This is a genomic window from Sulfuracidifex tepidarius (genome assembly GCF_008326425.1).
Classification (GTDB): Archaea; Thermoproteota; Thermoprotei_A; order Sulfolobales; family Sulfolobaceae; genus Sulfuracidifex; species Sulfuracidifex tepidarius.
On sequence record NZ_AP018929.1, the window covers coordinates 634388 to 865073 of the forward strand.

The 230686-nt window shown below is 44.8% G+C and carries 220 protein-coding genes, 3 tRNA genes, 14 pseudogenes, 1 CRISPR repeat array and 1 riboswitch (2 of these 239 cut by a window edge); of the genes and pseudogenes, 111 read left to right on the forward strand and 126 right to left on the reverse strand.

Annotated elements, in window-relative coordinates; translation table 11 throughout:
• The 3 genes in view from IC007_RS02870 to IC007_RS02880 are tightly spaced (at most 15 nt apart) and all read right to left on the reverse strand, a layout consistent with a single transcriptional unit that may run on beyond the window.
• On the reverse strand, window positions 1–152 hold the 5' portion of the coding sequence (locus IC007_RS02870) for an ABC transporter permease subunit (protein ID WP_149528328.1). Its footprint begins 454 nt before the window's first position; the window shows 152 of its 606 coding nt (coding positions 1–152); the start codon lies at window positions 150–152; its stop codon lies off the left edge, out of view.
• 15 nt (window positions 153–167) lie between these two features.
• Complete coding sequence (locus IC007_RS02875) at window positions 168–665, reverse strand: hypothetical protein (protein ID WP_054846745.1); 498 nt, start codon at window positions 663–665, stop codon at window positions 168–170.
• The gene (locus IC007_RS02880; RefSeq protein WP_149528329.1) at window positions 656–952 is read right to left on the reverse strand and encodes a hypothetical protein; all 297 of its coding nucleotides are present in this window, start codon (window positions 950–952) and stop codon (window positions 656–658) included. Before IC007_RS02880 ends, IC007_RS02875 begins: the two co-directional genes overlap by 10 nt.
• 896 nt (window positions 953–1848) lie before the next feature.
• Between IC007_RS02880 and IC007_RS13230 the strand changes: the two genes are divergently transcribed.
• The 7 genes and pseudogenes from IC007_RS13230 to IC007_RS02905 all read left to right on the forward strand — a co-directional run bounded on the left by IC007_RS13230 (window position 1849) and on the right by IC007_RS02905 (window position 7366).
• On the forward strand, window positions 1849–1998 hold the full coding sequence (locus IC007_RS13230; RefSeq protein WP_156303853.1) for a hypothetical protein: 150 nt from the start codon (window positions 1849–1851) through the stop codon (window positions 1996–1998).
• 529 nt (window positions 1999–2527) lie between these two features.
• Window positions 2528–3340, forward strand: a complete 813-nt coding sequence (locus tag IC007_RS02885; RefSeq protein WP_149528330.1) for a DUF973 family protein — start codon at window positions 2528–2530, stop codon at window positions 3338–3340.
• A gap of 601 nt (window positions 3341–3941) precedes the next feature.
• A complete protein-coding gene (gene uvsE, locus IC007_RS02890) occupies window positions 3942–4661 on the forward strand; it encodes a UV DNA damage repair endonuclease UvsE (protein ID WP_232048990.1) in 720 nt (239 codons plus the stop codon).
• A 12-nt stretch (window positions 4662–4673) separates the two neighbouring features.
• Window positions 4674–4862, forward strand: a complete 189-nt coding sequence (locus IC007_RS13695; protein ID WP_232048991.1) for a hypothetical protein — start codon at window positions 4674–4676, stop codon at window positions 4860–4862.
• Between the two features lie 550 nt (window positions 4863–5412).
• A complete protein-coding gene (locus IC007_RS02895; protein WP_054846751.1) occupies window positions 5413–5793 on the forward strand; it encodes a HEPN domain-containing protein in 381 nt (126 codons plus the stop codon).
• A 34-nt stretch (window positions 5794–5827) separates the two neighbouring features.
• Window positions 5828–6249, forward strand: a pseudogene (locus IC007_RS14110) (nucleotidyltransferase domain-containing protein).
• Between the two features lie 355 nt (window positions 6250–6604).
• Window positions 6605–7366 carry a PD-(D/E)XK nuclease family protein gene (locus tag IC007_RS02905; protein WP_149528331.1) on the forward strand — a complete coding sequence of 254 codons (762 nt, stop codon included), beginning with the start codon at window positions 6605–6607 and terminating at the stop codon, window positions 7364–7366.
• Window positions 7367–7984: 618 nt separating this feature from the next.
• Here the strand turns inward: IC007_RS02905 and IC007_RS02910 are convergent.
• A complete protein-coding gene (locus tag IC007_RS02910) occupies window positions 7985–9430 on the reverse strand; it encodes a sugar porter family MFS transporter (protein WP_306308661.1) in 1446 nt (481 codons plus the stop codon).
• Between the two features lie 234 nt (window positions 9431–9664).
• On the opposite strand from IC007_RS02910, the gene IC007_RS13710 reads away from it, so the two are divergent.
• The 4 genes from IC007_RS13710 to IC007_RS02930 all read left to right on the forward strand — a co-directional run bounded on the left by IC007_RS13710 (window position 9665) and on the right by IC007_RS02930 (window position 19230).
• Complete coding sequence (locus IC007_RS13710; RefSeq protein ID WP_232048995.1) at window positions 9665–10168, forward strand: hypothetical protein; 504 nt, start codon at window positions 9665–9667, stop codon at window positions 10166–10168.
• 31 nt (window positions 10169–10199) lie between these two features.
• Window positions 10200–10544, forward strand: a complete 345-nt coding sequence (locus IC007_RS02920; protein WP_149528332.1) for a hypothetical protein — start codon at window positions 10200–10202, stop codon at window positions 10542–10544.
• Window positions 10541–10879, forward strand: coding sequence for a hypothetical protein (locus IC007_RS02925; protein WP_054846739.1), 339 nt, complete (start codon window positions 10541–10543; stop codon window positions 10877–10879). Before IC007_RS02920 ends, IC007_RS02925 begins: the two co-directional genes overlap by 4 nt.
• A 193-nt stretch (window positions 10880–11072) precedes the next feature.
• Window positions 11073–16909: a CRISPR direct-repeat array (repeat unit 30 nt; unit sequence GTTTCAAACCCTCTAAGGATCACTACAAAC).
• A 968-nt stretch (window positions 16910–17877) separates the two neighbouring features.
• On the forward strand, window positions 17878–19230 hold the full coding sequence (locus tag IC007_RS02930) for an MFS transporter (RefSeq protein WP_054846126.1): 1353 nt from the start codon (window positions 17878–17880) through the stop codon (window positions 19228–19230).
• Window positions 19231–19686: 456 nt separating this feature from the next.
• On the opposite strand, the gene IC007_RS13715 is transcribed toward IC007_RS02930, so the two are convergent.
• Both IC007_RS13715 and IC007_RS13720 read right to left on the reverse strand, forming a co-directional pair.
• Window positions 19687–19830: a hypothetical protein gene (locus tag IC007_RS13715; protein ID WP_232048996.1), complete on the reverse strand. Its 144-nt coding sequence runs from the start codon at window positions 19828–19830 to the stop codon at window positions 19687–19689.
• A gap of 495 nt (window positions 19831–20325) precedes the next feature.
• The gene (locus tag IC007_RS13720; protein ID WP_232048997.1) at window positions 20326–20640 is read right to left on the reverse strand and encodes a hypothetical protein; all 315 of its coding nucleotides are present in this window, start codon (window positions 20638–20640) and stop codon (window positions 20326–20328) included.
• An 817-nt stretch (window positions 20641–21457) separates the two neighbouring features.
• Between IC007_RS13720 and IC007_RS02945 the strand changes: the two genes are divergently transcribed.
• Window positions 21458–22414: a hypothetical protein gene (locus IC007_RS02945; protein ID WP_149528333.1), complete on the forward strand. Its 957-nt coding sequence runs from the start codon at window positions 21458–21460 to the stop codon at window positions 22412–22414.
• A gap of 461 nt (window positions 22415–22875) precedes the next feature.
• Here IC007_RS02945 and IC007_RS02950 read toward each other — a convergent pair whose 3' ends face one another.
• The 5 genes from IC007_RS02950 to IC007_RS02970 all read right to left on the reverse strand — a co-directional run bounded on the left by IC007_RS02950 (window position 22876) and on the right by IC007_RS02970 (window position 26993).
• Window positions 22876–23409 (reverse strand): hypothetical protein, encoded by a 534-nt coding sequence (locus IC007_RS02950; protein WP_149528334.1) that lies wholly within the window; start codon window positions 23407–23409, stop codon window positions 22876–22878.
• Window positions 23378–24751 (reverse strand): selenium-binding protein SBP56-related protein, encoded by a 1374-nt coding sequence (locus IC007_RS02955; protein ID WP_370685802.1) that lies wholly within the window; start codon window positions 24749–24751, stop codon window positions 23378–23380. The genes IC007_RS02950 and IC007_RS02955 overlap by 32 nt, the downstream gene beginning before the upstream one ends.
• Before the next feature lie 436 nt (window positions 24752–25187).
• On the reverse strand, window positions 25188–25541 hold the full coding sequence (locus tag IC007_RS02960) for a transcriptional regulator (RefSeq protein ID WP_054846129.1): 354 nt from the start codon (window positions 25539–25541) through the stop codon (window positions 25188–25190).
• A 5-nt stretch (window positions 25542–25546) separates the two neighbouring features.
• A complete protein-coding gene (locus IC007_RS02965; protein WP_149528336.1) occupies window positions 25547–26188 on the reverse strand; it encodes a hypothetical protein in 642 nt (213 codons plus the stop codon).
• A gap of 1 nt (window position 26189) precedes the next feature.
• A complete protein-coding gene (locus tag IC007_RS02970) occupies window positions 26190–26993 on the reverse strand; it encodes a hypothetical protein (RefSeq protein ID WP_054846131.1) in 804 nt (267 codons plus the stop codon).
• Window positions 26994–27089: 96 nt separating this feature from the next.
• Between IC007_RS02970 and IC007_RS02975 the strand changes: the two genes are divergently transcribed.
• Window positions 27090–27842, forward strand: a complete 753-nt coding sequence (locus IC007_RS02975; RefSeq protein WP_149528337.1) for an ATP-binding cassette domain-containing protein — start codon at window positions 27090–27092, stop codon at window positions 27840–27842.
• A gap of 169 nt (window positions 27843–28011) precedes the next feature.
• On the opposite strand, the gene cutA is transcribed toward IC007_RS02975, so the two are convergent.
• From cutA to cutB, 3 genes are read right to left on the reverse strand one after another with little or no spacing between them, the layout of a single operon-like run.
• Complete coding sequence (cutA, locus tag IC007_RS02980) at window positions 28012–30258, reverse strand: glyceraldehyde dehydrogenase subunit alpha (protein WP_054846134.1); 2247 nt, start codon at window positions 30256–30258, stop codon at window positions 28012–28014.
• On the reverse strand, window positions 30255–30731 hold the full coding sequence (gene cutC, locus IC007_RS02985) for a glyceraldehyde dehydrogenase subunit gamma (protein ID WP_054846135.1): 477 nt from the start codon (window positions 30729–30731) through the stop codon (window positions 30255–30257). Before cutC ends, cutA begins: the two co-directional genes overlap by 4 nt.
• Window positions 30731–31570, reverse strand: a complete 840-nt coding sequence (cutB, locus tag IC007_RS02990; RefSeq protein WP_054846136.1) for a glyceraldehyde dehydrogenase subunit beta — start codon at window positions 31568–31570, stop codon at window positions 30731–30733. The genes cutC and cutB overlap by 1 nt, the downstream gene beginning before the upstream one ends.
• A gap of 635 nt (window positions 31571–32205) precedes the next feature.
• Here cutB and IC007_RS02995 point away from each other — a divergent pair.
• A complete protein-coding gene (locus IC007_RS02995) occupies window positions 32206–33564 on the forward strand; it encodes a cbb3-type cytochrome c oxidase subunit I (RefSeq protein WP_162302168.1) in 1359 nt (452 codons plus the stop codon).
• A 264-nt stretch (window positions 33565–33828) separates the two neighbouring features.
• Here the strand turns inward: IC007_RS02995 and fdhD are convergent, their stop codons facing one another.
• The 3 genes from fdhD to fdhF are packed head-to-tail and all read right to left on the reverse strand — an operon-like array spanning window position 33829 to window position 37824.
• The gene (gene fdhD / locus IC007_RS03000) at window positions 33829–34599 is read right to left on the reverse strand and encodes a formate dehydrogenase accessory sulfurtransferase FdhD (protein ID WP_054846138.1); all 771 of its coding nucleotides are present in this window, start codon (window positions 34597–34599) and stop codon (window positions 33829–33831) included.
• Window positions 34592–34912, reverse strand: a complete 321-nt coding sequence (locus tag IC007_RS03005) for a DUF1641 domain-containing protein (RefSeq protein ID WP_054846139.1) — start codon at window positions 34910–34912, stop codon at window positions 34592–34594. The genes fdhD and IC007_RS03005 overlap by 8 nt, the downstream gene beginning before the upstream one ends.
• The gene (fdhF, locus tag IC007_RS03010) at window positions 34909–37824 is read right to left on the reverse strand and encodes a formate dehydrogenase subunit alpha (protein WP_149528339.1); all 2916 of its coding nucleotides are present in this window, start codon (window positions 37822–37824) and stop codon (window positions 34909–34911) included. Before fdhF ends, IC007_RS03005 begins: the two co-directional genes overlap by 4 nt.
• A 162-nt stretch (window positions 37825–37986) precedes the next feature.
• Here fdhF and IC007_RS03015 point away from each other — a divergent pair, with 162 nt between their 5' ends.
• Together IC007_RS03015 and IC007_RS03020 are read left to right on the forward strand one after the other, a co-directional pair.
• A complete protein-coding gene (locus IC007_RS03015) occupies window positions 37987–38565 on the forward strand; it encodes a hypothetical protein (RefSeq protein ID WP_054846140.1) in 579 nt (192 codons plus the stop codon).
• 757 nt (window positions 38566–39322) lie between these two features.
• Complete coding sequence (locus IC007_RS03020) at window positions 39323–40162, forward strand: NAD(P)-dependent oxidoreductase (RefSeq protein WP_162302107.1); 840 nt, start codon at window positions 39323–39325, stop codon at window positions 40160–40162.
• A gap of 357 nt (window positions 40163–40519) precedes the next feature.
• Here the strand turns inward: IC007_RS03020 and IC007_RS03025 are convergent, their stop codons facing one another.
• Window positions 40520–40714, reverse strand: a complete 195-nt coding sequence (locus IC007_RS03025; RefSeq protein ID WP_054846142.1) for a hypothetical protein — start codon at window positions 40712–40714, stop codon at window positions 40520–40522.
• A 336-nt stretch (window positions 40715–41050) separates the two neighbouring features.
• Here IC007_RS03025 and IC007_RS03030 point away from each other — a divergent pair, with 336 nt between their 5' ends.
• The 3 genes from IC007_RS03030 (at window position 41051) to IC007_RS03040 (ending at window position 44246) form a co-directional block, all read left to right on the forward strand.
• Window positions 41051–41851, forward strand: a complete 801-nt coding sequence (locus IC007_RS03030) for a hypothetical protein (RefSeq protein WP_149528340.1) — start codon at window positions 41051–41053, stop codon at window positions 41849–41851.
• Window positions 41852–41862: 11 nt separating this feature from the next.
• Entirely contained in the window at window positions 41863–42885 is a 1023-nt protein-coding gene (locus IC007_RS03035; protein ID WP_232049040.1) for a thermopsin family protease, read from the forward strand.
• Window positions 42886–43286: 401 nt separating this feature from the next.
• Window positions 43287–44246, forward strand: a complete 960-nt coding sequence (locus IC007_RS03040; RefSeq protein ID WP_149528341.1) for a hypothetical protein — start codon at window positions 43287–43289, stop codon at window positions 44244–44246.
• On the opposite strand, the gene IC007_RS03045 is transcribed toward IC007_RS03040, so the two are convergent.
• The 5 genes from IC007_RS03045 to IC007_RS03065 all read right to left on the reverse strand — a co-directional run bounded on the left by IC007_RS03045 (window position 44188) and on the right by IC007_RS03065 (window position 47924).
• Window positions 44188–44634: a hypothetical protein gene (locus tag IC007_RS03045; RefSeq protein ID WP_054846147.1), complete on the reverse strand. Its 447-nt coding sequence runs from the start codon at window positions 44632–44634 to the stop codon at window positions 44188–44190. The two genes, IC007_RS03040 and IC007_RS03045, sit on opposite strands and share 59 nt — an antisense overlap.
• Before the next feature lie 189 nt (window positions 44635–44823).
• Entirely contained in the window at window positions 44824–46371 is a 1548-nt protein-coding gene (locus IC007_RS03050) for a thermopsin family protease (protein WP_054846148.1), read from the reverse strand.
• Between the two features lie 468 nt (window positions 46372–46839).
• Complete coding sequence (locus tag IC007_RS03055; RefSeq protein WP_054846149.1) at window positions 46840–47139, reverse strand: hypothetical protein; 300 nt, start codon at window positions 47137–47139, stop codon at window positions 46840–46842.
• Window positions 47133–47447 carry a hypothetical protein gene (locus IC007_RS03060; protein ID WP_149528342.1) on the reverse strand — a complete coding sequence of 105 codons (315 nt, stop codon included), beginning with the start codon at window positions 47445–47447 and terminating at the stop codon, window positions 47133–47135. The genes IC007_RS03055 and IC007_RS03060 overlap by 7 nt, the downstream gene beginning before the upstream one ends.
• Window positions 47448–47462: 15 nt before the next feature.
• Complete coding sequence (locus IC007_RS03065) at window positions 47463–47924, reverse strand: hypothetical protein (RefSeq protein ID WP_054846150.1); 462 nt, start codon at window positions 47922–47924, stop codon at window positions 47463–47465.
• A 392-nt stretch (window positions 47925–48316) separates the two neighbouring features.
• Here IC007_RS03065 and IC007_RS03070 point away from each other — a divergent pair, with 392 nt between their 5' ends.
• The 6 genes from IC007_RS03070 (at window position 48317) to IC007_RS03095 (ending at window position 54718) form a co-directional block, all read left to right on the forward strand.
• The gene (locus IC007_RS03070) at window positions 48317–49231 is read left to right on the forward strand and encodes an ABC transporter ATP-binding protein (protein ID WP_149528343.1); all 915 of its coding nucleotides are present in this window, start codon (window positions 48317–48319) and stop codon (window positions 49229–49231) included.
• Entirely contained in the window at window positions 49212–50660 is a 1449-nt protein-coding gene (locus IC007_RS03075; RefSeq protein WP_149528344.1) for an ABC transporter permease subunit, read from the forward strand. Before IC007_RS03070 ends, IC007_RS03075 begins: the two co-directional genes overlap by 20 nt.
• 821 nt (window positions 50661–51481) lie before the next feature.
• Window positions 51482–51925, forward strand: coding sequence for a MarR family winged helix-turn-helix transcriptional regulator (locus IC007_RS03080; protein ID WP_054846153.1), 444 nt, complete (start codon window positions 51482–51484; stop codon window positions 51923–51925).
• Between the two features lie 55 nt (window positions 51926–51980).
• The gene (locus tag IC007_RS03085; protein WP_054846154.1) at window positions 51981–52721 is read left to right on the forward strand and encodes a hypothetical protein; all 741 of its coding nucleotides are present in this window, start codon (window positions 51981–51983) and stop codon (window positions 52719–52721) included.
• A gap of 34 nt (window positions 52722–52755) precedes the next feature.
• Window positions 52756–53895, forward strand: a complete 1140-nt coding sequence (locus tag IC007_RS03090) for an MFS transporter (RefSeq protein WP_054846155.1) — start codon at window positions 52756–52758, stop codon at window positions 53893–53895.
• A gap of 13 nt (window positions 53896–53908) precedes the next feature.
• On the forward strand, window positions 53909–54718 hold the full coding sequence (locus IC007_RS03095; protein ID WP_054846173.1) for a DMT family transporter: 810 nt from the start codon (window positions 53909–53911) through the stop codon (window positions 54716–54718).
• Between the two features lie 292 nt (window positions 54719–55010).
• Here the strand turns inward: IC007_RS03095 and IC007_RS03100 are convergent, their stop codons facing one another.
• The 6 genes from IC007_RS03100 to IC007_RS03125 all read right to left on the reverse strand — a co-directional run bounded on the left by IC007_RS03100 (window position 55011) and on the right by IC007_RS03125 (window position 61378).
• The gene (locus IC007_RS03100; RefSeq protein ID WP_149528345.1) at window positions 55011–56279 is read right to left on the reverse strand and encodes an outer membrane protein assembly factor BamB family protein; all 1269 of its coding nucleotides are present in this window, start codon (window positions 56277–56279) and stop codon (window positions 55011–55013) included.
• 115 nt (window positions 56280–56394) lie between these two features.
• Window positions 56395–56949: a hypothetical protein gene (locus tag IC007_RS03105; protein ID WP_149528346.1), complete on the reverse strand. Its 555-nt coding sequence runs from the start codon at window positions 56947–56949 to the stop codon at window positions 56395–56397.
• Window positions 56912–57835: an ABC transporter ATP-binding protein gene (locus tag IC007_RS03110; protein WP_054846159.1), complete on the reverse strand. Its 924-nt coding sequence runs from the start codon at window positions 57833–57835 to the stop codon at window positions 56912–56914. Before IC007_RS03110 ends, IC007_RS03105 begins: the two co-directional genes overlap by 38 nt.
• Window positions 57832–58818, reverse strand: a complete 987-nt coding sequence (locus IC007_RS03115) for an ABC transporter ATP-binding protein (RefSeq protein ID WP_197736433.1) — start codon at window positions 58816–58818, stop codon at window positions 57832–57834. The genes IC007_RS03110 and IC007_RS03115 overlap by 4 nt, the downstream gene beginning before the upstream one ends.
• Window positions 58818–60302 carry an ABC transporter permease gene (locus tag IC007_RS03120; RefSeq protein ID WP_054846160.1) on the reverse strand — a complete coding sequence of 495 codons (1485 nt, stop codon included), beginning with the start codon at window positions 60300–60302 and terminating at the stop codon, window positions 58818–58820. Before IC007_RS03120 ends, IC007_RS03115 begins: the two co-directional genes overlap by 1 nt.
• Window positions 60299–61378 (reverse strand): ABC transporter permease, encoded by a 1080-nt coding sequence (locus IC007_RS03125; RefSeq protein WP_149528347.1) that lies wholly within the window; start codon window positions 61376–61378, stop codon window positions 60299–60301. Before IC007_RS03125 ends, IC007_RS03120 begins: the two co-directional genes overlap by 4 nt.
• 199 nt (window positions 61379–61577) lie before the next feature.
• Here IC007_RS03125 and IC007_RS03130 point away from each other — a divergent pair, with 199 nt between their 5' ends.
• Window positions 61578–62639 carry a hypothetical protein gene (locus IC007_RS03130; RefSeq protein ID WP_054846161.1) on the forward strand — a complete coding sequence of 354 codons (1062 nt, stop codon included), beginning with the start codon at window positions 61578–61580 and terminating at the stop codon, window positions 62637–62639.
• A gap of 425 nt (window positions 62640–63064) precedes the next feature.
• Window positions 63065–65356, forward strand: coding sequence for an ABC transporter substrate-binding protein (locus IC007_RS03135; RefSeq protein ID WP_084739803.1), 2292 nt, complete (start codon window positions 63065–63067; stop codon window positions 65354–65356).
• A gap of 427 nt (window positions 65357–65783) precedes the next feature.
• On the opposite strand, the gene IC007_RS03140 is transcribed toward IC007_RS03135, so the two are convergent.
• The 5 genes from IC007_RS03140 to IC007_RS03160 are packed head-to-tail and all read right to left on the reverse strand — an operon-like array spanning window position 65784 to window position 70031.
• On the reverse strand, window positions 65784–66098 hold the full coding sequence (locus IC007_RS03140; protein WP_149528348.1) for a PH domain-containing protein: 315 nt from the start codon (window positions 66096–66098) through the stop codon (window positions 65784–65786).
• A gap of 34 nt (window positions 66099–66132) precedes the next feature.
• On the reverse strand, window positions 66133–67095 hold the full coding sequence (locus IC007_RS03145; RefSeq protein WP_054846164.1) for an ABC transporter ATP-binding protein: 963 nt from the start codon (window positions 67093–67095) through the stop codon (window positions 66133–66135).
• Window positions 67088–68056 (reverse strand): ABC transporter ATP-binding protein, encoded by a 969-nt coding sequence (locus IC007_RS03150; RefSeq protein ID WP_149528349.1) that lies wholly within the window; start codon window positions 68054–68056, stop codon window positions 67088–67090. Before IC007_RS03150 ends, IC007_RS03145 begins: the two co-directional genes overlap by 8 nt.
• Entirely contained in the window at window positions 68053–69000 is a 948-nt protein-coding gene (locus IC007_RS03155; protein ID WP_054846165.1) for an ABC transporter permease, read from the reverse strand. The genes IC007_RS03150 and IC007_RS03155 overlap by 4 nt, the downstream gene beginning before the upstream one ends.
• Window positions 68997–70031, reverse strand: a complete 1035-nt coding sequence (locus IC007_RS03160; RefSeq protein ID WP_054846166.1) for an ABC transporter permease — start codon at window positions 70029–70031, stop codon at window positions 68997–68999. The genes IC007_RS03155 and IC007_RS03160 overlap by 4 nt, the downstream gene beginning before the upstream one ends.
• 157 nt (window positions 70032–70188) lie before the next feature.
• Between IC007_RS03160 and IC007_RS03165 the strand changes: the two genes are divergently transcribed.
• Both IC007_RS03165 and IC007_RS03170 read left to right on the forward strand, forming a co-directional pair.
• Window positions 70189–72141, forward strand: a complete 1953-nt coding sequence (locus IC007_RS03165; RefSeq protein WP_149528350.1) for an ABC transporter substrate-binding protein — start codon at window positions 70189–70191, stop codon at window positions 72139–72141.
• A 374-nt stretch (window positions 72142–72515) separates the two neighbouring features.
• Window positions 72516–74831: a M1 family metallopeptidase gene (locus tag IC007_RS03170; protein ID WP_232048998.1), complete on the forward strand. Its 2316-nt coding sequence runs from the start codon at window positions 72516–72518 to the stop codon at window positions 74829–74831.
• Between the two features lie 504 nt (window positions 74832–75335).
• On the opposite strand, the gene IC007_RS03175 is transcribed toward IC007_RS03170, so the two are convergent.
• Window positions 75336–76073 (reverse strand): dioxygenase family protein, encoded by a 738-nt coding sequence (locus IC007_RS03175; protein WP_054846171.1) that lies wholly within the window; start codon window positions 76071–76073, stop codon window positions 75336–75338.
• Between the two features lie 161 nt (window positions 76074–76234).
• Here IC007_RS03175 and IC007_RS03180 point away from each other — a divergent pair, with 161 nt between their 5' ends.
• Both IC007_RS03180 and IC007_RS13235 read left to right on the forward strand, forming a co-directional pair.
• Window positions 76235–77272: a hypothetical protein gene (locus IC007_RS03180; RefSeq protein ID WP_149528351.1), complete on the forward strand. Its 1038-nt coding sequence runs from the start codon at window positions 76235–76237 to the stop codon at window positions 77270–77272.
• A 155-nt stretch (window positions 77273–77427) separates the two neighbouring features.
• Window positions 77428–77610: a hypothetical protein gene (locus IC007_RS13235; RefSeq protein ID WP_162302151.1), complete on the forward strand. Its 183-nt coding sequence runs from the start codon at window positions 77428–77430 to the stop codon at window positions 77608–77610.
• Here the strand turns inward: IC007_RS13235 and IC007_RS13725 are convergent.
• Both IC007_RS13725 and IC007_RS03195 read right to left on the reverse strand, forming a co-directional pair.
• Window positions 77537–78672: pseudogene (locus IC007_RS13725) on the reverse strand (IS200/IS605 family accessory protein TnpB-related protein). The gene IC007_RS13235 and the pseudogene IC007_RS13725 overlap by 74 nt on opposite strands.
• A 160-nt stretch (window positions 78673–78832) precedes the next feature.
• Window positions 78833–79879: an encapsulin gene (locus tag IC007_RS03195; protein WP_149528352.1), complete on the reverse strand. Its 1047-nt coding sequence runs from the start codon at window positions 79877–79879 to the stop codon at window positions 78833–78835.
• A gap of 229 nt (window positions 79880–80108) precedes the next feature.
• Here IC007_RS03195 and proC point away from each other — a divergent pair, with 229 nt between their 5' ends.
• Window positions 80109–80903 carry a pyrroline-5-carboxylate reductase gene (gene proC / locus IC007_RS03200; RefSeq protein WP_149528353.1) on the forward strand — a complete coding sequence of 265 codons (795 nt, stop codon included), beginning with the start codon at window positions 80109–80111 and terminating at the stop codon, window positions 80901–80903.
• A gap of 312 nt (window positions 80904–81215) precedes the next feature.
• Window positions 81216–82520, forward strand: coding sequence for a hypothetical protein (locus IC007_RS03205; protein ID WP_054846730.1), 1305 nt, complete (start codon window positions 81216–81218; stop codon window positions 82518–82520).
• A 762-nt stretch (window positions 82521–83282) separates the two neighbouring features.
• Here IC007_RS03205 and IC007_RS03210 read toward each other — a convergent pair.
• Window positions 83283–84422, reverse strand: coding sequence for a glycosyltransferase (locus IC007_RS03210; protein WP_149528354.1), 1140 nt, complete (start codon window positions 84420–84422; stop codon window positions 83283–83285).
• A gap of 748 nt (window positions 84423–85170) precedes the next feature.
• Between IC007_RS03210 and IC007_RS03215 the strand changes: the two are divergent.
• The 4 genes and pseudogenes from IC007_RS03215 to IC007_RS03225 all read left to right on the forward strand — a co-directional run.
• Window positions 85171–85763 (forward strand): annotated as a pseudogene (locus tag IC007_RS03215) (RNA-guided endonuclease TnpB family protein); the annotation flags it as partial.
• A 318-nt stretch (window positions 85764–86081) separates the two neighbouring features.
• Window positions 86082–86243: a hypothetical protein gene (locus IC007_RS13240; protein WP_156303848.1), complete on the forward strand. Its 162-nt coding sequence runs from the start codon at window positions 86082–86084 to the stop codon at window positions 86241–86243.
• Window positions 86244–86861: 618 nt separating this feature from the next.
• A complete protein-coding gene (locus IC007_RS03220; RefSeq protein WP_054846734.1) occupies window positions 86862–87284 on the forward strand; it encodes a HEPN domain-containing protein in 423 nt (140 codons plus the stop codon).
• A complete protein-coding gene (locus tag IC007_RS03225) occupies window positions 87254–87583 on the forward strand; it encodes a nucleotidyltransferase domain-containing protein (protein WP_173569937.1) in 330 nt (109 codons plus the stop codon). Before IC007_RS03220 ends, IC007_RS03225 begins: the two co-directional genes overlap by 31 nt.
• Window positions 87584–88082: 499 nt before the next feature.
• Here IC007_RS03225 and IC007_RS03230 read toward each other — a convergent pair whose 3' ends face one another.
• Together IC007_RS03230 and wrbA are read right to left on the reverse strand one after the other, a co-directional pair.
• Window positions 88083–90113, reverse strand: coding sequence for a xanthine dehydrogenase family protein molybdopterin-binding subunit (locus tag IC007_RS03230; protein ID WP_149528355.1), 2031 nt, complete (start codon window positions 90111–90113; stop codon window positions 88083–88085).
• A gap of 426 nt (window positions 90114–90539) precedes the next feature.
• The gene (wrbA, locus tag IC007_RS03235) at window positions 90540–91133 is read right to left on the reverse strand and encodes an NAD(P)H:quinone oxidoreductase (protein WP_054846727.1); all 594 of its coding nucleotides are present in this window, start codon (window positions 91131–91133) and stop codon (window positions 90540–90542) included.
• Window positions 91134–91887: 754 nt separating this feature from the next.
• Between wrbA and IC007_RS03240 the strand changes: the two genes are divergently transcribed.
• Both IC007_RS03240 and IC007_RS03245 read left to right on the forward strand, forming a co-directional pair.
• Window positions 91888–92097 (forward strand): hypothetical protein, encoded by a 210-nt coding sequence (locus IC007_RS03240; RefSeq protein WP_054846726.1) that lies wholly within the window; start codon window positions 91888–91890, stop codon window positions 92095–92097.
• Between the two features lie 89 nt (window positions 92098–92186).
• Window positions 92187–92426: a hypothetical protein gene (locus IC007_RS03245; protein ID WP_054846725.1), complete on the forward strand. Its 240-nt coding sequence runs from the start codon at window positions 92187–92189 to the stop codon at window positions 92424–92426.
• A gap of 737 nt (window positions 92427–93163) precedes the next feature.
• On the opposite strand, the gene IC007_RS03255 is transcribed toward IC007_RS03245, so the two are convergent.
• Both IC007_RS03255 and IC007_RS03260 read right to left on the reverse strand, forming a co-directional pair.
• Window positions 93164–94003 carry an SMP-30/gluconolactonase/LRE family protein gene (locus IC007_RS03255; RefSeq protein ID WP_054846724.1) on the reverse strand — a complete coding sequence of 280 codons (840 nt, stop codon included), beginning with the start codon at window positions 94001–94003 and terminating at the stop codon, window positions 93164–93166.
• Window positions 94004–94561: 558 nt separating this feature from the next.
• On the reverse strand, window positions 94562–95227 hold the full coding sequence (locus tag IC007_RS03260; protein ID WP_054846723.1) for a DUF72 domain-containing protein: 666 nt from the start codon (window positions 95225–95227) through the stop codon (window positions 94562–94564).
• A 214-nt stretch (window positions 95228–95441) separates the two neighbouring features.
• Here IC007_RS03260 and IC007_RS03265 point away from each other — a divergent pair, with 214 nt between their 5' ends.
• The 3 genes from IC007_RS03265 (at window position 95442) to IC007_RS03275 (ending at window position 99991) form a co-directional block, all read left to right on the forward strand.
• Entirely contained in the window at window positions 95442–95846 is a 405-nt protein-coding gene (locus IC007_RS03265; protein ID WP_054846722.1) for a hypothetical protein, read from the forward strand.
• 50 nt (window positions 95847–95896) lie between these two features.
• Window positions 95897–96352: an ATP-binding protein gene (locus IC007_RS03270; RefSeq protein WP_149528356.1), complete on the forward strand. Its 456-nt coding sequence runs from the start codon at window positions 95897–95899 to the stop codon at window positions 96350–96352.
• 420 nt (window positions 96353–96772) lie between these two features.
• The gene (locus tag IC007_RS03275; protein WP_149528357.1) at window positions 96773–99991 is read left to right on the forward strand and encodes a thermopsin family protease; all 3219 of its coding nucleotides are present in this window, start codon (window positions 96773–96775) and stop codon (window positions 99989–99991) included.
• 22 nt (window positions 99992–100013) lie between these two features.
• On the opposite strand, the gene IC007_RS03280 is transcribed toward IC007_RS03275, so the two are convergent.
• Together IC007_RS03280 and vapB are read right to left on the reverse strand one after the other, a co-directional pair.
• Window positions 100014–100424: a type II toxin-antitoxin system VapC family toxin gene (locus IC007_RS03280; protein ID WP_054846889.1), complete on the reverse strand. Its 411-nt coding sequence runs from the start codon at window positions 100422–100424 to the stop codon at window positions 100014–100016.
• Window positions 100421–100699 carry a type II toxin-antitoxin system VapB family antitoxin gene (gene vapB, locus IC007_RS03285; protein WP_232048999.1) on the reverse strand — a complete coding sequence of 93 codons (279 nt, stop codon included), beginning with the start codon at window positions 100697–100699 and terminating at the stop codon, window positions 100421–100423. The genes IC007_RS03280 and vapB overlap by 4 nt, the downstream gene beginning before the upstream one ends.
• A gap of 423 nt (window positions 100700–101122) precedes the next feature.
• Here vapB and IC007_RS03290 point away from each other — a divergent pair, with 423 nt between their 5' ends.
• Entirely contained in the window at window positions 101123–102322 is a 1200-nt protein-coding gene (locus IC007_RS03290) for an MFS transporter (protein ID WP_054846887.1), read from the forward strand.
• Between the two features lie 546 nt (window positions 102323–102868).
• The gene (locus IC007_RS03295) at window positions 102869–103420 is read left to right on the forward strand and encodes a hypothetical protein (RefSeq protein WP_054846886.1); all 552 of its coding nucleotides are present in this window, start codon (window positions 102869–102871) and stop codon (window positions 103418–103420) included.
• 182 nt (window positions 103421–103602) lie between these two features.
• Here the strand turns inward: IC007_RS03295 and IC007_RS03300 are convergent.
• The 5 genes and pseudogenes from IC007_RS03300 to IC007_RS03320 all read right to left on the reverse strand — a co-directional run.
• Window positions 103603–104812: pseudogene (locus tag IC007_RS03300) on the reverse strand (RNA-guided endonuclease InsQ/TnpB family protein); the annotation flags it as partial.
• A 118-nt stretch (window positions 104813–104930) separates the two neighbouring features.
• The gene (locus tag IC007_RS03305; RefSeq protein WP_054845933.1) at window positions 104931–105566 is read right to left on the reverse strand and encodes a ferritin family protein; all 636 of its coding nucleotides are present in this window, start codon (window positions 105564–105566) and stop codon (window positions 104931–104933) included.
• Between the two features lie 128 nt (window positions 105567–105694).
• Complete coding sequence (locus IC007_RS03310; RefSeq protein ID WP_054845932.1) at window positions 105695–106876, reverse strand: ABC transporter permease; 1182 nt, start codon at window positions 106874–106876, stop codon at window positions 105695–105697.
• Window positions 106873–109338, reverse strand: coding sequence for a COG1361 family protein (locus tag IC007_RS03315; protein ID WP_149528358.1), 2466 nt, complete (start codon window positions 109336–109338; stop codon window positions 106873–106875). Before IC007_RS03315 ends, IC007_RS03310 begins: the two co-directional genes overlap by 4 nt.
• A complete protein-coding gene (locus tag IC007_RS03320; protein ID WP_149528359.1) occupies window positions 109335–110003 on the reverse strand; it encodes an ABC transporter ATP-binding protein in 669 nt (222 codons plus the stop codon). The genes IC007_RS03315 and IC007_RS03320 overlap by 4 nt, the downstream gene beginning before the upstream one ends.
• 280 nt (window positions 110004–110283) lie before the next feature.
• Here IC007_RS03320 and IC007_RS03325 point away from each other — a divergent pair, with 280 nt between their 5' ends.
• Complete coding sequence (locus tag IC007_RS03325) at window positions 110284–111063, forward strand: glucose 1-dehydrogenase (RefSeq protein WP_197736435.1); 780 nt, start codon at window positions 110284–110286, stop codon at window positions 111061–111063.
• 170 nt (window positions 111064–111233) lie between these two features.
• On the opposite strand, the gene IC007_RS03330 is transcribed toward IC007_RS03325, so the two are convergent.
• The 8 genes from IC007_RS03330 to IC007_RS03365 form a co-directional block, all read right to left on the reverse strand.
• Entirely contained in the window at window positions 111234–112145 is a 912-nt protein-coding gene (locus tag IC007_RS03330; RefSeq protein ID WP_054845928.1) for a CoB--CoM heterodisulfide reductase iron-sulfur subunit B family protein, read from the reverse strand.
• Window positions 112142–112873: a 4Fe-4S dicluster domain-containing protein gene (locus tag IC007_RS03335; protein ID WP_149528360.1), complete on the reverse strand. Its 732-nt coding sequence runs from the start codon at window positions 112871–112873 to the stop codon at window positions 112142–112144. Before IC007_RS03335 ends, IC007_RS03330 begins: the two co-directional genes overlap by 4 nt.
• Window positions 112854–113594 (reverse strand): hypothetical protein, encoded by a 741-nt coding sequence (locus tag IC007_RS03340; RefSeq protein ID WP_306308662.1) that lies wholly within the window; start codon window positions 113592–113594, stop codon window positions 112854–112856. Before IC007_RS03340 ends, IC007_RS03335 begins: the two co-directional genes overlap by 20 nt.
• Window positions 113590–114675 (reverse strand): FAD-dependent oxidoreductase, encoded by a 1086-nt coding sequence (locus IC007_RS03345; protein WP_370685229.1) that lies wholly within the window; start codon window positions 114673–114675, stop codon window positions 113590–113592. Before IC007_RS03345 ends, IC007_RS03340 begins: the two co-directional genes overlap by 5 nt.
• A gap of 71 nt (window positions 114676–114746) precedes the next feature.
• Window positions 114747–116081 (reverse strand): CoB--CoM heterodisulfide reductase iron-sulfur subunit B family protein, encoded by a 1335-nt coding sequence (locus IC007_RS03350; protein WP_054845927.1) that lies wholly within the window; start codon window positions 116079–116081, stop codon window positions 114747–114749.
• Between the two features lie 104 nt (window positions 116082–116185).
• Window positions 116186–117028: a 4Fe-4S dicluster domain-containing protein gene (locus IC007_RS03355; RefSeq protein WP_054845926.1), complete on the reverse strand. Its 843-nt coding sequence runs from the start codon at window positions 117026–117028 to the stop codon at window positions 116186–116188.
• Between the two features lie 61 nt (window positions 117029–117089).
• Window positions 117090–117329: a sulfurtransferase TusA family protein gene (locus IC007_RS03360; RefSeq protein WP_054845946.1), complete on the reverse strand. Its 240-nt coding sequence runs from the start codon at window positions 117327–117329 to the stop codon at window positions 117090–117092.
• A 10-nt stretch (window positions 117330–117339) separates the two neighbouring features.
• A complete protein-coding gene (locus IC007_RS03365; RefSeq protein ID WP_054845925.1) occupies window positions 117340–117762 on the reverse strand; it encodes a DsrE/DsrF/DrsH-like family protein in 423 nt (140 codons plus the stop codon).
• Between the two features lie 354 nt (window positions 117763–118116).
• Here IC007_RS03365 and IC007_RS03370 point away from each other — a divergent pair, with 354 nt between their 5' ends.
• From IC007_RS03370 to IC007_RS03385, 4 genes are read left to right on the forward strand one after another with little or no spacing between them, the layout of a single operon-like run.
• A complete protein-coding gene (locus IC007_RS03370) occupies window positions 118117–118497 on the forward strand; it encodes a DsrE family protein (protein ID WP_149528362.1) in 381 nt (126 codons plus the stop codon).
• A 6-nt stretch (window positions 118498–118503) separates the two neighbouring features.
• Complete coding sequence (locus IC007_RS03375) at window positions 118504–119805, forward strand: dihydrolipoyl dehydrogenase family protein (protein WP_149528363.1); 1302 nt, start codon at window positions 118504–118506, stop codon at window positions 119803–119805.
• A 52-nt stretch (window positions 119806–119857) separates the two neighbouring features.
• Window positions 119858–120202 carry a hypothetical protein gene (locus IC007_RS03380; RefSeq protein ID WP_054845923.1) on the forward strand — a complete coding sequence of 115 codons (345 nt, stop codon included), beginning with the start codon at window positions 119858–119860 and terminating at the stop codon, window positions 120200–120202.
• Window positions 120199–120756 carry a thioredoxin family protein gene (locus IC007_RS03385; protein ID WP_149528364.1) on the forward strand — a complete coding sequence of 186 codons (558 nt, stop codon included), beginning with the start codon at window positions 120199–120201 and terminating at the stop codon, window positions 120754–120756. Before IC007_RS03380 ends, IC007_RS03385 begins: the two co-directional genes overlap by 4 nt.
• Here the strand turns inward: IC007_RS03385 and IC007_RS03390 are convergent.
• Window positions 120722–121063 (reverse strand): PIN domain-containing protein, encoded by a 342-nt coding sequence (locus IC007_RS03390; RefSeq protein WP_054845921.1) that lies wholly within the window; start codon window positions 121061–121063, stop codon window positions 120722–120724. The two genes, IC007_RS03385 and IC007_RS03390, sit on opposite strands and share 35 nt — an antisense overlap.
• Before the next feature lie 477 nt (window positions 121064–121540).
• On the opposite strand from IC007_RS03390, the gene IC007_RS03395 reads away from it, so the two are divergent.
• Window positions 121541–122911: a helical membrane plugin domain-containing protein gene (locus tag IC007_RS03395; RefSeq protein WP_054845920.1), complete on the forward strand. Its 1371-nt coding sequence runs from the start codon at window positions 121541–121543 to the stop codon at window positions 122909–122911.
• 509 nt (window positions 122912–123420) lie between these two features.
• Here the strand turns inward: IC007_RS03395 and IC007_RS03400 are convergent.
• From IC007_RS03400 to IC007_RS03420, 5 genes are read right to left on the reverse strand one after another with little or no spacing between them, the layout of a single operon-like run.
• The gene (locus IC007_RS03400) at window positions 123421–124377 is read right to left on the reverse strand and encodes a histone deacetylase family protein (protein ID WP_149528902.1); all 957 of its coding nucleotides are present in this window, start codon (window positions 124375–124377) and stop codon (window positions 123421–123423) included.
• A gap of 31 nt (window positions 124378–124408) precedes the next feature.
• Window positions 124409–125266 carry a DUF8155 domain-containing protein gene (locus IC007_RS03405; protein WP_054845918.1) on the reverse strand — a complete coding sequence of 286 codons (858 nt, stop codon included), beginning with the start codon at window positions 125264–125266 and terminating at the stop codon, window positions 124409–124411.
• Window positions 125263–126309 carry a radical SAM protein gene (locus tag IC007_RS03410; protein WP_370685803.1) on the reverse strand — a complete coding sequence of 349 codons (1047 nt, stop codon included), beginning with the start codon at window positions 126307–126309 and terminating at the stop codon, window positions 125263–125265. The genes IC007_RS03405 and IC007_RS03410 overlap by 4 nt, the downstream gene beginning before the upstream one ends.
• Before the next feature lie 2 nt (window positions 126310–126311).
• A complete protein-coding gene (locus IC007_RS03415; RefSeq protein ID WP_149528365.1) occupies window positions 126312–127205 on the reverse strand; it encodes a radical SAM protein in 894 nt (297 codons plus the stop codon).
• Window positions 127202–128236: a lipoyl protein ligase domain-containing protein gene (locus IC007_RS03420; protein WP_149528366.1), complete on the reverse strand. Its 1035-nt coding sequence runs from the start codon at window positions 128234–128236 to the stop codon at window positions 127202–127204. The genes IC007_RS03415 and IC007_RS03420 overlap by 4 nt, the downstream gene beginning before the upstream one ends.
• A 105-nt stretch (window positions 128237–128341) precedes the next feature.
• On the opposite strand from IC007_RS03420, the gene IC007_RS03425 reads away from it, so the two are divergent.
• Both IC007_RS03425 and lrs14 (IC007_RS03430) read left to right on the forward strand, forming a co-directional pair.
• Window positions 128342–128773 carry a CoA-binding protein gene (locus IC007_RS03425; protein WP_054845915.1) on the forward strand — a complete coding sequence of 144 codons (432 nt, stop codon included), beginning with the start codon at window positions 128342–128344 and terminating at the stop codon, window positions 128771–128773.
• Between the two features lie 38 nt (window positions 128774–128811).
• Window positions 128812–129162, forward strand: a complete 351-nt coding sequence (gene lrs14 / locus IC007_RS03430; RefSeq protein ID WP_232049000.1) for an Lrs14 family HTH-type transcriptional regulator — start codon at window positions 128812–128814, stop codon at window positions 129160–129162.
• Here the strand turns inward: lrs14 (IC007_RS03430) and IC007_RS03435 are convergent.
• Window positions 129148–129411, reverse strand: a complete 264-nt coding sequence (locus tag IC007_RS03435) for a sulfurtransferase TusA family protein (protein WP_054845914.1) — start codon at window positions 129409–129411, stop codon at window positions 129148–129150. The two genes, lrs14 (IC007_RS03430) and IC007_RS03435, sit on opposite strands and share 15 nt — an antisense overlap.
• A 334-nt stretch (window positions 129412–129745) precedes the next feature.
• On the opposite strand from IC007_RS03435, the gene IC007_RS13410 reads away from it, so the two are divergent.
• Window positions 129746–129910 (forward strand): hypothetical protein, encoded by a 165-nt coding sequence (locus IC007_RS13410; RefSeq protein WP_167747975.1) that lies wholly within the window; start codon window positions 129746–129748, stop codon window positions 129908–129910.
• A gap of 74 nt (window positions 129911–129984) precedes the next feature.
• Here IC007_RS13410 and lrs14 (IC007_RS03440) read toward each other — a convergent pair whose 3' ends face one another.
• Both lrs14 (IC007_RS03440) and IC007_RS03445 read right to left on the reverse strand, forming a co-directional pair.
• Window positions 129985–130359: an Lrs14 family HTH-type transcriptional regulator gene (gene lrs14, locus IC007_RS03440; RefSeq protein WP_054845913.1), complete on the reverse strand. Its 375-nt coding sequence runs from the start codon at window positions 130357–130359 to the stop codon at window positions 129985–129987.
• A gap of 68 nt (window positions 130360–130427) precedes the next feature.
• Window positions 130428–130781 carry a hypothetical protein gene (locus IC007_RS03445; RefSeq protein ID WP_054845912.1) on the reverse strand — a complete coding sequence of 118 codons (354 nt, stop codon included), beginning with the start codon at window positions 130779–130781 and terminating at the stop codon, window positions 130428–130430.
• Between the two features lie 30 nt (window positions 130782–130811).
• Between IC007_RS03445 and IC007_RS03450 the strand changes: the two genes are divergently transcribed.
• Window positions 130812–131414: a 7-cyano-7-deazaguanine synthase gene (locus IC007_RS03450; RefSeq protein WP_149528367.1), complete on the forward strand. Its 603-nt coding sequence runs from the start codon at window positions 130812–130814 to the stop codon at window positions 131412–131414.
• Window positions 131415–131612: 198 nt separating this feature from the next.
• On the opposite strand, the gene IC007_RS03455 is transcribed toward IC007_RS03450, so the two are convergent.
• Window positions 131613–132101, reverse strand: a complete 489-nt coding sequence (locus tag IC007_RS03455; RefSeq protein WP_054845911.1) for a hypothetical protein — start codon at window positions 132099–132101, stop codon at window positions 131613–131615.
• Window positions 132102–132155: 54 nt separating this feature from the next.
• Here IC007_RS03455 and IC007_RS03460 point away from each other — a divergent pair, with 54 nt between their 5' ends.
• On the forward strand, window positions 132156–132590 hold the full coding sequence (locus IC007_RS03460) for a glycine cleavage system protein H (RefSeq protein ID WP_054845910.1): 435 nt from the start codon (window positions 132156–132158) through the stop codon (window positions 132588–132590).
• Window positions 132565–132888, forward strand: a complete 324-nt coding sequence (locus IC007_RS03465; protein WP_232049001.1) for a hypothetical protein — start codon at window positions 132565–132567, stop codon at window positions 132886–132888. The genes IC007_RS03460 and IC007_RS03465 overlap by 26 nt, the downstream gene beginning before the upstream one ends.
• Here IC007_RS03465 and IC007_RS03470 read toward each other — a convergent pair.
• Both IC007_RS03470 and lrs14 (IC007_RS03475) read right to left on the reverse strand, forming a co-directional pair.
• Window positions 132879–133055, reverse strand: coding sequence for an eL24 family ribosomal protein (locus tag IC007_RS03470; RefSeq protein WP_084739739.1), 177 nt, complete (start codon window positions 133053–133055; stop codon window positions 132879–132881). The two genes, IC007_RS03465 and IC007_RS03470, sit on opposite strands and share 10 nt — an antisense overlap.
• A gap of 22 nt (window positions 133056–133077) precedes the next feature.
• A complete protein-coding gene (gene lrs14, locus IC007_RS03475) occupies window positions 133078–133452 on the reverse strand; it encodes an Lrs14 family HTH-type transcriptional regulator (RefSeq protein WP_054845909.1) in 375 nt (124 codons plus the stop codon).
• Window positions 133453–133659: 207 nt separating this feature from the next.
• Here lrs14 (IC007_RS03475) and IC007_RS03480 point away from each other — a divergent pair, with 207 nt between their 5' ends.
• Entirely contained in the window at window positions 133660–133989 is a 330-nt protein-coding gene (locus IC007_RS03480; protein ID WP_054845908.1) for a hypothetical protein, read from the forward strand.
• Between the two features lie 19 nt (window positions 133990–134008).
• Window positions 134009–135130, forward strand: a complete 1122-nt coding sequence (locus tag IC007_RS03485) for an MFS transporter (RefSeq protein WP_149528368.1) — start codon at window positions 134009–134011, stop codon at window positions 135128–135130.
• A gap of 169 nt (window positions 135131–135299) precedes the next feature.
• On the opposite strand, the gene IC007_RS03490 is transcribed toward IC007_RS03485, so the two are convergent.
• On the reverse strand, window positions 135300–135749 hold the full coding sequence (locus IC007_RS03490; protein ID WP_054845905.1) for a hypothetical protein: 450 nt from the start codon (window positions 135747–135749) through the stop codon (window positions 135300–135302).
• A 53-nt stretch (window positions 135750–135802) separates the two neighbouring features.
• On the opposite strand from IC007_RS03490, the gene IC007_RS03495 reads away from it, so the two are divergent.
• The 3 genes from IC007_RS03495 to IC007_RS03505 all read left to right on the forward strand — a co-directional run bounded on the left by IC007_RS03495 (window position 135803) and on the right by IC007_RS03505 (window position 139391).
• Window positions 135803–136090: a hypothetical protein gene (locus tag IC007_RS03495; RefSeq protein ID WP_054845943.1), complete on the forward strand. Its 288-nt coding sequence runs from the start codon at window positions 135803–135805 to the stop codon at window positions 136088–136090.
• Between the two features lie 175 nt (window positions 136091–136265).
• A complete protein-coding gene (acnA, locus tag IC007_RS03500; protein WP_084739735.1) occupies window positions 136266–138746 on the forward strand; it encodes an aconitate hydratase AcnA in 2481 nt (826 codons plus the stop codon).
• A 78-nt stretch (window positions 138747–138824) separates the two neighbouring features.
• Entirely contained in the window at window positions 138825–139391 is a 567-nt protein-coding gene (locus tag IC007_RS03505) for a hypothetical protein (protein ID WP_054845904.1), read from the forward strand.
• On the opposite strand, the gene IC007_RS03510 is transcribed toward IC007_RS03505, so the two are convergent.
• The 3 genes from IC007_RS03510 to IC007_RS03520 all read right to left on the reverse strand — a co-directional run bounded on the left by IC007_RS03510 (window position 139344) and on the right by IC007_RS03520 (window position 142134).
• Window positions 139344–140489, reverse strand: a complete 1146-nt coding sequence (locus IC007_RS03510) for a vWA domain-containing protein (protein WP_149528370.1) — start codon at window positions 140487–140489, stop codon at window positions 139344–139346. The two genes, IC007_RS03505 and IC007_RS03510, sit on opposite strands and share 48 nt — an antisense overlap.
• The gene (locus tag IC007_RS03515) at window positions 140486–141340 is read right to left on the reverse strand and encodes a metallophosphoesterase (protein WP_370685230.1); all 855 of its coding nucleotides are present in this window, start codon (window positions 141338–141340) and stop codon (window positions 140486–140488) included. The genes IC007_RS03510 and IC007_RS03515 overlap by 4 nt, the downstream gene beginning before the upstream one ends.
• Before the next feature lie 104 nt (window positions 141341–141444).
• Window positions 141445–142134, reverse strand: a complete 690-nt coding sequence (locus tag IC007_RS03520; protein WP_054845903.1) for an FHA domain-containing protein — start codon at window positions 142132–142134, stop codon at window positions 141445–141447.
• Window positions 142135–142196: 62 nt separating this feature from the next.
• Here IC007_RS03520 and IC007_RS03525 point away from each other — a divergent pair, with 62 nt between their 5' ends.
• The 5 genes from IC007_RS03525 to IC007_RS03545 all read left to right on the forward strand — a co-directional run bounded on the left by IC007_RS03525 (window position 142197) and on the right by IC007_RS03545 (window position 146722).
• Window positions 142197–143276 (forward strand): VWA domain-containing protein, encoded by a 1080-nt coding sequence (locus tag IC007_RS03525; protein WP_054845902.1) that lies wholly within the window; start codon window positions 142197–142199, stop codon window positions 143274–143276.
• Window positions 143277–143567: 291 nt separating this feature from the next.
• Window positions 143568–144479, forward strand: coding sequence for a tRNA (adenine(9)-N1)-methyltransferase Trm10 (gene trm10 / locus IC007_RS03530; protein ID WP_054845901.1), 912 nt, complete (start codon window positions 143568–143570; stop codon window positions 144477–144479).
• A 223-nt stretch (window positions 144480–144702) separates the two neighbouring features.
• Complete coding sequence (locus IC007_RS03535) at window positions 144703–145059, forward strand: NifB/NifX family molybdenum-iron cluster-binding protein (RefSeq protein WP_149528371.1); 357 nt, start codon at window positions 144703–144705, stop codon at window positions 145057–145059.
• Window positions 145060–145107: 48 nt separating this feature from the next.
• Window positions 145108–145857 carry an ATP-binding protein gene (locus IC007_RS03540; protein ID WP_149528372.1) on the forward strand — a complete coding sequence of 250 codons (750 nt, stop codon included), beginning with the start codon at window positions 145108–145110 and terminating at the stop codon, window positions 145855–145857.
• A 142-nt stretch (window positions 145858–145999) separates the two neighbouring features.
• The gene (locus tag IC007_RS03545) at window positions 146000–146722 is read left to right on the forward strand and encodes an HAD family hydrolase (RefSeq protein ID WP_084739731.1); all 723 of its coding nucleotides are present in this window, start codon (window positions 146000–146002) and stop codon (window positions 146720–146722) included.
• Here the strand turns inward: IC007_RS03545 and IC007_RS03550 are convergent.
• Genes IC007_RS03550 through IC007_RS03565 form a run of 4 tightly spaced genes read right to left on the reverse strand, consistent with a single transcriptional unit; the run spans window position 146694 to window position 150331 of the window.
• Window positions 146694–147470 carry an ABC transporter ATP-binding protein gene (locus tag IC007_RS03550; protein WP_149528373.1) on the reverse strand — a complete coding sequence of 259 codons (777 nt, stop codon included), beginning with the start codon at window positions 147468–147470 and terminating at the stop codon, window positions 146694–146696. The two genes, IC007_RS03545 and IC007_RS03550, sit on opposite strands and share 29 nt — an antisense overlap.
• 5 nt (window positions 147471–147475) lie before the next feature.
• A complete protein-coding gene (locus tag IC007_RS03555) occupies window positions 147476–148339 on the reverse strand; it encodes an ABC transporter ATP-binding protein (RefSeq protein WP_162204984.1) in 864 nt (287 codons plus the stop codon).
• Window positions 148317–149090, reverse strand: a complete 774-nt coding sequence (locus tag IC007_RS03560; RefSeq protein ID WP_054845898.1) for a hypothetical protein — start codon at window positions 149088–149090, stop codon at window positions 148317–148319. The genes IC007_RS03555 and IC007_RS03560 overlap by 23 nt, the downstream gene beginning before the upstream one ends.
• Complete coding sequence (locus IC007_RS03565; protein ID WP_054845897.1) at window positions 149087–150331, reverse strand: ABC transporter permease subunit; 1245 nt, start codon at window positions 150329–150331, stop codon at window positions 149087–149089. Before IC007_RS03565 ends, IC007_RS03560 begins: the two co-directional genes overlap by 4 nt.
• Before the next feature lie 342 nt (window positions 150332–150673).
• Here IC007_RS03565 and IC007_RS03570 point away from each other — a divergent pair, with 342 nt between their 5' ends.
• On the forward strand, window positions 150674–151417 hold the full coding sequence (locus IC007_RS03570) for a 5-formyltetrahydrofolate cyclo-ligase (protein ID WP_370685804.1): 744 nt from the start codon (window positions 150674–150676) through the stop codon (window positions 151415–151417).
• Window positions 151398–151799, forward strand: coding sequence for a hypothetical protein (locus IC007_RS03575; RefSeq protein WP_054845895.1), 402 nt, complete (start codon window positions 151398–151400; stop codon window positions 151797–151799). Before IC007_RS03570 ends, IC007_RS03575 begins: the two co-directional genes overlap by 20 nt.
• Here IC007_RS03575 and IC007_RS14040 read toward each other — a convergent pair.
• The 4 genes from IC007_RS14040 to IC007_RS03590 form a co-directional block, all read right to left on the reverse strand.
• Window positions 151790–151918: a hypothetical protein gene (locus IC007_RS14040; RefSeq protein ID WP_256202565.1), complete on the reverse strand. Its 129-nt coding sequence runs from the start codon at window positions 151916–151918 to the stop codon at window positions 151790–151792. The two genes, IC007_RS03575 and IC007_RS14040, sit on opposite strands and share 10 nt — an antisense overlap.
• Before the next feature lie 84 nt (window positions 151919–152002).
• Window positions 152003–152437 carry a Rossmann-fold NAD(P)-binding domain-containing protein gene (locus IC007_RS03580; RefSeq protein ID WP_149528374.1) on the reverse strand — a complete coding sequence of 145 codons (435 nt, stop codon included), beginning with the start codon at window positions 152435–152437 and terminating at the stop codon, window positions 152003–152005.
• A 4-nt stretch (window positions 152438–152441) separates the two neighbouring features.
• Complete coding sequence (locus IC007_RS03585) at window positions 152442–152786, reverse strand: hypothetical protein (protein ID WP_054845893.1); 345 nt, start codon at window positions 152784–152786, stop codon at window positions 152442–152444.
• 83 nt (window positions 152787–152869) lie between these two features.
• Window positions 152870–154375 carry a 4-hydroxyphenylacetate 3-hydroxylase family protein gene (locus tag IC007_RS03590; protein WP_054845892.1) on the reverse strand — a complete coding sequence of 502 codons (1506 nt, stop codon included), beginning with the start codon at window positions 154373–154375 and terminating at the stop codon, window positions 152870–152872.
• A 123-nt stretch (window positions 154376–154498) separates the two neighbouring features.
• Between IC007_RS03590 and IC007_RS03595 the strand changes: the two genes are divergently transcribed.
• The 5 genes from IC007_RS03595 (at window position 154499) to IC007_RS03615 (ending at window position 159569) form a co-directional block, all read left to right on the forward strand.
• Entirely contained in the window at window positions 154499–155815 is a 1317-nt protein-coding gene (locus IC007_RS03595) for a glycosyltransferase family 4 protein (protein ID WP_149528375.1), read from the forward strand.
• 51 nt (window positions 155816–155866) lie between these two features.
• On the forward strand, window positions 155867–157642 hold the full coding sequence (gene treH2, locus IC007_RS03600) for an alpha,alpha-trehalase TreH2 (RefSeq protein WP_054845891.1): 1776 nt from the start codon (window positions 155867–155869) through the stop codon (window positions 157640–157642).
• A 137-nt stretch (window positions 157643–157779) separates the two neighbouring features.
• Window positions 157780–158322: a hypothetical protein gene (locus IC007_RS03605; RefSeq protein WP_054845890.1), complete on the forward strand. Its 543-nt coding sequence runs from the start codon at window positions 157780–157782 to the stop codon at window positions 158320–158322.
• A gap of 166 nt (window positions 158323–158488) precedes the next feature.
• The gene (locus tag IC007_RS03610; RefSeq protein ID WP_054845889.1) at window positions 158489–158836 is read left to right on the forward strand and encodes a hypothetical protein; all 348 of its coding nucleotides are present in this window, start codon (window positions 158489–158491) and stop codon (window positions 158834–158836) included.
• Between the two features lie 277 nt (window positions 158837–159113).
• Window positions 159114–159569, forward strand: coding sequence for an alanyl-tRNA editing protein (locus tag IC007_RS03615; protein ID WP_149528376.1), 456 nt, complete (start codon window positions 159114–159116; stop codon window positions 159567–159569).
• 276 nt (window positions 159570–159845) lie between these two features.
• On the opposite strand, the gene IC007_RS03620 is transcribed toward IC007_RS03615, so the two are convergent.
• Both IC007_RS03620 and IC007_RS03625 read right to left on the reverse strand, forming a co-directional pair.
• Window positions 159846–160904: an alkaline phosphatase family protein gene (locus IC007_RS03620; protein ID WP_149528377.1), complete on the reverse strand. Its 1059-nt coding sequence runs from the start codon at window positions 160902–160904 to the stop codon at window positions 159846–159848.
• A complete protein-coding gene (locus IC007_RS03625; protein ID WP_149528378.1) occupies window positions 160882–162228 on the reverse strand; it encodes an MFS transporter in 1347 nt (448 codons plus the stop codon). Before IC007_RS03625 ends, IC007_RS03620 begins: the two co-directional genes overlap by 23 nt.
• 194 nt (window positions 162229–162422) lie before the next feature.
• Between IC007_RS03625 and IC007_RS03630 the strand changes: the two genes are divergently transcribed.
• The 3 genes from IC007_RS03630 (at window position 162423) to IC007_RS03640 (ending at window position 165660) form a co-directional block, all read left to right on the forward strand.
• Entirely contained in the window at window positions 162423–164213 is a 1791-nt protein-coding gene (locus tag IC007_RS03630) for an AMP-binding protein (protein ID WP_197736434.1), read from the forward strand.
• Window positions 164210–164956, forward strand: coding sequence for a CoA transferase subunit A (locus IC007_RS03635; RefSeq protein ID WP_149528379.1), 747 nt, complete (start codon window positions 164210–164212; stop codon window positions 164954–164956). The genes IC007_RS03630 and IC007_RS03635 overlap by 4 nt, the downstream gene beginning before the upstream one ends.
• Before the next feature lie 476 nt (window positions 164957–165432).
• Entirely contained in the window at window positions 165433–165660 is a 228-nt protein-coding gene (locus IC007_RS03640; RefSeq protein ID WP_054845881.1) for a hypothetical protein, read from the forward strand.
• 278 nt (window positions 165661–165938) lie between these two features.
• Here the strand turns inward: IC007_RS03640 and IC007_RS03645 are convergent, their stop codons facing one another.
• Window positions 165939–166670 (reverse strand): CoA-transferase subunit beta, encoded by a 732-nt coding sequence (locus IC007_RS03645; RefSeq protein WP_232049003.1) that lies wholly within the window; start codon window positions 166668–166670, stop codon window positions 165939–165941.
• Between the two features lie 227 nt (window positions 166671–166897).
• On the opposite strand from IC007_RS03645, the gene IC007_RS13730 reads away from it, so the two are divergent.
• Window positions 166898–167017 (forward strand): putative integrase, encoded by a 120-nt coding sequence (locus IC007_RS13730; protein ID WP_232049042.1) that lies wholly within the window; start codon window positions 166898–166900, stop codon window positions 167015–167017.
• A 124-nt stretch (window positions 167018–167141) separates the two neighbouring features.
• Window positions 167142–167924: an integrase gene (locus IC007_RS03655; RefSeq protein ID WP_232049004.1), complete on the forward strand. Its 783-nt coding sequence runs from the start codon at window positions 167142–167144 to the stop codon at window positions 167922–167924.
• Here IC007_RS03655 and IC007_RS14045 read toward each other — a convergent pair.
• Window positions 167921–168046: a hypothetical protein gene (locus tag IC007_RS14045; protein ID WP_256202563.1), complete on the reverse strand. Its 126-nt coding sequence runs from the start codon at window positions 168044–168046 to the stop codon at window positions 167921–167923. The two genes, IC007_RS03655 and IC007_RS14045, sit on opposite strands and share 4 nt — an antisense overlap.
• Window positions 168047–168121: 75 nt before the next feature.
• On the opposite strand from IC007_RS14045, the gene IC007_RS03660 reads away from it, so the two are divergent.
• On the forward strand, window positions 168122–168433 hold the full coding sequence (locus IC007_RS03660; protein ID WP_232049005.1) for a hypothetical protein: 312 nt from the start codon (window positions 168122–168124) through the stop codon (window positions 168431–168433).
• Between the two features lie 177 nt (window positions 168434–168610).
• Here IC007_RS03660 and IC007_RS03665 read toward each other — a convergent pair whose 3' ends face one another.
• The gene (locus IC007_RS03665; RefSeq protein WP_162204983.1) at window positions 168611–168784 is read right to left on the reverse strand and encodes a ribbon-helix-helix domain-containing protein; all 174 of its coding nucleotides are present in this window, start codon (window positions 168782–168784) and stop codon (window positions 168611–168613) included.
• A 70-nt stretch (window positions 168785–168854) separates the two neighbouring features.
• Between IC007_RS03665 and IC007_RS03670 the strand changes: the two genes are divergently transcribed.
• From IC007_RS03670 to IC007_RS03690, 5 genes and pseudogenes are all read left to right on the forward strand, one after another.
• Entirely contained in the window at window positions 168855–169145 is a 291-nt protein-coding gene (locus IC007_RS03670; protein WP_149528381.1) for a HEPN domain-containing protein, read from the forward strand.
• Window positions 169142–169381 carry a hypothetical protein gene (locus IC007_RS03675; protein WP_149528382.1) on the forward strand — a complete coding sequence of 80 codons (240 nt, stop codon included), beginning with the start codon at window positions 169142–169144 and terminating at the stop codon, window positions 169379–169381. The genes IC007_RS03670 and IC007_RS03675 overlap by 4 nt, the downstream gene beginning before the upstream one ends.
• A 208-nt stretch (window positions 169382–169589) precedes the next feature.
• Window positions 169590–169739 (forward strand): ribbon-helix-helix domain-containing protein, encoded by a 150-nt coding sequence (locus IC007_RS03680; protein WP_054845938.1) that lies wholly within the window; start codon window positions 169590–169592, stop codon window positions 169737–169739.
• Between the two features lie 56 nt (window positions 169740–169795).
• Window positions 169796–171721: a hypothetical protein gene (locus IC007_RS03685; RefSeq protein WP_054845878.1), complete on the forward strand. Its 1926-nt coding sequence runs from the start codon at window positions 169796–169798 to the stop codon at window positions 171719–171721.
• Window positions 171722–172280: 559 nt separating this feature from the next.
• Window positions 172281–172430, forward strand: a pseudogene (locus tag IC007_RS03690) (putative integrase); the annotation flags it as partial.
• Window positions 172431–172458: 28 nt separating this feature from the next.
• Here the strand turns inward: IC007_RS03690 and IC007_RS03695 are convergent.
• The 3 genes from IC007_RS03695 to IC007_RS03705 form a co-directional block, all read right to left on the reverse strand.
• Window positions 172459–172532 (reverse strand) — tRNA-Ala (locus IC007_RS03695).
• A gap of 185 nt (window positions 172533–172717) precedes the next feature.
• A complete protein-coding gene (locus IC007_RS03700; RefSeq protein WP_149528383.1) occupies window positions 172718–174436 on the reverse strand; it encodes an alpha/beta hydrolase family protein in 1719 nt (572 codons plus the stop codon).
• A gap of 410 nt (window positions 174437–174846) precedes the next feature.
• Window positions 174847–176325, reverse strand: a complete 1479-nt coding sequence (locus tag IC007_RS03705; RefSeq protein ID WP_084739744.1) for an ammonium transporter — start codon at window positions 176323–176325, stop codon at window positions 174847–174849.
• 369 nt (window positions 176326–176694) lie between these two features.
• Here IC007_RS03705 and IC007_RS03710 point away from each other — a divergent pair.
• Window positions 176695–176780, forward strand: a tRNA-Ile gene (locus IC007_RS03710).
• A 44-nt stretch (window positions 176781–176824) separates the two neighbouring features.
• Entirely contained in the window at window positions 176825–179110 is a 2286-nt protein-coding gene (locus IC007_RS03715; RefSeq protein WP_054845877.1) for an STT3 domain-containing protein, read from the forward strand.
• Window positions 179111–179315: 205 nt separating this feature from the next.
• On the opposite strand, the gene IC007_RS03720 is transcribed toward IC007_RS03715, so the two are convergent.
• The 8 genes from IC007_RS03720 to IC007_RS03755 are packed head-to-tail and all read right to left on the reverse strand — an operon-like array spanning window position 179316 to window position 183695.
• Window positions 179316–179486, reverse strand: coding sequence for an RNA-protein complex protein Nop10 (locus IC007_RS03720; RefSeq protein WP_084739723.1), 171 nt, complete (start codon window positions 179484–179486; stop codon window positions 179316–179318).
• Complete coding sequence (locus tag IC007_RS03725) at window positions 179483–180274, reverse strand: translation initiation factor IF-2 subunit alpha (RefSeq protein ID WP_054845876.1); 792 nt, start codon at window positions 180272–180274, stop codon at window positions 179483–179485. The genes IC007_RS03720 and IC007_RS03725 overlap by 4 nt, the downstream gene beginning before the upstream one ends.
• 1 nt (window position 180275) lies before the next feature.
• Window positions 180276–180476, reverse strand: coding sequence for a 30S ribosomal protein S27e (locus IC007_RS03730; protein WP_174861569.1), 201 nt, complete (start codon window positions 180474–180476; stop codon window positions 180276–180278).
• Window positions 180473–180760 carry a 50S ribosomal protein L44e gene (locus IC007_RS03735; RefSeq protein ID WP_054845875.1) on the reverse strand — a complete coding sequence of 96 codons (288 nt, stop codon included), beginning with the start codon at window positions 180758–180760 and terminating at the stop codon, window positions 180473–180475. The genes IC007_RS03730 and IC007_RS03735 overlap by 4 nt, the downstream gene beginning before the upstream one ends.
• Entirely contained in the window at window positions 180747–181211 is a 465-nt protein-coding gene (gins15, locus tag IC007_RS03740) for a DNA replication protein Gins15 (protein ID WP_054845874.1), read from the reverse strand. The genes IC007_RS03735 and gins15 overlap by 14 nt, the downstream gene beginning before the upstream one ends.
• A complete protein-coding gene (gene priS / locus IC007_RS03745) occupies window positions 181201–182214 on the reverse strand; it encodes a DNA primase small subunit PriS (protein WP_370685224.1) in 1014 nt (337 codons plus the stop codon). Before priS ends, gins15 begins: the two co-directional genes overlap by 11 nt.
• A complete protein-coding gene (locus IC007_RS03750) occupies window positions 182159–182896 on the reverse strand; it encodes a DNA polymerase sliding clamp (RefSeq protein WP_149528386.1) in 738 nt (245 codons plus the stop codon). Before IC007_RS03750 ends, priS begins: the two co-directional genes overlap by 56 nt.
• 34 nt (window positions 182897–182930) lie before the next feature.
• Complete coding sequence (locus IC007_RS03755) at window positions 182931–183695, reverse strand: PRK13768 family protein (RefSeq protein WP_054845873.1); 765 nt, start codon at window positions 183693–183695, stop codon at window positions 182931–182933.
• Between the two features lie 52 nt (window positions 183696–183747).
• Between IC007_RS03755 and prs the strand changes: the two genes are divergently transcribed.
• Genes prs through rnz form a run of 3 tightly spaced genes read left to right on the forward strand, consistent with a single transcriptional unit; the run spans window position 183748 to window position 186409 of the window.
• On the forward strand, window positions 183748–184620 hold the full coding sequence (gene prs / locus IC007_RS03760; protein WP_149528387.1) for a ribose-phosphate diphosphokinase: 873 nt from the start codon (window positions 183748–183750) through the stop codon (window positions 184618–184620).
• Window positions 184617–185540, forward strand: a complete 924-nt coding sequence (locus IC007_RS03765) for a TRM11 family SAM-dependent methyltransferase (protein WP_054845872.1) — start codon at window positions 184617–184619, stop codon at window positions 185538–185540. The genes prs and IC007_RS03765 overlap by 4 nt, the downstream gene beginning before the upstream one ends.
• Entirely contained in the window at window positions 185537–186409 is an 873-nt protein-coding gene (gene rnz, locus IC007_RS03770; protein WP_054845871.1) for a ribonuclease Z, read from the forward strand. Before IC007_RS03765 ends, rnz begins: the two co-directional genes overlap by 4 nt.
• 139 nt (window positions 186410–186548) lie before the next feature.
• On the opposite strand, the gene IC007_RS03775 is transcribed toward rnz, so the two are convergent.
• On the reverse strand, window positions 186549–186977 hold the full coding sequence (locus IC007_RS03775; protein ID WP_054845870.1) for an RNA-binding domain-containing protein: 429 nt from the start codon (window positions 186975–186977) through the stop codon (window positions 186549–186551).
• Complete coding sequence (locus tag IC007_RS03780) at window positions 186970–187515, reverse strand: AAA family ATPase (RefSeq protein WP_256202572.1); 546 nt, start codon at window positions 187513–187515, stop codon at window positions 186970–186972. Before IC007_RS03780 ends, IC007_RS03775 begins: the two co-directional genes overlap by 8 nt.
• A gap of 40 nt (window positions 187516–187555) precedes the next feature.
• Here IC007_RS03780 and thpR point away from each other — a divergent pair, with 40 nt between their 5' ends.
• From thpR to IC007_RS03795, 3 genes are read left to right on the forward strand one after another with little or no spacing between them, the layout of a single operon-like run.
• On the forward strand, window positions 187556–188104 hold the full coding sequence (gene thpR, locus IC007_RS03785; RefSeq protein ID WP_054845868.1) for an RNA 2',3'-cyclic phosphodiesterase: 549 nt from the start codon (window positions 187556–187558) through the stop codon (window positions 188102–188104).
• Complete coding sequence (gene cca / locus IC007_RS03790) at window positions 188070–189320, forward strand: CCA tRNA nucleotidyltransferase (RefSeq protein ID WP_054845867.1); 1251 nt, start codon at window positions 188070–188072, stop codon at window positions 189318–189320. The genes thpR and cca overlap by 35 nt, the downstream gene beginning before the upstream one ends.
• On the forward strand, window positions 189251–189913 hold the full coding sequence (locus tag IC007_RS03795) for a serine/threonine protein kinase (RefSeq protein WP_232049006.1): 663 nt from the start codon (window positions 189251–189253) through the stop codon (window positions 189911–189913). Before cca ends, IC007_RS03795 begins: the two co-directional genes overlap by 70 nt.
• Window positions 189914–190546: 633 nt before the next feature.
• Here IC007_RS03795 and IC007_RS03805 read toward each other — a convergent pair.
• Window positions 190547–190891: a hypothetical protein gene (locus IC007_RS03805; RefSeq protein ID WP_149528388.1), complete on the reverse strand. Its 345-nt coding sequence runs from the start codon at window positions 190889–190891 to the stop codon at window positions 190547–190549.
• A 238-nt stretch (window positions 190892–191129) separates the two neighbouring features.
• On the opposite strand from IC007_RS03805, the pseudogene IC007_RS14165 reads away from it, so the two are divergent.
• Window positions 191130–191285, forward strand: a pseudogene (locus IC007_RS14165) (putative integrase); the annotation flags it as partial.
• 33 nt (window positions 191286–191318) lie between these two features.
• Here IC007_RS14165 and IC007_RS03815 read toward each other — a convergent pair.
• From IC007_RS03815 to IC007_RS03850, 8 genes and pseudogenes are all read right to left on the reverse strand, one after another.
• Window positions 191319–191413 (reverse strand) — tRNA-Pro (locus IC007_RS03815).
• 49 nt (window positions 191414–191462) lie between these two features.
• Window positions 191463–193616 (reverse strand): fibronectin type III domain-containing protein, encoded by a 2154-nt coding sequence (locus IC007_RS03820; RefSeq protein WP_054845865.1) that lies wholly within the window; start codon window positions 193614–193616, stop codon window positions 191463–191465.
• 66 nt (window positions 193617–193682) lie between these two features.
• Window positions 193683–194420 carry an SDR family NAD(P)-dependent oxidoreductase gene (locus tag IC007_RS03825; protein ID WP_084739717.1) on the reverse strand — a complete coding sequence of 246 codons (738 nt, stop codon included), beginning with the start codon at window positions 194418–194420 and terminating at the stop codon, window positions 193683–193685.
• A gap of 123 nt (window positions 194421–194543) precedes the next feature.
• Window positions 194544–195356, reverse strand: a complete 813-nt coding sequence (locus IC007_RS03830; protein ID WP_054845864.1) for an ABC transporter permease — start codon at window positions 195354–195356, stop codon at window positions 194544–194546.
• Window positions 195331–196485, reverse strand: a complete 1155-nt coding sequence (locus IC007_RS03835; RefSeq protein ID WP_149528389.1) for a substrate-binding domain-containing protein — start codon at window positions 196483–196485, stop codon at window positions 195331–195333. Before IC007_RS03835 ends, IC007_RS03830 begins: the two co-directional genes overlap by 26 nt.
• A gap of 326 nt (window positions 196486–196811) precedes the next feature.
• Window positions 196812–198254, reverse strand: coding sequence for a TM1812 family CRISPR-associated protein (locus IC007_RS03840; RefSeq protein ID WP_054846922.1), 1443 nt, complete (start codon window positions 198252–198254; stop codon window positions 196812–196814).
• Window positions 198255–198518: 264 nt separating this feature from the next.
• A pseudogene (locus tag IC007_RS03845) lies at window positions 198519–199692 on the reverse strand (RNA-guided endonuclease InsQ/TnpB family protein).
• 149 nt (window positions 199693–199841) lie between these two features.
• Window positions 199842–200093: a winged helix-turn-helix domain-containing protein gene (locus tag IC007_RS03850; protein ID WP_054846786.1), complete on the reverse strand. Its 252-nt coding sequence runs from the start codon at window positions 200091–200093 to the stop codon at window positions 199842–199844.
• A gap of 126 nt (window positions 200094–200219) precedes the next feature.
• Here IC007_RS03850 and IC007_RS03855 point away from each other — a divergent pair, with 126 nt between their 5' ends.
• The 7 genes from IC007_RS03855 (at window position 200220) to IC007_RS03885 (ending at window position 207577) form a co-directional block, all read left to right on the forward strand.
• Window positions 200220–200837: a bactofilin family protein gene (locus tag IC007_RS03855; RefSeq protein ID WP_054846787.1), complete on the forward strand. Its 618-nt coding sequence runs from the start codon at window positions 200220–200222 to the stop codon at window positions 200835–200837.
• 379 nt (window positions 200838–201216) lie between these two features.
• Window positions 201217–201287: riboswitch (Fluoride riboswitch) on the forward strand.
• 11 nt (window positions 201288–201298) lie between these two features.
• Window positions 201299–202246, forward strand: a complete 948-nt coding sequence (locus IC007_RS03860) for a respiratory chain complex I subunit 1 family protein (protein WP_054846788.1) — start codon at window positions 201299–201301, stop codon at window positions 202244–202246.
• Window positions 202246–202875, forward strand: a complete 630-nt coding sequence (locus tag IC007_RS03865; RefSeq protein WP_149528390.1) for a hydrogenase — start codon at window positions 202246–202248, stop codon at window positions 202873–202875. Before IC007_RS03860 ends, IC007_RS03865 begins: the two co-directional genes overlap by 1 nt.
• A 7-nt stretch (window positions 202876–202882) precedes the next feature.
• Window positions 202883–204181 (forward strand): proton-conducting transporter transmembrane domain-containing protein, encoded by a 1299-nt coding sequence (locus IC007_RS03870; RefSeq protein ID WP_162302169.1) that lies wholly within the window; start codon window positions 202883–202885, stop codon window positions 204179–204181.
• A complete protein-coding gene (locus IC007_RS03875) occupies window positions 204178–205308 on the forward strand; it encodes an NADH-quinone oxidoreductase subunit D-related protein (RefSeq protein WP_054846793.1) in 1131 nt (376 codons plus the stop codon). The genes IC007_RS03870 and IC007_RS03875 overlap by 4 nt, the downstream gene beginning before the upstream one ends.
• Window positions 205305–205913 (forward strand): NADH-quinone oxidoreductase subunit B family protein, encoded by a 609-nt coding sequence (locus tag IC007_RS03880; RefSeq protein ID WP_054846794.1) that lies wholly within the window; start codon window positions 205305–205307, stop codon window positions 205911–205913. Before IC007_RS03875 ends, IC007_RS03880 begins: the two co-directional genes overlap by 4 nt.
• On the forward strand, window positions 205907–207577 hold the full coding sequence (locus IC007_RS03885; RefSeq protein WP_054846795.1) for a proton-conducting transporter transmembrane domain-containing protein: 1671 nt from the start codon (window positions 205907–205909) through the stop codon (window positions 207575–207577). The genes IC007_RS03880 and IC007_RS03885 overlap by 7 nt, the downstream gene beginning before the upstream one ends.
• A 142-nt stretch (window positions 207578–207719) precedes the next feature.
• Here the strand turns inward: IC007_RS03885 and IC007_RS03890 are convergent, their stop codons facing one another.
• Window positions 207720–207977: a hypothetical protein gene (locus IC007_RS03890; RefSeq protein ID WP_054846796.1), complete on the reverse strand. Its 258-nt coding sequence runs from the start codon at window positions 207975–207977 to the stop codon at window positions 207720–207722.
• A gap of 145 nt (window positions 207978–208122) precedes the next feature.
• Between IC007_RS03890 and IC007_RS13245 the strand changes: the two genes are divergently transcribed.
• Window positions 208123–208299, forward strand: a complete 177-nt coding sequence (locus IC007_RS13245; RefSeq protein ID WP_156303857.1) for a hypothetical protein — start codon at window positions 208123–208125, stop codon at window positions 208297–208299.
• Window positions 208300–208450: 151 nt separating this feature from the next.
• Here IC007_RS13245 and IC007_RS13250 read toward each other — a convergent pair whose 3' ends face one another.
• Together IC007_RS13250 and IC007_RS03900 are read right to left on the reverse strand one after the other, a co-directional pair.
• Window positions 208451–208615: a hypothetical protein gene (locus tag IC007_RS13250; protein ID WP_156303858.1), complete on the reverse strand. Its 165-nt coding sequence runs from the start codon at window positions 208613–208615 to the stop codon at window positions 208451–208453.
• Between the two features lie 113 nt (window positions 208616–208728).
• Window positions 208729–209172, reverse strand: a pseudogene (locus IC007_RS03900) (AAA family ATPase); the annotation flags it as partial.
• 53 nt (window positions 209173–209225) lie between these two features.
• Here IC007_RS03900 and tnpA point away from each other — a divergent pair.
• Both tnpA and IC007_RS03910 read left to right on the forward strand, forming a co-directional pair.
• Window positions 209226–209633: an IS200/IS605 family transposase gene (tnpA, locus tag IC007_RS03905; RefSeq protein ID WP_054846797.1), complete on the forward strand. Its 408-nt coding sequence runs from the start codon at window positions 209226–209228 to the stop codon at window positions 209631–209633.
• Window positions 209608–210846, forward strand: a complete 1239-nt coding sequence (locus IC007_RS03910; RefSeq protein ID WP_149528392.1) for an RNA-guided endonuclease InsQ/TnpB family protein — start codon at window positions 209608–209610, stop codon at window positions 210844–210846. The genes tnpA and IC007_RS03910 overlap by 26 nt, the downstream gene beginning before the upstream one ends.
• Before the next feature lie 251 nt (window positions 210847–211097).
• Here the strand turns inward: IC007_RS03910 and IC007_RS03915 are convergent.
• The 4 genes and pseudogenes from IC007_RS03915 to IC007_RS03935 all read right to left on the reverse strand — a co-directional run.
• Window positions 211098–211304 (reverse strand): annotated as a pseudogene (locus IC007_RS03915) (ISNCY family transposase); the annotation flags it as partial.
• Between the two features lie 375 nt (window positions 211305–211679).
• The gene (locus tag IC007_RS03925; protein WP_370685225.1) at window positions 211680–211919 is read right to left on the reverse strand and encodes a type II toxin-antitoxin system RelE family toxin; all 240 of its coding nucleotides are present in this window, start codon (window positions 211917–211919) and stop codon (window positions 211680–211682) included.
• A 641-nt stretch (window positions 211920–212560) separates the two neighbouring features.
• Window positions 212561–212990, reverse strand: a pseudogene (locus IC007_RS03930) (HEPN domain-containing protein).
• Window positions 212980–213473 (reverse strand): annotated as a pseudogene (locus tag IC007_RS03935) (nucleotidyltransferase domain-containing protein). Before IC007_RS03935 ends, IC007_RS03930 begins: the two co-directional pseudogenes overlap by 11 nt.
• A 214-nt stretch (window positions 213474–213687) precedes the next feature.
• On the opposite strand from IC007_RS03935, the gene IC007_RS03940 reads away from it, so the two are divergent.
• Window positions 213688–213936, forward strand: coding sequence for a hypothetical protein (locus IC007_RS03940; protein ID WP_054846883.1), 249 nt, complete (start codon window positions 213688–213690; stop codon window positions 213934–213936).
• Between the two features lie 142 nt (window positions 213937–214078).
• Here IC007_RS03940 and IC007_RS03945 read toward each other — a convergent pair whose 3' ends face one another.
• Window positions 214079–215656 carry a phospholipase C gene (locus IC007_RS03945; RefSeq protein WP_306344639.1) on the reverse strand — a complete coding sequence of 526 codons (1578 nt, stop codon included), beginning with the start codon at window positions 215654–215656 and terminating at the stop codon, window positions 214079–214081.
• A 1231-nt stretch (window positions 215657–216887) separates the two neighbouring features.
• Between IC007_RS03945 and IC007_RS03950 the strand changes: the two genes are divergently transcribed.
• Complete coding sequence (locus tag IC007_RS03950) at window positions 216888–217619, forward strand: 7-cyano-7-deazaguanine synthase (protein WP_054846884.1); 732 nt, start codon at window positions 216888–216890, stop codon at window positions 217617–217619.
• On the forward strand, window positions 217620–218705 hold the full coding sequence (locus IC007_RS13255) for a hypothetical protein (RefSeq protein WP_162302110.1): 1086 nt from the start codon (window positions 217620–217622) through the stop codon (window positions 218703–218705).
• A gap of 41 nt (window positions 218706–218746) precedes the next feature.
• On the opposite strand, the gene IC007_RS03960 is transcribed toward IC007_RS13255, so the two are convergent.
• Entirely contained in the window at window positions 218747–219535 is a 789-nt protein-coding gene (locus tag IC007_RS03960) for an aldo/keto reductase (RefSeq protein ID WP_054846885.1), read from the reverse strand.
• A gap of 572 nt (window positions 219536–220107) precedes the next feature.
• On the opposite strand from IC007_RS03960, the gene IC007_RS03965 reads away from it, so the two are divergent.
• Window positions 220108–221163 carry an AAA family ATPase gene (locus tag IC007_RS03965; RefSeq protein ID WP_149528395.1) on the forward strand — a complete coding sequence of 352 codons (1056 nt, stop codon included), beginning with the start codon at window positions 220108–220110 and terminating at the stop codon, window positions 221161–221163.
• Between the two features lie 91 nt (window positions 221164–221254).
• Here IC007_RS03965 and IC007_RS13735 read toward each other — a convergent pair.
• The 4 genes and pseudogenes from IC007_RS13735 to IC007_RS03990 form a co-directional block, all read right to left on the reverse strand.
• Window positions 221255–222390 (reverse strand): annotated as a pseudogene (locus tag IC007_RS13735) (IS200/IS605 family accessory protein TnpB-related protein).
• Between the two features lie 237 nt (window positions 222391–222627).
• Window positions 222628–223029 (reverse strand): alpha-E domain-containing protein, encoded by a 402-nt coding sequence (locus IC007_RS03980; protein ID WP_149528396.1) that lies wholly within the window; start codon window positions 223027–223029, stop codon window positions 222628–222630.
• Window positions 223016–223840 carry a transglutaminase family protein gene (locus IC007_RS03985; RefSeq protein ID WP_232049010.1) on the reverse strand — a complete coding sequence of 275 codons (825 nt, stop codon included), beginning with the start codon at window positions 223838–223840 and terminating at the stop codon, window positions 223016–223018. Before IC007_RS03985 ends, IC007_RS03980 begins: the two co-directional genes overlap by 14 nt.
• Entirely contained in the window at window positions 223828–225114 is a 1287-nt protein-coding gene (locus IC007_RS03990) for a circularly permuted type 2 ATP-grasp protein (RefSeq protein ID WP_149528397.1), read from the reverse strand. Before IC007_RS03990 ends, IC007_RS03985 begins: the two co-directional genes overlap by 13 nt.
• A 639-nt stretch (window positions 225115–225753) precedes the next feature.
• Between IC007_RS03990 and IC007_RS13740 the strand changes: the two genes are divergently transcribed.
• Entirely contained in the window at window positions 225754–225933 is a 180-nt protein-coding gene (locus IC007_RS13740) for a hypothetical protein (RefSeq protein WP_232049011.1), read from the forward strand.
• A 366-nt stretch (window positions 225934–226299) separates the two neighbouring features.
• Here IC007_RS13740 and IC007_RS13260 read toward each other — a convergent pair whose 3' ends face one another.
• Window positions 226300–226656 carry a hypothetical protein gene (locus IC007_RS13260; RefSeq protein WP_162302152.1) on the reverse strand — a complete coding sequence of 119 codons (357 nt, stop codon included), beginning with the start codon at window positions 226654–226656 and terminating at the stop codon, window positions 226300–226302.
• A 62-nt stretch (window positions 226657–226718) separates the two neighbouring features.
• Here IC007_RS13260 and IC007_RS14050 point away from each other — a divergent pair, with 62 nt between their 5' ends.
• Both IC007_RS14050 and IC007_RS04010 read left to right on the forward strand, forming a co-directional pair.
• A complete protein-coding gene (locus tag IC007_RS14050; protein ID WP_256202719.1) occupies window positions 226719–226853 on the forward strand; it encodes a hypothetical protein in 135 nt (44 codons plus the stop codon).
• A gap of 88 nt (window positions 226854–226941) precedes the next feature.
• Window positions 226942–227248, forward strand: a pseudogene (locus IC007_RS04010) (type II toxin-antitoxin system RelE family toxin).
• Here the strand turns inward: IC007_RS04010 and IC007_RS13420 are convergent.
• The 4 genes and pseudogenes from IC007_RS13420 to IC007_RS04020 form a co-directional block, all read right to left on the reverse strand.
• On the reverse strand, window positions 227205–227354 hold the full coding sequence (locus IC007_RS13420) for a hypothetical protein (protein WP_167747976.1): 150 nt from the start codon (window positions 227352–227354) through the stop codon (window positions 227205–227207). The pseudogene IC007_RS04010 and the gene IC007_RS13420 overlap by 44 nt on opposite strands.
• 493 nt (window positions 227355–227847) lie before the next feature.
• Window positions 227848–228069 (reverse strand): hypothetical protein, encoded by a 222-nt coding sequence (locus IC007_RS13265; protein WP_162205020.1) that lies wholly within the window; start codon window positions 228067–228069, stop codon window positions 227848–227850.
• Window positions 228070–228265: 196 nt separating this feature from the next.
• Window positions 228266–229231: pseudogene (locus IC007_RS14280) on the reverse strand (tyrosine-type recombinase/integrase); the annotation flags it as partial.
• A gap of 52 nt (window positions 229232–229283) precedes the next feature.
• On the reverse strand, window positions 229284–229553 hold the full coding sequence (locus IC007_RS04020) for a hypothetical protein (protein WP_232049012.1): 270 nt from the start codon (window positions 229551–229553) through the stop codon (window positions 229284–229286).
• Window positions 229554–230629: 1076 nt separating this feature from the next.
• On the opposite strand from IC007_RS04020, the gene IC007_RS04030 reads away from it, so the two are divergent.
• Window positions 230630–230686, forward strand: the 5' portion of a protein-coding gene (locus IC007_RS04030) for a hypothetical protein (RefSeq protein ID WP_149528399.1). 144 nt of this gene lie beyond the right edge of the window; the window shows 57 of its 201 coding nt (coding positions 1–57); the start codon lies at window positions 230630–230632; its stop codon lies beyond the right edge, outside the window.

Here is a 230686-nt window from a genome sequence, read left to right on the forward strand (position 1 = left end):
ACGCCTGAGAGGATAAAAACGATCATGGCTCCGCTCAAGAACTTGTTGACGAATATCTCCTCCCTAGTGACGGGTTTTGAGAGAAGGAACTCGAGGGCTCCCGTCCCTTTCGGCTTAGCTAAGAGGGAATAGACCAAGTAAATGACGACCATGAGGAAGGGCACCAGCTAGGAATATGACAAGTCCTCGAACTCTCTTAGCTCGTCTATAGAGATCGTTAATCCAGATGTGACGTTCTCACTCGTCTCTGAAGTGATTGAGTTGTCTACATGAGGTGATTTAGATAAGAAATGAAAGACGAGGGTTGAAGTGTGGTCTTTCACTTTTATTATGTATGATTTGATACCCTCGCTCTGGTTACCCATGAGAGTCTCGAGAGACGAGGTTTCTCCTTGCTCAGAGTGTACGTAGTTAGTCACGTCATAACTCAGCGAAGCTTGGTGCAAAGTTGAAACGTAAAGCTTTACGCTCCCGTTAGAGAAGTAATTAGACACGAGAAATGAGGGAGATGGACTTGTGCTTATGTGAAGAGAAGGTACATTCGTGTACGGTGATGAATAATAGAAAATCACATTTCCTAGTAGAGTCGCATCGACGTTTTGGTCGCCCTCCTGGTGAATTACCAATGTGTATCCCATTTCCTTATACGTGAAGCTCAGAGACACCTCCCCGGACGAGTTGGTGTTCCTGAGGTTATCTCGCTCCCGTTGAAGTTCACCGCTGAAATCTCCACGTCTGGGGCCGGGTCTCCGTTCGGTCGTATGGCCATGACAACGAGGTTAACGTGGTCTCCTTGGACCTGAGAGAAGCCTATCACGGAGTACTTGTAATCCACTTGGGAGCCGACGTACTGGGCTGTGTAATAACCCATTCCGACTCCAACTATAGCGAAGAGAACCAAGAGGAGGAGAGTGGAGACCCTCAGGAGACTCCTCTTGAATTCGAACGTCAATCTCCTCATTTTTTCATGTAACCTATGTTGTCAAATCTCTTCCCGAGCTCCTTCGTTTCCCCGGTCCTCTCAACCATCCACCAGATAGAGACGTGTTAATGTCATTGCCTCGACGCTCTTCATGCCCACGTCCTAACGTAAAATGCAGGCTGAGATCTCCTCCACAATACATATCCGCGACACTACTGTAGCTACACAAGGGAGTCTTATGCCTACCGCCATCACGTTACACCTTCAGCTGAACCGCCTTCCTTGGGTTGAAAACTGTTTCAAGCAAAGTATATCTCCTGTAACGTTCACTGTCGCTAAAACCTCACACTTTCCAACCACATGCGTCCACTCACGATCCATAACTTTGAAACAGTGAGGAGATATACCTACATTTTCACCTTGGATCATTAGTTTTTTGCAGATAGTTAGGTTAAATACTTTTTCCAAAGTGAGACATTGTGGATCTCTAACTACACAAAAATTATAGCTGAAGGCAATGTGATAATATTTATGAAGAAGGGAAGCACTCATGACCGGAGGAGTGTTCTCTTGCGCTCATCTTATTCAACAAGATGTAGTAAAAATATTAGAATAAGACGGAAATGCTTCCTTGAGAAGCAAGTACAAGTGGACATGGTGACTGAGTGAATCCTATGTTTCCTTCACGTGTTTACACTGGTGGGATCATCACGAGATGGACATGCTAAGACGAAGTATAAAACCGAGTCAGTTATACACCTTCCTACCTTCACGTCTGGGGACTCCTCGTAGCGTTTGAGAGGACTAAGATCATCGAATCATCAGGCTACTTCATGGTGAAGAAGGGAGTGAAGTGCATGGACAGATATCTGAGGACGAGATAGAGGTCTAGCCGAAGGCACGAGGATAGGCGTTACGGAATAGTAATGCGTTGTCGCGGGGTCGGGAAGAAGAGGGTTCCTGCTTCCTCAAGGTTAAGTAGTGATGAAGTAGACGAGTCTAGGACGGTCAAAGTTGACGTGACCACGAAGCAGATGAGGTCAATTGTGGGAAACAGTCAGGGAACTCCAATATGAGGCACACGACCAGTTGACGACTATATCATACTGCTTTAACGAGATAAGATGAAATAGACGTGGCCGTCTACCTAAGAACCACGCGAGTAGAGTGAACCATACAGTACCACTCGACCCGTGGGTTCATGAGAATGGATATCAGGTTAGGCAGAGAAATGATCAGGTTGAGGTATATCGTCAGGCCACTCTTCTCAGCTATTAAAAAGGTAAGTCAATGAGGACAAAGACAATCCAGTTAGGTTAAGGACTCTGTGCTTAGTCAGGTTATACGCTAGATATCGCACAACGCCCCGACCTAGTGGGGAGACGGAAATCATAACCCGACCTAGATAAGCAGAATTAGTTAATAAAAAACATTCTCTTTTTTTATTTATTTATTTATATATATATACTGTATTACTTTATATATATATATACTGTATTACTCGAGCGAAATGATTTAAGGTGATCTATCAAGCTGATGAGTTTCTTTTAAATATATATATAGATAAGCTTTTATCTTCGAATTTTCTAAATATTATAGATAGAGATGTCTTATAATCCAAATCCATCACTAGAGATAGACGGAATTGAGAAGTTGAGGAGGGGAACCCTATTCTTCATTATAATTCCGCTTCTTTCCTTGTTATCGATAGCTCTAGCAGTCACTGTCGTCGGACCTATCGTCCTATCTATAATAGCCATTGTCCTCGGAATACTTGGCCTACTGAGGATAAGAGAAGGATTTTCTCTGCTCGTCCAGTCAGGGAAGCCGGTGGGGATAGGCTCGACGGGGGTAACCTTGGTCTTTGTCGGTTTAATCCTAGAAGTGTTGGGCGCAATCCTTACAGTAGTCTTGATAGGGATATTCTTGCTTCCGATAGCAGGAATAGTAGCATTCGTAGGGTATGTGTTATTCGGGATAGGTTTGTACAGCGTGGGGTCGCAATACAACAACGGCTTAACTAAGATAGGAGGAATACTCGTAGCTACCCTCATACTGGGGTTCATCGGCCTCATCATGGTATATGTAGGACTAGGGGAAGTACAGAAAAACGTCGGGACTTACGGGTACACTCCGCAGTCAGGACAGTCCCAGCTATACCAGGTGGGGGTTGGAACCCTAAAGGACGGAGTCGCCACTTTCACGGTATATTCCAGCCAACAGCTCATGATCTACTCTGCTTCTCTTTTGGGCACACAGTACTACACTAACTCAGTGACTCCTAACACGCTTAACCCGGGGAACAATAACGTCATGGTGAATTTCGGCAACGTGAGCGGATTGACACAAGGCCCATACACGATAAGGCTCACCTTGTCTAACGGGCAGAACTTGGACGTTAAAGTGAATGTCCAGTGATGATTAGAAATATTGTAAATATCATAAAGAGATAAAGGAGAACCCCCCTTCCTTTTTCTTTATCGCTTTCTTTAAGCTCCTCACGTTTTTTCATTCTCGATTAATGGACCTTGTCTACTTAAACGAGGTGAAGAGAGTTCTCTAGGTTGGAAGAAACATTCGACACGTATATTTCTCTTCCAGAACTGATATAACAATATTTAAAACTAAAATTGTACTTCGTCAGGCCTTAAAAGACGAGATTTGCGTTTCAGGTCAGGTGGTTCGAGACATTAACGTGAGACACAAAGAGGTCCCTACGTCCTGCGTCTAGGAGAGCTAATGGCGTAACAATGTGAGGAAGTACAGTTAACCTCAGACGTTACGCCTGAGTGAAGATGCCTCGCTCTTTAAAGTCTGATGAAGTATATGTAGTACGTATATATAAACATACACATGTACCTCCTTTAAACGGCTTGCGTGCTATTTCACTTACATGAGCCCACGTTTACACAGAATCCTGATTAAGCGTTTAGCTGAAATAAAGTTTCACGCTGACCGACGTTCGAGAAGTCTGTGAAGCACGTCCCTGCAATTTGGAGGTGAGGCTTGGACCTGAGTTGTGTTCGCTCTTTCACACCCTGGAACTCACATTTATTTTCGACGTCTCCTCCTTGTCAATCTGAAGATAGGCTACGTGTCTACAAACCGTTCACTGTGCAAGTCTGACTCGACTGTGAGGCTTGACCATCTGGAGAGAGTTAAGGAGGTAGCCACAAACAACTTGGAGTGCTTGAAGAGGACCTTAGAGTGGAACGTGGAACACGACATCTTCTTCTTCAGGATAAGCTCCAACACTATACCCTTCGCTTCCCACCCTAAGATGACCTTCAATTGGAGGGAGGAGATGAGGGGACTCTTGGGGGAGGTAGGGGACGTGATAAGGGAAAACTCAATCAGGGTATCAATGCACCCGGGTCAGTACACTGTCCTTAACTCTGAGAGAGAGGAAGTGGTGAAGAGCTCCATAGAGGAGCTCAGGTACCACGCCGACTTGTTGGACTTAATGGGCGTAGAAGGTAATGTACAGATACACGTGGGTAGCTCAAAGGGAGGAAAGGAGGGAGGGACCGAGAGGTTTATGGAGAACTTCTCACTGTTGCCTGAGAACGTGAAGAGCAGGTTGGTGGCAGAGAACGACGATAGAGTTTACAAGGTGAAGGACTGCTTGGAGGTATGGGGAAGGACGGGGACTCCGGTAGTCCTGGACAACCTCCACCACTCCCTAAACAACGACGGTGAGAGGTTGGAGGAAGTGCTGAAGGAGGTGAGAGTCACATAGAAGGGTACACCCATGATGGACTACAGCTCCCAGGAGCCTGGAGAGAGGAGGGGTGTCCACGCGCACACTTTGTCAGAACCCCACTTCAGGGACTTCCTCAGCGTGGTGGAAGACGTGGACGTCATGCTGGAGGTAAAGGACAAGGAGGTCAGTGCTTTGAAGGCAGTGAAGATAGCGAAGGAGATGGGGAAGCTCGACTAGAATGCCCCTTCAAGGGAGTTTGCATTAATACAAACGAGGTTTTCTTCTTTTTTCAATTCCTGTGTGGCAAAACGGGAACTCCTGCTGTCAAAATTTTTCGTCTTATGTCCTGAAATAAATTTCTCATTTTACGGTGAGGAGATTTTTTCCCACCTATAGCTTAACTATAACTATCTAATCTCCATCACGTCAGTATTAAATCATTTTAAGGTCATGTAACTCTGCAGGTTTTCCGATAAAAGCTACCTGCATATTAGAGAGTGCATGAACGACGCGGGGAGAGTGTTAGGGAGGAGGGTCAACACTGCTCCATCAGTCCAAAGTTTATACCTCATCAGACTCTAAAAAGCAAGAGGGCTTCCTCTTAGTGTCTTGATTTAAGGCCTCAAGTCCCGTGTAGACCTGAAATAAATCTTGTCCTTTAAGGCCTGAAGAAGTATAAGACTTGAAGAGGTCAAATACTACTATCATTTGGACCGCTAGTCCTATGTCCCAGACCCAGCATGTCACAAGGTTTATAATTTCATGTCATCTAGCTTACTTAACTAGCATTGATCCCCCCAAATTCAGAGAATTCGCCAAAGGGTTCTACAGAGTCGCTAGGAGGGACAACGAGAGGGCTAAAAGGGCATTGGAAATTAGAGACTTCCCAGAGTGCTTCTTTTACTCGCAACAGTCTGTTGAAAAGAGCGTAAAGGCGATGTTAGAGCTAAAACTGATATACCGAAAAGAACATGACGTCATAGCTGACGCTTCCAGCAACCTACAAGACCTAGGAGAGGAGCTCGACGTGGTCCTGAACGCTTTGGACTACCTCAGTGGGGCCTGGGACATCTCCCAGTACCCGTTCTTCAACGCAGACACTGTGACCACGCCTGAGGACTTCGTGACCGAGGAGATGTGCAGGGAAGGGATAAGGTACTCTGACTAGGTGATCAGGGTCGCAGAGGATTACCTTAGAAAACATGAAGTTATTTAGGAAAGCCACCTCCCTCCTGAAGAAGGACACGGTCCTGGCAATAGTGTTCTTTGGTAGCAGGGTCATAGGGAAGCACAGGGAGGGTTCAGACCTAGACGTGCTGATCCTGGTAAGGGACGAAGCAAAGGAGCCAACTTCAGTGAGGAGAGGTTGAGGTTCGTGAAAGACACAGGGGTTAGTGTGGACACTACCGTTATGACCAGGGAGGAGTTTAAGGACAACTTGACTTTAGGATCCGTGTTGATGGGAGTGTCGATAGCGTTCTGCGTGACTTATGACGAGGTAAACGTCTATGAGGAGATAGAGAGGTGGAGCAACGAGGTCAGGAAATACCACGCTGTCTTGGATCTCCCTTACGGGAACTTCGTGGTTGGCAGAACGATCAGGAAGTGCAAGGTCATCCTTTGATGTTTTCATGAAAAGTGCAATGAAGTGAAGATAGTGAAGTGTAATTAAAGGAGTAATTAAGAGAGTATCAGTTAAAAACCTAAAGAATCGAGTTTGGTCTTAGAAGTAGTTGACGACTTAAAACGCTAATATGCAAAGTCAGAGAAAAACTTATAAAGATTAAAAATACTTCTTCTTGCCTTTTTCTGGAATAGTTCAATTCTACTAAGGTTAACGTCAAACTCTCTTTTAGGTAAACATTTGATCTAGGGAGTTAATGTTATCATGGGACTTAACACCTGAAAGAATTGAAACGTTATGCAAAACACCTTATCTAACTAGCTTTTTATTTTACTAATTCGAGATGTATATAAGGATGTCTCTGGCTGACGAGATCAAAAAGATATTGACGGAAAATCCCTCTATCATAGCAGATGTATTGACATCTAGGCCTGAAATTCTCTACCAAGCCCTCGCGAAGCTTATGCCTTGGCAGAATTTAGCTACAAAGGATGACCTCAAGGATTTGGCTACAAAAGAGGAACTAGAGGAAATAAAGAGAGTAATGGCCACGAAGGACGACATAAAGAACATTGCCACGAAGGACGACATAAAGAACATTGCCACGAAGGACGACATAAAGAACATTGCCACGAAGGACGACATAAAGAACATTGCCACGAAGGACGACATAAAGAACATTGCCACGAAAAAGGATATTAAGAGGTTAGAGGTCACGATTAGTGCTCTTGGGGCTAGGTGGGGGATTACAGCGGAGGACGTCTTCAGACAAGGTATTGTTGAGTTGCTAGCCGATGTCGGCTGGAAGGTCGACAGGGAGATCACCTTCGATAAGGAAGGCTTTGTTTACGGTTATCCTTCGGAGGTAGAGATCGATGTTGTCGTAAATGACGGTAAGGTAATCTTAGTAGAGCTGAATGCCTCATTGAAGAGGGGCGAGTTAGTGCAAATAAGTAAGAAAAGGGAATTTTATGAGAAGGTTAAGGGCAGAAAGGTCTCTGAAGTTATGGTAGTTACCCCCTTTATAGACGATAGAAATGAGGAGAGGGTCGTAGCTATTGCTAACTCTTTGGGAATTAAGATAGTTAAGCCCAGTGAGCTAGATAGTCAAGATTAAATCCTTTCACTTGCCTTTGGTTTAAAGTAACAGTCCTCGTCTAAGTTTGTATAAAACTTTGAGAAGCCTTTTTCTTTTTTAAATGTGAAATTTAAGTATATGTATATTATGTTTTATAAATGTGAAAAGACCTCCTTGAACCGTGAATTGCATGTACATTATCATGAATTTGAGAGGAAGTAAGAGAGGGAAAAGAGAGATTAAAATCCTGCCTTATAGTTATGAACTCAACTGAGGCTAGTCGTATCCACCCCTGGGGAAATGAAACCCTCTTTTAGCTAATCGTCAGATTTGAATTTCGGTGTAGACCGAAGGAATCAGCATCTAGAGAAATCGAAGTGCTACATAATTCAGACTGAGATAGAGGAGTTTTAAAAAAAGACTCATTGAAGATAAAGCTAACTAGCTTTCAATTTCGGAGTTTATAGAGGAGACTAAGGGGCTAGGAAAAGCCCTTTCACTTTTCAAATGCATAGCTCTACTGAAAAAAGGGGGAAAAGAAGTAGTGATACATGTTTTTTCCGTCATCTATCTCACATTATTTAGTATTAAAGTGATGATCTATTGAAAAAAGGAAATTACATGGCCCTCTTTGAGGGTTTCTACTTCGTCTTCATTTCACTTACTCTCCTGAATGTCTTCCTTCTCTCTCCCTCCGACCTTCTCGAACATCTGCGCAATTTCCTCTACGCTTAGTCCCTTAGTTTCAGGCAACATGAACATGAACAATGCCCACGCTATGAAGGAGAGTGCTGCAAAGGTCAACATCACGTATCCCAGCCCAACTGCCTTGTCCCAAGCCGGGAATATCTCAATAAGTGCGAAGTTGGACATCCAGTTTATGAACGCTAGGATGGAAGCCATAGTCCCCCTCACGTGAGTCGGAAAGTACTCTCCCTGAATTGTCCACCCTATTCCGCCCACTCCGAGTCCGAAGAATATCATGAAACCTATGAACGCCACTATCAGGCTTACTATCTTACTGAACCCACTCAGGTAAATGAATGAGAGCCCTCCAATTACCATGAATAACGCCATTCCAAAGTAGCCTATCTTCCCAAGCCCCCTCCTTCCTATCTTGTCAACGTACTTCAACGCTGCCAGGACTATCAAAGTCTGAGTCGCTGAGATAACTAAGGTGGCTAGGATACCGTCTGTGATCCCGCTGAGTCCAGACCCACTCCCGAACAGCGGAGCGAATATCTTAGGGCCGTAGTAGAAAGGAATGTTTATCCCTGTTATTTGCTGGAACATCATCCACAGCCCCGCAACCAGGAGTGCCCTCTTTATGCCCGGGGAGAACTCAGGTCTCTTGCTGTCCCTCTTGACCTCCTCGGTTATCCTCTTGATCTCGTCGTCGTTTACGTCCCTTATGCCGAGGAAAGCGAGGGTAGACTTCAGCTTCTCCGTCTTCCCCTTTAACATAAGCCACCTAGGCGACTCCGGCATCTTAGTCCTATATATCAGCCCTATGATGGCAGGAATAGCTGCCAGTCCCAGGATGATCCTCCAGTCGTCGTTAAAGGCTAGAGAAGGGAGGGAGAAGAGGACCGCGAAGCCTATTATGTAGGAGATTGTCTGGGCAAAGGTGATCATCCACTCCTGTAACATCTCAAGGGAGCCTCTCTTATCCTTCGGCGCATACTCCGCTATGTAGGCTGTGGCTATCGCGGAGTCAGCTCCCACAGCTAGCCCTATGAACGTCCTAGCCACTAAAAGGACGTCTGCATTCACGGTGAGCGCTGAGACCACGGCACCTATAGCGTATATTAAAGCGTCAACTATCAGGATAGACTTCCTACCGTACTTGTCAGTCAACGGCCCCGCTACTATCGCACCTATAGCTGCACCCAGGGACGCTCCTGCAACTAGGTAACCTAAGGCGAAAGCTGAAAGATGGTAAGGAATTAAGTCCAAGGCAGTTCCTATGTCAGCTGTGTCGTATCCGAAGAGGAACCCTCCCACCGTTGCGAGGAGGGTCAAAGACCAATAAATTTTGTTCGCAGAGTTTGAATCCATCTTCTTTAGTAATTCATCTTCCATAGAGAGCTTTTCTATACTTATGTTATTTAAACTTCTCTACTATTTTTCGCAAAATTTAGATAGAGTTAAATCTTCTAAGTGATTTTATGTAAACTATCAGTTATGTAAGTGAAATATATTTTAATTTATACCCTTTTTTTCTTACAGGAAGTGTTAACTAATTTCTGTTCAGCTGTTTCAAACCATCTAAGGATTACTACAAACCTAGTTACAGAATGACTGTTAATCTTTCCTGGTCAAGAAGAATATCTGTCAATGAGTTATTATGGCCAAGACGGGTACGCTGCAGTAGGAGGTTTGAGAGGACAGCCTGCCATATTTTTCCCCGTAACTTATGACTACGGCAACTATAAGTATGTCATTCAAACTAATGGATATTTTAGTGACGGCAACGGAGTCAATCCGTCCTTCGCCATAGAAGGAACGTACACAGCAACTCCTCCATTCAATAATACGGGTTGGGATGCAATGTATGTTAGCGGAGTTGCAGTAACTGATATAAACGCTGTAGCAGGCCACTCATCAGCAACTGGAGTAGGAGGTAATTCACCAATTCCTTCATACTATGCTGAATCTGGGCTCACCTTATTTCATGAACATAATAGCTTCCTGAACCTCTGGGGATACCCTTACGCTTGGTACTTCAGCATAGGAACTCCCTCTTCCTATAGTGGGCTTAACTACAAACAGCTATCAGAAGGACAGAGCTACGACACGATAAACGGTCTTAACTACGCTGTGAACTGGATATCACCATAAAGTATTTATTAAAGCAAAATGGTTTTTTACCATGATCTTCCCTTCCCTATTAGTTTTCGTTTCCGGAGTAGTTACGGCTTTGCTAACCCTCTATTTCTCTTGGGGAAGACCTAGGTTGAATAAAAGGAACTTGTCAGTCATATTTTCCTCAATACTCCTTGAAGGGATAGGCTTATGGCTGTTTTCCATTGACCACCCTGCATACATTTTCAAACCTATACCGTTACCTCCAAACGTTACTTATTATGGCCCCGGAGGGGAAACAATAATAATTCCTCCTCCATCATATGCGTCGTTATGGCCTTATCCTCTTATAATAGGGATAGCCTCATTAGTTGTACTCCTCTTATTACGTAAAGCAGGCGTAATTCCATGAACAAGGTAAAACTTCTATGGGTCATAATTATAGTAGGCAATTTAATAGATTACGCAGAGACCCTCTTCTTTTCTCACCTAGAGATATTGCAGTGTGACTACAACCCCTTGATATTAGGTAATACGGCTTTCCTGAACGTCTTCATGGTATTGACTGGGGTGAAGTTGCTATCTCTGAGCGGGATCTATTGGTTCACCAGACTCTTTGATTACTTAAAAGTGAATGCATACAAGTGGATAGGGCTCTTGCCTTTCGCTGGAGGAACTGTCTTTATATTAAGTTGGAACCTTGTTGCGGTTTTGACTTCTGGCTATTTACAAGCTATGGGCCTTTAAGTATCAGCTGCCCGCATATGTAACCCTTATAGCAGTGACCACAGAGACCACCTCCTCTTCCCCGGGCGAAGACTTGGATTCAGAGTCGTGGCTTTGTCCAGCGTATGTGTCGGTATCGGGTTCAGAGCTGCAAATATTGCCTGCTAGGAATACACTCAGGACAGCGCTTCCTTTTCACTGTCTTTCCTCTTCCAGTTCAAACCCTCTAAGGATCACTACAAACCCGCTACGAATAGACTATTGACTTGATCCGAATCATTGTTTCAAACCCTCTAAGGATCACTACAAACTTTGCGGGGGCTTGATTCTCTTTTGCCTTCTCTTTTGCGTTTCAAACCCTCTAAGGATCACTACAAACTCTCAGCAGCTCCGAGCATGCTCAGTGCGACTTGTTCGGGTTTCAAACCCTCTAAGGATCACTACAAACGATAGGTGAAAAAAAGTGGCAACACAAGGAAACCCAGTTTCAAACCCTCTAAGGATCACTACAAACCTATGTTGCCAATCGCTACTTTGACGAATTGCAGATGAGTTTCAAACCCTCTAAGGATCACTACAAACCTCCTTTGCGAAGGCTTGGGAAATCATAGCGGAGAAGTTTCAAACCCTCTAAGGATCACTACAAACTTCAGCAGCACCGTCACAGGCTACGCCTCCGCAGCAAAGTTTCAAACCCTCTAAGGATCACTACAAACCGTACACATTCGTGGGCCCTGTAATATTGAACTCTAGTTTCAAACCCTCTAAGGATCACTACAAACAAGCTTCGGGACAGATCCCGAAGAAGAAGATCGTCAGTTTCAAACCCTCTAAGGATCACTACAAACCGGGGCTATCAGGGTAGCAGTGATGAGAGAGTACTCCTTGTTTCAAACCCTCTAAGGATCACTACAAACGAGTCCTGTCACAAATAATACTTGTTAAGTCATTCTGTTTCAAACCCTCTAAGGATCACTACAAACACAGAGCGGGCCCAGAGGATTGACGAAATTACGCAGAGTTTCAAACCCTCTAAGGATCACTACAAACATTCACCTATGAATCATAAATGATTCACTAATATTGTTTCAAACCCTCTAAGGATCACTACAAACCAGAACAAAGATGCGTTTGGTCTCAGGTCTCGTATCGTTTCAAACCCTCTAAGGATCACTACAAACTAGGCTGGTAGATGCGCTAGAAGAAATCCCTGCGACGTTTCAAACCCTCTAAGGATCACTACAAACCCGCATGGAGAGCCCAAGTAAAGAAAGACGGTAAAGGTTTCAAACCCTCTAAGGATCACTACAAACCGAATTTCTTTTTCTACACCTTTTTTTACCCCTTTGTTTCAAACCCTCTAAGGATCACTACAAACGTCTTATGGTTACTCAGGTAATTTTTGTTACCTGAGTGTTTCAAACCCTCTAAGGATCACTACAAACCATGCCGTTCGCTTTCATACTTTACGCTGTAGGACTGTGTTTCAAACCCTCTAAGGATCACTACAAACCCCTCTTTACAGGCACAGTTACTTCTAGGATCTTTGTGTTTCAAACCCTCTAAGGATCACTACAAACTCGTGGCAAGTGAGCGGTGGATGTTCTACAGCTTAGTCGTTTCAAACCCTCTAAGGATCACTACAAACCGTGTTAAAGGATAAATTGCCGTTTCAAGTGCCGTAGTTTCAAACCCTCTAAGGATCACTACAAACTAGTATTAGAAATAGGTTTTTAGACTTTTATTCTGAGGGTTTCAAACCCTCTAAGGATCACTACAAACAAAATGAGAAAAACGAGAATAATATAAACGCTATCAGAGGTTTCAAACCCTCTAAGGATCACTACAAACTAAATTGTCAGAAAAAAACGATCTAGATGATTTCATGTTTCAAACCCTCTAAGGATCACTACAAACGTGGGCGTAACGCTGAGAAGATTAAAGCCCTCATGGGTTTCAAACCCTCTAAGGATCACTACAAACGATTTCAAAGGACATCGAAGGCAACATAGACCAGTTAGGTGTTTCAAACCCTCTAAGGATCACTACAAACAAGAAGAAAATTGGCGTAACAACTAAAGTACGAAGTGTTTCAAACCCTCTAAGGATCACTACAAACTAGTGAACAATGAGGGGTTCTTGGTTGACCCAGAAAGTTTCAAACCCTCTAAGGATCACTACAAACCTCCTCCCTGTCTCTCCTTAGCTCTCCGTTCTCATCCTGTTTCAAACCCTCTAAGGATCACTACAAACGTGTTGTTAGCATATGAAAAAGTAGGAGAAAAGCATTGTTTCAAACCCTCTAAGGATCACTACAAACATAAGTACCGTTAGACTTTTCTGGCTTGTACATTGTTTCAAACCCTCTAAGGATCACTACAAACCTATCACCGGAATCTTATTCGTCCCTGATTGAAGATTAGTTTCAAACCCTCTAAGGATCACTACAAACTGCATCTTCTACACACTCCGGCGTTAATTTCTCATGTTTCAAACCCTCTAAGGATCACTACAAACTCTCCAAATGGCAAAAAGAACTAGTTGAGAACGCAATGTTTCAAACCCTCTAAGGATCACTACAAACAGAAGTTAGTTTCAGAAATAGAAAGAATACGACAACGTTTCAAACCCTCTAAGGATCACTACAAACTGGCTTTGTTCCTCTCTCTTCTTACGCTGTCTCAGAGCGTTTCAAACCCTCTAAGGATCACTACAAACTAGTCCTACGTACATTCACGTGAGAGTGAGCCCTTGTTTGGTTTCAAACCCTCTAAGGATCACTACAAACCGAAGAACTGTTTATTACGTATACTAATTGTCTCTTGGTTTCAAACCCTCTAAGGATCACTACAAACACGTGGCTAACTGCCATGATGGAGGAGGGGGAAAAGAAGTTTCAAACCCTCTAAGGATCACTACAAACAAGTGTAATTCTTCTATAACGTCTTGCTCCATTCCTTTGTTTCAAACCCTCTAAGGATCACTACAAACTACCCGAGGCTGAAACGTTGGATCGCCCTGATCGAGATGTTTCAAACCCTCTAAGGATCACTACAAACACGTGGGTAAGAGTGCGGGCAACGAAGTCAGTGAAATGGTTTCAAACCCTCTAAGGATCACTACAAACGTATGGCATCAATTTGGACTTATTGTTTCCAGATCTTTGTTTCAAACCCTCTAAGGATCACTACAAACAGATACTTCCTCATGAGGAATTAGGCGTTAAAAAATGTTTCAAACCCTCTAAGGATCACTACAAACATGCCCTGTCTGGATATTTTTGCTTCAGCTCTCTACGTTTCAAACCCTCTAAGGATCACTACAAACATCTCCTGGCTGTTCGCCTTTATGAAACATCTTGCACAGTTTCAAACCCTCTAAGGATCACTACAAACATTCCGCTTTACTATATTCCTTACTTTGCATTAGCCCGTTTCAAACCCTCTAAGGATCACTACAAACTGGTATTACAGCTATATCTACTATGTATATTCTTGGGTTTCAAACCCTCTAAGGATCACTACAAACCAGTAAAGTGAGAGGGCATGAGATACCTTGGTATTTGTTTCAAACCCTCTAAGGATCACTACAAACGCTTTAATCGATAGTACAAACGGCCCAAGCAATGTAAGTTTCAAACCCTCTAAGGATCACTACAAACGCTCCATTATTGAAATTAGCAGAACCTATGTTAGTATGTTTCAAACCCTCTAAGGATCACTACAAACTTGTACTTCACCGTGAACATGGCGACGGAGTAGATTGTTTCAAACCCTCTAAGGATCACTACAAACCGAAATAATATTCAGGAAATGGCGCGAATACGAAGAGTTTCAAACCCTCTAAGGATCACTACAAACACCACATGAACCGGAACTACTTTCACTTTGGTAAGGTTTCAAACCCTCTAAGGATCACTACAAACATACGAGAGTCAGTTTAAGACACCGGGTGAGGTTCATGTTTCAAACCCTCTAAGGATCACTACAAACTCCCATTTTTGTCTTATCGAATCTATGTTCTTCTCGTTTCAAACCCTCTAAGGATCACTACAAACACGGAGTCCCCCCATTTTTTAGGTACCACTATGCTGGTTTCAAACCCTCTAAGGATCACTACAAACCTCTTTTAATGCCGTTGAATTCACTAATCCTTTCGATGTTTCAAACCCTCTAAGGATCACTACAAACTAGAAAAAGAAATTCGGTACCGAACTATGAGAAAAAGTTTCAAACCCTCTAAGGATCACTACAAACATCGAATTGAATAAAGACGTTAGTGATGAGGAAATAGGTTTCAAACCCTCTAAGGATCACTACAAACTGAGAGCGAATCCATGACTAGCAGTACTTATGAAAGGTTTCAAACCCTCTAAGGATCACTACAAACAACATGAGAACGAAATAAATCCTTACTTTTTTAGAAGTTTCAAACCCTCTAAGGATCACTACAAACTATTTATAAATGACCTCGATAAGTATTGGGTAGGTGGTTTCAAACCCTCTAAGGATCACTACAAACATATGTGTCAGAATGATCGCCGTTGAAGACATACTGTTTCAAACCCTCTAAGGATCACTACAAACCTTTTTTCACCTATCTACTAGTTTCTCACACTAGTATAGTTTCAAACCCTCTAAGGATCACTACAAACGCTTCGGGACAGATCCCGAAGAAGAAGGTTATATTGTGTTTCAAACCCTCTAAGGATCACTACAAACATAGCATTCGTTCACGGTATGGTCGTCGTCCTCTCTAGTTTCAAACCCTCTAAGGATCACTACAAACGTATTGGGTAGGTGCAAAAATGAGCAGAAATAATAAGGTTTCAAACCCTCTAAGGATCACTACAAACCATTCCACGAATGCGTTTCTTCTCCTTTCTCCTGTCTGTTTCAAACCCTCTAAGGATCACTACAAACGTGAAAGTTGCAGGTGAAACGAAGTTAGCTTTTACCTGTTTCAAACCCTCTAAGGATCACTACAAACGCACTATGGATGCAAACATTCCCTCCTTTTCTTATTCGTTTCAAACCCTCTAAGGATCACTACAAACTCATATGACATGCGATTTCGAAAAGGTATTCGAAAAGGGTTTCAAACCCTCTAAGGATCACTACAAACAGAACATTACGTCCTTCACCTTCAACCCTGCTTTTTCGTTTCAAACCCTCTAAGGATCACTACAAACTAAAATAAGTTGAATAAATCGTGCTTCTGGAAATGGTTTCAAACCCTCTAAGGATCACTACAAACCAGACATAAGAGCTACGAATTTATTTTTGAAAAAGTTAGTTTCAAACCCTCTAAGGATCACTACAAACCGACTATGAGGAGGGTGAGGTGGATGAGTGAAACATGTTTCAAACCCTCTAAGGATCACTACAAACCCTCAGGCTCGAGAGGGCCATAGACATTCACACCAGTTTCAAACCCTCTAAGGATCACTACAAACGGAACGAGGTGGCAGGTCAGTGAGGGTCATAACGTTGTTTCAAACCCTCTAAGGATCACTACAAACTGGCAATCACAATTTCGAATAGAGATCCGACTAGGTTTCAAACCCTCTAAGGATCACTACAAACTACTAAATGGCGTGTTTAATTACCCGCCATCCTATGTTTCAAACCCTCTAAGGATCACTACAAACCATTATCTCTTCCTCAGGAACCACGTTCCCGCCTTTAGTTTCAAACCCTCTAAGGATCACTACAAACTTATTTGATATTATTTCTATCTTGTCTTTGAGATGAGTTTCAAACCCTCTAAGGATCACTACAAACGAGGGGACTGGGGGTATTGTCCGTTGTCGGGATCATGTTTCAAACCCTCTAAGGATCACTACAAACAAATCGTGTCATGTACTTTGTTAGAACTGTCATTGAGTTTCAAACCCTCTAAGGATCACTACAAACTGAACTGAAAGCCTCGCCCTTCCAGGGCGTGGAGCAAGGTTTCAAACCCTCTAAGGATCACTACAAACCTCAGCGTCACTGAAACCACTGATTGAAACATAGTCGTGTTTCAAACCCTCTAAGGATCACTACAAACCCTGCTTAATATTATGTAAAAACCCCCTAAAAAACGTTACTCTGAATTCGGCAGTGAAGTCGCACCATCAACTTCCCTTTCACTGCCGAGGGAGTTTTACGTGAAAAATAATATGTTTTGAAAAACATATTTCGTTCTCCCTTTCACTGCCGAATTTTTGACTTCCTTCTACTATCTGAAATAAACAATAAAGATGCATAAATACATAATTACAACATCTCTTTTAACTTTATTAATTTATAATTTCCTCTAAAAGAGAGGTTTATTGAACTATCACGCCCTTGGGAATGAGGTTGTTCAATTTCGGTTATTTAGTGTCATGTCCCATCTTTCTAAATGACTTAACAGCTTCCCTGAACTAGGAAGGCAGTTTACGGGAATTCCTGTGGCTTAAATATTTTCATCTAGTAGTGTTATAAAATAAATTTTATCTATTTAGCATTGAGGAAGACTTCGGATCTATAGCTAATTATTTAATCTCTATCCTCTCATTATTAAATTATTTTTAAGGTCACGTAAACCTGCAGGGTTTTCCGATAAAAGCTATAGGAAGAGTAATACCTTTACATAGTCACGCGTCGAACTTCCTTTTCTGAAGTGTTTTCTACTTTATCTCAAAAAACACTATTTCTTAAGGAGGTGTACCGCAGATCATCACTTACCTTTTCAAATGATCTCTCTGTTAGCTTGTAACCTTTCTCTTTCTCAATTATTATATATGAACTAGCCTTCTTCCGATCCTATTTACTCCAACCCTACGTCCTTGACCATGGTTTTTCGAACCTAGAAATGAAGAGAAGGAACAGGGAGCTCTCAGGGTCTCCTTCTCCCTATCCTTTTTCTTTTATCTGAAAATCGATGATTTTATCTTTTTCCTAACTTTTAAACTTACAATGTGATTTATCAGATTTCTTGCTTTCTTTTAGTTAAAATGGCTTAAAAAATCACGTGGCATCTCTCTTAGTGCAATGTCAAAGGAAAAGTCTAAGGTAAACGTTTTGGGCAGGATGGAGAGACTCCCGTTAAGCAGAATACACTACAAGTTCCTCATGCTTGTCATGGGAGGAGAGTGGGTGGAGACGTTAATGTTGTTGGGTAACGGAGGGATAGCCACGGTGTTGTCTACAGTCCTCTTCTCAAGTCTGTCAATAGCTGTTACGGCTATAACTACTGCTTTCTTCCTGGGTGAGACATTAGGTAGTGTGCTGTTCGGCCTCCTCTCAGACATGAAAGGCAGGAGGACTGTCTTCTTGGTCAACCTGCTCCTTTTCGGGGTAGGTATGTTGATAGCAGGTTTCATGAGCAACTTTTACGCTATCTCAGCGCTGATATTTGTTGCAGGGATAGGTGTGGGAGGTGAATTCCCCCTAGTGGACAGTTACACCTCAGAGATGATGCCCGGGAAGTTCAGGGGGAGGGGTGTTGCCCTAGTGTACACGCTTGCAGTTACCTCTGCCCCCGTCATTGCTATAGTAACGTACTTGTCTTCCCACCCTCTGGAGTACTACTCGTGGAGGATACCTCTCTGGTTCATGGGTGTAGCAGCGCTAGTTGTGTGGGCTTTAAGGACTAGGTTAGACGAGTCCCCCAGGTGGTTGGAGACCAAGGGGAGAGTGGAGGAAGCTGACGAAATAGTGAGGAAGTGGGAGGACTCTGTAGTCAGGGAGGGTAAGGAGTTACCTGACGCTGAGGAGGTCGATGTGGAGGAGAAACGCTCCAGCGTGAGAGAGCTGTTCTCGAAGGAGCTCAGGAAGAGGACTATCATGATGTTGGTCTTCCAGTTCTTCCAGTCTGGGATATTCTACGGTTTCGTGGTACTGACACCGTCCTTTCTGTTAGCTAAGGGAATAAGCTTAGTGAACACCTTGCTCTTTTCCATCGTTATAGACACCGGCTTCCTGGCAGGTAGCGTGATAAACTACTTCGTGATAGACAAGGTCGACAGGAAGTACGGGATAATAGGTTCTTCTGTACTGGCTGGGGTACTTGGGACTGCGTTCGCTCTCGCACCTAACGTACCCTTGACCGTCGCGCTCGGGTTCCTCGTTGCAGCTACACTTTGGAACTTCTCCAACTTCTTCCATACATATCAAGCTGAGATATTCCCCACGAGGGTGAGGTCGACAGGTGCGGGGCTGGTGTACAGCGTCAGTAGGTTCTCTACGTCTATACTGGTGTTGCTGATCGCTGCGTTCTTCCTTCCAAGGGGGTTGCTGGCCACTTTCGGGATAATATGGGTCTTCATAGCCATAGTGTCCCTAGACATAGGCCTGCTGGGCCCCAGGACTACCGGGAGGAAATTGGAGGACATATCGAAGTGACACGCTCGCCTCTATATCAAGAGAGATTTACCACCGTAAGTCGCTTGTCTTTCCAGATGATGAGAACCTATCCTTTTTTATTAAATTCAGAGTCCAGCATCAATATTTTCCATAAATTTTATTAGAGGTAACATAATTTCTATAAAAGTGAAACGATAACGCAAAGATAGTCGAATGAGAGGCCAATGTTGTCTTATCATTCATATGAAATAACTCAGTGAACTACTGCTTTGTTTGTCCCTTCAATTCCTTTAGGTGTTAAGTCTGTTGGTTTTAATAATTCGAAATTAGACGTTATATTAAAAGTAGGTTTTACGTTAACTTTGATAAAAATTGAAGCGTCCCACAAAGCAGTGAACCACTAGGGAGGCTTCGCATGGACTCTGAGAAGAGCCCGATTAGTCCGAAAAGGCCTTATCAATTATCCTCCTTCCCTCTCTTTTTATTTTATTTTGTTCATGAACAGTTCATGGGATTACTTAAGTCCATGCAAGAACCCACTTGTGTTTTATTCGTTATGTCGTAAATCGACATAATAGGTATCGGTATATCTATTACAATCTCGATTGCACCTCCTCCGAACTTGCCAGATGGTTTCACGATGCCAGAATACTTTATGTGTGTCGGGTCTACATCAGATAAACGGAATCCGCCTATCCTAAAAATCTCTTTTTTATTTATCGCAAGCCAATTCTTAGCAATTGAAGGTGAATCTGTAAAAAGCGTAGTCCAGTAGGTCCCTCTAGGACTCCTCGTAGAGTAAACTATACCATTTTTCAGGACGAAACATACTCCGCCTCGTCCACGTATCTGTAGAGATAACCGGAATCATATATGAATACCATGAAGAGAATTAAGCAATGTTATTTTAAAATCTTTCCCTAAGTAGTTGAAAACAGTAATTTAATATTTCAGATATTATATTTGCTACCTTGTTCGCGTCTTTATCAATACTACCAAGTGAAAGAGTGACGTCAAACATCATGTTCTCCATAACTGGGGTGACTTTGGTTCTGTAAACTTCAGTGCTCACGCCTACTAAAGGTCCGTTCCACGTGAAACAGTATACATCTCCTACAAGCCTATTCTCCTCTTCTATCTTAAGGTTTTCAATAGATAGAGAATAAGTTCTTGCCTCCCGGGAGTGTGTGTTTCCTCTTCGTCGCTCTCTTCTATCTTTCTATTACTTGCCGTAATTACTACCCTCCCAGAGTCGAAGGGATATAGTTCGTACTCTACATGGAGAAAACCCTTATCTTCCTTAAGCCTACTTTCAACTTGGTGTAAAGCTAATTCGAAAACCTTCGTTAAATACTTCAAATTGTTACTCTTTAAGATGGGTAGTGATATCTTTTCCATTAATAAAATACTTTTAGTCGTTATATATATATAAACTACTGTTCCTCTCACTGAGTCATTCAGGTCTCTACTGGTAATTGTAATATTCTCAAGACATGAAAGAAAGTTTAATAGATTGTATGGACTAAATTTCTATAAAAAATTAACTGTTAGTTATTTTTCCTCGATAAAAACGAGATATGCTGAACATTAACTAAAGTATAAGCCGAAATTAATTTAAAATTATAAATTATAACGATAGATTAACGGGCGTGGAATGAACACCTTACATGAATTACACTAGAAAACTAGTTAAATAGGGAGGAGAATGAGAGACTGAGATGAAAAACCAAAAATCCCTAAAAGTCAAGAGAGGAGGGGTCTTCCCTAAAAATCAAGGAGGTGATGGAATTTGTACTCGTGAATGAGGATCTGACTCCGTTTGCAGAGCCCCCTCTAAAAGGTTTCGGATAGTTTAACCTCTACTTTTCCTGATCCTGAGATTACTTTTTCATGTCTCTCTTTTAACCTCTAGACTCAAAACCTTAGGAATTGAGACTTAAAAACGGTCGGGTTATTTGATGGCCTCTCGAGTACACTAGTAAGGAATAACTATGACGGTGGCTAATCCTCCTTTAACCCATAATTGGGATCCATTTCACAGTCACGAGATGTATGAAGTCTCCGAATACCTCGTCGCTTTATACTGAACCGTTTAGCGTTGAGTCCTAAGTAATAAAGCATTTAACTAAAAGAGACTTTCACGTTAGTGAGGACCAGGGTTGAAGCGGAATGAAGCGGATTTCATGCTTTTATCTTAAATATTCTTGATATACGAAGATAGAAACATTTAAAAATTAGGGTTACCCTAATATCTTCAGATGGTAAAATGGTGACCATAAACCTTTGGAACCCTCAGGACGTAGACGTGATAAGTGCTTTGATAATAGCTTACCTGCTGGGCATACTGCATGGTGTGACTCCTGATGAGCACACTTGGCCTATCACTTTCTCGTACTCTGTGGGAACTTTCAGCAGTAAAGGAGGAGCCAAGACTGGTTTGATCTTTTCGTCGGGTTTCACACTACAGAGGTCGATCCTCTCCGAGCTTGCCTACTTGGCTCTAGCAGGGGTTTTCATGACCACCCTCGCGTTCGGATTGACTTACATCGTGGTCGGTATAGCGATGGTAGGAGCAGGGATATACATTGCGAGGAAGGGAAGTTATCTGCACTGGCACTTCTTAGAGAGGAAATTGGGCGAGGCTACAGGGATTCACAGGAAAGGAAGCGAGTTGCAGGAAGAGGAACTGTCTCACAGGATAAATCCGGCTTACGTGGACGAGAGCGACCTCGTTAGGCCTGTCCCGACGAAGTTAGCGTTCATCCACGGCTTCATTGCAGGCTTCGGGTTCGGTGCTTTCGCACTTATAATATACACGGTCCTGGCTCCCAGTATGCCTAACGCTTTCCTAGGGTGGGTACCCGGTGCACTCTTTGGGTTAGGAACGTTGACAGCACAAGTGCTGTTCGGGACAATGTTCGGGACGTGGTTGAGCAGAATGAAGGGTTTGACTCAACAGGGGATAGCCTTGGTGGGAAAGACGATAACCAAGACCGTGTTGGAGTACGGAGGGTTAGCGTTCATCGTTGGTGGAATTGCGGTCTTGCTTTATCCTCCCCTGCTCACGTACAACATCATCACGCCGGTGAAAGTCCATAACTTGCACTCGTTGGGTATAGGTTTCTTCCTAGTGATAGTGAGTGTAGTGATATTCGGAATTTACGGATACAGACAGGGGATAAAGAACGCTAAGAAGATGGGGCTAACCAAAGAGGCAAAGTAACGTCACGGTTTTTCCTTTTCACCAGTTTTCAAACCTTTTTTACTCTTTTTTTAAAAAAAAACTTAAATTCATTAGATGTTGAGTCCATCAATCCATGTTTAATTCCAAATTAAACGTTTACTTAGAGAGAATTTCACGTGAGAGGTTAATGATATAGAGCGACCAATAACTCCCATGCTAGGCCTTTACTTGAACAAAGGGGAGAGGAAGAGGAGAGAATTTTTTAACCTTCAGACCTAAAGGGCAAGATACTCTAGGTGTTGAAGTCAAGAATAATTCTACCTATCTTCTTGTCATCTGTTTTCCCTCTTCTCGATTCGGAAAAAAGAGACTTGTTTCTTAAGAACTGAAAACAAAAATAGTAATAAAGAAGGAAAAAATTAAGACCAAGAGAGGAGAATATTTTTTGTTGTCGTCTTTTTTATCCTTGTATGGCCTCTTTTCTCCCACATCTCTCGTTATCAGATATAACTGGCTACAAATGTCAAGCCCATGATCATCCCGAGGATTGAACTGATTCCATCCATATTCATTATTGCCAACTTCCTTATCTTGTTGTCGTCTAGGAAAGAGGAGACTACCCTAGTTGAGATGAGAGACGTGAGGAAGAGCAGTAAGTAACTTTGCCCCGCCACCGCTAAAAGGACGGGTAGGAGGAAGTCCATTCCTAAAAACGTGTTCATGGTCAACTGTTTCGCTACGCACGAAAACTCAGGTCTGAAGCTCAGCGAAACGTGATGGTATCTCCAGAACAGAAACTTAACCCCGTATACACTGCAGATTATGACCCCTACGACTACCGGCTCAATCACGAATTGCCGAAAGAGGACTGCCCAGGACACCAGCCCTACTGTAAGGAAAGGGATAGCGTAACTCTCCTTCCTCTTGTTGAACTTCCTGAGGTAAAGGGAGTAGAGCGGTCCGCTGTAAGCGTCCATCCCCTGAGTGGTCCCTATCATGAGGCTAAGGATAGCAATAGGAATCTGAACTTGCATCTCCACCACTGAGCCTGGTCTGGTGGGATCGCGCTTCCCCGAACTCCACCAGGAAGTCCTTGTCCAAGGTAAGTCCGTCCTCAGCGTTGAGTTTGATCATCCACCCTTTCATCCCGTCAGGGTAGAACTCGTTGTCCCATGAACTGTAAAGGGAGTTAGTGACGTAAACCCTCTTCCCATCCCTGCTCACCTCGAGCATCTGCGGGGCACCACTCATCTCTTTCCCCGATGGGTGCGGATGGCGTGGTATCCCACCCACTTTCACTTTCCCTGCGAGAACCGGGTGGAAGGGGTCGCTCACGTCGTACTTCCTCACTTCTCCTGCCCCCCAACAGCTGACGAAGAGGAACTTATCATCAAGGGAAAGATCTATGTCTGTCACTAGCGGAGGTATCATCCCGAAACCTTTGAGGACATCAGGTAGACCTCCGTCTCCTTTCTCTGCAGGTATGTCTATTACCTTCTCAGCGTTCCACTTCCCTCCCTCCTTATACCATAACCAGATGGAGCTACTCAAGTCCTTTAAGCTCAACACCACGTTCACGTAACCCATGGTCTTGGTCGGGTCGTGGAAAGGTCTCAACTCCAACGCCATCCTGTTCTCATCACCCAGAGTAAGGGACTGAACCTTTTTTCTCTTCATTAAGTCCCAGAAGTGTATCCTGTTTCCGTATCTCTCCTTTAGGTGTTCCAACTTCAGACCTCCCTCTATCGTGTTGGGGACTCCCCACTCACTTGTGACCATAATCTCGTTGGGCAAGTTCCACCAGAAGTCGTATGAGAAGTATTGGTCTCCCCTGTCTATTTCCCACCTCCCCAGCACCTCGAAGGTATAGTGATCGAGAACCAGGATTCCTCCAGGTCCTTCGCCTTCCCCATTTCCGAACGCGCTTACGTAAATCCCGTTTGGACCGCAGTGAACTGTATGAAGCCTGCTATAACCGGTTTTCTCCATAATTTCTTGAGGTTGGATTGTCTTCACTATTTCAGGATTCCTAGGGTCCCTCTTAACGTCTATGATGTACAGACGGGACGACCTCAGCCCAGGCACCACGAGGTATCTCCTCTCGACACCTGGGGAGCCGTTAGGGCACAGAGCTGAACTGCACGCATTCCAACCGAAATGGTGTAATTCATCGCCGATGTAAGGGAGTTCCACCCTTCCGACCACTTTAGAGTAAGAAGGCGACGATGGGTTCACGTCCACCACAGCTATGTGATCCGGTCTTTCTATGCCGGTCCCTTCGTAAAGGCAAGCCACATACGCTAGGTCTTCAGGTTTACCCCTCATTGCAGACTTCGGCGAAGGATAGAACGTAGGATCTGACTTGAACGAAATCATGTTTTTTCTACCTATCTATCTTTCTCTCCTTACGTTTTTAAATCTATTTTCATGTGCAATTTTTACATTTAAATATTCTTACATTATTATAGATTATATAGAAATAAGAAGAACATGAAAATAGCCTTTCCATGTGAGTTGGGGATTCGTTTGCTCCGTTAACCTCTATCTAGTTATTATCAGCGTCCCCGTGAAACCTCTTTTTTTAACATTTAATTTTAGAATCTAGTGTGAGTAAGCTGATTTAACACTTGAAGGAATTAAAGTGTTTCACAAAACGGTCTTCGTCCAAACGCGTAAGGTTATGTCATCCATTTGAGACCAAGAGAAAGAATTGTATTTTTAATTTTTTGATAGAAAGTAATAATGTCTTTTTTTCTTTCCTTTCCATTTCCCTTTTATCTTCCCGCTAAAATGCGTGTGGTTTCCGTTAATGTCACGTTTGAAAAGAAATGTCTCTTCCTTTGCTGTCGCTCTTATCTCCTTTACGCATTTGGGCCTCAAATAGCGAGAAGTACCTCTCCACCATCTCCTTCCCCTTAGGAGTTATCTGTATTATTGTGCGGGGTCTGGTGAGGGTTATCACGTCCTTTATCGTGATGACTTGGTTCTCCTCTAGGACCTTCAAGTGAACGTAAAGTGAGGACTTAGGGATATCAACTGAACGTAAAAGGTCTGTGAAGGTGATCTTGTCTACTCCAAGGAGCACTAATAGGATTCCTACTCTGGCAGAACTGGAGAAGACAGGGGACTTGACCAGATCCATGAAGTCCTTGAATTCGTCCTCCAAACATTTCACCTGTATTTCAGAATTATGTAAATCCCGGCAGACGCCCAGGAGGCGAAGAAGATCAAGAACGGGATTATTCCGATGAACGTACCTCCCACCAGTCCTATTACTGCCCCGGCTAAAGCCAAGTAGTCTGGGACGCTCGGTTTATCGACGTTCAGCACTGAAAAGATCTTGTGAAAATACCAAATAATTGCAAGGAGGACGAACAGGTTGCCTATGTTACCTATTAACTCGCCCGTCTCCCCTTGAATAACCCACGACAGGAGGTACGAGATTGTCACTCCTATTATCGACAGACGCGCGTAGGTCAAGCCTGAAAGTCTCTTTGGCCTTCCGTTCTCTCTCAATTTTTTAATTCTCTCCATTACACTGGGAATCCTATTTAGCTTCAGTAGGAGGGAGGACGAAACCAAAACATAAATTGCGTAGAGCGCTGGAGAGAATATGAAAACGTGGAGAAAGGTGGAGACTAAAGGGACCTTCGAGAACAAGTAAAGGTAAGCTAACTCCAGCCCTAACTCTAGGGGAAGGTATGTCGACACGAACAAGTAGAAGATTCCTATGGAGAGCCTCACCTTCCTGAGGTAAACCTTTCGTGCGAACTCCTCTCCCTCCCTTAAGACGGAGAAATGATCTTTATCCATGTTAAACTACCCTTTCCTCTTCTTCTGGTGTTAAATATATTCCTTTCAGGATGAATGCGTCCAACAACATTAGGGAGGTGACCCAGGATACGACTGAGATAACGCTCAGGAGGAGGTTCACTGTATAAGGTGTAGAGACGTTGAACCAAAACGAAGAAGTCCCGCCATAAGCATTGATCATGAGGTAGGTAGAGGAAAGGAACGGAGACATGTAGAACTCTGAACCGTGTGCTCCTCCCTCTATGATAGCCCAGTCGAAGGTGAAGTACAAGAAAACAGGGAGAAACTGGATGAAGTTCAAGTTCCTCCTTCCTTGGAACTTGAGGACCAACTGGTCTACAACCAAGGTTGTCCCTAAAATCGACATTCCTCCCAGCATGGAAAAGAGAACCAGTTCAGCTAAGTTACGAGGAAAAACTAAGGTCGAGTACTTCATGTCGAACATGAAGACGGTAAAGAGGACGAAGAGTCCTGAGAGGATTATGTACACTGTTGCTACTCCTCCAACAAGCTGAATGAGATATGACTTTCCGTTCATCTTGGAGAACCTAAAGATGTATCCGAAGGATCTCGACTGTTCCACGAAGGATCTACCTATTGCCACGGAGGAGAAAGCCATGGACATCATTAACATCAAGGAATACATCAGTCCTGACGCTTGTCTAACTAAGCCTGCGTTAATGTCATTCATTCGATTTAAATAAAAGATAGAGAAGAACTCCAAGGAGAGGGAAAAGAAAACGGACCAAGTTAACGTCCTTCTATCCCTCAAAAGGGACTTCAACACGTATTTCAAGAACTTCATGAATTAAGGTCAATTTCCCAGAATTTAAGGAGGGTGGAAAGGTACAATTTATGAACAAAGAGGTCTTATTATTTTCCCGGTCTTCCACAGTAACTTATGATCGAAGGTTTAAGTTTACAAGTGAAGGTGAAAGGAAGACCTATATTAAAGGACGTAAACTTCAAGATCGATGATAAGGTCCTCGTCCTCGGCCCTAACGGTTCAGGGAAGACCACACTGCTGAGAGTATTGAGCGGTCTCTACAAGTATGAGGGAAGCGTGAAGCTTAACGGAGTAGAATTGAGGAACATCAGCGATTTCCCGTCCTTTTCCTCCAATTTACCTGAAGTGTACCACATAGCAATGAAGACCGAGGACCTGGTCTCCATACTAAGCGAGATAAAGGAATGCAGTGAGGATATTTTCTCTCACATGATGAACGAGGCTGGTGTCAACCCCACTGGGAGGAATCCTTCCTCTCTGTCCCTCGGCGAGAGAACTGTGGTTTTCACTGCCCTCGCACTATGCTCGAAACCGGAAATAATAGCTATAGACGAACCGTTCGAGAACTTGGACAAGAGGAGAAAAGGGCTCATGAAGAGGTGGCTCAGCGAATACGGTAAGGAAGGGTTTGTGGTGACTCACGAAATGAACGTGTTAAAGGAATTCGGTTCTTGGAAGGCGTTCCTCATGATAGAGGGTAGGCTTTACGGCCCTATGGTGGTTGGTGATTTCCTCAGAAGCAAGATAGTGGAAGGGGAAAGGGATGGATCCGTGGTAATTGAAATAGCAGGGAAATTGTACTCATTGATAGTTTCCAATGAAGGTCAGGAGATAACGGATTGGAATAGGTTGTACGACTTGGTGTAAGGGAAAGCGGACTCAAGACAACATAATAAGAGTTGTGTACTCAGATCTTATCAAAGTGCTGGACAGTATAAAATATAGTTCATATCAATAGGACGGATATACAAAGGAAGGAACAAGAAAAATCCTTTTAAAAATGAAGAGGTCAAGTCAGCGTCATGAGGGGCTTACTTTACCTCCTATCTTTCATCGCCTTGTATATTTCCTCTGGGGTCACCGGAGTCTTGTTGAACCTCTTCCCTACAGCGTCCTCTATTGCCCTAACTATCGCAGCGGGTCCGACTATGAGTGCTGCCTCTCCTACTCCCTTCGTGCCTGTAGTATACTTAGACTGGAACGGATTCTCGGTGAAGTAAGAGACGTACCTCGGACTCTCCACCATGGTTGGAACGAAGTACTCCGCGTAGCTGACCCCCAGCTGTCCGTTGTCTTCTATCCTAGCCTCCTCATAAAGTGCTTGGCCTACCCCCTGCATGGCACCTCCGTGTATCTGAGCCTCAGCTAAGGCAGGGTTAATTACCCTTCCTATATCGTCACACGCGCGGTATTCCTTGACCTTAGCGATCCCCGTCTCGTCTACCTCTACCACAGCTAGGTGAAGCCCGTAAGGGAAAGTGACGTCTCCCTCCAAGGTAACTGAAGAGTAAAGTCCGGGGTCGTTCCCGGTGTAAGCCATCCTGGCTACATCGTTCCAGCTCAACTTCCTCCCGTCCTTGTGGATGAACTCTCCTGAAGAATAGCTAACCTCCTCCACGTCGGCCTTCAGCATCCTCGCAGCTATCCTCTTCATTTTCTCTAGGACCTGAGACGAGGCTATCTTGACAGCGCTACCCGCTATTGAGATAGTCCTGGAACCGTAAGTCCCAGTCCCTGAGGCAACTACCTGCGTGTCGCCCCAGACCACGTTCACCCTCGAGATATCTACTTGCAGTTCATCAGCCACGAGTTGCGCCAAGCCGGTGTCGGTCCCCTGACCGTGGGGAGTCCCACCGGTGATCACGGTAACGTCTCCCATTTCATCTACTCTGACCTCGCCGTATTCCCAAGGACCGAAGGCAGAGATCTCTAGGTAGAAGGCAGTACCGACTCCCACCATTTTCCCTTTCTTCCTCTCCTCCTCAGCCCATTTCTTCATTTCAGCGTACTTCAGCTTCTCCTTTGCCTCCCTCATGAAGGACAAGTAGTCCCCAGAGTCATACGTGAGCCCGAACGGGTTCTTGTAGGGCATCTCGTCCGCCCTCACGAGGTTCCTCTCCCTCAACTCCAGATCGTCCATGTGGAGCTCGTCCGCTACTGTACTCATGATCCTCTCTATGATGAACGTTGCCTCCGGCCTGCTGGCTCCTCTGTACATTGTAATCGGAGGAGTGTTAGTGTAGACCGCTGTACTCGTCAGACGAAGGTTCTTAACCCTGTAAGGACCTGGTACCATCAATGGGATAATGGCGGGCTGAAGTCCCTCAGTGTAAGTTAGGTAAGCTCCTAAGTCGACCAGGAGTTCTCCCCTGATTCCCAGGAGAGTACCGTCGTTCTTAACTGCCACCTCTCCCTTGAAAGAGTTGTGTCTGGAGTTAGAGGATATCATCTCCTCGCTTCTCGTCGCAGTCCACCTAACTGTCCTGCCCAACTTTATGGACGAAGCAACTACCGCCAAGTCCTCTGAGATGAAGTGCGCCTTGCTCCCGAAGGCTCCTCCCACGTCGGGCATGATGACCCTTATCCTGCTCGACGGAATCCCGAAGTCCTTGCTGAACTCCTCCCTTGCGAAGTGGGGTATCTGGGTAGAGTACCACACAGTCAAGGATCCGCTCTCATACCTCACCACTATTCCCCTCGGTTCCATGGGAGAGGGGATCAGCCTGCTATTGGAGGCCTCCACGGGGATTACCTTGTCTGCAGACTTGAACGCAGTCTCCACGTTCCCCGCGATGAAGTCCTTCCTATACCCAACGTTAGTGCCTAGCTCCTTGTGGACCATGGATTTGTCGCTGAGCGCGTCCTCCATCTTGGTCACTGCCGGTAACTCCTCATAGTCCACGTTTACCTTGTCGACCGCGTCAGCAACGGAGTACCTATCCACCCCCAGCACGATAGCTACGGGGTCACCGACGTACCTTGGTTCCTCAGCCAGAGCCCTTCTGGGCACGTACTTCCAGTCCTTGGGGTCTATGTATGTGACCCACGGCCCTGGGCCGTCCTTCAACATGGGGTTCAAGTCCTTACCCGTAAATATCGCGACTACCCCCCTGGTCTTGAGCGCGTCAGACAAGTCAATAGACCTGATCCTGGCGTGAGCGTAAGGACTCCTCACGAAACCTGCGTGTAGGGAGGACGTCTGTATGTCGTCCACATATTGGCTCTTCCCTGACACGAACTTCTTATCATTGATCCTCTTGACCGGTTTACCTACGTAGTTCATGGTCTCACCTTCGATGCCTCCTTCACTGCGTTAATGATGTTCTGATACCCTGTGCACCTGCAGATGTTCCCGTGCATTCCGTCCCTTATTTCCTCTTCGGAGGGATTAGGGTTCTCCTTGAGGAGGGAGTAAGCCTGCATTATCATCCCAGGAGTACAGAACCCACACTGTAACGCAAAGTTGTTGGAGAACGCCTCCTGTATTGGGTGGAGCTTTCCGTTCCCTATCCCCTCTATGGTCGTGATTTCGCCACCGTCTGCTTGGACAGCGAGGACGGTACAAGATTTCACCGACTTCCCGTTCAAGAGGACAGTGCAAGCTCCGCACGTTGAGGTATCGCACCCTACCTTAGTCCCGGTGAATCCCAAATCCCTCAAGAAGTGGACAAGGAGCTTCCTGGGGCTCATCTCCTCTTCGTATTCCACTCCGTTTATCTTGACCCTTACTTTAGCTTTCTCTCCCGGTTTAACCATCACGGCTGACCACCTAATGCCTTCATGGTTATGACCTTCATCACTTCCCTCCTGTACCAAGAGCTTCCCCTTACGTCAGAAGGGGGGTTGACAGCTGAAGAGGCTGCTTCAGCTACCTCCTTCACGTTCTCCCGTGTGATCTCCTTCCCCACTAAGAGCTTCTCAGCTTCCCTCGCCCTATAAGGAGTGTCAGACACTCCGGAGTATGCTAGCCTGAGGTCTTCAACTTTACCATCTTTCACCTTCAATGCTAACGCTAGTGATACCATCGCGTAGTCTCCTGCCCTCCTCACCACCTTAACGTACTTGGTGGTGTAACCTGAGAGCTTGGGAAACACCACTTCCTTCACCACTTCCCCTCTCCTGATGTCTGGGTTGAAAGGTCCCTTGAAGAAGTGTGCTGAGTCGACATCCCTTGTGCCCTGACCTGACTCCAGGACTACTTTAGCGTCCAGTGCTGTCAAGACCGAAGGGTAGTCCGCTGCCGGATCAGCGTTAGATATGCTACCCCCTATGGTCCCCATGTTCCTGACCTGAAAGTCCCCCACCTGCCTCGCGGCGTCGTAGAGGAGGGGAACCGAACTCTTCACGTGGTCCTTTGTCAGTTCGGCGTGTCTAGTCAGCGAACCTATCCTCACCTTGTCACCCTCGTCTTTAACGTATGACAGCGAAGGGATCCCGTTGAGGTCAACTAGGTATTTGCTTGAAATCACCCTCAACTTCAACATTGGTATCAGGCTTTGCCCTCCAGCTAGAGGTCTGGCGTCCTCTTCCTCGAGGAAGTCCAACGCTTCCTTCAAGCTATCAGGCTTGAAATAACCAAATTCAGACGGATACATAACACTTCTTGTTTTTCAAGAAATTTAAGTATATCCCTTTAAAATCGATTCCAAAATTCTTAAATTAATTATGTGTTAATGGTAATATATTGATTAAGGCCTATAGAGATATCATTTCAGGGAGAGACAGGCGACGAGTTAAGGTAAGTAATCCTTTCTTTTCCTACCCTAAATAAAGAGCTAGAGAGGACATATCTACTCCACTTCACGGACTTCGTTGTTCTCGTAATGTAATTTCTCTTTATCCGGACTGGCATAGGGAAGGTTAAAAGCTAGCTTCAAGACTTGAATGAAACACGAAGTCCTTTATCAATATTCACGTCCCTAGAGCGAAGTTACCAACCTAACACTAGTGGTTTCAAAGCGACGTAAACCTTAATCAAAGCAAATACGGAAGGTATTAGATGTATGAGACTGACGAAACCCGTAGGTAACCTTAGTTTTCACGCCCGTTATGAGATAGAGATGGCACATTCAACTTCAAGCCTTATCTTTCAATGCCATTGACGTGGGCCATAAAAACATGTTAAAAAAGTTTTTAAATGTTTAATATAACTATTTTATTATGTTATCAATCAAAACTTTCTTAATTAATTTTAATTTAATATTATCTTTTATTTAGAAAGGTGAGACCCGTGAGACTGAAAGAGATAGATCCAAGGGTCTTATACTTCCTTGGAGGAATATCCTGGTTAGGTATAACGGGAGTAGGGGCTATGAACTTGAGGACGTATCTCCTCAATGAAGGGTCTGAGAACTTCGACGGGGTTTACTACTTCATGTTAACGCTTCACGGAGATTCCGGCATGATCGCTTTCGTGGAGTTCTCAGCCATAGCCTTGATCCTTTACTTGAACAAGATAGAAGGAAGAAAAACGATCATGAACGTGACATTTCTGACCTCCAATCTGGGCTTATTGATCTTCTTTCTTGGGGGGCCGATTACGGGGTGGTACATGCTCTACCCCCTTTCAGTGCAACCGATCAGCTTCATAGGCATCTATCAAGACTACTGGATAAGTTACGTAGGACTCCTGATCGAATCGTTCTCCATGGAGATATGTTCTCTCTATCTGTTTACAAAGGCTAAGGGTTTCTCTAGGATCCCCGCCGCGTTGATGACCTTCTCCATTCCCTTCTTGGCCTTGGTGAGCCTGCTGTACATCCTAGCTTCAAACGGTTACTCTTTCCCTCCCTTGATAGTCGATACTCTCTTCTGGGAATACGGTTCTCCCGCCACTTATTTCCTCACCTATTCGATCATAGCGCTCCTGTATTCAAGCATGAGGTCTTACAGCGAAAGGTGGAGGAAGTGGACTGTGATCCCTCTGGCTGTCCTCCCCTTCATGATATTTGCTAACCATTTGCAGACGTGGCCTATCCCTGACTGGGTGAGGGAACTGTCAGACTTCTCAACCATGTTCCTGACCGGGTTCCTAGGGATCACGTTCCTCAATATGGTCATACCCATCACCACAGAGAGAGGAAGATCCATCAAGGATTTCCTGAACAAGGTCACTCTCCTAGGCTTCGCCGTATCTTCAGCTCCCTCGGTGATCTTACCGTTCAGCTTCTTTGATCCTGAAGTGCATGACACCTACTTCGTAGTAGGTAGCTTCCATTCCATAGTGTGGGACTTCCTGGTACTAGGGTTTCTAGCTTGTTTCGCTTCCTTCGTTAGTGATAGAGTCGAGATCGGCAAAGGAGAAACGTTGGTAAAGGTGGGTGCTTTAACGTGGTTGGGGTCGTCTACTCTCCTAAGTTATGTCATGATGGCTGCAGGCCTCTACGGACTCATAAGGAGAGAGATACATTTCCCCTTGGTTTTCATTCCGTACATGGATTTAATGAGTTGGCTCGCCTTTATTGCTTTATCCGGGATCTCCTTAGCTTTCTCGGTATTACTGATCAGGCTAGCCTCAAGCTCAAAGATGAAGTTAGACAGCCCAACTAAAAGAATAGAGAACTTTCTAACTATACTGAAGAGAAAATGAAGAACAACTGAAATCCTTATTTATTTGTTTTATATTGTTTTATTTTGTTTTTTTAAAAAAAGAAATTCTTCTCATCTTCGGAGATCAAGTAGTAAATAATCTCTTTCTCTTTTTTACTGTTAAACTCTATCAACATAAAAATTGGAGAAAAGCTCTTATTTTTTAGAAATAACTAAAATGGAAAATGAAGAGAGGAGCGTGGTGCTAGCCTCGATACCAAGATGATTCCTTGTCTCCCCTCTATCCATGTCTTTTACCATGCCTTCAGTTTAAGTCGAAAACTATGCGTTCTGGATGGGAATACACGTTCAGCCTTCCCTCCCTGACGAAGCCGACGAGGGATATGCCCGCGATGTGGGAGAGTTCCACTGCTGAACTAGTGGGAGCTGAGATAGCGGAGACCACTGGGAATCCTATCATGGCTGCCTTCTGGATTATTTCGTAACCCACTCTACCGCTAACTTGGAGTATAAGATCGTGGGCGTCTTTACCCGCCTTGAGCAGTTTTCCTATGACCTTGTCTACGGCGTTGTGCCTCCCTACGTCCTCTGCTATGAACAGGGGATTGCCATTCACGTCAAACACACAGGAAGCGTGCATACCTCCGGTCTCCAGGAAGGCCCTCTGAAACGACCTCATCTTCCTCGGTAGATCCATCAACACGCTCGACCTGACCTTCAAGGTTTCGTCCTGCCTGAACTGAACGAAAGGAATAGAGGAGGAACTGCACACTCCGCAACTGGAGTTCACCATGGTGTCCCTGAGCTGAAACGGGCTTCTCACCTTCACCTTGACTGAGTTATCGTGGAGTTGCATGAGCTCTATGTCGTCAATCCCCCTGATTGCGCCCTGAGTGAAGAGGAACCCTAGGACGAGGAAGTCGTCGTCCCCCGGTGTCCTCATGATGTAGATAGACCTTGAGGTTTCCCCGTGTACTACCGTGAGTTTCAGCGGCTCCTCACTCGCTATTTCGTCCTCCTGAACCCACGACTTTCCTTCCTCATACCTTAGGACCTCAACTCTCCTCTCACTCATGCAGTGTCTCACCTATGGACTTCATCAGGGAGAGGAAGAAAGATATGCCAGCCAACACGTCGGGGTCCCTCAACATCTTGAGTAGGTCAGTCAAAGTCTCGGCCTTCTTCAACGAGTCGGGATCGAGTTTACTCATAGCCGCCATGAGTGTGGACATGTTCTTCATCACGTTTGAGTTGTTCTGCAACCAGTTCGCTACCTCTAGCAGGACTCCTTGTCTGCTCTTAAGCAGGGAGTTGAGGATGTCCAACACGCCAGCCTCGTCCATCTGCCTCATAATTTCCATTATTTTCTCTATCTCACTGTCGCTCATTGGTCTACCACCTTTTCATAGTCCTTCCTTTCCCACTTCCTCTCTACCATGACCCCGCGTTGAGGGGTCCTCTCAGCGTTCCTCGGGTTCCACCTAGGTAAAGGTGGCTCACACGTGGAACATGACTCTATCTTCTCTATCTTCACCGGTATCTCCTTGTATGCAGGAGTTCTAGCTGTGGGGTCCTTCTCGTTGAGGGTGACGATGTTCACGTTCATATCCTTGTCGTCGTGGATTGAGAGGAAGACCTTATTCCCGGATACCCTACCACTGACGAGAACCTTAGTCCTCAATTTTCCGGTCTCCGACATCACCATCACTGTGTCACCGTCCTTCAGATCGTAACTCTCAGCGGTATGTGGGGATACCTCGAGGAAGGTCTCTGGTACTTTATACATGATCCCTTGGGTTTTACCGGTCATCCTCATCCAGTGGAAGTGTTCCAGCATCCTTCCGTTCACTAGGTACAAGTTATACTCTTGATCGGTCTTCACAGGAGGTATCTCCTTGGTCACGTAAAACTTAGCCTTCCCGTCGGGGAAAGGAAACCTCTCCTCGTACAGGAAGCGAGAGTCCTTGTTCCCTTCCAGAGGCCAGAGGACGCTCTTGAACCCCTCCAACTTGTCGTACGTAACTCCCGCGTAGATAGGAACAGTAGAGGATATCTCCTCCATAATCTGGGAGGGGTGAACGTAGTTCCATCCAGCGCCCATCTGGTTTGCTACCATCTGTATAATCTCCCAGTCGGGTTTAGACTCACCTAACGGTTCCATGACCTTGTATAACCTCTGAATCCTCCTCTCGGTGTTGGTGAAAGTACCTTCCTTCTCTAGGAAGGCTGCTGCTGGCAGGATCACGTGAGCGTATTTAGCTGTCTCGGTGAAGAACATGTCCTGAACTACGAGGAAGTCCAGCTTGCTCAACGCCTCCCTTGTCTTGCTCTGGTCGGAGTCAGCTAAGACCTTGTCCTCACCCATGATGTACACTGCGTGAATCTTCCCCTGGAGAATTGCGTCCACCATGTCCGTACTTGTAAGACCTGGTTCCCTGGGTATTTTCGTTCCCCACGCGTCCTCCAATCTCCTGATCGCCTCATCACTATAAGGCTGATATCCCGGTAGGTAATTGGGGAGGGCACCTACGTCGCCTACTCCCTGAACGTTTGCGTGTCCCCTGAGCGGAAAAGCGCCTGAACAAGGCTTTCCGTAGTTGCCCGTCAACAAGAGGAGGTTCGAGATAGCTGTAGAGGTTTCGCTTCCGTCCTGGTGCTGTGTCACCCCCATAGCCCAAGCTATCGCAAGTGTCCCACTCTCATGTATCATCTTAGCTATCTCCTCAACTACGTCTCCCTTGACTCCGGTGACCTTCTCCACGTACTCAGTGGTATACTTTTCCAAACTCTTCCTATAGACCTCAAAGCCGTTAGTCCTCCTCTCTATAAACTCCTTGTCCTCCCACCCGTGGTCTAGGATAGCCTTAGCAATCCCGTTTATCAACACTACGTCGGTTCCTAAGTTAGGTGTTACGAAGAGGTCGGCCCTCTCTGCCATTTCGTGCTTCCTTACGTCGATTACAACCAGCTTCTTTCCTTCCAGTTTGTGAGCCCTCTTTATCTTCCCAGCGATGACTGGGTGAGCCTCTGCCGTGTTGGTCCCGATGAGGATCACTAGGTTCGCACAAGCTAGGTCGTCTGAGGAGCCGCTGTCAGCTCCGTACCCCACTGTCCTTATCAGACCCGTTGTGGCTGGGGACTGACAATACCTCGCACAGTTATCGACGTTGTTGGTCCCTATCACTGCCCTCGCGAACTTCTGTGCCAAGTAACCTTCCTCGTTTGTGGAAGTACAAGACGCGATTACTCCTACCGAATCGGGTCCGAACTTTTCTTTAACCTCCCGAAGCTTACTCGCGACCAGACGTATAGCTTCCTCCCACGAGGTCTCCCTGAAATGGTCACCCTCTCTCACTAGAGGTTTAGTTAACCTTTCACCACTGTTTACGAAGTTCAGCCCGAACTTCCCTTTGATACAAGTCGCGACACCGTTAGCAGGGGACTCGGGCTTGGGCTCTACCTTCAGGATCTTTCTCCCCTTAGTCCAGACCTCGAACGAACAGCCGGTACCACAGAATGTGCACACGGTCTTGGTCTTCTTTATCAAGGAATTCCTCATCCTCTTATCGATATCACTTATCAACATGAAGGGGGAGAAGTCCTTCTCGCCCGCCTTTGCTGCGTCGATTAGCTTGTCCTTAACCTCCTTGTTTATCCCTGTAAAGTAACCTGCCTCTCCAAGGATGGACTTCTCCATTAGTGCGTTAACCGGACAGACGGTGACGCATGTACCGCAAGAGACGCAGGAGGAATAATCCACGGTTTTACCGTTGCTCCATACAACCCTGGGAGGGTTCAAGTCCCAGTTTATCCTGATTACCTCGTTCACCACTACGTCCTGGCAAGCTTCAACGCACCTCCCGCAGAGTATGCACTGTTTAGGGTCGTACACGTAGAAAGGATTAGAGTCATCTACCTCGTAGGGCTTGGGGACGAAGTGTTGTGAGTAAACCCCCTCCCTTGATACCGCTTCGTGGAGCTCACAGTCAACGTTGTTGTCGCAAAACGTACAGTACAAGTTGTGGTTCTTGAGCACAGTGTCAAAAGCCTTCCTTCTAACTCCCTTGACTTTTTCATTATCAGTGTTCACTACCATTCCTTGCTCCACTTTCGTTTCACATGATCTTACAATCTTTCCGTTTGCCTCAACGAGACATAAATCGCAAGTCCTAATGGGACCTAACCGGGGGTTATAACATACGTGAGGAACGTAAATCCCGTTCCTCTCTAGGACGGTTAAAATCGTGTCTCCCTCTTCTGCTGTAACTTCCCTATTATTTAGTTTAATTCGAAGAGGCATGAAAAATAAGTATCAACTAACTTTTAAAAAGTTTTGTTAGAGTGAAAATTTAGTAGATATTAGATGAAAAATCTAAATTGTATAAAAACTTATTTTAAGTTTTATAGCTTAATTAGATAAATCAAGATAGCTTTTTATACTTTAGAAAATAAGTTTAAACACATGGTAGGTCCTCTTCCACCCTTAGCGGTCGGATTCTTCGGGCTAGGAACAGGATATTATATATACGGTGGTACTGAATTTTTTAGGTTCCCAAAGGACGGAGGCACTGCCCTTAACCATTCGCTGGGACAATGGGGCATATGGATGCCGGGTTTCCTTCAGTTCTTGACTGGGACTTATTTATGGCTCGGGCTTACCGTGTTTAAAGCGTTCCAGTCAAGTCCAGTAACCTACATGGCTGCACTTGCGTTCACTGCGTACGGTGTCCATTGGTTCGCACTCGGAATCAACAAATATATAGGCGGAGATAGCAGGGTCGACGGTTACATGGCTATAGCTTTCCTGTGGATATCCATTATAGGAGCTACCGTGTTCGGCTATGCTAAAGATTACCCTGTAATGGTATTATTCATTTTGCTGGCTTTAGTTTACATTTCCGATATCCCGGCAAGCTTGCTACAATCACCCTCATGGACTAGGGTAAAAGGATTTTGGCATCTGATTACGGGAACATGGCTTATGTACCTTACATTCGCCGCGGCATTAAACTTCGGCTTAGGATTCACTCTCCCACTGTGAAATTTATCACAGAAACACCGTTGTTGCTTTTGAAAATTGAGATTTTTAAAAAAGTCTACTTTTTTCTTTTCCCATTCTTTTTACTGATTATATATATTTCATAATTAATACAAATGAAGCCTCTTCTGTTGTTCATGTTCAGTATAATGTTGTTTTTAAATAAGCAGTCATTATCAAGAGTTCCGTATTTAGGTTGGACTCTGTAAAATCTAGTTCCCTGAACTATTTGTAAAGTGATTTTAGGTCTACCGTAAAGAGGAGCTTACCCCTACAAGACTTCACAAATGAAGGTTCGTCGAATATACATCTAACGTCCAATTAAAGAGACACTCAATGGATTTATCAATGCTAGAAGGAAAATAGAGGTTTTCACCACTTTTAACTGCCATGAGAGCCTCTATATGACCCTGCTACTAGACCTCTAAAATTTGTTTAACTTCAGGTAGATTATAGTTGTTATATTGATAATATATAAGGTAGTGAGAAAGCATAAAAAACACAAGAATTTATTAGGATAAAACTCTTTACAAGACATATTACATTCTGCTTTCATGTAAACAAAGGTATAAACTTGGATTAAATTAGGCGATTTTTTAAGATAAATCGGATGTTTTTCTACCTAATTTAAACAGTTTCCTATATACACATTAGAAAAATATTCGTTTTAGCCACCGTACTGTGAAGCGTGATATATAAAGTGGTTAGATTCCGAATAAAATAATATTAACGATGGAGTATATTATCCATGGGAGTAGAGATGAAAGTGGGAGTGATAGGACTTGGCAGAATGGGCTCTGGCATGTCCAACAACTTGATCAGGAAAGGACACGAAGTTTACGGTTTTGACGTAAACCAAGAGTCGTACAATAGGTGTAAGGCCATACCCATGCAACCGCAGGAGATGGCCAAGAGGGCTGACGTGATCATCCTCTCCCTTCCCACGGGGAACGAAGTCAAGGAAGCACTGAACCTATTGAAGGACTTCAGGGGTACGATAATTGACACGACCACCCTCAGCGTAGACGAGGTGTTGCAGGTCCTGGACCAGGCAAGCATAAATCTGGATTACTTCACGTGTAGGCTGGAGAGGGGCCCGAAGGAAGCCAACGAGGGAACTCTTGCCATTTACTGTGGTGGGGACAGAAAGACATACGAGAAACTGAACCCTCTCCTTAACGACATGGGGGAACACGTGTATCTTGGGAGCCACGTGCAGGCTACAATGCTGAAGTTGTTGGGGAACATAATAGGCACTGTAATCGTGGCGCTCAACGCTGAGGTCTCAACTGTCATGAGGACTTTAGACTTGGATCCAGAGACCGCAGTTAAGGCCCTTTCCATGGGCGGGGCCAACAACGCTCAACTTTTCAGGCTAATATGGCAAGCTAAAGGGCAACATCATGAGTCGTTCTCTCTGGACTTAGCACAACACGTCGTGGAGATGGCAATAAACTCGTGTAAAAGGTACGGAGTCAAATACCTACCTCTCGCGGAGCTGACTAACGGTATGATGCTCACGGCTAAGTCGTTAGGCATAGGGAAAAGGGACGTGTCAGAAATATCGAAGTTGCTTGACATGATCAACTCCTCAAAGTGATCTAGTGAAAATCATGAAATCTCTTCATCTTAGTAAAATATAGTAGTGATAAAAGAACACATAGATAGTCCACTAGGCTTGAACGATAGAGACGCCGAGATACTTATGAAGTCAGTGAGATTTAAAAATTTCATAGGCAAGATTTTTGAAAACATGTAAATATATCTACGTTGTCAGCCTTTCGCTCGATGAAACTTTCAGATGAACTGAATAGAGAAATTAACTTACATCTAGGCCTTTCAATAATATATTGAGTGAATTTCCGCTTATTTCTCTGAACTTCTACTTGAAAGTGGAGCATCGAAACATCTAATGTAATGGAAGTGGAACTAGATAGGTAGATTTATTCATCCATTTTTAAGCACCGTCACTTTTTATCAATACGTCATATAAAATAAGATAAGTTCTATGTCTCAACGCTATCGTTTCGGCTGAACTGCAAAGCCCAGATTTCACACTGACCCATTCCTGGCTGGCCATACCTATAATATCTGAAACGACTATGTTAGCTATGAGGAACATCACTACCTTCTTGTTGAACTTAACCTCCATGGTTTTCTTCCTTATCCGGAACTATTCTATTACCCCATTCATCCCCTAAGAGGTAAAGGATGGAGCTCCACAATAGATTAATCGCTGTTAAACGGAAATTTAGCTCAACCTCCAGAGATTATCATTTAATGTATATTTTAGTTGACTTATGCATTACATGAATACTTCATGTAATCTTTAATTTCCTTAGGTAACGAGCTTCTCGGTTCCCACCAAATTCTAAATTAAGTGTTTAGCTAAGAGAGGGTTTTCGCGTAGCCTCGATAAGACTTGAAATGACCTATAAGTCCCTCAACAAGAGTTAATAGAAGATTAGGCTTGTAACATACGATAAACATGAAAATAAGAGGGATCTTAATCTTTATTCTATTTCTAGCCTCACTTATCCTATTGCCGGGGTTTGGAGCTCAGACCCACGGGCAAGAGTACGAGTACACTTTACCTCAAGGTTACTTCGAATACTTTAAACTAAACCTTAACGGAAGTTACGCACTGATCTACGGAGTTAAGGCTAACTCCTCAGTTACTGTTGACATAATGAACGCAGACCAGTTCATGTGTTTCAATACCACAGGGGTTCAGAGAGAGATCTATCAACAGAACTCATCACAAGTTGTTAATGGGCTTTTGGTCACACCAGGGACGTACTACCTGGTGGTTTACTCTCCCTTTTACCCTTCCGCATTTAACGTGTACCTCAACTGGACCTCGTTACAGTTCGTGAAATCTACAGAGGTAGCCCAGGAGGAAGTAACTATACCGTCTCAGGAATATTTCTTCACCAGGCTACATTTAACTACCATGGGTTCTCCCTTCACCCTTAACTTAGAAGGTTTAAGCAACGAGTCCGTGTCCTACGTCATCTGGAACTCGTCGACCGTCTTCAACTCCAGTGACGTCACGATCACGCTAGGTCAAAACTACTCTTTCGGTTACAACATTCATCTCTCGCCTGGGGTCTACTACCTCAATATAACTAACCCTCACTCGGAGAGTGCATTGGCCTACTTTTACTACAAGATAGACCCAGAGTACGTTAACCCTTACCTAACCAGTTTGAATAGGGACGACTCCTTCACCATGGGACTAGCGTCCTACGGGTATCTAACTCGTCCAACATCTCGACATATTCCCTGAAGTTCAACGAGATTGCAGGTTTCTTCAATTTCTCAGAGATAAAAGCCTTTAACGCGTCAGGATATCTGGATAACGTAAGCGACTATGGGGCATCATTACAGATGAATGCGGTAGTCAGCCTGAATGGGTCGGTGTATTGGCCCCAAGACGTTCTTATATTCATAACTAACGAGTCTGGAGTGTTCCTTCACGACAACGTGTTCAACCTCTCCTCTGACAACGCGACTCTGACCAACCAGTCCATAACCTCACCCTCAGGGTTCGTGCTTGGGACAGGTCACAACGCGTACTACGGGAACTACAACTCCTCTATCTTCCTCAGTTACAGCCTCTCCTTTGCAGGTTACATGATCATGAAAGTGGAGAACTCCTCATCCGGCACTCTGATTAAATTCGGGGTGTTGATCCTGCAGAACGGAACTTACACCCACGAGATGTTCTGGTTCAATAACGTCACGATCCATCAACGCGGTGATCCTTATTTCCTGGTGAACGGTACTGAGTACACTCCCGCTGGGATATACTTTTACATGGGGTCTTACTACGACGCAGAGCTAGTGCTGGCAGGCGAAGCGAATGGAGAGTCTACGAGTTTCACATCCCTCCACGGGAAGTTAGGGCTATTTTACGTGGTGGACAACAAGTTGTATTCATTCCCATCATACTATACCTTCGGGGCTGATACTGGGGAGTCCACCAATGACGTTTATGTTTCCTATGACGGGGCTGTGCAGGTAAATTCAGGTCAATTAGACCTCACCGACTTCGGTCAATTGAACGCTTCTCAATATCCTCCGCTGACTTTCGAGGTTACTAGTCAGAGTTCTCCCCACGCGACCCAGAGCTCCACAGGGAGTTCATCTCAACCTCCCTCACAATCGAGCGTAACTTCTAACGAGCAGTCAACCATGACCCACAATGTGTCAGGGAGTCAGACTTCCAACACTGGGTCAAGTGACATAGACTATTCCTTCTTAGGGGGAATAGTGATAGTTATAGCAATGCTAATAGCGTCGAGAATGAAGAAGAAATGAAAGAAACTTACCAAGGTATGCTCTTGAAGGAAAAAGGGCACTAAGTTCAAAACATGTGTGTTATACATATTAATACTTCAACCTCTTTTTTCTTTTCCTCCCACTTTCATTTCGCTTTCCCCTTTCTCAGCCTTTTTCCGTCCTTCTGATTTAACCTCGGAGCAGTTTCACGGGAATTCATGTGACTTAAATGTTTTCACCTAGTAGTATTATAAAAAAAACAAATTTTATCCATTTTGCAGTGAGGAGGTTCTAGAACCTATAGCTAATTATTTGACCTCTATCACGTCGCTATTAATTTTAGGGTCATGTAAATCTGCAAGGATTTTCTGATAAGAGCTACTCGATGAAAGGAGAATCGTCATTACCTGCATTTAATACTCGTTATGAGATATACAATCATGGAACCGACTTACGTCCTCCTATTCCGCCCGCTTCACGAGAGGGTTAAGTTCCGATGTAAAGAGGTTCTACAAGGCACCCCCCACGAAGTAGTAAGCGAGTGTTTTAATATAGAGAAAGGGGTGACCACTGAGGAAGTGTCAGGGCTTCCGTTCCCCACTGTTTCCGTCAACCCAACTTTAAGCGGGATATATGATGAAATCAAGGGAAGGGACGTCATCGTGATCTTACCAAGGGAATTGGACTCCTCCCTCCTTTTCATCACTTGCTCTTTCTTATCCAAGTCACGTGTCTTCTACGTGGACGGTGAATGGCTCAAGGAATGGGACTTGAACCCCATCTACCTTTCAATGGGGTTGAGGTTTCTAGATGACAGACTGATCCCGGACTCCCTTCCCGAGGTGAAGAGGTCCCTGTGGTACTTCAGGAACGGGATCACCTTCCTCTCCTTAAAGGAAATGGAGAACCTGAGGTCTCTCACAATGGACGACCTCTCGAGGGAGATGCTGAGTACCATCCTACTACCATCAGGCGACGACGTAACTAAGATAGAGGAGATGGTAAGGCTGTACATCAGGGCGGGTTACTACGACAAGGCTATCTCGTTAGGACGCGAGCTACCCGTAATCTACTGCATGAGGGACAGAGGGTACGGAAAACTTCAATTCGACGAAAAGGACAGGAAGAGCGTATACATGACGTGCAGGAGGGCGTTAAGGAAGGTCTTGAGGGAGTTCTACCCGGACTTCTTGGACCTCAGGAACTACCTGATGCATATGGGGCTATCAGCGTCCTTTGACGTAGAAATGAGGGAAGGGTTCATGAGCTTAAGCGAGGAAAGACAGAAGATGATAAGTGAGGAGAACGTGAAGGAAGTAGCTGAAAACGTGTTGAACCTCGCTAAGGAAATACACGAGAGGGCTGAGGAGATTCTCTCGTCTGAGGGAGGAGAGGACTAGAATAGATGTTGATATACTTTACGCTGTAACTTTCCTCACCCCCGTTCTGAAAGACCAAGTTTACAACGTAATAAGTATCGTTCTTCAGTGTAGCCTTGAACGTGGTACATAGTATCACTTTCCCTTGAGAGTCCAGAAGCTTCACGGGAGACGTGTTATAGTACTTAGTCCCGTTAATGTCCAGGTAGGCCCCTTTGACTGTAGGGATCTTACTGAATTGCATGTTGAGGTAAACTCCATGCGTACTGAAGTCAGGCGTAAGTTCACCGGAGATCACCCTTATTATAGGTTCGTCCTTCGGGGGGTGATATAACGATGTAGATATCAAAGCTAGGGTCAAAACTGCAAAGAAGGCTATTGTGAAGCCTATGACTAGCCTTTTGTTCATATACCTAATTTAAGACGAGGCTCTTAAAAAGCATCTGACAAATACTCATAATACCCCCCACTCGATTCCCTGGAAGTTTTACACCTATTAGGTTTACATACTTGGAAATCGAGACTATCACTTCTTTCAATGAGTTCGTAATCTCAATTTATTTCCTCTTTCCTTTAAAGAAAAATAAACTTATCATCCTTACTTCCCCCTAGATGATCTGAATTTAAGGACTGCCACTATAGCCACTACTCCTGACAGGACGGACACCAAGGCAAGCTCAATCTCCATGTTATCTCCGCTATGGATCAACGTAGTAGTATTAGGAAAGCGTGTTGAGTTGATCTTCTCGAAGCCGAATACCTTAGGAAGGGGAAACGGTGTCCCTTCTGGCTTCAATTCTCTCAAGTTCTCCTTCCCAGTGTAACTGTATGCCTCACCTGAACCTAAATAGACTACGTGCATGTTGTCCACCCCCTCCTTAGTATCTGCCCCAAAGGAGTAGTAAGACGGAAACGGGACGTACCTAGTTCCGTTCAGGTAAAGGAGAGCCAACCAACCGTTATAGGACTTGAGCGAAGTCACCTCCCCGTTTCCTCCTCCGCCTATTACGAGCTCTGCGTCGTAAAATAATCCAGATCTGGATACGTTCCCTGGTGTGTAATTCTTACCATTTACCAGGAAATCAAAGATGCCCTTCACACTGTAGTTGGAGAACCAGTAAGTCTTCTCTGAAGTCAAATTCACGAAACCCGATCTCATGACAGACTCGCCGTTGGTTTGACTGACGTTCAGCACAAGATAACCTACAAAAGGAAATGTGAATTCCTTCACGGAAGTAGAGCTCACATATATCAATGAGTTCTCGTCAAGACTTACGTTGAATACGTTCATTGTAAGGTAGTATGTGTCATTAAATGTGTTCATGTAAATTACGTTCTGTATGAAATATTGTTGGTCGCCGTTGCTAACTACTCCGTTTAGTTGAATTGAAGCGGAGTAAGGGTTTGCCAAGTCTTGGGACGAGTTCAACGTCCTAATTTGCGATATGTTTACGTAACCCAAAAGTGACGATGTATTGATTTCATATGTGGTCACGTTTCCTGAGTCGTTCATTACTCCGTACGAGGCTAACCCCATAGGCATATCTTCATTGGCTACGACGAACGGGTTCACGTAACTTGGATCGAACACGTAGTTGAGACAGGCCTCCTCACTGTAGTTGTGAGGGTTGTTTACAACTATACCGTAGCTCCCGGGGGATAGGTGAAGGGTATCATAGGCCCACGTTTTGTTGGCTGATATCAACATAAAGGATGAGTTATAAAGATACGAATTGAAAGTCGAGTTTCCCACTACGTTCACCGTAATCCTGAACGGAGATCCTGAAGAGTAAGGCGTGACCCACTGTATCACGCTCTGATTCGGCCCTACGACAAGCGTCTCTCCTGAGACCTTAGACCATGAATAGTTAAGGCGTGCTTGACTCGCGTTGGACTTGATCTCGTATTCGCCCTGAGGGAGGAGAACTTTCGTGGAAGAGTTAGACGTTATTCTCAGGAAAGCTTGATTTCCAAGGTAAAGAGTAGCATATGAGGGTTCGTCTGAAGTGAAACAAATAGTGACTACCCCTAGAGACTTCACCTCAATCATGTGAACGTATTCTGGCGAGAGGACTGCAGAAAACGAGAGGATCGGCTGAAAGAACATAATCAGGAGTATAGCTAAGGTTGTTAGTTTCTTTAGCACTAGTGAGTGATGTAATAGAGAGATTTAATTTTTTTGAGAACAAATTTCGATGTGGCTATGACCTGATTTTTCTCCTCACTTTAAAGACAAAAATAACGATAACATAGTTAAGATAAAAGAGTGACTCTTCAGATTTGTCTGGATGCGAAATCTCGTAAGATGAAGGTTTGTGGACTGCCTCGACCCCACGAATAGAGCTTCCTGCCTCACTGCTTCACCTTACCAAGGACTGTTAGAGGGCTGAACTCTACGGGTCGTTGAGACTTGGACTTGAATATTCCACGTGTCTTGATAAGTAGAGGACAAACAAGACCTTCACTTACAAGCGTCTCGGTTACTCTTGCTCGGTCTGTGACTGCCGTTGAATATGTACGACTTTTTGCATCCAACTTTCACTACAAAGAGGCTATCCATCCCCTCACTATGGTCTTCCACCACCTTGAGCCACCATTAAGGTAAAATAACGTTTCAAACTGTCTTGAGCCCTTCTATCAGAATAGGCGCACACTCTTCAATTCTCCTCTTATATTTAGACTGCAGGATTCCCTTGTAATCGATGGAATGTATTTTACCTTGATTTAACTCCACCTTGCCGTAGCCGTCAGGGTTCCTGAAGATTATCTCCACTGTCTCTATCACGGAAATCACTACCCTTACCTTTCCTTTCAGCATTATCTCTTCTCTAATCTTGAAGTCCCACTCTAGCTCGTTCACTCTCTTAACTTCTATTGCCTTACCTAAACACTTGATGAAATTTTCAATTAACAATTTAGAACCACCGTAATGTCCTCACATTTAAAGTCCTTGACAAGTAGGGGCTTTAGCTTCTTCTCTAATTCCTGCGCTATGCACTCGAGATATCCCTCATTTTCCTCGTCCACCTTACCTACCCTATACGTAAACTTAAACCTCTCAGCCTCTCTAGGCGGTTTATAACTGGATAGCTGGTTCCTCCAAACATCTACAACTAAGGTCTTGCTTGGGTTTTCGAGGACCACTATGACGTTCTTCCAATACACGTAAGGGGTTCTCAACTTGTTGAAGGTAAACCATTCTATCTTCGGTTTAACTATCACCTTTCAACACGCCTCCTACACTAACTTTTCCTCTAACTTCCTCATCCAGAGCGAAATTCCCATAGCGAACGCGTTAAAACCTATCATCGCAGAAGCCAGACCTATGACGAAAGGCCTGTTCTCAAGATCTAAAGGATCAGGCGCAGGACCATTAAGGAGGAATAGAATTGAGATTACTGCAAGTATAACTGCAGTAGACTTTATCACATTAAGAGCATAGATCCTCCTTATCATTATCTCCATTCCTATAATTACGATAGCATCAAACATTATAGAAAAGATTGGAGTCCCTACGATTAGAAACACTCTAGGATAGTTAAGCGAAACTATCTCTCCCGTCTTCACGAAATAGTATGTCTCCCTGAAGTTCAGGAGTACTATGCCAAGTGCTAAAAACATCGCACCGGAAACAGATGACAAAAGATAAGATCCGACCACTACATACCTCATTTTTTCAATTAACTTTGAAGCGTCCATAAGTTTCTTACATTATTTTCATTATAAGTTTATCTCTTTAAACTCTATATAAACTTTATGTTTTATATACTTCTCATTATTTTAGTTTTTATCTTAGAAAATTTTTATTTAATTTTAATTAGTGTTGAGTATTCTAATTGAATATTTTGAATATGTTATTTTGAGATGGCTCTTTAATGATGAAGTCTAAGTGACGAATTGCCTTGATATCACAGGGCTTAGATCATGTATCAAGGAGAAAAATCAAGTAAATCCGGTCTAGAGGAAAAAGAGAAGGAAATCCTGTAATGTCCTATTTCCTTTTTTCTTCAGTTCTTAGTCTCTTTGTGTTTTAATTTCATCTTATGCGGCTTTGCAAAAGGCATTTAAACGTTATTGCATATTGAAAGTCAATGATTCAAATTCAACACGTAAGTAAAACTTTCGGCCGTTTCAAGGCCCTCGACGATGAGACTTTCGACGTGCCCGACGGACAGATCACAGGCTTCGTGGGGTTGAACGGAGCGGGAAAGACGACCTCCATGAGAATAGCATCAGGGGTCATTTACCCTGACTCCGGAGACGTCCTGGTTGACGGGTACAGTGTGATAAGGGAAAAGAAGAAGGCATCAGAGAGGCTTGCTTGGGTCCCCGAACTCCCCATCTTCGAGCTGGACGTGAAGGCGATAGACTACTTCGTGTACATAGCCGGTTACTACGGTTACTCCACCTCCGAGGCGAGGAAGCTCGGTATGGAGATGCTGGAGAAGGTTGGACTCAAGGGGGTCGAGAGGAGGAAGCTGGAGAATTACTCGCAAGGGATGAAGAGGAGATTCGCGTTAGCTGTATGTCTCATCTCAAACCCCCAGAACTACCTCTTCGACGAAGTGTTAAATGGCCTCGATGCGCAAGGGATAGCATACTTCAGGAACCTCGCTGCTGACCTCAAGAAGGAGGGGAAGGCTGTCCTGTTCTCGTCACACATCCTTAGCGAAGTGGAGAGCCTAGCAGACAGGGTTGTCTTCATCCACAAGGGTAAGATAGTGAAGACCATGACCATGGACGAGATAAGGAAGTTCGCAACTCCCTCCTTGGTATTGAGGGTAGACAAGGTTGACAACAACTTGATCGACGACCTCTCCAAGTTCGGAGAACCTACAGTTAATGGGGACAAGGTCACCGTGAGGAACTTTAACGACGACCCCTCGAGGGTGAACTCCATGATCTCGTCTAGATACAAGGTGTATGAGATGAAGCTTGAGTACTCTTCCCTGGAAGAGGTGTTCTTCAGGATTATAGGTGTTGAAAATGAGGCCGTTCGTGTTTGACTTCAAGAGAAGTTTCCTGAGGATATCCACTCTTCTCTTCTTAGTCGTCTTCGCTGTAGCTGGAGTTGGCATAGCCTATGCTATAGATCACAGCATTGGATCCCAAGTAGATTACAAGTACTCCGTGATAGGCTTCTCTCAGGTCGAAGGAGACCACGTTAACCTCGTCGCAATGGCTATAGGACCTAACGGAGACCCAGCCTCGGGAGTGAAAGTGTCTGCCTACGCTAACGGAGGCGAGGTAGCATCGGGCGTTACTAACTCCTCCGGAGAGGTCTCCCTAGGCTTTACGTCTAAGGCTATGCCATATACCTTGATAGTCTATCAAGAGGACAAACAGAACGTTACAGACACTTTAGCCGGAAATGATACATTTTCTTTTCCATCTCCATATACAAATGAACTTCTCTTTTCCCCTGCTATGAGTAATACTTATTCAGGCCCATCAATTATGATATCTAACTATTTCCCTAATGGGAGCGTTAAGCTTTACGTCTCAACTCTGTACCCAATATCGTTGTGCTATAACGTAACCTCTCACATATCTCCGTCTACGCATGTGGGGAGCGGACCTCTTGAAAACTCCCATTTCATAGCTAATCAAAGCGAGGGTATCAAGTCCTATATAATAAAAGTGAGAGACCACCCTTCAGCTCTCTATTTCGATATCCTAGCTAAACCAATTCATTCATACAATCCCGGTGTCTATTCATATGAGGAAACAACCCAGGAGGTCACGTCCAGATCGGCTATTTCAATAGATGAGCTTGAAGGGTTTGAGAGCTCATTTTCTTTATACGCGGAGTTCTTTCCGATAATCTTCTTGTATCTAGCCTATTCCCTCTTAGCTAAGCCGAAAGGGACGGGAGCTCTGGAGTTCCTCCTCTCAAAGCCAATCACTAGAGAACAAATATTTGTAAATAGGTTCATGGGCGGGGTGATAACAGCGTTCGTCTCATCTGGAGTCTTCATGGTTATAGTCTCCCTTACCCTCCTCGCCCTCACAGGGGCGTTCGTTGGACTTATACCAACCTTGTATATATTTATTGGACTCTCGCTAAGTCTAGTCGCATTCTACTCCTTGATGTTCTTGATAGGAGGTATCGTGAACAGTTCAGGAACGTTCCTGGGTCTATCAATCCTCACTTTCGTATTCTTCCTCTTCATAGAATCAGTGTTGTTCGTCATCTTGGAATTTAACGGAATAAACATAGTCAAGTATGAAGACTACCTCTCGTTTGATTCACCTTTAGCTTTCATGGAACACTACGCTGAAGGCTCTCTTTCCTCATTATTTACCTCCGCATACTATAACGTTTCGCTGGAAGTCGTAGACGTCATCTTGTGGATATTCCTGCCAGTGATGATAGGATATGTTGTATTTACCCAGTTAATACAAAAAAGGAGGCTAACCAGTAATAGACAATGACAACAAACAGCATATCTCTTACCTTATTTTAACATGTATAGATTAAATTGCTTTTTTAAAAAATATTCTACATTAGTTAGATGAAAGGATAGATTTTTCCGATTTTAAAAATTATGAGCTCATAAATACCCTGAGGCATTTATCAGGGTGATTCAGGTCGCCATTCCAAACTGTGATTATGGTAAAAATAGATAAATAAAGGAAATTGTCAAGCGAGAATCCCCACCCAGCCCATATAACAGCGTTCAATTAAATTTATTCTATTTTAATAAATAAACTGAATTCGCAAAGGAGACGCGAATCCCTTTCATCATTTACTCCTCTCTTGCACTAGTCTGAGACGGGAGACCCAAATTTTCCCGCGCTATTCGTTGATCAAGAGATGAAAAGCCTGGACTCAACGTGGAGATAGCGTTAGACGACATCCTCATTTACCTTAATGGTGGGTTTAAAGGGAGCTTAAGACTCCAGTGAGGGAATGGATGTTTTTAACCTTTTGTATAAGTTTAGTATCGGCTCGCAGTTGACATGTCGATGACAGTCATAGACGGGGCAAGCGTCACCGAGAGGTTTTTAAGTGATGGCCGACGTGATACCTCTGTGCTCTGACTAGAAGTCCTATAGCCTTTCACACCGACTATATTCGAGTCGGGGTCGGAACAACCCGTGCAAAGTTCCACCCTCTATCCGTGCTCTAGTTACGGGCAAGGTAGATCCATGAAGCAGGAAGTCACGTCTGTAAGTGAGTTAGTTCACGCCTAGATTAAAAGGAGGATAGATTTTAGAACAATAGTTTAAAGTTTTAAATGTTAAGGTGTTAAATGATGTCAACTAAAGACGTGGACATTTCTATCATGAGCAGCATTGCGAAAATCCATAGGGCTTTCCAGAGGGAGTTGAACAGGAGGCTGGAATGCCTTGGAATAAGCTACTTAGATTTCCTGATCCTGAAGGCAACAAAGGAAGGAGAGATGACTATGGCTAAATTGGCTAAAAGGTTTTTCGTCACCCAATCAGCAATAACTGCGGCGGTGGATAGGCTTGAAGAGATAGGATTGGTCTCTAGGGGGAGGTCTGCAGACGATCGGAGGATAATCACGGTGAAAATAACGGAGAAAGGAGTCGAGACTTTCATGAAAGGCATGGACATTTACCAGAGGCTAGCTAGAGAGATTTTATCTGACTTCAGAGGAAAGGAGGAGCTCTTATCGACTCTCTCAGCTGTTCTCGAGAAAATAGATAAGCTGAATACTATAAAATCATGAAAGGAATAACGAAAAGTTTATATAGACAAAATACGATACATTACTAAGGATCATTATGTTCAATACAACATATGAAACTAGCCTCTCCCTGAGAGTCATTGACGACATATTCATAGACGAAATAAGGATGGCTTCTACACTCGGACATTTCATCGTCCTTAGTGCATACGACAGGAAGGCAGATAAGTACGTCCCTTTGGCTGAGGCGAAGGAGAGATCAGGAAAATATATGATAGGCTTTGTAGCCCCTACCAACTCCAAACTCGTGACCATAAGAGGTTACATGGAAGGGCCCTTGATTGAGAAGAACGTGTTATCATACACATTCAAGGTAGGAAAAGAGAAAGGGTATCTAAGAGTCTGCCCTACCACAGATGAAAGAACTACCTTAAATATAACTCTAAGCCTCCCGACCAGACTGGAAGTAAAGCTGGACGACTCTAAACGCGACGTAGACTCTCACATTGTTATGGACCATCTAATACCTTACCTCAAGGAGGTTGAAAACAAGGAGTTCCACCACGCTCCCATCATGTCCTACAAGGTGAAGGGGAAGATGGGCGATCTGATACAGAGAGTGAAATTGATCGGAGGTAAGAAGGCAATTAAGGCAACTGTGGATGGGAAGATAGTGAAGGTATTCCTAAACGAAGGTAAGATAGACTACTGCGTCGTTTACGAGGACGGCCAGATCTACCTGGGAGGCGAAGCTTTCACCAGGATAGACGAGGAAGCTTTTGTAGAAGCTATAATCTACTCAATCCCGATAGAGGAAATGGTCATGACCATGGTTTAACCAACGTTAAATATTTCGCCATCTGAAATATCTCATGCAGTCTAAGTATCTGGGAGCAGTCTTCCTGATGCTTATATTTCTCCTTTCAGCTGTGGTCATTTACTCAATCACCTTCGAGATAAAGGACGTGGTAGAGTTAACCCACGTGCCCTACTCTTCCGCCGAACTGGTGATCTCCCTTTCATGGATAGGGGGAGCGCTCGGAGGTCTGTTCATGGGTATCCTGGCAGACAGGATAGGGAAGAAGAATTCCCTTTTGATCTCTATCCTGGTCTTCTCCTTGCCTGTCCTGATAAACGCTTACTTTATCCAGATAGTAGCGTTCTACGTCCTCTGGTTCATAATAGGCTTCGGGGTCAACGGCGATAACGGGATAAGCTACGTGTATGTGAACGAACTCGCTCCTCCTAACCTAAGGTCGACGTTCGGTAGCATCATGCAGGGCTTGTACTTCCTGGGGGCAATTGTAGGGGCTGTAACTTCTTCTTTCATTTCCTTTCAGGATTACCTGATCTTCATCGGGTTACTCGGATTGATAGGGGTTCCCCTCTGGTTTTTCATACCAGAGTCGAAGTTCAAGGGAAGTAAGCTCAACGTGAAGGAGGTCTTCGGGGAGAATCTGAGGAGGACTACCCTCTTTGGGTCTTTGTTTTCAATTGGAGGGTTCCTTTACTTGGTTCCGCTCATTTCCCTGGGTGACACCCTCCTCCTTTTGCACGGCTTCAGCAAGTCCTTCTCTTCACTCTTCATCACAGTCTCTCTCCTCGTAGGACTATTGGGGTTCGCGATCGCAGGGAGGTTAGCAGACAAGTTCGGAAAGAGGAAGGTCACCCTAGCGTTCTCTGCCTTGGGACTGATCTCGGTGGTCCTATTCGCGGCTTCCCTCAGTGAAAAGTCGCTCTTGCTCATAATCTATCCCCTCATGGTGGTTTCCTCCTCCTTCTTCGCCTATCTTGGAGTATGGCTGAGTGAGCTCTACCCCCTTCCTCTGAAGGGAAGCGGGACTAACGTTAACCTCTTCTTCGGTAGGCTCATAGGGGGAGGCTTCGGAGTGTCACTCGTCGCGTTTCTCCCGTTCAGCTTATCCCTGAACCTATCTATCATACTCGTCCTGTCAATTGTCCTCATCATGATAGGAGGGTCACAGTTAAAGGAGGAAAGGGTACAGAATTAGATACGTGACAATCTTGGAGAGGAAGTTCTATTACCTCCTGCTGATATTGGGCGGAATATCCTTCGGCACAGCGTCGATCTTCATAAAAGAGTCTGGGATGACCCCAGCGTCTATAACGTTCCTCAGATTTCTCGTGGCCGGAGCTATGCTCACCAGGGGGAAGTTGAGACTAGAGCTCCGCGCGAGAGACTACCTAGTACTGGGAGGTCTCCTGGCTTTCCACATGTTCACGTTCATAGAGGGAGTGTATCATACGACTATAATGGACGCCACAGTCCTGGTCTCCACTTCACCTTTCTTCGTGGTAATATTCACAGCTCTGAGAAAGAACGTAGTTCTAAGGGACGTGGAAGCTGTCCTTATAGGTTTCATCGGAGTAGTCCTCATCAACTTTCCCCTAAACGAAGGAAACTTGGTGGGAAACCTGATCTCCCTGATCTCAGCATTGTCGATCGCACTGTACACTTTCAGGCTAAGCTCGGTGAAATATGAGGACCCTCTCTCCCTCACAGCATGGATATACCTTTTCTCCTCATTGCTCTCGTTCCCGTTCTTTCTCCTTCAGGGTTTGGGAAGGGTAGACTTAACCTCAGTTCTTTCCTTGATAGGCCTCATAGCTATACCAACACTGATAGGACATACGTCAATAGTGATTTCGTCGGGAAAGGTGAAGCCTCAGCACATAGAGACCATAGGGTTACTTGAGCCGGTTGTAGCGACAACCCTTTCAATACCCCTCTTCGGGGAAATTCCCTCAGTTCTGCAGTTAGGAGGGTCTGCTCTAGTGATCCTTTCGATTCTTTTCATAATAAAGGGTGGATAATCTCATGTTTCTTCTAAAGGTCAGTTCTCGCTACTCTATAATACTTTTTATCGTTTTAATATAGATAAAATTAATGTTTTCATTTATGCTCGATTAATATGACCCAAATTGCAAACATTTTTCCTAGCTTTCGTTGGAAGTTGAAACCAAGATCAATGATGAGCCCTTAAAGGAAGATACCTATATCATTTTTTTCTTTTTTTTAAATAAGAAATTATCAAACTAGATTTAACTTAAAATGTCTCAGTAAGATGAACAAAAACAATAAATTGTCGTGATACATGGCCTCTGTCTAAATTACCTTGCTTAGGGGTATGGACTTCACTACACCGTTCACTCCGAATATCACGATGGTGTTCTCAGTCAACAAGGGCTCTCCCGGACCAGGCACGACCCCAGTCTTGACCACGTTTATGACCTTGCCCTGGAGGTTTATAACATACAGGAAACCTGTGTGGTTCAACACGAAGAGCAAATTACCGCTTACCGCAGGGTTGTCTATGTCTTCCCCAGTCTTTACTTTCCAGATCACGTTCCCGTTGCTGTAGTTCACAGCATAGAGGTAAGGTACTCCTGGGGATGTCACGAAGGCGTAGCCGTCATATAAAGTAGCAGGAGGGCTCTCCAGGTCTGAAGGCGTGGGCCCTTCTCCCTCGTTCAGGCACCAGACCAGTTGACCGTTGGTAATGTTTATTCCAACCTCCTTATAGTCCAGCGTATTGTTGCTCACTAGGTCCGTGAAACCTGTTATTACTATACCGTTGCAGAATGAAGGTGAAGAGTCGTCTAGCCCTCCCGTGGCGTTGATCTGAGTCTCCCATATGACCTTCCCGTTAGTAACGTTAATGTCATAGAACACGTAAGGGTTAGCACCACCGAACAGGAGTTGCTCTCCCACTAACAGGGGAGAGGACATACTCACGTAAGAAGGTATCTTCGAGGCCCATACTAAGTGTCCCGTTGAGAGATCGAGGGAACACACATAGCCTCCTCCAGTAGCCTCCACTATGTCACCTTCAAAGAAGACCGGTGTGGGCATGGACTCCCCTCTTGTCTTGTGAACCCAGATCACATGGCCTTGTTCATTTAGGGCAACTATCTCGTTAACGCCGGTGCCTCTAAACGACTGGTTCACGAACATGTTGTTCCCCACACCTACTACGATTATCCCGTTTACGACTAGAGGTTGAGTCATCACCATGTTGGGAAAGCTCTCGTTCCAGACGACCTTCCCGTTCTCAGCGTTCACGGCATAAACTCCCCCAACACAAACCATGTTAAGAGTCCCATTGGAGACAGTCCCGCTCGTCGTGAAAAGGATCGTGTGGCTTCCTACAAGCGCTGTGGGTGTAACTATTACAGCACTAGGGAAGCTCAGGTTGAAGGAAGACGCGTAGATCGAAGGCTGATATACGTGATTAGGACCTCCTTCAAACATGTAAACTTCGGTCTGAAACGTCCTCTTACTCAACAATGTGCCCTGATCCGAAACTAACACGAGCAAGAAAATGAAAATCAACATGATTGCACTCAAAACCAGAAAATGTCTTTTTTCCACCATTGAATCATCATCTTTCTGCTTAAAAATCTATCCAGGAATTCAATGAAACTTTTTTAAAAAGGCATACTGTCTCCACGTGGTTTATTTAAAAAGTGAATTATTAACTCACGTTACGTCAAGCTTTATTTTCACCACTTGATCGGGAGTTCCTGGACAATAGATAACCGAATTCCTTGAGGTATAGGTCTTCATTGACAACGCTCCACACGAAATACTTCTTTATCCTATCTCCTACTCGGGATTCCAGCGCTCTCACGACCGGGATCTCCAAAACCAAGGAGAAAGGTATTCCCATGACGAAACCCAACGCTGCTATTAAGTTGATGGGAACTGGAAGGAGGAAGAGAAGTATCAACGGAAAGAATATCTCAGCCAGGAGGAAACCCCGATCTTCTGCGTTCCTCTTCCTTGAAGTGCTCTTCCTCGGTACGAAGGTGACCTTACCCTTGTATTTGAGATCTCTCATGTAAAATAATACATACCTAATTCTGAAGAGGAGTATACCACCAGAGAAAATTGAAAGAAAGAGTAAATAGCTCAGGGGAGAAACGAACAACATGAAAACTACTGTGACTAAAACTAGGGAGACGGAAATGGAGAGATCCCTCTTACTCACCTTGACTAGGTCCTCTTCAGTATAGATAACATGCGACTTCGTGTCCGGGCTCAACTTGTACCATCTCGGGCTCGGAGGTCCTACACTTGTCCATCCTGAAGGGACACCTCGGGTATAGTGGACAACCAACCTTAGGAACCGGGGAGTCTTCATCCTTCAACTTAGGCTCTATCTTGTACCCCGGTTCGGGAACCGGTATCGACGAGATCAACGCTTGAGTGTAAGGGTGCTTTGGGTTCTCCACTATCTGTGAGGTAAGCCCACTCTCTACTATTTTACCTAGATACATGATATATATCCTATCAGACACATAAGCCACAGTGGACAAGTCGTGAGTTATCATGAGAGTGCTCGTTCCCTTAGACTTGAGCTGGTTAAATATCTCCAAGATCCCTGCCCTTATAGACATGTCCAACATGGAGACCGGTTCGTCAGCTACTATGAACTCCGGGTTCATCACTAGAGTCCTAGCTATCGCTACCCTCTGGAGCTGACCTCCTGAGAGCTGGGTCGGGTAGACGTTGGCGAACTGTTCCGGGGGATTCAAGCCTACGAGTTTAAGGGACTCCATTACAGAATCTCTGATCTCCTGTTTGCTTCCCTCATGGTGTATCCTGAGGCCTTCCGCTATTACGTCAAATACCTTCAACCTTATGTCTATAGCGTCGAATGGGTCTTGGTATACGATCTGGTTTTTCCTCCTGAATTCCTTCATTTCCTTTCCTTTGATCTTGGTTACGTCCTTCCCGTTCCATATGACCTGTCCTCGAAACTTCTGAAGGAGGAGGATTGCCCTACCCAGAGTAGTCTTCCCGCTCCCAGACTCACCTGCAAGTCCCACTACCTCTCCTTTGCCTACCTTTATGTTAACTCTCTTCAAGGCTTGGAAATCCCTTCCGTTAACCTTGAACTTCACGCTTAGTGACTTACCTTCAATCACTTCTTATCACCGACTAAATGACACGCTACCACATGACCTCCCTTGAGAGTAACCGGTTCGGGGACTTTATCCTTGCATATCTCCATAGCGAATGGACACCTAGTCCTGAACCTGCAACCCGAGGGAGGGTTCTCCAGGTTAGGGGGTTCTCCTGGGATGGAGTAAAGCTTCCTCTCCTTCCATTTCCTTATGTCTGGGATAGACTTAAGGAGGAGTTTAGTGTAAGGGTGTTCTGGGCTCTTGAAAAGAGTCTCGGCCGTCCCCGTCTCTGCCAGCTGTCCAGCGTACATCACTGTTACAGCGTCAGCCATGGTAGCTAGAAGTGAGAGGTCATGGGTCACGAATATCATGGAGAAACCCATCTCCTTCTTCTTTCTTGTCAAGAGGTCAACTATCGAAGCCTGAGTTACTACGTCCAAGGCTGTGGTAGGCTCGTCTGCTATCACTAGCCTCGGGTTGAGGAGGAGAGCCATGGCAATTATGACCCTCTGTTTCTGACCTCCAGAAAGTTCGTGGGGGTACTTCTCCGCTATTTCGGGGTTAAGCTTCACCGACTCCAGTGCTTGGTAACTCCTTTCAGCGGCCTCGGCCTTGCTCACGTCCTCGTGGGTTAGGATCGTCTCCATCATTTGGTTTTTCACGGTATAAAGGGGATCTAGAGAGTCCATGGAGACTTGAGGGATCCATGAGATCTTCTTCCACCTTATCTCTTCCTTGAACTTCTTCTCGTCCATGGAGAGAATGTCTTTCTCCTCGAAAGTTATCTTCCCTCCCTTCACCTCTCCGTTTATTGGCAGAACCCTGAAGATCGTGGTCACAACGGTTGATTTACCAGAACCAGATTCCCCTGCTAGCCCCATGATTTGACCTTTCTTGACAGACATGGAGAAGTCGTCTACAGCCCTAACGTACCCAGCCTTCGTTCTGAAGTAAGTCTTGAGCTTATCGATAGTGATTTCCTCTTCCATTCCTTGTTCCATCATCACACCTCGCCTCTTGTCTTGTAAGGGCTCAATACATCCCTAAGTGCTGTTCCTATGAAGTAGAACGCTACGGATAAAAGGATTATACCTAGCCCAGGGGGTAGTATCCACCACCACACGAAGCCATTAGAGGCCGTTAATTCATGAGACGCGTAACCCAACATGTTACCCCATGTAGGGAAAGAGGTTATCCCGAGGCCTAGGAAGTCGAGCCCTGACTCTACCAATATCACGGTGGGAACATCATAAGCTATCTGTGCTACTATTATTCCGAGAAGGTTTGGTATGAGGTGTTTTGAGAGGATGTGGAAGCTACCTCCTCCTAAAGCTCTCGACGCCTCAACGAAAGTCCTGCTCTTGAGAGTGAACGTAGCTGACCTTATGATCTTCATTGTAGCCATCCACGAAAGGAATGCAATCAGAGTGAAGATAATGAAGGCCTTATTAACATTCAGGATGAGGTTAGTAGCCACAAGAACAGCCTCCAACACTATCAGCAGGGGAAGTGTAGGTATGGTCAAGAAGAAGTCCGTCACGGAATTTAACACGGTATCTGTCTTCCCTCCTTTGTAACCAGCCAATAACCCCATTATCAGTCCTATCCCAACTATAACCAGTGAAGTGACTACGCTGAGCTCCAGGTCGAACCTAGCTCCTAACACGAACTCTGCGAATACGGATGAACCCCTGAAGTCTGTCCCTAATATGCCGTATAGGTAGCCCTCGTTCTTCAGTTTCGGAGGTGAGATATATGCCTTCACTGGAGTTCCGGATAAGTCCTTCACTGAAACCATGACTTTGTAAGATGAAGGCTCTCCCTTGAATATCAAGGAAGGAATCAGGATTCCTCCCTCCAGCCTAGCCGATCCCGAAAGGGAGTTAATGTAAGGGCTATTCACGAAATTTAGGCCTCCCGACACTATCGAGAAATTGGAGACAGTGTTCTCAGGAAGAGGGCAGGTAGGATATAGGAAGTCAAACGAATAGGCTGTGGGAGTGAAGCTCTCCAGGAAGTACGTCTCGTTACCGTGAATTATGTAAACATTAACCTGAACGTCTGTAGAACTCGATGCCTTAATTAAAGCAGTGAAGTTAAGGGAGAAGGAGGATGGAGCTTCCTTATATGCAGGAGAGTTATATGTGAAAGGATAGCTCACGTTTAGATAAGATCCGTCACCTCCTAGCTCACCTACAACATAGGTTGAATTCTCGGTATAAGTCACGTTACCTTCCTCTTGAATCATAGCCTGGGAAGTAGTGAAATGATAAGCAACAGTCGGAGGAAGACCGCTATATTGAGGGAAAATAGATGCCCATTCGGGTGGGGAGTATGGGTTAGCTACATACTCCTGGTTGAACTCGTAAGGGTTTGTGTAAGGTGTTAGCAAGTTTGCCGTCGCCGAGATGATCACGAAAAACATTAATATTGCAAACGATATTACGAAAGACTTTCTCCTGAATAATGCCTTTAACGTCTTATTCAATCATACTTCACCCTAGGATCTATGAAAGGATAGACTAAATCTAAGAGAAAGAGCACCACTACTATATAAAGGGTTATTATAAAGAAGGCTGCTCCTAGTACGGGTATGTTTAGGCTTTCCGCGGCATCTAGAAGAAGGTAACCTATCCCTTGGAAGTTGAATATCTCCTCCACGAAAACCGACCCGGTTATTATGAAAGCGAAGTCTACTCCCATTCTCGTGAGGGCGGGGATTATCGAGTTCCTCATGACGTGCCTGAAGACTACCCTCGATTCAGGGATTCCTCTAGCCCTGAGATAGGTAACGAAGTGACTACTCATGACCTCCACTGCGCTTGCCTTGGTGAGGATCATTCTGACCCCGTAGGATAGTAGAGTGAGGAGTATTATGGGAAGTGCGGAGAACTTGAGTAGACCCGCGACATATGCGAATCCCTTCAAAGGTTCGCCGTTGGGAGCCGTCAATGCTTCTACAATGTTTGTTGGAAAGATGCCCAAAGTGAAACCTAGGTAATCTAAGACTATTGTGAAGACCCAGAAAGCGGGAATAAAATACGTTATGATAGCGGCATTTGAATTTACTACATCAGAGAGTTTCCCATATCTTAAGGCAGAGAACAGTCCCAGGAAAACCGCAAGCAATGTGCTCAAAATGAGGGACGGCACAAGTATCAGCAGATCTATGGGCAGGTGTGAAATTATGAGTTGAGTTATGCTTTCGTCATATATCAGTGAGTAGCCGAAGTGGAACGTAAGCATTGACCTCACGTAATCCACGTATTGTACATAAAGTGGCCTATCGAAACCGAACTGTCTGTCAAGTCCAGCTATCTCTGAAGCCCTGTTGGCGTTCTTGTAGTCTAACGGGATGTAAAGCTCAGCCGGATTCAGATGGGCTATATAAAGTGTGAATATCCAGAAGAGGAAGAAAAGGAAGTTAACAATAGCAAACACGAGCAAAAATCTCTCTACTAATCTCTTTACTATATATCTTAAAGATAACCTAGACGAAATTCTAGAAAGCAAAGAGGATTTAGGATGTCTTAGTTCATCCTTGTTTAGTTTAGTCTTAGACATCAGTTAAAACTTCTCATAATATTTAAAAAACTTGTCAGTTTATCTTATGTTAAAAGGAAAGTTAAAATCCTATGTTTGGTATGAGTTTTTTAATAATGCATCAAAAGAGGGCTCGAAAAGAATGACATTTTTAAACAGAATTAGTAGAAGAAACAAAAAAATATTGGTTATATTAACATCGTTAATCATTATTTTAGGATTGTATTCATATTTAACAAGCACAAACCGTGAAAACGTTGAGATCGTAAAACTGCCGGAATTCACCAAAATATTTTCCGGAGTTTATCTAGGAGATGACCGGGTCCTTCTGGCTGGAACTGGCCAGAACGGAGGTGAGGTGGGAATACTGTTCCTCAGCAACATGTCCTTCCAGAGCATAGACTTAGGTAGCTACTTCAAGGGTGGGAGTGTCCTAAGTGTTGGATACAATGGGTCCTCTATCATGCTGGGAGGATACTCCTATCACGGTACTCTCGACACTTGTTTGGTTACCCTTCAAGACGGGAAAGTAATGAACCAGAGTTCTCTTGTCAGAAACTTGAGCAGTTACGGAGAGGTTGAAGGAGTGACGTGGTACAAAGGGAGCTGGATAGTGGGAGGTTCAATGTTGATGAAGCTAGAGACAGGAGAAGGTGTATCCCTACCCCTTCTCTTGGAAATGCTGGGGAACGGAACGGTAGACAATCTATGTCCTAAGTTACCTCCCTATTTCACCCCGCAGGAGGGAGGGTTAGTGATAAACGTGAACGGTGTCATCAGTTCCCCTGAAGGTGTGGGAGTGGTAGGAGACAACGTCCAGAACGCTTCGTTCACCGTCTTCGACGGAAGCTCTTTCCAGAACTATTCAGTGAAAGGTTATGATCAGGGCTTTTTCTTCTCAGCTTCTTTCACTCCTTATGGTTGGCTAGTGGGAGGAGCTCTGAGTTTCCCGAGTCACTTCTCTACTTACATGATTGACTTCTCCAACTCGTCGATTACCAACGTCACTTTACCTTATCATGTAGGTCTCGTAGATTCAATCTTGTATAACGGCGAAATATTCGCATCCCTGATAATTCCTTTCTATCCAACATCGGGATCAAGCACTTTGGTGAACGGGACAGTCATTCTCGAGGGGAGTTCTCCTTCATCTTTACACCAAGTCTTCATAAAAGAAGGAGTAATAGTGTATTATCTCCTTCAGGCTAAAGGCGAGACTCTAGGTGTAGGGTATATAGAGAAAGGAGGAGAGGATGAAGGTACCTTATTCATAGTAAAATGATTTCTTGTCCTCCAAAGTGAGAAAAATAGTGGAGTGTTCTCTTAGACCAATTCAATTTTTATGTTTTCTAACTTATCTAACTTCTCTCTTCTCAGTATAATGTTCGAGTGAACATAAAACTTCAGAGGGAAGAGATAAGATAGCCATTCAGGGATTCATTGCAAATTCAGTTTATTTATAGAAATAGAATGAACTTAATTGAGTATTCTAGTATGGACTAAGTGAAGATTCTCGCTTCGCAATTTCCTTTATTCTAGCTGTTTTTGCCATAATTACAATCTGCAATGAGACCCGAATCGACTACAAGGTAGGAGAGTTAAAAAGTGAAGAGAAAGTAAAATATAATTATAATTTTTTAATATTTATCATTCTAAAAATTGTAGAGATATAAATCTTTATATATTACTGTTATAAAAAGCTCAGTTATGCAGAGCAAGTCAAAAGTGTTAAGCGTATTACTAGTAGGAATAATGCTGTTTTCAATGATAATAGATGTAGGAATATCCACTAACGCTGCATATGTCTCAGCTACAGCTAATGAACCGGTTATAAACTGGTACCAAGTGAGCTATACATGTCCGTGGGTTGGTAGCATAGAATACATATTTTCGATAAGTACCCACACAGCCGAGTTCTCAGCTCTCCAAAAGGGACAAATAGACTTCGCTACAATAACCCACCAGTCTGACTTCGAGACTGGACAGAAGGATTCAAACTTGTGGGTTAACACGTCAGTTCAGGAATCATTCGGATTGCTAGCGTTCGCCTTCGGAAACCCGCTTACCGCTAACGTCAACTTCAGGTATGCAATATCTAACCTGCTGAACTATCAAGTAATAACAGACAAAATTAATGACGATGGGCTCTTAGGTATAGGCACTCCCTACTATCTGTTCCCAGGGATACCCTTCTATAAGCCATTCATAAGCGAAAACGCCTCTCTCTGGTATCAGAAATACGAGTCCTACAACCTAAGCATGGCAGTATACCACTTAGAGCAAATACCAAACGTGACTCACGTCAATGGACAATGGTATTATCAAGGGAAGCCCCTTAAGCTCACTTTCACATATCCTTCAGGAGACACTCCCGCAGAGAAGTTAGCCACTTACTTGCAAGACCAAGCTGCAAGCATAAACCTCACTATAGTCCCCGTTCAAACTACTTTCGCTCAGTTGATTGAGGCAGCTACAACTCCTCCATACAATGCATTTAACATCACGACGTTCGGGTGGGTCAACTTAGGACCGTTCGCTGAATCGTGGATGCAGGGAATATACACCAGCCCTTCAAACACTGGAGGATTTTCCAACTCTACGATAGATACCCTTCTAGATAAAGCGTCATTAGCCCCTTCACTGACACAAGCAGAAGTATACGTCAGAGAAGCTGACTTTTACCTACAACAGCAGTTACCATACATCATTACCTCCTGGTCAAATGCTGTAGACGGAATTTACTTGCCGGGTTGGGCTGACTACATATATCTAAACGTCACTTCAGAGTATGCATATTCAATAATTAATGTACATCCAAGGGGAAGCTTCCTAAACGGAACTTTCATATACTCCTCAGTGTCCTCGAGCGCTCCCAGACACATCAACCCGTACGCCAGCGCTTCAGTTTACGCATTCAATGTTCTAGGAGACATATACCCAGGTCTAGTAAGTTATGAGTACGCGAACCAGACAGCTTTGTTACCTCTGCTAGCTAAGTCGTGGAATTTACAGTTGATACCCAAAGAGACCCTTCCGAACGGAGACTTGATAGTTAATGGTTCGGTGTTGACAGTTAACTTGGTGCACAACGCAACATGGGATAACGGAGTCCCGGTCACTGCGTATGATGTGAACTTCACTATATGGTGGTTGGACATCCCCGGCATGATGGGAACCAACACCTTTGACGGTCTACATGTGAACTACACTGCCTTATATAATAATGGAGAGATAAGCACAGACTACTTCGGATCTCAGCCTTACATAGTCTGGACCCAAGTTACTTCACCCTATCAAATAAAGATCTACATGAACGCTTCAAGCTATGCTGATGAGTTTGATGCCCTAGACGGTTACTACGTCTACCCAGCCTTCGTGTTTAACACAACTAACCCTGCGACCGTGTACACTGAGAAGATAGCCGACCTTCAATCAGGAGGTCCATACTACTTCGCTGGTGCCTTTAACAACTATCAGGAGTACCTAGTAAAGGCTAACCTACACTACGCTAGGATCGATCCACTGATCTTCCTACAGAACGTGACCCCAGGGAAAACTTACACCTTCACAGACAACGTAACGGCTTACGTATGGGACAACTCTACATTGAGCAACATGCCTGTTCAAATCAGCAACGCTACAGTATATGTCTACTTGAAGTACCTCGGAGACGGAATGCCGTATGAGAATGTTACTGTGAACGGAAAACCGTTCATGGTAATAGCAAAGAATGACGGAAACGGAATATACACAGCTAACATAAACACGTCCTCTCTCAAGCCCGGAGTCTACGAAATAGTAGCTAAGGCTGTATGGAACGCGGGAGGAGCTAGCAGAGAACTATTCAATTTCGGTTCAATAGCTGTAGGTGCAGTACCTACTACAACGACCACATCGACCACAACCACACCGTCGTCCCTACCTGTAGTCGATATAGGAATAGCTGTAGTTGCCATAGTAATTATAGCTGCAGCTGTAGTATTATTAAGGAGAAGGTAATTCTTTTTTTATTCTTTTAAAAATATCTATTTCAAACACTGCAAAGATATTTTAAACACTAGGTCATTTCATCAAAATTCTCTAACATATCTGCTAAATTCTTTCGTTAAATTCCCAAGTTATGCTTATACCTAAATTAGATGTTATGGGTCCTCTTCATCCTCAGTTTCTCATATAGATTTAAACTTGAATCCAGGAGTGACTTCATCAAACTTTAAATAGCGAAGAAACTTCTTCCAATATTGACGTCTAAGGCCTATTCCGTCCCTTACGAAAAATTAGATCGTTTGCTCTCTTGGATATAGGTTTTGTCTTTTAAGGTTTGACGGAATATAAGAACTACTAGAGAAGGATGAAAGGCTCCTCATGATTAATTAGTTCAAATCTTCATCTGATTTATATTTTAGAAGTAATGACTAAGGGAAAGTCAGGTTAATTTCCTGATTCGTTCTGCAACATCTTCAGGGAAATTGATATCCCATAGCCTCTTCACGTCCCCATTGAGGACAACGTACACCGATCCACACTTGAATTTCCTTGCAATTAAACCTTGGCTTACAAAAACATCACGTATTTCCCTCACGTTTACTTTAAACGTCTTTGTAGGCGTCTTGAAGACAATTTCGTTCTCATGTAATTGATAGGAATATGCCCTTTTCCATGTCATGTAGAGTAGAAGAAATACATACCATCCAGCAAGGAAAATCAAGTAGTTCAAGATGTTAGAAGAGTCAATCTTCATGAAAAGGGAGAAAATTAATACAGCTAAAGTTCCCTTAACTAGGGTTTTTCTCACCGTTGGGCGAAAACAACCAGCACGCAACTTTCCTATCACCGATTTCAAACTCAGGAGGTTCCTTTTCTTTGCACAAATCCGTCGCGAACGGACATCTCGGGCCAAACCTACACCCACGGGGTAAATTTATCAGGGATGGCACCTCTCCCTCCGGTGGTTTCACTTCCTTCTTCTGGATTGATGGTAGGGAGTCAACCAACGACTTGGTGTAAGGATGTGCAGGCTCTTTCAGGACCTTATCGGCGTCGCCTATCTCCATCACTTTCCCAGCGTAAAGTACCATGATCCTGTCCGAGATGAACCTTGCTACTGCAATGTTGTGAGTGATGAAGAGATAAGAGATCCCTGTTTCCTTCTGTAAGTCGACTAACATGTTCAGCACCTGAGCCTGGACTGACACGTCTAAGGCTGAAGTGGGCTCGTCTAACACAAGGAATTTAACCTTCTTTGAGAGTGCCCTCGCAATTGCTACCCTTTGGAGTTGTCCTCCCGATAACTCCCTGGGTAGCTTCTCGCCTACGTAATTGAAGTCCAAACCTACCATGGACAGAACTTCCTTCACTCTCCCTTCATCGTATTTTCCTAAGGGTTCTGAAACTATTTCTTTCACCTTCATCCTGGGGTTCATTGAGGTCAACGGGTTCTGAAAGACCATACTTATGCTCTTCATGAGCTCGCCTCTGTTAGTTGTTACGTCTTTCCCCATGAAAGTCAGTTTCCCATGAGTGGGAGTCTCTATCATGGCCATTATCTTTCCTAGTGTGGTTTTCCCGGAACCGCTCTCGCCTACTACACCCATGACTTCTCCTTCTTTGATACTGAAAGACACGTCCTCCAAAGCCCTGATCTGCGGCACTTTCGTCCTGGACAGTGATTCGATCAGGTTCCTCTTGTAAGCCTGGAACTGTTTGGTTAGGTTCTCTACCTTGTACAGTTCACTCATAAAGGAAACACCTCACATTTCTTTTGTCCTTTGAAGTAAGCCCTGGTACGCTTTCCCTGCACTTGTCCATCACCTTCTCGCACCTCGGGCTGAACCTGCATCCCTTGGGAAGGTCTGTGAAAGAAGGTGGGTTTCCCGGAATCGCCTTCAACTTCCCCTCCCTCTTGTTTATGGATGGTATGCTGGAGATTAGACCTTGAGAATAAGGATGGAGAGGAACCTTTATCACGTCCTCGCTGGGCCCGTCCTCCATCACCTGTCCTCCGTATAGGACGAGGATCCTGCTCGATATAGCGTATGAAAGAGCTATGTCGTGAGTTATGAATATGATTGAAACTCCGATCTCCGTGTTAAGTTGCTTCAGAAGCTTGACGACCTGGGCCTGAACAGTGACGTCTAAAGCAGAGGTAGGCTCGTCGGCTATCAGGATCTTAGGCTTAAGCAACATTGACATAGCTATCACTATCCTCTGAATTTGACCTCCGGAAAGTTGGTGTGGATAACGTTTCATTATGTTCTCTGGGTCGGGTAGTCTCAAGTCCTTCAGTGCACCTAAGGACTCCTTGTAAGCCTCATCATTGTCTATTTTCTTGCCCTCCTTCTGATGTCTAATTAAGGAAGTTTCAATTAGCTGGTGTCCTACAGTCTTCACTGGGTTTAGACTGTTGAGAGGATTTTGGAAGATCATGAACATCGACGTACCCCTCAAGAAGTACATCTGTTTCTCATTAGCTTTCACTACATCAAAGCCGTCCACGAGGATCTTGCCTTTCAACCTCGCGTTATAAGGGAGAAGCCTAACTATGGAATGACCCAAAGTTGACTTCCCAGAACCGCTCTCGCCTACTACTCCTACTATCTCCCCTTTATCTACATCAAGGTTAACTCCGTCGAGAATCTTGACTTCTCCTCCCATGGTCTTGTAAGAAACTTCTAAATCCTCTATGTGAAGTAACGTCATGCTAACCTACCTTGTATTATGTCTTGTAATCTATCTCCCAATAACACGAAACCTAGGACTATCAGGAGGATGGCCACGCTGGGGAAGATAGGCCACCACCAGTAGAGCGGTAACCCGGCCAGTCCGTCTGAAGCCATCTCTCCCAGCTCGGGTATATTGACAGTCACTCCTATGCCAAAGAAAGCCAAAGTCGAGTAAGCTAAAATCACGTTCCCGAAGTCAAGAGCTGAGTAAGCTATTATAGGGTCTATGGTGTTGAGCACCAGATACTTGACGAAGAACTTCACCTTAGAAACATTGTACAGCTTCGCTGCAGTGATGTAGTCCATCTCCTTCACCTTTAGTGTCTGTGCCCTGAACAGCCTAGCGTAGGTTGGCCACCAAACTAAGCTGAGCCCTACGATAACAGCGTCAAAGTTACCCTTAAGGATTTCTGCCACGGCAATTACTAGTATTATGGCAGGGAAAGCCAAAATTGCGTCCGTGAGCCTCATGAGCAGGTCGTCAACTATCCCTCCGACGTAACCTGCTATCACTCCTATTAACATCCCTACCACCACTGCCAGGAGTACAACGATGACTGAAACCAACGCGTCCCTAGGCATAGCGTAAAATATTCTAGAGAGGATGCTCTCCCCTTCAGCGTTAGCTCCCAGCAGATAAGTCCACGAAGAAAGGGATGGGGGGTGAAAAGCATTAGATAGAGAAGGCTTGAGCGGATCACTCGGAAGGAGGATCCATCCCAGATACTCGCGGTGTATGTAGCCTCCTATCAGCTGTAGAGCTCCTTCCAGGATTGACCAACCGAAGAAGAAGAGCACTATTATCAATCCTGAGAAACCTAGCTTATCCCTCCTTATTGCATGAAGGTAGAACCTGACCCCCGAAGTCGGCTCCTCCTTCGCTTCCTCTTTCCTCTTCTTTTCATTCGCTGTCTCCGTCATGACACTCTCACCCTGGGGTCTAGAACACCATAGAGGATGTCTGCAATCAAGTTAGCAACAATTACCAGCACTCCATCAATTAAAGTTATGTCGAGGAGGGCAACGTAGTCTAACTGATATATTCCGGTGGTGAGAAGGTAGTACCCTAACCCGTGATAGTCGAAGATGTCCTCGATAACCACGTCTCCTGCTATGGACTGAGCGAAAAGTAAGGCTACCAGCGTCACTATAGGTAATGATCCGTTCCTCAGCGCCACACCGTAAGTCACTTGTGACTTGGTCTTCCCCTTCATGAAGGCTAACTTGGAGAAGTCAGACTCTAGGCTCTCTATCAGGGAACTCCTGGCCAGCCTCGTTATTACGCCGAAACTTACCAGAGCAATAGATATCACCGGAAGAACCATGTGCCTTATCAGGCTTATCAGATATGTAGTGTCTCCGGCTATTATAGCGTTCAGTATTGGAAAACCCGTGACGTTAGGCGGAGGAGTGAGGAGGGGATTTACCATGCCTGAGGAGGGGAAGAGTCCCAAGTCGTATGCGAAGATCAGGAGTATCACTGTAGCTATGAAAAAGGAAGGAGACGACCATGAGGTGAGGTAAATCCCCTTCACGAGGAGATCCTTCCAGTTCCCCCTGTTGGACGCAGATATAGCTCCCATGACTATCCCTATGATGACGGTTAGAATGGTTGCAGGGATAACCAACTCCAATGTTATAGGAAGGTATTGCATGATAAGCTGAGTTTCTGGAACTCCGTAGACCGGGTCTATTCCCAAGTTCCCGTGCAATACGTTCCATATGTAATCCAATATCTGGACGTAAAGAGGCTTATAGAACCCGTGCTCTCTGGCTATAGCCTCCAGCTCAGAGTAAGGCACGTGAGGGTTTCTTACGTATATTCTGGCCTTAGCTATAGGAGATGGTAAAATAATGTTGATCACGGCGAAGAGCACAACTATCAAAAATATGAGGGAGACTACAGCGTAAGCTACTCTCTTTAAAATAAATGCTAACAGACCGTAACCCATCAGAGTTTTTAAACCCTTCAGATTATTTAAATTTTATCAACTGTTTCATGCTATTGCGTTTGTTATTTTTTAAACCTCATTGTACTTACAACATAGAGAATTGAGAAAATATTGGTAAAACTTAAAAAGTTGTCATAAAGAATCTAAAAGAGCAATAATGAAGAAGCATGGATTTAGTATATCTCCTAAAACAGAACGTGCAATTTCTAAAACATTGGCGATAGTGATAGTTCTTGTAATAATAATAGCTGCCGCTGGAGCTTACTTCTTCCTGGTTCATAAAACATCAACCCCAACGTTGAACACTTCGACTCTAACTGACATAGCACAAGTTGCAGCGCCTGACTCCTTAGACCCTGCGACGGGATTCTATACTCAGGACGGTCCGCTCTTCACAGCAGTTTATCAGGAACTAGTTGAATTCAACGGGTCGGACTATCACAGCGTAGTTCCAGTCCTAGCCCAGAACTTCACTGAAGAGAACGATTATAACTCATTCGTGTTCAACATGAGGCCTTATGCTACGTTCAGCAACGGAATGCCGGTTAACGCCTCTGACGTGTGGTTCTCACTCTACAGGACCATATTGATGGGACAAGGAGTAGGAGTATCTAACTATGTAGGGCTACTGTTCAACTCTACGCAATATTCTATATACGGCATAGCTCTACCTTGGGGAGTATGCGATGCCATACAGAACGTCACTGGTATACACACTGAGGGGAACGTTAACTTGACTGCTAAAATTCTATCTCAGATATTATCCAACTTCAATCCGTCTAACTCTACGATAATGAAGATCATGGAGTACCCTGACCAAGCTGTAGTCGTTCTAGGAAACGACAAGGTAGAGGTGAACTTGCTCCCAGGAGTGCACTACAAGTTCTTCCTCACAGACATGGCAGCCTGGTGGGGAGCGATAGTGTACCCAGGCTACATTGACGCACACGGAGGTGTCCAATACAATCAGCAGAACGATTACGTCAACCTTCACGGTGCGATAGGGTCAGGTCCTTACGTAATTTCCTCTGTTCAAACCGGATTTTCTACGATAACGCTTAAGGCCAATCCGAACTACTGGGGTAACGGACATAACGTTCCTGCACCTGCTCAGCCCGCAAAGATCCCGAATATAGTGATATACTACGGTCTGTCTCATACGGATAGGTTAGAGGAATTCGATAAGAACCAAGCCCAAATATCTTACGTTTCAGTTCCCTCTATAACTCAGATGGAATCTGGTTATTACAATAGCTCAGCCTCGTCTTCAATACTGGACAACTTGGGAGTAACACCCGGCGTCTTTTACATCTCAATGAACGAGCAAGTGTTCCCCACAAATATCACCGACTTTAGACTAGCCTTAGAGCATGCAGTAAATTACACCGCGTTGTTGGATCTATACAGTAGTAATGGGCAAATACTAGCTAAGGAATTTCTAGGTCCTATATCTCCGACTTTCCCAGGATATTACAATCCTAACAACTTACCAATGTATTCCTACAACATAAATGAGGCTATACATTACCTGCAGATGGCCGGTGAACAAGGACACTTCTACGTGACCTTACCGAACGGAACTAAGATAGGAGATACCAGCGGAAGTGCCCTCCCCACTCTGGACATTTACACGCTCTCTCCAGTTCCAGAAATAACGCAGGAGGAGTTGACCCTAGTGAAGACCGAATTGAGCCAAATAGGGATATCGGTTAGCATACAAGCTGTTGCAGCGTCAGTAACGGACAACTGGGACTCTGCATCGTCAACTCCTGCATTAGTCCAACTGGGATGGGTTCCAGACTGGCCAGATCCGGTAGCCCAGCAGTTGATACCTTTAACAGACATCAACGACGGAGGACTATCAGGAGACCTAGCATGGATGAACGTGAGTACCCTAACGCAGATGTACACTACCTTGCCGTTCATAACGAACACGACGGAGCAAGAACACTTAGTCGGAGTGGCTTACAACATAACTTACAATAACGCTCCGTACATATGGTTACCTTATCCAAGTACTTACTACTTCGTTCAGCCTTACATAGGAGGGTTCACGTACAACCCTTACGTTGGGTACTTCTACAACATGATGTACTACAAGTACTCATGATATGACGAAAGTGAAGAAGACCGGGGACAGAAAAGGAGACCATCCATAAATTCATAAATCAGGTTTTTTGTTTTTTCTTGTCTCTTGTAATTTAATATTTTTCAAATCATTTCCCCTTAAACAGTTCCTTGTGTGGAATGACTTGTGATAATCCATCAGATTTAAGAAGATCGTTTCTCGTTCTAGAAGAGTTAGTTGTGCAGGAGGTCTTATAAACTCTGTACTAGAGAAAATTTCTCCACATACTCTTGATGAAAAGGTCGTAGCCAAGGACGACCTCAACATATATCATAGAGATGTGAACTCTAGAGAACTTTCCATGCCTTTTACCTTGAAAACCTCAACTTTTATAATCCTGGATATTTAATTCCTTCATGATTCAAGTATCTTCGTATGAGATAGACCTATCTTTTAAGGATTTGGACTACTCTGGTAAGGTAAAAATAAGCCTGTCCTCTGACGAGGACGTAGTTCTCGACTCAGTTAAGCACGAGATTTATTCGGTGACGTCCTCGGGTAATTCTCTCAAGTTCGTGAGGGAAGGAGACAAGGTGAGGATATACACTGGGAAGTTCTCGGGTACGCTTGAGGTCTCTTTCTCAGGGAAGGTAGACGAGGAAGGAATACAAGGGATATACAAAGCTCCCTACCCTGGTGGTTACATGATCTCAACTCAGTTCGAAGCCAACTACGCCAGGAGGTTCATTCCTTGTATCGACGACCCTTCAAAGAAGGCAACGTTCCTGATCAGGGTCCAAGTCGACAAGGACAAGGACGTGATCTCCAACATGCCGATCAAGGAAGTCGTAGACCAGGGGAACAGGAAGACTGTGATATTCCACGAGACACCCAAGATGTCTACTTACCTCCTTTACCTGGGGATAGGGAAGTTCGAGGAAGTGAAGGAGGACTTTCGCTTCCCCATCTTGTTGGCTACTGTCCCGGGGAAGTCAGTGAGGGGGAAGTTCTCTCTCGACGTGGCGAAGAAGTCGGTGGAGTTCTATGAGAAATACTTCTCCATACCCTACCAGCTCCCTAAGATGCACCTCATTGCAGTTCCTGAGTTCTCCGCTGGCGCGATGGAGAACTGGGGAGCCATAACTTTCAGGGAAATAGCGCTCCTAGCAGACGACAAGACTCCTTTCTCCAGGAAGAGGAGAATAGCTGTCACTGTAGCCCACGAGTTGGCTCACCAGTGGTTCGGCGACTTGGTGACCATGAAGTGGTGGGACGACCTTTGGTTGAACGAGAGCTTCGCTACCTTCATGAGCCACAAGGCAATGGACGCGATAAGGAAGGACTGGGACTTGATCGGATACTTCCTGTCAATTGAGACCAGTGAAGCCATGGAGAGGGACTCCCTCTTTACCCACCCTATTCACGTACCCGTGAAGACTCCAGAGGAGATAGAGGAGATCTTCGACGAGATAAGCTACGGGAAAGGAGCAAGCATACTCAGGATGATAGAGAGTTACGTGGGAGAGGAGAACTTCAGGAAGGGAGTGTCGGAGTACCTGAAGAAGTTCTCGTTCTCTAACGCAGAGGCATCAGACTTATGGACTTCCATCTCTAACGTGTCTGGAGAGGACGTAAACTCCATCATGGAGGAGTGGATAATGAATGAGGGCTACCCCGTCCTCAAGGTGAAGAGGGAAGGAGATGGGAAGATCAGGATATCCCAGGAGAGGTTCTCCCTAGTTGAGACTAAGGACAGGTTATACAAGGTCCCCGTCACTGCTCTCGTAGACGGTAAGGAGAACAGCTTCCTCATGACCGAGAAGGAGAAGGTAATAGAGGGAACTAAAGCGAAACTCAACTTGGACAGAGCCGGGTTCTATCGCGTGTTCTACGACGACGTTGATTCATTCTTTGAGACCGACCCCAACCCCAAGGAGAGGTGGGGCCTAATCAACGACTACTTCGCCTTCCTCATGAAGGGAATGATCGGACAGGACGAGTATCTATCGTTGGTGAGGAGGATGGAGAACGAGGAGAACCACTTACCTGCAGGAGAAGTCGCGTCTCAGATGTTCCTGCTTTACACTATAAACCCTGAGAGGTGGGGCATCGCAAAGCAAGTTTTAACCAAATACGCTGAGAGGTGGAAGACCAGGGAATCAGAGGTGGACAGACAGCTCTACGCTTCCCTTGTGGATTCCCTCTCTTACATGGACGAGAGCTTCGCGTCTACTATCGCCCCCATGTTCGAGAAAATGGACTCAATGATACCTGAAATGAAGGATGCAGTAGCTTTAGCTTACTCCGTCGCAGGGGGTGAGAAGGCACACGAGAGGCTCATGAGCTTGTACAAGGAGTCCAATTTCGACGAGGAGAAGTTGAGGTACTTGAGGGCAATGTTGGCTTCACACAAGCCCTGCTTGGTAGCCAATGCTCTGAACATGGCCCTCTCAGGGGAAGTGAAGAAGCAGGACATACCATTCATGGTGATCTGGGGTTCTATGTTCAACGAGTCTAGAGATGTAACTTGGGAATGGTTCAAGGCCCACATGGAGAGAATATCTCGCTATTATCAAGGCACTCCGAGGATGGGAGTAATCATGGGGAACGTCCTCCCCTTGGTTGGGCTCACTCACGAAGACGCAGTGAAGGTAGCGGAGAACGTGAAGGAAGGGAAGGCCTTCGTGGAAGTAGGAAAACAGAAGCTACAGCTTTACAAGAAACTGTTTTAAACCGCTTTTTTATCGATTACCGCCTCTTAAGAACAGACACCTTTATATGCGCCCCTTAATTTCACACTTTATCGTGTACAACTTGTATCTTATTCTTCTATGTAAATATGAACGGGTAAAGACTTAAAAGTGTTATCAAAAACATAAAATATGAGAGATATGAAATATCTTCTCAAATTACTAATGTGGGCACCCCTAATTGTTCCAATCTCCCTAATCGTAGTTAGAGGAGTGATAATGGGGCAGTAAGAAAAAGGAATTAGTTTTTCTCTTTTTTGTTTCTTTCCATTTTCTCTGATATTTTAGGTTGTTACATACTAAATGCTTTATTCTTATCTTACAAAATAATTTAAGAGAGAGACATTACAAACCTTATACACGTCCTTTGAACCTCTGAAGATTGGGGATTAAAATTGTGAAGATTGAAAGTCTTTGCTTGGGCTGTAAGGCACATAATAAGGTATTGCTTTGGCTTCCATATACCCATTTAGATAAAGGAAATCCTCAGCCGAAGAGGTAAGCCACCATGCTGACTCCGGGCCAAGGGACGTCGTGGAGGAGTTCCCTCCCTGTAGATCGAGAGTATCCCATGACAACAAGCAAAGGCTTCAGGTCTCCTTCTGGCATAGACTTTCTCCACTCCTTGCCCTTTGACAGAGAGATCACATAGTCTACACCTTTAGAAACGGCTTCACTCAGGACGGGGTCTAGAAAAGCTTCATTCCTTGAGGATAGCTGGAATAGATCAAGCCTGTGGGTAGGTGATCCCGTGCCCATGACCAACACCTTACCTTCCACTGCCCTCGAGATAACCCTACCCAGCCTAACGTGGTCCTCCAACGATAAGCCTGATATGGAGATAGGGACTGTAGGTTTACCTTTAGGGAACATATACATGAGGGGTATCCATGCACCGTGGTCTAAACCCCACGACGTATCCTCGACCACGGGTAGTCCCTCCTCTCTGACCTCCTTGAATATCCTGTGAGCTAGGTCAACGTTATTTGACGTAGAGTATCTAAAGCGGTAGAGTTCGTCGGGAAACCCATAAAAGTCGCGGATAGACTCCAGCTTCTCTTGAACCTCAACGTAGAAACGGGAGTAAGTGAAGAAATGAGGGCTTATCACGACCACTGATTCCACGTCTGAGAACTCCTCTCCCATTCTCCTCCAGAAATCCTTCCATCTGGACTCCTCTATCAGTATAGTAGGAGATCCGTGGGAAGTGAAAAAGCCCGTCATTATATATTTTTTTAACTGTGGAAATAAGTATTTTGTAGTATAAAACAAGTTAGTTGGTGAAATAGCGTAAACTAACTTGGTTTATAGAAATCATGGAACTCTCTTTAAACTGCATCACCTAGAGAAAATTTTTTATTAATTAATTTGTCTATTTTCACATCGTGAAATTCTACAATCATGAGGCAAAAGTAGCGCTCTTCGCTTTGACTACTGCGGTCTCCGTCCATTTCCTATTGACTTATCAGTTAGTGATTTACAACGATACGCTGGTGAACTTCCTCCTCAATTTGGGAATTTGGTCTCTCGCCGTTTCGCTTTTGTCCAAGACATACTTGGACGGGGAGGAGCCGGGGAAATACATCGTTTCCTGGTTCTGGGGGTTCTTCCTGAACTTCTTCTTTCTGGGAGGCTCTTTTTACCCGTTCAACCTTGACGACCTGAACCCCTTGGCTTGGTCCTTCCTTTTCTCTCTCCCGGCATCAGCAATTACCTCTCTGTTGAGGTTAACTAACCGTGAAGAGGTAAACGGCCTTCCCTCACTTCAGATGTGGAGCGCTACCGTGATATACGTTGCTTTCTTCCTCTTTTCCAGCCTAATTGACAGACCACTGATGGAGTTCATGATACCTTTCTTCGTTATATCTTACCTCCTCTCTTTCTTTGCGATAGGAGGGACTACGAAGTATAACCTCTCCTTGATAGGGCTGGTCCTCTCCTCTGGTTTGCTCACCTTACTTAGCCTCTTCCACACTGGGCTTCTACTTCCACTCCTGGTATTGTTGACTACATTAGCTTACTATTACCTCACCATGAGGGTCGTCTTGGTCGATACTGATAGGGGTATCATGGGAGGGGTCACCAGCTCTAAAGCGAGTTCCTTCCTCTTCCCCGTCGTGATAGTGGTTGTCTGGGACTTGATCCATCACATGGTACACACTGTCCCAGAGCCCAATGTGTATGACTTCCCCGTGATATTCTTGCCGGGGGTAGTTGGAAACGTGATCGTAGACACACTGAAGGGTAGGAAACTGGACGTTCTGGGTGGTGGAATAGTCTGCGGAGTTGGTATGGCGGACGGACTCTGGATAGACCTACTGTTTCTGCTCATCTATTTCCTCTTCTTCCTGGAGTACGGTCTGCTGGACGGTACTGTGATTTACCTGATAGTAAGCGTTATCGTCAGCTGGATTTCCCTCTAGACTTGATGGAAATTCGTAAAGCTATCTTGTCAATCATGTCAGAGGTTAAGCTATTTTTCCTTAGGGAAAAGATTTTTCACTACGTGATATACTCATGAGTTCAAAACGCTAATGTTTATGGTAAGTTATTAACCAAGGCCAAGCATGTGGGGTAAATGTTTTGTGAGAATACTAGCGTAAATCCGATCAGACCTGATCTAAATGAAAAGGGATCAAAGTCTGAGTCTCTAGCTGACTTCCTCCCCGCCACGGCGAGGGTTCCCCTCATCGGTTCGTGTTTACATATCTCATTTGAGGGGCAGTCGAGAGGGTCAGAGAACCCCTATTTAGGTTCATGATTGCAATAACGTCACGGTCGTTCTCGTAACCGCAAGACGGAAAGCGGAAAAATACCTATGAGAGATCTCCTCCATCCTTTTCCTACTTTTAGGGCATGAAACGGAAGAGTAACTGGGATTCACGAATTCTACGACCGCCACGCTTCCTAGCTTGCCACACTATCCAGTACTGAACACGACGGTACTGCATTAAATACAGTTTATCACGAAACTCTTTAGATAATTTATCAACATTCTTAATTAGGTTCTTGAGGTTCTCCAACTTAATAACGTTGGCACCGAAATCCTCAGCAACCTCAACAACCCACTTTCCCACTTTTCTAGCATCCTCCGTAATCCTCTTAGCCTTTTGATGAAGAGAACGAATCCTGTGAAGAATCCTCTCGTTCTCCCTCCACCTCCTTGGGTACTTCTTCTGCAAATTCTCAGCTGAAGACTTGCAGTGATGAACTTCAAGCCTAGTTGGGATCCTAACATAATGAGTATCATCATTTCCTACGACTACCTCACCCATGTTAACATCAACAGCAACACTTTCCCTTGGTTCATCTCTCTCCAACGGTTTGTCAAAAACGACCTTGAGGAAAGCATTGTCTCCTTTAACTATTAGACGTGCTTCTTCATCCTCCAAATCATGTAGTCCTTGAGGTTCCTGGGATAACCCAGTGGTAGTTTTCACCAACACTCGCTATCCTAACAGTCATGTTATCGAAGTCCACGCTATAGCTCGCTCTAGGGTAGCCACACTGTAGGTTTGTACACTCTCGGGAAACGTCCTCTTCTCGGGTTGTTGTACCAACCCTTGTATATCGCGAGAGCATCCCTATAACAGTCCTCAGCAACCTTTGATGGTAGGTCGTATTCCTCTCTTAACTTCGTGTATAACTCCTCGTGGACTTTTCCTAACACTCCCTTCTCTTCCGGGTTCGGAACATTTTCCTTCAACCAAAATAACGAAAAACGTATTGCTTTCACGTAGTTGTTCACGAGGGCTAGGAGGGGTTCAGAGAGAGCGATCTTCATAGAAACAGTAGCTCTGATCGCTTTAACCCTCCCAGCCATTAAAAAAAGAATTTCGAAAAAAGAAGTATTTAAACAAAGGGGACTATCCATCCCCGCCTCAGAGAGGCGAGGCTTTCCGCCCCCTTAACCCCCTTTTTCTGTAAAAGGGCTTGCAATTGTCTTTCCTTTCCTATTTCCTCTTCTCCTTCATCTCTTGACCTCATGATTCCTTCATCACGGAACATGAGGCAAGCCTAGACATCGGTTTCGGAGCTATCTGCTCGGAGATAAGGTAGATCTCGTGTTCCCTCTCCTTGTCTAGGAATTCCACTTGGACTTCCTTCCTCACAGCAACCTCAAAACCTTCAGTGCTCAACACAATTATTTCCCTGTCAAGGGCGGGGGATATCACGATCTCTCCTATCCTCCTCACTACCTCATGTTCGTAAGTTCCGGTCTTATCGACTACCCTGAATAGCTTAGAGAAGAGCGTAGGTGGGATCATGACGATCACCTTGTTAAATCCTCCCTTAGAGACGTACTCGTACGCCTTTACTACGTCGTTCAATATGGAACCTGCCTGATCCCAGTCGGAAGCGGAAATCCTACCGCCGAACTTTAGGGGTGATAGATCGTGAGTCTTCAGCAGGGTAGCTTCTTCCAGGATGGAGAACTTCTTTCCAGCGTTGAAGGCTACTTCCTTCCAGTTCGACGGTGATGAGTCCCTCAACCTAAACTGCAGGGAAAGGTAGGGTACGTGGTAAAGAGAAGATGAGACGGCTTGGGTTATTTCCCCTTCATCCTCGTCTATTTCGGCGACGCTTATAGTATCGCTCTCATACTTCACGTTCTTGACCCTACGCCTCAGCGTACCGCTAAGTCCCTCCATAGCCCACGATATTGGTCCCTCATGTTCCTTCCCTTCTTCCCTCTCCTTCTCGTCACTCCTGATTTCACCCGCTTTTATAGGGAACTCCGCTCCACTTATGATCCTGGAAGCCTCCTCCCAGCCTTTCTTTATCATGGAAAACTCGTCTGGGGAAACCTCGTACAACATGCGCAGGAACTCTCCGAAATGGGTCATCTCTTCTCTAGCTATGTCCTCGTGAGCAGATCTAAGTCTTGGATCCTCTATCAGGTCTCCTTGCTGGAAATAGTAGTTTATTGCATCTATTTCTGCCGCAAGAGCTCCCCTGACTGCCCTTTTCAACTCATCTTTGGTGAACTTGTCCTTCCTCGTCAGAAAGGATGGGTCTGATGAAAACATTTGTTTCAAGTATATACATCTGAAAATTTAACTTTAGATAATGAAAGTGATAAACTACAGCTTCCTCATGACAGACCCAGAGTAATGACCGGATTCATGCGAAGTGAGATTCATGCACACGAAAACGTATGTATATGTATATACATTCTCTCCTTGAAAAGTCGTCTCTTATTTCATTCCCAGACCCTATTTAGTCTAGTTTTTATATCAGAAACGTGATATTTCCTTCATGAAGATTGCCATAATCGGAGGGGGGAACATAGGTTCGTCCCTCGCCCTCGCGCTGCGGGATAAACACGAGGTAAAAGTTACATCAAAGTCGGAGAAAACAGCTTCCCTACTTAGAGAAAAAGGGCTCACCGTCTCTTCAAATAGAAACGCCATATCCTGGGCCGAAGTCGTAATCATAAGCGTGAAACCGTTTCAGTTCCCCGACATATTGAGGGAGAACTCCGATCTGTTCAACGATAAGGTGATAGTCTCAACTATGGCAGGCTTGACGAGGAAATTCTTGATGAAGTCTACAGGCGGGAAGGAGGTGTTCAGGGCAATGCCCAACTTGGGCATAACAATAAGGAGGTCATTGACTGCCCTCGCTGGGTGTGGAGGCCACGCTAAGAGTGTGGAGGAAATATTCTCGGCTGTGGGCAAGACGTTCTGGATCGATGAACGCTCCTTTGACGCTTGGACAGCTTTGGCAGGAAGTGGTCCGGGGATAGTAGCTGAGCTTGTAGATTCCCTCATGTTGGGGGGAGTGAAGTCAGGTCTTCCAGCGTCACTATCCCTCACAGCTGCAATAGAGGTCATGGAAACTACTGTCGAGTTGTTGAAGAACGAGAAGCCTCACACTCTGAGGGACAAGGTTTCCACTCCAGGAGGTACTACAATACAAGCCATCTCGGTGTTGGAAGAGAGGGGAGTGGGAGGAGCTATAATGAGGGCAATTTACGAAGCTTCGATCAGATCAAAGGAGATCTCCAGGGAATTAGAGTGTTCGATCTCAGAGGACACTCCTAGGAAATGACGAGAGACTCCTCTGACGCTAGTTTTAGTCCATGTCTTTAAAAGTTATCCAAATCATTTGTACTCACTTTCAAAAATAATTTTTCTTAAGATCTAGAGGAAACAAAGCGAGCTATCCTTCAGTAGGACTTCTACCTTACACTCGTCAGGTAAAACAGTTCATCGTTTTTCAAGAAATCTCATGCAGGGCTAAATCTACATGTCGAAGTCTGGGAATTATATGACACTTGAAAGATCTGTTAAAGATTGTTAAAAATATGTGATAACTCTATATTTTGAAAAGCCTTTTATTCTCTGATGAAACCTATCATCTATGAAAACATCTTTAATAGCGGGCATTGTAGTTATCGTCATAATAATAGCAGCTGCAGCTGGGTTCATGTTATATCATCCATCCAGCACGTCTTCAACTACTAGCTCACCGAGTACCGTAAGCGTCAGCTCCACCACAAGTTCATCTACATCCATTAGCATTTCGTCTACATCTACTAGTACCATGGTTACTAATACAACTCCAACTCCAGTCCCATCTCAGACCCAGAAGTTCTCTATAGACGGACTGTTCTCTCCATCCAATGCGACACAAGCTACGGGCGTGAGTAACTATCAAGTAGTATCGTACGTAGAAGTACAGAACTTGAACACTCTTATGACCAATTTGATGAAAAGCGGAAGCTCTGGAATGGGTTTCCAACCTTCGACATCCAATTACTTAGCACAATTCAAGTACTTCCTTAACTATTCTTCTCCTATGTACATAGAGGTCTTAGCACATAATTCGTCTTCATATGTAACTGTAATAGCGTTTAACTACAACACCTCAGGAAAAGGAGTATACGTGGCTCAAGCAATATCGACAGTGTTAGGACTTTACCTGAACCACTCCTCCACGGGGAGCTATAACGGGCTCCAGTACGTCTACGGAGTATACGAACATAATGGTTCTACTTCCCTACCGAGGAACATGACAGCTTCATATAACGTCACGATAGGAGTTGCGTACGGTTACACACATAACGGGAGAGCTTTCGCAGTTATAACTTACGGACTTCCAAACGATTCCAGCTCCGCGTTCAATACTCTGAAGATAGTTAGCATGAGGGCCTCAGGTCAAATTCCTTCTCCACCTATGGACCTAGTGAACACTGTGTTCCCAAGGATAGAGTATGGATATATTAACACGTCTTTCCTTGAAGATATGGTAAACAACACATACCTGAACCAAACCTTCTCTAAGGACAACATTCACTTCAACTCCTCGCTACTCACCTCTCTGAAGTACGTAAATGTCACTTCCGTCTCTGAGGGGGTTTACGCACAGTTCACAAGCCCTAAGTCATTCAACATGGTAGCTCTAGTGTTAGAAAATACAACGAATGGGACTGAGCTAACTCACTTGCTGGACGTCATGTCTCAGAACACCGGGAACGCAACAGTTTACTTCAATGGAACTAAGGACGGAGCGAGGATGCTTGTACTGTTCTATCCTCATCTCAACGTAACTGAAGCAACTGCAGTTTATGGGAACTACGAGATAATGGCAGTTTACTACTCCAAGGTAGATCAAGGAGCTTACTTGATTTCCCTACTGGAGGACGAGATATCTCTAATATCCTAACTCAATTTCCTTTTTTACGTATATAACAACTAAATTATAATTATTTTTATTTCTATTATAATAGTATAGTCCAATATTTATGTAAATAAAAAGCAGATACATACTCACACAATTTACAATACTTTCAATCCATGTACTCCACGGTTTGCCTTGTTGGAATGTATAAACTTTTCATCAATTACTTTTACCATTTAAACTACTTCATATGCAACAACTGTTATAAAGGTTGTTTATAGTACTATGTATATAATGATTAACACCGAGAATGGACATGAAATGAGATGTGAAACGATAAGCTCTGGCTTCGAGATTTGCTTTACTTATTCCATCTCTGAAAGGGGCTACAGAGAACAAAAAGACGTTGAAGAGAAAAAAGGGCTTTTATCTTAATGGGGATTCAAAGGGAGAAGACCCAATGAGGGAAGAGTCCTTTTGCAGTGAAAGTTAAATACAAGTATTTGTGTGTCGACGACGATCGCAGGCGGAGTAAGCTTCACCGAGACGCGACTATGCGAGGGTATTGTTTAGGCCTCTACTCATCAGTTCAAGACAAGTGGAATATTCACTCAGGACTAAGTCGGAATGACCTGTAAAGCTCCGCTCTCTGCCAGTCCTTAGCGAGGTACAGCCATAAAGCAGGAACCTATCGTGAGGGGGTGATAGTTCACTATATCTTATCTAACGTGCTACTATTTTCTATTTCTGACGTTATTAGAGTGTAAATTTTCTATAAACTTAGACTTCTGAAACTTCATCCGGAACTCAAGATCTGGCGATTTTCTCCACTATTCCCTTTATAGCCTCCATCTGACCGCAGAGCTTGAACCTAGTGCAGGCGTCCTCCCTGGCGTTAACGCTCATTTCTTGGAAGAGGTCATCCTCCTCCAGAAGCGTTTCGGTCTTCTCCTTCATAGATTCGACGTCATTCTTCCCGACTATAAACCCCGTCTTACCGTCCCTTATTATATTTCTTAGACACCCGGTGTCGAATGCGACCACAGGAGTTCCAGAAGCTAGAGACTCTATGGCTACCATGGAGAAAGGTTCGTCCCATATTGAGGGAATTAAGGTCACTCTCCCTGTTCCAAGGAGAGAAGAGAGCTCGTCTCTTGGGAGGGGTCCAGGGAACTCGACATGGCTCACCTTTTCAAACTCCGGGTAATTTCCCGTGGCTATGAACTTACCTTCTCCTCTCAACTGCTTCGCTATATCGAAAAAGATTGAATATCCCTTCACTGGATTATATCCGCCCAAATAGAGAACTATCTTCTCCTTCTTTGAAGGCTTGAAATGGGAACAATCAACTCCGTTAGGAACTACGTATATCTTGTCTTCCATTACTCCCATGTCTATCATAAGCCTCCTCATCTTCTCAGTCAAGGTGACGACGAAAACATTTTCCCTGTTTAAAATGGAAATCCTTCTCTTCATCTTCTTATGAATTACGTTATTGCTCAAGAGGCCAAACAAGTGCTTATATGCCTTGACCTTACCCTCTCCCCGAAGTGAGGAGATAATGCAGGACTTACAATCCTGACCTGGAAATCCCTCACATACTTCTCCATTGTGCATCCTCGTGTTGTTAGGACATACTGTCCACCATGCGTGGACATATACGATGGCTCTCTTACCAGCCTTTGTGGCAGCACTCACTGAGGATAGATCGTAGTCGTACTGTGTTATGATTACATCTGGCGAATGTTCCCTAATTTTAGACAAGTAAAAAGATTCTGCCAGCTTGAACGAGTCGGATGTGCCTATGGTTCTCCTGTACTCAGATATGAGGAAGTCAAAAATGGGCTTTATCCTTGGCTTATAATACTCCTTGAAGACGGCGAACTTAGGATCTCTAGATAGAGCCTCAATAGTTTGCCTAGCAACTACCGGTTCTCCCCACCCCAAGGTCCCAGCACTATTCCAGCATAGAGAACCCTAATTTTATCTGCTGACAAGATAACCTACTTAACACAGGTCTTTCATGTATTTAAGATAGCATAGATTTAACTTTTACTTAATTTTTTCTCTTATAATAAGTTATCTTTAATTAGTATTTAATTAGATATCATAGATATTATGCATTTGAGCTAAATATTGTAATCATCCTAACTTGATTACAAAGAAATAGATATCCAATATAAAAAGTAATTTTTACTATTTCCTTGGATCATAGATAGAGAGAAATTCTATGTCGTCTTTATGCTCAAACCGTGCTATGATCCCCCTTCCTTGTAAGGTTTGAGATCTTATCTTGTTACCGTCACTGCGAAATTCATGCATCAACTCTCCGTTGAATAAGAGCTCTAATTATTTTCTTTATCTTACTATTTTAAAGATTATTCTACAAGATATTTCATAAAAATTCGCTTTCGCGTCCTCGGGGAGTAGAGACTTTTAGTATTTAGTATATTAAAATGATTTTAAAGGAGATAAAAAGACGTTTAACTCTTCGTTAGGCGATTTAGGTTACCATTGCGAATTGTAATTATGGTAAAAATAGATCAAATAAATGGAGTCGTTAACGCCAATTCTTACCCAGTCCATACGATATCATTAAATTAAATTTATCTCATATAATTTTACCAAAGATTGAAAGCCTCGCCCTTCCAGGGGATGGAAATTTAAATACTTCTTTTCTTTTTAAATTTCCTTAATGGCTAGGAGGGCTAAAGCGATCAGAGCTACTGTTTCAATGAAGATCGTTCTCTCTGAACCCCTCCTAGCCCTCGTGAACAACTATGTGAAGGCAATTCGTTTTTCGTTATTCTGGTTGAAGGAGAACGCGAGAAATCCAGAAGAGAAGGGAGTGTTAGGAAAAGTCCACGAGGAGTTATACGAGAAGTTAAGGAAGGAATACAATCTACCCTCAAAGGTTGCTGAGGACTGTTATAGAGACGCTCTCGCGACGTACAAGGGATGGTACAATAATCCGAAAAGGGGTCGTTTTCCAGGGTATATAAGCCCACTCTATGGTTAACTCCTAAAGAGAGCTATAGCGTGGACTTCGAGAGAATGACTGTTAGGATTGCCAGTGTTGGTGAGTTACCAATTTTGGGTTATCCTAGGAACTTGAAGGAACATTCAGACTGGAGGATGAGAGAGGCTAGTAGTCAAGGGTGATAAGACTTTCATTAAAGTAGTTTTTGAAAGAGAGGAAGAGAAGGTTGAGGCAAAGGGAAGTATTGCCGTAGACATTAATATATGGGTGAGATAGTTGTCGGCAAGGATGGTACCCATCATGTTAGGAGTCTGTCTAATGCGTCCAAAGTTACGGAGAATGTTATCAATTCTTTATCTCCTCTCCCGCTCACCTAAAGAACCTGACTGATGCTCTAGTATCTCTTGGGCCTAGTGGATTGGGTTTCAGAAATTTAACTTCGAACTTTAAGTGCTCAAACCTCTTTAATGACTCACGCCCTGTGGACATAGAGGTTCTAACCCACGACTATTCCTCCTGGATTTCAGTCATTGCTTTCAATTACAATACCTCTGGGGATGGGACACATATAGATAAACTGTTAGAGATACTGGAAACTCACATCTATAACTCGTCAAGCGGGAATTATGATGGGCTTAAATACCTATACGGATCCCTATGAAGGGAATCTCGATGTAGGTTTAGGTTACACGCAAAACGGAAGAGCATTCATAGTCTTAACAGAAGGGCTTCCCAACGATTCTATCACTGCGTTTAACGTTTTGAAGGTAATTGAAATGAACGCTTAGAATAACAAGAGTTCATAATTCCTTCGTCTTGAGAGCTTTACCTTGAAATTCACCGACCTTTCATACTAGCAGCTTTTGAGGCTATTGGAAATACTCAGTTATACAAGGAGGTGAAAATTATTATACTTCGTCAGACCTTAAAAGCCAAGGCAAACATAAGTCGGTTCTTAATTATGGGCTCGAAAGGAATTATTAGGTAATCCCATCTTGCCCTTTATAGTCTGAGAGAGAATAAGGAATATATAGTTTTCCTATTTAGTTTTATATTTAAAAATACTTTTCTTTTAAGAGATTTTTTAAATAAAGATTTCTCTTTAGTTATTTTATGATATAGCTTTACGTGTTCAAGGAAAGCCGAAAAGTATGGAGAGTTCTCAAACCAAGTGGATCAGGTCATGTCTTCATTATGTACCCTTGATACATCACATGGGCTCTAAGGGACTACTGACGTCAAATGTATGAAACTCCTCACACGTACGATAGAAAGCTCTAGAAATGATAGCGAGATTTCAGAACTCGTCAGACCCAGGTAAAATATTTAAATCGTATTAAATATTAAACTGAAAAATCAAACTGTGGCCGTGAAGACTATAAAAACTCGTAAAGGATATGGATCAAGTGCATGAGCTTTACAAAACCCTTTGTGAAAGGTCGATAGAGTACCTTCAGGCGTCCGAGGACGCTCTTAACCACGGTCTCTACAATGCCTCAAGTCTCATGTCTCAAATATCTGCAGAACTGGCAATCAAAGCTACGATAGCTTTCCTGGGTTACTCGTTTCCCGAGACTCACGAGATAAGGAAACTTCTGTCAGTCCTCTCTACGCTCTCAATGAAGGATGAGATATCTGCCTTCGTCAAGGAGAGGAGAGGCGAACTAATTCTGTTGGAGAACGCCAGACAGAGAGGGCAATACTTCTCTTACGGGCTGGGAAAGGAGGACACTGAAATCTGTTTAAATGTGACCAAGGAGATAATTAACTTGATGAAAAAGATCTGGGGTGAGAAGTGGTGTTCGGTGCAGAGAGAATCAGATACCTAGAGCAGAACTGGAGGGAGATCGCCTCTTTAGTCCTGAATCGTGCTAGGAAGTTCGCAGACGTAAAGGAGGTCGTAGTGTACGGCTCTGTGGTGAAGGGGGAGACCATGGGTAGTAGCGACTTGGACATGGCTCTGATCGTCAGGAATCTGGATGTAACTCACCTCAGAGACCTCCTGGTGAAAGTCCACCTTTCTCTCCCTGAGGAGGTATCCGAGATCTTGGACTTAAACATCATCGAAGAAAATGACGAGGACGAGTTATTGAGGTTCGCCGGCAAGTATGTGATAGTGAAGAGTTAAACCTTCCCCTATACAAGGTACTCTCTCGACGAACTGGAACTTTGTATAAGCTCTCTTATCGAAAAGCGATGAAAAGATAGAGTAGGTGTCAAGAACATGACAGACGCTAGGAGTTTTGTTATACTTCGTCAGGTCTTAAAGGACAAGATTTATTTCAGATCTACATGGAACTTGATACCTTAAAGTGGGACGCTGAGAGGAAGTCCTCTTGCCCTTTAAAGTCTGATAAAGTATAACTACCTCAACGAGTTAGACTTTGGAGCAGTTTTCCACTAAACATGTCCCATGTACCAGCTCAGGTTGAAAAGTAAGTTGAAATTGCACATTAATTCCTTTCGAGCTCTAAATCCGTGTACCTATACCTACCTTGACTTTTAGTCTGAGTAATGCAAGTGGGGCTAACTCGTTTTCTAAAGGGATTGGAACGATTGCAAGGCATTGTAGGAGTTTTTTAAAAAAACAACGTATTTGTGCGCATATCTGTATTAAAATGCGATTGTTAACTTAAAGCGAAGTCTGGATCAATAGGGGTCTTAGTGACCTTCTTGCCTAAGAGCTTCTCCAACGCTATCACCACCGCAGCTACTGAACCCGTAGTTCCCGCCTCTCCTACCCCTCTTGCTCCGTCAGGGAGTGATGAAGGAAATTCCACAACCCCTGGGATAACCTTATACGAAGCCTCAACTGCACTAGGAACTCCCTCATCTGCTATTGATCCTATCAAAGGCATCCCGTTCTCGTCGTACTTAGCTTCCTCCCATAGGACTTGAGACACCCCCTGAAGTACTCCGCCTATGATCTGACCTTCAACTTCCTCCTCAATGAATGCCTTACCGACGTCATCGAAGGCATAGTACTCCTTAACTCTAGGGAAATAACCATCTAGACCCACCACTGCAACATGAGCACCAGCAGAGAATATCACGTCTCCCTTGAAGAAGACCTCAACGGAGACTTCGTCCTGAGAGTTCAACGCTTCCTCAATAGTGACCCCTCTTGACTTCAGGCTCTCCAGGACGGACTTGCTAGCCACCGTCACTGCTGACCCTGCGACTGACGCAGTCCTACTGCCGAAACTGCCCACTCCCTCCTTTACGCCTTCAGTGGTCCCAGTGATTACCTCAATTACGTCCTGGCTAACGCCTAACACTTGGGACGCTATTTTCGCGAAGGTAGAGCGATGGGCTTGACCGTGGGGTCCGCTGGGCACTATCACCTTGACCTTACCGTTACCTACGGTGACCCTCGCTGATTCCCCTGGTGGTATACTCACCTGTTCTGCAAACACGATCAACGACTTGCCCCTCTCCTTTATGCTCCTGTAAATTTCCTTCGCCTTGTTGAACACCTCCCTATATCCTCCGTTATCTATCCTCAAACCCGAGGGAGTTACATACTCTCCGTCGATCAGGTTCTTCTCCCTCAGGTCGACGGGATCCATCTTCAGTTCTTTAGCGAGGTCTTCCATCAAGGTCTCGTGAAACAGGGTGGCCTCAGGCCTCCCGGCTCCCCTGTAAGGCCCGGTAGGTGGTAGATTAGTGAAGACTCCACGTGCCCTCACGGAGACGAACTCCATCTTATAAGGCCCCGTCAATAGCCTAGCGATGAAGGTAGGGGTAATGGCGTTGATAGTGTAGTTATACGCGCCCAAGTCTACAATAACCTCTCCCTCAACCCCCAAGGCTCTACCTGTCTTATCTGCGTAAAGCCTCACTTTCCCGTGAACTCCTCTTCCCTGCGTGGGGTTGGTCAAGTGTTCCCTCCTCGTCTCTATCCACTTCACTGGCTTGTTGAGTTTCATCGCAGCCAAGGAAGCTAACACGTACTCGGGGTAACCAGGTACCTTGTTCCCGAAACCTCCTCCGACATTCTTGGGTGCAATGACGTTGATCTTCTCAGGGCTCAGGCCGAGAACTTCATGGATGTCGTTTCTAACCCTGAATGGAGCTTGCAGGGAGCCGTACAAGGTCAGAGACCCTCCCCTGAACAAAGCTATTACGCCTTTAGGCTCCATAGGGTTGGAGATTACTCTCCCCTGCTCTATTTCCCTCTCTACGTAAACATCTGCCTTCTCTTTCAGGCTCAAGTTACCTCCTTCAACTTGAGAGTCAGTGGATACGTTCGTGTGAAGGTTTGGGTGGATTATCTCCTCGTCCTTTAATGACTCACTGATCCTGGTTATCGGGGTCATGGGCTCGTAGTCTACGTTAACTTCATCAGCTAAGTCTTCTATGTCGTACCTCTCCTCTGTCACTAATGCTGCGACGGGTTGACCGAAGAAGTTCACGTCCTCCTCTGGCAGTACTGGCATTCTGGCTATTCTACTCTCAGGGAAAGAGACTGCAGGCATCTCAGCGTGGAACTCCTTTCCTGTCATGAACAGCAACGAGCGGGAAGGGGAAGTCACTCTCTTGATCTTAGCTCTGGCGTAGTTCGATCTTACAACGTACAAGTATACTTCATCGTCGAAGTGTAAATCGTCTATGTAAACGCTCTTCCCAGTTATCACATCGTAACTTTCCTTTAACATGGTTTTAATCTCTCTCTTATAGATTTAAACTTAGCTTGAAGGTTTTCATCATCGACTAAAACGCCCTAACAACGTCTGATAAGATCAATAATGGTTGAGGACTCTATATATATATTCACTGTACTAGATTCGAACCTAAAACGTCAACTATCACCAAAACGTGATATACTTGATCTCATAATTTCTTTACCTTATACTTCGTCAGACCTTAAAAGCCAAGGCATAGGTTCAGTTCTTAATTATGAGCTCGAAAGGAATTATCAGGCAACTTCCACCCTGCCCTTTATAGTCTGGGCGAGAATAATATAAGCAGGCGTGGATTCCAAGTTATCCTAAGTCCAAGTCATGATGAGAAGCCTAAATTACTTGAACTTTATGAAAAATATGAGAGGGGCTTTACTGTTTGTAAGATAAAAAGAGACTTACTTAAGATCCAGAGAGCTTCTTAGCAACTTGAGCTATTCTCTTCCCTTGGAACCTAGCAATCTTCACTTCGTTCTCGTCCAATCCCTTCTTTGAGCCTAAGTGAGAAGAGCCGTAAGGGCTACCTCCGGTAGTCGTGGAGGAGATCTCAGGGATTGCATAGCCTAAGGGCACTATAACCATTCCGAAGTGGAAGGCATAAGTGGACATGGTCAAGATAGTAGTCTCATGTCCACCGTGAATAGTTGAAGACTCTGTGAAGAACGTTACAGGCTTACCGTAAAGCTCTCCCGCGCTCCACAGGGGAGCTGTAGTATCGAGGAAAGTCTTCATCCCTCCCGCCATGTTTCCGTACCTAGTTGGGGATCCGATGGCTAGGCCGTCAGCCCACCTGAGGTCATCGTAACTCACCTCAGGTATGTCATTGGTGTTCTCTACTGGAACGTGGAACTTCTCAATCAGCTCAGGGTACAAGGTCTCCCTTACCTTCCTCAGCCTGGTCTCGGCTCCCTCCTCTCCTGCTCCTTTTGCTATTTCCTTAGCTAACTCGACTATCGACCCATACCCGTAGAACAGGACAAGTATTTTCGTGCTCATAAGTTAGGCACTCTTGTCCATTTTAAAAGTTAATTCGCCTAACTAACTAACAAAAGCAGCATGTTAAGTCGCATTTAAGAGATAGCGTGGCTAGTTTCGATGCAGGAGGGAATGTTCAGGCCTTACCTTTGCCGTCTCTGTACGTCCTTTCCCTCTCTCTATTTATCTCACTCTTCTTTATCTTCTTCATATTCTCATAAATTCTGAAAGAGTTCCATCTAAATGGCTATCACTTTGCACCAGACGTGATGCTCTCGGACTTGAACTGGAGCTCCCTCCTCTGTACGCGGAGACTCTATCTCCTTAAGATAGACAGACTTGACCTTGTGTGATGAGCTGAGGCTCCCTATGTGGGAGGATAAGGCTTGAATCAACTATATAATTGAATTTTGATTTATGAGTATACTCCAATTCCTTTAGATGCTAAGTCGTTTAGTTCGCATTTATAACTGTTTACTTAAAAGAAAGTTTCATGCAGGCCTAATGAGGATTGAAGTAATTCGTAAAGGAACTGAGTACATATTTGGATCAGAATATATAATTAGGCTTTAATAATCCTGGGCTGTAATGACAAGACAGAATGCGAAACGAAAAGAAAATGAAGGCGATATCAACTCTCGTAGTCGTAATCATCGTCATTGCTGTCATAGCTGCGGCGACGGGACTTTTCTTAATCTACGACAGGGTGAGTGCTTAAAATTCTACGAGTTCTACGAGTCACAGCTCTCTCTCGACATCACAGACCGGTTCGCCGATGAGCTCTCAAGCCCCTCCAACAATTAACTCAAACTCCAATTTACCCCTCCTACTTGCACCATCCGAGGTTGACGAGTCTACCGGGGGATCGTTCACCATAAGGGGGAGTAACATATGTTACCAATACCTGAGCGGGAACCAACTCGTAGAGGTAGAGCCTAGCGTCGATTCCTCCACTCTGGAGGGCTCCCTAACATTTCTGACTTAATTTACTATGAGTGTCTATATAATTCAAATTCCCAAAACCAGACCGAAATTACCGTCTCTCTCGAGACATCCAACTCTAACTCTTTCACCATGAGCGTAACCGAATCGAGTTACTCTCACGACGGTAACACTGTATGGGCATGGTCTTATAAGGGGTACAACTATAGTGGAGTTATTTATAGCACTAGTCAAGAGGGTGAGGACAAAGCTACATTGTGTGCAGTTAACGGTTATGATTCCATTCGAATAGCTGTAACAGGAGGGAGCAGTCTGACAATAACTCCCGGCGTTATGATGACCTTATTTGAGGATGTGTTAAACAACGAATAGTTTGAGATTAGATTTATTTTTATCTTTATTTTATAAGTATATTTACATATATATAAAAATAAAAAAAGTGAGTTAGTTTTTTATTTATATATAGAATCTATATGTAAGAAAAGCCTTACAGTCAGGGTTCTCTACCCTCTATTCAAGGGAAGCTCATCGAGCTTGTTGAGGTAGTAGAAAGAGCTATGAGTGAACTCACCCAGCCCTTACGGACGGGGCTTCCTGATTCACGGCTCCACCTTGTCAGTACCGAAGCACCGGTAGAGGGCGGAGCTCCACAGGCCCTAAGGGTCGTTCCAACCCCGATCTTACGAACATCTCACGTGCCCGGAGTACTAATGATTGGAGCAGAAGCGTACCACATCGACCCTCGCTTTAACCAAGGCGTCTCGGTGACGCTTACTCCGTCGATCACTGTCATTAATATAGACGCGAATTTTTTCATATTTAAACTTTATAAAGGGGCTATCCATCCCCTCCCTGACGGAAGGGGTCTTCCGCCCCCTTTCAACCCCCATTAAGATAAAATACGCCAAAGAGCAACCGAGAAGGAGGTTTCGAAGTTGAACTAAGCGTCGCGTAGGAAGAGCACTTCTCTTCTTTGCTATCTCTTCCACGTGAAGATGTAGTGATAACCTCACTGCGGTCTCCAGACTATTTCCTTACTCTCTTGGAACGCTTGAAGTGTTCGCTGTAGCGGTCTATAAGAGAAAGGCGTGAGGAACTCCTTTCAGCCCTCACCACAACCTGAACCTATAACTGGGGACGCCTGAGACTTCTGCCTTCCCCGTGAACGTGTAACCGCTTAACTGCTCTTCCCCCTTCGCTGTGGTTATGAAGACCTCGTCCATTTCCTCCCCGCCGAAGGTAACCGACGTCACTCTCGAGGCTTGGACTTTGACCTCCCCCTTCTTCTCCCCCCTTGGAGACCACCTGCTGACTTTACCTCCTCCCCAGTGGGCTACCCACAGGAAACCCTCCTCATCCACGGTCATTCCGTCAGGGCTGCCCGGCTCGTGGCCGAAGTCCACAGCTACCCTCATGTTGTATATCTCTCCCTTGCTCAGGTCGAAGTCGAAGGCGAAAACTTTCCTCCTCAGCGTGTCTATCAAGTACATAGTCCCGTCGTCTGGATCCCATCCAAGCCCGTTAGATATGGTGAGGTTGTTCAGGACCTTCACGGGGGACTTGACGAACTTGTACAGGGAACCGGTAGGGTCCCTCTCCTTCATGTCCATCGTCCCTGCCCAGTACCTCCCTAACTTGTCGCACTTACCGTCGTTGAACCTATTGTCCTCTTTTTCCTCTACCCTTCCGATCTCCTTCAGGGAACCGTCCCTGAGGTTAAGCAAGGAGAAAGAGTGCCTCACGGTAATTGCGAGCGTCTCGTTGTCTACGACGCACAGAGATGACACTGGACCGGGGAGAGTCATAGACGTCTCAAGACCGGTCTCCAAGTCCCTCCTCATTACCTTCATCCCTAGAATATCGACCCAGAAAAGGGAGTTCATGCCTATGTCGTAAACTGGGCCCTCTCCTAGAGTGAAACGCGTGTTGCTGAAAAGACTAAGCTCCATGATATAGGAAGGGAGACCGCTTTTAAAATTCTCCCGGTTAAGAGGTAGTGTATAGTTAGAAAGGCAGGAAAGAACATGCAAGTACATATATACATACTTCTCTTTTTTAGAAAAAAGGGAAAAAACAGAAAATGGATATATAAATGTGCATGTAGCCAAAAAGGTCGTGAGCCTATCGAAGTATGAAGTCGGATAGATAACAATAGAAATCTGGCACTAATAGGCGGACTCACTGCGTTGTGAGACATTTCAATTTCTTTAGATCAAGTCTTCCTAACCCGAGTTTAATTCTAAATTAAACGTTTAATTAAAAGGATGACCCCCGCTTGAACACTGATAATTAGAGTGACATGGAAAGCAGAAACTTACAGCTAAAGTGTGTATACATAAAAAATAAAGAGGCTATGCATGAATACAAAAAACTCTTCACACAATTCTTTAATTCAACTAAGAAAGCCTTCTATCTCCGAGATTTCATGATTGAGTCACCTCGCTAATGTTTCTGGTAAGTTATTAACCAGGGACTAGAGTCATAGGATATTTTCTGGGAATACTAGCCTAACCGTTCCCTGAAAAGTCTGACGCTATCTCTCTCATGGTTAAGGAGTTCTGGAACATGTTGTAGTTGTTGAAGAACACGACCGCCCTCTGGGGAGAAAGCCCTGCTATCCTGGTGAGGTCTTCCCTCATCTCCTCCTCGTTGTAAGAGTAAGCGTACCACTGCTTACTCCTTCCGTGCATCCTGAGATATACAGTTGACGATGTCTTCACCAGGAAGACCCCCATGGGGGAGTCCACTGAGACTACAGTAACGTGAAGGGATAGCTCCCTCCTGTACCACTCCAGATCCCTGAACTCTATCGCCATCTTCTCGCCCACCTCGTCCTGGAACGTTTCCACTCTCTCCAAGTTCTCTTCGCTGAACTTGAAAGAAGGAGGCATCTGGAAGAGGTAGAAATCCGGGTTTAAAGGGTCTACAACCTCCCTGAACTTCCTCCATGACTCTAGGTCTGTCAGCCTCTTGACGTGTGTTATCAACCTGTTCACTTTCACCGACCACAATAACTTGTACTCCTTCCACTTCTTCACCTGCCCCTCCGAGGGAAAACGATAGAAGGTCGAGTTCACTTCAACTGCGTCGAAGCCTGAGTCGACGTACCACCTCAGGGACTTCTTCGGGTTCCAAGGGTAGAGCCACCCCGAGGTGCCTATGTGAATTTCCATGTGTAGGTGTATGACATGTTTAGGTTAAAAAATGAGGAATTGAGCGGAGTGATGAAACAGAGAATGGAGAGGAGATGAAAGTTGTTAAGACCGCTCTAGTCTCACGTGTCCCTCCGTTTTCCCTCTCTTCATACCTAGCTTGAACGCAACAGACTAGACCTTCAACCATCTCTCAATGATTAGTTTTTAAAATTTTTTAAGTATAAAATGTTGTATGAAGAAAATCTATTTTCTCATCCCCGTGGTAGTCCTGATCGTAGCACTTGTACCTTTAGCTATTCTCTCTTATCACCCTGCCCCGAGCGTGGAGCCGACCAACGGAGTCTTGGGACACGGTTACCTCCAACTGGAGAAGAAGATCGGCGAGAACGTCTCCATGTATTACGTGAACTTGACCATAGACAACCCCGGCAAGCCTGAGGCAGTATGTTACGCTGAAAACAACGGTAACACTATTCCTTTTAATTATATATACATATTCGCGGACGGAAGGTTTTACGGGGACAGCATACCCTCTGGAGTGAACAACTTGACGATAATGATAGACCAAAACGTCACTCTACCTTCATTGGAGTTGCACCTCTCGGACGGCCAGGATTTAGTCATCAACATGAAATAGGACTTTCGCATTACCCTGCTTTTGACTTGACGGGGTCTGAGATAGGGTTATTGTACGATTTCCTGAGGGTTGATGACCAATCCTCTCCCCTTTACGGGAGGCACCTAGAGGAGGTCAGAGTGAACAAGTTCGACTCTAAGAAGTCCCTTGATTTCCTGGAGAAGGGTTTCCAGCAAGTGGACATGGAGGTACAGGAGGAAGTGTTGAAGTACGCTACGGAGAAGCTCGACGGTATAGTGGGGTGGCTCACGGAGTTCGGCCACAGGTGTTTCAAGGTGAAGGAAGTTAAGAGGTCCATAGTGGACGATATTCTAGAGCTAGCGATGAAGACCACGGTTGATGAGTTGAGCCACTTCTCAAAAGAGTACGTGTATGTAATCGAGGCGATCGCTAGGGGATATGAAAGGTGGAGCGAGATAAAGCGTTACATTGAAGAAAAAGAGAAGATGGTAATACACGACGCTGAACTCAGGAGACATTTGAGGACTCTAGAGAAGAGGGGGTAGTCAATAGGAGCGAAAGAGGAAAGTAAGAGTTGACAGATCCAGTGATTAGGAACGTATTCATGTCCTAAGAATGAATGAATTGACCTTTTTCAAAGGAAGAACAATTCGCATAGCAGTTTACGGGAATCCTGAGGCCTAAATGTTTTCATCTTGTAGAGTCATGAAACAAATTTTATCTATTTACAGTGAGGAGATCTTAAAACCTATAGATATTATTTAATCCATATCACGTCACTATTGAATTATTTTTAAGATCACGTAACTCTGCAAGGATTTTCCGATAAAAGCTATTCGCATTAAGTCCTAAATCAAAACTTTAGTTGAAAGAAAGTTTCGAGTGTACCTGATAAGATTCGAAGTAGTCCATAACGCATGTGAAAAACCAATATTTATATATAGAACAATAACCATTTTTCATTTATGAGAAAGGCTCTCCTCCTCTTATTCTTCCTATTTTTCCTGCCTCCTCTAGTTACAGTCATCTACGTTTCCGCCTCGCAAGGGACATACAACTTCGGTTCCGACCCTGCGGTGGGGATTTCCGACAACGGAGTAGTGTGTACTCCTTCAGGCGAGAGGACGTACTCCTTCACCACTCGCGCCGTGAAAGGCGAGTTCACCTTCTATGGGGGTCAGTTCTTCTCAGGCCCTCCGGTAAACTCCCCGTCTTTCTCGGTACAGTTGAACGCGCAGCTCTTCACTGGTCATCAGGTTTACTGGGCCCAGGACGTTGCGCTGGTCAAGTCCTCCGGTTCGGCTTACGTCGTAGTTGCGGTGGACAACCTCTGGAACTTCACCATATACCATGCAGGCCTTCAAGGCGTGACTGGTAAAGGGATTGACAACGGTACTTTCTACGAGTACGCTTACCCCACCCGCTTCGTCACACGGGCCCCCTTCACGGTGACAGCTGAGATGGTAGCCATTACACAGGGAGGTCACCCGGCGGTAGAGATGTTCTTCTCCTTCTCCAACTCAACGTTCTCTACATCTTTCCAATACGATACGGTGGTCATCCCCGTGGGAGGGTATTCGTTCTTCGGCGTGGGACTCCCCTCCATCTACCCCGACGACATTGAATGGGTAGTCGGAGGAGGAGGGGGTGGGTCTTCCCTCTCTGTCAACGCTTGGAGTGCGACTATGACGGCGTGGTACCGCCACGACGGGACCTTCTACGTCTTGACGGGGGGATCACCTATCTCCCACGACACGGGAGAGAGCGCTACTGGGATATCCGAGACGTGGGACAACTCCCAGATGATAGTACAACAGACCTATGGGGGGATTACTTGTTCCCCTCTTTGGACAGCTCAAGCTCATGTAGAGAAGGAGAAGGACACTCTTCAGATTAACGTTCTACCTGATGGCGCTGAATGGTTAGGGAAGCTGGTGGGACCTGAGGACGAGTGCATCTCGCTGACTGACGGAGGAAGCCTAAACACGTCTTCCCTACCTCCTGGGCAGTACACACTGACAGTGAACCTACTGGTGGCTGGACAGGAGGTGTACTCGTACTCCTATCCTTTCTCTGTAGGCAAACCAGCGGAAGTGACGGTCACCTCTCCCTCTGGGTATTTCATAGCTAACGGTGTCGAGTACAAGTCCAACTCCACGTATAACTTCTCCGTGCCGGTCACCATAACCTTCCCTCAGGTGAACGTTTCTACAGACGAGAGGTTAGTGTACTCTTACAGCTTGGTGAATAACGAGAAGGAGGAAGAGGTCAGCATTACTTCAGGCGGGATCTACAACGTGACCGCGGAGTACGTGAAGCAGTACTACGTGAATTTCCCATTCCCTGTAAAGGGTTCTGTGAACGGGGTGAACGGTACGCTCGACACGGGATGGTACAACGCGGGGGACGAGGTGGAGGTTTTCCCTCAGCTGGTGAACCTAGGTGAGGAGGAAGCCAACGTGTCAGGTTCGTCATTCACTGTCGAGTCGGGGGAAGCTACCCTGAATTACTATTACCTTTACTACGTCAACTTGTCCCAGGGGACTTACGTGTTCATTGACGGTAACCTGACGTACTTCAAGTCGGGGTTCCTGAGACAGGGGACATCTTTCAGCGTGGACAGGGTATTTAACGTGAGCATAGGGGAGAGGGAAGTCGTGAGCTCGAACGTCAGTAACGTCACGGTGATCTCGCCCTTGTTCGTGGAGATCAACCTGAAGGTACAGTACCTAGTGAAGGAGACTCTCCCTAACGGGACTTCGCTGGAGTGGGTTAACTCGGGAGAGAACATAACCTTCCCCAAGGTCATAGATGAGGGAGAGGAGAGGTACGTGATCAACGGGACAGACTGGTACGTGGTGAAAGCCCCAGAGAACCTTAGTCCTCCTTACTTGTTGCAGTTCCTGGTTAGAGCTACACTCCCTACCGGGAACGTGACTCAATGGGTAGATAACGGGACGTTGGTGAGGTTCCCAATGATTTACGTGAACTCGTCGGTGAGGTGGTACACTAACTCGTCCGTGGTAGTGAACTCGCCCATGAACGTGACCCCTGCGTACGTGTTGCAGTACTTCGTCACGCTGAAGCTACCTAACGGGACAATAAAGGGGTGGTACGATGACCACTCGACGATCAAGTTCCCAATGATTTACGTGAACTCGTCGGTGAGGTGGTACACTAACTCGTCCGTGGTAGTGAACTCGCCCATGAACGTGACCCCTGCGTACGTGTTGCAGTACTTGTTGAACGAAACCCTCCCTAACGGTACGTTGACAAAGTGGGTGGACAACGGGACGTTGGTGAGGTTCCCAATGATTTACGTGAACTCGTCGGTGAGGTGGTACACTAACTCGTCGGTGTTTGTCAGCTCGCCCATGAACGTGACCCCTGCGTACGTGTTGCAGTACTTCGTCACAGTGACCCTGCCTAACGGGACAATAAAGGGGTGGTACGACAATGGAACCAAGATAGCTTTACCCCACGTGATTAACGTCAAACAAGGGGTCAGATATGTAACGTCGATCCTTTGTGTGACAATTGAGAAGCCTATTAACTCCTCTCCTCAGTACGTGTTGCAGTACTTGTTGAACGAAACCCTCCCTAACGGTACGTTGACAAAGTGGGTGGACAACGGGACGTTGGTGAGGTTCCCAATGATTTACGTGAACTCGTCGGTGAGGTGGTACACTAACTCGTCGGTGTTTGTCAGCTCGCCCATGAACGTGACCCCTGCGTACGTGTTGCAGTACTTCGTCACAGTGACCCTGCCTAACGGAACTGAGACGATGTGGGCGGACTACGGTAAGCCTATTAACATCCCGTCCATCATAAACGATACTGACGTCCTCTACGTCCTATCAAGTGAGCCTATAGCTCTCAACCACTCCATAACCCCGGTATACGAGAAGGAGTTTAAGGTATCAATTCAATACCCCAACGGTACAGTCACTCGTTACATACCCGACCACAACTCGTTGAGGCTAGAGTACAACGCACCGTTCTACGACACCGTGAAGTGGGTAGGAACGTACCAAGTGTCTAACGGAGGGGAAGTGAAGGTGGACTCTCCGATTTACGAGAAGGCAGTAGTGACGTTTAACTATTTACTCTTGATCCCTATAGTCGTGATCTTGGTCTCGTTCTTATTCTTGATGGTAAGAAAAAGGTCAGCTGATCTTAACTGACACGTGAGATAGAGGGGAAAATCTAGGGAAGACGTATATGCTTCTTCAAATCAGCGTTGGCGAGACTATAGAGTTTCTTGTCGGTCGTAAGTAACGTCGTGTTTCTTTCAGACGCCAAATAAAGAAAGGCAGAGTCGTAAAACGGTACCCTTTGATCAACGGCTAAGTTAATTGCTCCATCTATGATGTCTTCAATCCTTACTATACTACACAGAGTCTTGATGAAGTTTAGGGTGTTCCGTAACTGTTTCAATATAACAGCCTTGTCCTCATTGAATATGATTATCCTTTTCCATGCTACGTTCGAAATTTCCGCCAAGGAAAAATCAAGCGTAATAAGCTCTTCGTCTACTCTTTCCACTATCTTTGTAACCCTTTCCGTAAAGTCGTCTCTAAAAAAGAGCGAAGCAATAGCCGAGGAGTCAAGTATCAACTTTCCCTATCCTCTCTTATTAGCTCTGCGTTGTCGATATTCTTCATCTTATCTAACTGCTCCCTACTCTCCTCGAGGTATTTGTTCATTAGCACCTTCCTGGCCCTCTCCTCTATGAATCCGCTTATCTCCTTTTGCCAATCAATGTCTACAGATGCCATCAACTCCTTTAATCTCTTTGGGATTCGTATACTATAAACCGTAGACACAAGAGTTGTTTTACCGCATAGAATTATAAGCTTATTCCCTACGTTCCTGGCGATCCAGCGATACATACGATTTCTATTTGTTTCTGTAAGATAAGACTAGAAAATTAATCGTGAACCGAAGGAAGATATTGAGGAGAGGCAGGAGGTAATATTAAGGGGGAGTATCCTCATGCAGTCATCTTATTCGAGATGTATCTATAAAATTATATGAAGGTATCTCTGATATACTACGCTCCCTAAGGTAGGCTTGGTTCAAGGGGGTATCCTCATGTGAGGACAGACGGGGTTTACACGACGTTAAGCAGGGTTAGGCTGTAGCCTGCGTCCTCCTGCTCCTGTTGACCGCTTCTGTCCCTAGCCAGTCTGGACAAGTGGGACTTGAGTAGGAGTTGTAGCTCTCTGCGGTGTGGGTGTGTCTCTTTCCCACCACGTGTAGGTGAAGCGTGGCTTAAGGAAAACTTAAAACTAAAATATTAAATGTTTAAACTAATGGATAGAGACCTAAACGTTCTATTGATAACTAGAGCCTTGCGTACTTTCGGGATGAGCTACTTGTCCTTCCTTCTCCCAATATACTTGAGGTCGCTCAAGTTCTCCTATGCTGAAATAGGAATTTACGTTTTGCTTACAACTCTCAGCAGCAGCGTATTGGTGATCGTGAGCGGTTTCCTAGGCGACCTATGGAGCAAGAAGTATACCCTCGTCCTCATGTCAGGCCTACCCGTAGTGGCTTACGCCCTCCTCGTGTCTGGCTTACCTTCATTAGTTTTCCTGTCCTCCCTATTCGGCATAACCATGGGTGGTGGCGGAGGTGGAGCAGGGGGAGGCCCAGTGGCTCCTCTGACTTCCTCAATGATAGCTGAGAGGTCCTCAGGCTCCATCAGGACTAAGGTATACTCCTTCATGATGGTCGCTTCCACCATCACTGGAGTTGCCGGGAGCGTCCTCTCATCAGCAGTCATATCCTTCGTCAGGGACTACTTCGTGGTCCTCTTCGCCCTGTCCTTGATATTGGATCTGGTCAGCACAGTACTCGTCCTCCTGATCAGGGAGAAGCGCGAGAAAGCCAAGGAGATGAAGGAGGAAAAGAAGGTGATCCCGAGGAGGTCTTTGACGACAATACTCAAGGTCTCATTCGCCGGAGGAGCAGGTAGCCTGGGGCTCGGGCTGGTCATCCCCTTCATACCGTTATACATGAAACACTTAGGGGCGTCCGACCTGATGGTCTCCGAGGCCTACGATGTGTCCTACGCTGCCATCGCGTTTGTGACCTTCTTCTCTTACAGGATAGAGAGCGCATTAGGGTCGTTGAATGGGATCGTGGTCCTCAGGGGACTTGGGTCGGCCCTCCTGATTGCAATTCCCCTGTTTCCGTCATTCCTTTACGTGGCCCTTATATACGTGGTCAGGACCGCGCTCTACCAAGCTGCCCTTCCGATGAGACAGAACATGACCATGGATCTCTACGATGAGAAGGAGAGGTCCAGGGGAGCTAGCATCTCCGGACTTTTCAGGAGGCTACCGTACGGAGTCGGAAGCAGCCTGGGTTCTCTAGTGATAGCACAAGGGCTATACTTGCTAGACTTCTTCGGGGCAGGGATAGTCTCGCTCCTGGATCCTGTCCTTTACTACTATTTCTTCAAAAAAAGAGAGAAGAAAGAGCAGGAGGAAGCTAAGGCGTCTAGATAGGACCATTATGAAGTCTTCAGTCCAGGAGCCCAAGCTAGGGTTCTAGTCTAATCGTCAGACTAATGTTACCGAGAGCTGTTTCTCTCCACCATAAACAAAGGGTAGGAATCTACTCTAATTGTATATATACCCATTACATTATTTATTTCAGATAGTAAAGAGAAATCAAAAATTTGGCAGTGAAAGGATAACGAAATATGTATTTTAAAACATGTTATTTTCCATGTAAATGCCCTCAATAAAAGGTTGATGATGCGACTTCACTACCGAATTCAGAGTAACTTTCTTAGGGACTTTTTACAAGAAACAAGTTTGTATTAATCCTTAGAAAGTTTGAAAAAATTAAGTCAAGAACATCTTCATGTTTGAGTTGTTATGTTTATTCTTGAAGAATTTAGAAAATATTTAGAGCTCCATATTCAAGACAAAGTCTATCCAAAATTCTCTCATACTTTTACATATTAAACTAAGAATAGCCCGTAACGAAATATCTATATAAATCTATTTCCGAAGAAATCTAAAAAAGCTAGGTTTCCTTTTTTTGATATGGCATATAGATGTTGTGATACAGATTTCAATAGAAAGGAGGACTTCTTCAAGCACGTGAAGTCCAACGACTTACACTTCCTCACCTTTTCAGATAGAGTAGACCTCAACTTGAGCAGGGACTCCGTATCTAAAGTAATAAGCAATCCTAACTTGCTTTTCACCGCTAGCGGTAAAGTGTCGATAGTCAGGAAAGAAGGGGAAGACGTAATCAAGACCGTGATCGTGAGGAACGACGCAGGTGATAGGATAAGCTTCGGGAGAGTTAAGGGACCTCTCTTCGACGGTCAGCTCCTCACTTACTTAGTGAAAGTTAATGGGAACCCAGCCCAATACAGGATCTCATTCAGGTTGATGGGAAGGGGAGACACCACGAACGTGACAATCCTGAACAGAATGGAAGCCAAGGTCGGCTTCCTGGGAAAGGCAATGCCGTGGTTAGTCCCCAAGGTAGTCAAAGGACCTGCTAGCTTTGCGGACAAATTGAATGAGATAATGAAGGCGAGCTTAGCTGAGATGGAGATACTGACCCCAAAGAAAGTCCATGAATGACGCTATTTTTTCTGTTCGATTTCCTGAACTTCATTTTATGTACCTTAAACACTTCAAGACACGTCTTTTTCTCGTTAATAGGAGAAGATTTCTCTCTATGTTTACCGTGAAAGAAAGAGAGGAAAAGTAAAGAGGACGATAATTAAAAATTGGCCTATCATTCGTGAACTCACCCCGCCCTTACGGACGGGGCTTCCTGATTCACGGCTCCACCTTGCCAGTACCGATACCGGTAGAGGGCGGAACTCCACATCTAAGGGTCGCACCGACCCCGATCTACGCAAGATGTTCAGGGAGGCGTTGTAATCACGGTCAGTCACCCAACCGCATCGTGGACAGGAGAACACTCTGTCAAGGTTAGGTCTTCCCTCACGTAACCGCATTTGGCGCAGGTTTTGGACGTGTAGGGTGGGTCCACAAGGAGGAGTGCCTTACCGTGCTTCTCCATCTGGTACTTCAAGACCGTCTTAAGCTCGCGGAAGGCGACGTCGTGGAGCCTGAGCCTCAACTTCCTGGGGGACTTGTCCACGAGCTCCTTGACTTGTATGTCCTCCATCACGAGGGCGTAGTTCCTTGCGAAGTGTTTGCCCAGCCTCATGTAGATGTGTCTTTCCTCAGGTTCCTGAGGTGTTCGTATGCCTCGGCTAACTTGACCTTCGCCTTGAACCAGTTCTTGGATAGGAACTGCTTCCCGGACAGGATTCGGTGTAGGTGCCTCACCTTCCACAAGGCATTCTCGTAAGGCTTCACGTTGGGGGAAGTACTCCCCATCGGACGTCATGATGAGGGTCTCGATGCCCACGTCCAGTGCCATGACCTTGTTAACCTTAGGTAGCTTGGGGAACTCGTAATCTACCGCGAAGGAGATGTAGACCCTCTCGGAGGGGTCAACTTCACGACCACCCTCTTTACCTTATCGAGGGGGAAGTCCCTGTGCACGAGGACCTTGAAGACTCCCACGTGGGAGAGGCTCAGCTTCACCAACTTCTTGGGGTGGCCCTCCCTCGCCTCCCTGCTCTTCCCCCTTATTTCCCTTGAACTCAACACCTTCCATCCGCTCTGATAGACCAGGGAGTACCATCTGTGGGGCTTCCTCTCCTTGGGGAACCTGGATAGTCCCTTGAAGAACCTCTCCCTAGCCTCGTAGAAGCGATCCGCAACGTTCTGAGCATGAGAGTGCATTTGTTGATACTCCCCGTCCTGCTTCCTCAGGTCCAAGGCGAGTTGCCTCAACTGGGTTTGATTCAGACCTTTCCCATCTCTTTGGTAGAAATAGGAGTCTGCCCAACGCAGGGTGTTTTACACCTCACACGCCACCCTCAACTGGGCCTTTAACGCCCTCAACGTTTGCGAATTTGTGTAAGCTCGAAACCTGAATCCTACGTCAGGCATTAGGAGATTTTTGAAGGGCCGATATTTAAATATGAGGGGGCTATCCATCCCCTCCCTGACGGGAGGGGACTTCCGCCCCCTTTGAACCCCCCTATGAAGATAAAAACTTCCGAGAAACTCAGGCTTTATTGAGCAACCTGTACACTCTACCCCTCTTGAGCTCATCCATCTCGTTCAAGATCTCGTCGAACGGAACCAAGGGGTTCAGTTTATCCCTTCCATCCTCTACTATCTTCCTCGCGTCCGGATAAATAGACTCTATCCTCTTCACGGCGTATTCAGGGGAGCCCACCAGGGTGATCCCGAAGTTTATATGTCTCGCCTCGTCCTCAATAATGTGCCTTATTCCAGCCAGGAAAGACTGAAGCGAGTACTTCTCACCCGCCCTCCTGAGGACGTCCAGCCCCGTAGTGGCTAGGATGCCTTCGGTCACCATGTGGAACCTTGTGACTATCCTGCACAAGTCCCCGCTCTTGAAGTCTTCTACCAGCTCGTCGAAGAACTTGATGTAAGACTGGGGGAGCTCTATTTCACTGAGAGGTTCCTCCTTGAAGTAGGACTCGAAGAAGTTGAAGTGGTCTATCTCCTCCTGTACTTGTTGCGGGGAGTACCCCTTTACTCTCTCTGACGCCTTCAAGCTCAGCGGTCTCAGAACTTCCCATCTGCTCATGTACCTCTGGGGGTAAAAATGCGCTGAGAGGTACCTTATTCCGAACCTGACCTCTTGAGGCAACTCGTACCAATTCTTGTCCATATAGAGAAATATGAGTTTTAACTTATAATTCTTTCTTTCAAAAATTATTAAAACTTAATAAACTTGGTTAAAGGTAGAAACAGGGAGAGGGTAGCGAAGGGGGTGTGAGGTACTCCTCTCCCCAAGGCCTAGTCGTGCCTCAACGCAATCGACGGTTCTTGCTTCGACGCTCGGTACGACGGTGCCAACGCTGCTACTAAGCTCAGGACCACAGCTATCCCTATTGCTTCCAGCAGGAAAGTCGACGAGAAGACAGGGGCTACCTGTAGTCCCTTCAGGAAGGAGAAGCCCAACCCGAAGTGTTCAGAGGTCAGAATGGTAGCCATGATAATCCCCGCTGCCAAACCTATGCCTCCCCCTATGAGTCCCATGACGAAGGCCTCCGTCAGGAACATGACCATGACGTCTCTCCTGGTGAAACCCAGAGCCCTCAGCAACCCTATCTCCCTGGTCCTTTCAACCACTGACGTGAACATCGTAGTAGTCACGCCCATGAAGGAGACCACGAAAGACGTTGCCCCTGCAGATATGAGCAGACCGTTCAGTGAAGTCAGGGTATTGCCTATCAGCTTTATGAACTCTTCAGCTACCACTATGTTGAAGGAGTCCCCATACCTCGCCTTTATCGCGTTCACGATCGAGTTCACCTGCGACGTGGAGTAAGATACTAATATGATCCCGTTGAAGTAAGGGGAGAACTGTTCCCCGAACGAGAGGGGGACTACAAGGGATTTATCGACGTCCACGCCGAGGAAGCTCCCGAACTCGTTCAGTACACCGCTGATGAGGAAGGACTTGGTGCTGTTAATGCCGTCGTAGAAAAGCGTAACTTGTACTGGTTTTCCCGCAGTGAAACCGTAGTCTGTCAGGAAGTCGTATCCCGCTACTGCCTCATAGTCCACAGGTGGAGGGTACTTACCCTGCATGAGGGAGAGACCCGGGGCCGCGACCTTGAGCTGGTCTATGTTGACAGAGAATATGGTCACTCCGCTCCTTCCCTGAGGTGTCTGGACGAGCGCTGGGATGGTGTAGAAAGGTATCCCCATCTTGACCCCTGGTATTGAGGACAACTGGTCTGCCACGTACTGTGAGATCGAGGGACCTACACCCGTGGGAGTTATGACTATGTCATAAGGTGAGAGGAACCCTGAGATCTCGGAGAGGATGGTGTTAGAGTACCCCTCGACCATGGAGTTTATTGCAACTATCGCGGCAGGCCCCACAGCTATACCTAGGATGGTCAGGAGAGCCCTTGTCCTCCTCTCCTTCACCGACTTGATCGCGAACGAGATGAACTTGAAGAGCCTCACTTCCTCCTCACCGAGAGGTATATTATAAGGAAGACCAGGACGACTATCACAGCTGCTATTCCTATTCCCAAGAAGTCTACGTGTTTGGAGTCAGCAGTCGACGTGTTGTAAGACACACCCATGGAGATGGAGTAGGACACGTTCTTCTCCTGCATGACGGAGTTCAGGTAAGTAGCAGTGACGTTGAAGTGATAGAACCCCGGCGGGACCGTGAATGACACGCTGAACGGGGTAGGAGTGTCAGGAGACACGTCCCCAATGTAAACTGAAGTGTAGTTCCCCACGCTTACCACGACCCCCTTTGCGGGGTAGTTTCCCTCATCGACCAAGGTACCGCTAATCACGACGGAACCGTTCACCACTGAGGACGAGACTCCCGTCATCGAGAGGGACACATTCCCCGTAGAGAAAAGCTCAACTAGGCTAACTTGGTTGTATGGTAGACCGTGATAAACGTAGGACGTGTCCATTTCCAAGGGTATAGTGGACGTTGATGGTACCTCAGGGATCACGTATTCCACGAAGGAGGAGGTGGTGTTTGGCGGTATCTCTGCGACTGTAACCGACGGAGAAGAGATGTACAGAGGTGACTGGCTAGACAAGGACACATGGACGTCGTACACGGGCGAAGGTAGAGGGTTGGTCAACGACAAAAGCACTGTGTTGTTTGATGAGTAGAAAACCGTCGTAGGAGAAAGGGACACACTAATCGACGGGTCTTGAACAACCACCAGAGGAACTACGTAAGTCTCGTTCAATGTTCTAGAGTACTCTGAGAAGAAAACCTTCAGCAGGGAGGGATATACCCCAGTATTAAGGTTTGGAGGAGCGTACAAGTAGAACACGAAGGAGGAGTTGGAGTGTGGGGATATGGAGAGGGTTGTCTGGTTGAAATAAGCTATCTCCTGCACTCCCTCCACTTCGAGGATTGCGCCCACGTCTTGGACAGGAATGGAACCGTTGTTCACTACATAGACCGTCAGGTTGGAGTACCCTCCTACGGGGATAGGCTTGGTCATTGGCTCAGCGAAAACAGGGGATATCTGACTTATCACTGCGGTGAAGGTACCGTTGGCCTCTCCTCCTTCGTAGCTCATCACATACCTGAACGTGACCGGACCGGCACTGACGTTTCCGATTTGGACTGGGTAGGAAACTTCCCTGACGGAGAAGTTCCCGACCTCAGGGATGTCTACGTAAGGGTAAACAGGGGAAATCCCGTGGGGTGGTATCAAGGTCAGGTTCACGTTCTCCAGTGGTATAGGAAGGGGGTTCTCTACTACTAGGGTCAGGAGTGCAGCTCCCTCTTCAGGGAACGCTAAGGACTGGTTCCCACCCCAGAAGGAGTCCACGACCGAGGGAGTCTGGTTGTTCACTATGTTGAGGGGCTTGAGGAAAGTGAGGTTCTCTATTTCCCCCATGTCGTCCAGTGTAGCCCTGAAGAGGACGGGGTACGTACCCGTGACTGTCTCCGGCGTTACTACTTCGTAACAGAACGTTCTTTCTTCGCCAGGTGAAAGGGGAGTCTCGGTGAAGTTAGTGTAAACCACTTTAAGGTCGGGGATCATGGATAACAGCACTCCGGTTGTAGAGGAGTTCAATTTCACGAAGAAGTGGGTCAGAGACCCGGCGTAAGCTTTTCCCTGCTCAAGCGTCACGTTGAACGGAGACAGGGAGTATATGGAAGTGTTTACCTCACCTTGGTGGGAGTACTGAAATTCCAAGTAGTTCGTGAAGGAGATCGAGTAAGACATGGTGTAAACCCCAGGGGAGGAGAGGGCGGACACGTTGACAGGGACGGTGATCGGTATAGTTTCTCCAGCAGGGATAGCAGACGCTTCCTCACACACGTACTTCTCCCCCGTCAAGGAGAACACTCCCTTAGGTAGAGTCACGTTGACCTTGACGTCCAATATAGGATGCTCTGACGGGTTCTCCACTACTAACGTCAGGGGAGTAACTCCCTCACCAGCCCTTGGGAAGGTAGGCGATGAAGATGTGCCCCAGACCGCCTGAAGGGTAGGATAGATCACGGGTTTCACCGGTATCGTCACGGGAGAGGATTCTACAACGGTCTTCCCACTCGTCAGGTTCACGTAGTAAACCGTCAGGTAACCCTGATAGTACCCGGGGGAAGTAGAAGAGGGAACGCTGAGATCGAACGTGAGGACATAGCTCCCCAACGAGGACTGGGAAGAGGAACCGTACGCTACAGTAGTGCACTGTGAGGAGAGAACCTCTCCTGGCAAATCAAGGACTGCTTGTTGTGGTTGTAGGGTTATGGGTGCGCTTACGATCACGAAGAACGGCACGTCCTTGTACCCTGGATGGGCGTTTATAGGATTGCTTGGTGTTCCCCATCCTGCTGCCCCTACAGCTGCTTGACTCTGTTGAGAGAAAAAGAGAGGGATTACGCCTATCAATATCACGACCAAGAGAAGAAGTAGCTTAGCGTTCTTCATTCTACCACCCTGCCGTCCCTTATCCTTATCGTCCTGTTAGCGTAGGAAGCTACTTCCTGGTCGTGAGTAACTATCACTATTGTGCTCCCCACTTCCCTGTTCACCTTCGAGAAGACCTCCATCACTTCCTCGGAGCTCTTGCTGTCTAGATTTCCTGTCGGTTCGTCAGCTAAGATTATCTTGGGGGACTGCGCGACTGCTCTAGCTATAGCTACCCTCTGCTGCTGTCCTCCCGAGAGTTGAGACGGCTTCTTCCTGTAAAGTTCTCCTATCCCCACCGACTTCAGGGACTCCATGGCGATCTTCTCCATCTCGCTCTCAGGTAGGCCCCTGGGTATGAGAGGGACTTCCACGTTCTCCAGCGCAGTGAGCCTGGGTATCAGGTTGTAGCTCTGAAACACGAAGCCTATGTAGTAATTCCTCACCTTCGAGACCTCGTCATCAGACATTGAAGTCACGTCCTTCCCGTATACCAGGACTCTCCCTGTGGTAGGCTTGTCCAAAGTACCCATGAGGGAGAGGAGAGTAGACTTGCCCGAGCCAGAAGGGCCCATGATTGCTACGAACTCCCTTTCCTCTATTGAGAGGTTAACTTCGTGAAGGGCCTCAGTCCTCACCTGACCCGGATATACCTTAGAAACGTTCTCGAGCTTTATTACTTCCACAACTAAAGATGAGAGCGGGGGATTATAGCTATTTTCAAAATAAAATTTAACTTTCAAAAAGTCGAGAGAGGGAAGCACCAGAGAAGATGAAAGGGACTGATTTACCTTACCATTATGCCACTCTTTCTGCCATGCCCTATTTTCCTCTTCCTCTCATCATTTTTCCACCTCTATGTCTTGCTCAAGAAAGGTACAACCTCAACGCGTTCTATACATTAATTCTGACATTTAAACTCAAGTAAACTAAATAAAGTGTCGACTCACTTTAAACCTCAAATTCATACTGATAACCATGTCAGGCAAATTCGCAGGAAAAGTTGTCCTCGTAACTGGAGCTTCAAAGGGTATAGGAAAAGCGATAGCTAAGGCATTCCACGACGAGGGTGCAAGCATAGCTATAAACTATTCCTCTTCTGAGAAGCAAGCCAAGGAATTGAAGGGCTCGCTTGAGCGGGCTGAGATATTCAGGGCAGACGTATCCAACAGGGAAGAGGTGAAGACCATGGTCGCTGAGGTGGAGAGGAAGCTCGGAAAGGTGGACATCCTGGTTAACAACGCGGGGATATGGTACCTCTTCGGAATAGAGGACTACGACGAGTCTAAGTTCAACAGGATGTGGGAGATAAACGTCAAGGGAGTAATCAACACTACCCTAGAGGTCTTACCTCACATGAAGGAGAAGAAAGGAGGAGCGATAATCAATATTGCGTCGAATGCGTCTCTAGGCACTTCCGCTTTCGGTAACACGTTCTACTCCCTAACTAAGGCTGCTGTGGTTATGCTCACCAGGAGGATGGCGTTCGAGTTCGGAAGGTATAACATCAGGGTAAACGCGATAGCGCCGGGATGGATAGAGACGGACATGACTATAGGCGGAAAGACTAAGGAGGAAATAGATAACTTAGAGAAGTGGTTCAAGGAAAGGACCATGCTATCCATGGTGGGGAAGCCCGAGTACATCGCCAACGTCGCGCTGTTCTTAGCTGAGGCAGAGTACATGACAGGACAAACGGTGGTAGTTGACGGAGGTAGAATAGACTACTTAACGCACGGAATTTGAAGTTGAGGGTCCGGTTTCTTCTCGTTTATCTTCTTTTTCTCTCTTTGTTGACTCTCTTCTCTTTTGATATTTCTGATCAAAAAAGAGAGGAATATACATTTATAGCAGTTTACGGGAGAAGGAAAGGAAGGAAAAAAGGAAGAAGAATAATTAAAAAATGGGAAAAAGATTTACATGAATCTCTTGAGGACGTCCAACGGGTTAGTTATGTTTGCTGTGAGAAGGGTCTCCGAAGGGCTGTGACCGAATGCGAAAGCCACTAGCTGGGAGAAGTAAACTAACGGCATTCTCAAGTCCTCTCCGTACTTCTCAGCTATCTTGTTCATGTTAGTCTCTATAGCTACATGTCCTAGAGGGCAGTCGGTTATCAGGAGTTCAGCTCCGTTCCTCTTAGCTTCCTTCAATATTCTAGCTTCCAAGTGAAGGGCTACTTCCACATCAGAGTATGCGTGGGGGCCTCCACAGCACATGGTCTTAGCTTCGAATGGTACTACCTCTGCTCCTAATGCCTGCAATATCTCGTCCATGAATGAGGGTCTCTCTGGGTCGTCTCTCAGTCCCATGTAGCCCGATAGAGTGTAAGACTTAGGTCTGGTGTATAGACAACCATAGTATGGAGCTACCTTCAACCCGTTCAAGGGCCTCTTAACCCTGCTCTTAACTCCTTCCACACCTACGCTGTTGTAAATGTACTCCACCGCGTGTACCATGAGGAGCTTGCTGTCGTAAGGCTTGTTCCCCATCTTCTCTAGGTAAGTGTTGACTTTCTGTGCTACCTTAGGGTACCTCGTCATGAAGAACTGAGTCCTGGACAGGGAGTAGTGGCACCCAGGGCATGCAGATACTACAGCGTCGGCGTTCATCTCTCTAGCTAGGGAGAGGTTCCTCGCGGGCAAAAGCAGACCAGCCATGGTGTTGACGTTCTTTACCTCAAGCGCTCCACAGCAGTTGTAGTCGCTTATCTTGTCGAGTGGGAGACCTAGGTCTTTAGCTACCAGCTTCAGGGACTCCTCATAGGACTTCCCAAGGCCGTCGAGAGAACAGCCAGGGTAGAACGCAACTTTACCGTATGGAGAGTTCATTGTGGGACCACCTGATACCTGATGTTTGCCTGAAGGTCCTCAGGCTTTATCTCTTCTTTCATGGCATCCTCTAGAACAGTCTTAACCTTATCCCAGTCTTTAACTCTGCTTGGCTTCATTACGTCCTTTATTAACCCTGACTTGAGGAGAGCGCCGCTCATGGATATAAGGTCACGTAAGCTCAAGGTCACGAAACCTGCCTTAGCTGACGCTCCTCCCAGTGTGAGCTCCGATATCCTGCCTCCGTTCTTCATTACGACGTCTAGGAAGAGCTCGTCGAAGACTGTACCAGGGTCTGTCTGTACTAGACCGTGCTTTAGCAAGTAGTTATGAATGGAGTGGACTACCTCCTCTACCAGGACTCCCTTAGGGCATCTGTGAGTGCACTTCTGGCATGAGACACACCTCCAGATGGAGTTCTGCAACTCTATGAGAGACTCTTTGTCTCCCTTCCTGGCTAGGTCGATGAACCTCCTGGGGCTGTAGTTGGGGTCATACTCCCTCATTGTGCACCCTGAAGTGCACGTACCGCACTGCCAGCAAGCGCTTATTGTAGCGCCCTCCAGTGTACCAGCTATTTCGTCCCACACCGAGGGATCGTACCCGGTCTGCGTCCTCTCTATCATGAACGCGTTCCAGGTACCATCTACCTCTACTCCATCTACGACTACTTTCTCTTTTTCAATTAAACCTTTAATTATAGGTTTTTCAAGATTTGGAATTGGCAACTTGTATCACCTTTAAATATGGTTTTAAGCCCATAACCAGGGCTGTGGTGGACAGATGAGATGGGTAAAGCCCCCCGGCCTTCCTGTCCACGGCCAGGAGGGTCGCATAGTCCACATATCGGACGTATGCGTAAACTAAAAAAATTGAAGTTCCGAAATAGTTCGGGACGTCTAGCCCGAAGATGGAAAGGGTGTCCCTCAGCTCTTTCACTGCGGAGAAGAACTCCTGTTCGTTAGAGAGCTTCAAGCCCTCTTTCAACACGTAAGTGATGGAGCCGGTGCCTCTCTCATTGTTCCATATCCACCTAGTCCAGAGAGGATAGTTCTCGGGCTCCATGAAGTGGATCAACTCCCTCGCCATGTCGCGTAAGTCTTCCTCAGCCTCAGGATAGGACAGGGAAGTTATGGCGCTGACTCTCTCGTCGTAGGTCAGAGTGCTGTCCTGAAGCTTGGAGAAAGCTTGAGAGAACTTAGATATACCTACCCTCTCCATGATGGGGTTGAAGTACTTCCTCGCGTAAAACACTGAGTCGAAGACCTTTTTAGCGTCGTCCTGAGTGTTGATCTGGAGCTCCCTCATCTCTTTGGACTTAAGCTCCATCGCCTTGAGAATATTGGAGAGGGCAGCTTTGGGATCCCCCTTAACAGTGTTAAAAGAGTCCCTACCTAGGACTGCCTGATAAATATCCTTAACATAATCTATTTGCAAAAAATTGTTAATGGTGTACCACCTGGGCCACGGCCTTCTTGTTGAAGTCCGATTCCTCCCATATGCCCTTGGTGGCGTACTCGTACGCCTTTATCGCAGCTGCAGTACCTTCAGTGATTGAGTCTGAGATGGTCTTAGGTCCTGTCAATGCTCCTGCTAGGAATATGCCCTTCTTTGTTGACTGTACTGGCATCCTGTCAGGATCCATCGGTTTGATGAAACCGTGGTCTTCCAGCTCAAGGCCGAGAGCCTTCGCCACTTGTTTTGAGCCTAGACCTAGTTCCATACCATTAGCCAAGATTACCATGTCGTATGGTACTGCGAGAGCTCTGTTGAGGTTCATCGTGTCTTCTCCCTTTATGATTACTGTGTCGTTTGGACCCCTCATGAACTCCGATATCCTTCCTCTTATGAAACCTACTCTATAGTCGAGCTGTGACTTCCAGTACAGCTTATCCTCCATTAGACCGTAAGTCCTTATGTCCATGTAGTAGATGTGGACTGTAGCGTCTGGTACCCTTTCCTTGATCTCCATCGCCTGTTTCGTTGAAACTGCACAACATACTCTAGAGCAGTATGTGTTCCCTACAGTAGCGTCCCTAGATCCTACGCAGAGGAGTATGGCTACCCTCTTCGGAGGCTTTCCGTTAGTGGTAACTAGTTTGTTCTCTGAAAGCATCTTCTCAATGTCTGATATCTGGTAGATATTGGGTACCACACCGTAGCCGTACTCGTATTTCCTCCTCGAGTCGAAGTGCTCGAAACCTGAAGCCGCAACTATCGCGCTTACCTTCTCAGTCTTCACTGCTCCCTTCTTGTCCTTAAGGGACACCACGAATCCGTTACCCTCTTGCTTTATACCATCAACTATGGTCTCCATGTAGGTCTTAACGTTCTTGTTTTCCTGCACTGTCTTTATGAGTGGGTCTATAACTTCTCCCGCTGGTCTGAGCTCGGGGAATAGTAAACTGTACTTGAGCTTCTTGGGAGTTCCTCCTAGGTAAGATTCTTTCTCCACCAGGACTACGTTAAGTCCCATGTTTGTAAGTTCTCTAGTAGCCGAGAGCCCTGCTGGGCCCGCTCCAATTACCATTACGGGTTCATTTGCCACTTTTTCACCACCTTTATTTAAGTAAAAATTATTAAAAAACTTTGCTTAAGATGTTACTTATTATCTTGCTTCTTGTACCAGCTTACCCTTTCAGGAAGAGTCAGGTAGAAGTCGATCTTCCTGTGCTTGGGGTAGAGGTACTGTGGTTCTGCCTTCCCTTCTCTCAGGTCTTGTAGGTACTGTATGAACTTCTCCTTGTAGTCGTCAACTGGTACTCCCACCTTCCTCATGAATCCTTCAACGTCGGTCGCGTGCCAGTGTACTTGCCCTACTGTATATGGGTCTGCTCCCATCAGTATAGCTCCGAACTGGGCGTCAGCTAACACCGGAAGGTTGTAGTCGAAACCGTGAGCCTTCCCTGCCCACTGGCTCTTGTCTAGAGTAGTCACACACCCTGTATCGCTGGTTACGAACACATCTGCGTGTCCCTCATTGACTGCAGGCATTACCTTCTTGAACAGCGCGAAAGACCTCGTGAACTCCCTCTCTGTCAGGATGTGCCTGAAGCCGAATCCACAGCAGTCCCACCAAGTGGAATAGTCAACCAGTTTAGCTCCGAAGTTCTGAACTGTCCCTGAAGGTGCAGCGGGCCTCCTTCCCTGCCATACTTCGCCGTCGTAAATCGTGTCCTCAGGAGCTAGCTTATAGATGTGGCAAGGTGTGTGAACTGCTGCCTTAACGTTGCTTACGTCATATTTCCTCTGAGCTGCTGCCTTCTTGCTCATGGCATACATCCACTCTGAATAATGGACTACCTCCTCTGGTATTACTATGTCCATGTCTAGCTTCCTCATGATTGGTCTTAGCTTCTCCCTTACTTCTTTCTCCAAGATTATGGTGTTCCTGACCTCCTTGTAATGACCGAACGAAGTACCGCAGTGGATTAGAGGGAAGTAGTCAGTCTCGTAAGCCCTCCACATGTTCCTTACGTAGACTCCTGCTAGGGCTACCGGGTTTGAAGCTCCAGATGCGTGATAATTCCACCCAGTACATGAGGTCTGGTGCGGTTCGTCTAGGTAGTCTACCTCAAGTTTGTTCATTATCCAGAACACTGAGGTAGGATATCCCGGTATGTGACCACATTGTCCGCAGCTCTTGTGCTGCCATAACTTTGTGGTCGGGATCTTCTTTGTCAGTCCGTTCAAGGACTGGAAGTCCATTGGGTTATTATAAGGCTTTATGTGGTGTACTATGATCTCTCCTTTGTCCTCCAACTTGTACATTTCCTCTTTTATATGGGCTAGACTGTGAGGAGATCCATATCTGTATATAACTCTCTGATATATGTCGTCCCAAGTTAACTGGTCTGACATCGGAAATGCGTCCTTTATTTCTTCATTCATCTTCTTTTCTACATTTTCCTGTGCCAACTTTTCACCATTTATCATCTTCTTCTGAACCTTTAAAAACTTTATTATAATAGATTTTTTAAGAATGAAAGAAGAAGTTTTAATAATTTAGAAAATTAAGCAAAAAATGAAGATTCCCTTATTTACATGTCCAGCCAGCTGTCGGGGAGCTCGTCCTCGTTCAACTCTCCCTTCTCCCACTTCTCCTTGAGGTCCTCTAAGGTCTGTTTCCTTTCCTCGTATATGTCCATTATCATGTCGTACAAGTCCTTGTCTACACCCTTCAGGTACTCTATTACTCCAGACTCAATGAAGATGGTCATCATTTCAACTGCAGTCTGTAGAGAAGCGTGCCATCCTACGTCTGTCCTCTGAAGCAGGTCTACCGGGACTGCTTGCCTATAGACAGTCATGTTCTTTGATTCCTCTACTGCTTGGGGTCCCCAGTCTGGGAATGTGTCGGGCTGAATCATGTCTGGGGTTACTTGGTTTCCAGTCGTGATGACTGTTAGCAGGATCCTCCTGTAAGGAGCCAATATTTCCTTAGCTGACGGAAGGGCAAACTGAACTGAGTATTCCCTCAGGAGCATTATCAGACCGGCTATCTCATTGTTGAATGGACATCTCATTGAGCAGGTGAAGCATTGTACGCAAGCCCAGACTTTCTTGTTTGTGAACTCCCATATCTTGTCTACTGCGTCCCTCATCATGTACTGTATCATTTCCCTGGGACCGAAGTCGTAGAACTTCGCTGCTGGGCATCCTGAGGTACATACACCGCAGTTGAGACATCCTCTGAGATAGTCGTTGAATCTGAAGTCTTCTTTCACTGCGTTCCAAAACTTAACTGCTACCTCCCTTTCCTCGGGTTTGAGGTTGCTTAAAAAGTTTCTCTGTTCCTCGGGTTCAGCTCCCTGAACGTCGTAAGCCATGTCCATGAATCTTGGATCGTCCGGAAGAGGTGGAAGAACTGTTTTTGTTGCCATGATCCTTCATTATAAAAATAAGATTAGTTACTTATAAATTTTGTTAAAAAAAAATTCGGAATCACTTGACCCTCTTAACGAGGATCCTAGTGACTCCTCCTTCTTGGGTTATATCTAAGATCTGATTGCCCGTCCTTCTAGCCCACGCTTCAATGTCAGGTTTCGCTGCTGGGTCTGTCGCTACTACCTCCAGAACTTCACCTACGTTTATCTGCTTTATCGCCTTAGCTGTCTCCAGAACTGGTCCTGGGCAATACAGACCTTTCGCGTCTAGGGTTTTGGCTATTTTTGTTTCTGCCATGTATATCACCTTAGATGAACAGAGTTATACCGCCTTCGGCTCTATCTAGGAAGGTAGCAACGCCTGCAACATCGTCAACGAATGGGGCTAGGTCGTCCCTCTTTATACCGAAGAACTCCATGGTGGTGGAGCATGCAATCACTTTCACTTCTCCTACTTCCTTGGCTTGCTCTAACAGCTGGGTCCACATTGGGAAGTTCATTTCCTTCATCTTCTGCATCATCATTGGACCGAACTGTTCGTAGTTCTTGTCTATTGGCTGCATTCCTTCCATTGACTTCTTGGTAATAGCATTCAACCCCCAGAAAGTGAAGAAGACGTTCACCTCGTATCCTGCCGCGGCTGCCCCTGAAGCCAATATCCCCACTGGCATCAGTTTATCTATTGTTCCTGAAAATACTATGAGAGACAATTTCTTCTTATTCTCGGACACGTTTTATCGCCTATTCTTATTTAACAACTAAACTTATTTAAGCTTTTCCGATTTTGATGATTACTTTTATAAATTTTTTACTTAGAAAAAGTTTAAGAGAAAAAAACTTAAAAAATATCTAATTGACTTATTGAAATCTTTTTCGTTCATGTCTGAGTTAGAACAAAAAATAGAGAGGTATAGATACTTTCATTCCTAAAATACACTAGTTGTATAAAATAGTAAATAAGATTAGTTAAGTATTTAGTTAAAAAAGAAAATCTATGAAAGTAATAACTACTTGAAATCTAGAATGGTGTAAATCATCGAAAAAAAATTTAAGTAAGAATGTTAAGAAGATATATCAGATTAAAAATGGCAGAAGAAGAACAGAAGAAAAAAGTCCTAATAGTCGTGACCCATGGACCAGAAGATCTAGACAGGACATATGCACCGCTTTTCATGTCATCTATCTCAGCATCAATGGAGTACGAGACTAGCGTTTTCTTCATGATAAAGGGACCTAAGCTTCTAGACAAGAAGTGGCAGGAAAGTGAGAGAGCTAAGGGAGACAACCCATTCATAAGGTTCTTCGACATGGCCAAAGACAACGGAGTGAAGATGTACGTCTGTGTGCAGAGCTTGAAGGACATGTGCCACATGAACGAAGGAGACGTAGTTGAAGGAGTAGAACTAGTAGGTGGTTCAACCCTCATAGACCTCACCTTCGACGCTGACAGATCCCTGTTCTTCTGATCTCTCATGTATGAAGTCCTAGTGATCGGCGGCGGGTCTGCTGGATACGTGGCTGGAAGCGTACTAGCTAGAAAGGGTATAAAGACAGCCGTGGTGGAGAAGGAGAAGTTCGGGGGTACATGCGTAAACTCGGGTTGCGTCCCAAGTATTTTTCTTTTTGATTCTTCTTTTATGCTTTCTAGATGGAAAGAAATAGGAGATTATAAGGGAATTAACGTAGACGTTGAGATGAGCGACTGTACGTTCTCTAAGAGGGACGACATAGTTTCCTACTTATCATCTGCAGGAAGGTCATTGGTGGAAAACGCCGGGGCTCAAGTTTACCTCGGCGAGGCGAAAATCAGGGAGAAGGGGAAGGCGGAGGTCAACGGAGAGACAATTGAGTTCAAGAGACTGATCGTGGCGAGCGGCTCCTCTCCTATTTCTTACCCCGGCGTAATCACTGAGGACGAGGCTGTGAACCTGAGATATGTGCCCAGAGACATGATAGTCGTTGGAGGAGGGTATGCGGGAGTAGAGATAGCGCAGATCTTCGCCAGACTGGGTTCCTCGGTGACCCTAGTTACCAGACACAGGATCCTGAGCGGGTTCTCTGAGAAAGCACGGGATTACGTGATCCAGTCGCTGGAGTTCGACGGTGTTCAAGTCAAGGAATTTCACGAGGTGATAAAGATGGAAGGCAACGAGGTCGTGACCAACAAGGGAACTATGAAAGGGGAAGTTGTGGTCTCAGCGATGGGGAGGAGACCCGTATTACCTGAAGGTTTAACGAAGAACTACAACGTGAAGGTTAACGAGAAGGGAATAGCCGTCAGGAGGAACATGATGACTGACGACTGCGACGTCTTCGCTGTCGGGGACGTTATAGACAAGCCTAACAAGACCGCTCACTCAGCCATGTACGAGGCAATAGTAGCTTCACAAACGATCTCCGGAACTCCGATGGAGGTGAGCTACGAGTGCATACCTAAAGTGATATACTCAGACCCTCAGGTCGGGATCGTAGGTGTGCCTGAGAAGGCAACTAAGATAGCAGAGTTCCCATTTAACGCAGTTACCCGTGCTACTATTTCCGGTCTTAGGGATGGTATGGTGAGGATAGGGTTCAATGAGAGGAACGAGATTGTGTACGGAGAGGTAATAGGAAAGAATGCCGAAGAATTGATAAATATACTCACGCTCGCTGTCAAGTATAGGGTGAACATGTTCGACCTTGCAACCACAGTTTTCGTTCATCCTTCCCTTTCAGAAGCAATTTCAAACGCGTCTAAGTCGGTCTTTGACCTCGATGTGGATCGCTTCAAGTGAACTTATTATATCAATTTATTAGACGCGAAGCCCAATTTTATCATGATCAACTTTGGCTTCACTTGAAGACTTCTTGAAAGGAAAAGGAGGAACAATAAGGAAAGAGGGTGAGAAGGAATGGATAGACATGGACGATTATTCGTTCTACGTCGTGGAGAACGCAGTCTACCTTCCTATACCATTGCCTACAGGAGAGGAGAAGCTAGACGATTTAGTTGGCATGGGAATAAAGTACGCTAGGGCCTCAAGGATCTCCCAAGGGATAGGCTCTCCTTTACAGTACGAGATAGTCGGGAAGGAGGTAATAGTGAGCAGAAAGTTTAACTCCAGGGAGGAACTTGAACAAAAGTTAATAAAAGCCCTTGAGAGCATCGAAGGATTGAGGTATTACATTTGAGTTACGATCCTATAGTGGAACAATACCTCAAGGCAATAAAGCCCAACCTGAGCCTGACCCACTGCAAGGCAGGAGACGTGCTCGAACCTCTCAACTCAGTTGCGGAAATAAAGGAAACCGAGGAGTGCGATAAACCTTTCATAAAAGTAAAGAGGAAAGACGAGGACAGGGAGATATTCACTTACATGGGAGTTCCCATGATAAACGAGTTCTGGCCTTTCCTTAACGCTCTCGTCAGGACTTCTAACGGGTTAATCCACTTGGAGGAAAAGGAAAGGGAGATCGCTTCAAACCTCGCGGGAGACGTGAAGCTCTTCGTTACCCCCGATTGTACTAAATGCCCCGTTGCGGCTGAACTTCTGTATCAAGTTGCAATAATGAACGATAAAGTGAAACTTGAAGTAATAGATTCAAGCGTATATGACGAGTTGGCCAAGAAGTTCAGGGTGATGTCTGTACCCAAGGTAGTGGTTAACGACAAGGCAGAGGTACCGGGAGGTTTCCCTCCAGATATCCTGCTCAAGATGATCTTGAAAGCGACTCAAGGTCAATGATCTTCACGCCGAGCTCTTCAGCCCTCTGCTTAACTTTTTCGTCCGTGGTCAGTAGAAATCCGTCAAGTTCCTTCGCGACCAGAGCTGCTTCTAGCTCATAATCCTCTATGCCAGGCACTTTGGGCGGTTTATGAGAGAACGCTCTGACCTTGAACCCGACGTCGAGGAAGGAGTCCACGTCTATCTTATGTTTCAAAGCGAAGGATATACCCATAGTAGTCAGATAGAACACTACGTTCTCTTTTTTCTGTATCTCAGCTAACTCTGGAAGGAGGGAATATGCACTTGGAGCCACTACGATTATCATGACGCAATATTAGAACGCACGGAGTAAAAAACTTCACATTTTTACGATACAACACTCTTCTTCCTTACACATGTTGTGTGGCTTTCGATTATTTTGTTTTTCGTAGTAACTATACCATGAATCATGTTAAGTTCTCCACCTTTCTCAATAGATCCAATAATTTATTTCCAGAGAGATTTATAAATTTCAAAATGAGGAAGCTAAGAGTGAAACCAATTCACCCCATAAAGGTTAAAACATCTAAAAAGACGTGACATCAATTTAATTTAGCGGCTTTTAATCGAGATGTTTTTCCTCTATATTGCTAAGCATTAAGTTCCGAAAGACAAATATAACGCGTGGCTCTCGCATATAGATTTCCAGAGAGATAGAATTAATAGGAACAGGAGACTTATTCCTAATCTAGAGTAGGACATACTACGTTATAAGACATACTTTTTAACAAGTTAATATACTTAATAAATAGGTTAGTTAAAAATGTCATCGTCACAAAAGGTTTCAGATCCTTTAGAAGTGTTATCAAACCAAGAAACCATAGAGAGCTTATCTAAGTTGCTAGAAGGTATGCCATCCCTAGTCAAGTTAACGTCAAAGATAAGCGAGATGGACAAAAAGGGAGAGCTAGACGTATTGATGACTATACTAGACCAGTCTGCCTCAATTCTTGACGCTGTACAGAAGGCTGACTTGATAAACACACTGATAACCTTCTCCATGGACCAGATAGGCAAGGTACAAGCACTGTGGCCACTCCTGGAGAAGATGACCAGTGAAAGGGCACTCTCCCTGCTTCAGTCCATGGACATAGACGGCCTCCTCACCGCAGCAGAGAAGATGACCCCTGTCCTGCAGAAGATGACCAGCGACAAGGCCCTGAAGCTCATGGAGGGAATGAACTGGGACTCACTACTTGACGCTACTGAGAAGCTCATGCCGGTCATGCAGAAGATCACTGATGAGAGGGCACTCAAGGCAATTCAAAGCTTAGATTACGACACACTACTAGAGGCTACTGAGAAGCTAACTCCTGCGTTAAACAAGATAGCCGGGCTCATGGTAGACATGCAGAACAAGGGTCAGATGGACACACTCCTCAACGCCATGGAACAGGGAATAGCCCTTCTTGACGCTGTACAGAAGGCTGACTTGATAAACACACTGATAACCTTCTCCATGGACCAGATAGGCAAGGTACAAGCACTGTGGCCACTCCTGGAGAAGATGACCAGTGAAAGGGCACTCTCCCTGCTTCAGTCCATGGACATAGACGGCCTCCTCACCGCAGCAGAGAAGATGACCCCTGTCCTGCAGAAGATGACCAGCGACAAGGCCCTGAAGCTCATGGAGGGAATGAACTGGGACTCACTACTTGACGCTACTGAGAAGCTCATGCCGGTCATGCAGAAGATCACTGATGAGAGGGCAATTAAGCTGATACAGAGTCTAGACGTGGAGTCTCTCCTCTCTACAATGGAGGCAGCTATGCCACTGCTCAAGAAATTCACTGACCCTAACATGGTGAAGATGCTGACTCAAATGGACTGGGACTCAATGATGGGAATGATGGGTAAGCTGGCTGAACTTCAGAAGACGGGAGTCATGGACAAAATGATGTCAATGATGGACACGTTTGCAGACCCACAAGTCATTGACGGGTTAGTCCTAATGTCCTCCAAGTTCGCCACTGCATTGAAGATGTGGATAAACGAACTGCCTTCAGTGAGGCCTGCAGGAAACGGGTTATTGCTTAAAACCGCTGGTATACCCGCAGATGACGACGTAAGATACGCACTAGGAATAATGATGAGCCTAGCGAAGGACATAGGGAAAGTGTTCAGACAAAGCTAATAAATAAGAACATAGCGTTTTTTTCCTCAAGGGTTATTATTGATTCAACTAGTAGGAGGCTATATTTTATTTATTTTCTTTATTTTTTCTCTTTTCTCAAAGATAATCTCTCTAAAGTAAAACTGAAATAAAAAATATGTCTATTAATTAACGTTCCTGAAGTAGTAGGTTCTGATTACCCAACTTTGTATTCCTCCTTATCTTTCATATCTTAGGAAACTAAATGCACTCTTTTAGGAAGAAGTCTTGATGTTGCTGTTCCAGTAGATGACGTTATAGAAAAAAGAAGATACAGTATGAAACTTGATTGAAAAACTCTGACAGCAGATTTTTCGGGAATTCATTATGTTTAATATTTTCGTCTTTTAGCATTATAAAATAAATTTTATCCATTTTACAGTGAGAAGATTTAGAACATAAAGCTATTTGTTTAACTTCTTCCCTAGATAAATTTTTTTACGCTATGTAACTCTGGAAGGATTTTCCGATAAAAAAGCTACACTCTGATTCTAACTCCTTCTCAGCTTATCCATCCTTTTCCTAGCTTCAATAAGAGTCGATGAATCCGTGATCGTCTTCACATTGTCTATCCCTACAGAAGTTAAGCTTAACCTCGATAAGCCGGCTAGAAACGCCAACATCCCCAGATGAGAGCACTCTCCATACCCTCCCCCACCATATCCTATAACTTTGAAAGAAAGTTCTCTTTGCATTTTTTCAATTTTCTTACCTAGCATGTAGAAAGAGTGAGGGGTTAACGAAAGGGAAGCTAGGTTGTCATTCCTCATGCCGTCAACGCCAGCAACGACTACAACATAAGACGGAGAGAAGTCCTTCACCACATCCAAGAAGGAGAGGGATTCCTCGAAGACGTCGTCACCTGACCCCAGAGGGAGACCTATGTTGTAATTCAGGTTCGCTCCTTCACCTTCTCCCCTTTCCTCTATCTTCCCCGTGCCTGGGAAGAAAACACCGTTATATGCAAAGATATTGATCTTCAGCACGGGGTCGCGATAGAGTATTTCCTGCAGTCCGTTTCCGTGATGTGCGTCTACGTCCACTATCGCCACTTTTTCGCCCGAGCGAATGAGCCTCTTCACTGCAATCGCTACGTCGTTAACTGGGCAGAAGCCCATGGCTCTCCCCGGGAGCGCGTGATGAAATCCTCCCAGCGGGACGTAGATCTGGTCTATGTACTTCGACCTAGCTATTGCAGTCAACGATGATCCTACCACAAGTAAGACGTCCTCATATATGCCGGGGTAATGGACTGTGTCACCTGAGTCTAGAAAACCTATGTAAGGTATCTTACTCACTTCCTTCAGTGACTTCACATACTCCTCGGTGTGGACTTCCTTGAGGACTTCCTCCACAGCAGGTTCAGGGGCTATCTCAATGAGGCTCAGGTTCTTCCTGGCGCTCTCTATGAACTTCCTAATCCTCTGCTTGCTCATGTCCCTTATCATGGGATGGGAGAAGGATATCTCGAGGAACCTATCATCCCAAACTAAGCCTAGCAAGTGCACCACCTATGAAGGTCGATAAGTCTACCTCGTCCCCCTCCTTAAAGGGTGACCTAAAGAAGAACCTTACTAGTGGATATCCGTCGTAGGAAAGGACGGACTCCATGAAAGGAGGCCCACACATAGGCTCGTTCCTCAACACCTTAAATGTGATGTCGTAGTCCCACCTCCTGATCGCTCCTTCCTTCCACTCGAAAAGGGAGACGTTACTACCCCTCTTTGAGGCTACCTTCCCTATTTCCGTGCCATACATGGTCACAGAAGTCCCCTTGAGCATGGACGTTCCTATCACTCCGCCGTAACATGAGAAGGGGTAGCTCGCGTTTAACATCCCCCCGCTCTCAATACCCATTCCGTGTAATTTGCCTGCACTAGCGAAGTCTATCACCTTAACGTCAAAGGAATCATTTCTCACGTTCATTACTCTTCCCAGTTTAGAGGTAACTTTCGTCTTAACCTCTGAGATCCTCAATGAAACTCCCTCTAGATGAGCGTGAGGAAAGTCTCCTCCAGTGTATGGGGACGAAATGAAGCTCCCTATCTCGTCCCCTTCCTTGAAGCCCTGACCCGGAGAAAGGAAGGGATCGACGTGTAACATCTTTATCTTTCTCCCCTCTACCTCGATGAAGGATATCACGTCGTAATCATGTTGAGCGTGCCTATTCGGTCTCCCTATCTTCACCTTCTCGCTCCCAAGAAAGATCCCTGAGAAAGGTGCTCTGAACACTTCCATGTCCACGGAAGACACGTCCACAGCTCTCCCGTGAACGTGGGACGAGAAACCGCTAGAAAAAAGGCTTAGAGGAGTACACTTCTTCAGCTTCAGTATCAAGATACTAAACTCACCACAGAAGGTAGCTTAGTGGCTTTCAGAGCTCTGACGGTCTGCTGTAGTGACGGGTACCAAGGTATGTTCTTCATCACTCCTCCAGGCCTCTCGTTGGAGTAAGGTCTGTTACACCCCGGACATCCGCTTGTCATGAACGCTGGGGACAAGTCTTCCGCCTTCAGGTCAGAGGGTAGCATTAAGTCCTTTAGCTTACCTTCCTCGTCAAAGACGAATGCGTCTTCGCCTACCACGTTGTTCTCTATCAACCATCTGGAAAGTTGCATCCTCCTGTACACCGACACTGGGACTGGCTTGACTTTCTCCATGGGAGTCATCTCCTCCGGGTAAAAGGCGAACAGACTTATCTTGGCACCCCTACCGTGAGCGTAAAGCATCAAGTCTACAGCTTCCTTCTCAGTCTCACCCAACCCTATGATCAGGTGTATCCCAGCGTTCATCTTCCCGAACACGTCTACTGCCTCATCTATTGCCTTGATGTACCTGTCCCAGGAGTGCATACTCCTTACTGGCTTCCCCCTAACGTTATCGAAGACCTCTCTGCTCGCTCCGTCTATAGCTACGTCTATCATGTTGGCCCCTGCCTTCCTCATGTCCTCCATGTGCCTCCTGTAGGTGTAAGTTGCAGTCACAAGTTCGGATATCTGAACTTCCACTCCGGCTTCTCTGATCCTCCTTGTTATCTCTATTGCGTCTGGCGAAGCTCTGGGATGTGCTAACTGTCCCACACATATTCTCTGGATCCCGTAGGTTGGATCCCCTTGTCTCTCCCTTATCCTCCTGATGACGTCGTCCAGTGGACGTAAAGGCCACTCTACCCTGATCAGTGTCTTACAATCTGGCCCTTCAGCCACTTCCCTAGCTTGTCCACAGTATTGGCAGTTAGCCTTGCACCCGTCAGGATAGTACTGAAGCAGGTTTATTGTAGTGTTCAGGGCATTTCTCAAGAAAACCCCTGGCGAGTAACCCAGGACCATGTCTGCCCCGAAACTCAACCTAACCCAATCCGGACTGCTCATCTGTATCATGTTCACACCCTTAATATGTCCTGAACAACGTTGCCGCAGCAAGCGCTGCTCAGATGAATTTCCCTCCTCCCGCGGGCGTACTCTATTGTCTCTTCCTCGGGGAAAGCTATGCCGTCTATCCCGTAATCGACGGCGAACTTCTCCACCCTAAGGTAGGAGGAGCCACGAGGCCTGGCACACCCTAACATCACGGGCACGTCGAACTCATCCCTGGCCTTCCTGATCACTGCCTCCATTTCTTGGGGTGAAGGTTGCCTGAAGTCCTGCATCTTTGTCCCTACGAGAGGCATCAAGCCCACAACTATCACAGCGTCAGGGCTGACCTCCTTCAGGAGATCGAGAGCGTGCAGGTCTCCCTCAACGCCTCTCTTGCTGAGTCCCACGATAACGTGGGGCGTCACCTTCATCCCCGCACCCTTTAAGTACTTGAAGGAGTTCAGATAGTCCTCCACAGTGAAGGGCTGACCTAGGACATCCCTGATTGTCTCGTCGTCTCCCACCATGTCCAGGAGGGCTATCCTCACCCCTGCGTCCTTGAACTTCTTGGCTATCTCGTCGCTCTTCACTACTCCGGTGTGAGCTATGATTGTCATCTTGTTTGAGTACTTCCTGGTCAGCTCCGAGTACTTCCACACGGGGACGTCTCCCCTACCGGTGGAACCGCCTGACAGGATCACACCCTCATCCCCCCTCATTACGGCTTCCATGAATTCCCTCTCAAATGAGGACTGGGTGGAGCCGTCAGCCATGCCCTCCAGTACCCTCTTCCCGCAGTGCTTGCAGTTGAACGCACAAGACGTGCCGGTGACGGATATGGGCTTCCATCCCTTGGAGGAGTCCATGTAATCGTTCTCATACCTCTTCAACATGGGAGAGTAAAGGAACAGGGTTCTCATGAGCTCACCTCCAATATCAGGTTGCTTAAGTCCTCAGGCGACAAGCCTATCATCTTCACTCCCTTTCCCCATTCCTTGACTTCCTCCTGCACGGTCTCAACCCTGCTCCACTTCAGTCTGGCTTCAAGGTCATATATAGACCTCCTAGGCTCAACGAAGAAGTCCCCAGTAATGAGAACAGACTCTATCATCCCCTTACCTGCCATCTTAACCTGGACTTTCACGAGGCCTCCGGGGAGCTTTCTCTCCAGATACCTCACGTTGTCGCCTTCAATAGACTTCCTGGTGTTGAATATCCAGTCTTGGGAAGAGTACTTCAGGTTGAGCTTATCTATCTCCTCCGCCTCAGCTTGGGTGTAACCGGAGTCTACTAGCTTTACTCCTAGCACTTCCTCAAACGACTTCCTAGCCTTCTTCACCACCTCTCCCATCTCCACGTTGTACCCTACTTCCCTGTCTATCCAAGTTAATCTGTCCCTGAAGTCCTTGTAGAGCTTGTCCTTCATCTTCTCCGATGAAAGCTTCAGGACCGACACCATGTCGTCCATGTTGAAGTCCACCAGGATAGTCCCCGTCACTCCTATGTATTTACCCTCCGAGAACGCCCCTATCCCCGATATCTTCCTCCCGTTGACCTCTACGTCGTTCTTCGGCCTAAAGGAAGCTTTAATGCCCATGTCTCTCAAGGTCGAGATTACAGCGTCCGCACTTTTCCTCAACGCGTTCTCTGGAGTCTCACCCAACAGCGAGGAGTGGGAATAAACTTCCCATCCGAGCTGCCAAGGACCCATCACTATGGTTCCTCCACCGGTAGGCCTTCTGCCTATCTGCCAATTCCTCTTCTTTACTTCGTCCACGTTGACTTCCTGTTCTACAGCTTGGTGGTATCCCAATAGCACTGCAGGCGGGTCGAAGACGACCATTCTCAGGACTGATCGCTCTCCGTGGGAAACTGAGTCTAGAAGAGCCTCTTCCCCTGCCAGTATGTGGGACTGATCGTTTCTCTCGAAAATGAATCTGAACTCCTCCATCAGGTAAAAGATGTTAATTTAACATAAAAATATTTCTTATAAAATATACTTGAAATGTAGAGTACATAAGACACTAATTTAAGTTTAGACGTCGGAGTAAAGAGCATGGAGACCAAGGAAATACTTCTCAAGTTCAAGAACATAGCAGTAGTGGGTTTCTCGAAGGATCCCACGAAACCGTCTCACAAGGTCCCCATGTTCCTGAGGGATCACGGATACCACGTTATACCCGTGAATCCCACTGTAGATGACATCAACGGAATGAAGTCTTACAAAAGCTTAGACGAGGTTCCAGACAAGGTAGAGGTAGTAGAAGTATTTAGACCTTCAAAGGAAGCCAAGGCAGTGGTGGAGCAAGCAGTGAGGAGAGCTAAGGAGAAGGGTGACGTCAAGGTGGTATGGCTCCAAGAGGGCATAGTCAACGATGACGCGAAAAAGATGGCTGAGGAGAACGGTTTGATCTTCGTGCAGGACAAATGTATGTATAAAGAGTACAGTAAGTATATTGAAGGAAATCAAGATTCTAAAACTTTATAACGATTAAAGTTTTAATACTATAAATTCAAAGTTAAAGTGTGAACTCTCAAATAGAAATCCTGGATACAGCAAGGGAGTCGATAAAGTGTTGTTACAAGATAAGCGACACTGACTTCGATTGCTTGGTCTTATTAGCTAAATTAGGTAGACCCACTTCATCCGAGGAAATGGCTTCGGTAATGAACCTTAGCAAGACTACAGTGGAGAACTCCTTGAAGAAACTCCTTGACTTGGATTTAATAGCACGACAGAAATCCAATGACGAAAGCAGGAGGATAGGAAGACCGAAGTTCATCTACACTGTGAGCGATGAACTCTTGAACAAAATAAAGGAGGACTTGAACAGATGTGCTGAGACCATAAAGAACTCTATATCAGCATCCTCCTAACTTTATGTCCTTCTGACTCCCGTCCTCAACAGAACCGTTTTTCTTAATCGCGATTACGAAAATTCCGTTCTCGTTCTTGTCCTCAAGTATCTCGCATTTGATCAGTTTTGCAGCGTCGAGTATCATGGATCTACACCTAGCGTCTTTGAACATGACTCTTAACTCAAGGTTTTTTTCAGTCATGAGCTTAGTTGCCACCTTCATGAAAGGACCAGGGCATTCCAAGCTCGTTAAGTCCATCTCCTCCATGGGAAACAATAAGCACAAGAAGGTTAAAAACCCTCTTTTCTTTTTATCTTTGTCTTTTAACAATGATCTACATCTTTGGCTTTATTTCAAGGAAACTAAGTTTCTCTAGATCAAACCGGACTTATGAAGGAATGTTATCTAGAGCCTGAAAACCTGCTTAATTTATCGGGACGATTTTAGTACGACCGCATACCTTGCTACATCTTCCAATGGCTGGGCTCTGAGCCTAGCAGGCCTCGAAGTCAGTATATCCTTGTTGTTATAAGCTCAAAGAAAACACAAAGAAAACAGAGTTTATTTTAATTGGCGATCCCATTACAAGACGTGAGAAATCATGAAAGTCGTATGTCCTGTTTGCAATAGGCTGTTTGAGGCTGAATGTACTCCTTATAAGGAAATCGTAAATGAGGTGATGTACTATTTCGATACTGAGATGTGCCTTCTCGGCTTCAGGAAGGAACCGGAGAGGTTTATCACTAAATGTAAAAACGCGGAATAAGGTAGATAGAGAAAAATACACTGCACGAAGAGAGTAGACATAAAAAGAGATATAGAAATAAAATTAAAAAGATGTTACTTTATTAACTCCTTGTTGAAAGACGATGAAAACAGATCGGCACAATACTGGAAGTCTTTTGAGATCTTATTGACTAACCTTTCATAGGAAACCGCAGTGTAGATGAACCTCGGTCTTCCTCCCTTGCTGTTGGGGTCTTTCTCTCTGTCCACAAAGCCAAGGGATGCCAGTTTGTTCACGGATCTGTTTATCGACGCTTTGCTCAAGTGTAACATCGCAGAAAGGTCGTCCTCGGTCCTGCCGGTTCCTTTCATTAATACTCTGAGCACCTGAAAGTCCGTATCCGAGATGTCGTAACAGAAGCTCAGAGCGTCGATTAGGCTTGCCTCTTTTCCCGACGGCAAACGTATTTTTACATTCTCTATTTCCATATGATATAAAAGCTAATAACAAATATATAAATCTTACCTTATTAAAGAAAAAAAGGTAATTCACGATATTACATCCAAAGCCCCCTGTTCATATCGTGCAACTTAGTTGCGAGGGCTATCTGGAAATACCTGAATACCTCTATGACGAACTTAACAGCCTCCTCATCGCTCATGGGGTTTATTTTGTTTAAAAGGTCATTCACAAACCTAGTTAGGTCGTTCATTGTAGTCCTCTCCATTTGGTATTGGCTTAGGTTCAGAATTTCCCTTATCTCGTCCTTTGTGTGGGCTTGTTTCACTTTCTTATACATGGATGAAACACATCCCTCTCCTCCCTTACCGAAAAGTGCGTCCTCTGGATTCCTCAACCATCTCGCATAAGTTGAAGCTATCTTCTTAGCCTCATTTTCAACTGAAGCCATATATAAGAATGGTAGCTTCAGAATTAAAATATGAAGAGTTTACTTCTGCTTTCTGGGGGAATGGACTCTTCCTCCGCCGCTTTCATGCTCAGGAAGAGGAACGAAGTTGATGCAATGTTCTTCAATTACGGGCAGAAGTCGTTCAGACAGCAAAGGAAGGCTGTAAGGAAGGTAACCGAGACGCTTGGAATGAACATGATAGAAGTAGACGTCAGTGGACTGGGAGACGTGTTTTCAAGGGGAGAGTGGATGAAACCTCATGAACCGATAAAGCATAGAAACGTTATTCTTCTTTCCACTGCCATCACTTACGCTTCAGAGAAGGGATATGATGAGGTTGTGCTGGCAACTGTAAATGAGGACTGCGAGTACGAGCCCAACAAACCGTATATTTTGAGGGAATTCAGGTCCTTAGGTGAGGTCATGAAGGTTAACGTATCTACTCCTTTCGTTAAGTTGAGTAAGTCCATGGTGCTCAGGATAGGGGTGAACAATGGAATGGATCCATCCATCACTTATTCGTGTATGTTAGGTCACGAGAAACACTGCGGTAAATGCTCCCAATGTGAGCACAGAAGACTGGCCTTCATTGGGGCTGGAATTAAGGACCCCACCCAGTACATGAGCATGTAGAATACTTACACTCATGATAGACGAGGAGAAAAACAAGAGTAGTATAAAAAGAAGGGATTACTTCCTTCTTTACCTTCCTTCATCATCCTTCCTTTATCTCTGTTATTTCTTTTTATTGGATAATTTTATGTATATTCGAGAAAATATGATCGAATCCGATTACTTCTCCTATACCTTGCCTCAGGCCTTTGGATAATGTCAGATTACTCTGAGGACCTTCAATGCCCTTTCCATGTCGTTCAGTTCATCTATCACGAACGTCGGAGAATACCTATCACATCGCTCCCCTCTGTTTACACATAAGACCCTTACCCTGGAATCATAAAACCTGCTTGAAAGCAAGTCCAGTGGCGAGGAACCTAAAGACACCACGTCTAGCGGATCCCATCCGCTGACTTCAAACAATCTCTTGTAAGGCTCGATTGACGGTTTTGTTTTACCGCTGTTTGAGATCACGAATGAAGGACGCAATCTTGCTATCTCCACTAGTTTCCCTGTATCTTCCTCAGAGAAAGGAGATAGTATTGCCATGTCTCTTTCATATTTCCTCAGCACACCGTAGTCTGGATGTAACTCAGCACTAGGAGGGGAGGGAATTTCCCTGGAGCCGTTCTTGTATATCTCATACAACTTCTCATCTAACTTTATCCTGTAAATCACTCCGTCCAACCAGACAGCTAATTTCAAGGTTACTTAATTTTAAAAATTAAAATTTATAAACTTTGAGAGCGAAAGTCGTCTGTGAAGGTAGGTAATTTCTCGTTCCCGGACGATCTACTTTACGACACAGAGAAACACGTGTGGATCAAGGTAGAAGGAAACGTGGTAACCGTTGGGATAACCGACATTGGGCAGTACATAGCGGGGAAAATATTTCAGGTAACCGTGAAGGAAGTCAACGAAAAGGTGAACCCGAGGTCAAACTTGTTCACCCTCGAGAGCGCAAAGTGGATAGGAAAGTTCAGGCTACCTCTGGACGGTGAGGTCATAGACACGAACAAAGAGGTAGTAGACGACCCGTCAAAGATAAACAAGGATCCTTACTCAGCGTGGATAGTGAAAGTCAAGGTATCGAACCCTGAACAAGTCAAATCCAAATTTAAGGACATAAAGGCTTCATTACCCGACTTTGAGAGGGAGGCATCTAGACTTGTCAGAGAAGCAAGTAGTGCTTAACGCAATAGAGGGATACAAGTTTGACGTGATGCTTGCGGGGATCATGGACGACTCTCTCCTAATTGTGTCAAAGAAAGAGACACCTCACTTCTATGAAGAAAATGGCAAAAAATACACGATAATTCACTATTACCCAGACGATTACATCAACCTCCTCTTACAAGGCAAGGAAGAAGAGGTGTTCAGACCTTTTCACGTTTACTATTTCGTTAAGGTCTACATGAGGAAGGTCCTCGACGTTTTAGCCTCAGTGGAAGTAGCCAGGATGGCGGACGAATACGGCAAAAATCAGCCGTAATGTGCCCTCGTCTTCCTGAGCCAATCGCGGAAGCACTTCCTGGAACAGAAGAGATTCACCCTCCCATTTATCATGATTATCACTTCAGCGTAATCAACTTGAATGCCACAATTAGAACATTCACCAAAAGAAGGAATTGAAAATATTTGCCTTGAACGTTTTGACACTTGAAAAGATTAGCTTTCGAGGTTAAATAGCTACCGTCATTGTCTTCTGTATAGAGTTCTTCAGCGTGGTCAACAGTTTCTCCAGGTCTACGTCGAGTCTATTGTAAAGCCTCTCTCTGTCTACCCAATACATGAAGTTAGGTCTACCTTTCCTCTTGTCCTCGGACTGCACTTTCTCCCTCTCTACAAGTCCCTTGTCTATCAAACTGTTCAGGGACTTGCTTATAGACGCTTTCGTCACGTTCAGTTTAGAAGCTATATCGTCAGTTGTCATTTTGCCTTCAGTCATCAACATGTGAAGGAGTTCCACGTCGCTCTTGGATAGTCCGTACATGAAGGCTATGAACTCGTGTATATCTACTTCTCTTCCGTCTGGGAACTTTATCTTTTCAGCCATTCCTTTTCACTAATACTTTAATAAACTTCCTAGCTTAAATAAAGGATATATACTAAGTTATACTAATGTACACAAATGTATTTCATAAAGGCTTACTTAACCTATATTAACTGTGTTAATGACCTTTAACAGGGTTAATGAGATTATTATATAAAAAATAGAGATAAATATAATAAAGTCACTAAAGAAATGAGGTTGTAGAAAACTTTGAGGAACTTTACTCTCAAATGTGAGGAATCATACTATAAGATAGTCCCTCCTCTAAGGGTAGCCCTTGTTGACAAGCTAGTAGAGAAGGGTATGTCTGTGACTAAAGCTTCTAGGGTAGCTGGGATATCTGTAGTTACATATGAGAAAAATAAAAAGAAATTCGAGAAGGAGGTAGCTCTACTTAAGGGAAATGAGGAGATGAACGAGATGCTTGAGATCACTTCAGCTAAATACATGAACAAGGTAGATGAGGGGCCTTTCTGCGTAATGTGTAGCGTAGCCAGACTCGTTTTGAAACTGGACAAGTGCGAAAAAGTTAATAGATGAATTCGCAGCTTAACATGAATTGAAGAGAGTAGCGATACTCTTTATATGTTCTGCGTCCTTCTTCATGTCCTACTTTTCCAGGCTAGTGTGGAGCATAGTATCAAGCTTCTCTACCCTGAAGCCGACTGAGGTAGAGGACGGAATCATCTTTTCCCTGTTCTTCGTGGGATATGTGATCATACAGATACCATCAGGAACGGTCGTAGACAAGATAGGGTCTAGGAAAGTTCTAGTTGGTGCTCTTTTAGGTCTGGGATTGTCGGCTTTCGGCTCGGCTATGTCACCGTCAATATCTTGGGAATACGTAAATAGCGTGGTTATGGGTCTATCGGCTGGATGGATCTACCCAACTACAATAAAGTTGTTGGCGACAAACTTCGCTGGCAAATCCTTGCACCAATCAATAGCGCTGTACAGCTTAGCATGGCCCCTATCGATAGTAGCCTCAGGTTTCGTGATACCTCCTCTAGCTACACTGGACTGGGAGTTACCTTATTTCCTGCTGGGGGCAATGTCTTTAGCTCTGTCTTTCCTTTCAAGCAAGCTCGTCGGAGATGACGCTGGACACCATGATGGAAAGGGAATCTCCGTTGTGAGAGATAAGAGAGTCATCTCCATTTCAATAGGCGGTTTCATGTTCTTCTTCTCGTACTGGAGTTTGACCCTCTTCCTCTACAAGTTCCTCCTAGCTTCAGGGTACTCTCCGATAATAGCTGGGGTGGTTTACTCTTTCACCGCGATAGCCGGAATACCGTCCACCGTTTTATCAGGTAGAATCCTCGACTTGATAGGGACAAGGAAATCGTTACTGTTGTTCATAGGCGTTTACGGTATCCTTATCCTCTCCATAGACGCGGTATACAGGTTCCTCATCCCCCTCTCCCTGGTATTCATCTCCATGGGCTTCGTGAGGTTCATCATCACTCCATCGCACTCAAGTGCCTTAGCGTTTCTGGGTGGAAAGAACAGCGGAAGTGTATCCGGTTTCGCCAACTTCTTCTGGCAGTTCAGCGGGATTGTGAGTTCCGTAGTTTCACCGCTAATAGTGGAGGCAATGAGCTACACATCCTTATGGTTATTGATAGGGACAATAACATTGTCTTCTCTGTTTTTCTATTCTATGGTAAGAATCAATGACTGAAAAGGAAAAATTTCGAATTGAAGGACACCTAGACTCTAGAGGGAAGTGCCTTGTTCTATCAAGCCATAGAGAAGAAAATGTACACATTTGTGCGAAAACATGCTCATTTGTCATCTTTTAACTTAAAATGAATAAGAGATTGTATTATAAAAATAATGTAGACAAATTTCTATTGCTTCCCCTGGGCTTGTTCGCCATCTCTCTGTTTCGTTTCTTGAGTTTGAGCTTGTTGCTGAGTCTGCTCGCTCTTCGCTTCCTCTTTTCCTCCCTCTTTCTTTTCCTCCTTCTTACCCTCTTCCTTCTTCTCCTTCTTTGGCTTCACAATCCTCTGTTCCCTTATTTCAAAGGTGTACTTTACGCCCGACTGAGAAGAACATTCCTTGCTCCAGACGTTGTCTTTCTTCTCAAAAGATGAGCACTGTATGCCTTCCCTCTCAGCGTAAGTGTTCACGAATTCCCTTGCGTTAGCCAGTTTCCTGAAAGGATGTTCTTCTGCATCGACCAGCTTCCTCTTAGTTCCTCCTTCTGACTTCTCGTGCTTAACAAGCTTAAATTTCACTGGGTTATCTCCTTTATCATCTCTGACAGTTAACTTGACGAAATACTTGACAACTTTCATGAAAGAGCACTAAGCTGATTAAAAATAAAAGTTTGACTAGAGAAAAGTATGTCATGATCACCACAAGTGAGATAGTGAGCGTAGCAGTCACTTTCATATTGGGGTTGCTCATAGGATTTTTGGTAAAGAAACTTTTCGCCGTTGGAATAATACTCATTGCGATAGTAGTCCTTCTAATGGCGATAGGGTATCTTTCGCCGGTCACAGTAGAACATTTCCTTGAGACCGCTGGAACACAAGTCCCTAAAGCTATATCGGAGGCTAAATCGTTCTCAGGATATATACCGTACGACTCAATAGTGTTCATAATAGGTTTCATAATAGGTTTAGTGAAGGGATAAAAGAATTAAGTATGTATGTATGTCAACTTATGTCAACGTTTGAATAGCTTCTTTCTTTCCTTTTTTAATAATAGTAAAAAGATCTCATTTTTTACTCAGATGGATTTAATCAGATCGTCATGAGTTATTTTCCCTTCTATAATCGCTTTTAAGCCAGCAACGACAAAGAGAACTCGTGAACACGAAGAAAATAGGAGATTTAAACTTCGTACAACTACCTGAGGAAACGAGGGACTTACCTTACAGTCTGAGAGTTCTAGCAGAAAACTCGCTCAGGAATGGATTTGACGACTCCGCTGAAAAGATATTGAATAGAAAAGTAGGGGAGGAGATAAGGTTTTTACCAACTAGGATAGTGATGCAGGATTACACTGGAGTTCCTTTGTTGGTAGACTTAGCGGAAATGAGAAGTGAGGCAGAGAGGAGAGGAAGCGATCCTCTCCTTGTAAACCCTAAGGTCAGATCTGACTTGGTTATAGACCACTCGGTACAAGTAGACTACTACGGTACTTCCTATGCACTAGAGATGAACATGAAGAAGGAATTTGAGAGGAACATGGAAAGGTATGGTTTCTTGAAGTGGGCACAGTCCTCCTTCACCAACCTGAGAGTAGTTCCTCCAGGGAACGGGATAATACATCAGGTAAATCTGGAGTTCTTATCCTCTGTTATAGACGTCAAGGACGGGATGGCTTTTCCAGAGGTAGTAATAGGGACAGACTCTCACACCACGATGATAGGGGGAATAGGAGTCCTTGGATGGGGTGTAGGTGGGTTAGAGGCTGAAGGAGTAATGTTGGGGGAACCTTACTATATGAACGTACCGGAGGTAGTAGGAGTTAAGATAGAGGGTAGCACTAGGGAAGGAGTCACCCCTACAGATGTGGTACTATTCCTGACAGAACTCCTCAGGGGGAAAGGGGTTGTAGGGAAGTTCGTGGAGTTCTTCGGGGACCTCTCATCACTTCCCGTGCCTGATAGGGCTACTATCTCAAACATGGCTCCAGAATACGGTGCTACTGTTGGGTATTTCCCGATAGACGGAAACACGCTGTCTTACCTCAGAGGAACTGCGAGGAATGCGGAGGTAGTGGAGAAAGTTTCAAAGGAAATGGGGATATTTTACTCCAACGAGCCGAGGTACGACAGGGTAATCGAGGTTGACCTTGGGGAAATTGAACCCGCTATAGCTGGGCCGAGGAACCCAGAGGAGAGAATCCCGTTGAAGAAAGTGAAGGAAAGCGTGAGCGGGTTATTAGGAGGAGCCAAGGGGAAGACAATAGACGACGGATCAGTAGTAATAGCTGCGATCACGAGTTGTACAAACACGTCTAATCCTTCAGTCATGATAGGTGCGGGGATCTTAGCCAAGAAAGCCGTTTCCTACGGCATGAGGCCTAAGCCTTACGTTAAGACCAGCATGGCGCCGGGTTCGCCAGTAGTTGTAAGTTATCTCTCCGACTCAGGTCTGTTACCTTATCTTGAGTCAATAGGTTTTCACGTGGTCGGTTTCGGATGTACTACGTGTATAGGAAACGCCGGGCCTTTACCTAAGGAGGTTGAGAACGACGTAAAGAACGGAGTTAGTGCATTCGCAGTGCTCAGCGGGAATAGAAACTTCGAAGGGAGAATAAATCCATACCTTAAGGGAGCGTTCCTTGCGTCTCCTGAACTAGTTGTAGCTTACTCCTTAGCTGGCAGGATGACTGTTGACCTAACAAGCGAGCCGATAGGGGTAGATCCCAACGGGAAGCCCGTATACCTGAAAGACATCTGGCCTTCCAATGCAGAAATTGCAGAGGTCTACAAGCTAGCCATGAGGCCAGAGATTTACGAGATGAGGAAAGAGGCAATATTCCACGGGGACGAAAACTGGGAGAAATTACACGTGAAAGGAGGGACAAGTTACAGTTGGGAGGCTTCGTCTTACATAGTAGAGCCACCTTGGTTCTCTGTGAGGCGCGATGTAAGGGATATCAAGAAGGGTAGAATCCTCTTACTTCTAGGAGACAAGGTTACCACGGATCACATATCTCCCGCAGGACCGATCCTGCCTGACTCTCCCGCAGGAAGGCTGCTGTCTTCTATGGGAGTTACAGAGCTTAACACTTACGGTGCGAGAAGGGGGAACCATGAAATCATGATGAGGGGAGGTTTCTCTAACCCTAAGTTGAGGAACTTCCTGGTGGACAGACAAGGAGGTTTCACCAAGCACTTCCCCGATGGAGAAGAGATGAGCGTTTACGACGCCGCAATGAGGTACATGAAGGAAGGAGTTGACACTGTCGTCGTTGCAGGTAAACAGTACGGAACCGGAAGCTCAAGGGATTGGGCTGCAAAGGTGACGTACCTCCTAGGCGTTAAGGCAGTCTTGGCGGAGAGTTTCGAGAGAATACACAGGAGCAACCTTGTCTTTATGGGAGTAGTTCCCATAGAGATACCTAACTGGAAGGACCTAGGTATAAGCGGTAAGGAAGAGGTAACCGTATCCGGCTTAAACCACATCAAGCCAAGGTCAGAAGTGGAAGTTACTTTCTCAGGAGAGAAGGAGATAACAGTGAAAGGCAAGGTCAGAGTTGACAATGAAGCTGAGCTCAACTATCTGAAGGAAGGAGGTATACTGTACTACGTGTTCGACAAGATGATTAAAAAGTGATTTTTTTAACGTCGTTATAAATTACAACTTTCCATTTCTCAAAGCAGAGTAACAAGGGGAAATTTGAAAAAAATTTATATGAACGAAAGGGTAATATATAATCTTGACATGAAGCTCCAAGGTTACAATATAACTTCTATTATGACCCCAGAGACTTACTTCGTGGTCTCGCAGCCGGATCTAGTGGAAGGCCGTGAACTTCCATCATTCGTCAGCATGGACTGCAACATGAATGAGATAAGGAGGATTACTTTCAGCGAGAGAAAGAAATCCTTTTATCCGTTCTATAAGTACTCCGTGGAAGTACACGGAATAGGGAGGATGGAGTCAATGAAGGGACTTGAGAGGATAGAAGTGAAGGTTAACAAGAGGTCCATAGAGATGACAGGTGAGAAAAGAAGAGATAACGCAAAGGTCATTTTCTCAATTCTCGACGTCCCTACCTTGACTTGGAGTGAGAACGATATAACCTCCTTCTTGAGGGAACAGTTCGGGGTCAGGCTGAAGAGAAAAGGTGAGAGAACATACCTTATAGAGAATTTGAATTACGTTAACGATAAGGTAAATGTGAAAGTAATAGATGTAGATTCTTGGCCTTTACCCCTCTCTCAGCTTTCTAGTAACCTCGCTGGAAACCTCCTTTGAGAGCCTTCTAGTCTGTTCTGTGGAACCTAGCCTCTTAGTTGTCTCCAACTCGTTAGATAGCCTCCTCGTTGTCTCTATGAATTCTATCCTCCTGGTCTGCTGGGCGACTTGGTTAAGCTGCGTAAGCGTTCTGGTTGCCTCAACTAACTCCTCTCCTTGTACTTCCTTCGCATATCTATTGAGAAGTTCGTAATAGCGATACTCCGATATGAGATCGTTGTTTACCCCTGAAATGAAGGTTTGCTGATTAGTAGCTGGAGAAACGTTAACTGGGGTTAGGAGCGCTTCGTGCTTCCCGCTAACTGGATCTTCGTACTGGACTTTCACAGTGAGGAAGGTACCGCTGTAGTTAGCAGGCATCTCAGTCTCACCTAGAATTTTAACTACGTTTTCTACAGCGTTTACCTTCACTGGTAATGAGGAATAGTTCAATAGCTTGGTTCCGCTCCCTTCAGTTACTATGTCAACGCTTACGTTCTTTGCGGCTATCTCAGTCACAGCCTTCTTAGGTAGTTTCTCCGCTATCTCGTTAGGCTCACTTATATGATAGAATAGACCATTCGTCTTGTCAGCAAGGGTCTTCAGAAGAACTTCATTGTAATCGTCACCGATGCCGAAAGCGACTATCTGAAGATCCCTCATGAATTGAATTGAAGAGAACACATCCACGTTTGTCTGATCTGTGGGGTTGCCGTCTGTCAGAAGGAGGACGTAGGTAGGCATCTCATGTGCCTTGGCTATCTTGTTTGCGTTCAATAAAGCAGTGTAAAGCGCTGTCTGACCTGAAGCTGTAATGGAAGAAAGGTCTTCCGCAGACTGAGGATCTACTGCTTCCTTTATAACCTTCACGGTATCAGAGAACGTAATGAAAGTTACCTTGTTTCCCTCCGGTATCCTCGAGAGGAGAGCTGACGCTCCTTGTTTGGCGACGTCTATCTTATAGCCAGTCATGGATCCGCTGGTGTCCAGGAGAACTATGTAGTGAAATCCCTTTGCGGTTCCCAATCTTTCAGGTACTAACATTACCTTGAACATATACCTCAATGGGGACGAAAAAGAGAACTTGTGACTTGTTTCTATCCTCATGGAAAGAGTCATGACATCTCACCTAAAATTTTCAATACGTGGAATCTCTTGTTCTCATCCATTATTAACACACCTGCCGATAGGTGATGATACCTGCTTGAAAAAACAGTTATTACTTTGCCATCCATTTCTACTGAGAAAGCATCCTTAACCTCATGAGCCCTTATTATCCCTTTTAAGCTATTGGAATTGAGGAAGTCCTCCACAGCCTTTTTGCCAAAATAGAACGTACCCTCCCCTCTCACGTTAGGTATGAAATCGTCTATGCACTCCCTCGGATCATTCCAAAGCAACTGCATGGCGACCGGGTTTGATGGTTCCACGTCTCCTCTGGGGAGTTCATTTATCTGACTCAAATTCTTCATTTGTGGAGCTATAGACTCGCTGCTTTCGTCCTTTGCTATCCCGCCGTGTACGCAGAAATATCCGTTCACTGACGCCGCGTAAGGCATGTATGAAAACAATCTCTGGAACTCCTCATAAGGGAAGTCCTTGGCTTTCTCGGAGAGTTCGTTGAAGAAACCGTAGTGGTAGTTAGTCAAAGGACTTTCATGGTTACCCCTGAGCACTACCATTTTCCCCTTTGACTCGTGATCCTCCAGCATTTCCCTCAAAATCAGCACTAAGTTCTCTAAGCTCATCTCTCCCCTGTCAACGTAATCACCGAGGAAGACTATTTTCCCCACGCTGTCGTCATGAAGGAAGTTGAGAAGAGTGTAGAGAGCCACGTCGAAGGCTCCGTGGGTATCTCCTACAAAGACTACCTTCTTGTCCGTCTCAATACTTCCTAGATAATTAGTCTGAGACTCGAAAATGGACGTGGACTCCTCCAAGAGTTTATGAAGTAAATCCTGATTTGAAATTATCTCTCTAACTGCATCTAAAGCTTTCTGTGATTCCTCTTCATGTTCCTTCAGGAAGGTTGATGTCTTGACTTCTTCTACCTCGGGCGTCAGGACTTCCTCCATTAATCCTTCACTACTTTTACCACTGTGTTGTTAGCAAGCTTCAGAACTGAGTTTGGCTGTATCTCAACTTTCCCCTTAACTGGTTGGAACATCTTTCCGTCGTATATGTATGTTCCGTTAGTACTGTTGAGGTCCTCTATCTCGAGCTTGCCGTTCTCGTAATAGATAATTGCATGTTTCCTGGATACTTCTGGATCTGGAATTACTATGACGTTCTCTGGACTCCTACCAAGAGATATTGAAGGGAAAACGTCAAATTCCAAGGGTATCTTGGTCTTGTTGAACTGAGGGTTCGGAGTGTTTATGAACTGAATGTAGTACTTTTGAGCTTCCTGTCCTGCCGGTGATGGCTCCTGAGGTGCTGAAACTTGCGCTGGCTCCGGCGAAGCTTCCAGTTGTGCAGGTTGTGTTGGAACTGTAGCAGGTTCGTTCTTCACTTCCTCAGCTTGCATTGAAGCTTCTGGTTGCCCTTGAGGTGCAACGCTTCCTGCTTGTGACGTCACCTGTACTGACGTGCTTCCGTCTTGCGATACTACTTGTTGCGCCTCTGCAGGTTGGGCAGTAGGTTCAGGGGTCGGCATTGACGTTGACTGTGTAGTCAAGGATTCAGGTTTCTTAGCTCCACACTTTGTACAAAAATTAGCGTCATCAAGGTTTTCGTTTCCACAAAATGGACATTTCCATGTCATGTTTGTATAATAGCTTGTAAAATACTTAAAAATTTCTGTCCATAGTATACTCCTAGATAACAATGGTAGTTTCTGTTAAGCTAACCCAGTCATACTCGATAGCTTACACCAATAAGCCGACCGAGTCAGGAGTTGTAATTTATATAATACCCGAATCAGTGACGACTTTGACCAATACCCACTTTGTGATAGCTATCGACAACAGCCCCTCGATGAAGGAGGACAACAAGCTAGACATCTCTATGCAGGCTGCACAGAACCTCTTGGCTAGTCTACCGCCTGGAAACCTGGTTACCATAATTTACTTTGCCAACCATCCCCACGTAGTTTACCAAGGGCCTACAGGCCAGCCTGTTACAATCGAGAGAAAATTTGAGGGTACAACCAGGCTTCATGAAGCACTCAGAGAAATAATCAAGATAACCTCGCAGAACAACACCGCAACTAAGGTAATTTTGCTGACAGATGGACAGCCGGTAGACAAGACAAATGTAAAGGATTATCAAGCTCTTCAGTTCCCCCCTTATGTTCAGTTCATATGCCTCGGTGTAGGTAGGGACTACAACGAAGTTATCCTTAAGACGATAGCGGACAAAACTGGAGGTCTTTTCTTCCACGTGGAGGATCCGAACTCTCTACCAGTTCTCTTTGAAAGCCAGAGAACTACGAACACAGCTGCATATAATGTGGAAGTGGAGACACCAAGGGACTTCACCCCGTTAAATTACAATTCACCTATAAGGCTCCCGGTGGTGGAAAACATGGTAGCTATTTACGGTACTTTACTTGTGCCTCCAGGGGATACTCCGTATACGGCAAAGTTCGTGGTAAGGTATGTAGAGCCTGCTGACGGACAGCAGAAGGAAATCACAAAGTTCTTAACTTTCAATAGAGGAAACGCTGAACAAGTCATGGGATCAGTAAATGGAAGGGTTCAAGCTGAGATAAGGTACTATAGGCTCCTCAGGGAATACGAACAGTCCCTAATGACAGGGAAGGCTGAGAGCACCCGTATAATTCAATCGTTACAGGAAGCCGCGGAGCAGACCAGGAGAGAGGACTTGATAGAATCTACTAGAAAGTTGAGTGGAGATTCCAAGGTAGACTTATCCGAGGTAACTAGGAAAATGAGGTCTCAGTGAAGTGGATCATCTTACTCCCTTTTTCTTATAAAATGAAAAAGGAGAAAGGATTAATTCATGTTTTTATAATCTTTTTTTGCAAAAAACTCTTTTCCTTATTTTTACCCTTCTCTGCTGTATGATTTACCCAACACCCGATCATCAGAGCTCACACAGGACTGTCTTTATTAAGTAAGCGTTTAATTTAGGATTAAAAGCAGATCAGTGAGCTTAAGATCTGAAGATCGAAGTGTCCTAAACGCCTCTGTCGTCTTATGCTTTTATTACCTGCTACGATCATCCAATCCTGACTTGAGCTTAGCCGAATACATGGCGGATTACTTGAAATCTGAGGGAATAGACTCCCTAGGGATTAAGGGTATCAAGAGATACAGTAAATCATTGCTTCACGACATCCTAGTTCACTGTTTAGTAAACGGATTTTCCATTAAGAGGGGAGAGTTCGTCGGCTCTCACCCTGTCCAAGAAATGGGGATAAGCCTTTATTATCTTTCCTCTTCAGGTGAACCTTTGCATTACGCCTTAGAGAAGGATAGTACGTGTAGCATTGATATCAAGCTACCCGAGTTCCCTAAGTTTTTAATTGACATGAACTTGTGGGGCTACTTGACTGAAGAGGAGAGGACAGACCTTGTTAGACAATTAGGTCTATCGATCTCCGTCATCAGGAGATACTACTGGGACGGAAACCTGAGGGTAGTCAATCCCCCTCAAGAATTGTTTCAATTATTGAGTCACATGTTCAAGGGATTCTCGTTCGTACTTGAAACCGAGGAGGGAATCCACGAAGGGATAGTCCTTGACCCTTATGGTGAATATGAGATTGATGAGACAACTATAAGGGAAGCTCAGACTTTCATCATAGGGGGAATAGTAGATAAAGGGAAGAGGTTTGACCGGGCTACGGAATTCCTCACAAGGGTCTCTGGATACTCTCACCTCAAGAGGTACAAGATAGCCCTCAGATCCTCCGTTATAGGCGTACCAGATAGGATAAACAAGATTCTCGAGATCCTACTCTTAGTGCGTTCTAGTTACTCTCTAGAGAAAGCTATCCTTGAAACGCAGAACAACTCTGATAAGATATCCAGAGCTAGGTTCGAGATCAATAAGGGAAGGGACATAGGCTGGCTAGGAATAAATCAGAAAATGCTTGAAAAATTGAGCAACAGTGACAAGAAATCCAATAAAAAGGAAGGTTAATTTTCTTATCTTATCGTCTCTAGAATTTTTAGTTCTTTTCTTACGCTACTAATCTCCTTACGCTAAGAGTTCCTACACTGAACCTCGTTCAACTTTTGTAACGAAGCAGGTCTAGGATAAGCAAGACCTAACACAGCAAGTTCATGGCTGTTCTATTCTTGGCGTTTCTCTTTTCTCAGTTCAAATAAGCAAATTTTATTTTAGGTCAAATCAATAGTCGTTCATGACTAAAGTAGCTCTACCTGTGACCGGAGACGAGGTTACCGGACCAGGAGAAGGAGAGAAGGTGAAGATTTTTGACGTTGAAAACGACCTTATCAAGTTAGTAGAGGAGTATCCTAATCCTGCCCTTCATGCAGTAGCAGCTAGGGGAGCTCACATGTTGAAGTCGGCCTTAGACAAGGGAGCTCAGGTCTTCTTGGTCACTGAAATGGGGCCCCCAGGAGTCAGGTTACTCCAGGGAAAGGCCAAGGCTTTCCTAGTCGAAGAAGGTACTAAAGTAGACGACGCAATTAGGCTCTTTAAGGAAGGAAAATTACAGGAGATAGTTGAGCCCACTCATACCGAAAGACACGGTTAAAATATCAAGGCAACTCCCTTTTAACTCAAACCTTTCAAACTTACACCCATGAACATGGGGACATTCTCGCTGAGTAAGGCTGACGTAGCCAGGAAGTGTGTAGCGATCCTTGGAATAAGAGGGTCTGGAAAGTCCAACACTTCGAAGGTAATGATAGAGGAAGCGATAAAGGAAGGTTTACCGGTCACCGTGATTGACCCTGACGCTGAATACGTGGATTTGGTCAATTCCATGGGCGGAGATATTGTAACAGGGAGTGACGATGCATCGCTTAGATCGGAAGTTCATCACAGGAAAGCTATCAGCTCTGTGATAGACATGAGCGAGTGGAACCAAGAGTCCTTCTCTTTCCTTTACAAGTACTTAACAAACATATGGGAAATGTCTAAGGATCGCAGGACGGATAGAATGATCGTTGTAGAGGAAGCCCATGAGTTCATACCCCAAGGGAAAGTATCAGGGATATCTGAAATTATAACTAGGCTAGCCCTCAGAGGAAGGAAAAGAGGCATAGGCATAATCCTCATAAGCCAGAGGTCTGCAAAGGTAAACAAGGACGTTCTGACTCAGAGCGAGATATATATGCTCCACAAAGTAGTACACCCAGCAGACTTGAAGGTCTATAAGGAAATCCTCCCTTGGAAACCAAAGGAAGTAGATTCAGTAGTCCCCTCGCTGGAAGTAGGTGAGGCTTTGTTCTACAAGGAAGGAAAGACGGAGAAGGTCAAAATTAGGCAAAGCACATATAACACGCTTCAGTTCAGCCAGTTCAGAGAAGACGCTACAAACATGATCTGATCACTGAAATTATTGTTGTGTCGTCCTTCCTTTCCTGAAGGCTGGACTGAGACAAATTTCAAACTTCTCTCTTTAAACTTTAGATTGTGTATATAGACTATTTAGAGAATGTTTATAAACATGGATACTTAAACTATGTTTGATGTTGAAGGCAGTCTTCGTAGACCTTGGAGAAACCTTGGTTGGCTTCAGACCGAGAACTTACGAAATCGTTGCTTCCGTGCTGAAAGATTACGGCTATAACATAAGCCCAGTGAAAGTTTATAGGGCTATGATGAGGAGCATGGGAAAGTTCAACTATCCTGACAATGAAGGTAGTAATCCCTTTGATTTGAGTGATTTCTCTTACGAGCTTGGAATAGTATCTAGAGAGGTAATCAAGGAGATAAGCGAGAAAGCCAAGTACGGCGACAGCCATTTCCTTTATGACGACGCTATCCCTTTCCTGGAGGGAGTTAAGTCCCTCGGTCTCAAGACGATCCTCGTATCGAACGCCACACCGAGAGCCAGAACTATAGTGATGGAATACGGATTGGACAGATACCTCGACTACATGATATTCTCATGTGACGTCGGACTCATAAAGCCGAACCCAAGGATATTTTCTCTAGCTATACAAAAGGGAGGTTTCCCCTCAGTCCACATTGGAGATATCTACGAAATGGACGTTTTAGGAGCTAGGAGGGCTTTCGTAAAGCCCATCCTGCTTGACAGGTTTGGACTTTACGCAGAGTTGAAAGAAAGTAAGGTGAGTAACCTCACGGAGGCTCTGAGGGAAATAGAGAGGGAGAATTCGGACTTGGACAAGGCGATACCTACTACTACAACAGCAAGGACTACTTCCCTTCAAAATACCAACACTTGACCCTATTCTCACCTACTCTGAACGTCTTGGGCTTCTCGAGGATGCATTTCCTCCTTAACTTTCTATCGGTTTTTGAAAGCTCACAAGAGTCATGAAATGCACAACCGACTTCGGAGAAAACGACTGGACACCTAACTCGGGCTCTTTCCCCTCTTCTTCCTGTATCCATTACAGAGTCCATTAGAACCTTGCTGTAAGGGTGATAAAACTCCTTATTTCCATCGCTTTCCTCCATTACTTCGCCATTAGCTCCAACGAACACCTTGTCGCAGAACCCCACGTATTTGAAGGAAGACATGAAAACCAGTGAATCCCTTCCTATCTTCCTCAGGATTTTATGTATCTGCTTCATTACGAAGATCTTGAGCGGATCGTCTACCTTTGATAAAAGGTCTCCCACAATGGCTAGCTTCACGTCTCCCAGGAAGAGTGTCGAGACATACACTATTGCTAATTCAGACGTTTCAATTTCGGTGAGCTTTCTCGACGGATCCACTCCAGATATCAGGATTGACTTATTAACTTGATCTGAGGTCCCGCCGACTCTCGTAGCTATCCTCTTGAGGAACTCCTCTACTGTAGTAGGGGGCCTCTCTCTGGTATTTGATGGTATGTACCTTATTGTAGCTCTAGGGATCTCATTTCCGTACTGATCTGTGACCTTGACTTCAGATTGGACTATTCTCTCGTTTCCCTCTCCAAAGAAACAAGAGATACCGTCTAACTTGAGTTGACCGTAGTAGATCATGTGTCTCACCAAGGGTAGAGGTGACATCTGACGAAGGAGCGACCTACATTGGCTCCTTTAGGTATCTCCTCCTTACATCTGAAGGACGAGAAAGGGCAGGATGAACTGAACTTACATCCCCTCCCCGGTAAAGAAGGTCTCAAGTAACCTCCTAAGTAGGCTTGAGTGTAAGGATGTAGAGGAAAGGACAGGACTTCCTCTCCCTCTTCGATTATTTCTCCCTTGTAAAGTACGACTGTGTAGTCCGCTAGTCTGGAGATCACAGCCGGGTCGTTGTCTAACACGACGAAGGAGGAATCTGTCACGGACTCCATGTCCAGAAGGGAATTCAGGATAACATTCACTTGCACATCGTTCAGTCCACATCCAATGTCCTCTACGAATATAACCTCAGGGTTCAGGAAGCTCGCTAGGGCTATCTCTACCTTCTTAGCTTCCATAGGGTTAAGCTGAAAAGTGTATTTGTCTAAGACTGATGTCTCTAAACCCAGCAACTTAACGTACTCCAAGGCTAGTTCCTCAGCGTAGTGCTCGTCCCCTAGACCATGAGACATAACTATCTCCACAAAGTGTGATTTTATATCATATAATTCACTGAAGAGCGTGTATGGATCTGATGGGATTTCGCTCAACTTTATCCACAAGTAATCCTTGAACTCCTCAGAGGTAACCGACAGCACATCTTCACCGTTAATGTAGAAATGTCCTGTAGAGTTGACCAGCCTCATGGAAGCCTTAACCAAGTACTCCTTGTTGCTGTTTCCTTCTCCCAGAATCCCAACGTTACCGTCTATCTGCCTCAGGGAGAAGCACTCCAACTTATCCTTCACAGTTAAACAGTCGTATTCAATCATTTCTCTGAGCACCACTAACCATCAAGTAGAGTCCTATAAGGAATATAGCCCTGAAAATAGAAGGTATAAGGAATATCCACCAAGCATAAAGTATACCGTTCAACCTGCCCGTCACCAGTATCGTGGTAAGGGTAGGGAAGTTTGGATCTCCGACCCCTAGGACTCCCATCAAAGTGTAAACGCTTGCCCCGTCAACCATTCCGTTCAAGAAGCTGATCAAAGTAGTCTTCCTTATTTTCGTCAGGGATAGCTTGAACTTTTCCATGAACGTTTCATAGAATTGAGGAAATGAGTACGTCGAAGGAGTGACCAACTCTCCTATTTGTCTCGCCAAGTTCCCCCAGCCTGTAAAAGAAATTATTAAAATGGAAAATATTATCGGTGTAGCTAGCACGTAACCGCGAGGATGGCCGAAGAAGAGGGCTAAGGAAAGTACAAGCGGACCGCGAGGGATTATAGTTATTGCGTCTGGTATCCTAGCTAACATATGCCTCATCTTACCCTTCATGAGACCTACTAACATTCCGTAAGGCAAACCAACAACTATCTCAATGAAACCTACCGCTATAGCAACTATCAGGGTGTTCAGGAGGGCTAAAGCGTTCTCGTTTATCATGTTGTCCCCGTTTATGTAAGTACCTAAAGGGTAGCTTAATGAAGGGGATGAGAGCGGAGATCCAGAGGGTAAGCTCACCACTGAGAAAAAGAAGGACAACACAAGCGAGACCGAAGTAATGATTGCACCCGCCTTGAATGTCAAGTTCATCTTCTCACCCTCACCCTAGGGTCAAACAAACCGTAAACCAGATCAGAGATCAGGTTAGATACTGCTATTATTACAGTATAGAGTAGAAAAATACCCTCCAAGACAAGGTAGTCCCCGTGAACTACTGCTTCCCAGCTCAGGAACCCTATTCCGGGTACTGCGAAGGTCACTTCGGTGAAGAAGTCTGAGAGAAGGAACTCTGAGAAGATAGATGAAATGGAGTTGAGGAGGACGACCCCTATCCTCCCGAAAACGTGACGGTAAAGCAAGACCTCAGATGAGAGCCCCTTTATTTCGTATTTGACGTTCTCGGTAGACCTGAACTTTGAGACTACGTCATACATTCTGTTAGCAGTTATCCCTATGGTTGGGATAACTAGAGACGTTACCGGAAGCACAAGATACATGAACAAGGGAGACCCTACACCTCCGCTGGGAAACAGAGGTATACCGTAGTGAAACGCGTATATCAATGATAACCCTATGACCCAGGAGGCCAAGGAGCTTCCCACGTATTTCCATTCCCTGAATAATGTGGACGGTGTAGATAAGTTCCTCATCGCTATTGCGCTACCAGCGAAAACAGAGAAAGGCATTGAAATTCCGAGCAAAAGGGAAGTATATCCTAAAGACGTTAAGAGGAGGGAATCGACGCTCACCAGATAGTGCGTGCTTATTCCCCCGTTGAATGTGAAGATCCTGAAGAGCGAATGAAACACATTGTTCCCGTGCAGGACTTCTAAAATCAGTATGACAACCACTGTGATTGTTATCACGAGGACTAGGTTAGTCAACCTCTTCATCACGTAAACGCTCAATGAACCGCTGGGACTTCTGCTCTCAGCTAACTTCCCTATAGCCTTGTACTGAACTAAGTAGAGAAGAGTCTTCAGTCCCAAAAGGGTTCCGAAGAAGACTGCGAACATGGCGTAAACTGAAAGGTAAGCGTAAGGCTGAACGTACCCCTCAATAGAGTAAACATAGAAAGACGTCGAATTCAGCTTTACCGGACCTATCTGAGAAACGTTCTCCTTTTCCCCGTTTACGAAAAGTACTGGATGTGGAAGACCATGTGTCAGTACAGACCAATATCTGTACTGCCAATCTGAAGGGGGAAACGCACAGCTGCCGTATCCGTAGTTTACATCCTTATAAGGTTCGGAAATAATTGAAACATAGGAAAAAAGAATTCCAGAAAAGAGGAAGGCCAAGCTTATGGCCGCTAGAATGTAAGGGTTCATTTGCTTTGAGAGAAATTAAACGGGTAAAGTATAAGTTTATCCATGCATGAATCATCCTCTCTTTTAAAAAATAGAAATAAAAGCTCCTGAGATGGCGCCAACACAAGCTTTCTTTATCTCAACATGTTTTGAACCTGAAACGCGTCGAGAAGAAACTCGTTGAACAGAGGCTTTGTTAACTACTCTAGTCCAGCCTAGGTTAGTAACTTGTTGAAGACCAGTACTCTATGGTTCAACTGGTTCCCCTAAACTGAAATCGGGATAAAACTGGGAAAAACGGTTCCTAAAACTAGCCTTATTCTTCGTGACAAGAGATAAGAAAGAATATATCGAGAAGCATGGATGATGCAAGCGGAAAAGGAGGAAAAGCAGAAAATAAGGGAAAGGATCTGGAGGATTTTGGAAGAGAACAAGTTAGCTTCGTTTCCCAGACCGGTCTACGGCAGGATACCAAACTTTAAGGGGTCTTCTAAGGCTGCAGAGAGGCTCTCGTCACTGGACATCTTCAAGAAGTCTTCGCTAATCAAGGTGAATCCGGATTCCCCTCAAAGCAAAGTTAGAGAGTTAGTCCTTAGCGCTAAGAAGAAGCTCCTAGTTCCTACTCCGAGGCTTAAGGGCGAATTTTACCTTCTGGACGGAAAGGAAACCGATTCCAGGAACTTCACCATAAAGGCAATAGCTTCTCACGGCGAGAGAGTTAGGATAGAGAACATAGACAAAGTGGACTTGATAGTAGTGGGGTCAGTAGCTGTTACGCTAAACGGTGATAGAGTAGGAAAGGGCGAAGGATACAGCGAGCTGGAGTACGCTATCCTCAGGGAGCTCGAGAAGGTAAACGAGAGGACCCCTGTAGTGACAACAGTTCATGAAGTCCAGATAGTTGACATGATACCCAGAGAGCCCTTCGATCTCGCTTTAGACGTTATAGTCACACCTGAGAGAACTATCACTGTCCCTAATGCCAGGAAGCCTGAAGGCCTGCTCCTGGATTACCTAGAAATGGAGAAAGTCGATGAGACCCCATTCCTTAAGGAATATTTAAAGCGTTACCATCCTAATTACTTCCATGGCAAGGTTTCAAGTTGATTATGAACTGAAGTGTGACAGGAACGAGGTTTTGAACAAGTTAAAGGACATCAGATCAATTCCCACGTACTGGAAAGGAACCAGGGAACTACAAGTGATCTCTGATGATGGAAAAGTTGCGTACGCTAAGGTCAGGTTCGCTTTCCCCGCTTCGGGTAAGGTGAGAATAACTAGGCTGGATGACGGGATCAGGATGGACTACCTTGAAGGACCGTTCACAGGATATCAGGAGACCTTGGTAGGGACAGAGAAGATAGTTTCGACCTGGGATGTTAAATTCAACTGGATGTTCAAAATGATGGAGAAAAAGAACGTGGAGCACTTCAAGGAAGGAACTAAACACGCCCTGATGAGATTGCAGGGTATCGAAGTTCAGCCATGACCTATCAGCAGGGTGAGAACTGCAAGTTTTAAAATCTCGTCCTTCTCTAGACCGACCTCTTGAAGGTTTTCGATTGCCTCGGCTATATCATCCTCTAACTCAACGGAAATTTCTTTCACATTTTCCCTTTTTTAACGGAGGCTAAAAAGCTCATCCTAAACGCTTTGGCACCTTATCCTGTGGAAAGCTCCAGTAATGACAGATCACTTGGTCACCTTGGATTCGACCTTCCTCTCATACTCTCTTATAATCCTGTAGGAGAGCGAATTCAGTTCTCCGTTGTTCTTGACGAAAGGTATCACCATGTCCTCTTCATGTATGTAAAATACGTACTCCAGATCTCTTCCGCCCAAGTTTCTCACTATATATTCAAGGTTTTTCTCGTCGTCGTATGAAGAGAAATTATTGATAAGGTCGTCAAGCTGAGGTATGAAGGACTTCATTACCTTTTGACAACTCTCAACTTCCTCCCCATCCATTATATCTCTCCCTCCTATCGTTACGCACGATTTCTCGTTAAAGGAGATCCTTTTTCCTTCCTCGTGAATCTCTATCAGTACCCTGTTACCCTTCTCGTCAAGGTACTCCTTGAAGAAGATCTTCCCAGAGGGCTCTATCCCAGTTATGAGGATTTTCAACTCTTCATCCCTCTAGGAGCAGGTGAATGTGGTACCTTATGCAATCCATGAAACGATCGTGATGGTCTCCGCTCTTTACTGCTATGTAGTCCAACACGGCTTCGTTCTTCAATAGAGCCTCTGCATATGCCTTGGTGAAATCGCTTCCTTCTATGAGGGGAGTTATATCCGTGAATAAATTGACTTTTCTCCTACCTTTGACTTTCTCCTCAATGAATGGGTCGGTCTCCCTTATTAGCTTAGATATCACCTTCTCTACGTCGTCTCTGCTCATTCCTAACTCTTTAGCTATAGCCTTCACGGGACGGTTCTTACATCGCCTTATAGAGACTTCCCTTATTTTGTCCATAAATAGAGTTAACCAAGAGGAAAATTAAGCTCTTGATAAAATCTTCAATATATATGAAAAAGTTAAAAAAGAGGGAATTGAAATCAGGACTTAGCTACCTTCTCGGTGTCGCTCTCTCTCCACGGTTCTGGTTTCTTGACGAACTTTACATCACTCTTTATTCCGGCTAGTCTCTTGGCCACTTCCTCGGCGTAGTTGAAGTCGTAAAGTCTGCTAAACATTATCCTCTGTGCTGCAGGGCTTCCTGCACCGTGGACTGACTCTATCATGAATGCCACTCCGAGGCTAGTGTTCTCAAGGAGCCTAGTCATCCTCAATCTGTCCTCTGCTGAGTAGTCCATCATGCCTTGCATGTACTTTTCGATGTATCCCCTTAGCTTGGGGTTCTTGAGGTCCCACTCACTCGGGGCAGTACCTAACATGCCTCCAGCTATGTCGGTTGTTATCTTTGTTATCTCGGACGGGAACCTCGTCACAAGGTGCTTCGTGACGTTAGCGTGCATGGGGTTGACCCACCAAGCGTCTCCGACCTTCACTGCGTTCAAGCTCGCAGCTATCCCAGCAGCGTACATGGTCTCGGTCAGGAAAACTGCCTCAGTAAGCTTGTCCTGAATGTGAGATGCCTTCTCAACTCCGTTCTGCCTTGCCAAGTTAGATGCCGATCCTATTATAACGTCGGCCAGTCCTGCCTTACATCCTCCGTATCCCTGTCTGTGATAAGCCGAGAATATCTCAACCAAAGTACCGCTGAACTCCCAGTCCCCCAGCATGAAGACTCTGTCCATCGGAACGAAGACGTTGTCGAATATCACTAAACCCTCGTGGTTGTAGAAGTAAGGAAGGCCGTCTATGTCTCCTCCTTCAAAACGTCTAGCGTCGTTCAGTTGTCTTCCCACGACTATTTTAACTCCCTCAGTATCGAGGGGGATTGCGAAAGCTACAGCGTAGTCCTTGTCCTCCTTCGTCATTGCCCTAGTAGGAAGCACTATTATTTCCTCGCTGGCAGCTACTCCTGTTATGTTAGCTTTAGCCCCGGAAACATATATCCCGTCCTTAGTGACTTGGTTTACCTTAACGTAAACGTCTGGATGTGGCTGTTCGTGGGGCTTCAAAGTCCTCACGCCCTTAGCGTCAGTCATTGCTCCTGCTAAAGCTATGTCCTCCTTCTGCACATGAGTTAAGTATTCAACGAACCTCTGATGATAGTCCTTCCTTCCCTTCTCAGCCATGATAGATGTTGTTATGTAAAGTGTGTTTAACGCGTCAAATCCTACACATCTCTGGAAACAAGCCCCTACCTTATGGCTTATTTTCCTGAGCAACTTCACCTTAGCAGCTAAGTCCTCTGGAGATCTATGTATGTGAGTGAACCTGTTGACTTCCTCGTTTAGAAATTGGCTCCACGCTCTCCCTAGGTCCTTGGAGTCCTCGTCCCAAGCTGCGTCATAAGTAGCCTTAAACGCCATCACTGAGGGCTTCAAGAATGGGTTCTTAGTTACGTCGTCTACTTCCTTCCCCATTACGAAAATTTCAGCTTTGCTCCTGTGTGATATAGCCTCCAGATATTGTTCTCCTGTTCTTAAAACCATACCAAGTTAATCTCGGATTTAAAGTTTTTAAGCTTTAGTATAATTTGGCATAATATTTGGAATAATTTCTTTCCAGCTCTGAGTTTCTAGCACGTTTTTTAACACCGAAGAGAAGATATGGACATGAACATTTCCATTAACTCACAGACTCCACCAGTGAGGTTCACCCTTACCTACAAGGACTTAATAGAGAAATACGGGAATTTGGAGGTCCCGGTGGGTCTTTCCTTTCTAAGTAGAGAAGACTATCACGTTTCAGTAGGAGGAGTATCTAAGATGATGATAAATCTCCTGGAGAGGAGCTGCTTCAACAAGAAGAGATGGGTCTCTCTAGGTCCGGGGTACCCACCAGAGGTTATAATGAACGGGGTTGAGCTCAGTTTCGTCAACATGGACCCTAAACCGTTATCGCTTTACACTAAGTTCAAGGAAGGCATATACAATGAGAGCCACGACGTCTCCAAGTACCAAATAGAAGGTGCTGAGTACATAGCTTACGTGGAGTACAACTGGAAGTCAGCTCAAAAGCTCTTGGAGCACTACAACGATACAGACGTCTTCTTCATCAACGATTTCCAACAGTTGGTCGTGGGAGGAATAATAGGCCCATCGGCGCCTGCTGTTCTATGGTACCACATACCTTTCGTGCCTGAAAACTTGTCGCATAGACTGAGGGAGTTCCTGATAAGGTCGTTTGAGGGTTTCGACACGGTGATAATGAGCACGAAGAGGGACATTGAAGGGCTTGTGAGGACAGGAGCTAAGGTAAAAGCAAAACAGATATACCCTTTCATAGACCCTAGGAATTACTCCAGACAAAGCAGGGATACAGAGGAGAGAGTCAGGGAGAAGTTCGGGCTCACTCACGACGATAAGGTAGTCCTTGTAGTGGCTAGGATGGATCCGATGAAGAGCCAGGATCTGGCGATTCAGGCGATATCCAAAGTCGAAGGAGCCAAACTGGTACTAGCGGGGAACGGGAGCTTCACGAGCAAGACGTTGGGAAACAACAAGGCTGGAATATGGGCTAAAAAGTTGAAGGCCATGGCAGATGAACTTAAGGTAAGTGACAGGGTTATATTCACAGGTTACGTTGACGACGATGAACTGAACGCGTTATATCAAATAGCCGATGTGATCCTTCTTCCTTCTAAACTTGAGGGATTCGGACTAGTAGTGGTGGAAGGATGGGTTTTCGAGAAACCCGTGGTGGTAAGCAAAGGTGCAGGGGCGAGCGAACTTGTAATAGACGGAGGAAACGGTTACACTTTCCCATCGGGTAACGTAGATGAGATGGCTGAGAAGATTAAGAGCGCTTTGAAGAACGACAAGTTAGGTTCTCTCGGAAAGGAGACCGCAAAGAAGTGTTACATAGATAACGTGATCCCTGAGCTGACTGAGGTCTTTCAAGAAGCCATAGACGAATATAAGAAAACCTGAGAAGAGATAGACTTTTTTAAAGAACTGTGTATAAAAGTACTACTGTAGTTCATGAACGAGGAAACCGTAAAGTCCCATAAGAAGTATTATGCCTTCCTCTCTAACGGGTTCACAACTGCGTTAGAGTATGAAGGAAGCATAGTCTGGTTCCCTACTCCTAGGATGGACTCTCCTTCAGTTTTCTCACATATAATAGACGACGAGAAGGGAGGATATTTCTCAGTCAAGCCAGAAGAAGAGTTCTCGCACTCACAACGTTATTTAGAGAGGAGCTTAGTTCTGGAGAATTCCTTCTCCACAAAGAAAGGTAAGCTGAAGGTGTTGGACTTCCTCCCTCTGTCCTTGACCGGGATAATCAGAATTTTCGAATCCGACATACCCTTCGACGTTGATATAAGACCAGTGTTCAACTACGGCTTAATAAACCCAGGGATAGACGTGGTTGAGGGAGGGATAGTATTCAAGAACCCGCAGTCTAACGAAGGTATAGAGCTCCTGATACAAGGAAATTACGAGATCGAGGACGGTTACAAGGTATCCCTGAAGCCAGGTAAAGGCTATCTATATCTCCTCCACTCTAAGGACTTAAGGTACGGACTGTTCAGCAGGAAAGGTTTCGTTTACTCCCGCCCTTACGATGCTCTAAACAAGGCTTTGTCGTACTGGAGAGGGCAGATCTCTCACGCGAAAAAGGTGTCAGCACTCCAGGAGCTATATGAAGTTTCCCTGCTCATAATACTGGGGCTGACCTATTTGCCGTCTGGAGGACTCATTGCCTCACCCACCACTTCCCTTCCGGAAATAGTGGGTAGCGACAGAAACTGGGACTATCGCTACGTGTGGATAAGGGATGCATCGTATGGAGCCGAGGCACTCATAAAGGCAGGTCTCTTCACTAAGGCTAGAGGAGTCCTTAGGTTCATGAGCTCTATCGTAGATCCCTCGTCTAAGAGCTTCGACCATCCGCTTTACACTGTAGACGGAACCATGCCCCCAGCTGAGGAGGAATTGAACTGGTTGAAGGGACATAAGCTATCCAAACCGGTGAGGATAGGTAACGCAGCTTACCTGCAAGTGCAGACCGACGTAGAAGGCGCATTCATGGACTCACTCTATCAATACATGCTCGCAACTGGTCAAGTCGAATACGTGGAGGACATGTGGTGGATAGTAGAGGCGATTTCGGAGTGGGTCATGAAGAGCTGGCAGGGTAAGAGTACTGACATATGGGAACAGAGAGGCGTCTTGGAACACTTCGTCCACAGCAAAGTGATGAACTGGGTAGCCTTGGACAGAGCGTGGAGAATAGCGGAGAAGCTCAGATACGACAGGAAGGAATGGAGGATCGAGGCTGAGAAGATAAGGGAGGACGTCCTCAACAACGGCATATCGTCAGGCCATTTAGCAAGATATTACGGGAGCGAGGAAGTTGATGCTTCTCTTCTCACCCTCCCCATTTACGGATTCATTGATGCTAACGACGAACTCTTCAGACGAACCCTAAAGAAGATAATTGATGACTTAATGATAGGAAGAGACCTTTTGCTCAGGTACAAGACTGACTTCATGGGACAAGTGTCCCATCCTTTCACGTTGACCTCCACGTGGCTCGCCAGGGTTTACATTAGGATGGGATTAATAGACGATGCGGAGAGAGTGCTGAACAGCTTAGCTTCTTGTTCCACAGATCTTTACCTCATAGCAGAACATCTAGACGCTTCGTTGTGCGAACCGCGCGGGAACTTCCCACAACTCTTTCCTCACGCGGGGGTTGTCAGCTCTTTAATAGAATTGAATGAAATGAAGTCTACGATGGGAAAACACTAGCTATATACATTTTTCTAGCTTATGTCTTTACGGATACGCGTTTCTATCCTTCGACCTTCACCAAGTTATTTCAAGAAAAGAAATTCAAAGCACTTGATGTTAACTAACAATTAAAACATGGTTTGTCTATTAGTGTTGTGAACAGAGTAAGGCAGTTAACGGATGAAGCCATAGAGGAGATAGAAAAATACAATTCTTGTCAATCGGCTTATTACATCCTAAAGACATTGTCCGAGGGTGCTGAGACCCTATGCAAGGAAAAGGAAGTTAAATATGACTACACTGTTGACAACTTGATCATCATGTCTTTATATACCTACGAGGACGTAACTAAGGCAAGACTGTTTGTGACCTCTTTCATCATTTACGATTTATTAGCTAAAAAATATACAATACAGAACCCTTTATTCTACTTTAGATGGAACAAAAGATACTTCGTGTACAGCCCTAGAATTGAGTCTCATCTGTCCTATCTATCACGGGAAGGCTTCGTCAAGAACAGAAAGAAATATTCCCTCACAGAGTACGGAAAGAAAGAGGGAGAAACTTCATTAGCTACATTGAACAAAGAAACTTTGTCCAAGATACAGGAATCGGTGTCCACGCTGAAAAGGATAGAGACCATGAAGCAGACGAAGGTCTTCCTGAAGAAGTACCTCATGGGTTATAGGGAAGAATAAGACAGGGAAAAATGGTTAGAGAAAAAATAAATAATTAATTAATGATCTTTTACTTGTGTTATGCAATCACGAATTTCTGCCGAGTGTCCATGAGATGAAACTTCTTTTCATGAGAAAAGCTTGTCTTTTACCTAATATTTAAAACCGGTTGGGAGAATAAGATGAAATGGAAAGTTATCTTGATGTTGTATCCTATCTAAATGAGGGAAAAGTGGAAGAAGCCGGTAAAAAACTCATAGAAATAGGAAAGGAGAACGAAGACGAAGATGTAAGAAACGTGATAGCTGAGATAGAAAGGGAAATAATGGAGCTTAGACATGAAAGGGATGACTTTCCCTCCTATTCCCCTTATTCGGATCAGATCGTGAAGGCAACTAGGGCATTAGAGAAATGCAGAGAGGAAAGAATGAAGTACTTGATCTTGCACGGCCTCTATCTCATTACTAAAGGTAATTCTCTGATTTTAGGCATGATAAGGCTAAGCGGTCAAGTAAAGCCGAGAACTTATCTATAGAGACGCGAGTTCCTTTAGTTTCTCCTTTTCTTCACTACTGAAGACTTCTGAAAAATCTTTACTAAATGGAGGTCCTAAGATATTTCATCTATGTTCTAATCCTCTAGACGACATCCAAGTAATTTGATTCAAAACCTCTTGATTTTGCACAATAATAGATCAATGAAGAAGATCTTTACATATATCACTTTATAAGGAACGCATATTCCCACACTTTGGTTGCTTTCCTTTAATAGTAGAAAAAGAATTTTTTACCTAAAAATATTTAACTCATTTCATGGACGATACAGAAGTAAGGACACATACAGCCCTACATGTAGTCAAGGGAGCGGTTAGGAAAGTTTTAGGTGCTAAATGGACTGCGTCTACTTGGGTATCGAAGGGTCACGGAAGGCTCACAGTTCAACTTGATAGGAAGCCCGGGGAAAGTGATATGAAGGAAATCTTCAGGCTAGCTAATGAGAAGATAGTTCAGAACGTACCAGTGAGGGTGGAGACGTTGCCAAGGGAAGAGGCGGAGAGGAAATACGGGGATGAAATATACGACCTATTCCCAGTCCCTGAAGAGGTTAAGGAATTGAAGATAGTAATCATAGATGGATGGAACCTTAACGCATGTAACAAGCCACATACTTCAACGACTGGAGGAATAGGAGAAATAGAGATGGACGACTGGAGGTTCAGGAAAATGAAGAATTTACTTGAGATCTCCTTTAACTTGAAGGACTTGTGATCAGCCCTTGTAAGCTAAGTCATCGATCTTCGACGGCTCCGTCATCACGTTAAAGTCTAACATTTGGGAAATGGTTATCTAGTAGGTATCTATCTCTTCTTAACCTCCCCCTTTTATTTCCTTCTAGCTTTCAGGAAGCGGAAATGCGGGAAGCATAGAAGACCCACTTCGTATGGTAACCTCAAGAAGGAAGCTAATTCTCTTAATAGTTATAAGGTCTAATGAAAGCCAGAAAGGATGGGAAAACATGATAGAAACAAAAATAATGAACTTTTTCTAGGTTACACAAAGAGGTATCTCCATTTCGTCTTTAGAGATCCCCCCGTGATTCCCTTTGTAGTCCATTGAGTCGTCGATCCAATAGTTGAGAGTCGTCCTCCCTTTAGGCACGACGGCGTAGTCGGGAACCCGGTTTCCTCCTGCATACTTGGAGAGCGTTTCCTTACCGAAGATATATGTCTCGTACTTCTTGAATGTCTCAGAGACGTCATGTCTTGAGATAATCATGAGGTTTCTACTGTCTCCGAAAGGGGGAACCTCAATGTTATCCAAGATCTCCTGGTCTCTGGAGATATCTACGTTCTTTTCCACATCTATTTGACCGTGATCTGAAGTCAGGACTACCGTGAAGCCATTTGACTTGCCTATCTCCATCGCCTTCTTCGCTATCTTGGATACCTCCCTCACTGTCTCAGCCGTTTCAGGGGAACTAGGCCCGTAGTGATGAGAAACCGTGTCTACGTAAGGTAAATAGAAGAACGCGAACCGCTTTTCTGGAAGAGACTGCCTCAGGACAGACAGCGAATCATAGGGTGTGAAGTAGTTCCTTACGTGTGCCCCAACCAGGGTTGAAAACAACCTCTTCGATGACCCTGACAGAGGGGTAATAAACACGCTCTCCTCCCCTCTCAGGTACGAAGGCGGCATACTTATCTCGGGGGTCTCCCCGTTCCTGATGGCAGACAACAGATCCACTACCTTCCCTCTCCTCTTGTCGTATACTTTCCATCCAAGTATTCCGTGTTCTCCGGGAGACTTAGCAGTGAGGAGGGTAGTCATGACTGTGACTGTTATCGTGGGGAACACACTCCTTATTTTCTGGCACTCCTGGAGTCCGGTCTCGTGGAAGACATTCCACCCTAGCCCGTCGGTAAGTATGAGGAGAATCTTGTCGCCGTTCACTATCTTCGTTTCACCTCCGTGGAGTGAGTTCTTTATGTCCCTAGCTACGTCCACTAGAGACGTGCTGTTGAGAGATCTTTCAAATTCATCTATCTCTTCATCTTTTATTTTCTCTTTATTTAAATTATTATTATTGTCCTGATATTGACTCATTTCTTTCACCTTCTTTAGAGATCACCTCTAGGCTCTCCCTTGCAGGCTCCTTCAAGGTGAGTGTGATAACTGAGGCTATCAAGCTCATGATTGCTGTGAATAACATAGTTATAGGAATACCCAGAGTGAAGAGATCCGCGTAAAGGAAAGCTGAAAGGATCGCTCCGGTCCTGCCTGCTAGCACGGTGAACATCTGAGATAATCCCCTGATCTTGGTGGGAAACAACTCGACACCCCAGAATCCTACGACGGTCCCAGGACCAACTTGACTGAAGAAGTTCTCCATACCCAACAGTCCCATAGCAACTGCTACCATGGTAAGGTCTATTGACTTGAAACCGTTGCTGAAGAGTATCCCCAACGTCAGGGCTGAGACTCCCATAACTGCGAAACCCAAGCTCTGATTTATCCTCCTTCCCGTCCTGTCTACTAGAGACATCGCGAGCAAAGCTCCTGGAATTGTGAAGAGCGAATACATAAGTGCAGAGAACTCCGGTGGTGTGAAGCCTAACTTCTCTCCTATTTCCGTGGGGGAGAAGAACCCGAGACCGTAAGCTACCATGTCGAAGAGGAACCATGTCAACGAGGAAAGGATTATCATCTTCATCGACCTCTTCAGATGAACTACTGCAGACACCTCGTCCTTAGCCGCTACATCTACTCCGTAGAACTTCTTCATAGCTTGTTTGTCTGACTTAAGGAAAGCCAGGAACCTGGGGGTCTCTGGAAGGTTTCTCCTAGCTAACACGACAGATAGAGCAGGAACTGCTCCTAAACCCATGACTACCCTCCACAGCAGGTCTGGAGGGATGTATGAACTCAGGATCACTGAAACTATCGCGAGAGATAGAGCACCTAGGTCCCAACTTAACCCACCGCTGAAAGTTAAAAGCTTCCCCCTGTCCCCTCTATTAGCATACTCTGCCACAATCAGGGGGGACAGGACGTAATCAGCCCCCACACCTATTCCAAGGATGAACCTCGATAATATGAGCGTGGGGATGTTAGGGGATATGGCTTCCATGATCGCACCAAGACCCATCAAGAAGACATCTACTCCGTAGAACCTCTTCCTTCCCTTGTTAACTATGGGACCGAAGATCAAGGCCCCGACGAAGTTCCCCACAATAACACTTGACAGTATCAGTGACGATGCAGCGGAAAGAGCACTTATATGAAAGGTTTCGGCTATGGCAAACAGCAGGATTGAGGCACTTGAAAGATCCCAGCCGTCGGTGAATTGACCCATTCCTCCTACTACTGCGGTTTTCCAGTGAAACCGGTTCAACTTCTTCCCATCAAGGGGATCTAGAGGAGACCTCATTAGGTTGAGATCTTTGTAGATATAATAAAGCTTGATGTATAGAAAACATATATACTAATAAAGAGATGTGTGATATATATAGAATAAATAGGGGAAAGGAGAGTTTCCTCATGCAATCTTTGCAGAGAAGTGTTTCTGTACTAAAGGGGTCTCTCCAGAGGTTTATTTTCGTAGAAACTTAGAGAGAACATGACATGAAAGAAATCTCGTTGGAAGACTACTCCGCTATGTGGAGGAAAAGCTTGGAAAACCCAGATGAGTTCTGGTTGCCGATATCAAGGGAGCTCAACTGGTCCGTGCCACCATCAAGGGCTTTGTCTTACGTCTCTCCCTCGTCCTATGCGTGGCTCCCTGGAGGTAAGATCAACATAGCACACAACTGTTTAAAGTGGTCCCCTGAGAGGGCTGCAATAACGTGGTACGGTGAGGAAGGCGAGCCTAGAAAGATAACATACGGCAAGTTAAGGGAGATGACCCTCAGAATGGTACAAGCACTGAAGGAACTGAAGCCGGGCGATAGAGTCATGATTTACATGCCCATGATACCCGAGGCCGCAGCCACGATGCTTGCCTCCTCCTGGTTGGGCTTGGTTCACTCGGTGGTTTTCTCAGGTTTCGGGGCTGGTGCCCTTAAATCTAGGATAGAGGACGCTAAGCCTTCAGTTCTCGTCACTTCGCCTTATACGATAAGGAGAGGGAAAAAGATACCGCTAGAGACAGTTGCAAGAGAGGCCACTAAGGACTCCGAAGTCAAGGTAATCACGGTGGATAGGGATAACATCCCGTTTGAAGTAGCAAAGTCAGAACCTCACGACACGCGTTCGGAAGACCCTCTTTTCATACTCTACACTTCAGGAACTACAGGCAAACCTAAGGGAGTGGTGCACTCGGCCGGGTCTTACACAGTGTGGGCTTACGCCCACGTGAAGTGGCTCTTCGATTTAAGTCAAGGGCCTTTCCTCTCCACCTCCGACATAGGTTGGATTAACGGTCACTCTTACAGCCTATACGGAACACTCCTTAACGGAGGAAACGTGGTGTGGTACGAAGGTGCCCCTGACTACCCCAGTTACGAAAGACTCTGGGAAATCATGGAGGAGGAGAAAGTGAAGTATTTGTGGACTGCGCCCACGCTGGTCAGGCTTCTCATGAAGAACGGAGAGATCAGGGGTAGGTACGACATTTCCTTAAAGATAGCGGTGACTGCGGGAGAGCTGTTAGGAAGCGACGCGTACGACTGGCTGGTGAGGAACACGAAGGCTGAGAAGGTCTTTGAAGTATGGGGGCAGACTGAGAACAGCGGTTACATAGCATCACCAGGGGGAGAAGGTCTGGGATTGCTTCCGATTAAGAAGGGTTCGGTGGGTTTACCTTTACCTTCCATAGATATAGAGATAGTGAATGAAGAGGGGAAGAAGCTGCCCCCTGGAGAACCAGGTTACGTGATAGTGAAGAGCCCTTCACCCGCGTTCATGACGACCCTTTGGGGGGACAGGGAGAGATATCTGGGCTATTACTCTAAGTTCGGATATTACAACACTGGCGACTTCGGGTACATGGACGAAGAAGGTTACTTATATATCTTGGGCAGATCTGACGATGTAATAAAGGTCGCAGGCCATAGGATAGGCGTGGCTGAGGTTGAAGAGAGTTGTCACATAGATGAGGTAGCAGAGGTAGCTGCTGTAGACGTACCAGATGAGGTGAAGGGAAGCAGAATAGTCGTCTTCGCAGTACCTAAGGAGGGGGTTGACCCTAAGGTAATAAAGGATAAATTGAGAGACAAGCTAAGAGAAACAATGGGACCAATAGCGGACGTCAAAGACGTCGTAGTGGTGAACAAGCTACCTCACACACGTACCGGGAAGGTCCTCAGGAGGTTGCTAAGAAATGTTTACACTGGAAAACCTATAGGTGACGTGAGCACTCTGGAGGACGAGGAGACAGTTAAGGAGATCATGAGGGCTATAGGTGAGAGCAAATGATAGTCGACATGGAAGATGCCGTATCCAAGGTGAAGGAGAACGACTTGATCACGATAAGCGGGATGTCATTTCACAGGAACCCTATGGCCTTCATCTACTCCCTCGTGAAGAGGAACGTTAAGATATCCTTCGTTGATAGAGAGCCCGGTTTCGGGTTGGAGGTACTGCTTAAGAACCACATATTGAAGAGCGTAAGGGCGCCGATGGCTACCTTGGAGTGGCTCGGGATACCCCCTTACTTCAGGAAGGCGGTGGAGAAAGGTGAAGTAGACTATTTAGAGGACACGTGCGGGGCTTTCATAGCAGGAATAAGGGCAGGGTCTCACGGTATTCCCTTCATGCCCGTGAAAGGTGTGCTCGGTTCAGATCTAGTTAAGTTACATGAGGAAAGGGGCTCTTGGAGGAGGTTCGTCGATCCATTCACTAACCAAGAGGTTCTCCTGGTTAAGGCGATAGAGCCTGACGTTGCAATCATCCACGTCCATAGAGCTGACGAAGACGGAAACGCGGAGATTCTAGGTCCTTTATACGAGGACGTTTACAAGGCCAAAGCGTCCAAGACCGTGATAGTCACTGCAGAGGAGATAGTCCCAAGATCGTACTTCTACGGCAAAAGACCAACGATAAACGGTGAGTTCGTGAGTTACGTAGTCCGTGCACCCCGTGGAGCAGAGCCAACTAGCATGTTCGCGCTTTATGACGTAGACTGGAACAGGGTAATAGAAGAACTTCAACCCATCTAGACAAGCAACATTTTTATCTTGACGGGGTAAAGGAGGCGGAAGACCCATGTGGGGGGACGTGGCCTTTATAGTGAAAGTTGAATATAAAGAAACCGTATATATTTGAATGATAATCAACGACAGAGTAAGTGTCCTGAGACTCTCCTAAGTGAGGGTCTCATGTACGCCCTGCTCCAAACAATGCCGTGGGACATCAACAGCATTTAAGATCAGGATCTAGACGACCCTAGTCTTTCCAGTAAGTTACGAACCAGGGATCAGAGGTGTTTAGGTTAAATATTTCCTGGAAATACTACCGTAGTGTGGAGTTTTGCCCTCTTCCAGTCGTTGGTAAGGTAGGGCTATGATTCCACGCCCGTGAGGTTTGATAGTTCACATCCTCTGACACCCAGATCTGGAAACTTTAGAACCTTTTTAAGGGGTTTATATAGTTATTGATAGAATAAAGTTTAAAAACCCAATTTAACAAATCTTTTATGAACGAGAACTCTGTTACATTGTCATCAAGCGGCACTGACATATTCATGATTATAGTCTCCAAGGAATATTTCATAGATGGTGAAGTAGAGCCATCGATTTGCATGAAAGACCACTTAGTTTTCATCAACCGCTTTCCTTTTGCAATAAGGACAACTAAAGGAGTGATAGAATCCATACAAGTGAAATGCAGAGAGCTCAAGCAGCTTCTAATGTCCCTCTTCTAACATTGTCTGAAAACCTACTCCCTCTCCAGCTAGACATAATAGAAATTAAGGTTCAAAACCAACTGTAAATCAGAACAATTTATATCTGGATTAAGAAATTTTTGAATTTACAAGTTTATCTATCTTAAAAAGAATAACTAGCTCATTAAAAATAGATTTTATTCGTAAACATGGTGCACACAGTGGCTACATTTTTCTGCTCTTTTCGTTCAATTTAGAGGTAGAACGCTTAGCTCTGTACCACTTTCATGCAAAAGACCAATAACTCTGTTACCCTTTCACGTCTGAAGCCTAAGCGAATATGGATCTAACTGAGATATGAAGTTCTCCTCGTCTTCGCTCAATGAAATAACCTTGGGCTGATCACTTCTCAATGGAAACGAGGTGTTGTTCTTGATCTCGTCTATTGAAGTGAAATCATAAACCGAGGTAATTTCCCATTCATCCTCTCCTCTCAAGAAGCGAATGACGCCGAGGTCTGTAACCACGAAAACGTCGTTGTTGGAATATCTGGCGGTTCCAGTAATGAAGTCTACTTTCTCTACTAAAGACCTCTTGCTGTGTTTTAAGTTCCACAGTATAACTTTCTTCACCAATGGCATAACATAAGCCGTGGCTGCTCCTCCAGTCAGCCTAACCTTAGGTTGTCTGTAGTCTCCTATTACAGATAAGTTAACGTTAGTGTCCTTGTCTATCTGAACTGGCCCTAAGAATATCACGTCGAGAAGGCCCTTCTGTATCATATCAAATGAATCAGCTGTTATCATGACGGGAGAGGATTTAACCATGAACGGGTCTCCAGTTGACGCCGTAACTGACTCTAGACTAGGATTATCGGCTTCAGCTACGCCTAAGATCTTCAGGTTTTTGTGATAAAAGTCTCTAGCCATGAGTGATCCTAACAAGGCTGGTAGAGAATTAAGCCCTACGTAAACTCTATTCCCGTCGTGAAGGAGGGAGGAAATTGCCTTTATAGCGTAGTCAACTCTGGGTTTGTTTTGCATTATCATGTCTATCACTTCTATCTTTAAAATAGAATGTAGTCAAAAGGGAAGATGTTTCTAAATTTTTAGTATAAAATAGAATTTCATGATTATTAAACTTATTTATACCCAATTTATTATAAATATCATGGCTTTTAAAGCAACATCACAGTAATTACCATATATATAGTACAACACTCGCTCTAGGCAACATCATAATAAGGGGAGTTAAATGGGGGTATTATGTTTACTTAATAGAGAATGACTCTAGTGGTAAGAGGAGGGACCATTACGTAGGTCCTTTAAACCAAGTGGTGAAAAATTACTTGGGGGTCGTAGGGGGTACCCCTCAAAGTGGACCGGCCGGGATTTGAACCCGGGACCTCTCGGGTGCGAACCGAAGCTGAAGGGGGACACCCCCTTCGACCCCCAATTTCAAATGAACAAGAAATTGGGGAATTTGCCCCCAAGGACGTGAATACAAGGAGTGGCAAACACGTGGTGATTGATAAAGCTGAGATAGAGAAATTTAGAGATGATCTCATTAGACAGGGAATAAAAGAGAAGACCGTAACTTCTTGGCTCTACTACCTGAAGAGGGCTGAGGGGAAGAGGCTACGTGATGCTGAGGACGTTAGGAGGCTTTGGGCTAACTCGTCTCAAAGGATGTGGAAGGAGTCGCTATCACGCTTCTTCTCTTGGTATGAGAGGAAGTACGACGCTGAGGATTTGATAGCGAAGCTGAGGAAAGGTTTGCCTGAGAAAATACACCGTGGCGTTGATACTTACGTACCTTCAGACGCTGAGGTGTTGAAGTTGAGGGACGCTTTACCCAGTGATTACACACATGTGTACAACGTGTTGGTATGTACAGGTCTCAGGATGACCGAGGTAATTTACTTGTTAAATAATAAGGATAAGCTGAGGGTTGTGGACTTGGGCGACTTCGTTAGGGTACACTTAGACTTGATGAGGAAGTCAAAGAACGCTATGGTATGCTATTTACCTAAGCACGTGTTTCAGTCCTTGAAGCCTTTGAAGGTCCATGAGGACACTGTAAAGAGCGCGTTCTGTGAGTCCGGTCTCTGTGAGAAATATTTGAGGAAGTGGTTCAACCAAAAGGTGAGGAGTGCGGTGAAGGACCGTGATTTAGCTGAGTTCCTTGAAGGAAGGATATCGGGTCTGTCTGTGGGCGCGGTGCATTACACCGACTTGATAGGGCTTTCAGATAAGGAATACCCGCACGTGTTTGATGTAGTGAATGGTTTCTTGAAAAGCTAGACCCGTCCCAAGTACCTTACACGCGACAAGTCTGAACTCTGATAGTCTATAGTGGATATAGCACGCTTCAGGAAGTCTAAGGCGTCTACTTGGGGTTCCGTGGACTGTATAGCTAGTCCCATAACCTATATTACCGCGTGTTGTCCCTATATAACTAAATGTCGCACGAAAACACACACTCACAAATAGATGAGTATGTGAAGAGTAACGAAGACCTTCAGAAAGCTATAGAGTTACTGAAGAGGGACAGGAAAGTAACGCGTGTTTCCCTTCAGTTCGAGTTCAACCTCACGACTTGGAAGGCGAGGAAGTTATACGAGGAGCTGAGGTTCCTATGCGAGAAAGGGCTAGCGTTCCACATAGACGAGACTAAGGAACTAATCTGTCAGGCTTACCACGGTCGCGTGGAGCTGATCACGTTACATAGGGGGATGGAACACTTGGACTTCGACGAGGACTTAGTGAAGGACGAAGAGGAATTAGACGAAGAGGAAGAAGAGGAAGAATAGGTGAAAGAGTTCTTAGACAGAGCTTATGTGGTGTGTGTCCAGCCTGAAGTTAGGAACCCAAAGAAAAAAGACACTGACCTAACCCCCGTTATCCCGCGTGAAATCACGTGCTTTTTACCTTCCTATTCCGTGTAAAAGTCGTTTTGTTTTCAAAACAAAACAAGCTCTAATAACGTGTTATTCCGTGTTATTCTTCATGGCGTTTTGTTTTTGCTTAGTGTAATCTAATATCAACATTCTAATGTATGCGCTCAGACTTAGACCCTTCTCTTCGGCTTCCTTCTCTAGGTTATCCGCTATATCCTTAGGTAGATACACTACAATACGAGAAGTATCTTTTCCTACTACCATGTGATAAAACATTACACAGTATCATAAAAGTTTATATAGTGTGCTACTGTAGTTACACTTAGTGTATATAATGGCACAAGTCCAATTCAAGGAAAATTCGGTTAAGGTAAACGGGTCTATTTTTCACCTTACGCCTTCAGCCTTTGAAACGGTGAAGGCGTGGTATGAGGCAAATAAGGACGAACCTGAGGAAGCCGTAGTTGAAGAACTAGAGTACTTAACTGAGGCGTTCAGTATGATAAAGCCTGATAACAAGGATAAGGCACAACGTTACCTCAAGGTATTGGAAGACGCCTATGTTATGACCGACTACAAGGTCAAGGAGTTGTTCGACAGGGTTTACGAGGTGAAACAAACGTGAAAGTAACTATACCTTATTACGAGATAGAGGAAAACGCGTGGTGTGAGAAGGAAGGACGCGAATACTACCCTTACTCCACGGACATGGAGTATGAGGTAGACGTTAAGGAATGCGAGTTCGACCGTAAGGACTTGGAAGAGATCGTAGACAGACACCTAGGCACGGTCATAGAGTTGCTATTGAAGGGCCACAGAGAAGAGGTAGAAACTATTTTAAGAGAAGTGATTCACCAGTGATTCACTTTTTACTCATACATGATTCACAGATGAGTAATGTTTACCGTACGGATTTTCTCTATCTATCTATCTGTCTATCTATCTCATCTCTCTCTATCTCTCTCTCTATCTCTCTCTACTCTATCTATACATGATATTACGTATTGCTTCCCTTACTCACATAAGACTTAAAAGTGTTCAACACAAATAGGAAGGAGTGGTGATCAAAATGTCTAATAAGACAATGGCTTACGTGAGGCTGAAGGAACAAGATAAGGAACTCATAATAAAGATAGCAGAGTATTACGGCGTTTCCTATTCCGACGCGGTGAAAATAGCGGTGAAACACCTATCGAAAGAACTAGGTATCTCTTCATAAGTTAATCCGTTTTTTCTCTTCGTCATGAAATCAGGAAAAAGAGGCGTACCTAAACTATGTCAATATTAGAATCCGGGTCTAAAAACTTTCCTCAGGGTTGCGTAGAGGTAAAGGTTATAGACCCTGATCTTTCTTTCACGGTCTGTATCGAAAGTACAGGACTTAGACTAGCACATAACGGCAAAGAAGTCCTTATGTCATACCACGACTTTGAGAACCCCGCGTTCTTAAGGCTAACCCTTTATGAAGAATTCGGTTATGATCCTAAAGACCCCATAAACGGTAAGATAGCGTTCTTCTTACAGAATAGCAAGGACCTAAACCAACTCATAAGGGACTCTCAAAAGAAGGAACAATATGAAGTATGTATAGAGTTCGTAAACGACATTTGCAACGACACCTATATCTTAGCTAACGAAAACGGCGTATTCCTAGAGAAGAAGGTCTTCAATAAGTTCAACAGGGACTACGAAAAAGTGATTAAGGAAATTTCCTCTATAAAAGTAAAGAAGATAGAGAACGTGAAATTCAACGGTATATTTAACGTGGACTTCGATAGTAAGTTCGTGAAGATTACTACTGATGAACGGATAATAACGGGTGAGGTAGATGAGGTAGCAACGCTAACCAAGACTAAGTATGGATTGGAACAACCCGAGAAGTTCAAGTTCTTGTTGAACTCTAACTATGAAACAGTTGAGGGCTATTACGCGGTAGGTCCTTGGTTTGACGGCGAGAGACTTAGCATTGCGACGGAGTCTTTGTACAACCCACCTTGGAAGAAGATGGACAAGTACAGGTTACCTCAGGAAGTCCCAGCAGATAAGAAAGTAGAAGTCCTCAACAGGATAATAGGTACTGTAAACTCCTTCAAGGATAAAGGGCTAGTTACATGGATTCTATCCTTTGGGCTTGTGAGCAATTTCGCACACTACCTAAGACAGAAGACGGGTTATTTCCCTCACGCTATAACTGTAGGAAGACAGAAGACGGGTAAGACAACGCTAACCATACTCAACCAATACTTATATTGGGGGTCAAATAGCTTACCCCCAATAAAACCCAAGAGTGAAGCGCAGTTAAGGTATTCGCTATCACAGTCTACCTTAGTAACTCCTATAGAGGAATGGACTGAACTATCTAGCGAGAGCGACCCCGTAAGGGAAATGCTCAACCTCCTTCACAGTTCAGCTCAACGTTTCGTTTTGAAGAAAATAACTACGTCTAACCCTGATATAAACGGGACGTTTCTGTCACTGTCCTCAGTCTTGGCAGATACTAACTTCACCCAAGAGGTTGATATTGCGAGTGTTGATAAGATTCTCTTCATTAAACTAGATCGTGATGAGGGTATAGACCTAAAAGAGGCGACACAGAACAACGCGTTGCTCAAGAACGAGTTGAAGGGAGACTATCACATACATGAAGTTTTGCACGCCATAGGCCTTGAACTAATGAACATGGTATCAGAGAAGCTAAAGGGGTTTGATTTCAATAAGGAAAGGTCTAACTTATTGGACGCCTTGATATCCTTAGGGTACAATACATGGGTCGAGGTGTTCAGGAAGTACGGCGTGAAGATGACCCCTTCAATAGAGTGCGGTTTTAACGAGTTTCCTCTACCTACGTTATCCCTAGTAGAGAGCATTACCGAAGAGGACTTGGACCTCTTGTTTGAGGAGTTCGTAAATACCAAGGTGAGAGAGTTGAATCAAGTACCTACTTCTGATAATGACATTTTGAAGTACGGCTTCTTCTATAATCAAAACGTTGATAATCAAAACGTTGTAACCTTCACTTATAGTTTCCTCTCAGAGTTCAGGGTTTGGCTAACCAAGGTAAAAGGTGTAAAGGAAAGGCCTATATCTAGACTCATTTCGGACATAAACGCTAAGAAATCTACAATACGATTACATGGTGAGTTAAAGAACGTGTATAAGAAGAACACAATTTCGCCCATATTAGAGCCTTATGAAAGTTAGAATATTTTTGTAGTATAATCAAACTTTTCGAAATTGTACTACACCTTACTACACATTCAATTGACTTTGAGATTCTTGTAGATTAAAAATTGAATTGAAATTGTAGTAAGGGTAGTAAGTGTAGTAAGGGCTATACAATATAGTACATTATAGTATGAAAAGCATATACTCTTGTGTAAAAGATTTTGCCTTACTACACCTTACTACACTTACTACATTATTCAATTATATGAAGGATTACCATAATCATATCTATTAATTGAAATTGTAGTAAGGTGTAGTACAATTTCCCTTACTACACGTTACTTGTACTGCTTTATAGTGAAATTCTCTACCCGTGTACTTTTATTTGAGCGTCCCCTTCGCCACAGGGAAAGCCGTTTCCTTTTAGGGCGAATTGAAAGATAGTCGTGATAGACTTTGTTTACTGAACGTGGTACTAACTCAGTTTGTCTAAACGCTGAGGAATCCTTGCCACAGCATTTCAATACAACACGTTTTTATGGCAATAGCCCCGTGCTTTAAAGCTTATATGACGTGAAAGGGGCATAGTCTAGGTATGGGTTATAGAGTTTTCTCAGCCGGGCAATACAAGATACGTCAAAGAGGGAATAAGTATTACGTTTACAAGCTAGAGAATGATAATAGGGGTAACGTAAGGGAGCGTTACGTCGCTCCTTTAGACAAGGTAGTGGAGTTTTACCTTAGCAGTGGGGGTGTGGGGGTTACCCCCACCATGGACCGGCCGGGATTTGAACCCGGGACCTCTCGGGTGCGAACCGAGCACTCTTCCAGACTGAGCTACCGGCCCATATATGTCTTTGCCTAGAGGAGGGAACCATTCCTTTAGCTTTGATTTACCGCACGCTTTTGATCTTCTTACTTTACTAATGTTCCCTTCCTCTATCAAGTAATTTTATCTCTTTTAGCTATAGTATAAATACTTATCTATTGTTAGGTCTTGCTCTTCTCTTTCAACTCGTATTCAACTTCGACTCAATGGTACTTGAACCATTCGCTTTTCCTTATCAACCTATCTACCATGTTGAGCGGTTTTCCTCTCCTGGCGTGTTCGTGGCTGTCACCGGGGTACCTTACAAGCCTAGCATCCACACCGTTCATCTTCAATGCTATGAAGAACTGTTCAGCTTGCTCTATAGGACACCTCATGTCTTCTTCCCCGTGGATTAACATTAGGGGGGTCTTAACTTTCTTCACGTGATAGATAGGCGACATCTCCAACAGCTTACCTATAGATTCTCTTTCCCAAGGGTCTGATATTCCGGATTCTATAGCGTTAAACCAGAAACCTATATCGCTAGTACCGCACATGCTAACCAAGTTTGAAATGCTCCTCTCAGCTATCCCGCTTGAAAAGAAGTCTGTCTTGGTCAAAGCCATGTTCGTGAAATAACCTCCATATGAACCTCCGGTCAGGTGGAACTTTCCCTTAAGTCCAAGGCTAGATACGAAACTCATCAATTCGCTGAAATCTATGTCACACCATTTTCCCACTACAGCACGAGCGAAGTCCTCCCCGTACCCCTGGCTTCCGGAGGGATTAGTGTAAATCACGTTGAACCCCTCCTGGAACAGATAGTTAAATTCTATGTAGTACATGTAACCATAGGCTGTATGAGGGCCTCCGTGGACGAAAACTACGTTAGGAGCTTTCTCATCTCTCTTCATTACCCACCCTTCAATTCCTTTAGTGAAAGAGTCAGGAATTACCCCTTCCACGCTCTCGTTAGGATCGTAACCTCCCATGAGGGACGGTTTCCTCGGGTCGGAGTAGACGTACTCCACTCCGTCCTTCACATCGAAGTCCAACACAACTCCCTTAACGTCAGTGACCTTCTCACCGTCTTCGACTGAGTACACGTTTACCGTAGGGCCGTCCTGTCCTAGGGAATAAACCTTTCCCCCGTCTACTACCAACTTGTCTCCATATTTAACGAAAAGGTCGTTGACCACCGAGTTTCCGCAGTACTTCCCGCAAGTTAAAACTCTCCCATCCTCAAATATCACGTCCTTTCTAGCCCACGGAGACAGACCCTTTCTGTGCCCTAGGTATGCGAAACCGCTCTTAGTGAGGGCTACAGCTGTGACAGCTCCCTCTCCCTTAGTTAGTTTCGTGAAAGATGAGGACCCCACATCTACCTCAAATACGTCCTGGAATGAAACATCGTCGTTGGACATCGTAGCTGAGGCCACCACCCTTCTCCCGTCTGTGTCGAAGTCGTTCACGTCATAGTTACCACCCATTATCGTCCTAGTCTCCTTCCCGTCAAAGTAGTAAAGGGAAGTCCTAGATCTCAAAAGGCCCCTACTGTCGAACTTATACTTGAGTGAGGAGGCCTCGAAGGGAGTACTGTTTCCCTTTCTCTCCTCTCCCAAAAAGAGGAATCCCTTACCGTAAGGAAGATACTTCTTTATTTTGTCGAAAGAGAAAACAGGCTCTGGCTCTCCTAAGGTAGACCTCATCAGGGTATCCTTGTCTCCACCCTTAACGTAATGAAGAACTCCGTCCTTCACTAGGGGCTGTGACTCTTTACCTCCCCACGTCACTCTTTTCACGTCCTTCCCCTTAAAGTAGATGGAGGACGAGTAGCTATTGGAGGTGAAGTCGATCCAATTCAGCTGAAAGAAAGTCCCATCCTCGCTCTTAACCGGGTTTGAGATAAGTTTTATTGAGTAGAATACCTTTGGATCCATGTCTTTAGGTTGTGAGCTAGAAAGTTAAAGTTGATAGCCCTATGATGACCGATGGGCGGATGGAAAGGTGATATGAACCACTGCAGCACTGAGGGCTCTTCAACTTAAAAGAGGGGCGATTCACATCTCTTTGCGAATTCAGTGTATTTATCGAATAGAGTGAATTTAATTAAACGCTCCTGTATTGACTGTGGGTAAGGATTCATGCTTTGCAATCTCCTTTATTTGATTTATTTTTGTCATAATTACAATTCGCATTGGAAACCTGAATCTCCCCAAATAGCGGTGTTATATAATATGCTAGAATTGCTGTGAAAATAATAGATTAAAAAATATCCATCCATAGAAAAATTAGAATGAGTTTAAAAATACTCCACAGCTTATGGAGGGAAAAAGTAGGTATATTATTATTACCCAGACCCTTTCTCTGTCTTGTCCTCGGCTTCACTCTCTTCTTGTTTCGCTTCCTGTTTCACTCCCTCCTTCCTCGAGGAAGGTATCGTGGCTAAGAGCTCTGAGTACGCTACTTCTCCGTGTATCTCGTAGTCTCCCACCGCCATAGTATCTGTGGTGACCCTCAGAGGTATGAACAGACCTATCAGCTTGAGCAGACCGTAAGTTATGGCGAAGTCGTACACGAAGACCACTCCTGCAGCGAACGCTTGTATGCCCAGTTGATAGAAGTCACCGTATAGAGCTCCCTTCAGACCTGGGTCTATGTAAGTTGTTACGTTAGGATCAGCGAACACTCCAGTCAGCAGACCTCCCAATATCCCCGCAATTCCATGAGTAGAGAAGACTCCCAGCGTGTCGTCAGCCTTCAGCTTGGGCTCAAACTTGTACAAGGATATCCACGGGACCGTTCCAGAGGCTATACCTATCAGGATTGCCTCCCAGCCGTTTATGTAACCTGCAGCGGGAGTGATTGCGACCAGTCCGGTAACTGCACCGCTCACTGCACCCACGAGGGTTGGCTTCTTGAAGAACGCCATGTCCATTCCTATCCAAGCTATCGCGCTCGCGGCTGTCGCTATGTTAGTATTGAGGACTGCTATAGCTGCGTCTATCGTAGCTCCTCCTGGGTCACCCCCGTTGAAACCGTCCCAGCCTAACCAAACCAGCCCTGCTCCCGCTAGGACTAAGGGAAGACTGTGAGCCTCTAACTTTCTCTCCGAAGCGAGCCTGGGTCCTACAGCGAAAGCTGCAGCTAAAGCACCGACACCCGCGTCTACGTGTATAACGTAACCTCCGCTGAAGTCAACTGCACCTAGTTGGTTCAACCATCCTCCTGCAAAGAGCCAGTATGCGACTGGGCTGTACACTAGCAAGGACCAGAACGGAACGAATATCATCCATGCCTTGAAGTTCATCCTCTCTAGAACTCCTCCTGCTAAGAGGACTGGGGTAATTGCAGCGAAAACGAACTGGAAGAATATGTATGTCGCAGTAGGAATGTCTAAATTAGACGCGGAAGGACCGTACGTTGTTTGGGAAGCCTCGTATAGCCCTCCCCATGCTGGGGTCGGGGTACCCAGTATTCCATAGGAACCTATTTTGAGTCCTGCAGGCCCGAATCCGAAGTTGTATCCAGCTATCATCCATATTATTAGAACTGCGGCGAAGGCATAGAACACCATCATGGCGGAGTTCACAGCGTACTTCTTCTTGGACATCCCAGCGTAAAGAAGAGCTACACCGGGGACGCTTTGAAGACCAACTAACGTTGCAGCGGTGAGCATCCAGGAGTTGGAACCTAAGCTAAGCCAAGAGGGTACCGCAGCGGAAGGGTAATCAGCAGTAGAGTTCTTAAGCGCCGCTATGCTCTGATTCAGGGACTGTATAGACGCAGTGACATTAGAGGTTGCACCGTGAGATATTAGTGACATCATCAATATTCCGAATATCCCTAAAGAGAGCACCAAAATACCTTTACCAAAGAGGAACCTCGTCCGAGTTTCTCCTTCTTTTTCATCCATCTTTTTCTCGGAAGAGAAGATATCCAAATACTTCTTAAGCATTATCACGATTTTTCACTAAAAGTTTCTTCTTATTTAGGGATTTTTTTAAATAGTTTTTAGAATCTACGTTAAGAGTTAAGGAGACTATTTTAAAATTTTTTAGATTATATGCATTGAAATGTAAAGTTTGCTTAAACATTACTTTTATATTCTTTAATACAGATAATATTAAAGGTATATGCAGTAAAAAGAGAATCTTCAGGAAAATCTTAAAAACGAGATAGTTACAAGAGTTGTTATGGGCCCGTAGCTTAGCATGGTGGAGCGCCCGGCTGATATCCATGTCAGTCACCGGGAGGTCGGGGGTCCAAATCCCCCCGGGCCCATTTTTGGATTAAGCTTATTAAAAACACGTCGTTATTGTGCTTGTATGCAGTCGACAAAGAGAGTAACTAGGTTCGAGTGGCTCACAAAGCTCATCGACGTTCCAGTTCTGATGGGGATAGCACTTGTCTCCATCCTAATAAGGGGAATAAGCGCAAATTGGCCTCTAGCAATAAACGGCTTTGACTCTTGGTACCTATTCTACAACGCGTTATTGATAGCTCACGCTGGAGGGAACTGGTACGCAGTTCCTCCAGACGTTCACGCTTGGTTCCCGTGGGGCTATTTCGTGGAGCTGGGAGACACTATAGGTTTGCCTTTCATAATTTCACTGATCTCATTACCTTTCATGGGAGCGTTCGGGGCTAATGCAGTTTACACTGTGACCATATTCAGCGACATCGCATTAGCGGGGATAGGAGTAGTCGCAGCATTTCTTGCAATAGAATCTATTACTGAGAGCAGGTTAGCTGGTTATGCTTCTGCCATAGTAGTAGCTGTATCTCCTGCACTGACTTACAAGAACGTACTTGGTGGGTTACCGAAGGACTCTTGGGGAGCGGTCTTGATATTGTTTACCATTTACCTTTTCAACCAAGCAATAAAGAAGGAGAAAGCCCTCTACGGTATACCCGCAGGTGTCCTCCTATTCCTTGCAGAAATAGTGTGGGGAGGTAACACATACATCGACCTCAGCCTGATAATAGCAGCTTTCCTCGTTATATTGCTGAATAGAAACAGCGAGCTAGTAGCTAAGACATACGGACTCATGGCAATAACCACGGGATTCCTCACGTCTTTCGCTCCCAACGAAATAGGTTTCCTATCAGGTTTCGCACACGGTCTTTCGATGATCTTCATTGGGATCGTGTTATATGCAGACCTCTACCTCAAGAATCACCTGCCTAAGGAGCTCACTGATTCGAAGAACATTTTGATATCTGCCGCTGTAATTTTCGTCTTCGTCATTGGAATATCCTCGATAGTTCTCCTTAAACCTTCATTATCGACTACGATAATTCCTTCAAGGTACTACGCAATAATCAATCCGTTCTTCCAGATAACTGTCCCTATAGACAAGACAGTAGCAGAGTACATACCTCAGTCCATAACTAGCATGATAGAGGACTTCGGGATATCTCTCTTCCTTTCCATAGTAGGAATATACTATGCGATAAAGAAGGGTAACTTGAGCGGGATTTGGCTACTAGTCCTGGGCGTTGCTGCGATATTCGGAACTTCAGAGCAGCCTTACCTCTTTAACTACACTGCCTACCTCGTAGCTGCACTAGCAGGAATAGGAATATATTACATAGTCTCTTCCCTGCGTCAATCCTCTAGGCTTGCTCCCATCCTAGTTCTGTCGCTATTCGCTATATCGTTAGTCGCTGATGCAGGCATGGCTGCAATCGGTAGCAACGCACCACAAGCTATAGACAACTCAGCCACAGGTTTCCTCACCACTAACTACGCGTGGGTTAACGCAATAGACTGGCTGAGAGATTGTACTCCTCCTCATACTTTCATAATGAGCTGGTGGGACTATGGGTATTGGTTGGAAACGCTGACGAATAAGACAGTAATAGACGAGAACAACACACTGAACGGGACACAGATAAAACTCATGGCAAAGATGTTCTTAAACAACGAAAGCTATGCAGCGTACGTGTTAGAACACTACTACCACGTCTATCCGTATGGGAATCCAAACTACACGATCCCGGCCTTCATAGTAACTTACGACGCAGTAACGGAACAGACGTCTGCTAACGGACAGATAACATGGTACCTTGGATATCCTTCAGGTTTCGGTCCGTTCTTCGGCTACACCACAAGTTTAGGAGACATAGCAAAGGCAATGGGTGCAATGACCATAATCGCTGGGTATAACGAATCCGCTTACACTAACACAACCGAATTGATAAGCTTGATAAACTCTACTGAAGCAACTTACGGTTCATCAGATCCTACGTTAGCGAGCAATTTGATAAGCCAGATAGAGAACGCCCAGCCTTTCGCGTGGACTCCTAAGGCATACAATTCGCTGATAGTCCAGATGTTCATAGAGGGCACTGAAAGCCTAGGTGGGGAGACTATAGCTCCGTTCACAACTACAGTTACACCGACCAGCAATGGCTTTTCAGTGAGCGGGCAGCCATTACCACCTGTCCATCTCAACTACTTCCAGCCTGCTTACATATCTCTCTATCCAGTTGGTAGCGGAGGCGTTGCAAACGACGGAGGAACGTACACAGTTTACATCATGGTGTTAGTGTATCAGTTCGTACAGCCTGGCTATGTCATCCCAGAACACGTGAGTGAGAACATTTAAATGCAAGAAAATTTTATTAAAGTTAATATTTTTAATATTTATATATTTCTTAGATTAAATTTAACTTTAAGTGGACTATTTTAAAAATTAAATAATATATTTATACACTATATAGCACAAGATATATTTTTAAAAAAATATACTATTTATCGAAGAGAATAGGAAATCATGGGTATAGAGATATGTTTGTCTCTTTTTCAACTTCTCAGCAATCAAGCTTCCTTCCGAGTTTGCTTTCCAGCCTATACTTTACATACTTATCTACTGGCGAAAAACGTGGTGGATGAGGGACAAAGGTCGAACCCCCACATTTAGGACATATCTCTTTCATCGTGTATATTTCATCTACAGGACACTTCCTCAGCTTCCATTTCACTTCTTTACTACCTCTATTTCTACTTCTCCTCTAGAATCCAGAAGACTTTCAAGGATTTCCTGCAGAAGCTTAGATGTTTCCTTAGGTTCCGTGCCTATGACCTCGAGCCTATACCTAGGTGCGCCTATAGTGTATAGCTTAACTGTGAAACCGTGCTTGTCCTTCAGTACTGTATTTATGGCATCCGCTAACACTTGTCTCATTTTCTCAACTCCTTCACCAGACATAGTCCTTATACTTAGAATCTCACTTTCCTTTACTCTCCTGTCCTCCACATGCTTAGAGGCTTCCTCCAGTAAAGGTTTTACCCATTCCTCCGAGACGCCGGCCTTTAACAAGAGATCCGGGCCCTCCTTCGTAGCTTTCTCTATGACTCCCATCGGGTCACCGTATTGAGATTCCAGCTTCCACTCCACTTCTTCCCACGCTGCTTTTTCGTCCTTACCCACCTTGCTCGCCACCATCTCGAGTATCTTGTCGAGCTTCTGAAGTTTCTTCCATTCCATGTTCTTTTTCCTTCTTTCATCATCAGTGACCTTCTTGAGAGATACGTCAACTGACCCTTTCTTCCTATCGAGCCTTATTACTTTCACTACTACCTTTCTTCCTTCTTTGACTATATCACGGACGTTCTTTACCCATTTGGTACTTATTTCGCTCCACGGTAGAAACGCGTTTACGCCGGGGTACTCGTCCAAAGAAATATAGCTACCGTAATCAAAAACATTTTTCACTGTTCCGATCAAAATTTCTCCTTCAGAGGGGAAGGTCGATTTGCGATGTATCATTCTACCCTAGTACCTTTAGAATGTCCCCATTTATTTTTGCTTTTCCTCCCCTCGGGAAGACTAGCTGAGCTCCGCACGACAAGCATCTCACTGGGAAGGTTGAATTAGAGAAGACTGTCTGTTCGTACCCGCATTGACTGCACTTGACTCTGATGTACTTGCTGTTGGGTTCTGGTATGAGTATTCTGAACTTGTTCATCACTTGGCCACCTCTGTGAGCTCCACCTTCTTAAGGCGCATTCCTGATTTCTGTATAACGTAACCGCACTTGGAGCACTTCAGAACCAAGGAAGCTTTCTTCGTGGTCTTTGCGAACCTCTTCTGTTCGGGCTTTCTTGTGCTTCCATAACCTTCATTCTTCCTATCATATCTCCTTTGGCCCTCGGCTAGCGACCTCCTCTTTCCGTTTTTATATAGAGATACAGAGTGAGGAGTGTGAGTCTTGCATTTGGGACAATAAACGTTAAGACTCTTAGGAACCTTCATTACTACCGTTGTTAAATAAGGAGCAGGGAGTTATATAATTTGTGATGGAAAGAAGGACTGCGTCGTTGAAGCCTAGGAATACCAAGTCTCCTGGAACTAGCCTTTTACCGTGAAAGATCATCTCCTGTTTCACCGAACAGAGAACCTTGCCGTTCTTGGTCACATACTCAGAGGACACAAAGGAGACGTAAACTTCTTCCATCTTCCTGATGGCCTCAAGCAATTCCTTGTCGAAGCCACGAGGGCTTTCTCCTTCCAGGAGCTTTGAGACCCTCAGTTCAAAGATAGATCTAGCAATCTCCTTCATTACATTTAACTGTTCCCTGTTGAGGGGATCTGAGACCGGGTAAAGTATCTTCTTTACTCTGAGCTCGTCCTTGGTCACTTCGCTCATTGATACGTCTAGGAGATCTGGGTGTTCCATTTCCTTCCTGAGAATTTCATCCAACATGAGCAAGAATCTCCCCGAGCCCTTTTAAGTGAAGAAGAACTCCCAACGAGGTCGGTATTACCGTGATCTTTCCTTTCTCGACAGAGACCTCAACGTCGAATAACTTGGTGTTTATGGTCAGGAATGGAAGGAATGAGACTGCACCCTTGAAGGGAGAAAGTTCGCTGACTCTGGGCGTGAATGAACGCGGATCAGCTTTCTTCACCAACAGACCTGATTTCCCGTGTAGCGAGTTAGGAATCCTGATGAGCCTCTTCACGTCAATCGTGACCTGCCTATCGAGGACGACTCCCCTCTCTCCGCGGGCCTTCCTTCCTACCCATCCCGGATCCTCCGGAGATCCCTTATAATCAGGTACGTCGTCCCCGCTTACATAGTCAACTATTTCCTTCCTTTCATCGGATCCTAACAAGGCACATTCCCCCACGCAGTCCACCTGAACGTGGAAACCCCTGTTCCCAGAGAAATAAACTTTAGGTTCCATGCCGAAGTCGTGTTTCAAGATGTCCTCCAGCACGTAAGCGTGTTTGGCTCCCTCTCTGATACACTCCTCCCCCATTTCTTGATAGATCGAGGTATCCGTACCGTCTTTTTCACAACTCTGTGAATTAGTTAAAGAACCGCAGACAGGACAGAACTTAACCTCGTGGACTTCACAGAGGTGGTCCGCATCTATGTCGAAAAGTAAATCAGCTCCCATCCAGCCCTTCTTCTCGACATCCTTGGCGTCGGGAAGTTGATACTTCGCAGACGAGTAGAAGAGGTGTGCGGGGACTTTAGTCTTAAGGAAGTTGAGCAACTCCCCCTCAGAGTGAAAGGACAGATGCCTGATGTAACCTTCAGCGGACAAAGGTTGGACTGCGAATTCCCTTAATTCCATGTCGAAGGGGAGCTCAAGGTTACCTGGGTTTGAGTAGTACTCCTTGAAAAGGCCTTCAACTACCTTGTTATTCTGCCCTTGGTGCGACATAGAAGTCCCCGTATGCACCGTTAGGCATTTCATAATGAAGCCTCACAGGGATCTGAGTCCCGAAGCTGACCTCCACAGTGTCTGCGGCCTTCCTCAGTGATGTGGTCCCCATTACGTAGTCCATGCTGTAACTCGACCTAGCGTCAACTCCGTCAGCCTCTATGAGAGACCCGCTTTCAGTTGAAAGCTCTGCCTTAGCGTCAGACATGTCACCTTCTACCTGCATTATGAACTTTCCGGAACTCGACTCAAGAATGAGGACACTGCCTATCTCCGAAAGCACGTCTAATGAGCTAACTAAGTTTGAAGTCATCATCTTCGCCCTGAAGGAGAACTGAAACCCCATTGATGGTTCCCTTCCTTCCTCTAACGAAAGTAAGGGAAGGGAGAACCTCCTCTCGACGTTACCTTTATAGTTGATTATTATAGTGTTTTGATTCGTCTCCAGTTCGAGAAGGTCATCCTTTCCGCCCCTTTTCAACACGTCAGAGAGATCTCCTAGCTTGACTCCTATCAGCTCCTTCTCCTCACTCACAGAGTACTCCTCGAAATATCCCGCAGGTAAATTGATGGATAGAAATGCTACCTTTGCAGTGTCGACTCCAAAGATTTTAAGCCCATCTTGTGTGGCAACCATGTTTACTTCAGGGATGAAGTTCTCCACTGCTGCAATGATATCAGAAAATGCTAATGCATCAGCTACTTTAGCTTTCATGGTGATATGTAAAATGATGGAATTAAAAAAATCTTCACAACGTAGGGTTTCCCTCCTCGGTAAGGAAGTCCTCTCCTCCTGCGAAGATACGTTGGATCTCTGCATAAAAATTATCTATTCCCAAGTTAGAAGTAGAGGAGACTGGTGTAGGCGGTGCCGACAGACTCTCCACCAAGGACTTTACCAGCTCATATGAGTATTCGTCTATAGTACCTAGGCTATCAACCAGTTCCTCCCCGTTACTCCAGGTCAATATCTCCTGAAGCTCTTTCTCCGTTAGAAGGTCTACCTTGCTCAGCAAGTTAACCGTAGGCATGTCCATCCTGAATTTGACTGAACTCGAGAGTAACAGCATGGAAACGTAGCTCCTAGCTTCCTTTGCTATGAAAGAATCTATTAGGAAAGCCATGGCCTTCTTGTTGTCTCCTGCTATGAGTGAGGACAACATCCTACCGGTCTCACGGTAAGCGAAGAGCTCTATTTGACCAGGGGTGTCCACTAACACGTAATTTGACTCTATCTGGTCCACATCTTCCTTGATTTCCGACGCCTTGGTGAGTATTAGGTCGGAAGCGGCTATGAGAGATGAGTTTGGTCCTAGCCCAAACTTCTCCATCACTTCATACGCATCAACGTAATCCCTCACGTCTAATGAAGGCGTGTAAGGAAGGCTTTCAACAGCCGGATCCAAGTTAATTATAGCGGAGTCCATCTGCATATCGTTGAGGTAGTCATTGAAGGTCTTCACAAGGGTGGTCTTACCTGACCCAGCTGTCCCCACGAAGAAGACAAAATACATGGAATGAGTTAAGGGGTTTTAATCTTAAAAGCTTCCCTTGAGAGAAGTCCATATGATTATAGTAGGAGGGCCGGCATCCAACGGCATAGATGATGGAATAGCTAAGTCGCTTTCCTTACCATTAGTCAAGGTCCAGAGCAAGATATTTCCGGACGGGGAGTCATACGTTAGAATCCCGGAGACAGTTAAAGACAACGAGGTGGTAGTTGTACAGTCAACCTTCCCTGAACAGGACAAAAGGCTCATGGAGCTCTTCTTCATAAGTGAGACGCTGAGGGACATGGGAGCTACGAAGGTACACGCAGTAGTTCCTTATCTAGCTTACTCTAGACAGGATAGGAGGTTCATGGAAGGGGAGGCTATAAGCGTGAAGACAGTGTTAAGGATGATATCGCAAGCCGGAGCAGACACCTTGTTAACTGTTGAACCTCATCATGAAGAGGAGATGAAGTACTTCTCAGGCCAAGTGAAGACGGTTAGCCCTTACGAGGAGATAGCAATAGAAATAAGGAAGCACGTTAGTGAGCCTTACGTTTTAGCCCCTGATAGGAGCGCACTTGGTAGGGCTGAGAGAATAGCCAAAATCGTGGAAGGGAATTTCTCCTTTATAGAAAAAATGAGGGACAAGGAAACGGGAAAGACAACGATAAAGGAAGCCCCTAACGTCAACCTCAAGGGAAAGGACGTGATACTCATAGACGACGTCATAAGCACTGGAGGTACAATGGTTCAGGCAGCAGAGTACGCTTACGAAAGGGGGGCCAACAGCGTGATTGCCTCCGCATGTCACGTGCTTCTTGTGGGAGACGCCAAATCTAAGATGAAGAGAGCTGGGATCAAAAAGATATTCGGAACTAACACTGTAAAGAACGACGAAGAAGTAATAACTGTAGACATATCTAAGACAATTGCGTTAAGCTTATGAAGTACGCCGTGCTCAACTGGAGAGACCCTTTCCTATCCTTAGCTGAACTCAGAGCTTTAACTGACACCAAGTACGACCAAATTCACATGATGTCAGGCGTAGCAATAGGAGAATGGAGTCAGGATACGCTTTCATCAAGATCTGCATTAATTAAGAGAAATGGGGACTTGATCATGGTGACTAACGACCCTAAAGAGGTGAACGAGACGCTCAAAGGGGGATGCTTTTCCATAGACATAGACGTAGCCCTCGGGGAAATGAGGGAAGAGTTCACTCCCATTTACAACGAGGCAATAAAGGGGATTAAGCTCTCGAGGACGTGTGAAAAGCTGGACATGATGTTCAGCGACGGCAACATGATACTAGGTAAGAGGAAGGACTCAATAGACAACCGAACTTTAGATGCCCACAACAAGAAACCTTTCACTCAGTCTGGGACAATGACGGCTAGGACGTCAAGGCTCCTGGTTAACCTCTCAGCCCCTAGGAGGACTTTCCTGGACCCTTTCTGCGGACTCGGTTCCCTCCTTATCGAAGCTTCGTGGCTGGGGTATAGATGCTACGGACTCGACTTCGACCTCTACATGACGTGGAAGAGCAAGGAGAACTTGAAAAGTTTTTCCTTAGAGTGTCAACTCGTCCAAGGTTCGGCTTCCTCACTTCCTTTCAGACAAGTTGACGGTATAGCTACCGATCCTCCTTACGGGAGGTCGACCAAGTTCACGGGAGAGCTGAAGTCCCTATATGAGGAATTCTTTTATTCTACGGCTGAAATTCTGAAGGGAAAGCTGGTGTTTTCAACTGACGCTAAAATGGACTTCGACGACGACTTGAAGTCAGCAGGATTTTCCATAGATGAAATACATTTCATGTACATGCATAAGTCTTTGTCAAGGAAAATTTACGTGGTGAGGAGATGATAAAGGTATATTTCTTGGGGACAGGAGGAGGAGCCCCAAGCAAGGAAAGGAACCTCCCTGCCTTCCTGGTGAAAAGGGAAGGATTCTCAGCTCTATTGGACTGTGGTGAAGGGACTCAGTACACGTTCATGAAGTACGGCTTCAGTTCCGTGTCTCTAGACCTTGTGGGGATAACCCACATGCACGGAGACCACGTCTTAGGTCTGGTCGGGTTAATAGAAAGTATGGGGATGTTGAATAGGGAAAAGCCTCTCTACATCTTGGGACCTTCCCACCTGAGGGATTTCCTTTACTCTGCGTTTGAGTCCACACACTTCAGACCTAGGTTCGAGCTTAGATTCCTGGACGAGTTCGAAAATAAAGACCTTACGATAAAGAAATTTAAGACATGTCACACCGTGCCCTCCCAAGGTTACGTCATCCAGGAGAAAGACAGGGTAAACCTGGACATGGAAAAGCTCAGTGAAATGGGGATCAAAGACTGGACACTGTTGAGAAAGCTAAAGGAGGGAAATGACGTCACAGTGAACGGAACGTTGATAAGACACGAGGATTTCCTGATAACCAGGAAAGGAAGTAAGATAGTCTACACGGGTGACACTAGGCCTTGTCAGTCTACTGTAGAAGCCTCAAGGGACGCTGACCTACTGATCCATGAATCGACGTTCTTGGACGAACCCTCGGCTTTGACGTACGGCCACTCCAACGTGAGCGAGGCCGCTTCAATAGCGACAGATAGCAATGTGAAACTCTTGGCTTTAACTCACATAAGTGCTAGGTATATCGACACAAGGTCATTACTAGACACTGCTAAGAGGAGCTTCCCTAGAGTTGTCTTACCTGACGATTTATCATTCATCAACGTCTGAAACGAACAGAGTCTAAGGACGCCTAAGTGTAGTCTAAAAAGCCTCACTCCGCCCGTTGAAGGGACTAGCTCGTCGTTAGATTACGCTACGAGAAAGGTCTGATCTTAAACTAAAACCCGAACCTAAAAGATTCACGTGGTCAAGGCATTGGGTTTTCCCATAAAGGTCTTCCGTGACTTGTTTTGGGAGCCAACCAATCGATCACGTCCTTAGCCTTGTCGCTCTTTATGAAGAACTTTATCGGTCCCAGAGGAGATTCCTCTTCACTGTCGACGAAAGTCAGTACCCTCGCTGCAGCAGCTTGCTTATGAATCATGAAAGTTATGGTGTTTCCTTCCAACCCTCGAAGTAGGTACTTCCTTGAGGCGTCGAGGATCTTCTCTTCCCTTAGAGCCCTGTGAACTTTCATGAGGCTTTTGAGCGATGAAGACTCGAAAGTCAGCACAAGTGAGAGGTCTAAAGAGTCTTCCTTTACTTTCTCATAGATCAAGAAATTCGACACAGCATTGATAACTCTCTCCTTCAACTCTGAAGGCTTTACCTCGGCTACTACGGTTACCTTATCCAAACTTCAGCACCCTCTTAATGAAATCTTCGCATTCCCTCTTAAATTCAGCAATGGAAGAGGAGTTAGTAATTATGTAATCTGACATTGCTATCACTCCACCAAGACCGAAATCGAGTTCCTCCTTGTCCCTGAGCTTCACCAAGGAAATATCCTTTGAATCGTCGGGTCTCATCCTATTCATTATCCTCTCATACCTGATAGACGGAGGAGAGTGGACTGAAACAAGAAAGATCTCATTTCCCTGGAGTAAGTTCCTGAACTCCTCAACTTCGTCGAGACTCCTCACACCGTCAAACACGACCAAAGGGGAAGGTGATCCCATGGACTCAACGCTGAGCCTAGCTACTACCCCGTTTCCGTAAATGGTCCTGAGCCTCTTAGCGTAATCCATTAACCTCTCTCCAGGCTTTCCGTCTTCACTGAACCTCTTCTTAACTACGTCACTCATGACTATTACCTTAGCTCCCTTATCTTTCAGCAGGTTAGAAAAGAGGCTCTTCCCAGAGCCGGGCATTCCAGCTATTAAAAGGACTTTAATCTTAGACCACGCATATCTACAGTAAAGTGGGTTATAAACTATGAGACTATTTATTGCAGTCGATATTCCAATTAATCAGAAAATTATAGACTTGATAGAACAAATAAATCAAAGTGGAGCCGACGTGAAGAGCGTCGAGCTTGAGAACCTCCACTTGACTCTTCTCTTTATAGGAGAAAAGAGAGAGAATGAATTAGAGGGAATAGAACAGTCCATGAACAAGGTAAGGTTCAACGAGATTAACGCTTTGGCACAGGGAATAGGGTTCTTTCCTAACGAGGAGAGACCTAGAGTGATGTGGATAGGAATAAGGGATCAAGGAGAGTTCAGGAAAGTGAGAGAACAGTTGGTTAAGGAACTGAGGATGAGGAAAATTTACTTTGAAGATAGAAACGAGTTCTCGCCCCACTTGACCTTGTGCAGAATAAGGTCAGGAAGAGGAGTCGACAAGCTGAGGGAAATAGGAAAATCTAAAAAGGATGAAGTCTTCGAGGACTTCAAGGTAAAAGAAGTGAAGCTTTTCAAGAGTACGCTCACGCCCAAGGGACCCATCTATGAGCAACTATACTCTATCAGATCTGAAGGATGAAGTCCTCAGGAGGATAAAACCGAGCAAGGAAGACGAAGCGAAGATCAAGTCTCACCTTTCCCCTATTCTGGAGAGAATCAAGGACATGGAATTCCAGATACAAGGTTCATTCGCTAAGGGTACGTGGCTACGTGGCTCCAGCGATGTAGACGTCTTCATTTTCTTCGATAAGGACATGAAGGGCAGAATGGAGGAGATCGTGAAAGGTCTGGAATCCAGGATGAGAGGTTACGACACCGAGATGGCTTATGCAGAGCACCCGTACCTGATAGTGAGAGACGGGTTCATTGAGGTAGACCTAGTCCCTGCTATCAAGGTAGAGAAAGGAAGTTCAATAGTCACTGCCGTTGACAGAACTCCTTTTCACACCCGCTTTGTGAACTCCAATCTCACGGAGGAACAGAAAGATGACGTCAGAGTTCTAAAACAGTTCATGAAGGGAATAGGGGTCTACGGTGCTGAGATTAAGGTGATGGGGTTTTCAGGCTACATATGCGAGTTGCTTGTAATAAAATATGGGTCATTTGAGGAAGTCCTCAGACAAGCATCGTTGTGGAAGTCACAAGTTAAAATAGAGATAGTGAAGGGAGAGAAAGGGTTCGACGACCCTTTAGTCATAATAGACCCTGTGGATCCGAAGAGGAACGCCGCAGCAGCTGTCTCCATGAAGAGCTTGGGGACTTTCTCCTTAGCGTCTAGGACTTTCCTGAAGAAGCCCTCACTGGAGTATTTCTTTCCAGACGAAGTCGAGGGAAAGCCTCTAGGAGATGTCCTGATGGTGGAGATCGACGTGAAGGAGAAGGTCTCCAGTGACATACTGTGGGGCCAAGTTTCCAAGAGCGTCGACAGAATAAAGAAAGACCTATCGACTAACGGGTTCAGGGTGATCGACGTTCAGGCGTGGGAGGAAGGCCAGAAAGTGGTCGTGGGAGTGCAACTCCAAGAGAGGATCATAGGAGAGTTTTACGCTCAACCCGGACCGTTCTTCTATATGAACGGGGTAGAAGACTTCGTGAAGGAGAACGAGAACGTCTGGATCGGGGAGGAAGGTAGACTTTACGCAATAAAGAGAAGGAAGTTCACGTCACCGGAAGACGTAATTGCCAGATCTATCACAATAAAGGTTAAACATGAGGTCAGCATGAGATGGGAGAAGGAAGGAAAGAGAGGGAAAGCAGGAGCATTCATGAGGAAAACCCCCCCTTGGTTGAAGTGAAGGAATTCATATTTCCCCAGTTCTCAAAGGAAATAGAAACTGAATTGAAAGAAGCTGGCATAACTCACCTTCTCTCATTGGGTAAAGTTAAAATAAACAATGTATTGGCTCTGGGAAAAGGTAAAACGGGAATAGTGGCTCTCATGCCCGACTACAAAGTTGTCAAAATAAGGAGGACCGACTCACCAAAAAAATCTATGGAGATGGAATGTAAATACCAAATGAGTGCCTATCCAGTCTCTCCTGAGGTGTTTCTCTGCGGCAGGAATTTCATCCTGATGGAGCTAGCCGATGGAAGAGAACTCCCCATGAATCCATCCCCTCGGGAGATGAAGTTGGCCTTGATCTCCGCTAGGGAGTTGGAGAAACTTAAAGTGCAACACAAGGAGTTAGTCAGACCTTGGAAGAACGTCATAGTAAACGAAAACAAAGCCTTCATTCTAGATTACGACTCTGCTACTTTCAAACCTACACCTAACAACGTAACGAAGATCCTCTCATCAATCCCTAAACTGAGGGAGCTGGGAATAAAATACTCAAAAGGAGAAATAGATTTTGAGAAACTATTAGATTTAATAGATTTTTACCTTTAGCTGTTTCTTCGGTCTAATGGCTATGTCTTCCATAGACGGAACTTGAAACTCGTGTCCGCAATGATGACACTTACCTCCAAAGATAGCCTTTATTTCTGAAGGTGTCCTAACACCGTAGAAGTCTTGTCCAACTCGCTCAAATCTATATAATTCTGCTCCACAATTTTTACAGACATACCTCACAGGAATACTTTTTCACCGAGTAATAACTTTAGAGAGTTTATTAATATCTACTATACCTATCTTACCGCTCCCATATACGTTGAGAGGGAGAGTTAACCGAAAGTATTCCAAATAGATTTTACGGAGGTATTATACAGTAAAGCTTTTTAACTTTTATTAACTTATCTCATTAATTTTTTATAAATAGTATATTTAAGAGATTAAGAAGAGGAAAAAGTAATATCAAGTTATTGTAGCTGCAACAGCTATATAAATAGCATAATATAAATTAATTAAATTATGTATTATTCCCATAATTTTTACAATATATGAATTTAATAGGAACTACAAGTCTAGAGTCTTAGTCTGCAAAACGGCGAGATCGTGGCTAGGTCTAGCTTATACATACCGCTTCACGAGAAATAGGGGAATACGGGGTTATATATGCGAGCAGCTGAGAAAAGAAAAACGTTACCTTTTCCTGAAGTATATCGAAACTCCTAACAGAGCTATTCCCGTTACTAAAAACGAAGGCCACAGTGAGGCGTATTGAGATAGAGGATAACAACTAGGTCCACACGTTTGAACCATTATAATTAGTGTAGTGTTTACTACGTGCGTAAAAGGATCTTGGCCGGGGTGAACAATCAACGGAGTAGGGGGTGGCTGCGCTGTGAAATTAGGAGTTTTAGTTACGGGTATAACTTCTTTCTCGACTTCTTGATGAATTTGGTAGGTCGGGACGAAATAGAGGTAAACCCCAATACTGATCATAGGTATAGAAACTAGCAATAGCACTTCTATGCTCTTTTTCATCTCATGGAAATAAGTATACACTTATTTAAAAACCTTTTGAATGTAAAAAATGAATTATTTTTATTTATAAATCCTCTGTCCTTTTTAGTTCAAAAGTTGTTAAATAAGTGTAAATATTAATATAAATAGTAGCATAAATCTTAGTAGAATTTTTCAACTATTCGTATTTTGACGGCAAAATTAACATGTTGTCAAGCCTTATAAACACGTTTTGGCAACCATAATATCAGACGTGAAAATGACGGAAAAACAACGCCGTTATAAGTTCGGGGATTCCATCTTGAGGGAAAGGAAAGGTAGGTATTACGTTTACAAGCTAGAGTATGAAAACGGTAACTCAAAGGAACGTTACGTCGGTCCTTTAACTGACGTTGTTGAAACTTATGAGAAATTAAAAGAAATTGGGGGTGTGGGGGTACCCCCACTATGGGGCCGCCGGGATTTGAACCCGGGACCACCAGCGTTCTGGTGGTTAGGGAGTTATCCCCAGGCTGGCATCCTACCAAGCTAGACTACGGCCCCGACTTCTAACTTTTAATCGTCTACATAAAAAAAGTTTATCTGCTTTGAACTAACTGTCCTTACTCTCCGCTTCCTTCCTTAAAATTTGCTGAACTATCCATAATGCCGAGATGGTTAGTACTATTATTGATATGCTATCAACCACAGGTAGCTGAGGGTCTTTAATTGATATATACGCTGTCCTATTAATAACCTTCCCGTGAGGAGTCACCGTAGGATGGGAATGGTAAGAGACTACAGCAGTGAAAGGAGTTGAAGAACCTACAGGGTTTACCGCTACCACGCTAAGGTTGTAATTTATATCAGGAGATATAGGCATGGAAAACTCCGTCTTGTTCCCTGTATAAGTCAAATTTCCGTCTAGATACACTTTATAATATTGTACGTCCGGAGTCTTAGGTATGTAGACCGTCAGGTTTCCATTAGCAACTTCAACCAACGGGAACGGCATTGAAGGGGGTAGGAAATAGTTCACGTTAAGGGTAGATTCCGTGACTCCTGCAGGGTTCCTAGCTATGACTAGTACCTTATACACACCGAAAGGTATCTTGATGAGTGTCCCTGTCAAATTAGAGAAGTTACCGGAATAAACTAAGCTCGTCCTTGAGAAAACTTTCACAGTATAGTTAGAGTAGAGGTTGCTTCCCCACCTTATCAAGAGACCCTTGGATGTGGACTGAGAGTAGAGACTGATCACGGGCTTCCCTACAGCTACGAAATCAAGAACAGATGGAGAGCTATTACCAAGCGAGTTAAAAGCTATCAACTTAACTCTGTAAGCGCTCCCGTTCTGAAGGCCAGTGAAATTGAAGTAGTTCGAGCCATATGGTAACTTGAAGGATTCCCTAAACGTGGAGTTCTCTAGATAGACATAGAAACCCTTCACTGGAGACCCTCCGTCAAACTGTGGGGATGAGAAGTTTATAGACACGTTAAGGTCTCCTAACTTCACTGAAACCACATTTGGAGGATTTGGAACAGCTAGAGGAGTAAAGGTATCTGTAGGAGACCAAGAGCTGTTTCCAGCTTGGTTGTAAGCCATCACACTCACGTCGTAGGTTTGACCGTCAACGAGACCAGTTAGATTATAACTCGTCACGTTTCCCACCTTTATCACGGATTGGATTCCATCATGAGTTACCCTCAAGTAGTAACCAGAGGAGAAGTTAACAGGAGACCATTGAATTAACGCTGTCTCGTTACTGGCTATGACATTAGGTTGTGACGGAACTAACGGAGGAACGTTAATCTTCAGGACGTCTACCACGGATGAAACTTCGCTTGTGTCCCCGTTGTATCCTCCTACAACGTAAAGCTCATTGCCTATCTGGACATATGAAGATTGAAAGAGCGGAGGATTCTCATAATTGTAAGATTGATACCACGACCCGTTTACCATGTAGTACACTCTTCCTTCATCCAGTCCAACTGTGGTGAACATTATTCCTCCAGCTACGAACAAGACACCGTTGAGATATGCGACTTGGGGATAACCCAACTGCATTGGAAAAGGAGTCAAGGAATACCAAGTGTTAGAAGATGGATCATACATTGAAACTTGGTTGGTGTAAGACGCAGAGTAACCTCCTAAGTAACCTCCGACTACTATCAAGTCTGTACCGTTGAAGACGTAACCTCCATCTCCCATTGGATACGGGGCTTCTCCTATCACGTTCCATGAACCAGAAGACGGGTTGAATACCCTCACAGCTGAAGACGGAGGGGTTGCAAAGTATATGGAGGACGTAGTTACGGATCCACCTACAACGTAAATTTCACCGTTGTACACGAATATGTAGGAGCCGTAAGCTGGGTTAGGTTCAGGCTGTCCAACAGAAGACCAAGAAGTACCGTTGAAGACGTAAACTACATCGTTTATCTTTCCCGAGGGGAGAACCCCACCTATTACGTATATTTTACCTTGATAAACTACTGCAGAAGGAAAGCATAAGTTGACCGGTATTGGGGGCAAAGGCTGCCAAGTGCCACCTTGATACTCAATGACGTTGCTTCCTAAGTTGGTATTTTCTCCAATTAAAACCAAAGAATTATCGTATGACACGCTCGTATCTCCAAATATAGGTTGGGGAAGAGAGATCTGGGACACTTGAACTCCGCTAATCGATGCTGATGCTATTGGAGATAGAAATGATATGAGAGACAGAACAAAGACGAGGGCAATGGAAGCATGTCGCCACTTCATAATACAGAGTGCAAGAAATCACATAAAAGTATATCGCGAAATATTCTGATTTGCAATGTTTTTAGGCTAAAAATATCTCCTTATTATTCTATAAGTAAAATCTTGCATTATTAAAGATAATTTAAGAAAATATGGGTCAACCCTCAGCTTCGAAGGGACGTAGATCTCCCTCTTGCCCGTCGTTATACCTTTCCATATAGCCTTAGCTACCGCTTCAGGTTCAACGGCGAACTTATCGAAACCGTTCTGGGCCATGGAAGAGAAGGAAGGGTGAGAGGTGAAATTGGTCTTGACAGGACCGGGGTAAACTCCAGATACCTTAATTCCAAGCTTGGACACTGTTGCCCAGAGGGAATTAGTGAAGCTCGACAGACCCGCCTTAGTGGCTGAGTAGACTGCTAGAGTAGTTGTGGAAACATAAGCTGCCTCGGAAACGACGTTCACTATAGAGCCTTCCTTTTGCTTGAGCATGTAAGGTAAAACTAGCTTAGTGATCACAATAGGAGCTAAGAAGTTAGTCTTGATCATGTACTCTTCTTCCTGTAATGGGGTGTCAGTGAACTTACCGTAAACACCGAAACCCGCATTGTTGACAAGTACGTCTATCCTTCCAAACCTAGATACAGTGTCCTCCACGACCTTAGCTACTGTCTCCCTGTCTATGACGTCCACTGACAGCTTCACGTCTCCAATATCGGGGGTTGACCTTGAGATAGCTATCACGGTGAAACCTTTATCTTTAAGCATACAAACCGTACTCCTGCCTATACCCTTAGACGCTCCAGTTACTATTGCAATAGGCACATTAACTACTCTCTTTTCGGCAATAAGAAGGTTTGTCTCATTAGTCTAACAAGCGAACTGAGTTTCCCTTTGCGTGAGGGACTCTCGTGAAGGCCAGATGCCTTATTCAAGCGGATTTCGAAGTTAAATTAGACCTCTCCGCTGTAGCAAGTAGTTAACTATCCTGATAACAGAAATGAGTATCATTGAGAAGACAATCAAGGTTGCTGCTGCGGTCACTGAAGCGTTGAAGTATGTCTGAAATTCGTTGTAGATGTAAATCGAAGACGTACAGTCTCCGTTGAATACCCAACCTGTCACATAAGGAGCTATTATGACCACTGACCCGAACTCACTTATTGCCCTTGCAACTGAAGTAAGCCCACCAGATAACATGCCTCCCAAAGACCTGCGAAGGACTACCCTAGAGAAAACGTAGAATTCTGAGTACCCGAAGCTCATTGCGTAGATTTCAGGATCGTCTGGTAGGGACTTGAAGAAGTTCTCCATCGACCTTATGTAGATAGGGGAAGTTACTATCATGAGGGCCAGGAAGACCCCCAGATAAGAGTAGTAAAAGACTATCCCGTGGTAATAGAGGAACTTCCCGAGGGGAGTTATCGGACTGTCTATGAAGACTAACGCGACTCCAACCAATGGATGAGGTATGGAGGCGGGGATGTCAACTATCGCTTCAACTATAGGATTGGAATGTCTCGCTAGAAAGTATGCTAGGGGAGTGAAGATACCTACGACGGTCACCACGCTTACTCCAGCTGAGAAGAACGTAAACTCTATTGAAGAGACCAAGAGCTTGTTCAATACCTCCTTAGAGACGAGGAAGGGACCGTAACCGTAGTAAAGTAAGTAAACTATAGGAAGAAGGAGGAGGATTGCGGAAAAAATTGAGATTAACTTAAGCGTATTCACCTTAGGCCGCACTGAAGTTCCCTCCATATGTTAGCTCTCCATTATTTAACATGTTCAGTATTTGTGAGGGAACGTCCGACTTCGACTGGTAGTAAAGGACGGGATGGGTTATCGGGGTTACGCTGAACTGGGAGAGCTCGTTCACGTTCTTGACCAAGAATTCTATGAAGTTTATTGACTGGTTCACGTTAGATGCTCCTTCAGGAATCGTGATATAGAGGTAGACAGGTCCTCCCGGTATGGTGTAATGTTCCCCGCTCTCAGTTATCACGTAAGAGAACGAGTGGTACCACGATAGCTCGTTAGGATAGTAGCCGAAGTTAAGCCAGTGAGGAAGCTTGAGGTACATGAAATGTTGGGACACTGCATAAGACACGTAAGAGAAGACGAAGTCCAAGGTTCCAGCCTTCAAGTCTGGCACGAAGTTAGCCGTAGAAGGTGCAGTTTTGACTTCATGTGATACGTTATATGCTAGGTTACAGTAATAGTACTGATTGTGATCAGGGGAATACAACTTTCCTGCCATTTGAAGTATCAGGTCACCGTACAGACCCTCTGGGTCACTGCTAGGGATCGATATCCCCATGGAGAAATGTGTAGACAACAAGGTAAAGAAATTGTTCCAGTAAGTCGTCTCGTTGGTTTTCATTGCCATAGTATAGTTGGAGTATAACTGACCCCAGTACGGGTTCATTGTAGTTGCGTTAGTGTAAACTAGTGACATGTGGTCTGAGATGAATGCTATAGCCCAACCCGGATCCCTTGTATCTTCCAACTGTACTGCTTGGATGAATGCAACTGGCACGAAGAGGTTAGTTGGGACGGGTGTCTCTTTCGCTATCTCTCCTGCAAGCCCGAACGAACCACCCGGCACTACTTTAACCGTAACTCCAGTGCTTTTCTGGTATTGAGATGCCAGGTAGTTGAAGATCGCTTTGTATGCACCAGCAACGTAAATAGTTAAAACCGTTGAAGTAGTCGGAACTGAAGAAGTTGTTGAAGGTGAGGAACTTGTTGTTGAAGACGTAGTGGAACTGTGCTTGGTTGTGAGATAAATTCCTATTCCTGCTATCGCTACTAAAATTATTACTACTATAACCACAGCTTGTATTTTTGATAAAGCCCTCTCCTTGTTTGACTTTCTTCTGAGTGTCATACTATGTTTCTAGAGAAATATTTCCCTATAAACTTTTTCCAAGTTAGTCTACTTAATATATTTAATTTAATTAAAGTATAATTTAGACAATAACTTATTTAGAAGAACAAGAAAGTCTTTTTTTCTCTAGCTAAGATATCTTAGAAAATTTTATTTGATAAGACAGTCTCTACTAAGAATAGGAATTCCTTAGAAACTGAATTAAAGGAAGAATAGGCCTACAAGTTCCTCAAGATGTCCTCAGAAAGAGCATCGAAAATAACGTATAGAGACTGAAGGATCTTAACTGTAACATCGAATCTCCTGCTTCCTAGAGTCCAACGGATTCACTTATTTTTACTTTCATTTCCACTTTCTCCTACATTTTTTATTTCATTCATTATTTCCTCTTCATAATTCTCCAATTTTTTACTCTCTTCCTCCAGTCTTCCTAACCTGATCTGGTTTTCTTTACTTATGGACAATTTACCATCTGGGCTTACATTTACCTTTAAATCTATAGATAATCCACCGTGCATCAACACGTTCCTGTATTTCAGGACTTCGCTGTGATACGAGTTGAAGTAAGACGTCACCAAATTATCGCATTTCTCATATTTGTTATCTTCAGCGTCAAATGTTCCGCCTCCTCTCAATTTCATGCAGAAGGCTACCGGTAGTTCTCTAGCTAGGGAGAATGCCTTATCGTACATCGATGCGTCTATGTAAAGTTTCAGCAATTTCATAAGTGAAGTGATGTCGTCTTCCATGTTTGATGTTATTCTCTCCACTTTGAACGTGGAGTAGAAGTTCGATAGGACTATCTCTCTGACGTCAAGCGTCTGGTGTTTGTACCATTCGCTGAAGAAAGACCTCAACTTATCGACGTCTTGTTTTATACTTTCAATGTTTTCGTTTACATCCTCAATGTCACGCATGGCGTTGACCGAAAATCCGTTCCTTATGTCGCGAAGAAGGTTAATCACCTTCCCAGGATCTGCTCCCTTTATATTCTTTATAACATAGACTTCATCCCCATTGAACGTGTTGGGGTTCAATCCTCTCAGGCTGGAACTATAGTCTTTGAAGTACCTTTCATCTAATTTCTCTATGGAGGAAGATATCATGAGGGAGTCCTTAGTAGCCTTCACCACTTCGGTGAGGTCTAACACTCTCACTTCCTGTGTACCAGGGTTCCCTATGACTGGAGCAGAGAAGAAGCTGGAGTTAAAGAGAGAACCTACGCTTAAAGTGATGGACACTAAGACGTTTGTGCCGTGAGTTAGGTCGACGAGGAACTCGTCGCAATCGTCAGACTCCAATTCTTTGAAAACTGAGTATATAACGTTAAACACGAAGGTTGGATTACCCTCCCTCTTATAGGGTTTTTTAACGACTCCACCGCCGTTTTTGCCGTCTTCATTAACCACTACCTCACCGTTACGGCTTAACGTAGCAGAACCAACGCCTATGTTAGGGATATATCTAACTTCCATCTTTTGTATGAATTCTTCCAGTCCTTTCTGTTTGTCTTCACTTAATTGGCTCTGTAATTTTGAGGCCCTTTTTCTCAATAAGTCTCTATAAGCTTTTACCAGGTTATCAACATTCACACTATTTCCTTCTTCAACTATTAAGCTGTCAGGCAAAAGGGCGACAACTCTATCCGGATTAAGCACCTGAGAGAGGGCATGTGCGGCAATGAAAGTAAATTCCTCTCTCCCGTTTATGATATATCTTACAGGATTATAATTATTTACATCTCCTGCAATGTATAATAAACATTTCATATAATCTATACATGTTTACTGTACTAAAAAATACTGTAGCCAATTTTTCCTAACCCTCATGTTTCTTAACTATTCTCTATTTTTAGTTCTCCTAGATTTTACGTAATAAAACAGTTACCAAATTAAGACGAAGCTTGGAATTTCACTATGTGATAAACTTGTAAAAAAAGTTTGGTAAAAACATGGGACGCAAACGAAAGGAACTTGGTAGGAATACAGTGAACTCACCCCGCCCTTACGGACGGGGCTTCCTGATTCACGGCTCTACCTTGCCAGTACCGATACCGGTAGAGGGCGGAGCTCCACATCTAAGGGTCGCACCGACCCCGATCTACGCAAGATGTTCAGGGAGGCGTTGTAATCACGGTCAGTCACCCAACTGCATCGTGGACAGGAGAACACTCTGTCAAGGTTAGGTCTTCCCTCACGTAACCGCATTTGGCGCAGGTTTTGGACGTGTAGGGTGGGTCCACAAGGAGGAGTGCCTTACCGTGCTTCTCCATCTGGTACTTCAAGGTGTTCTTCAGCTCGCGGAAGGCGACGTCGTGGAGCCTGAGCCTCAACTTCCTGGGGGACTTGTCCACGAGCTCCTTGACTTGTATGTCCTCCATCACGACGTCGTAGTTCCTCGCGAAGTGTTTGCCCAGCCTCATGTAGATGTGTCTTTCCTCAGGTTCCTGAGGTGTTCGTATGCCTCGGCTAACTTGACCTTCGCCTTGAACCAGTTCTTGGAGAGGAACTGCTTCCCGGACAGGATTCGGTGTAGGTGCCTCACCTTCCACAAGGCATTCTCGTAAGGCTTCACGTTGGGGAAGTACTCCCCATGGGACGTGGTCAAGAGCTTCTCCACCCCCACGTCCAGTGCCGTGATCTTGTTGACTTTAGGTAGCTTGGGGAACTCGTAATCGACCAAGAAGGAGATGTAGACCCTCTCCGAGGGGTCAACTTCACGACCACTCTCTTTACCTTATCGAGGGGGAAGTCCCTGTGCACGAGGACCTTGAAGACTCCCAGGTGGGAGAGGCTCAGCTTCATCAACTCCTTGGGGTGGCCGTCGCTTCTTTACTATTCTTCCTGATTATCTTCACGCTCAGACTTTCCACCCGCTCTGATAGACCAGGGAAGAGTACTTGTGGGGCTTCTCCTTGGGGAAACGCGCTAATCCATTGAAGAACCTCTCCCTAGCCTCGTAGAAACGATCCGCAACGTTCTGAGCATGAGAGTGCATTTGTTGATACTCCCCGTCCTGCTTCCTCAGGTCCAAGGCGAGTTGCCTCAACTGGGTTTGATTCAGACCTTTCCCATCTCTTTGGTAGAAATAGGAATCTGCCCAACGCAGGGTGTTTTACACCTCACACGCCATCCTCAACTGGGCCTTTAACGCCCTCAACGTTTGAGAATTTGTGTAAGCTCGAAACCTGAATCCTACGTCAGGCATTAGGAGATTTTTGAAGAGCCTATATTTAAATATGAGGGCTATCCATCCCCTCCCTGACGGAAGGGGACTTCCGCCCCCTTTGAACCCCCTATGAAGATAAAAACATCAATTTATTAAACAATTTATCACTCCTTTTAGCAAAACTCATTTTAGACTTCGTCTCCCCCGGTAAGGTATTGCTCAACCATGTTATAGATCTCTAACCATGAATAACCTTTAGATGAGAGCCTGAACTCTCCGTTCACGTTGAGGACTAAACCTTGTCTGCACATTTCGTCCAGTATCTTTTTGCCTCTGTCCACGGGTAAGTTAGATGAGGTACATATCTCAGTTATTTTCCTTCTGCCGTTCTTTATAGATATGAGTATGTCCATGACTATGTCATGTCTGCATCTGTTCAAATGGATCCCTCATGGATCTCCTTTTTTAAGTTCTCTAAGATAGTCGAGGTAGTTGTCGAAGGCAATTTTGTTCACTCATAATTTGTGAGTTTGTCTTTTTAAGATAACATAACATCATGTTTAACTATGGAAGAGTCATCTCTTAAAGAAAGCGATAATAAAAAGAGGTTATCCATAAGCGGAGGCTTCTCTCTGGACGGAAACTTGAGAGACTACTCCATCCTAGAGATAAAGGGGAGTGCTGAAATAGCTGGTAACGTTTCAGCACAGACCTTTGAGGTTTCCGGTAGCATAAAGTGTCAGGACTTAGAGTTTGATCAAGGTGAGGTATCTGGCAGTGTTAAGGCAAACGAGTTGACGGGAAACAAACTGGAAATAAACGGTTCTCTGAAGGCTGGAAAGGTCAATGTTAAGGAAATAGAAATAAACGGAGAACTGAAGGCTTCAGAGGTAAACGCTGAAAAGGTTATAGTGGGCAAGAAGTCAAGGGTCATTGGAACTGTAATCTGCACAACACTTGAATTGAAGAAGGAAGCTGAGGTAGATTCAGTGATAGCTAAAGACGTAGATATGGGTGTAAGCTCCTCGGTAGATAGCTTGGAATGCTATACTTGTAAGATAGGACCTAAAGCTGAAGTTGAGTTCCTCAAGTACGTCGTCTCAGCTCAGATAGATCCAGAGGCGAAAGTGAGACATTCAGCCAAAGTAGATAGGATTTCAAAGGACTTTGATCAGAGTAAATAGATTTAATCAAGAAATTATTATAATTACAAATTGATATTGATAAAAAGTCAGATAGCTATATTTTTACATGTCGGTTTCTCAATTAGCAAAGGAGTCTCAAGGCATTTCCTTAACCTACCTTAGATCCACGCTGGACAGACATCGGTCTTAATAATTGAGTCTGTATTTCCTTGCACACGTCATAACCTTGCAGAATATGAAACACCAGGTTCTATAAGGGACCACTTTTTAGAGATTCCAATTCCTTATAGTTTTTGATAAGTAAGAGTTTTTAACTCTACATTTATATTTTTCGACGAATTATTTCATTTTCTTTTATCTAAAAATTAAAAAATCCTCTACATGGTTAATCCGTTAAACTTTTATACTGAAATTTCTCAACTACGTTGGGGATGGCGTCCCCCCGGGTTAGCCCGAACCGCCCTAGAGGCTGATGACGCCTACTTCTTCAGGTGATTAAAATGCTTCAAGTGCTTGAAGAAACGGCGGTTCAGATCGTGGGGGTGCTGATACTCTCTCCTCTAGTTGTGGGAATTTATGAGAAAAGTAAAGCCAGAGTGGAAGGAAGGGTAGGACCTAGAGTCCTGCAACCTTTCTACGACTTGAGTAAGCTTTTCAGGAGGAAAGAGTTAGTGATTCCTGAAAACGCTTCCACTCTCTTCTTGTACGCTCCTTACATAGCCATGGGGATTTACCTGACGATCTCCTTCGTCATCCCGGTAGTCTACCCAGAGCCTATTTACCTCACTCCTACAGTGGACTTCCTCGGCGGTGCGATACTTTTCTCACTCGCTGGTTTCATAAAGAGCGTGGGAGCTTTAGACACCGGAAGTAACTTCTCAGCCTTAGGTGTCTCGAGGGGTCTGTCCTTTTCGTATCTGTCAGAGGCAACCCTGATAACTGTTTTCTTTGGAGTAGCGCTGATAACCGGGACTAACAATCCTTACGTCACCCTGTCCTACCTGGTCTCAAACCCCGAAGCTTACCTTTCCATAGACCACATACTGATTACAGTGGCTTTCTTCATGTTATGGCTCTTCGAGACCGGAAAATTGCCAGTCGAGAGCTCTGGGTTGTCAGAGATGGGAATGATAGACGGTGGAATAACCTACGAATACTCAGGCAAGCTTCTGGGCCTCATGGAGTTCTCGTCAATGATCAAACAGTACCTCTTGGGATCAGTCTTCCTTAACGTCTTCGCCTTCCCCTGGTTCATGCAAACAGGCGTCTTAGGTAGCATAGAGGACGTGGGAATCATGCTCGGTAAATGGCTAATCCTGATAGCTGTAACTGTGGTGATAAACACTTCCCTCGCAAAGCTAAGGCTCTACAAGGTACAGGACTTTCTGGCGGTAGCCTTCGTACTCTCGGTCATATCGTTGATCATAACAATCGTGGGTGGTCTCTAGTGATAATAGAAGATCAAATACTCTCTTTGGCAGGCCTCCTCGTGATCATAACTTCGTTCTTCCTAGTAGGTCAAGCGTACTACAAGCCCATTGTGAGGGCTCAAGGTGCGCAGTCGTTCATAATAGGCACAATCGCGATAGCCCTTTACGTTTTCTCCGGCAAAGTAGACTACCTCATCCTGGGGATAGCAGTGATCTCTCTGAGGAGCTTGGCGATCTCCTTCGCGCTAGAGAGGGCAATAAAGGGGAGGTTTGGGTTCAGGGAAAACATGAGGGGAGTAGCGTCCCTCCTCATAACCGATTTGATAGCTGTAGCAGTGATCTTCGTGATAGTCCTCTCGTTCGAGAAGAGTGTCTTCCACGAGGTCAACGACGACGTAATCTTCGGTGCGATACTCCTGCTTCAGGGGCTATTGTTGAGCGTCCTGAGGAAGGGGACTATACCTCAGATAATAGGTTACGTTGAAGAGGAGAACGGGATTGTACTGTTTGGCACTTTCCTGGTTTCACTCCCCCTCCTCATAGAGGCAAGTGCTCTCCTCGACGTCCTGGGGCTCATAGTGCTCACTTACATTATAATTAGGGAGAAGCCGGAACACGACAACAAGATCGATGAACTGGTGGGGTGACAAAGAGATGGTACATTTCCTGATTTACTCGCTCTTCTTGATACCTTTACTGGGTGGAGCGTTATCACTGAAATGGAAGTTCTCTTCGGTGATCTCCTCGTTAGTTAACGTGGTAGTCGCGACCCTGATTTTCTTCTATCCTCCCACAGTGGGGACTTTCTTCGTTGATGATGTCTCTAAGGTATTCGTGATCATGAACGCTTCGATAACTTTCATCGTCATGCTCTACTCTACGGGTTACATAAAGGACGGGATAGTGAGGGAAGGCTGGTATTACTTCCTCTTTATGGTATACTCTGACGCAATCTACGGTGTAGTTACCCTGAACAACCTCGGGTTAATCTGGGCCGCTTTGGAGGCGTCCACTGCACTCACCGTAATACTAGTAGCCTATGAGAAGGACAACGTAACAATGGAAGCTACTTGGAGGTACCTCGTGATAGTTTCCATGGGTGTGTCTATAGCTTTCGTATCCATAATTCTCTTCTATTACGACCTTCATACACTCACCTTGACCTCCATGATAGGCAGGGGGGAGGTCTCTCCAACTATAGTCGCTGCATCACTTCTTGGCCTCCTCGGCTTCGGCACAAAGGCGGGGATCTTCCCCGGGTACACATGGTTACCTGACGCGCATACTGAGGCTCCTGCGACTGTGAGCTCTTCTTTCTCTGCTGTCCTTGTTCCTTCAGCTGCAGTGATAGTGTATAGGATATGGGAGATAGCACCCTTCATGGAGAACTACTTCTTAGCTCTCAGTGGTTTCTCTGTCCTCACTGCGTCCCTCGTGATGGCGAGGCAGAGGTATTTCAAAAGGCTTTTCGCTTACTCCACGCTCGAGAACGTGAACATAGGGTTGATAGGTCTAATAGTTGGACAGCCACTTGGGGCTCTCATACTCTTCTTCACCCACGCCTTCGGAAAGACTGCAGCTTTCCTCTCCTCAGGGGTCTACATGGAGAGGTTAGGGACTAAGAGAATAGACGACGTCGAGAGAGTTGGCTTATCTTCCCCGACGAGCACGTCTCTCTTCCTGTCATCTCTAGCGGTCACCGGCACACCTCCCTTCGGTACTTTCGTAGGAGAGCTTTTGATATTCACCACGTTATTCCACGTTTCAATACCGTTGCTCGCGGTGCTCCTGATCTCGGCTGGAATAGCATTCGTGTCGGTGAACTACCACGTCACAAGGATGGTCAAGTCCAAGGAAGAGAAAGCCTACTCCGGTCTTTTAGGATACATAGCCTTGGCTTCAGCGATTGTGTCGCTATTAGCTGGGGTAATAGCTATAGGTGTTTTGCAATGAGGTTCATAGGTAAGCTTGGGACGACGTGTATCTACGATAGCACCCACACAGAGGAATGCCCTGACTTCGATTTCCACGCCGGGAGTTCAGGAGGATACGGTGAGTTCGCGTTCGTTTACGGGCCGTCCGCTGGAGGTTTGGTTGAAAGCGTCCAATTCAGGATAAGAACTTCAGGAGAGCAGATACTTGAAATATATGCTAACCCCTACTTCAAGACGAGACGCTTCAAGCTGTCGGGCAAAGTTGAAGACGTGACCTTAGAAGTTGAGAGAGTCAACGCTATGTTCTCGGCGTCCCACACCCTGTCTTTCCTCCTCGGCGTGGAGAAATCCATGGACGTCAGCCCTGACTACGAAACCCAGTTGGGAAGAATAGTGGAGCTGGAGCTCGAGAGGGTTAGAAATCACCTTTACGTACTTCACAAGCTGGTGGAAACGGGAGCACTCGGGGTAGCGTCGTACCAGCTCCAAGCAATGCAGGAAACCACCAACAGGGTGATAGGAGAGGCATGTGGACACAGGTACTTCTTCGGCGTTAACTCCTTGAACCACGTGGAGTGCGACTTCCAGAGAGTTGACCTGCGCTATCTAGAGGGTTTCAAGTCCTTCTTTAACGACCTCCTTGAGAACAGGATCCTGATAGACCGTTTCCAGAACAACGGGAGGATAGACCAGGACTGGCTCATAGGACCCGCCGCGAGAGCGTCAGGGAGGAAATATGACGCCAGATACGACTCCGATTCCCTACCTTACAAGGACCTCGGCTTCACTCCATTGACAGAGAGAAGTCCTGACACTTTCGGTAGGTTCCTGGTCAGAGGAGAGGAGGTCATGCAGTCCGTAGACTTAATTCAGGAGGCTGTGAAGAGGTGGAGGAGAAACGAGAGGAAAGAGATAAAGATGAGGGACTCTGGAGAGGCAGAATCCAGAGTCGAGTCTCCCTCAGGGGACATGGTTTACAGGGTAAGGATAGATGACGCTAAGGTGGACGTCTCTTTCTTGCCTCCTTCAAAAGCCAACCTCATTTTCTTACTGAAGTCAGTCATAGGTACTATATTCACCGACTTTCCCTTCAACTGGGAGAGCTTCGGGATTTGGATATCCGAAATAGGGGTTGAGAAGAGATGAACTGGTTCTTGAGAGGATTGAGGAAAGGAATCCAGACCGAGAGGGAGCCTAGGGGAACTCCCCCTTGGGCCTCTTCCTTGGAGATCAACAAGGAATTCAGGGACTGCCCCACTAAGGCGATCCAGGAGAGTTGGGACGCTGGAAGGTGCATTTTCTGTAGGAGGTGCTTCCCAAACCTTTCACCCACGGGAGACCATAGGATGGGAAAAGTGAACAGGACTGAGCCGAAGTTCTCGAGGTCGTTTTACCTTTACCCGCTTGACGTGGGGACTTGTGGAGGATGTAACGCGGAGCTGAAGCTCATAGCGTCTCCACAGTACGATATGACCAGATTTGGTATATTCTTCACCAACACTCCGAGGCACGCTGACGGGGTCGTGGTCATGGGAGTCCTCACGGAGGGAATGAGGGAAGTGTTGAGGGAGACCCTCGACGCAGTGCCATCTCCCAAGGTTGTGGTTCTAATGGGGACTTGCGCGATCAGCGGTGGGGTGATAGGGGATGGGGTAGGACTTGATGCCGACGTGATAATCCCGGGGTGCCCTCCCTCTCCTAACACCATACTTGACGCTTTGATCAGAGTTAAGGGTGGGAAAGGATGGTGATCCTGAGTCTGCAAACTGAGATCTCCGTGATCGAGGTACTGCTCTTCATAATATCTTTCCTGATATCTATGGTTAACAGGAGGCTGGGCTATCTCTCTATCTCTTTGTCCTCAGCGGTTGTAATAGGACTAACCCTCACTCAGGGCTACTCTCCCCTGAACTTACTGAAGATACTCGCTTCCTTCTCATGGTTGCTCCTCTCGTTGACTTCAAGGGACTCAATGTCTCCCATGGTATCGCTCTCAATTGCGGGGATGATGGCGTTCATGGACTCCACCAACTTCTTCATTATGATATCTGGGTGGGAAGTAATGGCGATCTCCCTCTTTTACGCAATCAAGAGTGTGAGGGGATCCGTGGTGTTCCTAGCCTTCGGGGAACTAAGCACAGTCCTCCTCATAGCAGGAGCTTCCATAGCAGGCGAAATAAGCAAGGTAGGAGTATTGTCTGGTACACTGCTCATCTCGGGCTTCCTGGTCAAAACAGGGATAACCCCGTTTTATGGCGTAGACTGGTTCCCTCTCCAGGAGGGTAAGTTGCCTCACTCTGCGTCTGCTCTGATAAGCGCCACAATGACTTTGATGGGTATCTACGGGTCGCTTGAGGTGTTCCAAGTCATGAGGTTTGAGCCATTAGCTTACGTCCTCATAGTCCTGGGCGGGTTCACTGCTTTCCTCAGTTCCCTATACGGATACGTGTCTGACGACGGTAGGGCCTCCCTGGCGTTCAGCTCTATAGAGAACAGCGGAGCCATGGTCACTGCTCTTGGGATCTACGCTCTGGGAGGGATAACTCAGGGGGTGGCGTTGGCTTCATTGCTCATGATAGCGGTCTCAAACTCGATAGGAAAGACCGGGGCTTTCCTTAATTCGGTGTCCTCTATAACCTTGTCCAAACCCTTCACGAAGAACGCGAAGAGCTACGCAGGAATGGTGATGATAGCCACATCCCTCTCAGGTCTGTTACCTACTGCCGGGGGAATAGGATCCTGGGGGATCCTGGAAAGCTTGTTCATACAGTCCTACCTATCCGGCAGTCTGGGAGTTATATCCCTGGTTGGAGGAATTTTCATAGCCCTAGCCGAGGGTTTCGCTACAGCGTTGATCTTGAAGTATGCGTCCTTCAGGCACTTCTTCAGGAGAGGGAGTGAGCATGATGAAGACTGGATCCCCAGGCTGGTCTCAGGACTTTCAGTGCTAGCCTTGGGAATCCTGATCTCTTACTTGGTGTTCCCCAAAAAGGGAGGTCTCCTCGGAGTGATCTCGGGAACGTTAATACTGACATACTCTACCAAACCTTTCGGAGGGATATCTCCACTCTACATTGCGCTAGTTGCGGGAATTGGTACCCTAGTGACGATGGCTGTGGTAGGTAGGCCCAAAGGGAGGAGAGTGAAGGTTTGGAACAACGGGGTCGACAAAGAGGAGGACTACACTCCTTTCGCAATGGCTAACAATGAAAGGGTAATGTTGAAGGTCATCCTTGGGACTGAGAGGTTCAGCAGGGACGCTTTCCTGTCATTCTTTGCCCTCATTTCTAAGAAGTACAGGGCGTTTAGTGATGCTCTAGCTAAGTTGATCTTCAACGGAAAACTCAGCGTGTACGTCGCATACTTGTTGATAGCATTTATACTTATCTTGATCTTAGCGTCCCTCTACGGATGAGACGTGAATTGTCAGAATCTGCTTCTCCATCCTGCAGAGGTTTTTGATCTTCGCAAAATGACTCTACTCACCCATAATACTTGCCTATCTAAAGTCAATATTTAGAATCGATAATATTTTAAATAAATTTTCATTATTTAGATCAAAGAATATGATTTATTGTAAAGATACAAAATAAAGAGTTAAAGTATGTCTCTGACTTCTCCCCGTCCTTACCGGTAGATCCAAAATCACTACCATGAAAATAAATCTGTATCGTTATTAAGTGCCTGGAGATTGCATAGAAAAATTTTGAAGCCCAGTAAAACTCTGGGAACAAGAGGATGAGGAGGAGGCGGAACTCCTCCCTCCTCAATATGCCATTGAACATGTACAGGAAGTAGAAGACCATGGCTAACACAGAGGTGAACCCGCGTCAGGACGAAGATGAATAGTATCTCAAGTCAAAGACAATCTCATTCAATTTAAGAGACGATAAAGAAATAGTTGAGCTAAAACAAGACTTTCTGAATAAGGTCAAAAAATTTATAAATAAAGAATATAACATGAAAATCGTTGTAACTGTATCAATATGTGTTTTAATTATCGACATGATTAAGGTACTGTTACCAGAAGAAATACAGGTAATCGTATCGATAATACTTCTCACTTCAGCATTAATAATATGTGCAAGTGCGTTATTGTCTTTCAAGTCAAAATCAAAAAGTATGAAGGAAGTTTAATCTCCAGCGTATTTCAGCGGAGTAAGTCTCGTTGAGACACCAAGGCCAGATCTATAGTGCCTGCAATGATATTTGAGAATGCAGGTTTGGAATGGAGACACTACGTCATGAGCTTTATCCTAGGGGGGTTTAAGGGGGCGTAAGACCCTAGTCAGGGTAGGGACGGATAGCCCCCTTTGTAACAAAGGATAAATACGACAAGTACCACGTATACGTTAATGACAGTCACAGACTGGGCAAGCGTAACCGAGATGCCTTGGTTAAAGCGAGGGTCTATGTGGTACGCCTCTGCTCCAATCAGTAGTACTCTCGACACGTGGGATGTTCGCAAGATCAGGGTCAGGACGACCCGTAGAGCCTGTGGAGCTCCGCCCTCTACCTTCTAGGCAAGGTGGAGCCGTGAACCAGGAAGCCCCACCCGTAAGGGCCGGGTAGTTCACAGGACAAGACATCTTCCATGACGGAAATGGAAGACCCCAGCAAGATGATCTTTGTCTTACTGCCCTTCAAGGTCTCGTCCACTATTTTTTGGAAAATAAAGAGAACGCTCGGGTCTTCCTTGATCATGTAAGGGAACTCGTCTATAGCAACTACACTGTCCCTGAGGTAATGAAAGACTGACTCCCAATCCTCTTTCGCGTACTTTAAGTCATGGAATTTACCCTCAGCTATTTCCTTGAATTTCCTGAGGTTATTCTTCTCCGTCCCTAGGTAGTAAATGAAGTCACCTTCCAAGGCGTTCAAGACTAGGAAGGTCTTCCCTATTCTCCTCCTTCCATAGATTACGATCAGCTCCACGTTATCAGAAGCGAGCCTCTTTTTAACTTTGCGGGGGTTAAGGGGGCGAAAGTCCCCTTCCGTTAGGGAGGGGATGGATAGCCCCCTTATAGAAATGTTTTTACAGTTATCAAAAAATAAGTGCAACTATGCGGTACAGATTGGACAGAGGATCGCACTCGGTTTACGCTCTTTACTATCACTATGTCCAAGTGGTGAAGTACCGCAGGAAGGTGTTCGATAACGAAGAGATTATAAACTTCCTAAAGGAACAAATTCAGGAAATAAGCAAAACATTCGAGGTTGAGGTCATAGACATAGGAGTAGATAAGGATCATTTCCACATGTTATTCAAAGCAAAACCAACCTTGAACATACCTAGATACGTGAACGCCATCAAGACAATCACGTCTAGGGAAATACAGAGGAAATTTCCACAAGTGAAGGAAAAACTGTGGAAAGGACACCTCTGGTCGCCATCGTATTTCCTAGCAACAAGCGGACAGGTAACACTAGAGGTGCTAAGAAAATATGTGGAGAGCCAAGGAAAAGAGTAACACAATTCAACTCTCGTTCAAGTACAGGATTTACCCGACAAGAGAAGCAGAGGAGAAACTCCTCCGCGTCATGGAGATTGAAGCTAAAGTGTACAACGCGTTGTTAGATGCAGTAAATAATGCAAGAAAAGAGAGGAAAAAGATAACACCTAAGGACACTCAGGCAATGTTGAAGGATCTGAAAATAGAAGGGAAGGAACTAGTTTATTCTAAAGTCCCTCAAATGGTGAACAACCAATTATGGTACAACATTAACGCTCTTCACGAACTGAAGAAGAAAGGAAAGAAAGCGGGAAAATTGAGGTATAAGAAAATCATGAAGACTATCAATTACAACCAGTCAGGTTTCAAAGTTCAAGGAGACAGACTCGTTCTATCTAAGATAGGCGAGGTCAAAGTCCTCTTCCACAGACCGCTAGAAGGTGAGGTAACGGGGGTTATAATAAAGAGGGGTGCCACTGGTTGGTATGCCATCTTTCAAGTCGAGGTTGAAAAGAAGCCTTTAGAAAAAACTGGGAAAGTGGTCGGGATAGACCTAGGAGTTGAGAAACTCGTAACTACTTCAGACGGCATAGTGATAGAGAACCCCAGGGTCTTTGATAAGGTAGAGGGGAAGATAAAGATCTTGCAAAGGTCACTAACAAGGAAGAAGAGAGGATCAAGAAACTACGAGAAGACCAGAAAGAAATTAGTTAAGCTACATGAGCATGTGAAGAATTTGATGAGTGATTATATTCATAAGGTGACTTCGTGGCTTGTTGAACAATACGACGAGATATATATGGAAGGTCTTGATGTGAAGGAAATGGTTGAGAATAACGAAAGTAAGACTTTGAGGAAACATATTCTTCATTCCAACTTCTCCAAATTCATGAGCTACCTCTCCTACAAGGCTGAAAGAGCTGGTAGGAGGGTAGTGAAAGTAAACCCAGCGTACACTTCGAGGACGTGTGCTCGATGCGGATATGTAAAGAAAGACCTAACATTAGACGACCGTATATTCGTTTGCCCTAAATGTGGTTGGGTTGCAGATAGGGATTATAATGCTTCTCTAAATATTTTCCATGCGGGGTCGGGACTGCCCTTAAAGCCTGTGGACAGGAAACCTCTGCTATACATACCCTTCTCTGAGGGTGTGTATAGTAAGTTTCCTGGAAGAAGCAGGAAATCCCCATCGCGAGGTGGGGATGCCCCGTCCGTTAGGGCGGGGTAGTTCACTAGCTTTGAGTTCGTGCTCTCTGTCAACCATATTCATAAATATGATATTTTAAAATATGATATTTTAAAATTAGGTCACGGAGAAATGTCTTCTGTTTGAACGGATGAAATATAGTTGACCAGAAGTCTAGCTTCCCCCTAATTTCTATCCCGCATAGAAAGGGAAGTTCACAGGAGTACTCTGATGCTTGCCTTTCTTGTTCTCGTCATCCAGGTTGATTGAACGACTTAGCCTCGGTTAGCACTTTATGGTTTTCCTCCTCCTTCTGAGCAGTTTTTGATGCATCCTGCCTCATGGTAAATATTTTTTATGAGGCGGTTTAACCTCTTTGCGCCGAGGTCCAGACCAGTGGAGTACTTGAAGCGCTGTACCAAGAGGAGGGAGAGCGCCTTTAGGGTCAAGAAGCCCGTGTCCCTGGCCCAGGTCAGGGAGAACCCCCTCTCTAGTCCCAGGTAGCAGTTTACGGGAATTCCTGGAGCCCAATTTTTTTCGTTTTGCAGTGTGATAAAATAAATTTTATCCATTTTACAGTGAGGAGGTTTTCGAACCTATAGCTAGTTATCTAATCTCTATCCTATCGTTATTGAATTATTTTTTAAGGTCACCTAACTTTGCAAGGATTTTCCGATAAAAGCTATCCTCCTTCAATTCTTCAACAGTTTATCAAAATTCAATGAGAAAAATCAGCATACCCTTTTTAATGCTCCCCCACAAACATATACTTACGAAGATTGTTGAAGATAAGGACGGTGAAAGGTTCCTGGAGCTAGAGAGTAAGGAGGACCTAAAGAAGTTCAGGGAGATGGTCATCGAGGCTTATTACGAGCTCAACCCCGACCGTAAACGTCCTTGTGAGACCCAATCTCCAAAATAAATACTATACAGTTTTTTGAATCTATGCTGTAAATTATTCTTATATCGCCCGTAACTTCTATTGAAAACATAGGGTTTCCGTACCTATCCTTTCCTAACTTCTCTATGGCATATTTGAAAGGGTTTTCTTGTAATAAATCTAGCTTATCAAATATTAACATTAATAGCTCTAAGTTAGAGAACTTCTTGGCCACAAACTTAGCTAGATCCTTCTCACTCTCGACATCTCATCCTAAACCTTACTTTCCAATTCTCGCAGACCACAATAAAAGAAATAGAAAAATAATTTAAAAACTTTTCCCTTTTCGCTTAATATCTCTTCAGGAATAATAGTTGTGAAAAGTGAAGTAGCGTTCGTGTCTCGGTCCTTTCATGGGGATTTTACTCCCCAGTAAAATGGAGGTCTTTTTCACTTCTTCCTCCCACCACTCCTTCTCTTCCTATTCTTGCTCACCTTTAGCGCTCTGTACTCCTCTATCCTGTGATTGCCTCTCTCACGTCTGTCACTCCCCTCAACATCTCAGCTATACCTGCTCACGAGAGCTGAGGAGGTTCACGAAAGGTCTCCTCCCGAGCTGAGGGGTCTCCTTTAGTGAGCTCCAGCTTACCCTATTCACCCTGTCCTACATGAGTGGAATTAATTCTACATGTTCCTTTAACCTAACAATAATTAATCTATTTACACGCATCGTCATGAAATATAAGCTTTCTCCCTTGAACGACACTTGACTAGTCCAATTTTGGCTTAATGTTGTCGTTTATCTCAGTAAAAAGAGATCCCCATACCGACTTCCCGTTCTGGCCTACTTTATTTTCCTTTAGCTAGAAGAAACCTTTACTGATTCTTTTTCTCTTCATATAACCTCTTAGCATACTCTAAGACTTCTTCGGCAATCCTGATTGTCTGTTCAGCGTCATAAGCTGAGTAGAGCATTTCTGGAGGAGGTACCAGTTTCCTCATCTCCGTACATTGACAGTTCCCTTTCTTTCCTCAAGGACCTTGAGTAAGATGCGAAAACATCTATCCTATCCTTGAACCACTGCGGAAACTTCTCCGCGTTATTTCTCAGTATAGGGCCTACATCGTGAAATTTGGGTGGTTCTATGTTAACTAGCCTGAGACAAGCCTTGAGAGAAAGTTCTACAGCTTCTTGGCAAAGTCTCACCGCTATGTTATACTTCCTTCTCTCATGTTCTGTTTTAGCTAAACTTAGCCTTTCTTCTGCTTGCGAGAGATACGAAAACGCCAGGGAGTCAAAGTTCAATGGTTTCACCAAATTTCGAGCTTTTCTTTAGCACCCAGTACCACTTCTTACCCATCTTGATCCTTTCCGCCCCTAATTCGATTAGCCTATGCTCTAATCTTTGCAATACTTTAGTGAAAAATTGATCCTTGTCGTAGAGTATTGTCGCATCATATACCATGTCTAGATAAAGTGGGGAAATCTTCTCTGCCTCCTCTGGAGTTTTGAGAACGGGGGAGAGAGAGATACGTAATAACCCTCTCTCCAGTACTTATCTAAGTTAAGTTTATCCTCAACTCTGGTCTCAAACATCCTGATTCTCTTAAAAATGCTATCTGTAGGTAAATTATTCATGATTATCAATAAATCTACGTCGCTATCGTTTCTATTGTCTCCCCTAGACACGCTTCCATAAAGCACGATTGAGATAAGGTCGTCCTTAAATTCTTCCTTCATTATTTCAACGATTGTATTGAGTAAGGTAGCATAAGGCTCTTTGATCACATGACATATAAATCCTGAAAATCTAATAAGCGTGTTGCCTTAAGTTGATTGGCATGGGTTTTCTGCGACCCTTTTCGTCTCCACGGAGATTGGCAGTTTAAGACCCATATCTCTGGGACAGTTATGTTGACGTCCCACTTTGGCTATCAAAAGGTTTAATTCTTCTACTGGGAATACGTGAGTACTTATAAATCCTGAAAGACACAATGTAAGCATGGAGTGGAAAATAACTCAAAGAGAACCTAAGAAAGCTAAAGATGTCTCGTGCACAATAGACGAGTTAGCTTCGCTCAAGGAAATAAGGGATAAACTAGGAACTAAATCTAAACAGTTTGTGATGGATGTCCTTATAAAACATCTTAAAGAGAACAAACTAACATTTGATGATCTGGCGAAAAAGTATTCCGAACTCGGCAGAGGTGAACTGGAGAGCCTTATAAATCTCCTTAAAGAGAAATCATAGGTCATGGAGCGATCCCATCCCTTTATTAGCTCTCTTTCTTTTCTTCATTTTACTTCCTATCCTTTTCATTTCTCTTGATTTAATTTAAGCAATAACATACTTAAATATTAAAAACTGAATTAGTCTTATAGTTTTTGAAGATTTATCGTCTCTTCTTCAAAAGAAAAATCGAGAGAATTGCGATCGTAACCAATACTACTACAATAAAAGTCTTGGAGGGAAAACTATTGATCTCAGATATGCGAGATGAAGTAGTCCCGTTTAAAACGTTGGAGAAAGACGAGGTACCAGAACTTGATGGATGAACCTGAATTCCTGATGAGGTCGGTGAACTCGAGGTAGAGTTATTCGTGGAAATAGTTGAGTTTTGGGAGGCACTGGAGAACTTCATTACGTAATCCAGTACACTGGAATTTATGTAGCCTTTGTCGTATAGCATCATGTATCCAGTGTAATTATTATGAATTGTAGCGACGTATCCATAATGGATTGGATATTGTAACGGGATCGGGTAGGTCCAGTTTGAAGGCGACAACAGAACTGGAGGTCTTTCCATGGAGAAGTTGAAAGCCCTCAGGATCCCTTGGACGTCTGAATTGGCAACTATCTTGTTAAGGTAAGGCAGGTGCCAGTTATAGTCTATGAAGCCTAGCAGAGTGTAACCAGACATGGTAGAATTGTCTATCCAACCTTCCCTGGAGTAAGGCGAAATGATGAGGAGAGGAACTCTTTCTCCTAAGACGGAGTAATTGTATATACCGAGAGATTGAAGAAACTGATCTTCTCCTTCACCGTAAGTGTAAATTATGGGTGGAGGAACTTGATCATAGAAACCTCCTCCCTCATCAAAGGTGATGAAAATAGCTGTGGAATTCCAGTAAGGGCTCTCCATAATTGCATTTATATATTTCACCAAGTTCTCCTGACCTAATGTTAAATTAAAAGGAGGATGAAGGTCCAATGCGGAGTGAGAGTCATATCCCTTACCTCCGGTGAACATGAGCCATGAGACTGATGGCAATTGACCGTCCTTTAGGTCTGTCAGGAAGACGCTCGTGTTGAAGTAATGGGACGAATAGTCTACGTTACCGTTGAACGCCGAGAGGGGGAAAGGAGGTATTATTCCGCCCGTGTATCCGTAATCGAAGTAGGCCCAGCTCACTCCATCGTTTGAAAGTTGATACATTATAGTGTCGCAAAATGGTATAACTCCACTCACGAAACCGTCTCCAGTAACGTTGGTAGAGAAACCCGTGAGATAAGCTAATCTATTTGGCTGAGTGGACTCGAGCACGGGTGAGAAGTAGTCGTCAGCTAAAACGTATTCCTCAGCGTAGTCCCAAAGGAGCGGAACTTGTGCATTGGTAACGTATGCCATAGACTGGATTCCTGATCCTTCCACGAAACCGTTCATCAAACCGAAGTTCCAATCCTTGTGGTATGGTTTGAACCCTTCAACAGGGTCAGTCAATATGATAGAACCATGATAGGGTTTCACATATCCTCCGTTCCCGTTCGGGACTGATGTGCTTAAGTTCAGACCTACTGGTCTCATTAGAGAACAAGTAATGTTATCCTTTATAAGAGGATTTCCGAAAGGATAGGTACCAAATAGATTATCGAAGGAATGATTCTCGAGGATTATGATAACTACGTGTTTGATTGGAGTGGCAGTAGAAGGAGACTCAGACCTTGCAGGGACTAAGGCGAAAACCATCATTGCAATCAAGGCTATAGTAAATAGGAGGACTAACTTTCTCATAATAGATTCTAGCCTTTGTAAAAATAAACCGTTATCGGATTAGCTGTATAAGCAATCTATAATATGATGTGCAATGATTCACTGGATGTCCGCTGTATGTTTAGGATAGCTGTAGTTACGTTATGTCTTATGGTCATGTCCACATGGTTTCTGCTTCATGACTTCGGCTTTTGTTATCCATAAGGCCAGTGCCATTTCCTGAACTAAAGTCAGAAGCTCGATGTCATATGAGTTCCAATTTCTTGAACTCACTCTTTCACTAAAAGAGTTTCTTTAACTTACAGGAATAACACCATTCTACAAAATTATTAATAGAAAGGAGATACATAATGTATTTAAACCAATTACGTATGAAAGACAGATCCTATAATTTCTCCCACCCATCCTTGGTTCTCTTCAGACCTATTATTCTCCTCATTACACTACTCCTAACTTTATCGTAAATATTGAAAGGATCACAATCTGACTTCCTCCCCGCCCTAAAGGGCGAGGCTTTCAATCTTTTGTAAATATCGTTGGACGCTTTAACTTTGCGGGGGTTAAGGGGGCGAAAGTCCCCTTCCGTCAGGGAGGGGATGGATAGCCCCCTTATAGAAACGGTTTTATATTTGTATGTCAAAATTTCCTTAGACCTTGGCTGTAAGAGCTGGGTCAGTACCCTCGGGACTGGGGGAACTTACGCTTGTGGAGAGGAACCCTCCGTAACCCCTCTTCCACACGGTGCATCAGAGAACGGTTCCGTTCGATGGAACCTCCGCTGTGGGTGAAGGGGGATCGAGGTTCCTCTGAGAAGCAGGAAATCTCCATCGTGAGGTGGGGATGCCCCGTCCGTAAGGGCGGGGTGAGTTCACGAAGTATCTATATGAAGCTCTTCCACCATCAAGCCTTGGTAAAGCAACGAGACCACATTCTTGGCGAGAATCGCCACCATGTAGCCCGTATTAGGGACAAGATGTAGGTCAAAAGAAAGAAGCATCTCCAGGGGAGGTCATCAGTGAGCCTACTTGACTTCATATCTATGCACGAACTTGTTGAAACTACAACGCGGACTCAATGTAACAATGTCCTGCGCTTAGTTGAATATATAGCGTGTATATACTAAATAAGAAAAATATATATACTAGCATCAAATAATGGAATTAATAGAAATCTAATAGTGTAACTTTCATTTGAAGGCGGGTGACAGAATTTGGAAGATGCCATAATTCAATTGACTGGAGGGCTAGATTCCACGGTTTTAGCACATCACCTGAAGGATAAGTACCGAATTCACGGAGTCTTCATAAACTACGGTTACGCACCTCAAGTCAAGGAGTTTGAACTGGTCAAAGAGTTGGCCCAGAGCCTCGCCATTGAACTCAAAGTGGTGGACTTCTCGTCTTACATAAAGTCCTTTGACCTGTTACCTATATCCTCTAGCAATTACATGTTGAAGCATCAATTCCTGATCGAGATCCTCGCTTCCCTGTCTGCTTACCCTGACTTGAATAAGGTATTCGTGGGTTGGCTCAAAGGAGAGTGGAATAAGAAGAAAGAGATGTTAGACCAAGTTCAGGCAACCCTGGACTTCAAGGTAATCGCTCCTTTCTCCGACCTAACTAAAGGAGAAGTGATAAGGCTGGGTCAGAGACTGGGAGTAGACTTCACAAAAACGTGGAGTTGTATAGTGTCGGGAAAGGTTCACTGCGGTTTCTGCATGCCGTGTAGGTCTAGAAAGAGGGCGTTCAAGGAGTCTAGCCTTGATGACCCGACACATTACTACTACAACGAGAGTCCAGACGAGATCGACGAGTTCATCAGTAAATCCAATGTGGAGGAGACATACGGCAGGTTCATCAAGCCTTTCCTCGAGTACACTAAAGAGTACTCAAAGGAGTTCGTGGATAACTACATCAATCTTATGAGGAAAGGTAATGGATGAATGGAGCAGAAATCATACGTCATGATGTACAGGTCTATCTTCTCACTCTTCATAGGCTTCATGAGTTTCGCTTACGTTGCCCTGATGGATGCTTCAGGGCTAGAGAGCTTCCAGATAGGGCTCATATTGACGCTGAGCCTAGTGACGACATTGGCCTCTTACGTGTTTCTAGTGGTGTTTCCAGTTCCTAGGAACGTAACTCTCTCAGCTCTGATGGAGGTTACGATAGGTCTTCTCCTCATGTTCTCCAGGAACATTTACGGCTTCGTGACGATAGCCGTCCTCATGGGAGTCTCCAACTCCTTCTTCTCCTCCGTGATAATAATTCAGAAGGACTTCGTAAGGAAGGACTACTCCGTCATGATGACGCTCACGTCGATCTTCAGCATAGTTGGGGTAGGCTCGTTTTACCTCAGTTCGGTAGTTGGAGTGAACAAGTTGTTGGCACTGATGACCTCGGCTTTGATCCTTAACGTGGTAGTGTCCTCTAGGCTGAAGTACAAAGAGCCCAGGGAGAGCATGAGGGATCTTTTCAACAGCATGAAGACTGTAGGGAAGACCTTGTTCTCCGTGAGCTTCTTCTCCGTGTTGAGGAAGGTCCTGACGGGAAGTTACATTCCGTTGATCCTCTTGTCTTCATTCCCAGATTATTCTCCTCAGGAGATAAGTCTCTACTTAGCGCTTTCTAGGATACCGTTAATTTCCTTCTTGTACTTTGGGCATAGGACTAACAATAAAGCCTTCCTGGTCTTGTCCGTCGTGGAGTTACTCCTGTTCTTGGCACTCTCATCATTCTACAAGTTCTCACTGTACTTGTTCCTGGCTTTGATCCTCCTGATTAACGCTGGGGGTTACTTGAGGGCTCCAGTCACAGAGGAAACAGTGGTGAAGATGATGAATTTCAGTACGAAGCTGTCCGCTTTCTTCAACCTAATCGACATGATGTTCTCTTCCCTTGCGTCAACCTTGTTTGCATTCTTGATAGAACTGGACTTGTATTACGTGATCTTCCTTTTGACTGGCTTTTCCTCTTTTCTATCGAGCCTCATGATTTACAGAATCATGACAAGAGAAAGTAAGTCGTAGTAGTACTCAGCTTAACCCTGTTTACCTAGATGACAAGACTTTCAACTCCTTGTAAGCAGTTTCACGTCCTCATCGTCCAGCTTAAAGTCCAAAGATGAGGCTATTTCATCTACGTGTTCCACACTAGAAGCCTTAGGTATAGGAATGGACCTTCTAGCGATGTAGTTCAAAACTATCTGAGCTGGGGTTCTCCCGTATTTCTGAGCTAACTTCTTCACCCTCTCGTCTGAAAGGGATCTTCCCTGGCCTAATGGGGAGTAGGCTATTACCTTAATTCCGTTGCGTTCACAGTAAGGCATCAGGTCCTTCTCAGGGTCCAAGTGATTGAGGTTGTATTCCACTTGGTTTGCCTCAATTTCGTGGAATTTCCTTGCCTCTTCCATCAATTCAACTGAAAAATTACTCACCCCAACACATCTCACCGTCCCTTCTTCAACGAGTTTCTCCATGGCCTTCATTGTCTCCTCGATTTTGACCTCCTGATTAGGCCAGTGTATCAAGTAAAGATCTATGTATTCACTATCCAGCCTCCTCAGACTATTCCTTGCAGATTCTATGACATCTTGAAACTTCAAGTGTGAAGGCCAGACCTTAGTTATCACAATGATTTTCTCTCTATCTAGACCCTTTATTGCCCTTCCTACCAATTCCTCCGCATGCCCCCCGCCGTACATTTCGGCAGTATCTATCACGTTGATCCCTTTTCCTAAGGCATGTCTTATTACTGAAACGTAATGACCATCATTGGAATAGTCTGGAGTCCAATATCCTCCACCCATCTTCCATGTACCTAAACCTACCGGACTAGCTTCCTTTTTGCATAACTTCATTGCTTTATAATTGTACTTTTTCTATTTATATTTTTAATGATAACATGAGAAAGGTAGAAAACGGAAGGTGATGAAACGATATACCCAAACATATATCTTGATATAGAAGATACTTCATTGTCGTCAAATCCCTCATACCTAAGGTAGACTAACATAGTGTGATTCTTTCTCAAATCCTATTTAGATCAAATCGAGCTTTAGAAGGACGTTCTTAGAGTTAAGAAATTTCGGAAAAAAAACTAATATTTAAATATAAGGGGGCTATCCATCCCCTCCCTGACGGGAGGGGTCTTCCGCCCCCTCAACCCCCGTTAAGTTAAATGCACTGAAAGGTTCCATTTATGTCCTGATAACTGAAGCAGTCCACAAAACACTCTCATGAGAACTTCATAGGCAGATAAGAAAGATACCTGTTTATCCATATATAATTTAAAAAAATAATTAATCCTAATATGATATAAATATTATTGCAATGCTATCAAGACGCAACTCATAATCGCCCAATACCGCAGCGTGAGAAACGACCCTAACTTTATTAACTGTAGTATGACCAGTAACTGTAGTGGCTACAGTTGCTTTTCGACCTTCACCCGAAGGAGAGGAGGGAAGAGCTATTCGGGAGGGAAAGAGAGATAGAATATTCTGTGAATCAATTGTTATCAAAGAATTGGATTTTAATAGGAGGACAGAGGGAGATGGGCAAAACCAGTCTGATGAAGGTCGTAATCAACGAGTTAAGGAAAGAGCACGGTTTCAAGGGAATCTACATTAACCTCAGAGGAGTTAGAAACCTGAACTCGTTGCTAGAAATGATGTTGTCTGAGATCAGTAACACTAAGATAGAGCTGAACGTGAGAATCAACTTCATGATCGGGTCAGCGGGCGTCAAGGTTAAGAAGGGGGCTAAAGTAGTTAATAGCCTCATTGAACTGCTCAACTCAATTGAAGATAACTTCGTCATAGGACTCGATGAGGTCCAGGAGTTATCTCAAGCCAGTAAGTACTTTTTAGACGTATTAGGCAACGTCTTCACCTCCAACGAGAAAGTCAGGTTCATATTCACTGGGTCTTACATAGGAGTTACCAGATCACTCATCGACCCGCCTTCATTATCCCCACTTCACGGGAGGCCTCCGGTAGTCCTGAACTTAAGGCGCTTCAGAGAAGAGGAGTCTGCGAGCTTCCTCAAACGCGGAATGGAGGAGTTGAACCTCGACTTCAACAGGGAAGATCAAGTCGTGAAGAGGTTGGACGGAGTGGTAGGCTGGTTAACTCTTTTCGGCAACCTCCACGCGGTTAGAGGAATGAGTTTTGAAGATGCGTTGAATTCAACTGTGGCAGAGGGAAGCAAGATCATGGTTGATGAGTTCAAACACTTTCTTGAAAACAAGGGTAACAAAGCCTTGTATGTGAAACTGATGGAGATAGTCAAGGTAGTGAGCAGATGGAGCGAAATCAAAAGGGGCATAGAAATAAGCCTGGGCAACATAGACGACAAGGAACTAACCTTAGCTCTCGACTCGCTCGTGAACAACAACTTCATGGAGAAAGGGGATAAAGGAGAATACAAGATAGTCGACCCTTTGTTGAGGGAAATAGATTTCGGCAGAATATGGCTACCTACCTAGACCACGTCCTAGCTTACTAGCTTAGTTGAAAACCGAAACGTGCCATAGTTCTTCTCCTCTGACTTCCTCCCCGCCACGGCGAGGGTTCCCCTCATCGGTTCGTGTTTACATCTCTCATTTGAGGGGCAGTCGAGAGGGTCAGAGAACCCCTATTTAGGTTCATGATTGCAATAACGTCACGGTCGTTCTCGTAACCGCAAGACGGAAAGCGGAAAAATACCTATGAGAGATCTCCTCCATCCTTTTCCTACTTTTAGGGCATGAAACGGAAGAGTAACTGGGATTCACGAATTCTACGACCGCCACGCTTCCTAGCTTGCCACACTATCCAGTACTGAACACGACGGTACTGCATTAAATACAGTTTATCACGAAACTCTTTAGATAATTTATCAACATTCTTAATTAGGTTCTTGAGGTTCTCCAACTTAATAACGTTGGCACCGAAATCCTCAGCAACCTCAACAACCCACTTTCCCACTTTTCTAGCATCCTCCGTAATCCTCTTAGCCTTTTGATGAAGAGAACGAATCCTGTGAAGAATCCTCTCGTTCTCCCTCCACCTCCTTGGGTACTTCTTCTGCAAATTCTCAGCTGAAGACTTGCAGTGATGAACTTCAAGCCTAGTTGGGATCCTAACATAATGAGTATCATCATTTCCTACGACTACCTCACCCATGTTAACATCAACAGCAACACTTTCCCTTGGTTCATCTCTCTCCAACGGTTTGTCAAAAACGACCTTGAGGAAAGCATTGTCTCCTTTAACTATTAGACGTGCTTCTTCATCCTCCAAATCATGTAGTCCTTGAGGTTCCTGGGATAACCCAGTGGTAGTTTTCACCAACACTCGCTATCCTAACAGTCATGTTATCGAAGTCCACGCTATAGCTCGCTCTAGGGTAGCCACACTGTAGGTTTGTACACTCTCGGGAAACGTCCTCTTCTCGGGTTGTTGTACCAACCCTTGTATATCGCGAGAGCATCCCTATAACAGTCCTCAGCAACCTTTGATGGTAGGTCGTATTCCTCTCTTAACTTCGTGTATAACTCCTCGTGGACTTTTCCTAACACTCCCTTCTCTTCCGGGTTCGGAACATTTTCCTTCAACCAAAATAACGAAAAACGTATTGCTTTCACGTAGTTGTTCACGAGGGCTAGGAGGGGTTCAGAGAGAGCGATCTTCATAGAAACAGTAGCTCTGATCGCTTTAACCCTCCCAGCCATTAAAAAAAGAATTTCGAAAAAAGAAGTATTTAAACAAAGGGGACTATCCATCCCCGCCTCAGAGAGGCGAGGCTTTCCGCCCCCTTAACCCCCTTTTTCTGTAATTGAAATTAAGACTCAAGGCGTCTAAAGCCATCAATTCCCATGGTATTAAAACAAAATTTTCTACCAGCAGTTTCATACACAAAGAGGGAAAAAATCTTCTTCATGTTCAAACGTGAGCTGAAGGAGAAAGCTCTACCTCCTCTGACCTTCTTCTCTGACCTCCTCCTGTTTCTTCGGCATTGCCAAGTTTGACGAAGGTGCCATGAAGCCTTCTATAGCGTTTCCCACTGCGAGAACTGATTGAAGCAGGTCTCTATAGTATTTTTCGCCAATAGAATCTGAAAATACTGCCCTCTCTAGATACGACAGTGAAGCCATTACGTTCTCGTCTGCGAAGCTCCTCATGTCCTCCCTTAGGATATTGAACTCAGTTTCTGCATATCCCTTGACGTCATCAACGGAGAGAGACGTCTTCACCAAGTCCTCCTCTCCCCTCATTGAGAGGAACAGCCCTATCCTGGCTATGTTCTCCAACCTTTCGAGGTACCTTCCAGCCCAGAAGATCTTGTACCCAGTGGACTTACTCTGCGTCAACTTTCACCTCTAACCTGCTCAATCTCCCCTTTCCTGAACTGATGAATGAACCCTTAATGGGGGGCGTGTCGTTGTAGTCCCTTCCCACGGCGAACTTGACATACCCAATGTCGTAAAGGATCCCCCTGGTAGGGTCTATCGGAACCCATCCCGCAGGAGAGAGGAACTCCACCCAAGCATGGGTCACCTTAGGGTTTTTATCCACTAATCCCATGACGTATCTGGCTGGCACGCCTGAAGCCCTGAGGATACCTATGGTAACGTGGGCGAAGTCCTGGCAAACCCCCTTACCTATTTTGAAGCTCTTCGACGCCTCAGTGTCTATGTAAGTGGATCCCGGCTCATACTCCATCCTTTCCCTAACTAAAGATACGACGTTCCTGATTAGCTCGTCTAACGTGTGTGATGATCTCCTAACCTTAGTTCCAATCTCGGAGAAGAAATCCACGTCTATCAGGTCACTCGAGAAGAGGTACCTCTCTTCGCCTATCCTACAAGGGAGGACGCAGTCAACCATGGGGACTCTCCTAACCTCTACCTTACTCTGACTACTAATGACTAACGATGTGTGCTGTTCCGTGACTTTTATCCTGTAATTTATGTTCCCGAATGAGTCGGTGAACCTGACCTTATGGCCCTCTGGCTCTGTCCCCACTTCCTCGTGGATTAACCTCTGGTTCCCTGAAGGATACGGCACGATCTTCACTATGTTGTCGTTAAGCAAAACCACACTTTCGTACTCATAAACAGCCTTGTACGTGACGCTCAGCAAAGTCTTCTCTTCCTGCATCTTAGCTCTCATCTGATCCATACAGGCTTCACCAGTCCTCCGGAGCTGTTGTTTGTGACCCTGCTCCCCACCGGGGCGACTCTTGACAGAACTGAGTCGGCTGTACCCTCTGTGAACGTGAAGAACCTGAGGTCTGCGTAAGTCTCATAAAACCGGTCATCTATGACTGAAAGAACTGTATCGAAGTCTAATAGTTCTTGCGCTATGAACTCGGTGGGGTTCTTCCTCAGCTCCTTCAAGACGACCGCCCTCTTGTTCACGTCTAACTCAGACATTATGAAAGTGCCGGTGCCACCGTACCCTTCTCTCCTCTTCAGGACTAGCTTCTCTATGACGTCTTCATTTATCTCCTCTACTGGGAAGGAGAAGGGTTGCCTCAACTTCGGCTTTATACCGTAATCCTCCATTATCTTGGGCATGAAACAGAATGTCATCTTATCGTCCGCTATCCCAGTACCGGGGGAGTTGACTATGTTCACGTCTCCCCTCAAGTAAGCCTTCATTAACCCAGGTGTTAACACGTCCAAATCCTCTATCCTCCTATATATTACGTCAACTTTCACGTCGCCCTCCAGCGTTTTTGCCAACACCTCACCTCCTTCATAACGTAAATCTGATGGTTCGACCATCAACAAGTTCAGCCTGTCAGAATAGAACTTATGCTCGAAATACGCTGAGTTATACGTACCGTCAGTCAAAATCGCTATCACGGGGTCCCTGGTGTCAGAAGCCCTAATCAAGGTACGCATCATGGTTAACATCGCTTGCTTAGACTTCATCCCGAGCTTCAGCACTGACTCCACTATCTCTTGAGATCTCTTAGCGTAACTCATACCCGAGGGTACCCTTACGTTGTCCTCCAGGATTAAGGGCTCCCCCTTGACCTTCACTATGTCCTCTCCCATGATGTATACGTAAATCCCATGAGGGGGATCGAAGCCGAACATCTCGGGTCTGAAGTAAGGCGACTTGACCACCAGCTCCTCGTTAAGTCTGGACGGCTTATCATGGTAGATGTCGTAAAGCAGGCGATTCAGGGCATCCATCCTCTTGCTCAGTTCCACCCCTATTTCGTTGAACTCCCCGGAGTTCAGAACCCTTGGTATTGGGTCTATCTTAACAGGTCTGAAGAAGTACCCCGTGTAGAAAGTGAAACCCGATAATGAAGCTAATCTGTTCACCAAACTTGCTACTTCTGTCGGGTTTACCGTATTCAATTTTTCAATTATTTCTTTATATCTTGAATCATTATACTCAAAGAACTCATCATTTTCTGACAACTTTATATCAAACATCGAATCCTATCTGCCTTATCCAATAGTTAAGCCTTTCTTCAGTTTGCATAAAAACTTTTCATATTACGGTGTTCTGTTTCATCAATACCGTGATCTAAATAGAAAGTTTATACTTAACAAGGGTTATTGAAAGGAAATATTTTATAGGAATATAGCCATTTTATCTATATCTAAAGGAAAATATAGATAAAAGAGGAGAATTTTTAAACCGTTAATAAAGAAAATCTATTGAAAAATATTGAACTAAACTACAACGCTTGATCACTTTATGTATGACAAAGTGAAGAACAAGCCTCACCCTTTAGGGCGGGGAGGAGGTCAGTTGGAGCTTTGCTCCCGTAATGATCTTTTCTACTCTATTTTCGTTTTACTTCCTCGCTCAATTTATACATAATCCTTACGGTATGACACTAACTTCTATTATCTTAGTAGTTTCGTATATTATAAAATTTTCTTAAATAATGAGCCTGCAATAAAGTCATTACGAAAGAATGTTAATTGCGTTATGTAAAGAGGACGGGATAACGGTTAGGGAATTAATAAATAGGTCAAAAATCAGTTCTTCAGCTTACCGTTCTCCTCTAGATTTCCTAATAAACATAAGATTAGCCAAGATCGAGAAAGGCGGAGAGAAAAGAGATGATAGTTAGACTAACTAATAACGGTAGAGAAGTTTGCAAAAAGCTCCAAGAACTTTATGATATATTAAAAAATATGAAACATACAATAGAAATTTACTCTGGGCTATCATTACCTATAGATGAGTTGGAGAAACTTGTTGATAAATACCTTATTATAGAGGTACACCGCCAAGAATAATGGCGATAGCAAACGATGACGAGGAAGCTAGGAACAAATTTTTAGACTTATCCGATAAAACTGACTTTAATAGGGAGTCTGATTTCCCTAAGGCTATAATATTTCTAACAAGAGATATGTTGAAACACTATTTATGATTCAATTCATCAACTTCCTTCTTTATTTCCTCCGGTAACATGTTGTAAACTTTCCTCATCTCCTCCCAATTTAAGAGGTGGTACCATTTAGCCTTCTTAGCTTTAACTTTGCGGGGGTTAAGGGGGCGAAAGTCCCCTTCCGTTAGGGAGGGGATGGATAGCCCCCTTATAGAAACGGTTTTATATTTGTATGTCAAAATTTCCTTAGACCTTGGCTGTAAGAGCTGGGTCAGTACCCTCGGGACTGGGGGAACTTACGCTTGTGGAGAGGAACCCTCCGTAACCCCTCTTCCACACGGTGCATCAGAGAACGGTTCCGTTCGATGGAACCTCCGCTGTGGGTGAAGGGGGATCGAGGTTCCTCTGAGAAGCAGGAAATCTCCATCGTGAGGTGGGGATGCCCCGTCCGTAAGGGCGGGGTGAGTTCACTTAACAAATAGTCCCCGTCATTCAATTCCAACTCCTTAGCCTTCTCCATGGGGACGGTTACCCTATAAGTAATATACTCTTTCCCGTTTTTCTTGCTCTTAGTTACGGAGACTTTACTTACGAAAACTATTTCCTTTTCCAATCGTTTAGTTTCCATGATTATCACTTTCTACCAAAAACTCATAAATCTTGTTATGAATAAAATGATTCTGGCAGAATGTGGCTAAATGCAGTATCGAGACACTTAATGCAATACTAGTAGCAGTTTACGACGCTACCAACGGTTCATTATCGGCTCACATCCCTTTAGAAGCAGTATTGAGGAGGTTCCCAGGAATAAGGAAGAAACAGTAACGCTACTCATTTTTCAGTACTATTATTCCTGAAGAGATATTAAACGAAAAGAGGAAAGTTTTTAAATACATTTTCTATTTCATTTACTATGGGTTGTGAGAACTGGAAGATAAGGTTCCTAATGAAAAAAGGCCAGAAGCTACGAAGAGTTCACGGACTACGCTTTAGATAACTTCAGCGACAAACTGTTAATGCTCGTTCTAGAGAAATTGGAACTATTACAAGAAAATCCTTTCAGGTATGCTAGAGAGAAGCTAGGAAAGGATATTTACGGAAATAATATGTTCTCAATAGAGGTTACGGGAGATATAAGGGTGCTTTATAGCGTTGACTCAAAAAACTGTATCGTATTTATTTGGGAGGTTGGGTCTCATAAGAAGGCTTACGGGCGTTAGCCTTTTCCCTAGCTCTCTTTAATAAGTCCTCCTTAAACTTCTTAAAGTCCTCCTCATTCTCAATTTCCAGGAACCTATTACCGTACTCATCTTCAACAATTCTCATATGTATAAATCTCTCACAGAGGTTATTAAAGGTGCAGTCTAGAATAAACTCCACAGTTTACTGAAACAAATCCTAAACCGTAACGCCATTACTACTTCTTATTCACACTTCTTAGCCTTGAAATAATGCTTATATACCATTTCTTTAATCTGGGCAATTTTTTGACTTTGCATTCTTTGATAAGCATTTTTTGGTGTATGACCTTTTACCATTTCATATAGTATAGGTACACTAGGTTAAAAATTTTCAATATCGATTATAGATATAAAGTTATATAACTAGGCGTTATCGCTCTGTCATTAATCCTGCCAGAATCTCTGATTTTTTACAGAGAAGGGCAAGCTCTTATGGAAAGTAAGGATATATAACAATAGCATCATTAATCCTACTGGAAGGGATAAAGAAAACTAATCTTCTAATGTACTGTTGAGACCTAACAATATTTTTAATCCTGCTTAAGGAGAATTTAGATTATTATGCAGAAGGTAGAACTTTATGATAAATTAAAGATATATATTGCAAAGATATATATTGCTAGGAGATGGTGCTGCACAGTGAAATACCCCGCCCTCACGGACGGGCATCCCCACCTCGCGATGGGGATTTCCTGCTTCTCAGAGCAACCTCGATCCCCCTTGACCCGTAGCGGAGGTTCCACCAAGGAACCGTTCTGTAATGCCTCGTGTGGAGGGATTACGGAGATTTTGCTCTCCACAGGCTTAAGTCCCCCAGTCGCGATGGTACGACCCAGCTCTTATAGCCGAGGTCTAGGAATATTATTGTTTTTTAGTATAAAACGTTTTTATAAGGGCTATCCATTCCCTCCCTGATGGAAGGAAACTTTCGCCCCCTTAACCCCCGTAAAGTTAAAGGAAATTGAAGAGGCTTTAAGAATTGATGAAGGGACAGCTTTCATACTTTCTTACGAAATCTTCACGGTAAGGTAAGTATTTATCCATAAAACCAAGTTGCCGTTTTCTCATGTAAAAAGCTGATGTAAGCCCTCTTCGTTTCGCTCTTTTTCATGATTTTAATAATTCTGTGTTCTAGTCCAATCTGACCTACTCTTAAGTTTAAAACCTCACCGACACGCAAACCTGTCTCGGAAAGAAGTAAGAATAGAACCTTAGCTCCTAAGTCATTGATGCTGTTGAAAATTTTCTTCAAAATATCTAATGATGAAGAAGGAGGTTTGTAGTTGAACTTCCCTTTATTTGAAGGAATCATAAAACTCTTTGCTACCCCGGAATTTTTCGGCTTTATTATTTCCTTAATGAATAGTTTAAGGGTCGTTGCATAATGCCCTTGCTTTATTTAGATTATCGCTTTGCAGGTCCAGCATATATTCCTTAATTCTTTCAGGAGTAAGCTCATAGTTCAAATCAGATAATATTCTCCTTATATTTTGAATATGCTCATCTGCGGTCCTTTTTGCCCTATTTTCTCTTACATATCTCTCAAATAATTCGATGCCATCTTTAGTGACGATATAACTATTAGATGATGACTTAAGATAATCCCCTAAGCACTGCCATATTAAATTAATGAAAAAATTACGGAAACCCTCGTCCTTAACTGCTTTAACTACTACGCTTAAAGCAATGGTCGGGTCAACTTCGACGGTCCTTAAGCCGTAAATAATATCTGAGAGCTCCTCAATAGTAAGAAGTTCTGCAGCTTTCTCAACTACCTCATCTGGGATCCTCCGGATCTTCCCATTGATGTAGGTTAAGCGTACTTCTGTTTACCTATTTTATTTGAAATGTAAGATAGCCCCTCCTTTTCTACCGCTTTTTTAGTATCTTTAACTTCTTATCGTCGTCTAACTTTGAAACGTCGATTTTTTTAGCATAAAATGTATAACCCCCTTTGTATATTCTACGTAGTTGCAAATTTAACGCTCACAGTTGCATGAACGTAAAATTTCTCTTAAAGATCGTTAAAATAGGGCTCGAGCCGGGACTTGAACCCTGGACCACTGGGTCCATAAGCTCCGGCCTCGCAAGAGCAGCTGAACCTTATCCAGTTACCATTAATCAGTATCTCTGTATGATGATACTGTCCAGGCCTGCTGTTACTTTCTACGTCACCGCTTATCTTAATAACTCCATATTCATCAACATCCACAAGTATAATCCTTACCCTCTTATCTGTAGATACATATACATATTTAGTATTAGCAGTGATGCTAATGCTCATTCTTCCACCTCTAACGTAACGTACTTTAGCTTTTTCTTCAATTCTGTGAGCTCATCGTTCGGAACCCCCATACATTCTAACTAATGAGGAATCTAATCTACGTTTCTTCATCAAAGAACTTAGGGCAGAGGGATTCATTGAGGATGAGTACATTGGTAATAGACATATAATTAAGCTTACAAAAGACGGAGAGAACTACGAAATTGCTGCAAAGTTGATAGAAGATGAGAGCTATCTAGACGACTTGGACTTATTCTTGCGGTAGAGAATAGTTAGAACAAACTCCTAACTTTATCAACTTTTTTCTCATTTTTATAATAAAAATCCTAAGTAACATAAACTACCCAGTTTAATAAGAAAAATTGAATAACTTTAGTGGGCTAAGAACAGAACTACTAGCAAAATATCCAGCCTGCGACCAATGTATAGCCTAAGAATTTCCTAGCTACTTCGATAAAAGTTAGCAATATAAATAGCAGTTAGTGGCACTAACCATGCTATTATGTTCGCGTAAGTGTTAGCCAGTTCTGGATCTTGTTTCAATAATGTACTTTGTAATACATTCTGTATTAAGCTAACTAGCCAATTGTATCCGTCAGCTACATAATTCAGAATCTCCTGGAAGAGATTTGAAGAAGGAGCTGGGATCTTCTGAGCGTAGCTTTGGATCTGCGTTGAGTTCAGAAGAGAAGAGTTTGTAGTAGTTGCTGCAGCTGCTGTACTTACACTAAAATTATTATAATGTATAATACTTTCAATCCCTTTGGGATTTATTAGTGGATGAAGAAACATTTCTTTGTACAAACGTCTTCTTAAGTCTTTCAGTAATTCCATAGTTACTCTATATAATAAATTAGTTATTAGTTAAATGTTTAAAAAGGATATAAGAAGATGTAAACAAAAGTAAAAATGAGATTACTGAAAGATAATATATATCTTGTACACTATTACCTAAGATTATTATAATAGAGGCAATGGTGGAAGTTAAATTTGCTGCCATAGAATTAATTATAAATATTGATGCAGTTAAGTTAGGAAATACCTTTTTAATATAATTTGACGTTAAGATCGAAGACGTGACAGCAATAGTTCCTAGAGTAAAACCTGTTAACGAAAAGAGTTTATCGCTAGGG

Coding starts and splice junctions, on each gene's coding strand:
- IC007_RS03645 (WP_232049003.1), bottom strand. CDS start 166,670: ATGATAATGCAAAACAAACCCAGAGTTGACTACGCTATAAAGGCAATT.
- IC007_RS03840 (WP_054846922.1), bottom strand. CDS start 198,254: ATGAAATGTTTATTATACATTGCAGGAGATGTAAATAATTATAATCCT.
- IC007_RS03305 (WP_054845933.1), bottom strand. CDS start 105,566: ATGGACAAGAATTGGTACGAGTTGCCTCAAGAGGTCAGGTTCGGAATA.
- IC007_RS02975 (WP_149528337.1), top strand. CDS start 27,090: ATGATCGAAGGTTTAAGTTTACAAGTGAAGGTGAAAGGAAGACCTATA.
- IC007_RS03870 (WP_162302169.1), top strand. CDS start 202,883: ATGGTACATTTCCTGATTTACTCGCTCTTCTTGATACCTTTACTGGGT.
- cutA (WP_054846134.1), bottom strand. CDS start 30,258: ATGAACTACGTAGGTAAACCGGTCAAGAGGATCAATGATAAGAAGTTC.
- IC007_RS03585 (WP_054845893.1), bottom strand. CDS start 152,786: ATGGACAAAATAAGGGAAGTCTCTATAAGGCGATGTAAGAACCGTCCC.
- IC007_RS03910 (WP_149528392.1), top strand. CDS start 209,608: ATGTGGAGAGCCAAGGAAAAGAGTAACACAATTCAACTCTCGTTCAAG.
- IC007_RS03490 (WP_054845905.1), bottom strand. CDS start 135,749: ATGAAAGTTGTCAAGTATTTCGTCAAGTTAACTGTCAGAGATGATAAA.
- IC007_RS03560 (WP_054845898.1), bottom strand. CDS start 149,090: ATGAACTTGACATTCAAGGCGGGTGCAATCATTACTTCGGTCTCGCTT.
- IC007_RS03805 (WP_149528388.1), bottom strand. CDS start 190,891: ATGAAAAAGAGCATAGAAGTGCTATTGCTAGTTTCTATACCTATGATC.
- IC007_RS03080 (WP_054846153.1), top strand. CDS start 51,482: ATGATGTCAACTAAAGACGTGGACATTTCTATCATGAGCAGCATTGCG.
- IC007_RS03155 (WP_054846165.1), bottom strand. CDS start 69,000: ATGACGGAGACAGCGAATGAAAAGAAGAGGAAAGAGGAAGCGAAGGAG.
- IC007_RS03275 (WP_149528357.1), top strand. CDS start 96,773: ATGAGAAAGGCTCTCCTCCTCTTATTCTTCCTATTTTTCCTGCCTCCT.
- IC007_RS03360 (WP_054845946.1), bottom strand. CDS start 117,329: ATGGCAGAAACAAAAATAGCCAAAACCCTAGACGCGAAAGGTCTGTAT.
- IC007_RS03525 (WP_054845902.1), top strand. CDS start 142,197: ATGGTAGTTTCTGTTAAGCTAACCCAGTCATACTCGATAGCTTACACC.
- IC007_RS03875 (WP_054846793.1), top strand. CDS start 204,178: ATGAGGTTCATAGGTAAGCTTGGGACGACGTGTATCTACGATAGCACC.
- IC007_RS03020 (WP_162302107.1), top strand. CDS start 39,323: ATGAAAGTGGGAGTGATAGGACTTGGCAGAATGGGCTCTGGCATGTCC.
- IC007_RS13230 (WP_156303853.1), top strand. CDS start 1,849: ATGCGTTGTCGCGGGGTCGGGAAGAAGAGGGTTCCTGCTTCCTCAAGG.
- IC007_RS03620 (WP_149528377.1), bottom strand. CDS start 160,904: ATGAGTCAATATCAGGACAATAATAATAATTTAAATAAAGAGAAAATA.
- IC007_RS02970 (WP_054846131.1), bottom strand. CDS start 26,993: ATGAAGTTCTTGAAATACGTGTTGAAGTCCCTTTTGAGGGATAGAAGG.
- IC007_RS02925 (WP_054846739.1), top strand. CDS start 10,541: ATGAACAAGGTAAAACTTCTATGGGTCATAATTATAGTAGGCAATTTA.
- lrs14 (WP_054845909.1), bottom strand. CDS start 133,452: ATGGCTGAAAAGATAAAGTTCCCAGACGGAAGAGAAGTAGATATACAC.
- IC007_RS03345 (WP_370685229.1), bottom strand. CDS start 114,675: ATGGTAATTGGAGCGGGCCCAGCAGGGCTCTCGGCTACTAGAGAACTT.
- IC007_RS03670 (WP_149528381.1), top strand. CDS start 168,855: ATGGCACAAGTCCAATTCAAGGAAAATTCGGTTAAGGTAAACGGGTCT.
- IC007_RS02955 (WP_370685802.1), bottom strand. CDS start 24,751: ATGATTTCGTTCAAGTCAGATCCTACGTTCTATCCTTCGCCGAAGTCT.
- IC007_RS13410 (WP_167747975.1), top strand. CDS start 129,746: ATGAAAGTCGTATGTCCTGTTTGCAATAGGCTGTTTGAGGCTGAATGT.
- IC007_RS03240 (WP_054846726.1), top strand. CDS start 91,888: ATGAGCTCTCAAGCCCCTCCAACAATTAACTCAAACTCCAATTTACCC.
- IC007_RS03450 (WP_149528367.1), top strand. CDS start 130,812: ATGAAGAGTTTACTTCTGCTTTCTGGGGGAATGGACTCTTCCTCCGCC.
- IC007_RS03630 (WP_197736434.1), top strand. CDS start 162,423: ATGAAAGAAATCTCGTTGGAAGACTACTCCGCTATGTGGAGGAAAAGC.
- IC007_RS03075 (WP_149528344.1), top strand. CDS start 49,212: ATGAGGCCGTTCGTGTTTGACTTCAAGAGAAGTTTCCTGAGGATATCC.
- IC007_RS03855 (WP_054846787.1), top strand. CDS start 200,220: ATGGAAGAGTCATCTCTTAAAGAAAGCGATAATAAAAAGAGGTTATCC.
- IC007_RS02930 (WP_054846126.1), top strand. CDS start 17,878: ATGTCAAAGGAAAAGTCTAAGGTAAACGTTTTGGGCAGGATGGAGAGA.
- IC007_RS03520 (WP_054845903.1), bottom strand. CDS start 142,134: ATGACATGGAAATGTCCATTTTGTGGAAACGAAAACCTTGATGACGCT.
- IC007_RS03590 (WP_054845892.1), bottom strand. CDS start 154,375: ATGGTTTTAAGAACAGGAGAACAATATCTGGAGGCTATATCACACAGG.
- tnpA (WP_054846797.1), top strand. CDS start 209,226: ATGCGGTACAGATTGGACAGAGGATCGCACTCGGTTTACGCTCTTTAC.
- IC007_RS03065 (WP_054846150.1), bottom strand. CDS start 47,924: ATGGACGCTTCAAAGTTAATTGAAAAAATGAGGTATGTAGTGGTCGGA.
- IC007_RS03565 (WP_054845897.1), bottom strand. CDS start 150,331: ATGAACCCTTACATTCTAGCGGCCATAAGCTTGGCCTTCCTCTTTTCT.
- IC007_RS03230 (WP_149528355.1), bottom strand. CDS start 90,113: ATGTTAAAGGAAAGTTACGATGTGATAACTGGGAAGAGCGTTTACATA.
- IC007_RS14045 (WP_256202563.1), bottom strand. CDS start 168,046: ATGGGACTAGCTATACAGTCCACGGAACCCCAAGTAGACGCCTTAGAC.
- IC007_RS03355 (WP_054845926.1), bottom strand. CDS start 117,028: ATGGCAACAAAAACAGTTCTTCCACCTCTTCCGGACGATCCAAGATTC.
- IC007_RS03390 (WP_054845921.1), bottom strand. CDS start 121,063: ATGATAATCGTAGTGGCTCCAAGTGCATATTCCCTCCTTCCAGAGTTA.
- IC007_RS03375 (WP_149528363.1), top strand. CDS start 118,504: ATGTATGAAGTCCTAGTGATCGGCGGCGGGTCTGCTGGATACGTGGCT.
- IC007_RS03510 (WP_149528370.1), bottom strand. CDS start 140,489: ATGACTCTTTCCATGAGGATAGAAACAAGTCACAAGTTCTCTTTTTCG.
- proC (WP_149528353.1), top strand. CDS start 80,109: ATGAAGATTGCCATAATCGGAGGGGGGAACATAGGTTCGTCCCTCGCC.
- IC007_RS03420 (WP_149528366.1), bottom strand. CDS start 128,236: ATGGAGGAGTTCAGATTCATTTTCGAGAGAAACGATCAGTCCCACATA.
- IC007_RS03570 (WP_370685804.1), top strand. CDS start 150,674: ATGATGCAAGCGGAAAAGGAGGAAAAGCAGAAAATAAGGGAAAGGATC.
- IC007_RS03425 (WP_054845915.1), top strand. CDS start 128,342: ATGGAGACCAAGGAAATACTTCTCAAGTTCAAGAACATAGCAGTAGTG.
- IC007_RS03415 (WP_149528365.1), bottom strand. CDS start 127,205: ATGAGAACCCTGTTCCTTTACTCTCCCATGTTGAAGAGGTATGAGAAC.
- IC007_RS03735 (WP_054845875.1), bottom strand. CDS start 180,760: ATGAAGGTTCCTAAGAGTCTTAACGTTTATTGTCCCAAATGCAAGACT.
- IC007_RS03665 (WP_162204983.1), bottom strand. CDS start 168,784: ATGGTAGTAGGAAAAGATACTTCTCGTATTGTAGTGTATCTACCTAAG.
- IC007_RS13710 (WP_232048995.1), top strand. CDS start 9,665: ATGAGTTATTATGGCCAAGACGGGTACGCTGCAGTAGGAGGTTTGAGA.
- IC007_RS03150 (WP_149528349.1), bottom strand. CDS start 68,056: ATGACGTTACTTCACATAGAGGATTTAGAAGTTTCTTACAAGACCATG.
- IC007_RS03615 (WP_149528376.1), top strand. CDS start 159,114: ATGGACGATACAGAAGTAAGGACACATACAGCCCTACATGTAGTCAAG.
- IC007_RS03445 (WP_054845912.1), bottom strand. CDS start 130,781: ATGGCTTCAGTTGAAAATGAGGCTAAGAAGATAGCTTCAACTTATGCG.
- IC007_RS03990 (WP_149528397.1), bottom strand. CDS start 225,114: ATGTTTGATATAAAGTTGTCAGAAAATGATGAGTTCTTTGAGTATAAT.
- IC007_RS13420 (WP_167747976.1), bottom strand. CDS start 227,354: ATGAGAATTGTTGAAGATGAGTACGGTAATAGGTTCCTGGAAATTGAG.
- IC007_RS03265 (WP_054846722.1), top strand. CDS start 95,442: ATGAAGAAAATCTATTTTCTCATCCCCGTGGTAGTCCTGATCGTAGCA.
- treH2 (WP_054845891.1), top strand. CDS start 155,867: ATGAACGAGGAAACCGTAAAGTCCCATAAGAAGTATTATGCCTTCCTC.
- IC007_RS03205 (WP_054846730.1), top strand. CDS start 81,216: ATGAAAACATCTTTAATAGCGGGCATTGTAGTTATCGTCATAATAATA.
- IC007_RS03175 (WP_054846171.1), bottom strand. CDS start 76,073: ATGACGGGCTTTTTCACTTCCCACGGATCTCCTACTATACTGATAGAG.
- IC007_RS03765 (WP_054845872.1), top strand. CDS start 184,617: ATGAAGTACGCCGTGCTCAACTGGAGAGACCCTTTCCTATCCTTAGCT.
- IC007_RS02945 (WP_149528333.1), top strand. CDS start 21,458: ATGGTGACCATAAACCTTTGGAACCCTCAGGACGTAGACGTGATAAGT.
- cutC (WP_054846135.1), bottom strand. CDS start 30,731: ATGGTTAAACCGGGAGAGAAAGCTAAAGTAAGGGTCAAGATAAACGGA.
- IC007_RS03725 (WP_054845876.1), bottom strand. CDS start 180,274: ATGATACATCGCAAATCGACCTTCCCCTCTGAAGGAGAAATTTTGATC.
- IC007_RS03795 (WP_232049006.1), top strand. CDS start 189,251: ATGGGAGAAGGAAGGAAAGAGAGGGAAAGCAGGAGCATTCATGAGGAA.
- IC007_RS03045 (WP_054846147.1), bottom strand. CDS start 44,634: ATGAACAAAAGGCTAGTCATAGGCTTCACAATAGCCTTCTTTGCAGTT.
- IC007_RS03315 (WP_149528358.1), bottom strand. CDS start 109,338: ATGAAGAACGCTAAGCTACTTCTTCTCTTGGTCGTGATATTGATAGGC.
- IC007_RS04020 (WP_232049012.1), bottom strand. CDS start 229,553: ATGAGCATTAGCATCACTGCTAATACTAAATATGTATATGTATCTACA.
- IC007_RS03395 (WP_054845920.1), top strand. CDS start 121,541: ATGTCATCGTCACAAAAGGTTTCAGATCCTTTAGAAGTGTTATCAAAC.
- IC007_RS03610 (WP_054845889.1), top strand. CDS start 158,489: ATGGAAAGTTATCTTGATGTTGTATCCTATCTAAATGAGGGAAAAGTG.
- IC007_RS13260 (WP_162302152.1), bottom strand. CDS start 226,656: ATGGAAACTAAACGATTGGAAAAGGAAATAGTTTTCGTAAGTAAAGTC.
- IC007_RS03685 (WP_054845878.1), top strand. CDS start 169,796: ATGTCAATATTAGAATCCGGGTCTAAAAACTTTCCTCAGGGTTGCGTA.
- wrbA (WP_054846727.1), bottom strand. CDS start 91,133: ATGAGCACGAAAATACTTGTCCTGTTCTACGGGTATGGGTCGATAGTC.
- IC007_RS03040 (WP_149528341.1), top strand. CDS start 43,287: ATGGAACCGACTTACGTCCTCCTATTCCGCCCGCTTCACGAGAGGGTT.
- IC007_RS03750 (WP_149528386.1), bottom strand. CDS start 182,896: ATGAAAGCTAAAGTAGCTGATGCATTAGCATTTTCTGATATCATTGCA.
- IC007_RS03885 (WP_054846795.1), top strand. CDS start 205,907: ATGGTGATCCTGAGTCTGCAAACTGAGATCTCCGTGATCGAGGTACTG.
- IC007_RS13740 (WP_232049011.1), top strand. CDS start 225,754: ATGATAGTTAGACTAACTAATAACGGTAGAGAAGTTTGCAAAAAGCTC.
- fdhD (WP_054846138.1), bottom strand. CDS start 34,599: ATGAGTGAGAGGAGAGTTGAGGTCCTAAGGTATGAGGAAGGAAAGTCG.
- priS (WP_370685224.1), bottom strand. CDS start 182,214: ATGAAATGCCTAACGGTGCATACGGGGACTTCTATGTCGCACCAAGGG.
- lrs14 (WP_054845913.1), bottom strand. CDS start 130,359: ATGGAAATAGAGAATGTAAAAATACGTTTGCCGTCGGGAAAAGAGGCA.
- IC007_RS03165 (WP_149528350.1), top strand. CDS start 70,189: ATGAAGAAGCATGGATTTAGTATATCTCCTAAAACAGAACGTGCAATT.
- IC007_RS03985 (WP_232049010.1), bottom strand. CDS start 223,840: ATGGATCAGATGAGAGCTAAGATGCAGGAAGAGAAGACTTTGCTGAGC.
- IC007_RS03545 (WP_084739731.1), top strand. CDS start 146,000: ATGTTGAAGGCAGTCTTCGTAGACCTTGGAGAAACCTTGGTTGGCTTC.
- IC007_RS02905 (WP_149528331.1), top strand. CDS start 6,605: ATGTCTCTGGCTGACGAGATCAAAAAGATATTGACGGAAAATCCCTCT.
- IC007_RS03090 (WP_054846155.1), top strand. CDS start 52,756: ATGCAGTCTAAGTATCTGGGAGCAGTCTTCCTGATGCTTATATTTCTC.
- IC007_RS03640 (WP_054845881.1), top strand. CDS start 165,433: ATGAACGAGAACTCTGTTACATTGTCATCAAGCGGCACTGACATATTC.
- IC007_RS03835 (WP_149528389.1), bottom strand. CDS start 196,485: ATGACACTCAGAAGAAAGTCAAACAAGGAGAGGGCTTTATCAAAAATA.
- IC007_RS03125 (WP_149528347.1), bottom strand. CDS start 61,378: ATGTCTAAGACTAAACTAAACAAGGATGAACTAAGACATCCTAAATCC.
- IC007_RS03880 (WP_054846794.1), top strand. CDS start 205,305: ATGAACTGGTTCTTGAGAGGATTGAGGAAAGGAATCCAGACCGAGAGG.
- IC007_RS03410 (WP_370685803.1), bottom strand. CDS start 126,309: ATGATACAGATGAGCAGTCCGGATTGGGTTAGGTTGAGTTTCGGGGCA.
- IC007_RS03550 (WP_149528373.1), bottom strand. CDS start 147,470: ATGATCTACTACGGTCAACTCAAGTTAGACGGTATCTCTTGTTTCTTT.
- fdhF (WP_149528339.1), bottom strand. CDS start 37,824: ATGCCTCTTCGAATTAAACTAAATAATAGGGAAGTTACAGCAGAAGAG.
- prs (WP_149528387.1), top strand. CDS start 183,748: ATGATTATAGTAGGAGGGCCGGCATCCAACGGCATAGATGATGGAATA.
- cca (WP_054845867.1), top strand. CDS start 188,070: ATGAGCAACTATACTCTATCAGATCTGAAGGATGAAGTCCTCAGGAGG.
- IC007_RS03495 (WP_054845943.1), top strand. CDS start 135,803: ATGATCACCACAAGTGAGATAGTGAGCGTAGCAGTCACTTTCATATTG.
- IC007_RS03290 (WP_054846887.1), top strand. CDS start 101,123: ATGGATAGAGACCTAAACGTTCTATTGATAACTAGAGCCTTGCGTACT.
- IC007_RS03400 (WP_149528902.1), bottom strand. CDS start 124,377: ATGATAAGGGACATGAGCAAGCAGAGGATTAGGAAGTTCATAGAGAGC.
- IC007_RS03715 (WP_054845877.1), top strand. CDS start 176,825: ATGCAGTCGACAAAGAGAGTAACTAGGTTCGAGTGGCTCACAAAGCTC.
- IC007_RS03820 (WP_054845865.1), bottom strand. CDS start 193,616: ATGAAGTGGCGACATGCTTCCATTGCCCTCGTCTTTGTTCTGTCTCTC.
- IC007_RS03370 (WP_149528362.1), top strand. CDS start 118,117: ATGGCAGAAGAAGAACAGAAGAAAAAAGTCCTAATAGTCGTGACCCAT.
- IC007_RS13235 (WP_162302151.1), top strand. CDS start 77,428: ATGTTTTGTGAGAATACTAGCGTAAATCCGATCAGACCTGATCTAAAT.
- IC007_RS03330 (WP_054845928.1), bottom strand. CDS start 112,145: ATGAACTCTCCATACGGTAAAGTTGCGTTCTACCCTGGCTGTTCTCTC.
- IC007_RS03540 (WP_149528372.1), top strand. CDS start 145,108: ATGAACATGGGGACATTCTCGCTGAGTAAGGCTGACGTAGCCAGGAAG.
- IC007_RS03505 (WP_054845904.1), top strand. CDS start 138,825: ATGAACGAAAGGGTAATATATAATCTTGACATGAAGCTCCAAGGTTAC.
- IC007_RS03245 (WP_054846725.1), top strand. CDS start 92,187: ATGAGCGTAACCGAATCGAGTTACTCTCACGACGGTAACACTGTATGG.
- IC007_RS03100 (WP_149528345.1), bottom strand. CDS start 56,279: ATGGTGGAAAAAAGACATTTTCTGGTTTTGAGTGCAATCATGTTGATT.
- IC007_RS02950 (WP_149528334.1), bottom strand. CDS start 23,409: ATGCAAGTTCAGATTCCTATTGCTATCCTTAGCCTCATGATAGGGACC.
- IC007_RS13245 (WP_156303857.1), top strand. CDS start 208,123: ATGAAAATCGTTGTAACTGTATCAATATGTGTTTTAATTATCGACATG.
- IC007_RS03350 (WP_054845927.1), bottom strand. CDS start 116,081: ATGATAAATGGTGAAAAGTTGGCACAGGAAAATGTAGAAAAGAAGATG.
- IC007_RS03635 (WP_149528379.1), top strand. CDS start 164,210: ATGATAGTCGACATGGAAGATGCCGTATCCAAGGTGAAGGAGAACGAC.
- cutB (WP_054846136.1), bottom strand. CDS start 31,570: ATGTATCCGTCTGAATTTGGTTATTTCAAGCCTGATAGCTTGAAGGAA.
- rnz (WP_054845871.1), top strand. CDS start 185,537: ATGATAAAGGTATATTTCTTGGGGACAGGAGGAGGAGCCCCAAGCAAG.
- IC007_RS13255 (WP_162302110.1), top strand. CDS start 217,620: ATGGAGCAGAAATCATACGTCATGATGTACAGGTCTATCTTCTCACTC.
- IC007_RS03960 (WP_054846885.1), bottom strand. CDS start 219,535: ATGAAGTTATGCAAAAAGGAAGCTAGTCCGGTAGGTTTAGGTACATGG.
- IC007_RS03085 (WP_054846154.1), top strand. CDS start 51,981: ATGTTCAATACAACATATGAAACTAGCCTCTCCCTGAGAGTCATTGAC.
- IC007_RS03015 (WP_054846140.1), top strand. CDS start 37,987: ATGGTAGGTCCTCTTCCACCCTTAGCGGTCGGATTCTTCGGGCTAGGA.
- IC007_RS03115 (WP_197736433.1), bottom strand. CDS start 58,818: ATGATGGAACAAGGAATGGAAGAGGAAATCACTATCGATAAGCTCAAG.
- IC007_RS03260 (WP_054846723.1), bottom strand. CDS start 95,227: ATGGAAATTCACATAGGCACCTCGGGGTGGCTCTACCCTTGGAACCCG.
- IC007_RS03145 (WP_054846164.1), bottom strand. CDS start 67,095: ATGAGTGAACTGTACAAGGTAGAGAACCTAACCAAACAGTTCCAGGCT.
- IC007_RS03135 (WP_084739803.1), top strand. CDS start 63,065: ATGCAGAGCAAGTCAAAAGTGTTAAGCGTATTACTAGTAGGAATAATG.
- IC007_RS03535 (WP_149528371.1), top strand. CDS start 144,703: ATGACTAAAGTAGCTCTACCTGTGACCGGAGACGAGGTTACCGGACCA.
- gins15 (WP_054845874.1), bottom strand. CDS start 181,211: ATGTTGGATGAAATTCTCAGGAAGGAAATGGAACACCCAGATCTCCTA.
- IC007_RS03140 (WP_149528348.1), bottom strand. CDS start 66,098: ATGAAGATTGACTCTTCTAACATCTTGAACTACTTGATTTTCCTTGCT.
- IC007_RS03170 (WP_232048998.1), top strand. CDS start 72,516: ATGATTCAAGTATCTTCGTATGAGATAGACCTATCTTTTAAGGATTTG.
- IC007_RS03625 (WP_149528378.1), bottom strand. CDS start 162,228: ATGAGGTCTCCTCTAGATCCCCTTGATGGGAAGAAGTTGAACCGGTTT.
- vapB (WP_232048999.1), bottom strand. CDS start 100,699: ATGTATCGCTGGATCGCCAGGAACGTAGGGAATAAGCTTATAATTCTA.
- IC007_RS13240 (WP_156303848.1), top strand. CDS start 86,082: ATGATGGGCTTAAATACCTATACGGATCCCTATGAAGGGAATCTCGAT.
- IC007_RS03255 (WP_054846724.1), bottom strand. CDS start 94,003: ATGGAGCTTAGTCTTTTCAGCAACACGCGTTTCACTCTAGGAGAGGGC.
- IC007_RS02885 (WP_149528330.1), top strand. CDS start 2,528: ATGTCTTATAATCCAAATCCATCACTAGAGATAGACGGAATTGAGAAG.
- IC007_RS03070 (WP_149528343.1), top strand. CDS start 48,317: ATGATTCAAATTCAACACGTAAGTAAAACTTTCGGCCGTTTCAAGGCC.
- IC007_RS03025 (WP_054846142.1), bottom strand. CDS start 40,714: ATGGAGGTTAAGTTCAACAAGAAGGTAGTGATGTTCCTCATAGCTAAC.
- IC007_RS03575 (WP_054845895.1), top strand. CDS start 151,398: ATGGCAAGGTTTCAAGTTGATTATGAACTGAAGTGTGACAGGAACGAG.
- IC007_RS03680 (WP_054845938.1), top strand. CDS start 169,590: ATGTCTAATAAGACAATGGCTTACGTGAGGCTGAAGGAACAAGATAAG.
- IC007_RS02920 (WP_149528332.1), top strand. CDS start 10,200: ATGATCTTCCCTTCCCTATTAGTTTTCGTTTCCGGAGTAGTTACGGCT.
- IC007_RS03755 (WP_054845873.1), bottom strand. CDS start 183,695: ATGTATTTTGTCTTCTTCGTGGGGACAGCTGGGTCAGGTAAGACCACC.
- IC007_RS03940 (WP_054846883.1), top strand. CDS start 213,688: ATGGAGTGGAAAATAACTCAAAGAGAACCTAAGAAAGCTAAAGATGTC.
- IC007_RS13695 (WP_232048991.1), top strand. CDS start 4,674: ATGATGGACTACAGCTCCCAGGAGCCTGGAGAGAGGAGGGGTGTCCAC.
- IC007_RS03005 (WP_054846139.1), bottom strand. CDS start 34,912: ATGAGCGACAGTGAGATAGAGAAAATAATGGAAATTATGAGGCAGATG.
- IC007_RS03700 (WP_149528383.1), bottom strand. CDS start 174,436: ATGGATCCAAAGGTATTCTACTCAATAAAACTTATCTCAAACCCGGTT.
- thpR (WP_054845868.1), top strand. CDS start 187,556: ATGAGACTATTTATTGCAGTCGATATTCCAATTAATCAGAAAATTATA.
- IC007_RS03435 (WP_054845914.1), bottom strand. CDS start 129,411: ATGGAGGAGATGGACTTAACGAGCTTGGAATGCCCTGGTCCTTTCATG.
- IC007_RS03705 (WP_084739744.1), bottom strand. CDS start 176,325: ATGATGTCACTAATATCTCACGGTGCAACCTCTAATGTCACTGCGTCT.
- IC007_RS03860 (WP_054846788.1), top strand. CDS start 201,299: ATGCTTCAAGTGCTTGAAGAAACGGCGGTTCAGATCGTGGGGGTGCTG.
- IC007_RS03830 (WP_054845864.1), bottom strand. CDS start 195,356: ATGGAGGGAACTTCAGTGCGGCCTAAGGTGAATACGCTTAAGTTAATC.
- IC007_RS02965 (WP_149528336.1), bottom strand. CDS start 26,188: ATGGATAAAGATCATTTCTCCGTCTTAAGGGAGGGAGAGGAGTTCGCA.
- IC007_RS03160 (WP_054846166.1), bottom strand. CDS start 70,031: ATGGGTTACGGTCTGTTAGCATTTATTTTAAAGAGAGTAGCTTACGCT.
- IC007_RS03595 (WP_149528375.1), top strand. CDS start 154,499: ATGAACATTTCCATTAACTCACAGACTCCACCAGTGAGGTTCACCCTT.
- IC007_RS03030 (WP_149528340.1), top strand. CDS start 41,051: ATGAAAATAAGAGGGATCTTAATCTTTATTCTATTTCTAGCCTCACTT.
- IC007_RS03195 (WP_149528352.1), bottom strand. CDS start 79,879: ATGTTTTCATCAGACCCATCCTTTCTGACGAGGAAGGACAAGTTCACC.
- IC007_RS03945 (WP_306344639.1), bottom strand. CDS start 215,656: ATGATGGTTTTCGCCTTAGTCCCTGCAAGGTCTGAGTCTCCTTCTACT.
- IC007_RS03295 (WP_054846886.1), top strand. CDS start 102,869: ATGGCATATAGATGTTGTGATACAGATTTCAATAGAAAGGAGGACTTC.